The sequence below is a fragment of the Mycolicibacterium tokaiense genome (assembly GCF_010725885.1).
GTDB lineage: Bacteria > Actinomycetota > Actinomycetes > Mycobacteriales > Mycobacteriaceae > Mycobacterium > Mycobacterium tokaiense.
In genome coordinates, this window is record NZ_AP022600.1 from 5,178,436 (window position 1) to 5,409,121 (window position 230,686).

At 66.8% G+C, this 230,686-nt stretch carries 209 protein-coding genes, 2 tRNA genes, 3 rRNA genes and 1 pseudogene (2 of these 215 running past the window's edge); 93 read left to right on the forward strand and 122 right to left on the reverse strand.

All coding sequences use genetic code 11. The features are described 5' to 3' along the window. From G6N58_RS25075 to G6N58_RS25100, 6 genes are all read right to left on the reverse strand, one after another. Nucleotides 1-739 carry the 5' portion of an arginine deiminase gene (locus tag G6N58_RS25075; RefSeq protein ID WP_115281073.1) on the reverse strand. It extends 521 nt beyond the left edge of the window, so the window shows 739 of its 1,260 coding nt (coding positions 1-739); the start codon lies at nucleotides 737-739; the stop codon falls past the left edge of the window. Further along, entirely contained in the window at nucleotides 736-2,214 is a 1,479-nt protein-coding gene (gene arcD / locus G6N58_RS25080; protein WP_115281072.1) for an arginine-ornithine antiporter, read from the reverse strand. Before arcD ends, G6N58_RS25075 begins: the two co-directional genes overlap by 4 nt. 263 nt (nucleotides 2,215-2,477) lie before the next feature. Continuing rightward, nucleotides 2,478-2,939: a hypothetical protein gene (locus tag G6N58_RS25085; RefSeq protein ID WP_115281071.1), complete on the reverse strand. Its 462-nt coding sequence runs from the start codon at nucleotides 2,937-2,939 to the stop codon at nucleotides 2,478-2,480. Nucleotides 2,940-3,115: 176 nt separating this feature from the next. Continuing rightward, on the reverse strand, nucleotides 3,116-3,991 hold the full coding sequence (locus tag G6N58_RS25090) for a universal stress protein (RefSeq protein WP_115281070.1): 876 nt from the start codon (nucleotides 3,989-3,991) through the stop codon (nucleotides 3,116-3,118). A gap of 113 nt (nucleotides 3,992-4,104) precedes the next feature. Then, nucleotides 4,105-5,118, reverse strand: coding sequence for a zinc-binding alcohol dehydrogenase family protein (locus G6N58_RS25095; RefSeq protein WP_163908399.1), 1,014 nt, complete (start codon nucleotides 5,116-5,118; stop codon nucleotides 4,105-4,107). Next, nucleotides 5,115-5,378 (reverse strand): hypothetical protein, encoded by a 264-nt coding sequence (locus G6N58_RS25100; protein ID WP_115281069.1) that lies wholly within the window; start codon nucleotides 5,376-5,378, stop codon nucleotides 5,115-5,117. The genes G6N58_RS25095 and G6N58_RS25100 overlap by 4 nt, the downstream gene beginning before the upstream one ends. A gap of 172 nt (nucleotides 5,379-5,550) precedes the next feature. On the opposite strand from G6N58_RS25100, the gene G6N58_RS25105 reads away from it, so the two are divergent. Beyond that, a complete protein-coding gene (locus G6N58_RS25105; RefSeq protein ID WP_115281068.1) occupies nucleotides 5,551-5,955 on the forward strand; it encodes a PNPOx family protein in 405 nt (134 codons plus the stop codon). Then, entirely contained in the window at nucleotides 5,952-7,085 is a 1,134-nt protein-coding gene (locus tag G6N58_RS25110) for an Rv2629 family ribosome hibernation factor (RefSeq protein ID WP_115281067.1), read from the forward strand. The genes G6N58_RS25105 and G6N58_RS25110 overlap by 4 nt, the downstream gene beginning before the upstream one ends. 121 nt (nucleotides 7,086-7,206) lie before the next feature. Here G6N58_RS25110 and mgtA read toward each other — a convergent pair whose 3' ends face one another. After that, nucleotides 7,207-9,813, reverse strand: coding sequence for a magnesium-translocating P-type ATPase (gene mgtA, locus G6N58_RS25115; RefSeq protein WP_172545038.1), 2,607 nt, complete (start codon nucleotides 9,811-9,813; stop codon nucleotides 7,207-7,209). Next, a complete protein-coding gene (gene ppsA, locus G6N58_RS30590) occupies nucleotides 9,810-12,086 on the reverse strand; it encodes a phosphoenolpyruvate synthase (RefSeq protein WP_163908401.1) in 2,277 nt (758 codons plus the stop codon). Before ppsA ends, mgtA begins: the two co-directional genes overlap by 4 nt. Before the next feature lie 129 nt (nucleotides 12,087-12,215). Here ppsA and G6N58_RS25125 point away from each other — a divergent pair, with 129 nt between their 5' ends. Then, nucleotides 12,216-12,629, forward strand: coding sequence for a pyridoxamine 5'-phosphate oxidase family protein (locus G6N58_RS25125; protein WP_115281064.1), 414 nt, complete (start codon nucleotides 12,216-12,218; stop codon nucleotides 12,627-12,629). On the opposite strand, the gene G6N58_RS25130 is transcribed toward G6N58_RS25125, so the two are convergent. Together G6N58_RS25130 and G6N58_RS25135 are read right to left on the reverse strand one after the other, a co-directional pair. Beyond that, nucleotides 12,626-13,303: an SRPBCC family protein gene (locus G6N58_RS25130; protein WP_115281063.1), complete on the reverse strand. Its 678-nt coding sequence runs from the start codon at nucleotides 13,301-13,303 to the stop codon at nucleotides 12,626-12,628. The two genes, G6N58_RS25125 and G6N58_RS25130, sit on opposite strands and share 4 nt — an antisense overlap. A 45-nt stretch (nucleotides 13,304-13,348) precedes the next feature. Next, entirely contained in the window at nucleotides 13,349-15,910 is a 2,562-nt protein-coding gene (locus G6N58_RS25135; protein WP_115282077.1) for a cation-translocating P-type ATPase, read from the reverse strand. A gap of 193 nt (nucleotides 15,911-16,103) precedes the next feature. Between G6N58_RS25135 and G6N58_RS25140 the strand changes: the two genes are divergently transcribed. The 8 genes from G6N58_RS25140 to G6N58_RS25175 all read left to right on the forward strand — a co-directional run bounded on the left by G6N58_RS25140 (nucleotide 16,104) and on the right by G6N58_RS25175 (nucleotide 22,645). Continuing rightward, entirely contained in the window at nucleotides 16,104-16,532 is a 429-nt protein-coding gene (locus G6N58_RS25140) for an Hsp20/alpha crystallin family protein (RefSeq protein WP_115282076.1), read from the forward strand. Between the two features lie 89 nt (nucleotides 16,533-16,621). Continuing rightward, a complete protein-coding gene (locus tag G6N58_RS25145; RefSeq protein WP_232067994.1) occupies nucleotides 16,622-16,864 on the forward strand; it encodes a DUF1876 domain-containing protein in 243 nt (80 codons plus the stop codon). A gap of 12 nt (nucleotides 16,865-16,876) precedes the next feature. After that, nucleotides 16,877-18,925, forward strand: coding sequence for an erythromycin esterase family protein (locus G6N58_RS25150; protein ID WP_115281061.1), 2,049 nt, complete (start codon nucleotides 16,877-16,879; stop codon nucleotides 18,923-18,925). Nucleotide 18,926: 1 nt separating this feature from the next. Beyond that, complete coding sequence (locus tag G6N58_RS25155; protein WP_232067995.1) at nucleotides 18,927-19,904, forward strand: 1-phosphofructokinase family hexose kinase; 978 nt, start codon at nucleotides 18,927-18,929, stop codon at nucleotides 19,902-19,904. Between the two features lie 82 nt (nucleotides 19,905-19,986). After that, nucleotides 19,987-20,631: a hypothetical protein gene (locus G6N58_RS25160; protein WP_308213298.1), complete on the forward strand. Its 645-nt coding sequence runs from the start codon at nucleotides 19,987-19,989 to the stop codon at nucleotides 20,629-20,631. After that, a complete protein-coding gene (locus G6N58_RS25165; RefSeq protein ID WP_163908403.1) occupies nucleotides 20,628-20,771 on the forward strand; it encodes a hypothetical protein in 144 nt (47 codons plus the stop codon). Before G6N58_RS25160 ends, G6N58_RS25165 begins: the two co-directional genes overlap by 4 nt. Before the next feature lie 157 nt (nucleotides 20,772-20,928). Beyond that, nucleotides 20,929-21,090, forward strand: a complete 162-nt coding sequence (locus G6N58_RS25170; protein WP_163908405.1) for a hypothetical protein — start codon at nucleotides 20,929-20,931, stop codon at nucleotides 21,088-21,090. Nucleotides 21,091-21,142: 52 nt separating this feature from the next. Next, the gene (locus G6N58_RS25175) at nucleotides 21,143-22,645 is read left to right on the forward strand and encodes a WS/DGAT/MGAT family O-acyltransferase (protein WP_115281058.1); all 1,503 of its coding nucleotides are present in this window, start codon (nucleotides 21,143-21,145) and stop codon (nucleotides 22,643-22,645) included. Here G6N58_RS25175 and G6N58_RS25180 read toward each other — a convergent pair. Together G6N58_RS25180 and G6N58_RS25185 are read right to left on the reverse strand one after the other, a co-directional pair. Further along, complete coding sequence (locus tag G6N58_RS25180; RefSeq protein ID WP_163908407.1) at nucleotides 22,563-23,276, reverse strand: universal stress protein; 714 nt, start codon at nucleotides 23,274-23,276, stop codon at nucleotides 22,563-22,565. The genes G6N58_RS25175 and G6N58_RS25180 overlap by 83 nt on opposite strands. Next, nucleotides 23,273-24,073 carry an adenine nucleotide alpha hydrolase family protein gene (locus tag G6N58_RS25185; protein ID WP_163908408.1) on the reverse strand — a complete coding sequence of 267 codons (801 nt, stop codon included), beginning with the start codon at nucleotides 24,071-24,073 and terminating at the stop codon, nucleotides 23,273-23,275. Before G6N58_RS25185 ends, G6N58_RS25180 begins: the two co-directional genes overlap by 4 nt. A gap of 197 nt (nucleotides 24,074-24,270) precedes the next feature. Between G6N58_RS25185 and G6N58_RS25190 the strand changes: the two are divergent. Then, nucleotides 24,271-24,951, forward strand: a pseudogene (locus G6N58_RS25190) (dienelactone hydrolase family protein); the annotation flags it as partial. 5 nt (nucleotides 24,952-24,956) lie between these two features. After that, nucleotides 24,957-28,460, forward strand: coding sequence for a trehalose-phosphatase (otsB, locus tag G6N58_RS25195; protein ID WP_232067996.1), 3,504 nt, complete (start codon nucleotides 24,957-24,959; stop codon nucleotides 28,458-28,460). Nucleotides 28,461-28,477: 17 nt separating this feature from the next. On the opposite strand, the gene G6N58_RS25200 is transcribed toward otsB, so the two are convergent. After that, complete coding sequence (locus G6N58_RS25200) at nucleotides 28,478-29,062, reverse strand: putative universal stress family protein (RefSeq protein WP_232067997.1); 585 nt, start codon at nucleotides 29,060-29,062, stop codon at nucleotides 28,478-28,480. Further along, nucleotides 29,037-29,402, reverse strand: a complete 366-nt coding sequence (locus G6N58_RS31265) for a helix-turn-helix domain-containing protein (protein ID WP_115281055.1) — start codon at nucleotides 29,400-29,402, stop codon at nucleotides 29,037-29,039. The genes G6N58_RS25200 and G6N58_RS31265 overlap by 26 nt, the downstream gene beginning before the upstream one ends. 201 nt (nucleotides 29,403-29,603) lie before the next feature. Here G6N58_RS31265 and G6N58_RS25210 point away from each other — a divergent pair, with 201 nt between their 5' ends. From G6N58_RS25210 to G6N58_RS25220, 3 genes are read left to right on the forward strand one after another with little or no spacing between them, the layout of a single operon-like run. Further along, the gene (locus tag G6N58_RS25210; RefSeq protein ID WP_115281054.1) at nucleotides 29,604-30,041 is read left to right on the forward strand and encodes a CBS domain-containing protein; all 438 of its coding nucleotides are present in this window, start codon (nucleotides 29,604-29,606) and stop codon (nucleotides 30,039-30,041) included. Next, the gene (locus G6N58_RS25215; RefSeq protein WP_115281053.1) at nucleotides 30,041-30,481 is read left to right on the forward strand and encodes a DUF5709 domain-containing protein; all 441 of its coding nucleotides are present in this window, start codon (nucleotides 30,041-30,043) and stop codon (nucleotides 30,479-30,481) included. The genes G6N58_RS25210 and G6N58_RS25215 overlap by 1 nt, the downstream gene beginning before the upstream one ends. Before the next feature lie 19 nt (nucleotides 30,482-30,500). After that, the gene (locus G6N58_RS25220; protein ID WP_115281052.1) at nucleotides 30,501-31,352 is read left to right on the forward strand and encodes a universal stress protein; all 852 of its coding nucleotides are present in this window, start codon (nucleotides 30,501-30,503) and stop codon (nucleotides 31,350-31,352) included. A gap of 7 nt (nucleotides 31,353-31,359) precedes the next feature. On the opposite strand, the gene G6N58_RS25225 is transcribed toward G6N58_RS25220, so the two are convergent. Continuing rightward, nucleotides 31,360-33,693 (reverse strand): heavy metal translocating P-type ATPase, encoded by a 2,334-nt coding sequence (locus G6N58_RS25225; RefSeq protein ID WP_115281051.1) that lies wholly within the window; start codon nucleotides 33,691-33,693, stop codon nucleotides 31,360-31,362. Between the two features lie 201 nt (nucleotides 33,694-33,894). On the opposite strand from G6N58_RS25225, the gene G6N58_RS25230 reads away from it, so the two are divergent. After that, nucleotides 33,895-34,164, forward strand: a complete 270-nt coding sequence (locus tag G6N58_RS25230) for a metal-sensitive transcriptional regulator (protein ID WP_115281050.1) — start codon at nucleotides 33,895-33,897, stop codon at nucleotides 34,162-34,164. Between the two features lie 39 nt (nucleotides 34,165-34,203). Here G6N58_RS25230 and G6N58_RS25235 read toward each other — a convergent pair whose 3' ends face one another. From G6N58_RS25235 to G6N58_RS25245, 3 genes are all read right to left on the reverse strand, one after another. After that, nucleotides 34,204-35,142, reverse strand: coding sequence for a universal stress protein (locus tag G6N58_RS25235; protein WP_115281049.1), 939 nt, complete (start codon nucleotides 35,140-35,142; stop codon nucleotides 34,204-34,206). A 97-nt stretch (nucleotides 35,143-35,239) separates the two neighbouring features. Then, on the reverse strand, nucleotides 35,240-36,493 hold the full coding sequence (fmdA, locus tag G6N58_RS25240; protein ID WP_115281048.1) for a formamidase: 1,254 nt from the start codon (nucleotides 36,491-36,493) through the stop codon (nucleotides 35,240-35,242). A gap of 355 nt (nucleotides 36,494-36,848) precedes the next feature. Beyond that, complete coding sequence (locus G6N58_RS25245; RefSeq protein WP_147289432.1) at nucleotides 36,849-38,507, reverse strand: FAD-dependent oxidoreductase; 1,659 nt, start codon at nucleotides 38,505-38,507, stop codon at nucleotides 36,849-36,851. 220 nt (nucleotides 38,508-38,727) lie between these two features. Between G6N58_RS25245 and G6N58_RS31115 the strand changes: the two genes are divergently transcribed. Then, on the forward strand, nucleotides 38,728-38,862 hold the full coding sequence (locus G6N58_RS31115; RefSeq protein ID WP_264033872.1) for a hypothetical protein: 135 nt from the start codon (nucleotides 38,728-38,730) through the stop codon (nucleotides 38,860-38,862). Nucleotides 38,863-38,907: 45 nt separating this feature from the next. Further along, nucleotides 38,908-39,111 carry a hypothetical protein gene (locus G6N58_RS25250; protein ID WP_115281046.1) on the forward strand — a complete coding sequence of 68 codons (204 nt, stop codon included), beginning with the start codon at nucleotides 38,908-38,910 and terminating at the stop codon, nucleotides 39,109-39,111. A gap of 178 nt (nucleotides 39,112-39,289) precedes the next feature. Here the strand turns inward: G6N58_RS25250 and G6N58_RS25255 are convergent, their stop codons facing one another. Continuing rightward, the gene (locus tag G6N58_RS25255) at nucleotides 39,290-39,628 is read right to left on the reverse strand and encodes an RNA polymerase-binding protein RbpA (RefSeq protein WP_115281045.1); all 339 of its coding nucleotides are present in this window, start codon (nucleotides 39,626-39,628) and stop codon (nucleotides 39,290-39,292) included. A 495-nt stretch (nucleotides 39,629-40,123) separates the two neighbouring features. Between G6N58_RS25255 and G6N58_RS25260 the strand changes: the two genes are divergently transcribed. Both G6N58_RS25260 and G6N58_RS25265 read left to right on the forward strand, forming a co-directional pair. Further along, a complete protein-coding gene (locus tag G6N58_RS25260) occupies nucleotides 40,124-40,477 on the forward strand; it encodes an ArsR/SmtB family transcription factor (RefSeq protein WP_163908410.1) in 354 nt (117 codons plus the stop codon). Next, the gene (locus G6N58_RS25265) at nucleotides 40,477-41,232 is read left to right on the forward strand and encodes a cation efflux transmembrane domain-containing protein (RefSeq protein ID WP_232067998.1); all 756 of its coding nucleotides are present in this window, start codon (nucleotides 40,477-40,479) and stop codon (nucleotides 41,230-41,232) included. The genes G6N58_RS25260 and G6N58_RS25265 overlap by 1 nt, the downstream gene beginning before the upstream one ends. Before the next feature lie 577 nt (nucleotides 41,233-41,809). Here G6N58_RS25265 and G6N58_RS25270 read toward each other — a convergent pair. From G6N58_RS25270 to G6N58_RS25285, 4 genes are all read right to left on the reverse strand, one after another. Continuing rightward, nucleotides 41,810-42,127, reverse strand: a complete 318-nt coding sequence (locus G6N58_RS25270; RefSeq protein WP_115281043.1) for a hypothetical protein — start codon at nucleotides 42,125-42,127, stop codon at nucleotides 41,810-41,812. Beyond that, complete coding sequence (locus G6N58_RS25275) at nucleotides 42,127-43,110, reverse strand: caspase family protein (RefSeq protein ID WP_115281042.1); 984 nt, start codon at nucleotides 43,108-43,110, stop codon at nucleotides 42,127-42,129. Before G6N58_RS25275 ends, G6N58_RS25270 begins: the two co-directional genes overlap by 1 nt. A 6-nt stretch (nucleotides 43,111-43,116) precedes the next feature. Then, entirely contained in the window at nucleotides 43,117-43,488 is a 372-nt protein-coding gene (locus tag G6N58_RS25280) for a TIR domain-containing protein (RefSeq protein WP_115282073.1), read from the reverse strand. Between the two features lie 332 nt (nucleotides 43,489-43,820). Then, nucleotides 43,821-44,486, reverse strand: coding sequence for a DUF6338 family protein (locus tag G6N58_RS25285; RefSeq protein WP_147289431.1), 666 nt, complete (start codon nucleotides 44,484-44,486; stop codon nucleotides 43,821-43,823). A 243-nt stretch (nucleotides 44,487-44,729) separates the two neighbouring features. On the opposite strand from G6N58_RS25285, the gene G6N58_RS25290 reads away from it, so the two are divergent. After that, a complete protein-coding gene (locus G6N58_RS25290; RefSeq protein WP_115281040.1) occupies nucleotides 44,730-45,335 on the forward strand; it encodes a recombinase family protein in 606 nt (201 codons plus the stop codon). Nucleotides 45,336-45,488: 153 nt separating this feature from the next. Here the strand turns inward: G6N58_RS25290 and G6N58_RS25295 are convergent, their stop codons facing one another. From G6N58_RS25295 to G6N58_RS25310, 4 genes are all read right to left on the reverse strand, one after another. Beyond that, nucleotides 45,489-46,256 (reverse strand): hypothetical protein, encoded by a 768-nt coding sequence (locus G6N58_RS25295; RefSeq protein ID WP_147289430.1) that lies wholly within the window; start codon nucleotides 46,254-46,256, stop codon nucleotides 45,489-45,491. Between the two features lie 341 nt (nucleotides 46,257-46,597). Then, nucleotides 46,598-47,281, reverse strand: coding sequence for a hypothetical protein (locus G6N58_RS25300; RefSeq protein WP_147289429.1), 684 nt, complete (start codon nucleotides 47,279-47,281; stop codon nucleotides 46,598-46,600). A gap of 421 nt (nucleotides 47,282-47,702) precedes the next feature. Next, nucleotides 47,703-48,530, reverse strand: a complete 828-nt coding sequence (locus G6N58_RS25305; RefSeq protein WP_147289428.1) for a hypothetical protein — start codon at nucleotides 48,528-48,530, stop codon at nucleotides 47,703-47,705. Between the two features lie 550 nt (nucleotides 48,531-49,080). Beyond that, entirely contained in the window at nucleotides 49,081-49,284 is a 204-nt protein-coding gene (locus tag G6N58_RS25310; protein ID WP_115281036.1) for a helix-turn-helix domain-containing protein, read from the reverse strand. 161 nt (nucleotides 49,285-49,445) lie between these two features. Here G6N58_RS25310 and G6N58_RS25315 point away from each other — a divergent pair, with 161 nt between their 5' ends. The 3 genes from G6N58_RS25315 (at nucleotide 49,446) to G6N58_RS31125 (ending at nucleotide 51,053) form a co-directional block, all read left to right on the forward strand. After that, a complete protein-coding gene (locus G6N58_RS25315; protein WP_147289427.1) occupies nucleotides 49,446-49,916 on the forward strand; it encodes a hypothetical protein in 471 nt (156 codons plus the stop codon). Between the two features lie 200 nt (nucleotides 49,917-50,116). Next, entirely contained in the window at nucleotides 50,117-50,809 is a 693-nt protein-coding gene (locus G6N58_RS31120; protein WP_264038804.1) for a site-specific integrase, read from the forward strand. Then, complete coding sequence (locus tag G6N58_RS31125) at nucleotides 50,775-51,053, forward strand: tyrosine-type recombinase/integrase (protein WP_264038803.1); 279 nt, start codon at nucleotides 50,775-50,777, stop codon at nucleotides 51,051-51,053. Before G6N58_RS31120 ends, G6N58_RS31125 begins: the two co-directional genes overlap by 35 nt. Before the next feature lie 78 nt (nucleotides 51,054-51,131). On the opposite strand, the gene G6N58_RS25325 is transcribed toward G6N58_RS31125, so the two are convergent. Then, nucleotides 51,132-51,205 (reverse strand) — tRNA-Pro (locus G6N58_RS25325). Between the two features lie 101 nt (nucleotides 51,206-51,306). Here G6N58_RS25325 and G6N58_RS25330 point away from each other — a divergent pair. Further along, nucleotides 51,307-52,791, forward strand: a complete 1,485-nt coding sequence (locus tag G6N58_RS25330) for a cryptochrome/photolyase family protein (protein WP_115281034.1) — start codon at nucleotides 51,307-51,309, stop codon at nucleotides 52,789-52,791. On the opposite strand, the gene G6N58_RS25335 is transcribed toward G6N58_RS25330, so the two are convergent. The 23 genes from G6N58_RS25335 to G6N58_RS25440 form a co-directional block, all read right to left on the reverse strand. Continuing rightward, entirely contained in the window at nucleotides 52,788-53,570 is a 783-nt protein-coding gene (locus tag G6N58_RS25335; RefSeq protein ID WP_115281033.1) for a sulfite exporter TauE/SafE family protein, read from the reverse strand. The genes G6N58_RS25330 and G6N58_RS25335 overlap by 4 nt on opposite strands. 24 nt (nucleotides 53,571-53,594) lie before the next feature. Further along, the gene (der, locus tag G6N58_RS25340) at nucleotides 53,595-55,019 is read right to left on the reverse strand and encodes a ribosome biogenesis GTPase Der (protein ID WP_115281032.1); all 1,425 of its coding nucleotides are present in this window, start codon (nucleotides 55,017-55,019) and stop codon (nucleotides 53,595-53,597) included. Next, nucleotides 55,016-55,687 carry a (d)CMP kinase gene (cmk, locus tag G6N58_RS25345; protein ID WP_115281031.1) on the reverse strand — a complete coding sequence of 224 codons (672 nt, stop codon included), beginning with the start codon at nucleotides 55,685-55,687 and terminating at the stop codon, nucleotides 55,016-55,018. The genes der and cmk overlap by 4 nt, the downstream gene beginning before the upstream one ends. Beyond that, entirely contained in the window at nucleotides 55,684-56,427 is a 744-nt protein-coding gene (locus tag G6N58_RS25350; RefSeq protein ID WP_115281030.1) for a pseudouridine synthase, read from the reverse strand. The genes cmk and G6N58_RS25350 overlap by 4 nt, the downstream gene beginning before the upstream one ends. Before the next feature lies 1 nt (nucleotide 56,428). Beyond that, complete coding sequence (scpB, locus tag G6N58_RS25355) at nucleotides 56,429-57,124, reverse strand: SMC-Scp complex subunit ScpB (RefSeq protein ID WP_115281029.1); 696 nt, start codon at nucleotides 57,122-57,124, stop codon at nucleotides 56,429-56,431. Then, the gene (locus G6N58_RS25360; protein ID WP_163908412.1) at nucleotides 57,121-57,978 is read right to left on the reverse strand and encodes a segregation/condensation protein A; all 858 of its coding nucleotides are present in this window, start codon (nucleotides 57,976-57,978) and stop codon (nucleotides 57,121-57,123) included. The genes scpB and G6N58_RS25360 overlap by 4 nt, the downstream gene beginning before the upstream one ends. After that, nucleotides 57,975-58,841 (reverse strand): ParA family protein, encoded by an 867-nt coding sequence (locus tag G6N58_RS25365; protein WP_068917213.1) that lies wholly within the window; start codon nucleotides 58,839-58,841, stop codon nucleotides 57,975-57,977. Before G6N58_RS25365 ends, G6N58_RS25360 begins: the two co-directional genes overlap by 4 nt. A gap of 82 nt (nucleotides 58,842-58,923) precedes the next feature. Beyond that, complete coding sequence (gene xerD, locus G6N58_RS25370) at nucleotides 58,924-59,871, reverse strand: site-specific tyrosine recombinase XerD (RefSeq protein WP_115281027.1); 948 nt, start codon at nucleotides 59,869-59,871, stop codon at nucleotides 58,924-58,926. Then, entirely contained in the window at nucleotides 59,868-60,494 is a 627-nt protein-coding gene (locus G6N58_RS25375) for an NUDIX domain-containing protein (protein WP_115281026.1), read from the reverse strand. The genes xerD and G6N58_RS25375 overlap by 4 nt, the downstream gene beginning before the upstream one ends. Next, nucleotides 60,484-62,232 carry a CTP synthase gene (gene pyrG / locus G6N58_RS25380; RefSeq protein WP_115282072.1) on the reverse strand — a complete coding sequence of 583 codons (1,749 nt, stop codon included), beginning with the start codon at nucleotides 62,230-62,232 and terminating at the stop codon, nucleotides 60,484-60,486. Before pyrG ends, G6N58_RS25375 begins: the two co-directional genes overlap by 11 nt. A gap of 118 nt (nucleotides 62,233-62,350) precedes the next feature. Further along, nucleotides 62,351-63,292: a copper transporter gene (locus tag G6N58_RS25385; RefSeq protein ID WP_115282071.1), complete on the reverse strand. Its 942-nt coding sequence runs from the start codon at nucleotides 63,290-63,292 to the stop codon at nucleotides 62,351-62,353. Beyond that, nucleotides 63,289-64,476, reverse strand: coding sequence for a putative cytokinetic ring protein SteA (steA, locus tag G6N58_RS25390; RefSeq protein WP_115281025.1), 1,188 nt, complete (start codon nucleotides 64,474-64,476; stop codon nucleotides 63,289-63,291). Before steA ends, G6N58_RS25385 begins: the two co-directional genes overlap by 4 nt. Nucleotides 64,477-64,570: 94 nt before the next feature. Further along, entirely contained in the window at nucleotides 64,571-66,334 is a 1,764-nt protein-coding gene (gene recN / locus G6N58_RS25395; protein ID WP_115281024.1) for a DNA repair protein RecN, read from the reverse strand. Between the two features lie 4 nt (nucleotides 66,335-66,338). Next, a complete protein-coding gene (locus tag G6N58_RS25400; protein ID WP_068917218.1) occupies nucleotides 66,339-67,262 on the reverse strand; it encodes an NAD kinase in 924 nt (307 codons plus the stop codon). Continuing rightward, complete coding sequence (locus tag G6N58_RS25405; protein ID WP_115281023.1) at nucleotides 67,259-68,065, reverse strand: TlyA family RNA methyltransferase; 807 nt, start codon at nucleotides 68,063-68,065, stop codon at nucleotides 67,259-67,261. Before G6N58_RS25405 ends, G6N58_RS25400 begins: the two co-directional genes overlap by 4 nt. 1 nt (nucleotide 68,066) lies before the next feature. Further along, nucleotides 68,067-68,228, reverse strand: coding sequence for a hypothetical protein (locus tag G6N58_RS30510; protein WP_170314363.1), 162 nt, complete (start codon nucleotides 68,226-68,228; stop codon nucleotides 68,067-68,069). A gap of 13 nt (nucleotides 68,229-68,241) precedes the next feature. After that, a complete protein-coding gene (locus G6N58_RS25410) occupies nucleotides 68,242-69,261 on the reverse strand; it encodes an HAD-IIA family hydrolase (protein ID WP_232067999.1) in 1,020 nt (339 codons plus the stop codon). Further along, entirely contained in the window at nucleotides 69,248-70,072 is an 825-nt protein-coding gene (locus G6N58_RS25415; protein WP_115281021.1) for a tetratricopeptide repeat protein, read from the reverse strand. Before G6N58_RS25415 ends, G6N58_RS25410 begins: the two co-directional genes overlap by 14 nt. A gap of 167 nt (nucleotides 70,073-70,239) precedes the next feature. Continuing rightward, nucleotides 70,240-70,352 (reverse strand): 5S ribosomal RNA (gene rrf / locus G6N58_RS25420). A 119-nt stretch (nucleotides 70,353-70,471) separates the two neighbouring features. After that, nucleotides 70,472-73,569 (reverse strand): 23S ribosomal RNA (locus tag G6N58_RS25425). A gap of 459 nt (nucleotides 73,570-74,028) precedes the next feature. Beyond that, nucleotides 74,029-75,548: ribosomal RNA gene (locus G6N58_RS25430) — 16S ribosomal RNA — on the reverse strand. Together the 16S, 23S and 5S rRNA genes form the textbook arrangement of a ribosomal RNA operon. A gap of 409 nt (nucleotides 75,549-75,957) precedes the next feature. Continuing rightward, a complete protein-coding gene (gene tyrS, locus G6N58_RS25435; RefSeq protein WP_115281020.1) occupies nucleotides 75,958-77,232 on the reverse strand; it encodes a tyrosine--tRNA ligase in 1,275 nt (424 codons plus the stop codon). Between the two features lie 29 nt (nucleotides 77,233-77,261). After that, nucleotides 77,262-77,867, reverse strand: coding sequence for a DNA-3-methyladenine glycosylase (locus G6N58_RS25440; RefSeq protein WP_115281019.1), 606 nt, complete (start codon nucleotides 77,865-77,867; stop codon nucleotides 77,262-77,264). A gap of 56 nt (nucleotides 77,868-77,923) precedes the next feature. Here G6N58_RS25440 and G6N58_RS25445 point away from each other — a divergent pair, with 56 nt between their 5' ends. The 3 genes from G6N58_RS25445 to G6N58_RS25455 are packed head-to-tail and all read left to right on the forward strand — an operon-like array spanning nucleotide 77,924 to nucleotide 80,039. Next, entirely contained in the window at nucleotides 77,924-78,673 is a 750-nt protein-coding gene (locus G6N58_RS25445; RefSeq protein ID WP_115281018.1) for an ABC transporter ATP-binding protein, read from the forward strand. Further along, on the forward strand, nucleotides 78,616-79,425 hold the full coding sequence (locus tag G6N58_RS25450) for an ABC transporter permease (RefSeq protein ID WP_115281017.1): 810 nt from the start codon (nucleotides 78,616-78,618) through the stop codon (nucleotides 79,423-79,425). The genes G6N58_RS25445 and G6N58_RS25450 overlap by 58 nt, the downstream gene beginning before the upstream one ends. Nucleotides 79,426-79,430: 5 nt before the next feature. Then, the gene (locus tag G6N58_RS25455; RefSeq protein WP_115281016.1) at nucleotides 79,431-80,039 is read left to right on the forward strand and encodes a TetR/AcrR family transcriptional regulator; all 609 of its coding nucleotides are present in this window, start codon (nucleotides 79,431-79,433) and stop codon (nucleotides 80,037-80,039) included. Here G6N58_RS25455 and G6N58_RS25460 read toward each other — a convergent pair. From G6N58_RS25460 to G6N58_RS25470, 3 genes are all read right to left on the reverse strand, one after another. Next, nucleotides 80,033-80,230 (reverse strand): Trm112 family protein, encoded by a 198-nt coding sequence (locus G6N58_RS25460; RefSeq protein WP_115281015.1) that lies wholly within the window; start codon nucleotides 80,228-80,230, stop codon nucleotides 80,033-80,035. The two genes, G6N58_RS25455 and G6N58_RS25460, sit on opposite strands and share 7 nt — an antisense overlap. Beyond that, nucleotides 80,231-80,698 carry a hypothetical protein gene (locus G6N58_RS25465; protein WP_147289426.1) on the reverse strand — a complete coding sequence of 156 codons (468 nt, stop codon included), beginning with the start codon at nucleotides 80,696-80,698 and terminating at the stop codon, nucleotides 80,231-80,233. It abuts the gene before it with no gap. Nucleotides 80,699-80,819: 121 nt separating this feature from the next. Further along, entirely contained in the window at nucleotides 80,820-83,789 is a 2,970-nt protein-coding gene (locus G6N58_RS25470) for an acyl-CoA synthetase (protein WP_115281013.1), read from the reverse strand. Nucleotides 83,790-83,921: 132 nt separating this feature from the next. On the opposite strand from G6N58_RS25470, the gene G6N58_RS25475 reads away from it, so the two are divergent. Continuing rightward, nucleotides 83,922-85,682: an ABC-F family ATP-binding cassette domain-containing protein gene (locus tag G6N58_RS25475; RefSeq protein ID WP_115281012.1), complete on the forward strand. Its 1,761-nt coding sequence runs from the start codon at nucleotides 83,922-83,924 to the stop codon at nucleotides 85,680-85,682. 9 nt (nucleotides 85,683-85,691) lie between these two features. Next, nucleotides 85,692-86,996 (forward strand): hypothetical protein, encoded by a 1,305-nt coding sequence (locus tag G6N58_RS25480; protein ID WP_115281011.1) that lies wholly within the window; start codon nucleotides 85,692-85,694, stop codon nucleotides 86,994-86,996. On the opposite strand, the gene G6N58_RS25485 is transcribed toward G6N58_RS25480, so the two are convergent. The 13 genes from G6N58_RS25485 to pheS all read right to left on the reverse strand — a co-directional run bounded on the left by G6N58_RS25485 (nucleotide 86,953) and on the right by pheS (nucleotide 100,730). Continuing rightward, nucleotides 86,953-87,447, reverse strand: a complete 495-nt coding sequence (locus tag G6N58_RS25485; protein WP_115281010.1) for a hypothetical protein — start codon at nucleotides 87,445-87,447, stop codon at nucleotides 86,953-86,955. The genes G6N58_RS25480 and G6N58_RS25485 overlap by 44 nt on opposite strands. Then, nucleotides 87,444-88,016, reverse strand: coding sequence for a hypothetical protein (locus G6N58_RS25490; protein WP_174904658.1), 573 nt, complete (start codon nucleotides 88,014-88,016; stop codon nucleotides 87,444-87,446). Before G6N58_RS25490 ends, G6N58_RS25485 begins: the two co-directional genes overlap by 4 nt. Then, complete coding sequence (locus G6N58_RS25495) at nucleotides 88,013-88,609, reverse strand: hypothetical protein (RefSeq protein WP_115281009.1); 597 nt, start codon at nucleotides 88,607-88,609, stop codon at nucleotides 88,013-88,015. Before G6N58_RS25495 ends, G6N58_RS25490 begins: the two co-directional genes overlap by 4 nt. Nucleotides 88,610-88,631: 22 nt before the next feature. Continuing rightward, on the reverse strand, nucleotides 88,632-90,044 hold the full coding sequence (gene argH, locus G6N58_RS25500; RefSeq protein WP_115281008.1) for an argininosuccinate lyase: 1,413 nt from the start codon (nucleotides 90,042-90,044) through the stop codon (nucleotides 88,632-88,634). Between the two features lie 86 nt (nucleotides 90,045-90,130). Next, nucleotides 90,131-91,330, reverse strand: a complete 1,200-nt coding sequence (locus G6N58_RS25505; protein ID WP_115281007.1) for an argininosuccinate synthase — start codon at nucleotides 91,328-91,330, stop codon at nucleotides 90,131-90,133. A gap of 22 nt (nucleotides 91,331-91,352) precedes the next feature. Continuing rightward, the gene (locus G6N58_RS25510) at nucleotides 91,353-91,832 is read right to left on the reverse strand and encodes an arginine repressor (RefSeq protein WP_115281006.1); all 480 of its coding nucleotides are present in this window, start codon (nucleotides 91,830-91,832) and stop codon (nucleotides 91,353-91,355) included. Further along, the gene (gene argF / locus G6N58_RS25515) at nucleotides 91,829-92,755 is read right to left on the reverse strand and encodes an ornithine carbamoyltransferase (RefSeq protein ID WP_115281005.1); all 927 of its coding nucleotides are present in this window, start codon (nucleotides 92,753-92,755) and stop codon (nucleotides 91,829-91,831) included. The genes G6N58_RS25510 and argF overlap by 4 nt, the downstream gene beginning before the upstream one ends. Continuing rightward, nucleotides 92,752-93,936, reverse strand: coding sequence for an acetylornithine transaminase (locus G6N58_RS25520; RefSeq protein WP_115281004.1), 1,185 nt, complete (start codon nucleotides 93,934-93,936; stop codon nucleotides 92,752-92,754). Before G6N58_RS25520 ends, argF begins: the two co-directional genes overlap by 4 nt. Continuing rightward, the gene (gene argB / locus G6N58_RS25525) at nucleotides 93,933-94,802 is read right to left on the reverse strand and encodes an acetylglutamate kinase (protein WP_115281003.1); all 870 of its coding nucleotides are present in this window, start codon (nucleotides 94,800-94,802) and stop codon (nucleotides 93,933-93,935) included. The genes G6N58_RS25520 and argB overlap by 4 nt, the downstream gene beginning before the upstream one ends. Beyond that, entirely contained in the window at nucleotides 94,799-95,986 is a 1,188-nt protein-coding gene (argJ, locus tag G6N58_RS25530; RefSeq protein WP_115282070.1) for a bifunctional glutamate N-acetyltransferase/amino-acid acetyltransferase ArgJ, read from the reverse strand. The genes argB and argJ overlap by 4 nt, the downstream gene beginning before the upstream one ends. A 20-nt stretch (nucleotides 95,987-96,006) precedes the next feature. Beyond that, complete coding sequence (gene argC, locus G6N58_RS25535; RefSeq protein ID WP_115281002.1) at nucleotides 96,007-97,044, reverse strand: N-acetyl-gamma-glutamyl-phosphate reductase; 1,038 nt, start codon at nucleotides 97,042-97,044, stop codon at nucleotides 96,007-96,009. 114 nt (nucleotides 97,045-97,158) lie between these two features. Beyond that, a complete protein-coding gene (gene pheT / locus G6N58_RS25540; protein WP_163908414.1) occupies nucleotides 97,159-99,648 on the reverse strand; it encodes a phenylalanine--tRNA ligase subunit beta in 2,490 nt (829 codons plus the stop codon). Next, the gene (gene pheS / locus G6N58_RS25545; RefSeq protein ID WP_068917238.1) at nucleotides 99,648-100,730 is read right to left on the reverse strand and encodes a phenylalanine--tRNA ligase subunit alpha; all 1,083 of its coding nucleotides are present in this window, start codon (nucleotides 100,728-100,730) and stop codon (nucleotides 99,648-99,650) included. Before pheS ends, pheT begins: the two co-directional genes overlap by 1 nt. 48 nt (nucleotides 100,731-100,778) lie before the next feature. Here pheS and G6N58_RS25550 point away from each other — a divergent pair, with 48 nt between their 5' ends. Next, on the forward strand, nucleotides 100,779-102,359 hold the full coding sequence (locus G6N58_RS25550) for an FMN-binding glutamate synthase family protein (protein ID WP_115281001.1): 1,581 nt from the start codon (nucleotides 100,779-100,781) through the stop codon (nucleotides 102,357-102,359). Nucleotides 102,360-102,363: 4 nt separating this feature from the next. On the opposite strand, the gene G6N58_RS30515 is transcribed toward G6N58_RS25550, so the two are convergent. The 4 genes from G6N58_RS30515 to G6N58_RS25565 form a co-directional block, all read right to left on the reverse strand. Next, entirely contained in the window at nucleotides 102,364-102,510 is a 147-nt protein-coding gene (locus tag G6N58_RS30515; RefSeq protein ID WP_170314364.1) for a hypothetical protein, read from the reverse strand. Nucleotides 102,511-102,659: 149 nt separating this feature from the next. After that, nucleotides 102,660-103,541 carry an adenylate/guanylate cyclase domain-containing protein gene (locus G6N58_RS25555; RefSeq protein ID WP_115281000.1) on the reverse strand — a complete coding sequence of 294 codons (882 nt, stop codon included), beginning with the start codon at nucleotides 103,539-103,541 and terminating at the stop codon, nucleotides 102,660-102,662. Nucleotides 103,542-103,580: 39 nt separating this feature from the next. Then, a complete protein-coding gene (locus tag G6N58_RS25560; RefSeq protein ID WP_232068000.1) occupies nucleotides 103,581-104,954 on the reverse strand; it encodes an MFS transporter in 1,374 nt (457 codons plus the stop codon). Beyond that, entirely contained in the window at nucleotides 104,951-106,033 is a 1,083-nt protein-coding gene (locus tag G6N58_RS25565) for an FAD-dependent monooxygenase (RefSeq protein ID WP_115280999.1), read from the reverse strand. Before G6N58_RS25565 ends, G6N58_RS25560 begins: the two co-directional genes overlap by 4 nt. Nucleotides 106,034-106,149: 116 nt before the next feature. On the opposite strand from G6N58_RS25565, the gene G6N58_RS25570 reads away from it, so the two are divergent. The 5 genes from G6N58_RS25570 (at nucleotide 106,150) to G6N58_RS25590 (ending at nucleotide 111,288) form a co-directional block, all read left to right on the forward strand. Further along, nucleotides 106,150-106,734 (forward strand): TetR/AcrR family transcriptional regulator, encoded by a 585-nt coding sequence (locus G6N58_RS25570; protein ID WP_115280998.1) that lies wholly within the window; start codon nucleotides 106,150-106,152, stop codon nucleotides 106,732-106,734. 59 nt (nucleotides 106,735-106,793) lie between these two features. Beyond that, nucleotides 106,794-107,402 (forward strand): TetR/AcrR family transcriptional regulator, encoded by a 609-nt coding sequence (locus tag G6N58_RS25575; RefSeq protein WP_115282068.1) that lies wholly within the window; start codon nucleotides 106,794-106,796, stop codon nucleotides 107,400-107,402. Nucleotides 107,403-107,495: 93 nt separating this feature from the next. Beyond that, nucleotides 107,496-109,373 carry an alpha/beta hydrolase family protein gene (locus G6N58_RS25580; RefSeq protein WP_115280997.1) on the forward strand — a complete coding sequence of 626 codons (1,878 nt, stop codon included), beginning with the start codon at nucleotides 107,496-107,498 and terminating at the stop codon, nucleotides 109,371-109,373. Then, complete coding sequence (locus tag G6N58_RS25585) at nucleotides 109,370-109,996, forward strand: DUF3159 domain-containing protein (protein WP_115280996.1); 627 nt, start codon at nucleotides 109,370-109,372, stop codon at nucleotides 109,994-109,996. The genes G6N58_RS25580 and G6N58_RS25585 overlap by 4 nt, the downstream gene beginning before the upstream one ends. Next, nucleotides 109,993-111,288: an MFS transporter gene (locus G6N58_RS25590; protein ID WP_115280995.1), complete on the forward strand. Its 1,296-nt coding sequence runs from the start codon at nucleotides 109,993-109,995 to the stop codon at nucleotides 111,286-111,288. Before G6N58_RS25585 ends, G6N58_RS25590 begins: the two co-directional genes overlap by 4 nt. On the opposite strand, the gene G6N58_RS25595 is transcribed toward G6N58_RS25590, so the two are convergent. Together G6N58_RS25595 and G6N58_RS25600 are read right to left on the reverse strand one after the other, a co-directional pair. Continuing rightward, complete coding sequence (locus tag G6N58_RS25595) at nucleotides 111,186-112,157, reverse strand: phosphotransferase family protein (RefSeq protein ID WP_115282067.1); 972 nt, start codon at nucleotides 112,155-112,157, stop codon at nucleotides 111,186-111,188. The genes G6N58_RS25590 and G6N58_RS25595 overlap by 103 nt on opposite strands. A gap of 44 nt (nucleotides 112,158-112,201) precedes the next feature. After that, on the reverse strand, nucleotides 112,202-113,374 hold the full coding sequence (locus G6N58_RS25600) for an acyl-CoA dehydrogenase family protein (protein ID WP_115280994.1): 1,173 nt from the start codon (nucleotides 113,372-113,374) through the stop codon (nucleotides 112,202-112,204). Nucleotides 113,375-113,459: 85 nt separating this feature from the next. Between G6N58_RS25600 and G6N58_RS25605 the strand changes: the two genes are divergently transcribed. Next, nucleotides 113,460-114,290: a TetR-type transcription factor C-terminal domain-containing protein gene (locus G6N58_RS25605; RefSeq protein ID WP_115280993.1), complete on the forward strand. Its 831-nt coding sequence runs from the start codon at nucleotides 113,460-113,462 to the stop codon at nucleotides 114,288-114,290. Here the strand turns inward: G6N58_RS25605 and G6N58_RS25610 are convergent. From G6N58_RS25610 to G6N58_RS25620, 3 genes are read right to left on the reverse strand one after another with little or no spacing between them, the layout of a single operon-like run. After that, nucleotides 114,264-115,592, reverse strand: a complete 1,329-nt coding sequence (locus G6N58_RS25610) for an amidohydrolase family protein (protein ID WP_115280992.1) — start codon at nucleotides 115,590-115,592, stop codon at nucleotides 114,264-114,266. The two genes, G6N58_RS25605 and G6N58_RS25610, sit on opposite strands and share 27 nt — an antisense overlap. Beyond that, nucleotides 115,589-116,545 carry a PDR/VanB family oxidoreductase gene (locus G6N58_RS25615; RefSeq protein WP_115280991.1) on the reverse strand — a complete coding sequence of 319 codons (957 nt, stop codon included), beginning with the start codon at nucleotides 116,543-116,545 and terminating at the stop codon, nucleotides 115,589-115,591. Before G6N58_RS25615 ends, G6N58_RS25610 begins: the two co-directional genes overlap by 4 nt. A 56-nt stretch (nucleotides 116,546-116,601) precedes the next feature. Further along, the gene (locus G6N58_RS25620) at nucleotides 116,602-117,198 is read right to left on the reverse strand and encodes a helix-turn-helix domain-containing protein (RefSeq protein ID WP_115280990.1); all 597 of its coding nucleotides are present in this window, start codon (nucleotides 117,196-117,198) and stop codon (nucleotides 116,602-116,604) included. 209 nt (nucleotides 117,199-117,407) lie between these two features. Here G6N58_RS25620 and G6N58_RS25625 point away from each other — a divergent pair, with 209 nt between their 5' ends. The 7 genes from G6N58_RS25625 to G6N58_RS25655 are packed head-to-tail and all read left to right on the forward strand — an operon-like array spanning nucleotide 117,408 to nucleotide 124,200. After that, nucleotides 117,408-118,697 (forward strand): amidohydrolase family protein, encoded by a 1,290-nt coding sequence (locus G6N58_RS25625; RefSeq protein WP_115280989.1) that lies wholly within the window; start codon nucleotides 117,408-117,410, stop codon nucleotides 118,695-118,697. Then, a complete protein-coding gene (locus tag G6N58_RS25630; RefSeq protein WP_115280988.1) occupies nucleotides 118,694-119,464 on the forward strand; it encodes an ABC transporter ATP-binding protein in 771 nt (256 codons plus the stop codon). Before G6N58_RS25625 ends, G6N58_RS25630 begins: the two co-directional genes overlap by 4 nt. Further along, the gene (locus G6N58_RS25635) at nucleotides 119,461-120,303 is read left to right on the forward strand and encodes an ABC transporter permease (RefSeq protein WP_115280987.1); all 843 of its coding nucleotides are present in this window, start codon (nucleotides 119,461-119,463) and stop codon (nucleotides 120,301-120,303) included. Before G6N58_RS25630 ends, G6N58_RS25635 begins: the two co-directional genes overlap by 4 nt. A gap of 27 nt (nucleotides 120,304-120,330) precedes the next feature. Continuing rightward, the gene (locus tag G6N58_RS25640) at nucleotides 120,331-121,500 is read left to right on the forward strand and encodes an ABC transporter substrate-binding protein (protein ID WP_115280986.1); all 1,170 of its coding nucleotides are present in this window, start codon (nucleotides 120,331-120,333) and stop codon (nucleotides 121,498-121,500) included. Beyond that, complete coding sequence (locus G6N58_RS25645) at nucleotides 121,497-122,828, forward strand: FAD-binding oxidoreductase (RefSeq protein ID WP_115280985.1); 1,332 nt, start codon at nucleotides 121,497-121,499, stop codon at nucleotides 122,826-122,828. The genes G6N58_RS25640 and G6N58_RS25645 overlap by 4 nt, the downstream gene beginning before the upstream one ends. Next, on the forward strand, nucleotides 122,825-123,589 hold the full coding sequence (locus tag G6N58_RS25650) for a creatininase family protein (protein WP_232068002.1): 765 nt from the start codon (nucleotides 122,825-122,827) through the stop codon (nucleotides 123,587-123,589). The genes G6N58_RS25645 and G6N58_RS25650 overlap by 4 nt, the downstream gene beginning before the upstream one ends. Beyond that, the gene (locus G6N58_RS25655) at nucleotides 123,586-124,200 is read left to right on the forward strand and encodes a pyridoxamine 5'-phosphate oxidase family protein (RefSeq protein ID WP_308213276.1); all 615 of its coding nucleotides are present in this window, start codon (nucleotides 123,586-123,588) and stop codon (nucleotides 124,198-124,200) included. The genes G6N58_RS25650 and G6N58_RS25655 overlap by 4 nt, the downstream gene beginning before the upstream one ends. 22 nt (nucleotides 124,201-124,222) lie before the next feature. Here the strand turns inward: G6N58_RS25655 and G6N58_RS25660 are convergent, their stop codons facing one another. Both G6N58_RS25660 and G6N58_RS25665 read right to left on the reverse strand, forming a co-directional pair. Continuing rightward, nucleotides 124,223-124,537, reverse strand: a complete 315-nt coding sequence (locus G6N58_RS25660) for an STAS domain-containing protein (protein WP_232068003.1) — start codon at nucleotides 124,535-124,537, stop codon at nucleotides 124,223-124,225. Between the two features lie 27 nt (nucleotides 124,538-124,564). Continuing rightward, nucleotides 124,565-125,062, reverse strand: a complete 498-nt coding sequence (locus G6N58_RS25665; protein WP_435406202.1) for an SRPBCC family protein — start codon at nucleotides 125,060-125,062, stop codon at nucleotides 124,565-124,567. Between the two features lie 247 nt (nucleotides 125,063-125,309). Here G6N58_RS25665 and G6N58_RS25670 point away from each other — a divergent pair, with 247 nt between their 5' ends. Beyond that, entirely contained in the window at nucleotides 125,310-126,275 is a 966-nt protein-coding gene (locus G6N58_RS25670; protein WP_115280982.1) for a 1-phosphofructokinase family hexose kinase, read from the forward strand. Continuing rightward, nucleotides 126,272-127,039 carry a 5'/3'-nucleotidase SurE gene (gene surE, locus G6N58_RS25675; protein ID WP_115282064.1) on the forward strand — a complete coding sequence of 256 codons (768 nt, stop codon included), beginning with the start codon at nucleotides 126,272-126,274 and terminating at the stop codon, nucleotides 127,037-127,039. Before G6N58_RS25670 ends, surE begins: the two co-directional genes overlap by 4 nt. A gap of 14 nt (nucleotides 127,040-127,053) precedes the next feature. Here surE and G6N58_RS25680 read toward each other — a convergent pair whose 3' ends face one another. Continuing rightward, nucleotides 127,054-129,306, reverse strand: coding sequence for a glycoside hydrolase family 3 C-terminal domain-containing protein (locus tag G6N58_RS25680; protein ID WP_232068005.1), 2,253 nt, complete (start codon nucleotides 129,304-129,306; stop codon nucleotides 127,054-127,056). A 117-nt stretch (nucleotides 129,307-129,423) separates the two neighbouring features. Beyond that, nucleotides 129,424-130,626: an MFS transporter gene (locus G6N58_RS25685; protein WP_115282062.1), complete on the reverse strand. Its 1,203-nt coding sequence runs from the start codon at nucleotides 130,624-130,626 to the stop codon at nucleotides 129,424-129,426. 94 nt (nucleotides 130,627-130,720) lie between these two features. On the opposite strand from G6N58_RS25685, the gene G6N58_RS25690 reads away from it, so the two are divergent. The 9 genes from G6N58_RS25690 to G6N58_RS25730 all read left to right on the forward strand — a co-directional run bounded on the left by G6N58_RS25690 (nucleotide 130,721) and on the right by G6N58_RS25730 (nucleotide 138,953). Continuing rightward, nucleotides 130,721-131,263, forward strand: coding sequence for a TetR/AcrR family transcriptional regulator (locus tag G6N58_RS25690; protein ID WP_115280981.1), 543 nt, complete (start codon nucleotides 130,721-130,723; stop codon nucleotides 131,261-131,263). A 170-nt stretch (nucleotides 131,264-131,433) separates the two neighbouring features. After that, a complete protein-coding gene (locus G6N58_RS25695) occupies nucleotides 131,434-132,021 on the forward strand; it encodes a type II toxin-antitoxin system RelB family anti-toxin (RefSeq protein ID WP_115280980.1) in 588 nt (195 codons plus the stop codon). 27 nt (nucleotides 132,022-132,048) lie between these two features. Further along, a complete protein-coding gene (locus tag G6N58_RS25700; protein WP_115280979.1) occupies nucleotides 132,049-133,179 on the forward strand; it encodes an ABC transporter substrate-binding protein in 1,131 nt (376 codons plus the stop codon). A gap of 12 nt (nucleotides 133,180-133,191) precedes the next feature. Beyond that, nucleotides 133,192-134,082 (forward strand): ABC transporter permease, encoded by an 891-nt coding sequence (locus tag G6N58_RS25705; protein WP_115280978.1) that lies wholly within the window; start codon nucleotides 133,192-133,194, stop codon nucleotides 134,080-134,082. After that, nucleotides 134,079-134,879, forward strand: a complete 801-nt coding sequence (locus G6N58_RS25710) for an ABC transporter permease (protein WP_068917256.1) — start codon at nucleotides 134,079-134,081, stop codon at nucleotides 134,877-134,879. The genes G6N58_RS25705 and G6N58_RS25710 overlap by 4 nt, the downstream gene beginning before the upstream one ends. Then, the gene (locus tag G6N58_RS25715; protein ID WP_115280977.1) at nucleotides 134,869-135,960 is read left to right on the forward strand and encodes an ABC transporter ATP-binding protein; all 1,092 of its coding nucleotides are present in this window, start codon (nucleotides 134,869-134,871) and stop codon (nucleotides 135,958-135,960) included. Before G6N58_RS25710 ends, G6N58_RS25715 begins: the two co-directional genes overlap by 11 nt. Before the next feature lie 32 nt (nucleotides 135,961-135,992). Continuing rightward, a complete protein-coding gene (locus G6N58_RS25720; RefSeq protein WP_115280976.1) occupies nucleotides 135,993-137,411 on the forward strand; it encodes an NAD(P)/FAD-dependent oxidoreductase in 1,419 nt (472 codons plus the stop codon). 23 nt (nucleotides 137,412-137,434) lie between these two features. After that, entirely contained in the window at nucleotides 137,435-137,800 is a 366-nt protein-coding gene (locus G6N58_RS25725; RefSeq protein ID WP_232068006.1) for a cupin domain-containing protein, read from the forward strand. Between the two features lie 4 nt (nucleotides 137,801-137,804). Then, on the forward strand, nucleotides 137,805-138,953 hold the full coding sequence (locus G6N58_RS25730; protein ID WP_115280974.1) for an FAD-dependent oxidoreductase: 1,149 nt from the start codon (nucleotides 137,805-137,807) through the stop codon (nucleotides 138,951-138,953). 5 nt (nucleotides 138,954-138,958) lie between these two features. Here the strand turns inward: G6N58_RS25730 and G6N58_RS25735 are convergent, their stop codons facing one another. The 5 genes from G6N58_RS25735 to G6N58_RS25755 form a co-directional block, all read right to left on the reverse strand. After that, complete coding sequence (locus tag G6N58_RS25735) at nucleotides 138,959-140,389, reverse strand: FAD-dependent oxidoreductase (protein WP_197746447.1); 1,431 nt, start codon at nucleotides 140,387-140,389, stop codon at nucleotides 138,959-138,961. A 62-nt stretch (nucleotides 140,390-140,451) separates the two neighbouring features. Continuing rightward, nucleotides 140,452-141,096, reverse strand: coding sequence for a LysE family translocator (locus tag G6N58_RS25740; protein WP_068917259.1), 645 nt, complete (start codon nucleotides 141,094-141,096; stop codon nucleotides 140,452-140,454). Nucleotides 141,097-141,147: 51 nt separating this feature from the next. Then, entirely contained in the window at nucleotides 141,148-142,554 is a 1,407-nt protein-coding gene (locus G6N58_RS25745) for a GH1 family beta-glucosidase (protein WP_115280972.1), read from the reverse strand. Beyond that, nucleotides 142,551-143,627 (reverse strand): LacI family DNA-binding transcriptional regulator, encoded by a 1,077-nt coding sequence (locus tag G6N58_RS25750; RefSeq protein ID WP_115280971.1) that lies wholly within the window; start codon nucleotides 143,625-143,627, stop codon nucleotides 142,551-142,553. The genes G6N58_RS25745 and G6N58_RS25750 overlap by 4 nt, the downstream gene beginning before the upstream one ends. Continuing rightward, nucleotides 143,620-146,058, reverse strand: a complete 2,439-nt coding sequence (locus G6N58_RS25755; RefSeq protein WP_115280970.1) for a beta-glucosidase — start codon at nucleotides 146,056-146,058, stop codon at nucleotides 143,620-143,622. The genes G6N58_RS25750 and G6N58_RS25755 overlap by 8 nt, the downstream gene beginning before the upstream one ends. Nucleotides 146,059-146,314: 256 nt before the next feature. Between G6N58_RS25755 and G6N58_RS25760 the strand changes: the two genes are divergently transcribed. The 4 genes from G6N58_RS25760 to G6N58_RS25775 are packed head-to-tail and all read left to right on the forward strand — an operon-like array spanning nucleotide 146,315 to nucleotide 149,939. Beyond that, nucleotides 146,315-147,748 carry an extracellular solute-binding protein gene (locus G6N58_RS25760; RefSeq protein WP_232068007.1) on the forward strand — a complete coding sequence of 478 codons (1,434 nt, stop codon included), beginning with the start codon at nucleotides 146,315-146,317 and terminating at the stop codon, nucleotides 147,746-147,748. Further along, a complete protein-coding gene (locus tag G6N58_RS25765) occupies nucleotides 147,745-148,665 on the forward strand; it encodes a carbohydrate ABC transporter permease (protein ID WP_115280969.1) in 921 nt (306 codons plus the stop codon). Before G6N58_RS25760 ends, G6N58_RS25765 begins: the two co-directional genes overlap by 4 nt. 1 nt (nucleotide 148,666) lies before the next feature. Continuing rightward, nucleotides 148,667-149,569, forward strand: a complete 903-nt coding sequence (locus tag G6N58_RS25770) for a carbohydrate ABC transporter permease (RefSeq protein WP_115282060.1) — start codon at nucleotides 148,667-148,669, stop codon at nucleotides 149,567-149,569. A 55-nt stretch (nucleotides 149,570-149,624) separates the two neighbouring features. Continuing rightward, nucleotides 149,625-149,939: an MDR/zinc-dependent alcohol dehydrogenase-like family protein gene (locus tag G6N58_RS25775; RefSeq protein WP_232068157.1), complete on the forward strand. Its 315-nt coding sequence runs from the start codon at nucleotides 149,625-149,627 to the stop codon at nucleotides 149,937-149,939. On the opposite strand, the gene G6N58_RS25780 is transcribed toward G6N58_RS25775, so the two are convergent. From G6N58_RS25780 to G6N58_RS25790, 3 genes are all read right to left on the reverse strand, one after another. Further along, nucleotides 149,926-150,672, reverse strand: a complete 747-nt coding sequence (locus G6N58_RS25780; RefSeq protein ID WP_115280967.1) for an SDR family oxidoreductase — start codon at nucleotides 150,670-150,672, stop codon at nucleotides 149,926-149,928. The genes G6N58_RS25775 and G6N58_RS25780 overlap by 14 nt on opposite strands. A 650-nt stretch (nucleotides 150,673-151,322) precedes the next feature. Then, entirely contained in the window at nucleotides 151,323-152,243 is a 921-nt protein-coding gene (locus G6N58_RS25785; RefSeq protein ID WP_115280966.1) for an LLM class F420-dependent oxidoreductase, read from the reverse strand. Between the two features lie 144 nt (nucleotides 152,244-152,387). After that, a complete protein-coding gene (locus G6N58_RS25790; RefSeq protein ID WP_163908416.1) occupies nucleotides 152,388-153,917 on the reverse strand; it encodes an alpha/beta hydrolase in 1,530 nt (509 codons plus the stop codon). Nucleotides 153,918-154,337: 420 nt separating this feature from the next. Between G6N58_RS25790 and G6N58_RS25795 the strand changes: the two genes are divergently transcribed. Then, entirely contained in the window at nucleotides 154,338-155,096 is a 759-nt protein-coding gene (locus tag G6N58_RS25795; protein ID WP_115280964.1) for a MerR family transcriptional regulator, read from the forward strand. Here G6N58_RS25795 and G6N58_RS25800 read toward each other — a convergent pair. After that, entirely contained in the window at nucleotides 155,047-157,251 is a 2,205-nt protein-coding gene (locus tag G6N58_RS25800) for a S9 family peptidase (RefSeq protein ID WP_115282059.1), read from the reverse strand. The two genes, G6N58_RS25795 and G6N58_RS25800, sit on opposite strands and share 50 nt — an antisense overlap. Before the next feature lie 428 nt (nucleotides 157,252-157,679). Here G6N58_RS25800 and G6N58_RS25805 point away from each other — a divergent pair, with 428 nt between their 5' ends. From G6N58_RS25805 to G6N58_RS25825, 5 genes are all read left to right on the forward strand, one after another. Further along, nucleotides 157,680-158,651, forward strand: coding sequence for a zinc-binding dehydrogenase (locus G6N58_RS25805; RefSeq protein ID WP_115280963.1), 972 nt, complete (start codon nucleotides 157,680-157,682; stop codon nucleotides 158,649-158,651). Between the two features lie 58 nt (nucleotides 158,652-158,709). Then, nucleotides 158,710-159,597 (forward strand): class A beta-lactamase, encoded by an 888-nt coding sequence (bla, locus tag G6N58_RS25810; RefSeq protein WP_115280962.1) that lies wholly within the window; start codon nucleotides 158,710-158,712, stop codon nucleotides 159,595-159,597. An 80-nt stretch (nucleotides 159,598-159,677) separates the two neighbouring features. Continuing rightward, a complete protein-coding gene (locus tag G6N58_RS25815) occupies nucleotides 159,678-161,615 on the forward strand; it encodes a S9 family peptidase (RefSeq protein WP_232068009.1) in 1,938 nt (645 codons plus the stop codon). Nucleotides 161,616-161,862: 247 nt separating this feature from the next. Beyond that, nucleotides 161,863-162,888 carry an oxygenase MpaB family protein gene (locus G6N58_RS25820; RefSeq protein ID WP_115280960.1) on the forward strand — a complete coding sequence of 342 codons (1,026 nt, stop codon included), beginning with the start codon at nucleotides 161,863-161,865 and terminating at the stop codon, nucleotides 162,886-162,888. Nucleotides 162,889-162,926: 38 nt separating this feature from the next. Next, nucleotides 162,927-164,180: an acyl-CoA dehydrogenase family protein gene (locus G6N58_RS25825; protein WP_115280959.1), complete on the forward strand. Its 1,254-nt coding sequence runs from the start codon at nucleotides 162,927-162,929 to the stop codon at nucleotides 164,178-164,180. Nucleotides 164,181-164,189: 9 nt separating this feature from the next. Here G6N58_RS25825 and G6N58_RS25830 read toward each other — a convergent pair whose 3' ends face one another. The 8 genes from G6N58_RS25830 to G6N58_RS25865 all read right to left on the reverse strand — a co-directional run bounded on the left by G6N58_RS25830 (nucleotide 164,190) and on the right by G6N58_RS25865 (nucleotide 173,743). After that, nucleotides 164,190-165,086, reverse strand: a complete 897-nt coding sequence (locus tag G6N58_RS25830) for a 2-hydroxyacid dehydrogenase (protein ID WP_115280958.1) — start codon at nucleotides 165,084-165,086, stop codon at nucleotides 164,190-164,192. Then, a complete protein-coding gene (locus G6N58_RS25835) occupies nucleotides 165,083-165,895 on the reverse strand; it encodes an enoyl-CoA hydratase/isomerase family protein (RefSeq protein ID WP_115280957.1) in 813 nt (270 codons plus the stop codon). The genes G6N58_RS25830 and G6N58_RS25835 overlap by 4 nt, the downstream gene beginning before the upstream one ends. A gap of 46 nt (nucleotides 165,896-165,941) precedes the next feature. Further along, nucleotides 165,942-167,612, reverse strand: a complete 1,671-nt coding sequence (locus G6N58_RS25840; RefSeq protein ID WP_115280956.1) for an ABC transporter ATP-binding protein — start codon at nucleotides 167,610-167,612, stop codon at nucleotides 165,942-165,944. Next, the gene (locus G6N58_RS25845) at nucleotides 167,612-168,511 is read right to left on the reverse strand and encodes an ABC transporter permease (RefSeq protein ID WP_115280955.1); all 900 of its coding nucleotides are present in this window, start codon (nucleotides 168,509-168,511) and stop codon (nucleotides 167,612-167,614) included. Before G6N58_RS25845 ends, G6N58_RS25840 begins: the two co-directional genes overlap by 1 nt. Before the next feature lie 25 nt (nucleotides 168,512-168,536). After that, on the reverse strand, nucleotides 168,537-170,168 hold the full coding sequence (locus tag G6N58_RS25850) for an ABC transporter substrate-binding protein (RefSeq protein ID WP_115280954.1): 1,632 nt from the start codon (nucleotides 170,166-170,168) through the stop codon (nucleotides 168,537-168,539). 79 nt (nucleotides 170,169-170,247) lie between these two features. Further along, nucleotides 170,248-172,335, reverse strand: coding sequence for an acetate--CoA ligase family protein (locus G6N58_RS25855; RefSeq protein ID WP_115280953.1), 2,088 nt, complete (start codon nucleotides 172,333-172,335; stop codon nucleotides 170,248-170,250). Beyond that, the gene (locus G6N58_RS25860) at nucleotides 172,332-172,721 is read right to left on the reverse strand and encodes a thioesterase family protein (RefSeq protein ID WP_115280952.1); all 390 of its coding nucleotides are present in this window, start codon (nucleotides 172,719-172,721) and stop codon (nucleotides 172,332-172,334) included. The genes G6N58_RS25855 and G6N58_RS25860 overlap by 4 nt, the downstream gene beginning before the upstream one ends. A gap of 62 nt (nucleotides 172,722-172,783) precedes the next feature. Next, complete coding sequence (locus tag G6N58_RS25865; RefSeq protein ID WP_115280951.1) at nucleotides 172,784-173,743, reverse strand: ABC transporter permease; 960 nt, start codon at nucleotides 173,741-173,743, stop codon at nucleotides 172,784-172,786. A 445-nt stretch (nucleotides 173,744-174,188) separates the two neighbouring features. Between G6N58_RS25865 and G6N58_RS25870 the strand changes: the two genes are divergently transcribed. Next, nucleotides 174,189-174,899: a GntR family transcriptional regulator gene (locus tag G6N58_RS25870; RefSeq protein ID WP_115280950.1), complete on the forward strand. Its 711-nt coding sequence runs from the start codon at nucleotides 174,189-174,191 to the stop codon at nucleotides 174,897-174,899. A 23-nt stretch (nucleotides 174,900-174,922) separates the two neighbouring features. Here G6N58_RS25870 and G6N58_RS25875 read toward each other — a convergent pair whose 3' ends face one another. Beyond that, nucleotides 174,923-175,402 (reverse strand): nuclear transport factor 2 family protein, encoded by a 480-nt coding sequence (locus tag G6N58_RS25875; RefSeq protein ID WP_115280949.1) that lies wholly within the window; start codon nucleotides 175,400-175,402, stop codon nucleotides 174,923-174,925. A 125-nt stretch (nucleotides 175,403-175,527) separates the two neighbouring features. Here G6N58_RS25875 and G6N58_RS25880 point away from each other — a divergent pair, with 125 nt between their 5' ends. Then, nucleotides 175,528-175,839: a hypothetical protein gene (locus G6N58_RS25880; protein WP_115280948.1), complete on the forward strand. Its 312-nt coding sequence runs from the start codon at nucleotides 175,528-175,530 to the stop codon at nucleotides 175,837-175,839. A gap of 71 nt (nucleotides 175,840-175,910) precedes the next feature. Here G6N58_RS25880 and G6N58_RS25885 read toward each other — a convergent pair whose 3' ends face one another. From G6N58_RS25885 to infC, 4 genes are read right to left on the reverse strand one after another with little or no spacing between them, the layout of a single operon-like run. Further along, nucleotides 175,911-176,660, reverse strand: a complete 750-nt coding sequence (locus G6N58_RS25885; RefSeq protein ID WP_115280947.1) for a TrmH family RNA methyltransferase — start codon at nucleotides 176,658-176,660, stop codon at nucleotides 175,911-175,913. A gap of 23 nt (nucleotides 176,661-176,683) precedes the next feature. Then, the gene (gene rplT, locus G6N58_RS25890) at nucleotides 176,684-177,073 is read right to left on the reverse strand and encodes a 50S ribosomal protein L20 (RefSeq protein WP_068917311.1); all 390 of its coding nucleotides are present in this window, start codon (nucleotides 177,071-177,073) and stop codon (nucleotides 176,684-176,686) included. A 44-nt stretch (nucleotides 177,074-177,117) separates the two neighbouring features. After that, the gene (gene rpmI, locus G6N58_RS25895; RefSeq protein WP_068917312.1) at nucleotides 177,118-177,312 is read right to left on the reverse strand and encodes a 50S ribosomal protein L35; all 195 of its coding nucleotides are present in this window, start codon (nucleotides 177,310-177,312) and stop codon (nucleotides 177,118-177,120) included. An 8-nt stretch (nucleotides 177,313-177,320) separates the two neighbouring features. Next, a complete protein-coding gene (gene infC, locus G6N58_RS25900; protein ID WP_115280946.1) occupies nucleotides 177,321-177,998 on the reverse strand; it encodes a translation initiation factor IF-3 in 678 nt (225 codons plus the stop codon). A gap of 194 nt (nucleotides 177,999-178,192) precedes the next feature. Between infC and G6N58_RS25905 the strand changes: the two genes are divergently transcribed. From G6N58_RS25905 to G6N58_RS25920, 4 genes are read left to right on the forward strand one after another with little or no spacing between them, the layout of a single operon-like run. After that, the gene (locus tag G6N58_RS25905; protein ID WP_115280945.1) at nucleotides 178,193-178,555 is read left to right on the forward strand and encodes a DUF1844 domain-containing protein; all 363 of its coding nucleotides are present in this window, start codon (nucleotides 178,193-178,195) and stop codon (nucleotides 178,553-178,555) included. 54 nt (nucleotides 178,556-178,609) lie between these two features. Next, nucleotides 178,610-181,906, forward strand: a complete 3,297-nt coding sequence (gene lysX / locus G6N58_RS25910) for a bifunctional lysylphosphatidylglycerol synthetase/lysine--tRNA ligase LysX (RefSeq protein WP_115280944.1) — start codon at nucleotides 178,610-178,612, stop codon at nucleotides 181,904-181,906. Nucleotides 181,907-181,958: 52 nt separating this feature from the next. Continuing rightward, nucleotides 181,959-183,263 carry an alpha/beta hydrolase-fold protein gene (locus G6N58_RS25915; protein WP_232068010.1) on the forward strand — a complete coding sequence of 435 codons (1,305 nt, stop codon included), beginning with the start codon at nucleotides 181,959-181,961 and terminating at the stop codon, nucleotides 183,261-183,263. A 57-nt stretch (nucleotides 183,264-183,320) separates the two neighbouring features. Further along, complete coding sequence (locus G6N58_RS25920) at nucleotides 183,321-183,692, forward strand: hemophore-related protein (protein ID WP_115280943.1); 372 nt, start codon at nucleotides 183,321-183,323, stop codon at nucleotides 183,690-183,692. Here G6N58_RS25920 and G6N58_RS25925 read toward each other — a convergent pair. Together G6N58_RS25925 and G6N58_RS25930 are read right to left on the reverse strand one after the other, a co-directional pair. Beyond that, on the reverse strand, nucleotides 183,686-184,858 hold the full coding sequence (locus tag G6N58_RS25925) for a sensor histidine kinase (protein ID WP_115280942.1): 1,173 nt from the start codon (nucleotides 184,856-184,858) through the stop codon (nucleotides 183,686-183,688). The two genes, G6N58_RS25920 and G6N58_RS25925, sit on opposite strands and share 7 nt — an antisense overlap. Beyond that, nucleotides 184,855-185,511 (reverse strand): response regulator transcription factor, encoded by a 657-nt coding sequence (locus tag G6N58_RS25930; protein ID WP_115282057.1) that lies wholly within the window; start codon nucleotides 185,509-185,511, stop codon nucleotides 184,855-184,857. The genes G6N58_RS25925 and G6N58_RS25930 overlap by 4 nt, the downstream gene beginning before the upstream one ends. A 67-nt stretch (nucleotides 185,512-185,578) precedes the next feature. Here G6N58_RS25930 and G6N58_RS25935 point away from each other — a divergent pair, with 67 nt between their 5' ends. Beyond that, nucleotides 185,579-185,869 (forward strand): PspA/IM30 family protein, encoded by a 291-nt coding sequence (locus G6N58_RS25935; RefSeq protein WP_115280941.1) that lies wholly within the window; start codon nucleotides 185,579-185,581, stop codon nucleotides 185,867-185,869. Further along, nucleotides 185,866-187,041, forward strand: coding sequence for a winged helix DNA-binding domain-containing protein (locus G6N58_RS25940; protein WP_115280940.1), 1,176 nt, complete (start codon nucleotides 185,866-185,868; stop codon nucleotides 187,039-187,041). The genes G6N58_RS25935 and G6N58_RS25940 overlap by 4 nt, the downstream gene beginning before the upstream one ends. Here the strand turns inward: G6N58_RS25940 and uvrA are convergent. Beyond that, a complete protein-coding gene (uvrA, locus tag G6N58_RS25945; RefSeq protein WP_115280939.1) occupies nucleotides 187,031-189,943 on the reverse strand; it encodes an excinuclease ABC subunit UvrA in 2,913 nt (970 codons plus the stop codon). The two genes, G6N58_RS25940 and uvrA, sit on opposite strands and share 11 nt — an antisense overlap. Before the next feature lie 132 nt (nucleotides 189,944-190,075). Here uvrA and G6N58_RS25950 point away from each other — a divergent pair, with 132 nt between their 5' ends. Then, nucleotides 190,076-190,753, forward strand: coding sequence for an MBL fold metallo-hydrolase (locus tag G6N58_RS25950; RefSeq protein WP_115280938.1), 678 nt, complete (start codon nucleotides 190,076-190,078; stop codon nucleotides 190,751-190,753). Between the two features lie 3 nt (nucleotides 190,754-190,756). Here the strand turns inward: G6N58_RS25950 and G6N58_RS25955 are convergent, their stop codons facing one another. Continuing rightward, nucleotides 190,757-191,200 carry a universal stress protein gene (locus tag G6N58_RS25955; protein ID WP_115280937.1) on the reverse strand — a complete coding sequence of 148 codons (444 nt, stop codon included), beginning with the start codon at nucleotides 191,198-191,200 and terminating at the stop codon, nucleotides 190,757-190,759. 313 nt (nucleotides 191,201-191,513) lie between these two features. Between G6N58_RS25955 and G6N58_RS25960 the strand changes: the two genes are divergently transcribed. Further along, a complete protein-coding gene (locus G6N58_RS25960; RefSeq protein ID WP_115280936.1) occupies nucleotides 191,514-191,909 on the forward strand; it encodes a phage holin family protein in 396 nt (131 codons plus the stop codon). 19 nt (nucleotides 191,910-191,928) lie between these two features. On the opposite strand, the gene G6N58_RS31130 is transcribed toward G6N58_RS25960, so the two are convergent. The 3 genes from G6N58_RS31130 to G6N58_RS25975 all read right to left on the reverse strand — a co-directional run bounded on the left by G6N58_RS31130 (nucleotide 191,929) and on the right by G6N58_RS25975 (nucleotide 198,695). Continuing rightward, nucleotides 191,929-195,297: a hypothetical protein gene (locus tag G6N58_RS31130; RefSeq protein WP_163908418.1), complete on the reverse strand. Its 3,369-nt coding sequence runs from the start codon at nucleotides 195,295-195,297 to the stop codon at nucleotides 191,929-191,931. A gap of 406 nt (nucleotides 195,298-195,703) precedes the next feature. After that, entirely contained in the window at nucleotides 195,704-197,074 is a 1,371-nt protein-coding gene (locus G6N58_RS25970) for an APC family permease (protein ID WP_115280935.1), read from the reverse strand. 10 nt (nucleotides 197,075-197,084) lie between these two features. Continuing rightward, a complete protein-coding gene (locus tag G6N58_RS25975; protein WP_115280934.1) occupies nucleotides 197,085-198,695 on the reverse strand; it encodes an amidohydrolase in 1,611 nt (536 codons plus the stop codon). Between the two features lie 131 nt (nucleotides 198,696-198,826). Here G6N58_RS25975 and G6N58_RS25980 point away from each other — a divergent pair, with 131 nt between their 5' ends. Together G6N58_RS25980 and G6N58_RS25985 are read left to right on the forward strand one after the other, a co-directional pair. Next, nucleotides 198,827-199,426 carry a TetR/AcrR family transcriptional regulator C-terminal domain-containing protein gene (locus G6N58_RS25980; RefSeq protein WP_115280933.1) on the forward strand — a complete coding sequence of 200 codons (600 nt, stop codon included), beginning with the start codon at nucleotides 198,827-198,829 and terminating at the stop codon, nucleotides 199,424-199,426. A 9-nt stretch (nucleotides 199,427-199,435) separates the two neighbouring features. After that, complete coding sequence (locus G6N58_RS25985; protein WP_115280932.1) at nucleotides 199,436-199,807, forward strand: hypothetical protein; 372 nt, start codon at nucleotides 199,436-199,438, stop codon at nucleotides 199,805-199,807. Between the two features lies 1 nt (nucleotide 199,808). On the opposite strand, the gene G6N58_RS25990 is transcribed toward G6N58_RS25985, so the two are convergent. Further along, the gene (locus G6N58_RS25990; RefSeq protein ID WP_163908420.1) at nucleotides 199,809-200,768 is read right to left on the reverse strand and encodes an esterase family protein; all 960 of its coding nucleotides are present in this window, start codon (nucleotides 200,766-200,768) and stop codon (nucleotides 199,809-199,811) included. Nucleotides 200,769-200,934: 166 nt separating this feature from the next. Between G6N58_RS25990 and G6N58_RS25995 the strand changes: the two genes are divergently transcribed. Continuing rightward, complete coding sequence (locus tag G6N58_RS25995) at nucleotides 200,935-201,549, forward strand: dihydrofolate reductase family protein (protein WP_115280931.1); 615 nt, start codon at nucleotides 200,935-200,937, stop codon at nucleotides 201,547-201,549. Nucleotides 201,550-201,555: 6 nt separating this feature from the next. Here the strand turns inward: G6N58_RS25995 and G6N58_RS26000 are convergent, their stop codons facing one another. Both G6N58_RS26000 and G6N58_RS26005 read right to left on the reverse strand, forming a co-directional pair. Next, complete coding sequence (locus G6N58_RS26000) at nucleotides 201,556-203,358, reverse strand: hypothetical protein (protein WP_115280930.1); 1,803 nt, start codon at nucleotides 203,356-203,358, stop codon at nucleotides 201,556-201,558. A gap of 144 nt (nucleotides 203,359-203,502) precedes the next feature. Next, nucleotides 203,503-203,573 (reverse strand) — tRNA-Cys (locus tag G6N58_RS26005). A gap of 81 nt (nucleotides 203,574-203,654) precedes the next feature. Here G6N58_RS26005 and G6N58_RS26010 point away from each other — a divergent pair. Both G6N58_RS26010 and G6N58_RS26015 read left to right on the forward strand, forming a co-directional pair. Then, nucleotides 203,655-204,743, forward strand: a complete 1,089-nt coding sequence (locus G6N58_RS26010) for a hypothetical protein (RefSeq protein ID WP_147289424.1) — start codon at nucleotides 203,655-203,657, stop codon at nucleotides 204,741-204,743. A 9-nt stretch (nucleotides 204,744-204,752) separates the two neighbouring features. Beyond that, nucleotides 204,753-205,487, forward strand: coding sequence for an MgtC/SapB family protein (locus G6N58_RS26015; RefSeq protein WP_163908423.1), 735 nt, complete (start codon nucleotides 204,753-204,755; stop codon nucleotides 205,485-205,487). Here the strand turns inward: G6N58_RS26015 and G6N58_RS26020 are convergent. Both G6N58_RS26020 and uvrB read right to left on the reverse strand, forming a co-directional pair. Then, nucleotides 205,450-206,847 carry an MFS transporter gene (locus G6N58_RS26020; RefSeq protein ID WP_115280928.1) on the reverse strand — a complete coding sequence of 466 codons (1,398 nt, stop codon included), beginning with the start codon at nucleotides 206,845-206,847 and terminating at the stop codon, nucleotides 205,450-205,452. The two genes, G6N58_RS26015 and G6N58_RS26020, sit on opposite strands and share 38 nt — an antisense overlap. A 47-nt stretch (nucleotides 206,848-206,894) precedes the next feature. Continuing rightward, nucleotides 206,895-209,066, reverse strand: a complete 2,172-nt coding sequence (uvrB, locus tag G6N58_RS26025; protein WP_115282056.1) for an excinuclease ABC subunit UvrB — start codon at nucleotides 209,064-209,066, stop codon at nucleotides 206,895-206,897. A 59-nt stretch (nucleotides 209,067-209,125) separates the two neighbouring features. Here uvrB and G6N58_RS26030 point away from each other — a divergent pair, with 59 nt between their 5' ends. Together G6N58_RS26030 and G6N58_RS26035 are read left to right on the forward strand one after the other, a co-directional pair. Continuing rightward, nucleotides 209,126-209,626, forward strand: a complete 501-nt coding sequence (locus tag G6N58_RS26030; RefSeq protein ID WP_115280927.1) for a ribonuclease FAU-1 family protein — start codon at nucleotides 209,126-209,128, stop codon at nucleotides 209,624-209,626. 19 nt (nucleotides 209,627-209,645) lie between these two features. Then, the gene (locus G6N58_RS26035; RefSeq protein WP_115280926.1) at nucleotides 209,646-210,146 is read left to right on the forward strand and encodes a hypothetical protein; all 501 of its coding nucleotides are present in this window, start codon (nucleotides 209,646-209,648) and stop codon (nucleotides 210,144-210,146) included. Nucleotides 210,147-210,148: 2 nt separating this feature from the next. On the opposite strand, the gene coaE is transcribed toward G6N58_RS26035, so the two are convergent. Continuing rightward, nucleotides 210,149-211,303: a dephospho-CoA kinase gene (gene coaE / locus G6N58_RS26040; RefSeq protein ID WP_115280925.1), complete on the reverse strand. Its 1,155-nt coding sequence runs from the start codon at nucleotides 211,301-211,303 to the stop codon at nucleotides 210,149-210,151. Between the two features lie 96 nt (nucleotides 211,304-211,399). Further along, complete coding sequence (rpsA, locus tag G6N58_RS26045; protein ID WP_068917335.1) at nucleotides 211,400-212,851, reverse strand: 30S ribosomal protein S1; 1,452 nt, start codon at nucleotides 212,849-212,851, stop codon at nucleotides 211,400-211,402. A gap of 159 nt (nucleotides 212,852-213,010) precedes the next feature. Here rpsA and G6N58_RS26050 point away from each other — a divergent pair, with 159 nt between their 5' ends. Continuing rightward, nucleotides 213,011-214,174 (forward strand): PrsW family intramembrane metalloprotease, encoded by a 1,164-nt coding sequence (locus G6N58_RS26050; protein ID WP_115280924.1) that lies wholly within the window; start codon nucleotides 213,011-213,013, stop codon nucleotides 214,172-214,174. A 6-nt stretch (nucleotides 214,175-214,180) separates the two neighbouring features. Here G6N58_RS26050 and polA read toward each other — a convergent pair whose 3' ends face one another. Then, the gene (gene polA, locus G6N58_RS26055) at nucleotides 214,181-216,907 is read right to left on the reverse strand and encodes a DNA polymerase I (RefSeq protein ID WP_115280923.1); all 2,727 of its coding nucleotides are present in this window, start codon (nucleotides 216,905-216,907) and stop codon (nucleotides 214,181-214,183) included. Nucleotides 216,908-217,000: 93 nt separating this feature from the next. On the opposite strand from polA, the gene G6N58_RS26060 reads away from it, so the two are divergent. Both G6N58_RS26060 and G6N58_RS26065 read left to right on the forward strand, forming a co-directional pair. Continuing rightward, nucleotides 217,001-217,435 carry a Zn-ribbon domain-containing OB-fold protein gene (locus tag G6N58_RS26060; protein ID WP_115280922.1) on the forward strand — a complete coding sequence of 145 codons (435 nt, stop codon included), beginning with the start codon at nucleotides 217,001-217,003 and terminating at the stop codon, nucleotides 217,433-217,435. Next, nucleotides 217,432-218,631, forward strand: coding sequence for a lipid-transfer protein (locus G6N58_RS26065; RefSeq protein ID WP_115280921.1), 1,200 nt, complete (start codon nucleotides 217,432-217,434; stop codon nucleotides 218,629-218,631). Before G6N58_RS26060 ends, G6N58_RS26065 begins: the two co-directional genes overlap by 4 nt. Here the strand turns inward: G6N58_RS26065 and G6N58_RS26070 are convergent. The 3 genes from G6N58_RS26070 to G6N58_RS26080 are packed head-to-tail and all read right to left on the reverse strand — an operon-like array spanning nucleotide 218,628 to nucleotide 222,335. Further along, nucleotides 218,628-220,148, reverse strand: a complete 1,521-nt coding sequence (locus G6N58_RS26070) for a class I adenylate-forming enzyme family protein (RefSeq protein WP_115280920.1) — start codon at nucleotides 220,146-220,148, stop codon at nucleotides 218,628-218,630. The two genes, G6N58_RS26065 and G6N58_RS26070, sit on opposite strands and share 4 nt — an antisense overlap. Further along, nucleotides 220,145-221,479 carry an MFS transporter gene (locus tag G6N58_RS26075; RefSeq protein WP_115280919.1) on the reverse strand — a complete coding sequence of 445 codons (1,335 nt, stop codon included), beginning with the start codon at nucleotides 221,477-221,479 and terminating at the stop codon, nucleotides 220,145-220,147. The genes G6N58_RS26070 and G6N58_RS26075 overlap by 4 nt, the downstream gene beginning before the upstream one ends. Then, on the reverse strand, nucleotides 221,460-222,335 hold the full coding sequence (locus G6N58_RS26080) for a TetR-type transcription factor C-terminal domain-containing protein (protein WP_115280918.1): 876 nt from the start codon (nucleotides 222,333-222,335) through the stop codon (nucleotides 221,460-221,462). Before G6N58_RS26080 ends, G6N58_RS26075 begins: the two co-directional genes overlap by 20 nt. Before the next feature lie 207 nt (nucleotides 222,336-222,542). Here G6N58_RS26080 and G6N58_RS26085 point away from each other — a divergent pair, with 207 nt between their 5' ends. From G6N58_RS26085 to G6N58_RS26115, 7 genes are read left to right on the forward strand one after another with little or no spacing between them, the layout of a single operon-like run. Next, nucleotides 222,543-223,166, forward strand: a complete 624-nt coding sequence (locus G6N58_RS26085) for a TRAP transporter small permease (protein WP_115280917.1) — start codon at nucleotides 222,543-222,545, stop codon at nucleotides 223,164-223,166. A 32-nt stretch (nucleotides 223,167-223,198) separates the two neighbouring features. Then, on the forward strand, nucleotides 223,199-224,482 hold the full coding sequence (locus G6N58_RS26090) for a TRAP transporter large permease (RefSeq protein ID WP_115280916.1): 1,284 nt from the start codon (nucleotides 223,199-223,201) through the stop codon (nucleotides 224,480-224,482). Nucleotides 224,483-224,511: 29 nt separating this feature from the next. Further along, a complete protein-coding gene (locus tag G6N58_RS26095) occupies nucleotides 224,512-225,567 on the forward strand; it encodes a TRAP transporter substrate-binding protein (RefSeq protein ID WP_115280915.1) in 1,056 nt (351 codons plus the stop codon). A 1-nt stretch (nucleotide 225,568) separates the two neighbouring features. After that, entirely contained in the window at nucleotides 225,569-227,143 is a 1,575-nt protein-coding gene (locus tag G6N58_RS26100; protein WP_115280914.1) for an AMP-binding protein, read from the forward strand. Continuing rightward, a complete protein-coding gene (locus G6N58_RS26105) occupies nucleotides 227,140-228,216 on the forward strand; it encodes a DUF2855 family protein (RefSeq protein WP_163908424.1) in 1,077 nt (358 codons plus the stop codon). Before G6N58_RS26100 ends, G6N58_RS26105 begins: the two co-directional genes overlap by 4 nt. Nucleotides 228,217-228,272: 56 nt before the next feature. Continuing rightward, nucleotides 228,273-228,995 (forward strand): HpcH/HpaI aldolase family protein, encoded by a 723-nt coding sequence (locus tag G6N58_RS26110; protein WP_163908426.1) that lies wholly within the window; start codon nucleotides 228,273-228,275, stop codon nucleotides 228,993-228,995. A 47-nt stretch (nucleotides 228,996-229,042) separates the two neighbouring features. Further along, a complete protein-coding gene (locus G6N58_RS26115) occupies nucleotides 229,043-229,897 on the forward strand; it encodes a TetR-type transcription factor C-terminal domain-containing protein (RefSeq protein ID WP_115280911.1) in 855 nt (284 codons plus the stop codon). On the opposite strand, the gene G6N58_RS26120 is transcribed toward G6N58_RS26115, so the two are convergent. Continuing rightward, on the reverse strand, nucleotides 229,872-230,306 hold the full coding sequence (locus tag G6N58_RS26120; protein ID WP_115280910.1) for a GlcG/HbpS family heme-binding protein: 435 nt from the start codon (nucleotides 230,304-230,306) through the stop codon (nucleotides 229,872-229,874). The genes G6N58_RS26115 and G6N58_RS26120 overlap by 26 nt on opposite strands. A gap of 2 nt (nucleotides 230,307-230,308) precedes the next feature. Then, on the reverse strand, nucleotides 230,309-230,686 hold the 3' portion of the coding sequence (locus G6N58_RS26125; RefSeq protein WP_163908427.1) for an SDR family NAD(P)-dependent oxidoreductase. Its footprint extends 375 nt past the window's final position; 378 of the gene's 753 nt are visible here — the last part of the coding sequence; the start codon falls outside the window, past its right edge — the gene reads right to left on this strand; its stop codon occupies nucleotides 230,309-230,311.

Sequence of the window (230,686 nt, forward strand, 5' to 3'; positions counted from 1 at the left end):
AGGAGCGCTCACCCATGCCGATCACGACAACGCCGTTACCCACCGGCATCACATCACCACCCTCGAGGGTGGCCGCGCCGCGATCATGCGCCGACTGATCGAGGTCACCGAACCAGACATCGAACTTCTGATCGGCGAATACGGGGTGGAAGTTGTAGACCGCGGCGGTGAGCATGGTCTCCTGGCGGCGTGCCGGCCAGTACATCGGGTTCAGCGTGACACCGCCGAAGATCCACGAACTGTTGTCGCGCATGAACTGCGTGTTCGGCAGCGGACGCAGCACAAAGCCTGCCGGATCACGTTCGCGTAAGGCCATCAGGAGCTGACCACCCACCCCGGAAGGCAGGTCGCTGTACGCCACTCCCCCGATCAGGAACTCCGCCAGTGGTTGTGCGGGCATCTCGTCGAGCCAGGCCCGGACATCGTCGGCCAGTCCGACTCCCACCAGATCGTCGGTGATCTTGCGGTCCAACACCCACGCGCGGCCGTCCGGCAGGTCCAGTACATCGCTGAGCAGATCCTGCAGGTCGAGGACTTCGACACCGCGGTCGGTCATTTTCGCGACGAAATCGAAATGGTCCCGGCGGGCCTGCTGCAGCCACACCACGTCGTCGAACAGCAACTCCTGCTGGTTCTGCGGGGTGAGGCGCTGGTGGGCCAGACCGGGGGCGCAGACCAGCGTGCGCCGCAGTGTTCCGGCTTCTGACCAGACGCCCAGCTGTGGCTGTTCGGTGTTCACAGGACGGCCAACTGTCCAGTGGCCATGAGGACGACGGCGGCCACGGCGGTCACCGCGATCACGGCCGCGATCACCCCTTCGGTTCGGCTGAAGACGCGCAGTTTGCCTTCCCGGCGGGCCCAGACGTAGAGGATGGTGCCCACCAGATAGAACGCTGCGGCGACCAGCAGGTATTGCCACCCTCCGGCGTAGAGCAGCCACCCGGCATACACCAGGGCCACGGCGCCCACGAGCAGGTCCCGGGTCCGGCCGCGGCCGTCTTCATAGGTCTCGCCGCGGACCGCCAGCATCAGTTGATAACCCGCCGACCACAGGTACGGCAGCAGGATCAGCGAGGTGGCCAGCAAGATCAGATCCAGATAGGTGCTCTCGTTCGCCAGCGTCCACAGCAGCAGGATCTGGACGCAGATGTTGGTGAGCCACAACGCATTCGCCGGCGCGCCATGAGAGTTGTCCCGGCCCAACGCTTTCGGCATTACGTTGTCCTTCGCCGGCAGACGCAGGATCTCGGCGCAGAGCATGACCCAGGCGATCAGCGCCCCGAGGAGGGAGATGATCAGACCGACCGAGATGAATGCTGCACCCCAGTTGCCCACCTGGCTGGCCAGCACACCGGCCATGGAGGGATCGGGCACACCGGCCAGTTCCGCCTGTGCCATGAGCCCGTAGGACAGCAGGTTCACCAGCAGCAGCAGCGCCAAGACGGCTGCGAACCCCAGCACTGTCGCCCGCCCCACGTCTTTGCGTCTGGCTGCGCGCTGCGAGTACACGGCAGCGCCTTCGATTCCGATGAACACCCATACCGTCACAAGCATCATGTTCTTCACCTGGGTCAGGGTGTCGCCCAGTGGGGCGCCGTCGATCTGGGTGGCCGCACCCCAGAAATCCGCACTGAACAGCCCTGCGTCGAATCCCACTGCAGCGATGGCGATGAAGGTCAGGATCGGGATCACCTTGGCGACGGTCACCACCGTGTTGACAAGCGCCGCGGTCTTGACCCCTCGCAAGGTCACGGCGTGGACCACCCAGAGCAGGATGGAGGCGCCGATGATGGCAGGTACGGTGACGCCGTCGGTGAAGCCGTCGAAGAAGAATCCGAGGGTGGCGAACAGCAGCACGAGGTAGGCGACGTTGCCGACCCATGCCGACACCCAGTAGCCGAACGCCGACGTGAAGCCGATGTAGTCGCCGAAACCGGCTCGTGCGTAGCCGTATACGCCGCCGTCGACATCGGGCTTGCGACGTGCCAGCGACTGGAACACGAACGCCAGCATCAACATGCCGACGGCGGTGATCAGCCAACCGATGAGCAGAGGTCCCGGCGCAGCGCTGCCGGCCATCTGCGAGGGCAGGGCGAAGATTCCGCTGCCGATCATCGAGCCGACGACCAGAGCTGTCAGGGCAGCCAGACCCAGGCCGGGTCTGCTGCCGGCGGGGCGCGCCGCATCGGGGCGAGAGATGCTCGAAGTAGCCATGGCTACATGCTTCTCGGCTCGTACATCAGTTTGCTAGGGCAGCTTGGCTGTGCGGTGAAAGGACTTTCGGCCTTCGACCGTGCCGTCAGACCGCGGGGTGTCCGGTTGTTCAGCTGCGGGCTCTACGGGCGGAGCCGGATTTCCCTCTGTTTCGGTCTCTTCGAGCTGTCGGCGCGCGTAGAAGTCGGCAGCGACAATCCGCGTGATTGCATCGAGTGCGTTGGTCTTCGCCATGATTGATCGGACCTTTCTGCGATAAGGGCTCAGGCCGTGATGCCCAGATCGACCAGCGCTCTGGCCGTCTCCAGGTGTTGATCGGCTTGCTCCACCGCCGCGCTGAACTCGCCGTCGTAGTCGTTGTGGCTCTGCGCGATGACAGCCAGACACATGTGCGACGCGGAGTGTGCATCCTCGGCGGCCGCCGACAGTTCCGCGCTGATGTGGGCATCGGGCGCGGGCAGGTGTTCAGCTACCCCCACCGCCGCGGCATCGTGGATGCGCCGGCAGGCGTCGTCGAAGCCTGACGAGTCCCAGGTTTGTATGGCGCGCTGCGAATCGCGCAGCGCCGTTCGCAGGTCTTCGACGTCGGGTCGGGCAGTGATCCACCAGGCCTGGAGCACCGCTCTCCGGTCGTCGGTCTCGTTGGTCGACCCGTCCGGGCGCAGCAGGAGGTAGCCGACCAGGACCCCGACGCCGACGATCACCACCATGGCGCCGGCGAACACGGCCCACAGCCGGGCGTCGGTGAACCACCCCCGCGGTCCCCATGGCCGCCGCAGAGGTTGTCCGCATTCGCCACAACTCGTCCATTCCGCTGGATTGGCGTGTCCCTGAGGACACGTCACCATCGCGGAGCTCTCGTCATCCCCACCGGGCGGTACCGCGGTTCTGACGCCGCGCATCATCGCGGTCGCACCACGATCACCGGGACGTCAGCGGACTGTGCAACGGCGGCGCCCACCGACCCCAGCACCATTCCGGAGAAACCACCGCGCCCGTGGCTGCCCACCACCAGCAACTGCGCGTGCTGCGCTTCCTCGAGCAGCCACCTGGCCGGCTTGTCGCGAACCACACGGCGACGCACGGTCACGTCGGGGTGCTGCTCCTGCCACCCGGCCAAGCGTTCACCCAGCAGTTCCTCACCGCGTTCCTGGAGGGCGCCGCGGTCCCAGCCCGCCGCGGGGAATGCGCCGAGGTCGCTCCACGCGTGCACTGCCAGCAGGTCGACATGGCGGCTCTCGGCTTCGGCGAAGGCCAGCGCGGTGGCCGCCTCCGATGCCGGTGATCCGTCGATACCCACCACCACAGGCGCCGAGGTGGTCGGCAATTCGCCGTTCTGGGCGTGGATCACGGCGATCGGGCCGTATCCGTAGTGCACCATCCCGCTGCTGACCGAGCCGAGCAGAGCACGTCCCACGCCCCCCATACCGCGGCATCCGACGACCACCATGGCGGCATCTTTGGAGGCGTCGGCCAGCGCGGGGACCGCACCCGAGAAGGGCGTCTCCACGTGCACGTCCGCCTGCGACCCGCAGTCGCTGAGCACTTTTCGGGCTCGCTCGATCACCAGCGCCGCAGCTTCTCGTTCGGCCTGCGCAATCGTGTCGGGCAGCGGCGCCATCGGCCAGCTGATCACGATCGGCTCCACGGCATACATCAAGGTGATCGGCGTGTGCAGCCGCGTCGCCTCGACGGCGGCCCACCGAACGGCAGCATCCGATTCCCGAGACCCGTCGACACCGACCAGGATGCCGTACCGGGTTGTGCTGTTCGTCATGTCGCCTCCGGACCTACCAGCTGGGATCGTGTCGATGACGACGCTATTGCCGGGACATGGGCCGAGCCAGGGCCGTTGGTCCCGCTGAGACGGTGCCGGTGGTCATCGGGTCGTCACAGGACCAGCACCGCGGCTCCGGCGATGGAACCGGCCTTGAGGTCCCCCAGCGCACGGTCTGCGCGGTCCAGCGGATACGGCGTCACAGCGACTTCGATGTGGTGGCCGGCGGCGACGTCGAGGAAGCTTCGGGCGTCGGAACGGGTGTTCGATGTCACCGACCGGAGCTGACGTTCCTGGAACAGGTGCCGTTGATAGTTCAGCGCTGGGATGTCGCTCAGGTGGATCCCGGCGATGGCCAGTGTTCCCCCGCGATCGAGCGCCTCCAGGGCCGGCAGGACCAGCTCTCCCACCGGGGCGAAGAGGATCGCCGCGTCCAGGGGCACCGGTGGACGGTCGGCAGGACCCTGAACCGAGGCCACGCCGAGGTCCGACGCCAGTTCCCGGGCATTCTGTCCGCGGGTCATGACGTGAACCTCCGCCCCTTGAGCCATTGCCACCTGGGCCGTGATGTGCGCGCTGCCGCCGAAACCGTAGATTCCGAGGCGGCCACCGGGCGGCAGTTGCGCCCGCATCAGCGAGCGGTACCCGATGATGCCTGCACACAGCAGAGGCGCCAGTTCGGCATCGGTGTACCCAGACGGCAGCCGATGCACGAAATCGGCAGGTGCCGTGAGGAACTCTGCATAACCGCCGTCGGCGTCCCAGCCGGTGTAACGGGAACCCGGGCAGAGGTTCTCCCGCTGTCCCAGACAGTAGGAGCATCGGCCGCACGTGCTGCGCAACCACGGCACCCCGACACGATCGCCGGGGCGAACCTGGTCGCCGACCCCCCGGCCGATGCCGACCACCTCCCCCACCACCTCGTGTCCGGGTGTGACCATCGGCCGGTGCACCGCCAGATCCCCCTCACTGACGTGGAGATCGGTGCGGCAGACACCGCACGCCTTGACTGCGATCAACACTTCACCCACGCTGGGCTCGGGAACCGCAGTGGCCTCGAATACCAGCGGCCCGGCTTCGATGGGGCCCGGAGCCCGCACCCGCCAGGCGTGCATGGTGTCGGTCATGGCACGGTGGTCTCACCGGCATTCGCCAGGATGCCGGTGCGCCGCGCAGGTCGCAGATTCGCCAACACGGCCTGGATCAAATCCTCGTGGGCCGTTCCGTTTTCGAGCACACACCGCGGTCCGTACCGCATCAGGAACAGTTCCACCCGCCGGTCCATCGACGACGAGGAATATGCCTCTCCGGCGAACTCCGACGCCAGGAACCTCCAGGCAACCGCGTCCAGATCGCAGCATCCGCGGTGACTGTTCAGAGCCGGCATCGTGGCGGTCCTTTCCGAGTGCCATCTCCTCCATCCTTCGACCCGACGACGGGTGTGCAATAGAGACGAAAGTCACCACGTTCTCGACCATTCTGTGCCGGTGACACAAGCCCCTAACGGTGCGATGCAACGGACCCTTGTCGAGGTGCCACGCCGTGCCGAGCATGGGCGGATGACCAACGAACTGACCCACACCGCCAAGGCCACGGTCCTCACCTTCAACAAGAGGGTGCTCAACCCGCTCATGTTGTTGCTGGCCGGCCGCAAATACTGGTACGCCTCCCGGCTGCAACACGTCGGGCGCAGGACCGGGACGAAATACTCCACGCCTGTTGTCGCCGACCAGATCGGTACCGACGTCATCGTGCCGCTTCCCTACGGCACGCACGTCGACTGGCTGCGCAATGTGATGACTGCGAACTCGGCGACGATCACCACCCGCGGGCAGACGATGACGGTGGCGGATCCTCAGATTGTCGCAGCAGAGAAGGTACTACCGCTGCTGCCCCCGAGACGCGGGCGGGCGCTGAGCCGTTTCGGCGGGAAGAATTTCGTGAAGTTCTCGGTCCGATCATGACCTGCACCGAGCCCTCGCTGAGATTCCGGCCCCTGGTCCACGCGGCCGGCCCTTTCGTATCGGTGTTCGTCGACGACAGGCGCGACGAAGCCGACGCGCGCGAGCGCACGCTCGCGCGCTGCAGTGCCGTTTGCCGGCATCTCCGCGACATGGGGGTCGACTCCGGCGTTGTCGACGACATCGGGGCTGCTCTGTTGAGCAGACAACCGGTCCCTGGACGTCCCGGACGTGCCATCGTGGCAGCGGGCTCCGGGGTGGTTGTCGATGAGAGCCTGCACGCCGCACCGCCGTCCACAGTGCTGCGGGTGTCGGATTACCCTTTTCTCCTGCCGCTGCTGGCCCCCGAACAGGAGCCGCCGGACTATCTTTTCGCCGCCGTGGATTCTCTGGGCGCCGACCTCACGGTCCACGAAGGGTCGATCCGGCGGCACACCTCAATCGAGGGTGCCGGGTTTCCCGTGCACAAGCCGGCCACCGCCGGGTGGCACGGGTACGGCGATCTGGCGCACAGTGCGGAGGAGGCAGTTCGGACCAACATCCGGCTGGTGTCCTCGGCCATCACCACGCTGGCCGATCAGGCTGACAGCGAGGTCGTGTTCGTCTGCGGTGAAGTGCGGGCACGCAGCGCGGTGATCGCCGAGCTCCCGGAGCGCATCGCAGCGCGTACCGTCCAGTTGCCCGGCGGCGCCGATGGGGACCGGGCCGACGAGTTGCATGCGCGCGAACACCTGGAGGCCGAACTCGAACGGCATCGACGCCGGCAACTCGACGGGGTGCAGGATCGTTTCGTCGCGGAGCGCGCATGCGGCAGCGGAGTTGCGGTCGAGGGTCTTGGCGCTGTGTGCCGGGCATTGCGGGACCGTTGTGTGGACACCCTGCTCGTCGGTGAGATGGGAACTGCGACCGTGCTCTCCGGCGCGGACCGGACAACGCTGGGCACCGATGCGGACTTCCTGTCCGAGATCGGGCAGGCGCCGCATTCGGTGGTGCTGGCCGATGAGGCGCTGCCGTTCGTCGCGCTGGCCACCGGCGCCACCGTCATCCGCGCACGCGGCGACCTCCCCCTGGCAGACGGCGTGGGCGCGCTGTTGCGTTATTCGCCATCACTCCCGCCGGCCTTCACCAGCTGAGAATCACTCGGCTTCTGCCAGAGGGCCATCCGTAGACCGGTGGGGTGGCGCGGGTGGTGGGAACCGCCTTGATCGACACACTGCCGTTGGTCTCGCACCGTACGTGGCTGCAGACGTCTGTTCATCGGTTGACGGCGGCGTCCGCCGTCGTGACGGGGCCGGGTGAGCTGAACCGCGCGGCGCGGCGATGAACACGATGAGCGTGGCCCCGCGTGCGAAGCGTCGTCAGATCCCGCGCGGACTCACCGTAGAACACCTTCTTGGTGGCTTCGACCAACACCAGATATGCCGCAGCCAAACCCAGAAGGGCGGCGAAGTACTGCCACGGCAGCGGCGTGAACCCCAGGGTGTGCCCGAGCGGCGATATCGTCACCGCGATACCGGCAGCGATCACCGTCAGCGCCGCCGCAGTCAGCGGCCAGCTCGGCCTGCTGCGGATGAACGGCACCCGACGTGTCCTCACTGCGAAGATGATCAGGGTCTGCGTCGCCAGGGACTCGACGAACCATCCGGTACGGAACTCGACGGGGCCGACCTGCAGAATCCCCAGCATCAGGCCGAAGGTCACGAAGTCGAACAGCGAACTGATCGGGCCGAAGGTGAGCATGAACCGGCGGATGAAGGCGATGTTCCAGTGCGACGGCGCGTGGAGCTGCTCGTCGTCGACACGATCGGTGGGGATCGCGAGCTGAGAGGTGTCATAGAGCAGATTGTTGAGCAGGACCTGGCTGGGCAGCATCGGCAGAAACGGCAGGAACGCCGAAGCGGCTGCGGCACTGAACATGTTGCCGAAGTTGCTGGACGTGCCCATCAGCACGTATTTGATGGTGTTGGCGAAGATGCGGCGTCCCTCGGCGACTCCGGCGGCCAACACGCCCAGGTCCTTGTCGAGCAGGACGACATCAGCCGCGTCCTTGGCCACGTCGGTGGCGCTGTCCACCGAGATACCGACATCCGCGGAATGCAGTGCCAGCGCGTCGTTCACGCCGTCGCCGAGGAAGCCCACCGACCTCCCCCGGCGTCGAAGTGCCGATATCACCCGGGCCTTCTGTTCCGGCGAGACCCGGGCGAAGATGGTGCACTCTGCCACCGCACGGTCGAGTTCGGCGGCACTCATCGCCGCCAGCTCAGACCCGGTGAGGGTTCCCCCGGACTCCAAACCCAGTTCGGCACAGATCTTCTGGGCTACCACTGGATTGTCTCCGGTGGCCACCTTGACTTCTATACCCAGTGCCGACAGGTCCCGCAACGATTGCCGGGCAGCGCTTTTGGCTCTGTCGGCGAAGATCACGAAGCCCCGGAACGTCAACCCGACCTCGTCTGCCGTCGACACCTTCGTCAGACCGGGAGCAGGCTTGGTGGCGACGGCCACGACCCGGCGGCCTTCGGCGAACAACGCGGTCAGAACCTGTTGTGCACTCGGCGTCACCCCGTCGCACTTCGCCATGATCTGCTCGGGAGCTCCCTTGCACACCACCATCCGGCCCGCCGAGTCGTCGTCGACCAACGCCGTGGTGGTTCTGCGGCGGTGGTCGAAAGGCAGCAGGGCTACCCGTCGGGCGTCACGCACGGTCGCCCGTCCCGCCCACAGCGCCGCATCGAGTTCGTTGGCGCTCGTCCCGCCGACGGCGGGATCCACCTCGGTGGCCAGCATGGCCAGCCGCAGCACCTCATCAGCGTGCCGGCCGCCGCCGTCCACCGCATCGATCAATTCGATCCGGCCTTCTGTCAGGGTTCCGGTCTTGTCGGTGACCAGGATGTCGATGTCGCCCAGGTCCTCGATGCAGACCAGGCGTTTCACCAGCACCTTGAGCTTGGCCAGCCGGCGCGTGCCGGCCGCGAGGCTGGTGCTGACCACGGCGGGGAGCAACTGGGGCGTGATACCGACAGCAATCGCCAGACCGAACAGTGCGGACTCGATCAACGGCCGGTGCAGCAGCAGATTGATGACGATGATGAGTGCGGTCAGGGTCAACGCCACGCGTAACAGCAGATAGGAGAAACGTCGCAGTCCTTGTTGGAACTCGGTCTCCGGTTCCCGGTCACTGAGTCCGGCGGCGATTCTGCCGAACTGCGCGTCGGCGCCCGTCGCATACACCACCGCGATGGCATCGCCGGCGCTGACCACCGTTCCCATGAACGCCAGGTTCGCCGCGTCCGATCCCCCCGCGGCGGGGTTCACATCGGTCGCCTTCTGCACCGCGACAGACTCCCCGGTCAGAATGCTTTCATTGCACTCCAGGCCGTTGACCTCGAGTAACCGCACGTCGGCGGGTACCAACTCACCCAGTTCGAGGCGGATGACGTCACCGGGCACCAGATCGGTGACGTCGACCTCGGTCATGATGTTGTCGCGCAACGCCGTTGCCGTGTGGCGTATTCGCGAATGCAGGGCCGCGGTGGCCCGCTGCGCCCGGTACTCGTTGACGAAACCCAAACCGATGCTCACGGCCAGGATGATCCCGATGATCATGGCCTGGGTTCGGTCACCGAGGAAGAACGACACCACCGCGGTCACTGCCAGCAGGCCCAGGACAGCGTTGTTCAGTTGTCGCATGAGTATTCGCACACCGCTGACCCCGTGCGTGCGGATCGAGTTCGGGCCCAGCTGCGCCCGCCGGGCTGCGGCTTCGTCACTGGTCAGCCCGGACACCGCCGATCCGAGCCGGGTCAGGACATCGGCCGCCGGAGTGCTGCAGGCGTCCGCCGACACCAGATGCGCGGTCACGGACGATGGTGGCGTGCTGCGTCGAGCAGTACCCGCCGCTCGGCGGCGGCGATCATGTGCCGGGCGCGTGGAAGGACGTCCGGATTGACCGAGACCGACGTGATGCCCATCCGGACGAGATGCTCGGCGAATTCCGGATTGGTCGACGGCGCCTGTCCACAGAGCGAGGACGTGATGCCGAACTCGTTGGCGGTGTCGATGATCCGTCGGATCGCGTGCAGCACGGCAGGGTCGGATTCGTCGAAGAGTTCCGCGCAGACCTCGGAATCCCGGTCGACGCCCAGAACCAGTTGGGTCAGGTCGTTGCTACCGATCGACACACCGTCGATGCCGAGTTTGATGTACTCCGGTAGCCAGTGCACCACGGAGGGCACCTCGGCCATCACCCATCGGTGCAGGCCGCGGTGGCCACCGAGCGGGCTGGCGTCGACCAGTTCCAGACACCGCTGCAGCTCCCATCCGGTACGGACGAACGGGATCATCAGGTGCACGTTCGGGTACTGCTCGCGCACGCGTGCCAAGGTCTGCAGTTCCAGGTCGAACAGGCTGGGATCGCTGATGTAGCGGAAGCAGCCCCGGTAGCCGATCATCGGGTTGTGTTCGAGCGGCTCGTACTCCTCACCGCCGGTGAGGTTGCGGAACTCGTTGCTGCGGAAATCCGTGGCCCGGTAGATGACCGGCCGCGGCGCGAAGGCCGCAGCGATCCGGCCCAACGAGGCGGCCATGGCGTCCATCAGGGTGGCCGTGTCGCCGCGGGCGATCAGATCACTCGGATGCCTACCACCGAGAGCCTGGGTCAGCATGAATTCTGCCCGCAGCAGGCCCACACCATCGCAGTCCGATGCGGCGATCGAGTCGACGTTGTCCGGTAGCGCAAGGTTGACGTAGACCTTGGTGGCCGTCACCTCGGTCGCGGCGCCGGCGGTCTGCTCGACGGTCCTCGACACCGCTGACCGCGGCGATCCGACGCGCCCTCGGACCACCTGTCCGTGTGTACCGTCGACGGTCGCCAGCGTGCCATCTCGCAGATCAACGGTGCCCGTGCGGGTTCCGACCACACACGGCACTCCGAGCTCGCGGGCCACGATGGCCGCGTGGCAGGTCATTCCACCGGTGTCGGTGACCAGACCGGCGGCCCGCCGGATGGTGGGCAACCAGTCCGGGTTGGTCATCCGGGCAACGAGGATCTCACCGTCCTGCAGAAGATGCCCCTGTTCGGGCCCGGCGAGCACGCGGACCCGTCCCGTGCCCGATCCGGGTGCGGCGGCCAGTCCCCGCGCCAGAACGGCCGACTCGTCGGCTGACGGTGAAGCCGGGGAATGCAGAGTTGTGATGGGCCTGGCCTGAACGAGATAGGTCCGGCCCTCGGCGATGGCCCACTCGGTGTCCTGTGGACAGCCATGGTGGCGCTCCACCGCGATGGCCAGTTCCGCGATGCGGCGCGCCTCGCCGTCATCGAGCACGCGCGCGTCGGCGCGGGCAGCATCGAGGGACACGTGCTGGTCCCGGCCATCAGGACCACGCACGATCTGGAAGTCCTTGTGTCCGATGCGAACCTGTATCACGTCGAGGGAATCCTTGGCCACCAGGTAGGTGTCCGGCTCCACGGCACCGGACACCACCACCTCACCCAGCCCGTACGCTGCCTCGATCACCACACGGTCCTCGGCGGCGGCGCTGGGATCGGTGGTGAAGGCTACTCCTGCCTTCTCGGATTCGACCATCTGCTGGACCACGACCGCCATCGCCGGCTCGGCGGTGACGTGACGACCAGCGCGGTAGCTGATCACGCGCGGGGAGAACAGCGACATCCAGCAGCGCACCACCGCGTCGCACACCGCGTCCGCGCCCGAGACGTTGGTCAACGTCGCATTCATCCCGGCGAACGAAGCCTCCCGCCCGTCTTCCCCAGTGGCCGACGACCGCACCGCCACGGTGCATTCGGGTTCCAGTCCCTTGTAGGCAACCAGGACAGCCTCCCGTACCGCCGCGGCCAGACCCGCCTTGGCCACCAGATCCTGCATCCGGGTGCACAGCTCGTCCAGTGGTGCGCCCTCGGAGTGCAGCGCTTCGCCGTGCAGCGTTCGCAGTTCGGTGTCGACACCTGCATGGCGCATCGAATCCTGGTACGCCGTGCGGAGCAAGACGAAACCAGGCGGAACGGGTAGTCCCGCCGCCACCAGCTCTCCCATGTTGGCGCCCTTGCCGCCCGCCTCGTCGGCGTCGCCCAGGCGTAGGTCGCAGATGTCCCTGACGTAGCGATCAGCGTCCATGGGCACACTGTGCTCGGCATCGCCCGGAACTCCTAGCGGCGCAGGACCACAGCGGGGCGGCAAAGTGCTCCTACAATTCGGGACTTTGGACCGCATATCCGTACGGGCGCCACCGGGTAGCGTCACGCCATGTCCAATCAAACCCAGCTGGCCAGCGTCCTGCCCGAGAGTGAATGCTGGCAACTGCTCTCCAGCACCTCACTGGGGCGGCTCATCACCAGTGTCGACAATCAGCCCGAGGTGTTCCCGGTGAACTTCGCGGTGCAGAACCGAACTCTGCTCTTCCGAACGGCCGAAGGCACCAAGTTGGTGAGCACTGCCATCAATCACCACGTGGTCTTCGAGGCCGACGACCACGACGACGCTCAGGGGTGGAGCGTGATCGTCAAGGGCTTCTCCCAGATTCTGCACGCCGACGAAGACATCGCGGCAGCAGAGCAGACGGGGCTGCGGCCGTGGGTGGCCACGGACAAACAACACTTCGTACGGATCAAGCCGATGCGGGTCAGCGGCAGGCGGTTCCTCTTCGAATCCAGCCCCTAGCGGGTGCGGTGCAGGTCAGCGCTCGCGGCCGCAGCTGCCGCTTCGGCCTGCACCACGTTCTCGGCGCGCCGCTTGATGCCCATCAGAATTCCGCGGGTGAAGATGGCCAGTGCAGGCCCGGCGATCTCGGTGGCCAACACCTCGCCGGGATGACGCAGACCTGTGCGCGACCGTATGAGCAGTCGGCAGCGGTCATCCCATCGGGAAAACACATGAAACGACCACACCGCGTCCCAGTGCTGCCGAGCCGGTGTGGCCCGCAGCACGATGGACTGCCCGGCGACGATCTCGATGACCTCGAGCACCAATCCGTCCCGTAGGCCCAGCCAGTGCCGTGGGGCGAGGCGAACCACGTCCCCTGGCGCCAGCCGCTGCCACTGTTCGCGGATCTGCTCGGCGTTGTGGTAATCCAGGCCCACCAGGTTCTCCAGCCGCTGATAGCTGTAGAGACCACCCCGGTCCTGGCCCATCTGCACCAACCAGGGCCAGACCGCTCCCGCAGGTGCGTCGATCCAGATACCTTCGGTGCTCTGCACCGCCGGCGCGCCCACAAAGTTGTCGCCCGGCAGCCTCATGCTGCACTCCTCCTTGGTGGTGCCCCAGTTGCGGTAGTAACGCCGAGCGACATACAACAGACCCAGCGCGGCAAGAGTTTTCGCGGTCACGTTTCCCATGCTTGCAGCATGTCGACAATCGACGGATCCACCTAGGGCCGGTGGTCACTTTCTTCGTAGCGCGAGGCGCTTGTAGAGCGCGTCGGCGACCAAGACCGCGGGCACAGCACAGACTGCCACCGCACCGCCGACCACCGTCGGTCCCGCATGGTGAAGCAGGTTGGCTACCGGCGGCACGTAGAGCATCACCAGCAGCAGCAGGAGTTCGACGCCGACGGCGACCATCAACAGCGGATTGGTGGACACGGGCTGCTTCCACGCCGGGCTGCGAGAACTCCTGCACACGTAGGCATTCGCCATCTGCCCGAACACAATGGCTGCAAAAGCGGAGCCCGAGGCCGACAGCACAACACTGCCGACGGGGAACGGTAGACCCGGCCGCCATCCGACAGCTGCGAACGTTGCCACGAACGCCGCCAGAGCGATGACGGCCTCAACCGGCCCGAGCACCCCGAAAGCACGTGTCAACACCGAGCGGTTCAGCAGGCGGCCACCCACGGGTGGACTCTGCAGCGTTCGCGGACCCGGGGGCTCGGCGCCAAGAGCAAGCGCAGGCAACACATCGGTCCCGATGTCGAGCGCGAGGACTTGCAACACACCGATCGCCAGCGGAAAGTGACCCGCCGACAACGCCCACACCAGAAAGGGAGCCAGTTCGGCCACATTGTCGGTCAAGTGGTAGGTCAGGAATCGGCGAATATTTATGAAGGTGGACCGCCCCTGCTCGATGGCGGAGACGATCGTCGTGAAATCGTCGTTGAGCAGCACGACATCTGCAGCCTCCCGTGCGACGTCGGTACCGCTTCGTCCCATCGCGACACCGATGGCAGCTTCCCGCAACGCCGGCGCATCGTTGACCCCGTCCCCGGTCATCGCCACCACGTGACCACGTTGCTGCAGTGCTCGTGCGATCGCGAGCTTCACCTCGGGTTCAACGCGGGCGACCACGACCCCGTCGCGGTCCAGCAGTTCTCCCAGAGCTCCGAGGTCGGTGGGAAGTTCGTGCCCCAGCAGAGCCCGGCCCGACGTCATCAGGCCCACATCCCGGGCGATGGCTTCCGCAGTGTGGGGATGGTCGCCGGTGATCATGGCAACCCGGATGCCGGCGGACCGACACGTATGCAGCACAGCCTCGACGCCGTCCCGCGGTGGGTCTTCCAGCCCGATCAACCCCAACAGTTCGAGACCGTGCTCCCCCTCGGCGGCCGTGGCCGGCAGTCCCTCCCCAGCCTCGAGGTCCCGCCCGGCGACCGCGAGCACGCGCCGCCCGCACCCGGTCAGTTGCGCCAGGGCCGCACTGGAGCCGGAGGTGTTGTGGCACAACGGGATGATTGCTTCGGGTGCACCCTTCACGAACACCCGCCGATCGACCACGACCGACATTCGGCGCCGCCTCGGGTCGAACGGGAACCGGACCGATGGCTCTGCCATCATCGCCGTATCCACCCCCACCCTCTGCGCAAAAGCGTCCAGCGCCGCCTCCATGGGGTCGCCATGTGCAGTCCACATCCCGTCGACGAGGCGGACCCGGCCCGTTGAACAGGAAACCGACGCCATGGCCAACGGCGCAAGCGCCCGCCGCGACTCGGGAGAACCGCGAATTGCCGCCGCCACCGGGGCGTAACCCGCACCGTCGATGCAGACACTGCCCGCCGCGGTCCAAACCTGTACCACTGACATCTGATTCAAGGTCAAGGTGCCGGTCTTGTCGGTGCAGATGAATGTCGTCGAACCCAGAGTCTGGACTGCCTCCAGATGCCGGACCAGGGCATGCCTGCGGGCCATCCGCTGGGCGCCCATTGCCAACGACAGCGTCACCGTGGGCAGCAGGCCTTCCGGAACCACCGCCACCGTCACACCCACGGCGAACAGGAACCCGTCTGTGGCCGGCATGCCCACCAGACAGGCCAACCCGAAGAAGCAGACTCCCACCGCGGTGGCCAGGCCCGCGATCAGCCTCGACATCCGGGAGAGCTCGCGCCGCAACGGCGTCAACGTGGATGGCTCCTGTGCGGTGAGCCGAGCGATTCCGGCCAACCTGGTGTCGGCCCCGGTCGCGGTCACACGCGCTCGGGCCTCCCCCTCGAGCACGAAGCACCCGGCGAACACCGTCTCGCCCACCGCCGGATGTTCCGGCACACTTTCACCGGTGAGCGTCGAAGTGTCGACAGACAGCGCGGTCACCCCACAGATACTCATGTCCGCAGATATCCGGTCACCCTCGGCAAGCACGACGACATCGCCAGGCACCAACTCATCAGCGTTGATGTCCCGTAGCCGGCCGTCGCGGATCACGTGGGCGAGCCGCGGCAGCATGCGCCGCAACCCTTCGGCGGCATGCTGAGCCCGTTCTTCCTGCGCGAAGGCGAACAGACCGTTGATCACCACCACCACGATGATCGCGGCACCGAGCTGGGGCATTCCGGCGATGAATGCCAGCACCGCCGCGCACCAGAACAAGAACGCGAAGAGATGACCCATCTGTGCAGCCAGGCGCACGATCCAGGGCGTGGCCGGGGGCAAGGGCATGCGGTTCGGCCCGTGCTCGGTCAACAGACGTGAGGCCTCAGCTGTGGTCAGCCCCCCAGTTGCATCGATGTCGGGCATCTGTTTCCAGCCGGGTAGCAGGTGTGGGCCGGCACGGCGGCGATACCCGGCCACCGCGTAAACGCTACGCACGGCCGCAAAGTCAGCGCACCGGACTATCTACCTGTGTGCCGAGGACTTCTGTCCCTAGTGCTACGCGCTGCCCGAATTGTTTGATTTCTCTCGGTAGCACCCGTACCCGAAAGGAATGATCATGGGCAATCTTGCTGTTCAGCAACACCGCTCGTTCTGGCCCGAGCTCACCGACTTCTTCTCCGGCCTGCCGGCGTGGTCGAACCTGCGACCGACTCTCGCCGGCCACCTCATCAAGGTCGAGGACGAGGTCAAAGACGGCAATTACCAACTGCAGGCCGAGCTCCCCGGAATGGACCCCGACAAGGATGTCGAGATCACGGTACGCAACGGTGTGCTCACCATCAAAGCGGAGCGAAGTGAGAAGAAGGAATCCAACGGCCGGTCGGAGTTCTCCTACGGTTCCTTCATGCGGTCTGTGACGCTGCCGGCCGGCGCCGACGACGAGGGCATCAAGGCCGGCTACGACAAAGGCATTCTGACCGTGACGGTACCGCTGAAGGAATCCCCGATTCCCGAGAAGCACGTCACCATCGAATCGTCGAAGTGATACCGCCGGTGGTCCCGGCCCGTCCGGACCGGGACCGCCCGCAGCAGTGATTCGAATCCGGAGGCATTGTGCACCAACACTATTGGAAGGTGCATCTCAGCACCGACGAAGAGGATGGGCGCACCACCGCAACCGCCCGCCTGCACTGGGCGGAGCGAACCGTGGTGGGTCACGGTGTGGCGCGCTGCAACCCCTCCGATCGCGACGTCGCGGACATCGGCGCCGAACTCGCTGCTGCGCGGGCGCTGTCGGATCTCGCCGGACAGTTGCTTGATGTCACGCGGCACCACATCGAGGCCACCACCAATGCGCCCGTCCACGGATTGCGCTGAGACGAGAACACCATGACACGCACCACAGACCCCACCACCCGCGGTGAACCACGAAGGGTTTTTCAGGACCGGCGGGAAGCCGGTCGCATTCTGGCGGGCCTGCTCACTGCATATCGCGACCGAACCGACGTGGTGGTCCTCGGCCTCGCGCGAGGGGGTGTTCCGGTCGCGTGGGAAGTGGCGGCGGCGCTCCGGGCGCCCCTGGACGCATTCATCGTGCGCAAACTGGGAGCCCCCGGTCACGAGGAATTCGCCATCGGCGCGCTGGCCCGGGGTGGGCGGGTGGTGGTCAACGATGACGTGATCCGTGCTCTGCGGATCACCCCGCAGCAACTGCGGGATGTCTCCGAGCGCGAGGCCCGCGAACTGTTGCGGCGGGAGGCCGCGTACCGCGGCGAACGACCACCTGCCGACGTGGCAGGCAAGACGGTCATTCTCGTCGACGACGGACTGGCGACGGGATCCAGCATGTTCGCCGCAGTTCAGGCTCTCCGCGATGACGACCCGGCCGAGCTCGTGGTGGCGGTCCCCGTTGCTCCCGAGTCGACCTGCCGGGCACTCGCCGAGGTGGTCGACGACGTGGTGTGTGCCAGCATGCCGACCCCGTTCAACGCCGTCGGCCAATCGTTCTGGGACTTTCGGCAGGTCAGCGATGACGAGGTGCGGCGACTGCTGGCCACCCCCACCACGGGGGCCTCGACAGCCGAACGACTCCTCACCCGGACCCCCGCACACGCCGTCGCCGACTGTGCTGTGGACGCACCCAACGGGGTGCCTCCCACCGAGGCCCTGGAAGAACTCATCGGCGATGCCCGTATCGTCCTCATCGGTGAGAGCTCTCACGGGACCTACGAATTCTATGCCGCACGCGCTGCCGTCACGAAGTGGCTGATCGAGCACAAAGGCTTCAGCGCCGTTGCGGCCGAGGCGGATTGGCCAGACGCCTATCGGGTCAACCGATACGTGCGGGGCCTGGGCTCCGACCGTTCGTCCGAACAGGCGCTGCGCGGCTTCGAGCGATTCCCGGCGTGGATGTGGCGCAACACGGAGGTGCGGGATTTCGTCGACTGGCTGCACCGGCACAACATGCACTGCCGAGCCGCCGGTACGGGACTGACCGGGTTCTACGGATTGGACCTCTACAGCCTCCACAGGTCGATGCAGGAGGTGGTCCGGTACCTCGAGAACGTGGATCCCGTTGCTGCGGAAAGGGCTCGTTCGCGATACGCCTGCTTCGATCGCACCGCCGGTGATGACGGCCAGACGTACGGATTCGCTGCGGCGTTCGGCGCCGGGCTGTCGTGCGAGAAGGAGGTTGTCGCCCAACTGACCGACATGCACCACAACGCTCTCGAATTTGTACGCCATGATGGCATGTTGGCTCAGGACGAACTGTTCTACGCCACCCAGAACGCGCTGACGGTCCGCAACGCGGAGCACTACTACCGTGCGATGTTCGGCGGACGGGTGACCTCGTGGAACCTACGCGATCGACACATGGGCCAGACGCTGCAGGCTCTGATGACCCACCTGGAGCGCAACGGCGGCACTCAGACACCCCGAATCGTCGTATGGGCCCACAATTCCCACGTCGGTGACGCCAGGGCCACCGAAGTATCCGCCGACGGCCAACTCACGCTCGGCCAGCTGGCCCGAGAGGCGTACGGAGACGACGTCCGTCTGATCGGTATGACGACCTACTCCGGGACCGTGACTGCGGCCAGCGAATGGGGCGGACCGGCCGAGCGGAAAGCCGTCCGGCCGGCGCTCAACGGCAGCGTGGAGGAGCTTTTCCACGAAACGGGGCGGGAGGCCTTTCTGATCTCTCCCAGAATCAGTCGAGCGGCCGACGAACCTTTGGCGACGGTGCGGCTCGGACGGGCGATCGGTGTCATCTATCAGCCTGCAACGGAACGACAGAGCCACTACTACCATGTTCGTTCCAGCGACCAGTTCGATGCCATCATCCACATCGACCGGACCTGCGCCCTGGAACCCCTCGAAACGACCAGCCGTTGGACCGCCGGTGAGACGCCCGAAACCTACCCGTCCGGTCTGTGACGTGAGCCCAGCACCTGGTTCAGTCGTCACGCTGACCATGAATCCCGCACTCGACATCACCACCGAGACCGAGACCGTCCGATGCACGGAGAAGATGCGTTGCGGCACAGCGCGTTATGACCCCGGCGGTGGAGGCATCAACGTGGCCCGGGTGATACAGGCGCTGGGCGGTACCGCCACGGCCGTGTTCCCGGCGGGTGGCACCGCTGGGACCCACATTCTCGAGTTGCTCCGCCGGCGCGACTCCCCGACGTGGCCGGTGTGGATCGACCGCCCGACCAGGGAGAGCTTCACCGTCAACGAACTGTCGACCGGCAAACAGTACCGGTTCGTCCTGCCCGGACCCGCCATGACCGCCGATGACCAGGAACGTTGCCTGAACGCTCTCCGCGGAGCGGCGGAAGGTGCGAGGTACGTGGTGGCAAGCGGCAGCTTGGCACCCGGACTGTCGCCGGACCTGTATCAGCAGGTGGCGGAGCTCTGTGCGACGCTCGGAGTGTCACTGATCCTCGACACCTCCGGGCGGGGCCTGAGGAACATCCGGTCGAATGTATTCCTGCTCAAGGCCAGTGTGCGGGAGATCGAGGATCTCATGGGTCGCGAACTGCCGGACGATCAGACGCGGGTGACGGCGGCGCGCGAGATCATCGACCGGGGTATCACCCGGATGGTCCTGATGTCCTGCGGCGCGGCGGGTGCCCTGCTGGTCCGCGCCGACCGCGCACAGAGATTTGCTGCAGTCCCTGTCACCGGCCGCAGCGGTGTGGGAGCGGGCGATGCCATGGTGGCCGCGGTGGTCACCGGCCTGAGCCGCGACTGGTCCATGGAGGAGTCGATGCGCCTCGGCATCGCCGCGGGAGCCGCCATGACACTGACACCCGGTACCGAGGTGTGCCGAATCGAAGACGTCGAGCGCCTCTTCGACACCGCGCCGCATCCGGAGGCCATCGAAGTGCAACGCCGAACACCCGCGAGCTGAGGTCTTTCGACCCTCCCGCGGTGCCGGATCACGATGACAGGGTGGGCCAATGGGAAAGTACAGACCGGTTCTGGCAGCAGCCATGGCAGCTCTGTGGGTCGACACGGTGTACCGCAGCTTCCTGCGGCCCGAGATGTACACCTGGGGTGCCACCGCGGACGAAATCGCCGCAGATCTGCCCGGGGACGAACTGATCGCCGGCGATGCGGCGATACGAACCACCCGGGCTGTCACCATCCCGGCGCCCGTGAGCGAAGTCTGGCCGTGGCTGATCCAGATCGGTGAGAACCGCGCCGGTTTCTACAGCTACTCGCTGCTGGAGAACATGGTGGGAGCCGATATCCACAACGCCCGTGAGATCCGTCCGGAGTGGCAGAACCTGCGTACCGGGGACACCGTGTGGTTGGCCAGCAAGTACGGTCCGGACGCGCGGCAAATCGTCGCCGACATCAAAGTCAATTCGCACCTGGTGCTGGTCTCACCCGGGGACTATGAGCGCCTGGCTTCGGGTGAACCGGTCACCGGGTGCTGGGCATTCATCCTGCACGCCGACCGGGGTGCCACCCGCCTGATCGTCCGAGGCACCGGTGGTTTGGCCGGCCGATTCTGGTTCGACATACCGCATTTCGTCATGGAGCAGAAGATGCTGCGTGGTATTCGCGAACGGGTGCTCAGGGACCACAGCACCACGAACTTGTGTCGCGTCGCCGCGATTGCCCATGGATGAGCGATGACAGGCGCCCACCGCACGGCCCCGTGGTGGGCGGTGTGCTCGACTCGCAGGCCGCGCTGTGTGCGGCCGAGTTCGCGGTCGACCAGGCACGCGATCGTGGGTGCAGCCATCAGCGCCCGCGGCAAGCCGGTTGATCTCGATGTGGCAATCGTGGACGGGTCGCCGATCGCAGTCGCACTCGCCCATCGAGCACACAGCTCCGTGTACTGGTGCGAGGGGGGTCACCGACGTCGGCGCTGTCGGTCGAGATGGCGTTTCGGGAAGCGTTACCCGGATGTGCACGCATTAAGCGTGCTCGTCGCGGACACGCTGTCCGAACTCCGAGCGCCACAGGGTGAGCAGAACACGGTGATGATCATCGGAGCCGACGAGGCGGATCTCATGACCGCAGGCCTGCGGGATCACCCGCCCGCGGCCCCGCTGACGTGGTGCTGCACCGTCGTCGCCCGATGAGCGGCGACGGAGGCCTCCGGTCCCGTGGTCGAGTGTCTTTCGGATCTTCCGAATGACCGCATCCGCAGTGATAGTGGGGGACATGGAGCAGTTGTCTGCCCTCGACGCAGGATTCCTCGAAGCCGAGGACGCAGATCCACACATCAGCCTCGCCATCGGCGGGATCGCCATCCTGGACGGGCCCGTAGAACCGCAGGATGTGCTCGTCGCGTCGCTGACCGACCGTCTGGCTGCCATTCCCCGATTCACCCAGGTGCTGCGTGTGCACACCCTGAAGTACAAAGCGCCGCAGTGGGAAACAGATCCGAACTTCGACATTCTCCGCCACGTCCGGCGCGTCGCTGTTCCCGCCCCGGGGGATGACGGCGCACTGTTCGATCTCGCGGCCGACATCATGGCGCACAGGTTGGATCGGGAACACCCGTTGTGGGAATGCTGGATCATCGAGGGGTTGGAACACGATCGCTGGGCCATCCTGATGAAGCTGCACCACTGCATCGCCGACGGCATTGCCGCCACGAACACCCTGGCTGCACTGTTCGACGACGGTTCAGCGGCAACGTTCGCCGACCAGATCCACGGTGCGGGTCCCGCGCACGACACCCTTCAATGCAACGACAAGGATCCGTACCCGGTTCGGCTGCTCCGCTCGGCATGGCAGACGACTACCGGACTCCCTCGCCAACTGATCCGCGCGGGCTCTGGAGCACTGTGGTTGACGGCTGAGATCGTGCGCCCGTCGAAGTCCTCCCTCACCGGTCCCCTCGGTTCCCTGCGACGGTATCGAGCGGTGCGGGTGCCGCTGCCCGATATCGAGCAAATATGCGCGGCGTTCGAGGTGACCGTCAACGACGTTGCGCTGGCAGCTGTCACCGACGGCTTTCGCTCAGTTCTGCTGAGTCGCCACGAATCACCCGGACAAGCGCCCATCCGCAGCCTGGTTCCCATATCGACCCGGCGCCTCGATGCCCTGGGCAGCATCGACAATCGGGTCTCAGCGATGTTGGCGCATCTGCCTGTCGACATCGACGACCCGGTTCTGCGGCTGGCCGAGGTGCACCGGCGCCTGTCGGTGGGCAAGCACGGTGGACAGCCACAGGCCACCGCCATGTTGATGCAGGTGTCCCGGTTCGTTCCGTTCGCCTTGTCGGGATGGTTGGTGCGACTGCTGACCGCGATGCCGCAGCGCGGCGTCGTCACGTTGACCACCAACGTCCCCGGTCCGCGCGATCGTCACACCCTCAACGGGCACACAGTGCAACACCTGCTGCCTATGCCACCCATCGGTCTGGGGCTTCGGACGGGCGTGGCCATGCTCACGTATGCCGACGAGTTGGCATTCGGAGTCACCGCCGACTGGGACACCAGCCCGGACCTCGACCTCTTCACCACACGCCTGCAGCGGGCCATCGATCACCTCGTGGCCGCCAGCCACCTCGCGACTATCCCGACCGATGTGACGAAGCGGTATGTCACCGATCGCCGTCGCCGCAGCGCGGCTCACCGTCGGCCCTCACCACCAGCATCGAACACCGGTAAGGGCACCCGTGGATGAGGGAATCAGCCGGGTGGCCGGACTCACCGAGATCCAGGTGACGTCCGCTCACCACAGCCAGCCGGGTCGGTCTCACCTCACTGCGGTGCTGGGCCACACCGCGGTCTGCGGAGACCAATTCCACGGATACGTCCGGGAATCGACGTATCCAGCTGTCGATTCTGCGATCGATCTGGCGGACGGTCATACCGCGTATGCGGCCCTGATTCATGGCCTGGCAGACCACCACGTCATTGTCCGATTCGTCGTTCAGCACCACCGAAACCACACCGTCGGTTTCATCGATATCCGGTCTGATGACCGCCACGGTGCACGCAGCACGTCGGGCCAGTGCTGTCGCTGTCGGGCCCAGGGCGTATCCCATACCTCGGCCACCGGCGCCGATGCAGAGCATCGAGGCCTGCATGGACCGGTCCAGCAGCACCTCCACCGGATCCCCGACATCGGTGACATCCTCCGGATCCGACAGCTCCAGCAGCCGGCCCGTCCGCCTCTCTGCGGCACCGATGACACGAACCACCAGCAGGTCGCTGAGTTGCCAATTCGCTTGCGCTCTCGCCCATTTCAAGGCGGCACGCGAACCGGGTGATCCGTCGAAACCGACCACTACCGGCCGGCCGGTGGCACTCACGCGCCCACGGCGGTGAGGTCCGCTGCGGCCGGACGCTCTTTCGACACCACCGCTGGCGTATCGGGCAGCACCAGTACCGCGAAGTCCGCCCGGGGGGCCACAACTGGAGTTCGCACCACGATATCCACGATCATCTCGGCAGCGTCCGCTTGTAGCACCACAACGTGCCGGGCGTTCGGTGCCTGCGCAATCAGCACTGCCACATCCGCCGCCCAGGGCATGGCCCACACCTCGAGGTCGGAGCCGCCCGCCCGCCGATCAAGCTCGAGCACCAGTTGCTCTGGATCCTGGCCGGGTGGCGCCAGCACCATCACGGCCGCAGATCGCAGACGTGCCTCTGCCACCGCCGCGCGCCACACCGCCTCTGCGGCGTCGCGGGAGTGCATCACGGCGAGCACCCACCGGTCATCGGAGCACATGACAGGCCGGTGGCCGACAATGGCCACAGGCACCGGCACGCCGCGCAGCGCCTTCAGCAACCGCCCACCGCGTATCGCCTCGGTGCGTCCCAGACACACCAGCGACGCCGAACCGGACAACGTGGCGCACATGGTTGCGCAACCCTCCACACGGACCTCGGTCTTCACCAACGCACGCGGATTCGTGTTCTTCACCAGCGATGCGGCAGAACGCAACTGCAGCCGTGCTGCGCCCAACCGCTCGTCGAGCTCCGGAGCATCCGGGTCCACGACCGCCATGAGCAGCAGCCATGTACCGCGGCCGACGGATTCGTCGACTGCCCACTGCGCTGCTTCCAGTGACGCTGCCGACCCTTCGACGACAACGACAACCGGCATCGTGCCCATGCTCATCACAATGCCTCCGAACTGTCCGCACACTCAGCTTCTGGTCACACTATGGCGTTCCACATGGCCCCGCTGAGGGCGTTGGTCCGGCGGTCGAGGGTCGTTGGTCCCGTCCTCCTGACAGGGGACCAAAGACCGTATCGGCCGGCCCCACGACGCGGAACACTCGGAAGATGGCAACGCCGCTGGACGCACCGATCCGTGACGTCGAGGTCTCCGTGTCCGCTGGGACGGTGTCCCTTGCCGGGCACCTGGTCATACCCCGCGGCGCCACGGGCACGGTGATCTTCGTACACGGCAGTGGCAGCAGCCGGCACAGCCCCCGTAATCGCTTCGTCGCCACCGTCTTGAACCGGGCCGGTTTCGCCACCCTGCTGTTCGATCTGCTCACCATCGAGGAGGAGCGGGACCGGGCACGTGTGTTCGACGTCGACGTGTTGGCTTCCCGGTTGATCGCGGTGACCGAGTGGACCCGCCAGCAGCCGGAGCTCGCGCACCTGCCGATCGGGTACTTCGGTGCGAGCACCGGCGCAGGCGCCGCTCTGATCGCCGCCTCGGACCCCCGTGTGCCCGTGGCCGCGGTCGTGTCGCGTGGCGGCCGACCCGATCTCGCCGGCGCGGCGGCGCTGGGCCGGGTCCGGGTGCCGACCCTGCTGATCGTGGGTGGCGACGATCACCCGGTGCTGGAACTGAACAGGTCGGCGCGAAACCTCTTGGGCGGCCCGTCGGCGCTGACCGTGGTGCCCGGGGCGACACATGTCTTCGAGGAACCCGGCACTCTGGACGCAGTCGCCGACGCGGCCTGCGGCTTTCTGCGCACCCATCTCCGCAGTCCGGACGGCCCGGTGACCCCAGGGCCGACCCACTGACCACGGTGGTCACCATCGATCCGCGCCGACACGACGCGGTGGTTCTGGAGGTGACGAACGCGGCTGCCGCCGCCACCTTCGTGCAGGACCTGTGCTGGACCGGTCTGACGGTGGGCTCGTTGCGCGATCACCCGTCCGCTCCGGTCGAACGCACCGTCGTGGTCAGCGACTCACCCGAGATCCTGGCGGCCGGCCGGTCACGGGGGTGTGCACTGGTGATCGGCGTGTGCGACGACGGCGCAGCCGACGAGTTGCTGCAGTACGCCGACTCCGTCGTCGGTGACCTCACCGAGATCGACATCCGCACCGGCGACGTCCCCGCCGGGCGGCTGCCGGACGCCCTGTCGTCGCGGGTGGCACTGTTCCCCCTCCTCGCACGCCGAAAGCCGCTGGTCTGCTTGGATTTCGACGGAACGTTGTCGTCCATCGTGGCGGACCCCGGCTCGGCCACCCTGATCGACGGGGCCGCCGAGACGCTCGAACATCTCGCGTCGCTGTGCTCCGTGGCAGTGGTGAGTGGGCGCGATCTCGACGATGTGCGTTCACGCGTCGGTGTTCCCGGTCTCTGGTATGCAGGCAGCCACGGTATGGAGTTGGCCGGTCCCGACGGTCAGACCTACCGGCCACCCGTGGCGGCTGTCGCCGAGCACAAGCTGGCAGAGGCAGCTGCGCAGCTTCAGGTCCGCTTGGCCCACGTTGCCGGAGCGTTGGTCGAAGCCAAGAGGTACTCCGTTGCCGTGCACTACCGCGCCGTCGAGCGATGTCACCACCACGAGGTGCTGGAGTTGGCGGCGGTGTGCGCGCGGCAGCTGGGGTTGCGCCAGGTACACGGACGTAAGGTCGTCGATCTGCGCTGCGATCTGGACTGGACCAAAGGTACTGCGGTGCGCTGGATGTGCAGCCGTCTGCCCTCCCGCGAACGCGTCCTGCCGATCTACATCGGCGATGACCTCACCGACGAGGACGCTTTCGACGCGGTACAGATGAGCGGAGTCGCGGTACTCGTGTGCCACAACGAAGACGATGGACGTCGGACGGCAGCGCGGTTCACCGTCGGTGGGCCGACTGAGGTGTACGCGTTCCTCCGATTGCTCGCCGACTGGCTGGAGCAGTCCCAACACACAGACTCGGCGTGGACCTTCGGATTCGACGGCTACGATCCCACCGCCGAGCGGCTCCGCGAAGCCTTGTGCGCCGTCGGAAACGGCTATGTGGCCTCGCGCGCGGCTGCGCCCGAATGCCGCGCCGGCAGTCTGCACTACCCGGGAACCTATGTCGCCGGCATCTTCAACCGGCTCGACGACAGGGTGGGTGGGCAGTCCACGCAGCACGAGAGCGCGGTCAACCTGCCCAACTGGTTGCGATTGACGTTCCGCATCGAAAACGGGCCGTGGTTCGACATCGACAGTGTGTCGGTGTTGTCCTACCGCCTGAGTTTTGATCTCCGTGCCGCGGTGGTGCGCAGGGAACTGATATTCCGCGACGCCGCGGGTCGAGAGACCTCGGTGGAGCAGGACCTCTTCGTCTCGATGCATGACGCTCACCTCGCGGTCCTGACGACGCGGTTGTCGCCCCAGAATTGGTCTGGCACAGTGGAATTCCGATCGACGATTGACACTGATGTGCGCAACGGTGCCGTCGAGCGCTATCGAGAACTCAATAGTGTGCATCTCGCGCAGATTCGTGCCGAGTCCGGTGACGACGACATCGCCGTCACGGTGGTCAAGACCACGCAGTCCGGGGTGACCGTGGCGCTGGCCACCCGGACCTTCATCAGCGACGACGTGGGGCCGTGCAGACGTCATGTCGTCCGCGAGGCACGCGAAGTCGGGCACTGCTTCGCCGCGGAGGTGACCGCTGATCGGGCGGTCTCGGTGGACAAGGTCGTCTGCATCGTGACCAGCCGCGATGTCGCGGTCTCCGATCCTGCCGACCACGCGGTACGCGCGTTGAAGCGACTTGTCGATCCCCGAGATCTCCGCCGCGCCCACGAACTACGCTGGGACCATCTCTGGGAACGGATGCTCATCGAATTCGACGGTCACGCCGAACAATTGAGGGTGCTCCGATTGCATCTGTTGCATCTGTTACAGACGGTTTCCCCCAACACCGCTGACTCCGACGCCGGTGTTCCCGCGCGTGGGCTGGCGGGCGAGGCCTACCGGGGGCACGTGTTCTGGGACGAGCTGTTCATCCTGCCCGTGCTCAACCTCCGTTTCCCCGCCATCACCGCATCTGCGCTCCGGTACCGCTACCGGAGACTGGGTGAGGCCCGGCAGGCAGCCAGGAACTCCGGGTATGCGGGCGCAATGTTCCCGTGGCAGTCCGGAAGTGACGGACGGGAAGAAAGCCCGCGAATGCACCTCAATCCACGTTCAGGACACTGGAATCCGGATCCCAGCCACCGCGCTCATCATGTGGGCATCGCGGTGGCCTACAACGTGTGGCAGTACTACCAGACCACCGCCGACGTGGCATATCTCATCGATTTCGGCGCCGAGATGCTCGTCGAGATAGCCCGGTTCTGGGTGAGCCGCACATCCTACGACGTCGGCAGGAAGCGTTACTGCATCAATGGTGTCATCGGTCCCGACGAGTTCCACACGGGCTCTGCCGAGCACCCATTCGAAGGCATCAACAACAACGCGTACACCAACGTGATGGCGGTGTGGGTGATCATCCGCGCCGGGGAGGCCCTCGACCTCCTGCCGCTTCCCGCCCGGCTCGATCTGCGCGAGAGGCTCGGAATCACCGATTCCGAGCTGCTCCGATGGGATGACGTCAGCCGGAACATCTTTGTGCCCTTCCACGAGGAGATGATCAGCCAGTTCGAGGGTTACGAAAATCTGCAGGAGCTCGACTGGACGTCCTACCGAACCCGCTACGACAACATCGGCCGTCTGGATCGGATCCTGGAGGCAGAAGGCGACGACGTGAACCGCTATCGAGCTGCCAAGCAGGCCGACGTGTTGATGCTCCTGTATCTGCTGTCATCCGACGAACTCCGGGAGATCCTCGGCAGGCTCAGATATCGATTGGATCCCGACCGCATTCCGGCCATGGTCGATTACTACCTGGCCAGGACCTCGCACGGATCCACCTTGAGTGCCGTTGTCAACACGTGGGTCCTGGCCCGGGCCAACCGTGATCGGGCCTTGGACTTCTTCGATCAGGTCCTGGCCTCCGACGTCGCGGACATCCAGGGCGGCACCACCGCTGAAGGGATCCATCTCGCGGCGATGGCCGGAAGCGTGGATCTGGTGCAACGCTGCTTCACCGGTCTGGAGACCCGCTGTGACCGCTTGGTGCTGTCTCCGTCCTGGCCGAAAACGGAGCCTCCGTTGGCCGTGTCACTGCACTATCGCGGGCAGCATCTGCATGTCCGCGTAAGTGGACGCGGCGCCCAGGTCAGCGCGGAGTTCCGTCCGGACGCAGTGCCGGTGCTGATCGAATGCCGGGGTCGCGTCGCCTCACTGATGCCGGGCCAGACGCTGACCTTCGAGGCCTGACTGCGCGACCGAACGGGTCAGACGACGAGCACTGTGCAACCCCTCTGTCGCAGGACCCTCTCCGCCCGCCTGCTGGTCAAAGTGTGGAGGTCAGCGGCATCGGCGCCGGCGACGACAACCATCTGGACGGTGTTGCCGGCATCCTCGAGCAACCTGACCGGGTCCGCGGGGAGGGGCAACGCACACAGGTCGATGCTGTCCTCGCTCGAGTCCAGATGTCGCTGCACCTCCTGCCGTACACCGGCACCGTTGTCGTCTCCGACACCTCTCAGGGTCGTCGACCACGATGTCAGCGCCAGAACCGGGGCATTGCGCGACCGTGCCTCGTCGAGCGCCGCCCGCAGCGCAGCCTCTGCCCCGTGAGACTCATCGAGAATGGCGACGATCCACTTCACGATCGCGGTGCCGTCGCTGCGGCGTGCATCGGACTGCCGCCGAATCAGCGCCACCGGTGTGTGCGCGTGCCGGGTGAGTGTGCGGGCCAGGGCACCGCTGCGGGAGTGCTTCTTCCCTGACGCCGCCCCCAGACACAACAACGCAGCACCCCGGGCCGCGGAGGCGAGTTCGGCGGCAGGTTCACCCACCCGCACATCCGTCTGCACCAGCGGCTCCTCGCCCGTCGCCCGTATGCACTGCCAGGCCCGGTGCAGCGCTTGACGTGCATGGGCCATTTCGGCCCGCGGCTGCGGTCGGCGCGACGCGACCGATCAGGGCGCCGCGACGCAATGCCACGGCATCGAGCACGTCCGCCTCTTCCTCACCTGTGATGATCCGGCCCCGTTCCACGAACTGCGCCAACACCCTGCTGACGGTTTCCACACCTGCGCCGACCAGTTGAGCCAACCCACTGCGGGTCAACCCGCAGGCCGGGTGCACTGCGCCATCCGGGCGGTCACGCCCGGCGCGTAGCAGCGAAGGGGTTTGGCTGAGATCGGCCGTCATCGCAGTCCTTCCGCCGGATCACACCACGGTGCCACAGCGACGGCGCCGAGAACAGGCCGTTAGGTCGGGCAACATAGAGGCTTTGTGCTCTGCGGCGGGCAATCGCCGGCGAGGACGAACGGCCCTAGCTGCCGCCTCCGCATCGCACGAGAATCGAGTCACGCCAAGTCCATTCGTCTGATCCACCGAGAAGGAGCCGTCATGACCACCGCGCGGGACATCATGCACACCGGTGCCACCTGTGTGCGGTACTACGAGACCTTGACGTCTGCCGCCCGACACATGGCCGAACTGGGTGTCGGCGCATTGCCCATCTGCGGTGAGGACGACCGACTGCATGGCATGCTCACCGATCGCGACATAGTGGTCAAGTGTGTGGCGACCGGTGGGGATCCGACTTCCATGACGGCGGCAGAGTTGGCGCAGGGCAGCGCTTATCACGTCGACGCCGACGCAGATGTTCAGCAGATGCTCGAGACCATGGCGCAGCACCAGGTCCGGCGGCTGCCGGTGATCGACGATCACCGACTGATCGGCATGGTGAGCGAGGCCGACATCGCGCGCCATCTCCCCGACCATGCCGTGGCAGAGTTCGTCAAAGCGGTATGCGCACAACCCGCGATCACCAGTGGTCATTGATGAGTGCGCCCGCTGACCGGCCACCGGTCCAGGCCGACCAAAACGGCGGTGACCAACTGCAACCGCAGGACTCCCTGATCGACCGCGGTGTCGATGACATGCTCGACGAGGGTTGGTCGCCGCCCGAACAGCCCTATGCTCCCACGCTGTTCGTTGGTGCACAGCGCGATTCCGACCGCGAGCTGGAAGCCGACCCAGATGCCCGTCTCAACGTCGTCCTCGACGATGCCGAGCAGAGACGCGCGGACGCCGCGGAACGGGAGAGCGAGTTTCCGCAGCGCCGTGAGGTGGGGGGTGCGCGGGCCGGGCGCCTGGTGGCTCCCGACATGGGTTTCGGTGCGGACACCGAGGCCGACCTGATAGCGACAGACGTGGGATTCAGTGGAGGCGCCGCATCCGCCGAAGAAGCCGCCGAACACATCATCGACGACCTCGCGTGAGCGGCGGGACACTCGTCTGATGTGCGCCGCCCGCGAACCCGAAACCGCACACACCAGGTCCGCCGCGGGCGTGGTGGTGCTCATCGACGCTTCGGATGTGCGCGACTGCGTGGTGCGGTGGGCCGCCGAAGACGCCGCCCTGCATGGCGAATCCCTGACCCTGTTGATGACGCTACCGCGCGACGATCTCACAGTCCGCAATCCCGAGGTCGTCCGACGATTGCGAAAACTGGAGCGGCGCAGCGCGGTGACATTGCTCGAGCACGCTCACTGCATCGCCGAAAGCGCCGTCGGCGGAGGCGGTAGCCCTTGGGTCACCGAGCAGATCATTTTTGCGGCACCTGTCGACGCCATGGTTTCGGCAGCACAGCGCCACCGTCTGGTGGTGGTGGGCCGCGACTCGATCAGCGGCGGGATGCTTCGCCGGTCTCCACGGCCGGTGGCCGTCATTCCCGATGACGGGCGCGATCGTCGGCGACGTGATTCGGTACTGCTGGGCGTAGCGGGCGCGCCGACGCCCGATGAGGCGACCGCGGTTGCCTTCGACGAGGCCTCGAAACGGCGGGTCCCGCTGACGGTACTCCAGGTGGGCTGCGGAACCGCCAGGAGCAACAGCGGGGCGGGCCCCGACGTGAGGGCGCGGTTGGCTCGGTGGAGCGAGCGTTACCCGAATGTGGCCGTCAATCTGGTGCAGGAACCTGGTCATCCGACGCAACGGCTGCTGCACCACTCCCGCATCGCCCAATTGGTGGTGGTCGGGAGGCGCCGGCGCGTCGGGCCGGCGTCGCTCGCCCATCGCCACGTCGGCACCGCCATGATCCACGCGAGCACCGTGCCCGTGATCGTGGTCCCCGACACCGCCGATGCGTAGGTCGCCATCAGCTCACCAAGGTGAAGTAGTTTTCTTCTTCCTGGACGAAGTGCAGTCGCAGCAACGCATGCAGACCGTACAGACAGGCCAGCAGATCTTCGGTCTGGTCGGGTTGGATGCCACCGGCGAGCTCGGCCAACCGCACCTGGGCGCCGATCCGATCTGCAAGCCGCTGTATCTCGGCGTGCATGCGGCTCATGGTCGCCGTGGCCTCACTACTGTGCAACGTCGTGGCCAGGGCGGGGTAAAGTTCCCGCTCCTCTGCCTGCTCGTGGGGCAAGACCCGGCTGACAAGTGCTGCGTGCGCCGCAGCCACCTGCTGCAGCGCGGCGGCATCGCGATGTGATGCCAACCGGTCGGCGCTCACGCGAAGCTGTTCGACGGCATCCCGCAGACCGTCGTGCTCGGCGGCGAAGCGCTGCAGCAGGGTCGAGGTGTCCGCGGGCACGGCCATCCGGCTGGCGGGATCCGCACCGAGAGCCCGCATGGCATTGACGATCACCGCGATATCGATACCTTCCTGCAGCAGGGCACCCGCCGCAGGCGGTAACCATCCCAGCGCAGCAATGATCATGGCCGCCATGGACAGACTCATCCCCACCACTGCGCTCTGCACTGCGATGCGGCGCGACCAACGCGCGATGTCCATGGCGTCCGCGAGCCGATCCAATCTGTCGGTGGTCAGCACGATGTCGGCGGCTTCGGAGGACGCCGTCGCTCCGCGCGCACCCATTGCCACACCCACTGTCGCCGAGGCCAGCGCGGGTGCATCGTTGATGCCGTCCCCCACCATCACCGTGGGAGCGTGCGCGCGCTCCAGGCGTACTGCGGCCACCTTGTCCTGCGGACTCTGCTGCGCCAACACCTCGTCGAGTCCGAGCACGGTGGCGACCTCGCGGGCCGGCTCCACACGGTCTCCGGTCAGCATGACCAGGCGCCGAAAACCCGCCTCACGCAGTCGACGCATCGTGCGGGGAGCCTGCCGGCGCAGCGGATCCCGTAGCAGGATGGCGCCGACGGGGCGGCCGCTGTCACACACCCACACCACTGCCGCATTGTCCAGACGCGCCCGGTTGGTCACCTGCTGCGCCCACGGCCCTGCGGTGGCAGTGTTACCGAGCTTTCCGACGGTGATCCGCCGTCCGGACACCGTGGCGCTGACACCGCGGCCAGCCACCTCCACGGCTTCGTCGGGTACCGCGAGGTGCAGACCGCGGGCCAGCCCCTCGCCCACGATCGCCTCGGCCAGCACGTGCGGTGAAACCTGGTCGACCGATGCGCCCAGCCGGAGCACGTGGTCGGGGTCAGTTCCTGGTTCTGCGAGCACGCCGATGACCCGTGGCCGCCCCTCCGTGAGGGTACCGGTCTTGTCCATCACCAACGTGGTTGCCTTGCCCAGACTTTCAAGGGCGCCACCACTGCGGATGACGACGCCGATGCGGGAGGCGCGAGACAACCCGGATACGATCGCCACCGGCGCCGCCAGCAACAGTGGACACGGGGTGGCCACCACCAGGACCGCGACAGCCCGCACTGCCGATCCGGAAATGGCCCACGCCAACGCGGCAATCGTCAGCGCCACCGGCAGGAAGACAGCAGCGTAGCGATCGGCGAGTCGGACCACTGGAGCATCCTCGGCACCGGCCGCTTGGGCCAGACGAACGATGCCGGCGTAGGTGCTGTCTCGCGCTGTGGCCGTCGCTTCGAGTTCGAAAACAGCTCCCGCATTGACCACCCCGCTGCGCACCATATCGCCGCCGCTGCGCTCGACAGTCCGGGACTCGCCCGTCAGAGCAGACTCATCAAGGGTCGCCACGCCGCCGAGAACCCGACCGTCAACCGGAACGACGTCACCACCGGCAACCACCAGGAGATCGCCGATGCAGACCTCGTCGTTGGGGATCTGCTCCACAGATTCACCGCGACGCCGGCGGGCGAAGCGGGGTGCCCGCGCGAGCAGCGCGGTGAGATCGCGTGTGGCACGACGTGTGGCCGACGCATCCAGAGCTCGCCCGCCGGCCAGCATCACCGCGATCAGAGCACCGGCGAGGTACTCCCCCACCAACAACGTGCCCACCAGCGACAGCACCGCGATCACATCCACGCCCAGTCGTCCGCGGCGCAGCCCCAAGATAACCCAGAAGGCCGCCGGCGCAAGAGCAATGGCCGTTGCGCCGATCCAGCAGCCGTTGGCGACGTCCCGGGCACCGACGGCCCAGGCGATGCCCCCTGATGCCAATGCTCCGACGGTGACCACCACCAGTGCAGGCTCCAGCGCACCACGCAGACGCCCGGACTGGACCACTCGGCGCCGGTCGGTCGAGGCTGCCGTAGTTGACATCGGCTCAGTCGACCATGGCCGGCAGCTACGGGACAGAGCAGAAGTACCCCGGGTTGAGGGACCTTCGCGGCCGGGGACGATGGGGGTGTCGCACCGATCGAGTGCTCCTGCGTTGTCCGCCGACCCGCGCAGGCATCATCCCGTGTTCCGATACCCCCGCCGGTACCATGGGTCTACCTGCAGAAAGCGAGGAACAATCCGATGGTCGGTGACGAAGACGCAATTGCAGCGGTTCTCAACAGATTACGACGGGCACAGGGCCAACTCGCCGGCGTCATCGCGATGATCGAACAGGGACGTGAGTGCAAGGACGTGGTGACCCAACTCGCTGCAGTGTCGCGCGCCTTGGACCGGGCGGGCTTCAAGATCGTCGCCACCGGAATGCGTGAGTGCCTCACCGGTGAGACCGCCAACGGCGAACAGCCGATGACGGAGGCTGAACTGGAGAAGCTGTTCATGGCGCTGGCGTGAGGACTGAGGAGAATTGCCGTCGGTTGACGGGCGGGACACCTAGCGCCACGAGGGGCGTACGTCGCCGCCGGCAGCAGCCGACCGCCGAGTGCTGCCAGGCTCCACATAGAGCATCACCGGGCCGTCGAGTATGTCCAGTGCAGCGTCTGCGGCGGGATGCAGGATCGTGCCGATGTCGTGATCGTGGCATGGCGGAGCGATGAACAGTGCGATTCTCGTCTTGTGATGCATCAAGAAGTCATCGCGACTCCAGATTTCAGGCACCACACGACAATCGAGACCGGCATGCACCCGCCGCCACCGATCGAGCACGATCTCTACTCTCGAGCGTAGGTCAGCGCGGCTGATCCCCACCTGGTCGGTGTCACGCGGAGTGTCCAGCAACAGCCTCAGCGACAGATCTCTCAGCACAGACTCCGCCACTGCCGTGCGGATGATGTCGTCGGCGTGCGGTTCCGCTCCGACCTCGGCCACCACCCAGCCGCTCTCGACCGGGTCCCGACGAAACAGCGTCACCGGGCAGTCCGCGGCCACGATGAGCTCGGTGGTGAGGCTGGCGTGGTGACCAGGATGCGGCGCCTTCGAGCTGGACGCTCCTACGCAGATCATCGAGGGATGCCCGGTACCGGCCAGCACATCAGCAGGACGGCCGTGAGCCAGGATGCAGTCGACGTCGAGCCCGGACCGCGTCGACAGTGCCACCTCACGCGCTTCACGCAGGGAGGTTCTGGCCGAGTCGAGGCTGCACGACAGGGCCGAGGGCAGCGCATTGGCGGCGTCAGTGGGATCCAGTGCGTGGACCAGATGTAACGGGAGCTGTCGGTTGGCAGCCTCGACCGCACCCCACCGCACCGCCGACAGCGCCTTCTTCGATCCGTCCACCCCCACCACCACCCCGGTGGTAACCCGCTTCCCCTCGGCGGCAACGCGTTCGTCGTGTTCCGGCGCGGTGACCAGCCCACGCATTCGTGCATTCATTCCGACTCCTCGGCACGTCGTCGCACTCGAGGGTGCCCGGTGCCACGCACGGACGTCAGAGGCAAAGGACTCTCGTGTTCAGGCCAAAGTCCCCGAACTAGAACGACGAGCGCGGAGCTCCGATGCCCGGATCGATGCGGTGCGGTCCCGCCTTGGTCGGGCTCACCGGGAAGTCGAAGATGGCGGTCGGAATGTATACCGTGGCACAGGCATTGGGGATATCGACCACTCCGGAGAGCCGGCCCTCGATGGGTGCCGCACCCAGCAGGAGGTAGGCCTGTTCGGGGCTGTATCCGAACTTCGTCAGATAGTCGATGGCGTGCAGGCAGGCTCGCTGGTAGGACAAATGCGAGTCCAAATAGCGCTGCTCGCCGTCGAGGGTGACGGAGGTGCCGGAGAACGCCAGCCATTCCGAGTACTGCGGATCGGTGTTCCCCGGCATGAAGATCGCATTCTCCGAGACGCCGTAGGTGTGCATCCCACCCGGGATGACATCAACCCGCAGATCGATGAAGCCGCCCATTTCGATGGCCCCGCAGAAAGTGATCTCGCCGTCGCCCTGCGAGAAGTGCAGGTCGCCCACCGACAGGTTGGCGCCGTCGACGAAGACGGGGTAGAAGATGCGGCTGCCCTTGGTCAGGTTCTTGATGTCCTGGTTGCCGCCGTTCTCGCGGGGCGGCGCGGTCCTGGCGGCTTCGGATGCCGCCCTGGTGAACGCGTCACCCACCAGCCCGCCCAGGATGGCATCCTGCGGTTCGGGCGGAAGTGCCAGCGGCGGAACACGATCAGGGTCGGTGGCGATCAGCGCCGCTTCCCGGGTGTTCCAGATGGACAACAGCTCGGCCGAGGGCGCGGTCCCCATCAGCCCGGGATGCACGATGCCGGTGAATTCCACACCGGGCACGTGACGGGACGTGGCCTTCTGGCCCGAGAAGTCCCAGATGGCCTTGTAGGCGTCGGGGAACTGCTCGGTGAGAAAACCGCCGCCGTTCTGCGTCGGGAAGATGCCTGTGTATCCCCAACCCTGCCCGGCCAGCGGACCCGAGTCCTCCTGAGGGATGGGGCCGACGTCGAGGATGTCGACGATCAGCAAATCGCCGGGGCGTGCGCCTTCGACGGCGATGGGCCCGGAGAGAACGTGGACGGTGGTCAGGGGCGCGTTGAGGATGTCGTCGGCGGAGTCGTCGTTGACGATCGCGCCGTCGAACCACTCGCGGCAGTGCACCCGGAAGGAGTCGCCCTGCTTGACCGTCACCGCCGGCGGAATGTCCGGATGCCAGCGGTTGTGACCGAGCTTCTCCTGGTCGACGAATTTCTTGGTGGAATCGAGCGGAAAGACGACGTCGGGCATGAGGTCCTTTCAGGGTCGTGGCAATTTCCGATGGGCGGGGTTGCGAGTGACCGGACGAGCGGACGATGCAGGCGGGAGTTGGCTGACCACCTGGGGTCGGTCAGCGGTGGCCCGGGTGGCGTCGTGCAACGCCATGGCTGCAGGATCGGCGCGTCCGAGCGAAGGTGAGCCGATGGTGCGCCGGGCCTGGGCATCACAACGGGGGCACGGCACAGCATCCGGCCTCTGGTCCATGGCATGGTCCTGCTGGATGTCCCCGCATCCTCGAACACAGCGAAATGCGTACAGAACCAAGAGGTCTACCTCCATTGCCGTCGCGACCGGGCAGTGATCACGACCTTACCGACCGATCGGGTCAGCGGGCGAGTGATCGATGCACCGACCGAACCGCACTCGCACCTTCACCCACCGCGGCCGCAACACGCTTCATTGAGCCGGCGTGCACGTCACCCACTGCGAACACCCCCGGCAGTGAGGTCTCGAACGGGAGCGGTCGACGGTCCAGCGTTTGCCAACTGCTGTCCTGCAGCACCGTCTCCGGCAGCGCCGAATCGGTGAGGATGAAGCCCTTGCTGTCACACAACACGCCCTTGCACCACTGGGTGGCCGGTTGCGCCCCGATGAAGCAGAACAACCCGCGGCAGGATTGCTGCGCTTCGTCACCGGCGGCGTCTCGGACGGTGATGGCTTCGAGGTACGTGTCGCCGTGCAGGGCGGTGACCTCAGCGCCCAGCCTAGTCGTGATCGCAGGATGCTCCTCGATCCGATCGGCCAGGTACGTGGACATACCGGCCCGCAGATCGCGGCCCCGCACGATCAGGTCGACTCGCGAACCGCTGTCGGCCAGATGCAGCGCGGCCTGGCCCGCGGAATTCGCGCCGCCGATCACCGCGACTGGCGCCCCAGCGCAGGCCTCGGCCTCCAGCTTGGTGGCGGCGTAGTAGATGCCGGCGCCTTCGAAGTCCGTCCACCTCGGCAGCGGCAAGGTGCGGTAAGCGGCACCGGTGGCGATCACAACGGTGCGTGCGTCCACCGTCACTCCGTCTGCGAGAGTGACGCCGAGATGGGGGCCCGCCACCATGATCCCCCTGACCCCACCCGGACTCACGAGTTCGGCTCCGAACTTCTGGGACTGGATCATGGCGCGTGTCGTGAGATCGGCACCTGAGATGCCGGCGGGAAAGCCGAGGTAGTTCTCGATGCGGGAGCTGGCGGCGGCCTGCCCGCCGATGGCGGTGGCCTCCAGGAGCATGGTGTCGAGACCCTCCGAGGCGGCGTACACGGCCGCCGCCAGGCCCGCCGGTCCCCCGCCGACGATGATGACGTCCCGAACCCGGGTCCCCGCCGTGGGATGCTGCACGCCGGGCATGCCCAGCGCCCGGGCGACCGACTCGACGGTGGCCGAGCGCACCGTCTGCATCGGTGTCACCAGTACCGGCAATTCCGCCGAGGTGAACCCACGCAGTTCTGTCGGCGCATTGCCGTCGCCGGCTTCGACGTCCAGCCAGGTGTGCGCGATGCCCGACCGCGCCAGCCAGGTGCGGATCGCCAAGGTGTCGCTCGACAGGCTGGTGCCGACCAGCTGCACGCTCTGCGTGGCGGCGCCGCTGAGCATCATGTTGCGCCGGGCCAGCAGCGCGCGAAAGATGATGTCCGACAATGCCACTTCACGGTCGAGGAGCTCGCGGAACCGACTCGCCGGCACGCGGATCACCTCGCCCGCGGCCACCACGTTCGCGGTGAGCACTGTCGCTTGACCGGTGAGCATGTTGAGCTCACCCAGGAACCTGCCGGGCCCGTCCACCGCGATGGTGACGTCGTCTCCGCTGCTGCTGGTGCCCACCACCTCCACGGTGGCACTGACGAGGTAGAAGAAGTCGTAGTACGACTGGCCGGGCTCGAACAGACGATCGCCCACCGCCACCATCTCGCGGGTGCCGTAACCGTCGATCTGCTGCACCTGCGCATCGTCGAATGGCGGGTAGGCGTTGTTGGCGCCGTAGACCTCGCTCACTGTGCGGTGTTCCTGCACCGACGGTGACCGGCATGGACAGTGAAAGCACGAAGGCGCACACGTCCCACGATATCGAAGCCAGGTTCAGATCGTTCACCCGAAACCGGCCAGTCCCGCCGGTGTCACCGCGCGCCAACTCCACCTGGGCCAGACGGCGGTCGCCCACGTGTATGGTCGAGTGACAGGGACCGCTCAGGCCCCCCACATCGAAGGGGCCGCAATGGCCGACAAATCACCGCGTCAGAGCATGAGCAAAAAGTCCGGTAAGTCGATCAAGGAGAAGCGCGCCGCCAAGCGTGCCGACGAGGCGACCCACTCGGCCGTCGACGACGCGGTGCATTCCAAGAAACGGTAGACGACGCCCAATAGATCCAAAATAGCTGCCGCTCAAGGACTTTTGATGACCGTTCTGGTAACCCGCTCCGACGGTGGTACCGACGAGTTCGCCCGTTATGGCGACCGTTATGTGAAGCTCGGTGATGGCTCGCTGCAGATCACCCGAGTCGGCGCGCAGCATGCCACCACATACTCAGCCGGTGACTGGACCACCGTTTCCGGTGACGAAAAACCCTCACACCGAGCCCGTTTCCGGCGCACCAGATAGTCGCCGGGGCGTCGAGCTCGGCCTCAGCCCTCTGACTCGATGGGAACCATCTGTTCACTGCCCACCGTCACGGTGTGGCACGCAGTGCACTCGCGCCCCAGTGTCACCTTCCGTATGACCCGGCCGGGAAACAATCTCCTGAAGCAGTCAAAGCACACCTTCCGCGACGTGTCCATGGCTAGCCGCCTCGGCGCAGTGATTGGATGACGGCCATCCGCTCCTCGAACAAGGCCTCGAGTTCGGGGAGGGATCGGCGTTCGAGCACCATGTCCCAATGGGTACGCACCCGTTTGCCCTTTTTGGGGGTCGGTGCCTCGCCGTTGAGCAGAACGCCCTCCAGGCCGTTGCGGCAGGCCCAGACCCCGGGGACAACGGCGTCGTCGGCGAAGGGCACGTCGAACTCCTGCCCATTTCCGGTTCGGTAGCGCGCCACTTGGGTGGGCGGCAGTTCCACGTTACGTTCGGTTTCGTAGCTGATGGCGCCGAGGCGGCTACCTTTGATTCGCTGATTGGCCATCTCAGAAGGCGCAAACGAGGCGAGGCTGGAACAATGATTTTTTAAGCAAGGCAATCCATTTCGGGCGGCACAGCGATCTTCGGTCGAACCGCTACGCCCTCGTGCGCAATGTCTGCCTGCATGCCCGTAATCGGAGGTTCACCCCGGAGTCTAGCGCACAAATCGCATTGGAGGACTATGATTTTGGGGCGGGGTAGCGGAGAGGGGTCCGATCCGTGTGGGTGGACCTGCGCGGCTCCGGCCACATCCTCAGCAGCGACCACCGGCCCCGAGGCACCGACGTGCTCCACGACCGGGCCAACGGCGCCCACCTTGGTCGGCCGGGGCGATGACGTCACGCTGCGACGCTCGACATCTCGGACCAGCCGTTGTGCCACAGGCGATTTCAGCAGTCATTGGGAACTTCGAGGGCCCATGCCATCGCGTGGACCGCGCACCGGTCACCTATCACCCAGCGGCAGGCCGTTGTACAGAGTTTTGTGAATACACGTTTCGATGTATCGTAGGGCAGTGCAGACACTTGCCCACACAGACGCGCTAGCTCGATTTGGTCACGCCCTGTCCGACGTCACGCGGACCCGCGTTCTGCTCAGCCTCAACGCCGCCCCGAGCTATCCCGCCGAGCTGGCCGACCGTATCGGCGTCTCCCGACAAGTGCTGTCCAACCACCTGGCGTGCCTGCGCGGCTGCGGCCTGGTGGTCGCCGTGCCGGAAGGTCGCCGCACCCGGTACGAGTTGGCCGACGCGCGCATCGGTCGCGCCCTCGACGATCTGATGGGGTTGGTTCTAGACGTTGATCCCGGGTGCCAGTGCGTCGGTTCCGAAGGTGCCGTCTGCGGGTGCGGCTGATGGCGTCCACGGCGCGCGGCGCGGCGCTCACTGACGACCGGCGCGCAGTGCTGTCCCGCCGCATCCGACTGTTCGTCGCGGCCACGATCTCCTACAACGTCATCGAGGCCATCGTGGCGCTCACCGAGGGCGCGCGGGTGTCCTCCACCGCGCTCATCGGGTTCGGCCTCGATTCAGTCGTCGAAGTCTCCTCCGCGGCGGCGGTCGCGTGGCAGTTCGCCGGGCGCAAACCCGAGGCACGTGAGAAGACCGCCTTGCGCATCATCGCGTTCTCGTTCTTCGGACTCGCCACCTACGTCACCGTGGACGCCATCCGCGCCCTGCTCGGCGTCGGCGAGGCCCAACACTCCACCATTGGCATCGTCCTGGCGGCGCTCAGCCTGGTCATCATGCCGGTGCTGTCCTACGCCCAGCGCCGGGCCGGGCGAGAACTCGGATCACTGTCCGCGGTGGCAGATTCCAAACAGACTCTGCTGTGCACCTACCTGTCGGCGGTGTTGCTCGTCGGCCTGGCCCTCAACAGCCTCTTCGGTTGGTCGTGGGCCGACCCCATCGCCGGTCTGGTGATCGCCGCCATCGCCGTGCGCGAGGGGATCAACGCCTGGAAGGGCGATACCTGCTGTACGGCGCCCATTTCCGCCATATCCGAGCCGACCCGTGCGAGGTGCGACTGCTGTAACGACGCAGATGCCGATTCCCGACGTCCTCAGCTCCGCGCGGGCGAACCAGCGGCGGGTCGGCGAGAACCTCGTTGACTTCCGCCACGCCACCCAGTTGGACCCCGGAACGCAGTGAGTTCACCATCCCGGAAGCTGCCGGCTGACCGCCCCGCGTCACGACCCGGCCTCGCCGCGCAGACCGTCGGGACACTTCAGGCCCACTCCGACACGGGAGATGCCCTACGGGCACCAAACCGAAAACAAAACCCGCTCCGACCGAGGTCAGAGCGGGTTTTCCTTGGTCGGGCTGACAGGATTTCAACCTGCGACCACTTGACCCCCCGGCATCGCGATCACGTTCGCGCGTGTTCGTGGGAATCCGTAATCAAGCTGTGTAGCATGCAAATTCGGCGCCAACGGGCGTATGGGCACATGAGTAGATTTGCACGGATTTTCAGGCTGGTTTGGGTATGAGGTGCTCGGGTGTGCGGCGCTTGAAGTCGATCCCGCCAACGACACCCAGATTGTGTTGAACTCGGACTTCTTGGCGAAAACTTCCGGCGACAGGATGTCGCTCGCGTAAGAGCAACATAGTTTTGCCCCTCCCCCGGTAGCACCGTGATTGGCGCAACTTCTTCAGAGCGATCTCCGGCTCAGGCGACGCAAGACCGATCTAGTCGCTGCTAGTGTCTGCGGCGGATTCGTCGACAGGCTGCGTAAGTGCGTCGATGATGGTCGGAAGGTACCGGCGTACTTGGTCTTGATCGCTTCGTTGTTCGTCCGAGGATAGATCTCGATACAAGGTGGCGATTTGTGCGTCCCAACGAGCGACCAGTTCGGCGGGGATGACCAGTGACCCATCATCCTGACGCGTGCCGTGATCATGTACGTACTGCTGCCAGTGTCCCCACCGTTCGTGTTCCACGGCCGCCAAACGATGCATCAGCTCATCGCTGTTGAGGACTTTCCGAATGCGGTCGTTGGTGGGCATCAGATGAGATTCTGCTGGACGAGCTTCCAGTAGTGCTGACCCAGAACGGTAAGTTCGCACGCTGTCGATCCCATCGCGGCATGCCACATGTGTGGCGCGTTGACGGGACGGACGAGGTTCACCTTGACGAGGTTTTGTAGCACCGCGAAATCTGCTGTGTGGGCTGGGTCTGGGGGCGGCACTGACGGGTCTTCGCTACCTGAGCGTTCAGGCTCATAGCTGGGATCAAGGTCGAGCTGCGTGGTGGGGTCCGCGAACAGGGTGGTGAGTTTCTGCAAGTCTGCGAGTTCGATGGGCGCCTCGGTCTCGCGCAACGAGACGAACTTCTTCACGTTGGTCTTGAATACCGGCCGCTGCGCCCAATTGCCGAGGGACTGATCGATGTGGGCGTACACGCTGCCGGGTGTGATGGCGCCGACGAGGTTGGCGGCCGCGCCGCTGAGGGCGTCGACGAGCAGGCTGGTGAAGACTCCGGACCCGCCGCCGGTCTCCATGGCGTACTGATCGGCAGTCGAGGCGGTGAGTATCGTGACGCCGTCGGAGATTTCGGCGACTTGCTTAGCGACGGCGTTGCTCGCCGCGATTCCGCCGTGACAGCTATCGAGGATGATGACTTTGTTCTTGGCCTTGGACTGGTTGGCCATGGCCATCACCTCGGCCAGGGCAAGACCGTCGTGGCCGGACCTGCAGTCGCTTGCGCAGAGAAACCCGCCTGTGTCGTCGATGTAGCCGTGCCCGGCGAAGTAAAGCAACGCGATGTCTGCGTCGTCGTTAAACAGTTCCTCTACTGCGTCACGAAGCTCGTCGCGGGTGACCGACTTTGCGGGCCCGGTGCCGGTCAGCAGGAGCGGGGTGGCGAAGTTGAGGGTACCGTCGGCGTGGCGTTCCAGCACACCTTTGACGCTGTATGCGTCGTTCACCGCTCCGCTGAGCGGTGACAGATGGTCGTAGTGGTCGATACCGACGATCAACGCCTTGCGCATGTCGATCTACAGCGAATCGATGAAGCCGGCGATGTTCGCGTCGTTCCAAGCCACCGTGTTGACGCCTGGGAGCGTGGTACGGTCGTCTTTATATGCCCAGATGCCCCGGATTGGTTTGTCTTCTTCCTGGGCGCACTGGATTTCCCACTGCTGGCCCTCTGAGGTCAGTGAGTTCTTGCTGACCAGCACGATTACTCCGTCGGACCGCCGGATGCGGGTGCGAACCTTGTCCTTCCACCCGGAGTCGTACGGCTCTTTCACAGACATGTCCACGAATTCGTATGGCGCACGCGGATGCAGCGTTTGCCCCTTCAGAAAATCCCGCTGCCGTTCGTCTTCAATGGCGAACGCGACAAAAACGACCTTGGCGCCAGACACGATGATGGGCCCCCCATTTAACCGAGTCGCAACCACGTGTTGGCTGCGTGCGAACTCACAGACAAGACTATCCGTGGACACCGACAGAATGAGCAAAAGAGGCGATCTCGTGCCGACAGATCCACCCTCTTGCCTTCGGTGGGAGCGATCGTTCGCTCCTCAGTTACTTGCGTTTTGAATCGTTGTGCGAATCGCTCTGGCTGGGTTTAGGGCGACTAGCGGACGCTGACGCCGGCGGGGGTTTCATCTGAGACCGAGGAACGCTCGGCGAGGCATAGCCGCCTCTGCGTTCAAAGGTCTCGTTCTCTTTGTTGCGGGCCATGGACATCAGGCTACGCCTCGTAGAAGTCCAGGTGGTGGACTCGATCCCAGCTGATCAGGAGCGCTTTCTGCAGGCTGAGGGGAAGGCCATCGGCGGCTATCTCAAACTGGCCGTCTGCGGTGAGCGCCACCTGATCTGACAGAAATAGATCCTTATCTTCCTCGGGGTACCCCGAGGCGTACGAGTCATTCCACGCGCCAGCCAGGCGCGAGCCGTCGATCAGGTGCAAAACGATCCAACCAGGACGATTCCGACCCGTAAACAGTTGATCCCACGCTCGGGGCGCGGGAGCAGTGTCGGTATATGTGCTCACCACTCGCACTAACAGGCGCTGCCAACAATTTGCGGGACATTGGCGATATTTATGGCCCAATGCGGTCACACGCCCCAACGCGAACGGCAGCAATAAGTAGCCAGCGCAGAGCACCCACACCCATCCGCTGACAGGTTCGCCTCGCGCCAAGTAGCCCGTTACTACGTAGTGTCCGTAAAGCCAGTAGGTAAGCGGTGCGATGGCAACCTGGAAAGCGACAGAGAACCCGAGCATCCGCACGAGCTGGTCGGTTCCGCGCAGTCCCCACCGGCCCGAACGCTGTTCACGCGCTAACTCGTACAGTCCGCCCGGCAGAAGCACCAGCAAAATAACGCCAAGTGCTTGAAAGCTGCTTGGGATCATGCCGTCAACACCACGGGGCAAGCGTGGCATAGCTAGCCGCTCTCAGTGTTTTGCCTCACCGTGCGGCGGCCTTGTGGTTAAACCGTCCGCGTTTGCAATCGTCTGTCTCATTTCTATAGTTCTCCAACATGAGGAGCGGGAGCGACTGCCGGATAAGCACTGCCAGTTGGCGGTGTCTCAGAAGGCGTTCCAAAAGTGCTGTCTCATATATACAGGTTGTGATACTTGTGAGACACTAGAAGCATGGTCAGCCAAACCGCGCCCGCCGTCACCGGAACCCAACTTGGCTACGCGCGCGTTAGCACCACTCATCAATCGCTCGACCAACAGACGGATGCGCTGACCGCAGCGGGCGTCGATGCCGACCGCGTCTACACGGACAAGTTCTCGGGGACTTCAACTCGGCAGCAGCGTCCCGGCCTTGCCGCACTACTGGACTACGCACGACAGGGCGACGCCATCGTCGTGGTGGGCATTGACCGCTTGGGTCGTAACGCTGCTGAGGTAATGGTGACCATCCGCGACCTCGGTGAGCGCGGGATAGTTCTGAGGTCCCTTCGCGAAGGTATCGACACCTCAAATGCCACTGGCCGAATGATCGCGGGGGTCCTCGCCAGCCTCGCAGAATTAGAGTTGGAACTGGGGTGTGAGCGTCGCTCCGCCGCCCGTGAGGCGCGTCGCGCACGTGGGCAGTCCATTGGCCGGCCGAAGGCATTGAACAGCTCCAAAGCTGCTCTTGCCCAGCGCATGCACGCAGCCGGTGAGACGGCTAGCTCGATCGCCGAAGCGCTAGGTGTCAGCCGAGCGACTATCTACCGTGCAATTGCCAATAGCGCGGACATCGACTGAAAACTCTCACGGGTCCTTTGGCTGCTCCATGGTTCTTGACTCCACCCCTCATCTTTGACGCGCTGTCACAGTTGACCGGAAGAGGTTGTCGAACAGAGCTATTCGTATCGGGGCGCACTAGCTAGACGGGCTAGTTAAGTCTCCTCGAAGTCGCTATATGACGGTGGGCGGCACCTTCGGGGTCTTCCGCACGTAGTTGTCCCAAGGCGTCGTCTTGAAGCCGGCGGACTTCATCTCGTCTCTGGCATGTTCGACAAAGTCATCGGTCTGCCGCTGCAACGTGTCGAGGAAACTCAGGACCGCCTTCTTTGAGTCGTCAGACGTGTACTCGGTCTTACCGAGTTCCTTACGGACCACCATGGCAAAGTTGTTCATTTCGTCTGCTGCGACCTTCTGGGTCATGACCACGGCGAAGGGTTCGACCGTCATCCGAGCTACGGCAAGTATTGCCACTACGACCCTGTCCGATGCTGCCAACACTGCAGGCGAGTTTGCCGTCATCTTCAACCTGTAGTGCGGAGCGGCGATCCGCTTCTGCGCGTCGGCCACCTTCTGCCCATGTGCGATCTTCTTCTCGACCGCTGTATCGTCCTTGCCTTGGACGTTATTCATTAGGTCGCGGATCGTATTGAACGCTCCCTCCGTATCGATTGTGTCGACCAGGATGCCCGAGCAGATCTGCGCGAATTCGTCTGCCGCTGCGATCAACGTCTGCTCCTCGCGCAGTTTGTCCTCGCGAGTCTCCTTGTGGGCCTGAGTCGTATCCTCGCGATCCTCCTGGCGACCGAGCTTCTTGTCCTCGTGCTTGAACTTCCGGTTGTCGCTGAAGCGGTTGTTTAGGAAGGTTCCGAGCACACCAACGACGCCAGTGCCACCTACGCCAGCCCAGAACTGGTGCGTAGTAAATATCTCGAACCACATGACCGTCATGTTAATGGCAGGCTCTGACAGTTCAGGTGTGCGACACAGCACTGGTCAATCGCCGATACAGAAAGCCAGAGAAACGAATGTAATATCAAGTTGTCACAACAAATGATCAATATGAAAAACCAGCGAGCTTAAGCAACCTATCGGAGTACTTAAAAGTGGTGCTACGTTCCCCGTAAAAATCTCCAGATTCAACGAGCCAACGCTGACCGATCTGCACCCACTTTGTAGATGCTGGAGAAACCAGCGGACGCACACGGGCTCCTGTCGTGACGATCGCAAGATACTGGCCGTAGATTTCCGGCTCTGTCACCATCGCTTGGGTGATGGCGTGATTAGTCAGCCGTCAGCGCCCTCGGGCCTTCGTCTTCTTGGGGATTGGAGTCCTCGTGAGTCTCGGGGTGCTCCTTCAGCCAGTCTTTCCAGTACAGACGATTGATCAGCCTCTGCCGAATCCTGCCTGGCAAATTCGGCTCGACAGGTGCGCCCTGCATTGGGCGTTCCCACTCCACACTGTTGGCGTCCATGAACGTCAACTTCACCAAAACTTCTTCAGCGCAGAGTTCTGCGTCGTCGGGCATCTCTACGTAATAGCGCCGATCCTCACCGGGGAGAATCGTGTCGGTGATGTCCATATCCTTTGCGTCCCGCAGGTGATGATAAAGAACCGTCCTTTTGTGCGGTCTAAACCATCGATCAAATCGCGAAAGTCGCTGTCTAGCGGTCCTGTCAGTCATTTCGATGACGATTGCAGCATTCGTAATGAGTGCCGACGAGTGGTTGTGAACCCTCCCCCGAACCGAAGTGAGGAAGAAGTCTTCATTCATAAGGCTGGTGTAGTGGCTGGGGAAGGTGATCAACGACGCTTGTTCACGACGCTTATCCTTCTGATTCGTCCGCATTATTCGGAATGCAAGAAACAGCGACCCGGCAGTCAAAAGCGACCCAACCCATTGTCCGGCGGTTCCCCAGACAGATGCGTACATCGGGTAGTGCCAGAGATCTCCCAACCAATCCACCCGATGATCATGACATGACCTGCCACGTTCACCGTGGAGCCAGTGCCGAACAACAAGCCCAATTCGTGCTCTCCAGGGAATCGAACTCAACATAGGAACGCACGGCCAAGAATTTCAGTACCTGAGAGAAGGTCGCCGGTTCTATCCACCTAGGGGAGTTCGGCCGCCCCTGTCACATCTGGCGGGGATTGTAATCGCATGTCCAGCAACAATATTGGTCCGCAAAATCAAAAAGCGAGGGAGATTGCTGCAGAAGCGTCACGAGACTTGCCTCGGCTGGAGCAAAGGTCGTTGCAGCGAGCCGAGGCGAAGTCTTTGTGTCCTTTCTTCGGGTCAGTGAGTCAGCCCACAACAAAGACGCATGCGTGGGCGCTGATCGCGGAACAGCGGGAACCCACCAGCATCGGCGTTGTGGCCAGACTCAGACGCAATGACTGAAAAGTCCTTCGGGCGCATCGAGAAGCCACTGATCTTCCAGACTCTCCGAGCCTGTTTCAGTAGAAGTAAGTTGCACACACTCACTAGAGGTAGGGGTCTCCATACCTTCTCCGAAACTGGCTCCACCCTCTCCATACATTTCCTGAAAGACCCTCCCCGGATTGAGAGCATCCACGTCGACACCCGGCGCTAGCCGGTACCGCCACGGCGATGACTCCGGCACGAGCGCGATCATGCGCAGCATGTGGAGTGCATTCAAAGCGACATCGACGGTGTTGTGCACGCGGTCGAGAGCGCGGGAAATGCTAGCCACGTCGCCGCCACGCGGGTGGTCGGCATCGAACCCGTTCGCGGCGAAGTAGCGCAGCAGTTCGAGTCGCAACGGAGGTATGGAATCTTCGGCGACACGTAGCGCCAAACGCAGCGCCTGATGCCGCTCCACCCCGATCGCGACGCTGCCACGCAATACCTGAAAAAGTTGCTTGGCGAACCGCCTGGGTGCCTCCCGTGCATGTGCGTCGACAACCTTGCCGCCGGCAACGATGACCCTAGTCCGCGCCCACGTCGTGATGTTTGCGGCTTGCAGCAGGGAATCCCGCTCAGCCGGGTTCAGCTCGACACCTGGGTCAATTGCGGCCTCAAGCACCGACTCCGCTGGCTTATGGAGGTCTGCACGCATCATCTTTTCCAATCCGGTATTCGCGATGGCCTGTCTCCCCACCTGCAACTCATCTACCCGGAGACGCAGCAGGACGAAGCGATCACCCATTGCCGAGACAACGGCTTGGTGCTGGTCCCATGAAGTGGTCACCGCACCGATTACGGTCAGCCTCCCAACCCATTTGAGTTCCTGTCCGCCGTCGCCTCCGACCTGCCGAGACCGGGAGCCGTCGTAGCACTCGCGTAGCACACCGAGGATCTGCGGCCGGATGCTGGAAGCCAGGGAGAGGATCGACGTGAAATCCTTGATGAGAACGATGCCATTCTCGCCGACCTGGCGCAGGAGCCCACCTGTGGCATCCTCAGCGCGGTCTTTCGCGACAGTGCCAGAGAGTAGCGCACCCTCTGATGAGATGGTTCAAACCTCATGCACGCCTTCGCATCCCGCCAGTGGAGTGACTGTGGACTCCGTTTTTCCAGCTCCCGAGCCAGCCACAACGAGAACCCAGAGCGGGTCGCCGTCATGTTGAGCGATCGCCGCAGCGGCGAGTGTGAGGTGGATGGCGTCAAGGTCGTAGTCAACGCCCAGCCATTTCGTGAACGTGGAATTGAGGGCAGTGAGATGTTGATTCATTGATTCGCTTCTGATTGCTGATGGAGTGGGTTCTTGTGTGTATCGGTGCTGGGGGCGGGGCGGCGCGCTAGGCGGCGCCATGCAAGTGCGCATCGTCCGACCCGCACAGGCGCGTCAGAAACGCCTCGACCGATGTCGCAGTCACGAACGCACGATTTCCGATCTTTACGCGCTGCAACTCCCCCGCGTCGATGAGCGAGTAAAGCGTCGTCCGCCCGATGTTGCCGAGTGTCGACCTGGCCGTGTTGTAGGGGATCAACTTCTGTCCCATGTGTCTGCTTCCTGCTATGCATTTAGCGAGCTGTCCCCTACACCGTCATGTTGACATGACATTTCACAACTGACAGAAGAGGTTTTCTAGTGTCACCTGAGGAGCCCGAGTGGGAGACCGTTTCGTCGGAGTTCACGATTCGCCTTCGTGACGGTGGAGTGGTGGTGATCGCGGACATCAAGGACCTCGTCGAATTGGGTGAGGGCACAGCGGCCCGAAACGCTGTGTATCGCCGGGACGGCATGGAGATCGCGTGGGAAGTTCGCGACCGGGTGCCCCTATGTACGTCCGTGGTCTTACGTGCCGACGACTCCGGTTTGCGCACCAAGGACCTTCATGCGATCCGCCTCGATGATGTCCGCGAGATCGTGTACGAGGCAGTCGGTATCGGCGTGTCCAACTCAGACGGCGACGAGTTCGAGTTGACACCAGCCGAGACGCGCAAGGCGGTCAACCATGCGGCGTCTCGGCGCACAATGACGGATGAACGTCTGAGGCGAGTCGCGGACATCCATAGGAAGGCACCGGAGGGCCGGCGCACCGCAGCGGTAAGGGCAGCCTTCAACGTTCACGAGCGGACCGCCCCGCGCTACATCGCGAAGGCAAAAGACGAGGGGTACCTCCGTGGGTAAGCGTGCCAACGGCGAGGGCAACGTCAGGCAGCGCTCAAACGGACTCTGGGAAGGGCGGGTGTCCTACGTCGATCCCACCACCGACAAGCGGAAATCTGTCTCGGTGTACGGCGCGACAGCCGCTGCGGCGCGCAACGAACTGAAGACCCGTCCGAAAGCGCATCGAGGAGGGGCAGCCCGCGAAGGACTCCCCCGACACTGTGGCGTCCTGGCTGGAACACTGGCGGGAGTCGTCGCTGGAAGCATCGGACCGCAAGGTGACCACCAAGTCCCTGTACAGCTCGCTGTGCCGAAAACATCTGGAGGGTGGGGACATCGGAGCGAAGCGACTGGACCGGCTGAAGCCGTCCGACGTCGAGGCGATGATCGTCGGCCTGCGTATGAAGGGGCTCGCTGACTCCACCGTGCGGCAGGTCTATACGGTGCTTCGGCAGGCGCTGGACGTGGCGGTGCGCGACGGCCTACTAGCCTCGAATCCGGCGGCCAAGGTCAAGCGTCCCGGCGTCGCCCGCCGGGAGGCAAAGTACCTCCCCTCCGGCGACGTGGCACGACTCCTGGAAGCCGCTCGCCCGCTGCGGTACTACGTCGCGGTGTTGTTGATGGCGACCACCGGACTGCGCCGAGGCGAGGTGTGCGGCTTGTCATGGGAGGACGTTGACCTCGTCGCTGGAGAGCTGCGAGTGCGTCGAACGCTGTCGCGGGTGACGGGCGGTCTCGTCCTCGACACAGTCAAGACGGAACGCTCACGCCGACGCATACCTGTGCACAGTGGCATGGTGATTGATTGTCCTGAAGGACTGGCGCAAGCAGCAGGTGGGGGAACGCCTCGCAGCCGGCGACCAATGGACCGACACCGGAATGGTGTTCTGCACGCCGTTGGGATCGATGGTTGACCCGCGCAACATGTCGCGAACTGTCGAGTTGGCCGCGAAGAAGGCCGGCTTTGAGAAGGTTGGTGCCCACACCATGCGGCACTCGGCAGCGGTGGCGTGGCTGCTATCCGGAGTCCATATCAAGGCGGCAGCCGACCTCCTGGGCCACTCGTCTATCTCGATAACCGGCGACCTCTATGGTCACACCTCCGACGACACCGCGCGTGCAGCGATCGACGGCTTGGCTACGTCTCTCGGACTGTGAATTAATTTGGGTATGCGGTTTGGGTGAGGATAAGAAAAAGGCACCCTCTCGAAGTGAGAAAGTGCCTCTGACCTGCTGTCGGGCTGACAGGATTTGAACCTGCGACCACTTGACCCCCAGTCAAGTGCGCTACCAAGCTGCGCCACAGCCCGCGGCGCTGCCGGGATCGCCGGCAGCGGTCGAAAGCTTACATCAGCGTGACCCCGGAACCGAAACCGCGAGGACGTTCGCCGAATCGGGGCATACCGACTCGGTGACGAAGGATGACACTCCCCTGTGGCTGTTCGCCGACCAACTCGGCCCCGTGGTCCACGGCGGCGAGCACGCACACCGTGAAGTGCTGCTGGTCGAGGCCAGGGCCGCCCTGGCCAAGCGGCGCTACCACCGCCAGAAACTGCACCTTGTCCTCTCGGCACTGCGCCACGCGGACAAGGACCTCGGCGACCGCGCCACCCTGATCCGGGCCGATACCTACACCGACGCTCTGGAACAGTTCGACCGCCCGGTGCTGGTGCACGAACCCACCTCCCATGCCGCAGAGAAGTTCGTCCACCGCCTGCGCAAGCAGGGTCTGGTCGCGGACATTCTTCCCACCCCGACGTTCGCACTCCCCCGCAGCGACTTCGCCGACTGGGCCGGGGAACGCACCAAGTTCCGCATGGAGGACTTCTACCGCGATCAACGCCGTCGCTTCGACATCCTGATGCGCGGTAGCGAACCCGAGGGCGGCACGTGGAACTACGACCACGACAACCGGGAACCACCGCCCAAGAAGCAGTCCACCCTCGAGGTTCCGAAGCCGTACCAGCCGCGGGAGGACGACATCGACGAACAGGTTCGCAAGGACCTGGACGCCATGAAGCTCGACACCGTGGGAGCCGACGGGCCGCGCCTGTTCGCGGTCACCCCCGCCGAGGCCAAACGGGCGCTGCAGCGGTTCATCGAGCACCGACTCGGCGCCTTCGGTCGCTACGAGGACGCCATGCTGGGCCAGGACTGGGCCATGTCGCACTCACTGCTCTCGGTGCCGCTGAACCTCGGTGTGTTGCATCCTCTCGACGCCGTGCACGCCGCCGAGCAGGCCTACCGCGACGGACAGGCGCCGCTGGCTGCCGTCGAGGGCTTCATCCGCCAAATCCTGGGCTGGCGGGAGTACATGTGGCATCTGTACTGGCACTTCGGCCCCGACTACACGCGCAAGAACACCCTCGATGCCCGCACGCCACTACCGGACTGGTGGGCCGAACTGGACTCCGACACCGTGACCGCCGAGTGCCTGCGCCACGCGCTGGAAGGAGTGCGCGACCGCGGGTGGACCCATCACATCCAGCGGCTGATGATCCTGGGCAGCCACGCCCTGCAACGCGGTTACCGACCCGACCAGCTGACCGAATGGTTCGCCACCACCTACGTCGACGGCTTCCGCTGGGTGATGCCCACCAACGTGGTCGGCATGAGTCAGCACGCCGACGGTGGCCTGCTGGCCACCAAGCCGTACACCTCCGGCGGGGCCTACATCAACAAGATGAGCGATCACTGCGGCAGCTGCGCCTACGATCCCAAGAAACGCCTGGGCGACGACGCCTGTCCGTTCACCGCCGGGTATTGGGCGTTCGTCCACCGCCACCGCAACCTGCTGGAGAAGAACAACCGCACCCAGCGGATGGTGTCATCGATGGACCGGCTCAAAGACCTCGAGGCCGTGCTGGAACAGGAGGCCGACCGCAGCACCTTCTAGACCGTCAGCAACCGCCACAGCCCGATCAGGCCCACCACCACGATCACCGCGCGTAGCACTCCGGGTGACAATTTGCGTCCGTAGTGCGCTCCCAGGAACCCACCGATGGTCGAACCCACCGCGATCAACAAGACCACCAGCCAGCTGATCCGGTCGAAGGCCACCACGGTGTAGGACACCGCGGCAACCAGATTCACGATCAGTGACAACAGGTTCTTCGCCGCGTTCATCCGTTGCATCGACTCGGTGAGCAGAGCACCCATCACCCCCACCAGCAAGATGCCCTGGGCCGCGGTGAAATAGCCGCCGTAGATGCCGACGGCGAAGGTGCCGAACACCAGCAGCGTCAATTTCACCGGCGGTACATGCCCCGGCGCTTGCCCGGAACGCTCAGCCCGCCGGCGGGCCCAGCCCTGGATCTTCGGGCCCAACACCACCAGCAGCAGCGCCGCGATCAGCAGCACCGGCACCACCTGGATGAAAACCTTCTCGGGCAGGTGCAGCAGCAACCAGGCCCCCACCAGTGCGCCCAGGAACGACGCCGGCATCTGCCACTTCAGCAGCCGACCCTGGCCCTTGAGTTCACGGCGATAACCCCAGGTCCCGGACACGCCACCGGCCACCAGCCCGACGGCGTTGGACATCGTGGCCGTCACCGGCGGGAAACCCAACGCCACCAACGTCGGAAAGGTGATCAGCGTGCCCGAACCGACCACCGCGTTGATCGCTCCCGCTCCCACACCGGCAAGGGCAATCAAGATCATGTGAGCAACGGACACTCGCACAACCCTAACGAGGCGGCATCAGCGCGAGCGCGCGCCCCGCTTCTCGCGCACCCGGACGTTGATCCGGATGGGACTGCCCTCGAACCCGAACGTCTCCCGCAAACGTCGTTCCAGGAACCGGCGGTACCCGGCCTCGAGGAAGCCGCTGGTGAACAACACGAAGGTGGGCGGGCGCGAGGTAGCCTGAGTGGCGAACAGGACGCGCGGCTGCTTCCCGCCGCGCACCGGCGGCGGTGTGGCCGCGATGACCTCTTTGAGGAAGGTGTTCAGGCGACCGGTCGAGATGCGGGTGTCCCAGGACGCCAACGACGTCTCCAGAGCGGGTACCAGCTTCTGCACGGCGCGCCCCGTCATGGCCGAGATGTTCACCCGCGGCGCCCACTGCACCTGCGCCAGGTCGAGGTCGATCTCCTTCTCCAGCAGGTAGCGCCGGTCCTCGTCCACCAGATCCCACTTGTTGAACGCCAGCACCACCGCGCGGCCGGCCTCGATGACCATGGACAGAATCCGTTGGTCCTGCTCGGTCAACGGCTTCGACGCGTCGATCAAGATGATGGCCACTTCGGCCGCGTCGATGGCACCGTGGGTGCGCACCGAGGCGTAGAACTCATGGCCGCTGGCTTGGCCGACCTTGCGCCGCAGACCGGCGGTGTCGACGAAACGCCATGTCTTGCCGCCCAGTTCGATCATCGAGTCCACCGGGTCGACGGTGGTCCCCGCCACGTCGTGCACCACCGAACGCTCGTCGCCGGCCAGTCGGTTCAGCAACGAACTCTTGCCGACGTTGGGCTTACCCACCAGCGCGACCCGGCGCGGCCCACCGGCGCCGGAACCGGCGATCTCAGACACTTCGGGCAGCACCTTGAGCACTTCGTCCAGCAGATCGGCGACCCCCCGGCCGTGCATCGCGCTCACCGGGTACGGCTCACCCAGCCCCAGCGACCACAGCGCGGCAGCGTCCGGCTCCTGCCGTTCACCATCGATCTTGTTGGCCGCCAGGAACACCGGCTTGCCGGAACGCCGCAGGATCTTGGCCGCGGCCTCATCACCGGAGGTGGCGCCCACCTGGGCGTCGACCACCATGATGATCACGTCGGCGGTGCGCATGGCCACCGCCGCCTGCTCGGCCACCAGCTGCTGCAGGCCCTTGGCGTCGGGCTCCCACCCGCCGGTGTCCTGGACCATGAACCGGCGGCCGGTGTACAGCGCCTCGTAGGACACCCGGTCGCGGGTGACGCCGGGCAGATCCTGTACGACGGCCTCGCGCCGGCCCAGGATCCGGTTCACCAGGGTGGACTTGCCGACGTTGGGGCGACCCACCACGGCCACCACCGGCGGCGGGCCGCTGAACTGTTCGAGATCCTCGGCGAACTCGGAATCGACGACATCCCAGTCGCTTTCGTCACTCCACACGCCGTCGTTGGGCAGAGATTCTTCGGTCATCGCATTGCTCCGCTGCTCTGGTGCACAAGATCGAGCAGGTGCGCGATCACCTGGTCCTGCGTCATGTCACTGGTGTCCACCACCAGCGCGTCGTCGGCGGCGCGCAACGGCGACACCGCCCGGGTGGAGTCGAGGTGATCGCGGCGCTGGACATCGGCCAGCACACCCTCGTAGTCGTCCGCCAACCCGGCGGCGACGTTCTGGTCGTTGCGCCGTCGCGCCCGGGTCTCCGCCGAGGCGGTGAGGAAGATCTTGACGTCCGCATCAGGGAGGACGACAGTGCCGATGTCACGTCCTTCGACCACCACATCGCCTGCCTCACCGGCCAATTCACGCTGCAGCGCGACCAGCCGGGTACGCACCTGCGGAACCGCGGACACCGCCGACACTGCCCGGGTGACCGCGTCGCCGCGAATCTCCACCGAGACGTCCTCGTGGCCCAGGAACGCACGGTCCTCGTCCGGGTCGTGACCCACCGCGACCGGCACGTCGACCGCCGCGATGGCGTCGGGATCATCCAGCGGGACCCCGGACCGCAGCACGCCGAGGGTCACGATGCGGTACATCGCCCCGGTGTCGAGGTAGCGGGCGTGCAGACCACGCGCCAAACCCCTTGACACCGAGGATTTTCCGGTGCCCGCAGGCCCATCGATGGCAATCACACTCACATGCCCACCGCCTTGTACAACTCGCCGATCTCCTTGCGCGTCAGCACCCGGATGGTCTCGATCTTCTGCTCCCCCAGTGTCACCTCACCGATGGCGATGCGCACCAGTGCCTCCACCGGGAAGCCGACGTGCTCGAGCAGGCGTCGCACGATGCGGTTGCGTCCCTCGTGCAGCGTCACCCGCACCAGGGACTTGCCGGGGATGTTGTCGACCAGGGCGAAGTCGTCGACGCTGGCGGGCCCGTCATCGAGCTCCACTCCCTCACGCAGCGTCTTGCCCAGGCCTTTGGGCACCTTGCCGGTCACCGTGGCCAGGTAGGTCTTGGGCACCTCGTAGGACGGGTGGGTGAGTCGGTGTGCCAGTTCGCCGTCGTTGGTCAGCAGGATCAGACCTTCGGTGTCGGCGTCGAGGCGCCCGACGTGGAAGAGCTTTTTGGTGCCCCGCACCCGGTGCTCGACCACATCGCCGATGCACGGCCGGCCCAGCTCATCGGACATCGTCGAGTACATGCCCACCGGCTTGTTCAGCGCCAGGTACATCAGGTCGTCGTCGACCTGCACGCGCGCCCCGTCGACGCGGATCACCGACACGGCCGGATCAACCCGGGTGCCCAGCTCGGTGACGATGTGCCCGTCGACCTCGACACGGCCGTCGGTGATCATGCGCTCGGCCACCCGCCGGGAGGCGATCCCGGCCTGTGACAACACCTTCTGCAGGCGGATGCCCTCGTCGTCAGCCATCTCAGTCCTCGTCCATCTCGATTGCCGGCGGCACTTCGGGTGCGGCCGCCGGGTTCAGTTTCATGAAGCGAGGTTCGGAATCGAGGTTCTCGCTGATGTCGTCGATCACGTCGACGCCGGGCAGCAACGGCGCGATGTCGGGCAGATCGGCCAGAGAACTCAACCCCAGCCGCTCCAGGAACAATTCCGTGGTGGCGAACGTCACGGCTCCGGTGTCGGCGTCGGTGCCCGCCTCGGTGATCAACCCGCGGGCCACCAGGGTGCGGATCACCGCGTCGACGTTGACACCGCGCACCGCACTGACCCGGGCCCGAGTCACGGGCTGGCGGTAGGCCACCACGGCCAGGGTCTCGAGCGCGGCCCGGGTCAGCTTGGAGCGGGCCCCGTCGAGCAGCAGCCGTTCGACGTACGGCGCGTACCGCGAGCGGGTGTACATCCGCCAACCTCCTGCCGCCTCTCGCAGGTCGATCCCGCTGTCACGCGCGGCCAGTTCGGCGGCCATCTGCGTCAGTGTCGCTGCGATCCGCTCGACGGACTGATCGGTGGCCGACGACAGCTGCTCGAGGGTGACAGGCGTATCGACCACCAACAGCAGGGCCTCGAGCACCCGGCCGAGTTCGTCGTCGTCGAGCTCGGGAGAGTCGAGTTCGGGGGTGGGGACATCGAGGCCGAGGTCGTCAGCAACCTCGTCGGTCATGAGTGATCCCGTTCTTCCGCCGACTCGTCGTCCACCTGCAATTCTTGGCTGGTCGGGCTGTCTCCGGTCCAGGCAACCTGGAGCACACCAAGGGGTTCTGCTTGCTCGAATGCTACCGCCCTGGCCCGGTACAGTTCGAGCAGCGCCAGGAAGCGACCGACGATCTGGACCGGGGTGTCGCAGTCGGCCACCAATTCGGTGAAACTGGCCCACTCCCCGGTTCCCCGCTCGGTCAGGAAGCGCAGCATGATCTCGGCCTGCTCGGGCACCGACACCCGGGAGTAGTGGATGTGGTCGGTGGCCACGGTGGGAACCGGCCGCGGGGTGAACGCGGCGGCCGCGATCTGCGCGAACGCAGCGCCGTCGACGCCCAACATGACCTCGGGCAACAGGTCGGCGAACCGGTCCTCCAACGAGACCGCACGCGGATAGCTGCGCAGCGCGGCGGCTTCGAGTTCGGCGAACATCTGCGCGACGTGCTTGAACGCGCGGTACTGCAGCAGCCGCGCGAACAGCAGGTCGCGCACCTCCAACAAAGCCATGTCCTCGTCGTCCTCGACCTGCCCGGCCGGCAGCAGCCGCGCGGCTTTGAGGTCCAGCAGCGTCGCGGCCACCACCAGGAAGGCGGTGGTCTCCTCCAGCGAGAGCTGCGCGCCGAACTGCTTGGTGTAGGCGATGAAATCGTCGGTCACCTGGTGCAGTGCCACCTCGGTGACATCGAGGCGGTGAGCGAAGATCAGCTGCAGCAGCAGATCGAAGGGGCCTTCGAAATTGGTGAGCTTGACCTTGAAGCCCGCCGCAGCGTCCTGTTCGGGGGCATCTTGTTCGGGGGCTTCGTCGGAGTGCGAGCTCACGTGCCGAAGCGAGCGATCACTTCGCGGGCCAGAGATCGGTACGCCTGTGCGCCAGTCGATTTGGGCGCCCAGGTGGTGATGGGCTCACCGGCCACGCTGGTCTCGGGAAAGCGCACGGTGCGGGTGATCACGGTGTCGAACACCAGGTCACCGAACCGCTCGACCACCCGGGCCATCACCTCACGGGCGTTGACGGTGCGGGCGTCGTAACGGGTGATCAGGATGCCGCTGATCGACAGCCGCGGGTTGAGCCTGTCGTGCACCTTGGCCACGGTGTCGGTGAGCAGTGCCAGCCCGCGCAGCGAGAAGTACTCGCACTCGGTGGGGATGATCACCCCGTCGGAGCAGGCCAGCCCGTTGACGGTCAGCAGACCCAGGGAGGGCTGGCAGTCGATCAGTACGTAGTCATAACGATCGAGCACCGGGTACAGCGCGCGGGCCAGGGTCTGTTCGCGGCCCACCTCGTTGACCAGCTGGATCTCCGCGGCCGACAAGTCGATGTTGCTGGGCACCAGATCCAGCCCGGCCACCCGGGTCTTGATGATCACCTCGTCGATGGACACCCGCGGCTCCACCAGCAGGTTGTGCACGGTGTTGTCCAGCTCGTAGTGCGGCACCCCCAAGCCCGCCGACAGTGCGCCCTGGGGGTCGAGGTCCACCAGCAGAACACGGCGGCCGTAGTCGGCCAGCGCCGCACCCAGGTTGATGGTCGAGGTGGTCTTGCCCACCCCGCCTTTCTGGTTGCACATCGCGATCACGGTCGCCGGGCCATGGCTGTTCAGGGGCTCGGGTTCCGGGATGGGCCGCGGCGGACGACCCGTGAGCCCGAGCGGGAGCTCGTCAGCAGTATCGTCGGCGGACATCCGCAGAAGTCTAACGGGTCGCCCCGCTCCCGCAGCGAGACCCGCAGGCATTACCTGCGTCTTTGCCGATGCAGCGGTGAGGTCACCGGGCCCGCGGATGGGCCCCGGCCCACACCTCGCGTAGCGCGTTCACCGTCACCAGCGTGTAGATCTGGGTCGTGGTGACCGACGCGTGACCCAGCAGTTCCTGCACGACGCGCACGTCGGCGCCGCCGTCGAGGAGATGGGTGGCGAAGCTGTGACGCAGGGTGTGCGGAGACACCGCTGCCGAGATGCCGGCGCGGTCGGCGGCGTCCTGGAGAACCTGCCATGCGCTCTGGCGCGACAGCCGGCCGCCGCGGGCGTTGAGGAAGATGGCCGGGGTACCGCGACCGCGGCGGGCCAGATCGGGCCGCCCGCGCACCAGATAGGCATCCAGTGCGGCGACCGCCGGCCTGCCGATCGGCACCAACCGTTGCTTACCGCCCTTGCCGCGCAGCAGCACCGAGCGCGCTTCGGTGTCAACGTCGTCGATGTCCAGTCCCACGGCCTCGGAGATACGGGCACCGGTCGAATACAACAGCTCCAGCAGCGCCCGGTTACGCAAGGTCAGTGGACCATCAGCCGCATCGTCCCCGCCGGCGCCCTCCAGCAGCGCGATCACCTCGTCCAGCGACAGGCTCTTGGGCAGCCGACGTCCCGGTGTTGGTGGTTTCACCGCGCGCGCGACGTCGACGGTGGTGACCCCCTCGGCGGTGGTGAATCTGTGTAGACCGCGCACCGCGATCAATGCCCGCGCCGCCGAGACCGCGGACAACGCCACCACCCCGGCGTCTTCGTCACCGCGGCGCAGTGCCACCAGGAACTCGCTCACGTCGTTTTCGGTGACATCGGCAAGGTCGGCGATGCCGCGGGCGCTGAGGTGCTCGTGGTAGCGCCGCAGATCACGCCGGTAGGAGCTCAGTGTGTTGGCCGCGACGCCGCGCTCGATCGTCAGGTGATCGAGGTACCCCTGCAGTTGATGGTCCAGCGACGTCGCGACGGTGGTCATCGACCGGCCACACGCGCGGCGAACCGGGTGGGCCGGTCCACCCATTCGGTATGCACCGGACGGGGTTTCGCAACGCCCTGACGCACCGCCCACGCGGCCAGGATCCCGGCCACGGCAAGCGAATTGACGATCTCTCCGCTGAACACGCGTTGCACGGCCTCGTCCAGCGGCACTCGCTCGGTGCGCATGTCGGCCTCTTCGTCGTGCGCCTCGGGTTGTTCGATCTCGCGCAGTCCGGTGGCCAGGTAGATCCGGACGCTTTCATCGCTGAACCCCGGCGCGGAGTCAACGTCGACCAGCACACTCCAGGTGTCAGCCGCCAGCCCCGCCTCTTCGGCGAGTTCGCGCTGCACCGTCAGGGCCGGGTCTTCGCCACCGATGTCGAGCAAGCCTGCGGGCAGCTCCCACAGCCGTCGGCCCAGTGGATGGCGGTACTGATAGACCAGGACAATCCGGTCCTCTTCGTCCAGTGCGGCCACCCCGACGGCGCCGAAGTGTTCCACCACTTCACGGCGGGCCGTGCCACCACCGGGCATCCTCACCTCATCGGCGCGCAGCGCGAAGATCTTGCCCGTGTACACCGTCTCGCTGGCGACGGTCTCGAAGCTGTGTTCAGGCGCCATGCGACGTCGACTCGGCCACCAACTGCGCCCCGTTCGTGTGTTCGGTCGCCTCACCCGTTTCCAACGGCAGCCGCTCGGCCACCTTGTAGTCGATGGCCGCCTTGATGAAGGCGGCGAACAACGGGTGCGGGCGGGTGGGCCGGCTCTTGAGTTCCGGGTGCGCCTGCGTGCCGACCAGGAACGGGTGCACGTCTTTGGGGTACTCCACGAACTCGACGAGGTGACCGTCAGGCGAGGTGCCGCAGAACTGCAGCCCGCTCTCGGCGATCTTGTCGCGGTAAGCGTTGTTGACCTCATAGCGGTGCCGGTGCCGTTCGGTGACCTCGGTGCTGCCGTAGGCCTGTGCGACGATCGAATTCTTCTGCAGCACAGCAGGATAGGACCCCAGACGCATGGTCCCGCCCAGGTCGGCCTCACCGGCGACGATGGACTCCTGGTCAGCCATGGTGGAGATCACCGGGTCCGGGGTGTCAGGGTCGAACTCCGCTGAGCTGGCCTCGGTCAGGCCGACCGAGCGGGCCGCCTCGATCACGATGCACTGCAGGCCCAGGCACAGGCCCAGCACGGGGATGCCGCGCTTGCGGGCGTAGTTGATGGCCCCGACCTTCCCTTCGATACCGCGGATGCCGAACCCGCCGGGGATCAGCACACCGTGGACGTCGTCCAGTTCGGCCGCCGCACCCGTCGCCGTCTCGCAGTCGTCGGAGGGCACCCAGCGGATCTCGACCTTGGTGTAGTGCTTGAAACCGCCGGCGCGCAGCGCCTCGGCCACCGAGAGGTAGGCATCCGAGAGGTCGATGTACTTGCCCACCAACGCGATTCGCACGGTTTCCCGGGGATCGTGCACGCGGCTGAGCAGATCGTTCCACTGTGTCCAGTCCACGTCCCGGAAGGGCAGGTTGAGGCGGCGGATCACGTAGGCGTCGAGTTCCTCGCGGTGCAGCACCTTGGGGATCTCGTAGATGGACGGCGCATCGGGGGTGGAGATCACGCCGTCGATGTCGACGTCGCACATCAGCGCGATCTTGTCCTTCATGGACTCCGGCACGTCGCGGTCACATCGCAGGATCAACGCGTCGGGGGTGATGCCAATGTTGCGCAGCGCCGCCACCGAGTGCTGGGTGGGCTTGGTCTTCAGCTCGCCCGAGGGCTTGAGATACGGCACCAGCGACACGTGCAGGAAGAAGCAGTTCTCCCGCCCGACCTCGTGGCGGACCTGGCGGGCCGCCTCCAGGAAGGGCAACGACTCGATGTCGCCGACGGTGCCGCCGATCTCGGTGATCACCACGTCGGGCCGGTTGCCGTTGGCGTCCGGCACGGCCATGGCCAGGATGCGGTTCTTGATCTCGTCGGTGATGTGCGGGATGACCTGCACGGTGTCACCGAGGTACTCCCCGCGCCGCTCCTTGGCGATGACCGTCGAATAGACCTGCCCGGTCGTCACATTCGCCGAGCCCGACAAATCGCGGTCCAGGAAGCGTTCGTAGTGGCCGACATCGAGGTCGGTTTCCGCGCCGTCCTCGGTGACGAACACCTCACCGTGCTGGAACGGGTTCATGGTGCCGGGGTCGACGTTGAGGTACGGATCGAGCTTCTGCATCGTCACGTACAGACCCCGCGCGGTGAGCAACTGGCCGAGGCTACTGGCGGTCAATCCCTTGCCCAGCGAGGACACCACGCCGCCGCTGACGAAAATGTGCTTGGTGGCGGTTTGCGGGTGCTTGCGTAACGATGGCAAGTGCATCCTTTCCGTGGAAGATCAACGCAGCAGAAAAGCGGCTGGGGCCTGCTGACCCACGGAAGTTCACCTTAACACCGACGGCGACAAGCTGTCGCCAACGCGCCGGTTCGACCCGTTACTGGGCGACGGTGACGGCCGCCGCGCCCTGGCCGACGCCGTACTGCCCGGGTGGACCGCCGCCTGCGAGTTCCTGGACACTCAGCACCGTGGTGATGCGTCCGGACTCCGCGCCGATGTCGTCGACGGTGCTGACCACGCCGCTCAGGCTCGGATCGGATCGGACCACGGCGACGGCTGCGGTGCCGCTGGCCGCACCGTCGCGCCCCGCGAGCACCACCCCGGAGCCATGGGGAGCCAGCGCCGCGGCGAACCTCGCCACCGTCGCGCCCTGGTTGCCGGCGTCGTCACCGAGACCGCCGCCGGTGACGACCACCGCGGCGTCAGCGGCACCGATGGCGCCATCCGGGTAGGACAGGAAGCCGGTCTCACGCAGCGACGCCAACACGGTTTCCCGCTGCTCGTCGTTGACCACCGGCGCGGCCGGATCACGGGGCCTCAACAGCGCGATACCCAGCAGGTCGCCGGCCTGCGAGCCCTGGTCCACCAGCGTGGTGCTCAGTTGGGTGCCGGCGGGGAGGACCGAGGATCCGACGACCGTCCGGAGCTTCTCGGCGGAGTTGGCGTCGACGAACTCCTGGGTCAAGTCGAGGGTTGCGGTGACACTACCGCCGGCCTGACCGATGATGCGGGTCACGGCGTCGACATCGCCGGGGTCGGCGTCAGGGGTGCGGAAGACCACCACCGAGGTGTCGGCCAGCGCCGATCCGACGATGCGCCCGGCTACCTGGGTGTCGAAATCATCGGCGGCGCTCAGCTTTTCGTTGAGCGCATTCTTCTCGTCGGTGAGGTCGTCGATCTGGGCGTGCAGATCGCGCTTCTCCTCCCGCAGTCCCGACAGCAGCGTGTCGGACAACAGGCCGGAACCCAGCACCACCCCGATGGCCAGCGCCAGGAACACCGCGGCCAGCGAGATGGCATGCGAGCGCAGAGTGATCACGACGTCACCCAGTGCTGGACCCACTGCGAGAACTTGTGCCAGTACTGCGTCACCCAGTCGATCACCACCGCGTCGGTCTGGGAGACCATCAGGGCCACGATGACCGCGACGAGCATGGCCAACACCAGCATCGCGATGGAGCCACCGGAGATGCGGCTGCGGTACAGCGTGGCGACGGCCTTGGCATCCACCAACTTCTCGCCCACCTTGAGCCGGGTCAGGAAGGTGGACGGGTTGGAGCGCTGCCGGGTGCGGTCGAAGAACTCCTCGATGCTGGCGGTGTGTCCGGCGGTGACGATGAGGGCGGCGCCGTGGTGGTCGGCCAGCAGCAGCGCCAGGTCGGCAGCCGAGCCGGCGGCCGGGAAGGTCATGGCCCCCACTCCGAGGTCCTGAATGCGCTCCAGGCCCTGGGCGTGGCCGTCGGCGTCGGCCGGCAGCACCACCTGGGCGCCGGATTTGAGGGCCTCGGCGCTGATCTGCTCAGGGTCGCCGACGATCAGCTGCGGCCGGTAGCCGGCTTTGCGGATCAGGTCCGCGCCGGTGCCGACGCCGATCAGTACCGGCTGATACTCCTTGATGAAGGGTTTGAGTGCTTTGAGATCCTCTGCTGCGCAAGATTCTTCGGCCACCACAACGACGTGGCGGCGACGCAGGTCCACATCGATGTCCGGGATGCCGATGCCGTCGATCAGCAGCGGGCTCTCACTGCGGATGAACTCGATGGTGTTGCCGGCAAACGATTCCAGGTGAGCCACCAGACCGCTCTTGGCCTCGTGCATCATCTCGTTGATGTCTTCGTCGGACCGTTCGGCCCCGAGCGCCAGGCGCCGGTCACCGGAGTAGACGCCCCCGTTGTGCAGGCGGATCTTGGCGCCGTCCTTGACCTTCTTGAAGACCTCGGGGCCCGTCTCGTCGATCAGCGTGATCCCGTTGCCCACCAGCACCTCGGGGCCCAGGTTCGGGTACCGGCCGGAGATGGATGGCGACGCGTTGACGACGCCGGCGATGTTGGCATCAACGAGGGCGTCGGCGGTGGCCCGGTCGAGGTCCAGCACATCGAGGACGACGATGTCGCCGGGCTCGACCCGGCGCAACAGCCGGTCGACGTCGCGGTCGACGCGGGCGGTGCCCGTGATGCCGGGTCGAGAGCTGCCGTTACGTGAGAGAAGCGCTGCCATCCGCATGGCGTGATTCTGTAACCGAATTGCAGCGTTGGACGGGAGGCGCGCCGTAACACCAGCCCCACGAGTCACATCCCGTCACATCAGTAACAGGTTGCTAGACGGGTTCCCGATCCTGCTGCGCGGCCTCCAGCAGCTCTTTGGCATGCGCCCGCCCGGTGTCGGACTCCCCCAGTCCGGCCAGCATGCGAGCCAGCTCGGCCACCCGGTCCTCGTCGCCGAGCCGGTGCACACTGCTGGTTCCGTTCTTGCCCACCGGCGCCACCACCAGATGGGTGTCGGCGTAGGCCGCCACCTGGGGCAGGTGGGTGACGACGATGACCTGGTGGGTCCGCGCCAACCGGGCCAGCCGACGCCCGATCTGGACGGCAGCCCGTCCGCCGACACCGGCGTCCACCTCGTCGAAGACCATGGTGGTGCCCTCGGCTGAAGCGGACAGAACCACCTCGACCGCCAGCATCACCCGCGACAGCTCGCCGCCGGAAGCACTCTTGCCCAGCGGAAGCACGCCCCCGCCCTTGTGGGCTGTGAAGCCGAACTCCACCAGATCCACGCCGTGTGAACCGGCATGCACCCGCTGCCCCTTGGCCAGGGTCAGCGGAGCGGTGTCGTCCTCGCGGGCCGGCAACGACGAGACCGTGATGGTGAACTCGGCGTTGGCCATGGCCAACCCGGCCAATTCCGCGGTGACGGCCTTCGCGAGCCCCTTGGCGGCCTTGGTCCGCACGGCCGTCAGATCGGCGGCCGCCTTGGCGACCTTGGCGGCCAACTCGTCGACCTGTGCCGCCAACGCCGCCAGCGTCTCTTCGGAGACGTCCAGCTGGGCCAGCCGGGAACGGGATTCGGCCGCCCAACTCAGCACCCCGTCGACGTCCGCGGCGTACTTCCGGGTCAGCGACCGCAACTCGGCCTGGCGGGCCAGCTTGGTCTCCAGCGCGCTGGCGTCGGTGGGCAGTTCCGAGAGGAAGGCACCGATCTCCCGGGACACATCACCGACCACCGTCAGCGCTTCGGTGAGCTGGCGTCCCAACGCCTGCAGGGCGGCGTCGTCACAGGACTCGAGCGCACTAACGGCAGTGCCGATGGCGCTGCTGGCCGACACCTCGGTACCACCGTCGGCGTCGTCGAGGACCCCGGACAACGCGGCCCGCGCGGTTGCCGCACCGTCGCGCACCGCATCCAGCTCCGAGAGCCGCCGGATGTCGGCGACCAGAGCTTCGTCCTCCCCGGGCTGGGGGTCGACGGTGTCTATTTCATTGAGCGCGAACTGCAGGCGGTCGGCCTCCTGGGCCAGGTCGCGAGCCCGCTCGGTCCGCTCGGTGAGATCGCGGCGCGCGGCCAGCCACTCCCGGCGCACCGCCCGGTAACGCGCCAGCTTGGCATCGACGTCGGCGTACCGGTCCAGGGCGCCGCGCTGCTCGTCGGGGCGCATCAAGCGCAGCTGGTCGTTCTGCCCGTGCAGGGTCAACAGCTGCGTGGTGAAGGTGCTCAGCGATTTCGCCGGCACACTGCGGCCGCCCAGGTAGGCCCGTGAGGGCCCCTCGCGGCTGACCGAGCGCAGCGCGATGACACTGCCGTCGTCGTCGCGCTCGGAACCCGACGAGTCGAGGATGTCGTCGATCTGCGCCGTCACCGCTGCGTCCAGCTCGGTGGTGGTGAAACGCCCCTCCACCACCGCCTTCTCGGCACCCGAGCGCACCCGGTTGGCATCGGCACGTGCGCCACCCAGCAGATGCAGTCCCGTCACCACCATGGTCTTGCCGGTGCCGGTCTCACCGGTGAGCACCGTCAGTCCCCGGTCGAACTCGGCGTTGGCCGCGCTGATGGCGCCCAAGGCCTGGATACGAATCTCGGCCAGCACGTCGTTACTGTCCGCGCCAACCGGTGACCGGCAGCCGGAACTTGCGCACCAGGCGGTCGGTGAAGGGGGCACTGTCCAGTCGCACCCATTTCACCGGTGTGCCGCAGCGGGTGGCCTCCAGGCGCCCGCCGGCAGGCAGCTTCATCTGCCTGCGGCCGTCGCAGAACACCAGGGCGTCGTAGCCGGTGGATTCGATCTCCACGGCGATGGTGGCGTTGGGACTGGTGACCATCGGACGCGCGAACAGGGCGTGCGCGTTGTTCGGCACCACGAGGATGGCCTCCAGATCCGGCCACACCACCGGGCCACCCGACGAGAATGCGTACGCCGTGGAGCCGGTGGGCGTGGCGATCAGCACCCCGTCGCAGCCGAACGCCGACACCGGCCGGCCGTCGATCTCGACCACCACACCGAGCACCCCGAGACGCGGGCTCTTCTCCAGGCTGGCCTCGTTGAGCGCCCAGCCACGCTCGACGATCTCACCGTCCACACGGATCGCGACGTCCAGCGTCATCCGCGTCTCGACCCGGTAGTTGCGCTGGATGACGTGCTCCAGCACGGTGTCGAGGTTGTCGGCCTCGGCCTCGGCCAGAAAGCCGATGCGCCCGAGGTTCACCCCGAGCACCGGGATGTTGACGTTACGGGCCAGCTCGGCGGCCCGCAGGAAAGTGCCGTCGCCACCGAGCACCAGCACCATCTCGCAGCCCGCGGCGGCGTTTTCGTCGGCGTCCACCACCTCGATCTCGACCCCGAGCGCCCGCATGTCCTCCGGGTTCAGGTGCAGCGATCCACGGTCGACGGCTTCGGCGGAGAGCATCTTGAGCCCGATGCCGTTCTCGCCCATCACCTTTTCCACGCGGCGGGCCACTTCGGTGGCTTCCGTACGGCCGGTGTGTACCACCAGCAGGATCGTGCGGTCGCACGTCATTGCGGCCCCTCGTCGACGGCAGTGCGGATGGCTGCGTCGAGATCGGCCCCACGCAGGGCCCGATCGGTGTCGGCACGCAACCACAGGAAGTACTCCACGTTGCCAGATGGCCCCGGCAGCGGGCTGGCCACCACCCCGACGGGGTGCCAGTTCAATCCGACGGCCCGCTCGGCCACGCCGCGAACAGCGGACTGACGCAGCAGCGGATCCGAGACCACGCCGCCGGCGCCGACCAGACCCTTACCGACTTCGAACTGGGGCTTCACCATGGGAACGATATCGGCGTCCGCCGACGAACACGCGGTCAGCGCGGGCAGCACTGTGGACAGCGAGATGAACGACAGGTCCGCGACCACCACCTGCACGCTGCCGCCGATGACCTCGGGAGTGAGATCGCGGACGTTGGTGCGTTCGTACACCGCGACCCGTTCGTCGGAACGCACCGGCCACGCCAGCTGGCCGTAGCCGACATCGACGGCAACCACTTCGCGCGCACCGCGGTCGAGCAGTACCTCGGTGAATCCACCGGTGGACGCGCCGGCATCGAGACAGCGCCGACCGCTGACCTCGACGCCGAACGCGTCGAGCGCCCCGATCAGTTTGTGCGCACCACGCGAGACCCAGCTGCGGTCACCGGCTTCGACCTTGAGGGTGGCCGTCAGCGCGACCGCCGTCGCGGGCTTGGTCGCGGGCATACCGTCCACCAGGACGCGCCCGGCCTCGATCAGTTCGGCCGCCTGTTGACGCGACCGGGCCAGACCGCGACGAACCAACTCGGCGTCGACGCGCGCGCGCCGTGTCACCTCAGCCCTTCTCCACCGATTCCAGTGCCTGCACCAGAACGTCGTGCGCCTGCTCGAGCCGGGTGGCGACATCATCGAGGTCCGCCCCGCCGTGGGTCACATCAGGAACCTCGGCCAGCAGCGCGTCGAACTGCGCTCGGATCTGGTCGGCATCGGTACTCATATCGGCACCAACGCTAGCTGATGGACCAACGCTGCAGCGCCTCCGCCGCGGTGTCATCCCCGGCCCGCACCGAGTACCGGGTCTCGCCGGCGCCGGCATCCCAGACCGCCCTGGCCGTGGCGCGCACGATCGACAATCCGTCGTCGCCGGCGTCCTCCCCGGTGGCCTCCACGGTGACGGCCTGGCCATCGATGCGCACACGCCACGCGGGGTGGGCTGCCACTGCACACGCTTCGGTGTCGGTATGCAGCCAGCGGAGGTCATGGGCGATGTAGGTGGGTCGTTGGTCCGGCACGGCATGCACCGCATCGTTGGCGTTGTTGACCCCGGTGAGCACCATCAGGCTCGGCAGCTGGGCGGCATTGGCGCCGGCGATGTCGGTGTCGAGGCGGTCACCGACCACCAGCGCGGCCCGGAACTCCCCGCGCGACAGGGCGTCCTGCATCAGCGTGGGGGCGGGCTTGCCGGCCACCTGAGGCTGGCTGTCGGTCGCGGCTTGCACGGCTGCCACCATCGACCCGTTACCCGGCAGCAGCCCACGCTCGGTCGGCAGTGTCCGGTCGACGTTGGCGGCCACCCACAGTGCCCCGGACCGGATCGCCAGAGCCGCCTCGGCCAGATCAGCCCATCCGGTCTCGGGGTTGTGTCCCTGCACGACGGCCACCGGTCGGTCGTCGAAGGAGCGGACCGGTGCCAGCCCCACCGCGGCGACCTCGTGAGCCAGCGCCTCGGTGCCAACCACCAACACCGCAGCGTTCGGCGGTAGTTGATTCTTCAGGAGACGAGCGGCGCCCTGCGCGCTGGTGACCACGTCGGCGTCGGTGGCGGAGAACCCGAGCTCGGTCAGGTGCGCGGCCACCTCGGCAGCGCTGCGGGACGCGTTGTTGGTGACGAAGAACGTGCGGGACGGCGCCTGTGCCAATGCCTCGACGGCGCCCTCGGTGGGCTCGTGTCCGCGGAACACCGTTCCGTCGAGGTCGAGCAGCAGGCAGTCGAAGTCGTCGACGAACGTGGCCACCTCAGGCAAGCTCACTGATGCGATCCTCGGCGTCGGTGATGCCGTCCGTGTCGGCGCTGGCGGCGTGGAAGAACCACTGCAGCGCTTCGTCGTTGCGGCCCAGCGCCAGCAGAGCTTCGGCGTAGGCGTAGAACAGCCGTGCCGCGGTCTGTCCCGAGCGGGTGGGGTCCAGCGGCGGTGACGCCAGCACCGCCAGCGCCTGCTCCAGCTGGCCCAGGTCGGCACGGGCACCGGCGACCACGATGCGCAGTTCGTCGGCGTCGTCTCCGGTGAGCGCCTGCGCCTCAGCGCTGCGCGACAGTTCGACCGCGCGCTCGGGACGGCCCACGCCCCGTTCACAATCGGCGATGAGCGGGAGCAATTCGGACTTGGCCCCCATCCGGCGGGCCGCGCGCAGTTCGGAGAGAGCCTGCGCCCAGTCACCGCAGTGATACGCCGCGATACCCACGGCCTCACGGATGGCCGCGATGCGACCCGAGCGCTGCCGGGCGGCGCGGGCGTGTTCGAGTGCGGCTTCGGGATCTTCCTCGAGCAGCTCGCCGGCGGCCACCAGATGTCGGGCGATGGTGTCGGCGGTCGTCTTGTCCAACGTACTCAGTTCGCGGCGGACGTCGGGCGCCAACTGCTTGGCATCCACGGAAGCCGGAATCCGGGGAGCGGCGGGACCGTTCTCGGCGTCGCCGCTACGCTCGGGCCGCGGCTGCACACGCCGGGCCCGGTCGGGGCCGGATCGTGCCGGTGGCTTGCCGCGGTCTTTCCACCGCGGGGCGCCATCACGGTCGGGGCGCCCTGACCGGCGTTCTCCGCCGCCTCTGTTCTCGACCACTGCTGCCTTTCCGGCTCGTTACGTCCAGGTCAGGATACGGGCAACGGCGTTTACCTCACAATTCGCCATTCTTACCCACACAATTCGCCATTGTTCTAAGGCGCGATGACATATTCCGGACAAATGGAAATGCCCCCCACGTGAGTGGGGGGCATTTCTCAATGTGTGTTCGGCGGTGTCCTACTTTTCCGCCCGGTAGGGCAGTATCATCGGCGCTGACAGGCTTAGCTTCCGGGTTCGGGATGGGACCGGGCGTTTCCCTGTCGCTATGACCGCCGTAACTCTATTTTCTTGTCGACCGCACACCCGGGTTGGCGGGGTGTCGGTCGGTGTCCAAGAACAGGTGTTTTTGGTGGTGGAGTGCGATGTGCAGATGTGGTGTGTGGTTGCGAGCAAGGTTGTTGTAAGTTTTCGGCCGGTTAGTGCCAGTTCCCTAACACATTGCTGTGTGTACAGGTCTGGCCTATCGATCCCGTGGTCTGCGGGGGGCCTTATCCCTCCTAGAGGGTGAGAAACCTGGTCTTGGAAGGGGTTTCCCGCTTAGATGCTTTCAGCGGTTATCCTGTCCGAACGTGGCTATCCAGCCGTGCTCCTGGTGGAACAACTGGTATACCAGAGGTTCGTCCGTCCCGGTCCTCTCGTACTAGGGACAGATTTCCTCAAGTTTCTGACGCGCGCGGCGGATAGAGACCGAACTGTCTCACGACGTTCTAAACCCAGCTCGCGTGCCGCTTTAATGGGCGAACAGCCCAACCCTTGGGACCTGCTCCAGCCCCAGGATGCGACGAGCCGACATCGAGGTGCCAAACCATCCCGTCGATATGGACTCTTGGGGAAGATCAGCCTGTTATCCCCGGGGTACCTTTTATCCGTTGAGCGACACCCCTTCCACTCGGGGGTGCCGGATCACTAGTCCCGACTTTCGTCCCTGCTCGACGTGTCAGTCTCACAGTCAAGCTCCCTTGTGCACTTGCACTCAACACCTGATTGCCGTCCAGGTTGAGGGAACCTTTGGGCGCCTCCGTTACATTTTGGGAGGCAACCGCCCCAGTTAAACTACCCACCAGGCACTGTCCCTGAACCGGATATACGGTTCGAAGTTAGAAGTCCAATACGATCAGAGTGGTATTTCAACAATGACTCCACAATCACTGGCGTGACCGCTTCACAGTCTCCCACCTATCCTACACAAACCGTATCGAACGCCAATACCAAGTTGTAGTGAAGGTCCCGGGGTCTTTTCGTCCTGCCGCGCGTAACGAGCATCTTTACTCGTAGTGCAATTTCGCCGAGTCTATGGTTGAGACAGTTGAGAAGTCGTTACGCCATTCGTGCAGGTCGGAACTTACCCGACAAGGAATTTCGCTACCTTAGGATGGTTATAGTTACCACCGCCGTTTACTGGGGCTTAAATTCTCCGCTTCACCTTACGATTAACGGGTCCTCTTAACCTTCCAGCACCGGGCAGGCGTCAGTCCGTATACATCGTCTTGCGACTTCGCACGGACCTGTGTTTTAGTAAACAGTCGCTTCTCACTGGTTTCTGCGACCCACTCCCGCTCCCACCGCAAGGGTGTTCACGACATGTGGGCCCCTTCTCCCGAAGTTACGGGGGTATTTTGCCGAGTTCCTTAACCATAGTTCACTCGTACGCCTTGGTATTCTCTACCTGACCACCTGTGTTGGTTTGGGGTACGGGCCGTGTGAGAGCTCGCTAGAGGCTTTTCTCGGCAGCATAGGATCACCGAATTCACCTCATACGGTTATGCATCACCTCTCAGGATATATGCCAGACGGATTTACCTATCTGACTCCTACAGGCTTGCCCCAGTATTACCACTGACTGGTACGGCTACCTTCCTGCGTCACCCCATCGCTTGACTACTACCAGCGAAGGTCCCGCGCAGCCAGCACCGGTCCTCTCCCGAAGGATTAGATCCAGCGCCTTTTGGGCGGTTAGTACCACTGATTCATCAGGGACGCGCTCACACGGGTACGGGAATATCAACCCGTTGTCCATCGACTACGCCTGTCGGCCTCGCCTTAGGTCCCGACTCACCCTGGGCGGACTGGCCTGGCCCAGGAACCCTTGGTCTTTCGGCGGGCAAGGTTCTCACTTGCCTTATCGCTACTCATGCCTGCATTCTCACTCCCACACCCTCCACAACACGATCACTCGGCTGCTTCACCGGATGCAGGACGCTCCCCAATACTTACGTATTGCCGCGGCTTCGGCGGTGTGCTTGAGCCCCGCTACATTATCGGCGCACAATCACTTGACCAGTGAGCTATTACGCACTCTTTCAAGGGTGGCTGCTTCTAAGCCAACCTCCTGGTTGTCTTCGCGACTGCACATCCTTTTCCACTTAGCACACGCTTAGGGGCCTTAGCCGGCGATCTGGGCTGTTTCCCTCTCGACGCACGGAGCTTATCCCCCGCCGTCTCACTGCCACGCTTACACTTACCGGCATTCGGAGTTTGGCTGACGTCAGTAACCTTGTGAGGCCCATCGGCCATCCAGTAGCTCTACCTCCGGCAAGAAACACGCAACGCTGCACCTAAATGCATTTCGGGGAGAACCAGCTATCACGGAGTTTGATTGGCCTTTCACCCCTACCCACAACTCATCCCCTCAGTCTTCAACCTAAGTGGGTTCGGGCCTCCACACGGTCTTACCCGCGCTTCACCCTGGCCATGGGTAGATCACTCCGCTTCGGGTCCAGAACATGCCACTACACCCCTCACGGGGATACGCCCTATTCAGACTCGCTTTCGCTACGGCTACCCCACCCGGGTTAACCTCGCGACATGCCCCTGACTCGCAGGCTCATTCTTCAAAAGGCACGCCATCACCCCACCACGAAGGAGGGCTCTGACGGATTGTAAGCGCACGGTTTCAGGTACTATTTCACTCCCCTCCCGGGGTACTTTTCACCATTCCCTCACGGTACTAATCCGCTATCGGTCACTGAGAAGTATTCAGGCTTACCGGGTGGTCCCGGCAGATTCACAGCAGATTCCACGGGCCCGCTGCTACTCGGGGACACAACGACAACAGACAACATGTTTTCAACTACCGGGCTCTCACCGTCTACGGCAGGCCATCCCAAGCCACTTCGCCTAACACATTGTTTTCTCACTGTTGCCCTGATCGGCGGATCAGAGAACGTTGACCCCACAACACCGCACACACAACCCCCGCCGGGTATCACATGCGCACGGTTTAGCCATCCTCCGCTTTCGCTCGCCACTACTCACGGAATCACAATTGTTTTCTCTTCCTACGGGTACTGAGATGTTTCACTTCCCCGCGTTCCCCCCCAACGCCTATACATTCAGCGTTGGGTGACACGACATCACTCGTGCCGGGTTTCCCCATTCGGACATCCTCGGATCACCGGTCGGTTGACACCTCCCCGAGGCATATCGCAGCCTCCCACGTCCTTCATCGGCTCCCAGTGCCAAGGCATCCACCATGCGCCCTTAAACACTTACAAAAACCAAAAATGAGCAAAATTGCACATCAGATGCACACAAAAGCCCTCACCCTCCGAAAAGAGCGAGAACACTCTTGCGCGCTAGATGCTCGCAACCACTATCCACAAATCAAACACCACACCCCACCACCAAGATGGAGCGACAACAACACCCACCACCACCGACAACCACCTGACCCCAAACAGGACCAGACACCCATCGCGATGCGGGCCGGCGCAACACCATCGCAATGACAGTGGCGCCGCAAGGCTGCTGCCTCAAAGCCCAACAGTGTGCTTGATGACCCCGAACATCCCACCCAGCCTCGAAAGACCAACCAGGACACGGTTTTTGAGTTTGCTCTACAACGTTATGCACCAGACCATCACCCACTACAGGCGACGGCCATCCACAGATTCACCCACGGTCGCGGCACCCCACACAATGTGGACCGGCCAGGGTTTCGTGGTGCTCCTTAGAAAGGAGGTGATCCAGCCGCACCTTCCGGTACGGCTACCTTGTTACGACTTCGTCCCAATCGCCGATCCCACCTTCGACGGCTCCCTCCCACAAGGGGTTAGGCCACCGGCTTCGGGTGTTACCGACTTTCATGACGTGACGGGCGGTGTGTACAAGGCCCGGGAACGTATTCACCGCAGCGTTGCTGATCTGCGATTACTAGCGACTCCGACTTCACGGGGTCGAGTTGCAGACCCCGATCCGAACTGAGACCGGCTTTGAAAGGATTCGCTCCACCTTACGGCATCGCAGCCCTTTGTACCGGCCATTGTAGCATGTGTGAAGCCCTGGACATAAGGGGCATGATGACTTGACGTCATCCCCACCTTCCTCCGAGTTGACCCCGGCAGTCTCTCACGAGTCCCCACCATAACGTGCTGGCAACATGAGACAAGGGTTGCGCTCGTTGCGGGACTTAACCCAACATCTCACGACACGAGCTGACGACAGCCATGCACCACCTGCACACAGGCCACAAGGGAATACCTATCTCTAGGCACGTCCTGTGCATGTCAAACCCAGGTAAGGTTCTTCGCGTTGCATCGAATTAATCCACATGCTCCGCCGCTTGTGCGGGCCCCCGTCAATTCCTTTGAGTTTTAGCCTTGCGGCCGTACTCCCCAGGCGGGGTACTTAATGCGTTAGCTACGGCACGGATCCCAAGGAAGGAAACCCACACCTAGTACCCACCGTTTACGGCGTGGACTACCAGGGTATCTAATCCTGTTCGCTCCCCACGCTTTCGCTCCTCAGCGTCAGTTACTGCCCAGAGACCCGCCTTCGCCACCGGTGTTCCTCCTGATATCTGCGCATTCCACCGCTACACCAGGAATTCCAGTCTCCCCTGCAGTACTCCAGTCTGCCCGTATCGCCCGCACGCCCACAGTTAAGCTGTGAGTTTTCACGAACAACGCGACAAACCACCTACGAGCTCTTTACGCCCAGTAATTCCGGACAACGCTCGGACCCTACGTATTACCGCGGCTGCTGGCACGTAGTTGGCCGGTCCTTCTTCTGTACCTACCGTCACTCGCGCTTCGTCGGTACTGAAAGAGGTTTACAACCCGAAGGCCGTCATCCCTCACGCGGCGTCGCTGCATCAGGCTTGCGCCCATTGTGCAATATTCCCCACTGCTGCCTCCCGTAGGAGTCTGGGCCGTATCTCAGTCCCAGTGTGGCCGGTCACCCTCTCAGGCCGGCTACCCGTCGTCGCCTTGGTAGGCCATTACCCCACCAACAAGCTGATAGGCCGCGGGCCCATCCCACACCGCAAAAGCTTTCCACCACAGCACATGAATGCCGTGGTCCTATTCGGTATTAGACCCAGTTTCCCAGGCTTATCCCAAAGTGCAGGGCAGATCACCCACGTGTTACTCACCCGTTCGCCACTCGAGCACCCCGAAGGGCCTTTCCGTTCGACTTGCATGTGTTAAGCACGCCGCCAGCGTTCGTCCTGAGCCAGGATCAAACTCTCCAAACAAAAACCCCCAGCCAAAGCCAGGCAGAATTCGAATCAGAAAAATCCGATCACAAACAACAGACACCAAAACTGGCATCCAAAAAAACAACCACACCCACAAGCAGGAAGACGGGGAGTCCCCCCACAGGCATGGTCAACAAACAAAAACCACCAAACACACTATTGAGTTCTCAAACAACAGACTTGCTGTTCTCCCCCGGGCCCGCGACAAATCTTCGGCCTCATCGGCCGCTGGTTCGTACTACGGACTGTCAGGAACAATCTGTTACCAGGTTGATTCCCGGGGAGGTCTCGCGCTCTCCGGCTCGGCCGGGTCGCTCTGACCTGGAATAAGTTACGTCTCTGGAAACTCAGAGTCAAATCGCCTGGTAGATACGTATTTTCAAGCGGCGCTCGCGACTCCGGATGTTCATGAAACCCGCTGCACCCCCGCCACGTTCCGCTTCCCACGCCGCAGCACCAGCCACTGCCCGTGCAGGAAGTCCGACGCCTGCGGCTCCCACTCCTCCGAGGTGACGCGAACGTTGTTCACCGACACCCCACCCTCGGCGATGTTGCGCTTGGCAGCACCCCGGCTGGCTGCCAGCCCGGTGGCGACCAACAGGTCGGTGATGCCGGCGGGACCGTTGGGCTCCAGTTGCGCCACCGACGTCTCCCGCAGCGCCGCAGCCAGCGTCGACTCATCGAGGACGTCGAGTTCACCTCGGCCGAACAGGGCTTGACTTGCGTGTTCCACCGCAGCGGTGGCGGCCTCGCCGTGCACCAGGGTGGTCAGCTCCCGGGCCAGGCGCCGTTGCCCCGCGCGCTCGTGTGGACGCTCCCGGGTGGCCTCGTCCAGTTCGGCGATCTCGTCACGGGACAGGAAGGTGAACCACTTCAGGTACGGGATGACGTCCGCGTCGGCGGTGTTGACGAAGTACTGGTACCAGGCATACGGACTGGTCATCTCGGGATCCAGCCACAAGCTGCCACCGCCGGTGGACTTGCCGAATTTGGCGCCGGTGGAGTCCGTCACCAAAGGGGTGGTCAACGCGTGCACCGTGGCGCCGAGCTTCTGGCGGACCAGTCGCACCCCGGCGATGATGTTGCCCCACTGATCAGAACCGCCGACCTGCAGACCGCAGCCGTATCGGCTGTGCAGTTCCACGAAATCGTTGGCCTGCAACAACATGTAGCTGAACTCGGTGTAGGAGATGCCCTCACCATCGAGGCGGCGCCGCACCGTGTCCCGGTCCAACATCACATTCACCGAGAAGTATTTACCTACGTCACGCAGGAACTCGATGGTCGACAGCTCTCCGGTCCAGTTCAGGTTGTTCTCGACCACCGCGCCGGTCGCGGAATCGTCGAACACCACAAACCGCTCGAGCTGCCCACGGATGCGGCCGGCCCACTCGGACACCACGTCTGCGGTGTGCAAGGTGCGCTCCCCGGTGTCGCGCGGGTCGCCGATCATCCCGGTCGCACCCCCGGCCAGCACGATGGGCCGGTGGCCGGCCTGCTGGAGGCGACGCAACGTGAGCAGGGGCACGAGATGCCCGGCATGCAGGCTGGGCGCAGTGGGGTCGAATCCCGAATAGACGGTCACGGGTCCGGCCGCGAGCTGCCCGGCCAGCGCATCGAGGTCGGTGGACTGCGCGATCAGCCCGCGCCAGTTCAACTCATCGAGAATCGTCGTGCTCATGCAGGAATCTTCCCGCACGTGCCCTGCGCTCAGTCCGACAGCCCCATCGCAGGCGCCCGGGGGCTGCGCCGAAAAGCCGAAACCTCGGGGTGGCCGGTGAGCCAGAAGCGCCAGGCCCGGTCAGCGGCCTTGCTCACTCCGACCCGCGGTCCCGCGGTGGAACCGGCGACCGTAGCGAGCTCGAGGCGCACCGGCGACTCATCGGAGAACAGATCGGTCCCGTTGTCCGTCATCACGATCCCCAGCGCCGAGCACAGATTCCCCGGCCCCCGGGCCAACGCCGCTGTGGTGACTGCCATACCCCGGCGCTGCTGGGCGATCTCAACACCATCGACCACCATCGCCGCGCGCAACAACACCGCGGCTGCGTCGCCATCGGGACCACACACCACGTTGGCGCAGGTGTGGATGCCGTGGCTGCGATAGGTGTAGAGAAGGCCCGCCCGATCGAACATCACGGTGTTGCGCCCACCGCGGCCGCGGAAGGAGTGCGCCGCCGGATCGGGCCATGGTCCGTCGGCCGGGCCCCCGTACGCCTCGACCTCGACGATCTTCGCCTCCACTCCACGGCACCACAACGACGCTCCCAGGAGCCGGCGGGCGGCTGAGACCGGATCAACATCCAACGGGTGCATGAGCCGATTCTGCCCAACCCCTTGACGGCCCAGCTCGGCGGGAGGATATTCATCGCATGATGAGTTCATCAGGTGATGAATTTTTGACCAGCGCCGACGCCGTGAACATCGTGGGGTTGCGGGTGGTACGCGGCAGCAACACCGTGCTGCACAACCTCGACCTCACGATCCGCCGTGGCAGCATCACCGGTCTCCTCGGCCCCTCCGGCTGCGGAAAGACCACCCTGATGCGCTGCATCGTCGGCACCCAGGTGATTGCAGCGGGTCGCGTCGACGTGCTCGGCCGACCGGCCGGATCTCGCGCACTGCGCCACCGCGTCGGCTACGTCACCCAGAACCCGACGGTGTACGCCGACCTCAGAGTCATCGACAACGTGCGGTACTTCGCAGCTCTGTTCGGCGTCGCGCCGTCGGTTGCTGCCGAGGCCGTCTCGGCCGTCGGACTGGGCGAGCATCGCAACAGCTACTGCGCCGACCTGTCCGGCGGGCAGCGCAGCCGGGTGTCACTGGCGTGCGCGCTGGTCGGCGCGCCAGAACTCCTGGTGCTCGACGAGCCGACTGTGGGTCTGGATCCGGTTCTGCGGGTGGACCTCTGGGACCGGTTTGCCGATCTGACCCGCCGCGGCACCACCCTGCTGGTCTCCAGCCATGTGATGGATGAAGCCGACCACTGCGGCGACCTGCTGCTCATGCGTGACGGCCATCTGCTGGCGCACACCACCCCGGCCCGACTCAGAGAGGACACGAGATGCAACTCGCTGGAGGACGCGTTCCTGTCGGTCATCAGGCACAGCACCGCAGCCTGACCGGCCGCCGCCGCGTCGCAGCCCGGCCGTATCTCGCGACCACGGCACGGATCCTGCGGCAACTGGCCGCTGATCACCGCAGCATCGCCATGATCCTGGTGGTTCCGACGCTGGTCATCGTGTTGATGTATTTCATGTTCGACAACACGCCCGCGTCGTTCAACGCCGCCTGCCTGATGTTGCTCGGGTTACTGCCCCTAGTGGTGATGTTCCTGATCACGTCGATCTCGATGCAGCGGGAGCGGGCCTCGGGCACGCTAGAGCGGATTCTCACCACACCACTTCGCCGCGGTGACCTGCTGGCTGCCTACGGGACGGCGTTCTCGCTCGCCGCGGCGGCTCAGGCCACGATCGCTTGTGTGGTGGCATTCTGGTTGCTCGGATTCGACACCGCCGGCAGCCCGGTGTGGGTGTTCGTCATCGCCATCGTCAACGCCGTGCTGGGTGTCGGGCTCGGATTGTTGTGCAGCGCGTTCGCCCGCACCGAGTTCCAGGCCGTGCAGTTCATGCCGGTGGTGGTGGTCCCCCAGCTGCTGCTCTGCGGCATCATCGTGCCGCGGCCCTTGATGCCGGAGTGGCTGCAGTGGATCAGCAATGCCATGCCGGCCAGTTACGGGTTGGAAGCACTGCGCGAGGTCGGCGCCCATCCTGAGCTGACAGGGATCGCGGTCCGTGACATCGTGGTGGTCGTGGCATTCGCGGTGACGGCGCTGGCTCTGGCAGCGGTGACTCTGCGCAGGCGGACTCCCTAGACCCGGTGACCACTGAGAACCGGCGGCGACCGGGGCGCCCGACAGGAGCCTCCGACACACGCGAGAAGATCCTGGCCAGCGCTCGGGAGATGTTCGCGCGCAACGGCATCGGCAACACCTCCATCCGCGCCATCGCCGCCGACGCGGGAGTGGATTCAGCTCTGGTGCATCACTACTTCGGCACCAAGGAGAAGTTGTTCACCGCCGCGATCAACATCTCGTTCGATCCTGCGCAGATCCTCGTTCCCCTGGCCACCGTGCCGGTGGCCGAGTTGGGCCGCACCCTGCCGTCGCTGATCCTGCCGCTCTGGGATTCCGAGGTGGGCGCCGGCATGGTCGCCACTCTGCGCTCGGCGATCACCGGCGACGACCTCACCATGTTCCGGTCGTTCCTGCGTGACGTGGTGGTGCATCATCTGGCGGCGCGCGTGGACGAGCCGGCCGGAACAGGGGTCCTGCGCGCCGAGTTCGCGGCCACCCAGGTGCTGGGCGTGGTGATGGCGCGCCACATCCTGCGGCTGGAACCGATGGCGTCGCTGCCCGTCGAGCAGATCGTCGACACCATCGCGCCGACCCTGCAGCGTTACTTCACCGGGGCACTGCCCGGTTACTGAGCCTCGCCGACAAGTCGGGCGTGTTCGGCGTCGTCAACGTCGCGGGCCTCGTCGACCAACAGCACTGGAATACCGTCATCGATCCGGTAGGCGCGCCGCAACCTCGGGTTGTAGAGCAGATCGGCGGTGTACATCAACGGGCCCCGGTCAGCCGGGCACACGAGGATGGTCAGCAGCTTCTCGTCGAGCACTTACCGACCAGGCATCGGGAAGATCGGGTTGTCATCCCGGATCATCGGATTGCCGTTCATGTTCGGCTGCCACGGCCCCTGGTTGATGGAGAAGCCGACGCCGCCGGGGCCGCTCTGCTGACCCATCTGCGCCAGCACCTTCTGCTGGTTGGAGACGGTCTGCTGCAGCGCACCCACCAGCGGAGCCTGATTCGGGCCACGGTTGGCCGCTGCGGCCTGGACCAGCTGCAGGTCGGCCGGCTTGGGTCGGATGCCCTGGGCACGCAGCACCAGCGCGTCGTTGAGGAGGTTGGCGACCTGGCCGCCGCCGGAACCGGTGCCGTACTGCGCCTCGAGGTCGTCGAGGACGTCGGCGTTGGCGGTCCCCGCCAGGCCCAGCATCAGCGATGCCGCCAGCCCCACGCCGGCCAGGCCGGTCACCGTGGCGCGACGCCAGCGCGAAGCCGTTGTGTCGGACTGAGATGTCATTGCAGATCCTCCAGCAGCGCGATGCCTGTGAGCATGAGTCGGAGGCGCCCCAGATGAGTTCCACGCCTCGCAGCTGTCTCGGGGAGCCTAACAGCGCTATCGCTACGTAGCACCATCTGTGTTACTCCGCCGCTTCCAAGCGCCCGCGCACCGCCGCGGTCAGCCGCTTGTACTGGCCGGTCGCCGGGTCCAGGACCCAGGTGGTGCGCCCGGCTTTCGGCACCCCCGCGGCGCGCAACTCCCCGATCATCGGCCGGTAGGTGGCCGCCAGCGGCAGGTCGGGCACCACGTGCACGATGTCCGGCGGCAGACCCACCACCAGGTGTGCCAGCGCCTCCCCGATGTCGGCGGCCGTCACCGTGGCGCCGGGCCGCAACATCAACGCCGTCACCGCCAGTTGCCCCTCACCTGCCTCTACGCCGTAGGTGGCCGCCAGGTCCACCGCGGGGATCATGCTCAGCGCGTTGGTGATCGGTTCGGCGTAGACCACGCCCCGCTTCGTGCGCAGCAGCCCGGGGCGGTTGTCCACCAGCCAGTAATCGCCGTCGGCGTCGCGGCGGAACAGGTACTCGGTGGAGATCCAGGTGTCGGCAGGGGCGAAGACGCCGCGCCGGACCGAGGCCGCCGGATCGATCGGACCCCGCGGGCGGGCCAGGAGCACGCCCACTTCGTCGGTGTCGGCGAGCCGGACGAATCCCCGCTCGTCTTCCTGGATGAGGTCGGACTCGGGGTCGTAGGCCGCCAGTGCCACCTGGCCGCTGCCGGGCAGCGGGCGACCCTTGCTGCCGATCTTGGCACCGGACACGTTGGCCAGTACCGCCTGGCCGTCGGTGGTGGCGAAGAACTCGACCACCCGGGCCGGAGCGAAGGCATCGGTGACCCGCTGCCACAGCCCGGACGGCATGCCGGAACCGATGAACAGTCGCACCGGGTGATTGCCGTGCAGCGCGAATTCGGGATCGTCGATCACGTCACGCAGCATCGCCCAGGTGTAGGACACCACGGTGACTCCGTACCGCCGGACCTCCTGGACAAAAGTGTGGGGATTCAGGCCGCGCGACAACGCGATGCGGGCACCACCGACCACAGCTCCGCCCAGAGCGACCAGCAGGCCGGACTGGTGGTGCAGCGGTGTCAGGCAATAGACGGTGTCGCCGCGGCCCAGGGCGGCGGTGGATGCGGTGCCCAGGGCCGACATGGCCCAGCGGTAGTTGGAAATCTGCTTGGCCACCAATTGTCCGCCGACGGTGCTGAATGCCACGAAGGCCAGATCGCGGGCCAGACCGGGGTTGGGTCGGTACCAGCCCGGCAGTTCCACGGCGTCCGGGTCTATCTGCTCCATGTCGATCACGTCGGCGTCGGCCGGCAGGTCCAGACTGCGCAGGTCGCCGCCGCCGAGCACCAGCACCTGCACCGACAGCTGCAGTGCGGCATCCAGGTGGGGCGGATCGGTGAGGATCTCGGTGACCCCGCCGACGCGGGCCGCAGCGGCCAGATCACCGTCGGGGGGCATCAGCACCGCGACGGCTCCGAGGCGGGACAACGCGGCGATGGCCACCAGCGCGCTGGGCCTGGTCTCCATGAGGACGCCCACGTGGTCGCCCTGACGGATGCCGACCTTGATCAGACCGCGCACCACGTTGTTGATCCGGCGATCGACGGCCTGGTAGGTGTGCACCCGGCCGTCGAACAGCAGGAATTCCCCGTCTGGTGCGCCGCGGGCCTGCTCGCTGACGATCCGCCCCAGAGAGATGCGGGTGTGATCGTTGATCTGGCCCAGCCGGGTCAGCCTGGGCAACGTACGGGCGGTCTCGATGGCCAGCGTGCGCAGTGAGCGATTGGTGGCCACCACCGCCCCGGCGGCTCCGCGGGCCAGCGACAACGCCACCTCCGAGGCCTCCCCCACCCCGTGTGCCACCCGGGACGCCAGCGGCACCCCGCTGTCGGTGTGCTCGCCGGGCTGATCCGGCATGGGTTCGACGTTGGCGGGTTTGGGTCCGAGCCCACCGAGCCACAAGACCCAGTCGGCGACCGTGGGCCACGTGATCTCGGCTGCCTTGGACCCCACCACCAGCCCGAAATGCCCGGCTCGCAACGTGGTCTCGTAGACGTCGGCGGTGGGCGCGGCTCGCTTGATGCCCCGCACCGAGGCCGGCTGGCCGATGTCGTCGACCTCACCGACGAACGCCAGCACCGGACAGGTGATGTCGCTTAGTGTCAGCAGCTGACCGTCGATGGCGAAGCCGCCGGTCATCATGCGGTTGTGCGAGATGAACTGCTTGAGCAGTTCTTGCACCGCGGGTCCCGACCACGCGATCCACCCCTCGGAGTCCAGGAACCGACGTTGCTGCTCACGCGGCAGCAGGGCCTCCCGGTCATGCAGCTGGCGCAGGAAGTCGACGCGTGCCTTGGCGGTCTTGAGCGGGTCCAGCATCTGGAACCCGGTGCGCGCCATCCATCCGGTGACGTCGAACCGGTTGAACACGTGGTCGGCCATGAAATCGGCGGCCAGCACGCCCAGGTTCGGCGGAATGCCCATCGGCAGTGCGGCAAGCGTGTCCACCGGTGAACCGAAAGCAATGATGCTGGCGATGTCCTTCGAGTGCCGCAGCGCGGCTGCCTGGTAGCAGAACATGCCGCCTTGGGAATAGCCCGCGAGGTGCACATCGTTGCCGGTGGTTTTCTTGATGGTGTCGATGGCGTCGTTGAGCGCGACGATGTGGTCGGTGAGCGTGCGGCGCATGCCGCCCTCGACCTTGTCCGGCTCGCCGAAGTCGATCACCCACGGGTCCAGGCCGGCGAAGTGCAGGATGCCGACGGCGCCGTCCTCGCGCGTGACGTCGAACATGTTGGCCGACATCATCATCGGGTGCACCATGAGCACCGGGGCGCCTACCTTGGCCTTGCCCGGTCTGCTGTCCGGCGGGAAGTAGCGCCGCAGCTTGTACATCGCGACGCTCTCGACGATCTGATACGGCGACGGAACCGAACCCGTCTCCAGGCCGCCCAGTCGCAGCACCTCGAGACCGTTCTGCGCAGTGGCCACCAGCCGCTCCACCGGTCTGGTGACTGCGGTCAGGTTCAGATCCATCCGGTGCTCCCCTGCTGAACGCCCTGCTCATCTCGCCCCGACGGCCTGCACATCATTCCACACACCCCTGTCACACCCGTCACCTTTGGTCACGTAGGCAACCAGAGTGCCAGGCACGATAGGGTCGGCCCAGTGGCACACCTACTCGGCGCCGAATCGTTGCGCCTCGAGTACCCGACCAGGGTCGTCTTCGACTCGGTGACCGTCGGCGTCAGCGACGGCGACCGGATTGGCATCGTCGGCCGCAACGGCGACGGCAAGTCCAGCCTGATGAACATGCTGACCGGACGGATCACCCCCGATGCGGGGCGGGTCACCCGGGTGGGCGGGCTGCGGGTGGGGGCGCTGGACCAGGCCGACGTCCTCGACGCGGAGGCGACCGTGGGCTTCAGCCTCGTCGGTGACACCGCCGAACACGTGTGGGCCGGGGACGCGCGGGTGCGCGACGTGGTGGGCGGTCTGGTGTCCGATCTGGACTGGAACGCCCCGGTGGGCACACTCTCCGGTGGTCAGCGCCGGCGCGTGCAACTGGCCGCCCTGCTGATGGGTGACTGGGACGTGATCGCGCTCGACGAGCCCACCAACCACCTCGATGTCGAAGGCATCACCTGGCTGGCCGCGCATCTGCAGCAGCGCTGGGCGCGCAACACCGGCGGACTGCTGCTGGTCACCCATGATCGCTGGTTCCTCGACGAGGTGGCGACCACCACGTGGGAAGTCCACGATGGAATCGTCGAGCCATTCGAAGGCGGCTACGCCGCTTACATCCTGCAGCGGGTGGAGCGCGACCGGATGGCGGCGGCATCGGAGGCCAAGCGGCAGAACCTGATGCGCAAGGAGCTGGCCTGGCTGCGCCGCGGCGCGCCGGCGCGCACGTCGAAGCCGAAGTTCCGCATCGACGCCGCCAACGCGCTGATCGCCGACGTGCCGCCGGTCCGCAACGGCATCGAACTGGCCAAACTGGCCACGGCGCGGCTCGGCAAGGACGTCATCGACCTACTCGACGTCTCGGTCCGGTTCGGCGATCGCGAGATCCTGCACGACATCGAGTGGCGCATCGGACCGGGTGAACGCACCGGGATCCTGGGCGCCAACGGCGCAGGCAAGTCCACCTTGCTCGGGCTGATCGCCGGCACGGTGACCCCGAGCTCCGGGCGGGTCAAACGGGGCAAGACCGTTCAGTTGGCCATGCTCGATCAGCAGGCCGGGATCCTGGCAGACGTCGAAGGTGACCTGGTGCGTGAGGTGATCGGCCGGTTGCGCGAGGGCTATCAGGTCGACGGGCGCGAGCTCACCCCGACCCAGTTGCTCGAGCGGCTGGGGTTCGCCCGGGATCAGCTCTCCACCCGGGTCAGCGAACTCTCCGGTGGCCAGCGCCGCCGGCTGCAGCTGATGCTGACCATACTCAGCGAGCCGAACGTGCTGGTGCTCGATGAGCCCACCAACGATGTCGACACCGAGATGCTGACCGCCACGGAGGACCTGCTGGACTCGTGGCCGGGCACGTTGATCGTCGTCTCCCACGACCGGTACCTGCTCGAGCGCGTCACCGACCAGCAGTACGCCGTGCTGGGCGGTTCGCTTCGGCACCTTCCCGGCGGCGTCGACCAGTACCTTCAGCTGGCCCGCACCCCCGCCGCGCCGGCGCCCGCCGCTGCCGCTCAGACCGGTGGGGGCGCCGCCCAGTACAGTGCCCGCAAGGAGTTGGGGGCGGTGGAACGCAAGCTGACCCGGCTCGGCGAGCAGATCACCGCTCTGCACACCACCATGGCCGACCACGACCAGAGCGATTACACCGGTCTGGCCGAGCTGACCGCCCGGCTGCGGGCACTGGAGACCGAGAACACCGACCTCGAAGAGCGCTGGTTGGAACTGTCGGAAGCCGCCGAATAACCTGACCCTGTGCGCTACGTGCTGCGGCCGCTGACCCTGTGGGTGCGGTACTTCCCGCAGCTCGCAGCGTGTTACCTGCTGGGCTATCTGGGCCGCCGCGGCGCCATCGAACTGGCGGCATGGGCGGGCTACGACAACAAATGGTGGGCGTCGGTGATCATGCCGCTGGCCGGCCTGGCCCGGCTGGCGTCGTTCATCGGAATGTTCCTGATACTGCGGCCGGCATTTCCGGTGCTGGCCAATTTCTCCACTCGCAGGCTGCGCGACGTCGACGTGTTCTCCACCATCGTGTTGCCGTTCCTGGCGATCTACATGGCCTGGCAGATGTTTCGGGAGGACTGGCTGGCCTTCGAGGCCCGGGCCCTGGTGTACCGCGTCGACGAGGCGGTGACCTCGCCGCAGCCCACCGAGCTCGACCCGGCGTCGATCCCGGTGGGCACCAGCACCGTGGTCCTGATCGGCTGCGCGCTGGTGCTGCGTTATCTGCTGAGCTGGTCGAAGGACCGCCTGCCCGGGTGGATGGTGGCGGTCCGGGTGTATGTCGACACCCTCTGGGTTTTCCTGGCGTTGAGCTTCTCGGTGAATCAGGGGCTGACGCTGCTGCTGAACCCCGCCGGCTGGATCGCCGAGCGGCGAATAGTCGTGTGGTTCACCACAACCCGCGCGGAGATGTTCTCTCACTTCCGGCCGCTCGAGGCCGCCTGGGACACTGTGATGTGGGCGCTGCGCACGGTGTTCGGCGGCGCTGCAGTTCCGCTGATCTGGCTTGCGGTGGCCGGCGTGGTCTACGGGGTGGCCCTGACGGTCAACTGGCGAGACACCGTACGCCGACTGGGCGGCGTGCGCGCATGGTCGGTGTTCCACCGAACGGCACCGGTTCAGAAACAACTGAGCAGCCGGTGGGTACTGATGCCGAAATCGTTGCGGGACAAGGCACGCGAGCACGCGCTGGGCCAGCTGGGAAAGTTCCGCCCCATCGTCGACTCCGCGCGACTGATCCTGCACGGCGGAGTGCTGGCGCTGTCGCTGTACGTGCTGGCATACCTGGGTCTGGCCTGGCTGGACATGGCGGGCAGCTTCTACCGCGCCCAGATGGGCGACGGCTACCTGGTGCGTGGGGTGGCGTGGCTGGCGGGACCCCAACCCTGGGCCTTCTGGAACAACACGCTGGACACCCTGAGCCTGGCGTCCCATCTGCTGATCGAGCCACTGCGGATCTGCGTGGTCGCCAGCACCTTCGTCTACTGCGTCGAACGGGTGGCACACACGGCTACAACATCAGACGCACCAGAATCCGCCCCATCCAGTCCGTGAGATCCACCGCGGTCGGCGAGACGCCTGCGGGCAGCAGAAAACTGAACTGCGCCAGGCCCGGCCGCCCGCAGACGGCATTCGTGCCGCCGGGGGGCAGCGGCCCGTAACCCGCGACGGGCTCCGCCGACCACCGCCGGTGACCGTCGGTGATCACCGCCGAGCACCCGGGCAGTCCCGGCCCCTCGGACTCGATGACGACCACGTGGACCAGCGTGCCCGGCGGCAGATCCGGGTTCAACCGGTTCGGGGACGAGCTGTAGAAGCGGGTCCGGTCCACCCGCCAGAGCTGCCCGGCCGCGGTGCCCAACTCACCGGACGGCACCACGTATTCGGGAACGGTCATGTCGCGGTAGTCCGACCAACTGGGCCAGAGCGTGGTGACCGTCGCGACGGCCAGTGCGGCCGCCGCCGCCGCGGTGCCCAGCAGATTGCGCTGCCACAGCCGGATCACGACGCGCTCACCGCTGGGCGGGGCAGCCGCACCCGGTCGGCGAAACCGACCTGCGGCCCGGACAACGGGATACGGATCACCAGTCGGGAATCCAGTCGCGGGTCGCCCAGCCACAACCGCAGACGCAGTTCGTCGACGCGGTCGAGGACGTCGGGGGCGACGTCGAACACCCACGCACCGTGGTAGTCGATGGCCGGTTGCATGGTGCCGCCGGCGGTCGCCGTCGGCGGTAGCCGGTCTGTCGGGGTGTAGGTGTCCGGGCCCACCTCCAGTTCGGTGCGCAGCAACCCGGGTTCGGTGACGGCGGCGACCGTGGCGGTCACCACCACCCACACCCCGGCGGCATCGAGCTGAGGCGGGCGTCCCGAGGGCGGCTGCACCACCGGCGCGATCTGGGTGCCCACGACGGTGGCGGTGATGTTCCTGCCGGTGGCCGGCACACCCGCGTCGGCGGTGACGTCGAACGGGGCATAGATCTGACTGTTGCGCGGCAGGTTGTGCCAGAGGAACGCCGCGGCCGCGATCACCACTGCGACGGCCAGGAGGTGAGCGGTGCTGCGCCAGTTCATGGACGGACCTTCACCGGCACACTGATCTGGCCGTAGTCGGTGGCGTCGTCGATCCAGGCCTGGCCCCAGCTGACCATGAGCTCGGTGAACTTCTTCTTCCAGACCCGTAGCGTCACCTCCTCACCGTCGGCGATGCTGCCCGCCGGCACCTCCCAGAAGAACGCCGACTGCTGGGCCAGGCCCGGCCCCAGGTTCGCGTTGTAGGTGCTGTCGGCCATCCGGTAGACGCCTGAGAACCTCTGCTGGGGGAAGCCGGTCAGATCGATGGCGCGCAACAGGTTGCCGGGAGTGTCGCCGTCATTGCGAATCTGGACCACCACACCCAGGTATTGGGTGTCCAGATTGTCCGACAGCACGCCCCCGATCCGCTCCACCACCGATGCCCGCTCGACGGTCAGGGTGTACTGGCCGTCATTGAACTCCTCGCCGGGTTCGAAGACCGTGACCGCGGTGTTGACGTTGTCCAGCCCACCGAATGCGGCCGTTGCGGCCAGTACAAGCACCACCGCCAGCCGCCACATCTGCGCGAAGCCCAGCCCGGCAAACCACCGGCGCACCCGGCCCGTCAGACTCGCGGTGACCCCAGCCCCCATGCCGCGAACTCTACTGGCCGGGTCAGCGGCGCAGGCGCAGTCGCAAGGAGTCCACCGTGTCGCGCACAGTGCCGAGTTGGGCGGCCACCTGGACCGGCGCGGTGCCGCCGCGGGCGTCGCGGGCGGACACCGAGCCGTCGACCGTCAGCACGTCGCGCACCTCGGGGGTCAGCGCTGGGCTGATGCCGGCCAGTTCGTCGTCGGTGAGTTCGTCGAGGCCGACGCCGCGGCCTTCGGCGGTCTTGACGGCAGCACCGGCCGCCTCGTGTGCTACCCGGAACGGAACACCTTGGCGCACCAGCCATTCAGCGATGTCGGTGGCCAAGGTGTAGCCGGCCGGCGCCAACTCGGCCATCCGCTGCTCGTCGAAGGTCAGCGTGCCCACCAGGCCCGCCATCGCCGGCAGGAGCAGCTCCAGCTGCGCCACGGAGTCGAACACCGGCTCCTTGTCCTCTTGCAGGTCCCGGTTGTAGGCCAGCGGCTGGGCCTTCAAGGTGGCCAGCAGCCCGGCCAGGTTGCCGATCAGCCGGCCGGACTTACCGCGCGCCAGCTCGGCGATGTCAGGGTTCTTCTTCTGCGGCATGATCGAACTGCCGGTCGACCAGGAGTCGTGCAGCGTGACGTAGCCGAATTCCGTTGAGCTCCACAGGATGATGTCTTCGGCCAGGCGCGACAGATCGACGGCGATCATGGCCAGGATGAAGGCCGCCTCAGCGGCGAAATCCCGTGCGGCGGTGGCGTCGATCGAATTGTCGGCCGCGCGGGCGAAGCCCAGGTCGGCGGCGATGGCATCGGGATCCAGGCCCAGCGACGAACCCGCCAGCGCCCCGGATCCATAGGGCGACACCGCGGTGCGGACGTCGAAGTCTACGATGCGGTCGACGTCGCGCAGCAACGGGTGGGCGTGCGCCAGCAGATGGTGGGCCAGCAGCACCGGTTGGGCGCTCTGCAGGTGAGTCTTGCCCGGCATGATGGCGGTGGGATGCGCCGCAGCCTGGACCGCGAGCGCACCCACCACCGCCAGTGCCCCGTCGGCCACCCGGCGCAGCGCGTCGCGCAGCCACATGCGAAACAGCGTGGCCACCTGGTCATTGCGGGAGCGCCCCGCCCGCAGCCGCCCACCGAGGTCGGGGCCCACCCGGTCGATCAGGCCGCGCTCCAGGGCACCGTGCACGTCCTCGTCGGTGGCGATGGGGCCGAAGCTGCCGTCGGCCACGTCCTCGCCGAGGGAGTCCAGGCCCGCGAGCAGGCCGTCACGTTGTTCTTCGGTGAGCAGTCCGGCATTGAACAGCACGCGGGCATGCGCTTTGGATGCGGTGACGTCGTAGGGCGCCAGCACCCAGTCGAAGTGGGTGGACTTGCTCAGCGCCGCCAGCGCGGCCGACGGCCCGTCGGCGAACCGGCCGCCCCACAGCGCGCCTTCGTTGGTGCTCATATCGCTCCCTCGTCAAGCGCGAGCGTGCGTGTTCGTCCGCGAAACACGGAGTGTTCCCGGACGAACACGCACGCTCGCCATGGCAATTACAGGCTCAGGTCGCGCTTGGCCGAGATCTTCGACGACAGGCCGTGCACGTGCACGAAGCCCTTCGCCGAGGACTGGTCGAAGCTGTCGCCCTCGTCGTAGGTGGCGAGGTTGAAGTCGTAGAGCGACGTGGGGCTGCGCCGGCCGTTGACGGCGATGTGCCCGCCGTGCAGCACCATCCGGATCTCGCCGGTGACGTGCTCCTGGGTATGCGCGACGAACGACTCCAGCGCGCGCTTGAGCGGCGAGTACCACAGGCCGTCGTAGACCAGCTCGCCCCACTTCTGGTCGGTGCCGCGCTTGTAGCGGCCCAGTTCGCGCTCGAGGGTGACGTGCTCGAGTTCGGTGTGGGCGGTGATCAGCACCATCGCGCCGGGCGCCTCGTAGATCTCGCGGCTCTTGATGCCGACCAGGCGGTCCTCCACGACGTCGAGCCGGCCGACACCCTGGGCACCGGCGCGCCGGTTGAGCTCCTCGATGGCCTGCAGCACCGTGACCGGGCGCCCGTCGATGGAGACCGGCACACCCTTGTCGAACCCGACGATCACCTCGTCCGGCGAGCTCCAGTTGATGGTGGGGTCTTCGGTGTAGTCGTAGACGTCCTTGGTGGGGGCGTTCCAGAGGTGCTCGAGAAACCCGGTTTCCACGGCGCGGCCCCAGACGTTCTGGTCGATCGAGAACGGTGAGCGCTTGGTGACGTTGATCGGGATCGCGTTCTCCTCGGCGAACGCGATTGCCTTCTCGCGGGTCCACGCGTAGTCGCGCACCGGGGCCAGCACCTCGAGATCGGGTGCCAGCGAGGCGAATCCGACCTCGAAGCGCACCTGGTCGTTGCCCTTGCCGGTGCAGCCGTGGGCGACGATGCCGCCGCCGTGGTCCCGGGCGGCCTTGACCAGGTGCTTGACGATCAACGGGCGGCTGATGGCCGACACCAGCGGGTAGCGGTCCATGTAGAGCGCGTTGGACTGGATGGTCGGCAGGCAGTACTCGTCGGCGAACTCGTCGCGGGCGTCCACGACGACGGCTTCGACCGCGCCGCAATCCAGCGCGCGCTGGCGCACCACATCCATGTCCTCGCCGCCTTGGCCGAGGTCGATGGCGACGGCAACGACCTCCTTGCCGGTTTCCTTGCCGATCCAGCTGATGGCCACCGAGGTGTCCAGCCCGCCGGAGTACGCCAAGATGACGCGATCGGACATGTGTTGTTCTCCCTTGCTCGTCTTACTTCAGGTTCTCGAAAGTCATGGCCAGCTCCGCGCCGGTCATCGGTTCGCGCGCCATCACGAAGATGGTGTCATCCCCGGCGATGGTTCCCACCACGTAAGGCAGGGCGGCCCGGTCGATGGCGCTGGCCAGGTAGTGCGCCGCCCCCGGCGGCGTGCGCAGCACCGCGAGGTTGCCGCTGGCGTCGGTGGACACCAGCAGGTCGCCGAGCAGCCGGGTGACGCGTTCGGTGCCGCCAGTGACCCCGCGCACGGGGCTGCCGTCCTCGGGGACGACGTAGGCGCCGACACCACCGTCGGCGCCGCGCAGTTTGACTGCACCCAGTTCCTCGAGGTCACGCGACAGCGTGGCCTGGGTGACGTCGATGCCCTCGGCGGCCAGCAGGGCGGCCAGTTCACTCTGACTGCGGACCGACTGCGCCGACAGCAGGGCCACGATGCGGGCCTGCCGTCCGGCACGGGTGGTCGCCGACGTCATCGTCGCTGATCCAGCAACCACACCAACAGCGCCTTCTGGGCGTGCAACCGGTTCTCGGCTTCGTCCCAGACGGCGCTCTGGTCGCCGTCGAGTACGTCGTCGGTGATCTCGTGTCCCCGGTGCGCCGGAAGGCAGTGCAGCACAACGGCGTCGGAGTCCGCCTTGCTCAGCATCTCGGCGTTGACCTGGAAGGGCCGGAACGGGCGCACCCGGTCCAGGCCGTCGTTCTCCTGCCCCATGGAGGTCCAGGTGTCGGTGACCAGGACATCGGCGCCACGGGCACCTTCATCGGCATTGCCGGTCAGCGCGACGGTGGCGCCGGTCTGCTCGGCACGCCGGCGCGCGGCGTCGACGAAAGCCGGGTGCGGCTCGAAACCTCGCGGCGCGGCGATGGTGACGTCGATGCCGGCGGTGACCCCGCCGAGCATCAGCGAGTGCGCCATGTTGTTGGCGCCGTCGCCGAAGTAGGTCATCTTCAGACCCTTGAGCGAACCCTTACGCTCCGCGAGGGTCTGCAGATCGGCCAGCACCTGGCAGGGGTGGAACTCATCGGAGAGCGCATTGACGATCGGCACGGTCGAGCCCGACGCCATGGCGGTCAACCGTTCCTGGGCGAAGGTGCGCCAGACAATGGCATCAACGTAGCGGGACAACACCTTTCCGGTGTCTTCAAGGGTCTCTTCCCGGCCCAGCTGGGTGCTGCGGCCGTCGACCACCACGGCGTGCCCGCCGAGCTGCGCGATGCCCATCTCGAAGGAGAACCGGGTGCGGGTGGAGTTCTTCTCGAAGATGACGGCCACCCCCCGGGGGCCCTCCAGTGGGCGCCGGCTCATCGGAGCGGCCTTCAGTTCGGCAGCCAGGGCCAGCACCTCGGCCTGCTCCGCAGGCGTCAGATCGTCGTCGCGCAGGAAATGGCGGATCATGGGGTGTCCTTGGCGGTGTCGAGTATGGCGGGCAGTGCGGTCAGGAAGGTGTCGATCTGCTCATCGGTGATGATCATCGGTGGCGCCAGTCGCACCACATCGGCGGCGGGGGCGTTCACCAGGAATCCGGCGTCGCGGGCGGCGTTTTCGACAGCCTTGGCCGTCGGCTCGGTGAGTACCACACCCAGCAGCAGACCCTTGCCCCGAACATGGCTCACCAGTGGATGTTTCAGTGCTTCGATACCGGTGCCGAGGTGCTTGCCCGCCACCGCGGCACGCGCCACCAGGTCCTCGGCGGCCAGGGTGCGCAGCACGGCCAGTGCCGCCGCGGTGCACACCGGGTTACCGCCGAAGGTGCTGCCGTGCAGGCCGGGGGTCAGCAGGTCGGCAGTGGCACCGACGGCCAGGCAGGCGCCGATCGGTAGACCGCCACCCAGCCCCTTGGCCAGGGTCACCACGTCCGGGGTGATGCCGTCGTGAAGGTGTGCGTAGAAGGCTCCGGTGCGTCCCACGCCGGTCTGCACCTCGTCGAGCACCAACAGCGCGCCGTGCCTGCTGGTGATCTCCCGCGCTGCCGCAAGGTATCCGGGCGGCGGGACAACGACGCCGCCCTCCCCCATGATCGGCTCCAGGAACACCGCGGCGGTCTCGTCGTCGACGGCCACTGTCAGCGCCTCGACGTCGCCATAGGGCACGTGGGTGACACCGGCGGGCAACGGTTCGAAGGGTTCGCGCTTGGACGGCTGCCCGGTCAGGGCCAGCGAGCCCATGGTGCGCCCGTGGAAACCACCCTCGGCAGCCACTACTTTGGTGCGACCGGTCAGCCGGGTGATCTTGAACGCCACCTCATTGGCTTCGGTGCCGGAGTTGCAGAAGAACACCTTGGCCGGCGAGCCCAGATGCCCGACCAGCCCCTCGGCCAGTGCGATGCCGGGTTCGGTGGCGTAGAAGTTGGACACGTGGCCCAGCGTGTTCAACTGGGTGGTGACGGCGTCGATGATCGCCGGATGCCGGTGTCCCAGCAGGTTCACCGCGATACCGCCGAGCAGGTCGAGATAGGTCTTGCCGTCGGGATCGGTCACGATCGCGCCGTCGCCGCCAGCCAGGGCCATGGCGGGGGTGCCGTAGTTGTTCATCATCACCGATTGCCAACGTGCTTGCAGCGCTTCGGTATTGGTCATGAGGGGACCACCTTGGTACCTGCTCCTTCGTCGGTGAACAGTTCGGCGATCACGCAATGCTGCACCCGGCCGTCGATGACGTGCGCGCTGGGCACCCCGCCGTTGACCGCACGCAGACAGGCTTCGATCTTGGGCACCATGCCTGATTCCAGCCGCGGCAGCAGCGCGGTCAGCGCGTCGGTATCGATCTCGCTGACCAGCGAGGTGCGGTCGGGCCAGTCGGTGTAGAGACCTTCGACATCGGTGAGCATCAGCAGCTTTTCGGCACCCAGCGCCTCGGCCAGCGCCGCGGCGGCGGTGTCGGCGTTGATGTTGTGCACGACGCCGGTGATGTCCGGGGCGATGGTCGAGACCACCGGAATGCGCCCGGCGACGATCAGGTCCAGCAGCGACCCGGCGTTGACGGTCTCCACGTCCCCTACCAGGCCGATGTCGGTGGCCACGCCGTCGACGGTGACGCTGCGGCGCACCGCGGTGAACAGCTGGGCATCTTCACCGGTGACACCGACGGCGTAGGGGCCGTGGGCATTGATCAGGCCCACCAGCTCACGGCCCACCTGGCCGAAGAGCACCATGCGGGCGACGTCGAGCACCTCGGGAGTGGTGACCCGGAAGCCGCCCTTGAAATCGCCTGCGATGCCGAGCCTCTTGAGCATGGCCGAGATCTGCGGGCCGCCGCCATGCACCACCACCGGACGGATGCCGCAGTTGCGCAGGAACACCATGTCGTCGGCGAAGGCCTTCTTCAGGGTGTCGTCGGTCATGGCGTTGCCGCCGTACTTGACCACCACGATCTTGCCGTGCAGCTGCTTGAGCCACGGCAGCGCGCCGGCGAGCACCTGCGCCTTGGTGGTGATGGCGGTCATGAGCTGTAGGCCGAGTTCTCTTCGACGTACGCATGCGAGAGGTCGGTGGTGCGGATGGACGCCTCGGCGTCGCCGGCGCCGAGGTGAACGCGCACCACGATCTCCTCACCCGAGAGATCCACCTCCCGCGCACCGGGGGCGCCGACACCGTCGATGCAGACGTCAGAACCGTTGAACGACACCGAGATCCGGTTGGCGTCCAGCGTCACCGGTGCCATGCCGACGGCGGCCAGCACCCGGCCCCAGTTCGGGTCGGACCCGAACAGGGCGGTCTTGACCAGGCTGTCGCGGGCGATCACCCGCGCGGCCACCACGGCGTCGTCCTCGTTGGCCGCGCCGGCGACGGTGATGACGATGCGCTTGGTGACCCCTTCGGCGTCGGCCTGCAGTTGGGCGCACAAGTCGTCGCAGACCTTCAGGACGGCCTCGTTCAGCTGGTCCTGCGACGGCGCGATCTCGCTGGCGCCGGAGGACAGCAGCAGCACGGTGTCGTTGGTCGAGCAGCTGCCGTCGACGTCGAGGCGGTCGAAGGTCCTGGCGGTGGCGTTGCGCAGCGCGGTGTCCAGGGCAGCGGCATCGGCCACGGCATCGGTGGTGATGACCACCAGCATGGTGGCCAGCGACGGGGCCAGCATGCCGGCACCCTTGGCCATGCCGCCGACGGTCCAGTTGTCACCGTGGTGCAGGGACACCTGTTTGGGCACCGTGTCGGTGGTCATGATGGCGCGGGCGGCCTCTTCGCCGCCGGAGAGACCACCGGCCATCTCCTGCACGATCTCGCGTACACCGGGCAGCACCTTGTCCATCGGCAGCCGGTCGCCGATCAGGCCGGTGGAGCACACCGCCACCTCGACGGCTCCGGTCTCGGTGCCCCAGGCCGACAGTGCGGCGGCCACGGCCTCGGCGGTGGCGTGGGTGTCCTGGAAGCCACCCGGGCCGGTGCAGGCGTTGGCGCCGCCGGAGTTCAGCACCACTGCGCGCAACCTGCCGGTGGTCAGCACCTGCTGACTCCACAGCACGGGGGCGGCCTTGACCTGGTTGCGGGTGAACACGCCTGCGGCCGCGTGGTCGGGGCCCTCGTTGAACACCAGCGCCAGGTCCAGTCTGCCGGATGCCTTGATGCCGGCCGAGATCCCGGCCGCGCGGAAGCCTGCGGGGGCGGTGACGCCCTGGGTCCGCACCATCCGGGCTTGCACGGTCTCGGTCACGGCGCCACTCCCACGGTCGACAGTCCTTCGGTTTCGGTCCAGCCCAGCGCAAGATTCATCGACTGCACTGCGGCGCCGCCGGTGCCTTTGGTCAGGTTGTCGATGGCGCAGACGGCGATGAAGGTTCCGGCGTCGGCGTCCACCGCGATCTGCAGCTGCGCGGCGTTGCTGCCGATCACCGAACCGGTCTTGGGCAGTTGGCCTTCCGGCAGCAGGTGCACAAACGGTTCGCTGCCGTAGGCCTTGTCATAGGCGGCCCGGATCTCGGCCACCGAGGCGGTGGTGCGGGCGGTGCAGGTGGCCAGGATGCCGCGCGAAGTGGGGATGAGCACCGGGGTGAACGACACGGTGACGGGCTTGTCGGTGACCGCGCGCAGGCCTTGGGCGATCTCCGGCGTGTGCCGGTGCAAACCTCCGACGTTGTACGCGCGGGCCGAGCCCATGACCTCGGACCCCAGCAGGTCCACTTTCGCGGCCCGGCCCGCGCCCGAGGTGCCACTGACGGCGACCACGGTGACGTGGGTGTCCACCAGCTCGGCGGCCACGGCAGGTAGCAGCGCCAGTAGCGCGGCGGTCGGATAACACCCGGGCACCGCGATCCGGGTGGCGCCGGCCAGCGCGTCACGACCACCGGGCAGCTCCGGCAGGCCGTAGGGCCAGGTGCCGGCATGCTCGGAGCCGTAGAACTTCAGCCAGGCGTCGGCGTCGGTGAGGCGGAAGTCCGCGCCGCAGTCGATGACAACGGTGTCGGGGCCCAGCTGCTCGGCGATCGCGCCGGAGTGCCCGTGCGGGAGCGCCAGGAAGACGATGTCGTGTCCGCTGAGGTGCTCGAGGTCGGTGGGCTGCAACACCCGGTCGGCCAACGGCAGCAGATGGGGATGATGTTCGCCGAGGCTGGTTCCCGCGGAGGCGGCCGCAGTCAGGTTGCCGATCGCCAGGCGACCGTCCGCCACGGCCGGGTGGCCGAGCAGCAGCCGCAGGATCTCACCACCGGCATATCCGCTGGCACCCGCCAACGCCACAGTTTTCGGCATGCACCGATCTTTGCATGCTTATGCACGCAAGCTCAAACCCATTAACGCCGAGCAGACGCGAACTCGGATAATCTCTGGGCTCAGAGGCCGAGTTCGCGTCTGCTCGGCAAAACCTCAGCCCCGGAGTTCGGCGCCGATCCCGGCGGCTGCGGCGGCCACCGCGGCGTCGCGGGCCGCGCTGGCCTCGTCCTCGGTGAGCGTGCGGTCCGACGCCCGGAACCGCAGGGCCAGGGTCAGCGACTTGCGATCCTCGCCGACCTGAGGCCCGGTGTAGACGTCGAACAGCTGCACGCTCTCCAACAGTTCACCGGCACCCCCGCGGACGGCATCGATCACGGTCTGCGCGGGCACGTCCGCGCCCACCACCAGGCTGACGTCCTGGAACACCGCTGGGAACGGCGACACCCGCGGTGCAGGCAGTTGCTGGTCGATGGGCAGCGCGGTGAGATCCAGCTCGGCGGCGCAGGTGCCCTTCGGCAGACCGGCCCGCTCGATCACCGCGGGGTGCAGTTGCCCGGCGTAGCCGACGGCCACGCCGTCCACCAGCACCTCGGCGCAACGGCCCGGATGCCACGGCAGCTTGTCCGCCGCCTGGAAGGTGACGTCGACGCCGGCTGCGCGGGCGATCACCCGGACCGCCTCGAACGCGTCCGCGGCCTCGGCAGGACGCCCCGCGCCCCACGGTCCCCGCGGCTCGCGCAGCCCGCAGAGCACCACGCCGACGTGCTGGGGCTGCAGCGGCAGCGACGCGTTCAGGCCCGCGAGCTCTTCGTCGGTGGGACGCCGGTCGGTGGGGATCAGCTCGACGGCCGCGGTGCGCTCGGTGGGCTGCACCACCTGGGCGATGGCAAACAGTGCGGTGTCGACGGCACCACGGGAGACGTTGCGGGACAACGCCTCCAGCAGCCCCGGCAACAATGTGGTGGCCAGGTGCGGCCGGTCGGCCTCGAGCGGGTTGAGCACCCGGGTGGTGGCACGCCGCGGATCGTCGGCCGGCAACCCCCACTGGTCGAACACCCCGGCCGGCAGGAACGGCGTCGGCAGGATCTCGACGTATCCCGACAGCGCCAGCGACTTGCCGACCGCGCGGCGACGCTGCTGCTCGGGAGTCAGCCCGCGGCCGGCGGGAGCGGTGGGCAGCACCGACGGAATGACGTCCAGGCCCTCCAGGCGCAGCACCTCCTCCACCAGATCGGCGGGTTGTTTGAGGTCGGGACGCCAGCTCGGCGGAGTCACAGTCAGCACGTTGCGCTCGTCGACGCTCACCGTCGCACCGATCTGTTGCAGCCGTGCGACCGAGGCGCCTTCGGGGTAGTGCACTCCGGCCGTGCGGTCGGGCAGATCGGCGGGCATCCGCACCGCCGCCGGCGACCAATCCTCGCGCGGTGGGTCGCCACGCCAATCGGTCAGCGTGGGTTCGATTGTGCCACCGGCGATCTCAGCCAGCAGCCGGGAGCACCGGTCGATCGCCGCCACCGAGATGGCCGGGTCCACCGAACGCTCGTAGCGTCGGCCCGCTTCGCTGACCAGGTGCAGCCGGCGCTGGGTACGAGACACGGTCGCCGGATCCCAGATCGCGGCTTCGAGCAAGATGTCGGTGGAGTTGTCGTCGATCTCGGTGGTACCTGCGCCCATGATCCCGCCGATGGCCGCAGTGGCCGCGTCGTCGACGATCAGCACGTCACCGGGATCCAGGGTGCGTGTGACGTCGTCGAGGGTCACCACCGTCTCCCCCGGCCGCGCGAAGCGGACGTCGAAGGCGCCGGTGATCCGGGTGCGGTCGTGGGCATGCATCGGGTGCCCGAGTTCGAGCATCACGTAGTTGGTGACGTCGACGGCGGGCGAGATCGGCCGGATACCGGACAGCAGCAGGCGCCGCCGCATCCACCACGGCGAGAGCGCATGCTGGTCGATGCCGGTCACCGGGCGCAGCGCGAAGCGGCTCACGCCGGTGCCGGGCTGCACCGTCAACGGCCACGCCTCGCCCTCGACGGGCAGCGGTTCGACATCGGCGGGGTCGACGAAGGGCAGGTCGAACGCGCAGGCGATCTCACGGGCGATCCCGCGCACCGACAATCCGTAGCCACGGTCGGGGGTGATCGCCAGGTCGAACACCACGTCGTCGAGGCCCAGCACGTCGTAGGCCGAATCCCCCGGTGCTGCGGTGTCCGGCGGTAGCACCATGATGCCGGAATGGTCGGCGCCGAAGCGCAGTTCGGCGGCCGAGCAGATCATGCCGTCGGAGATGCGCCCGTAGGTCTTGCGGGTCGCGATGGCGAAATCGCCGGGCAGAACCGCGCCGGGCAGCGCCACCACCACGGTGTCGCCGGCGACGAAATTACGTGCGCCGCAGACGATATCGCGCAAATCAGCTTCGCCGACGTCCACCTTGCAGGCGCGGATCGGCTTCTTGAACTCGGTCAGTTCCTCGATCTCGGTGACTTTGCCGATCACCAGCGGGCCGGTGACCGGTCCAAGGGTGATGACGTCCTCGACTTCGTGGCCGACCCGGATCAGCGCCTGTTCCAGTACCTCCGCCGAGACGTCCCAGTCGGGAGTTCCGGCGCGCACGACCTCACGCAACCAGCTGTAGGGCAGCTTCATCAGGCACCCACCCCGAACGGCAGCGAAAAGCGGACGTCGCCTTCCACCATGTCGCGCATGTCGGGGATGCCGTTGCGGAACTGCAGGGTGCGCTCGAGTCCCATGCCGAAGGCAAAGCCGCTGTAGACCTCGGGATTGATGCCCGCTGCACGCAGCACGTTGGGGTTGACCATGCCGCAGCCACCCCATTCGACCCAGCCGGGGCCGCCCTTCTTGCCGGTGAACCAGACATCCACCTCGGCGGACGGCTCGGTGAAGGGAAAGAAGTGCGGACGGATACGGGTGCGCGCCTCGGGACCGAACTCTGAGCGGGCCAGCGCGTCCAGCGTGCCCTTCAAGTTGGCCATCGTGAGGCCACGGTCCACTGCGAGCCCCTCCACCTGATGAAACACCGGGGTGTGGGTGGAATCCAGCTCGTCGGTGCGGAACGTCCGGCCGATCGACAGGATGTACACCGGCAGCTCACGGGTCAGCAGCGAACGCACCTGGACGGGCGAGGTGTGCGTGCGCAGCACCTGCCGCGATCCCTCCGGCGCAATGTGGAAGGTGTCCGACTCACTGCGCGCCGGGTGGTCCGGCGGGAAGTTCAGGGCGTCGAAGTTGAATTGTTCGGTCTCCACCTCGGGGCCCTCGGCCAGCTCCCAGCCCATCGCGATGAACGTGTCGGCGATGTGCTCGGCCAGGATGGTGATGGGATGCCGGGCGCCGGTGGGTTGGCGGGTGGAGGGCAGGGTGACGTCGATGCGCTCGGCCACCAACACCGCGGCGTCGCGCTCGGCGCGCAGCACAGCGAGGCGGTCGTCGAAGGCCTGCTGAGCAGCTGAGCGCGCCACGTTGACGCGCTTGCCGGCGTCGGCTCGATCGCTCTTGGGCAGGGCCCCGAGCGCCTGCCGCGCCAGCGCGAGAGGGGACTTGTCACCCAGGTGTTCGGTCTTGGCGCGGGCCAGTGCGTCCAGGTCAGCGGCCAGGCTGAAGGCATGACCGGCCGCGCTGACAGCTTTGGTCAGGGTCTCTTCGGAGAGGTCGGGGACCTGGCCCTCTTCACCCACGCGACGCGACTCCTCGGTGTTGTTGTCCGGCATGAACGCAAGTGCCGATCATAGGTGATGCGCTCGAGATACCCTCGCGCCGTGGTCAGGGGAGTCATCGTCGCCGCCGTGTGGCTGCTGGCGGCCGCCGCGGGGCTGGCAGCGTCGGTGGTCAACCCGTGGTGGTGGCCGGTGGCGGGGGTGATCGCGGCCCTCGCGGCGGTGGGAACCGTGGATCTGCTGCAGACCCGGCACAGCATCCTGCGTAACTATCCGATCCTGGGCCACGCCCGGTTCGTGGCCGAGCGGATCCGGCCGGAGATCCGGCAGTACTTCGTGGAATCCGACACCGAGGCCACCCCCTTCGACCGGGAGACCCGCGATCTGGTTTATGAACGGTCCAAGGGGACCAAGGGCGACGAGCCGTTCGGGACGCTGCGCGACGTCAATGCCCTGGGATATGAGTTCCTGCGGCACTCGCTGCGGGCAACGGTGGCCGCCGACGTGGCGCCACGGGTCCGACTCGGTGGCCCCGAATGCACCCAGCCCTATGACATCGCGCTGCTGAACGTATCGGCGATGAGTTTCGGTGCGCTGTCCGCCAACGCCATCGAAGCCCTCAACGGCGGTGCCGCCCGCGGGGGATTCGCCCACGACACCGGCGAGGGTGGCATCAGCCCCTACCATCTGCGCCTGGGCGGCGACTTGATCTGGGAGATCGGATCCGGCTACTTCGGCTGCCGCGACACCGACGGCCGATTCGATCCGCGACAATTCGCCGACAAGGCGAAACTTCCTGCTGTGAAAGCGATCTCGATCAAGTTGTCCCAGGGCGCCAAACCCGGCCTCGGCGGGGTGCTACCCGGCGCCAAGGTAAGCCCCGAGATCGCCGAAACCCGCGGTGTGCCGGTGGGACACACGGTGGTCTCACCCCCGGCACACACCGCTTTCGACACCCCGGTGGGACTGCTCGACTTCGTGGCCACGCTGCGACGGCTGTCCGGCGGGAAACCCGTCGGGTTCAAGCTCTGCGTGGGCGCACGCACCGAATTCCTGTCCATCTGCAAGGCCATGCTCGCCACCGGTGTCACGCCGGACTTCGTGATCGTCGACGGTTCCGAGGGCGGCACCGGGGCCGCACCGCAAGAATTCGAGGACCACATGGGCATGCCCCTCACGGAGGGGCTGATGCTGGTGCACAACGCCCTGGTCGGCGTGGGCGTGCGGGACCGGGTGCGGGTGGGCGCCTCGGGCAAGGTCGCCAGCGGCGTCGACATCGTGCGCCGGATCATCCAGGGCGCGGACTTCACCATGTCGGCGCGGGCGATGATGTTCGCCGTCGGTTGCATCCAGGCGCTGTCCTGCCACACCAACCGCTGCCCCACCGGGGTGGCCACTCAGGACCCGGGCCGGGCCCGGGCCCTGTCGGTGCCCGACAAGACGCAACGCGTGTTCAACTTCCAGCGCGCGACAGTGGCCAGCGCCGCCCAGATCGTGGCGTCGATGGGGCTCGGCGGGTTCGATGAACTCTCCCCTGCCATGCTCAACCGCCGCATCGAGGGCCAGCGCACCCGTACCTACGCCGAGATCTACGAGTGGCTGATGCCGGGCGAACTACTGGACGACCCGCCGGAATCGTGGCGCTCGGACTGGATCGCAGCCAGCGCCGACCAGTTCCGTTGAGGCGTCAGCGCTCCCCGAATTCGTGGCGCTGGGCAATCGCGAGCAACTCCTCACGCACGGTCGACTGCGGCAGCTCGTTGATTCGCGCGTAGAGACGGCGCACCTGCCGGTTCCGCTTGTAGGAGGCACGGTACTTCGACAGGGACGACATGGGTTTCTACTCCTTGATCACGTGGCGCCGGAGGTGGCACCACATAGGGGAACGCCCACATGCTCCGTGTTAATTCTGCGTTAATCAAGTTTCGGACTATGAGTTTGGTTACACCACAGGCAATTTCACCTCACCGGGTGTGACCCGGCTTACTGCTGGGCGTCGTCTGTGACGTCGCGTTGGGAACGCAGCTGATACATCACCAGATCGGCCGGGACACCGGAGGGCCTGGGCCCGAACACCTGCTTGCGCATGCGTTTCGGTGTGACGCCCAGCGCTGCGAGTTCGGTGGGTTCGATGCGCTCCAGTGTCGGCCCGGAGACCATCACCCCGCCCCGTACCGCCCGTGCCATCACCCGGGCGGCGATGTTGACGTCCACACCCAGCCAGTCCCCGCCGAGACGCTGCGGGCGGCCGGTGTGCAGACCACATCGAATTCTCGGCGTATAGCCATCCACCTCAACAGCTTTGACCGCGTCGCGGGCCAACAACACGGCCGCTACCGCCACCTGGGGATCCCGGAACACCGCCATCAACCCGTCGCCCATCCGCTTGACGATGTGACCGCCGCGATCGAGCAGCGGGGGCTCCACCGCCGCCGACACCTGGCGCAGCATCCGCAGTGTGGCATCGTCGCCGGCCTGCAGCGACCACTCCGAGAACCCGACCAGATCGGTGAACACGATGGTGACCTCGGGGTTGGCGGGCTTGCGGGACACCCGCTCGGTGAGCGCCTGCCACACCTGAAGCCCGGCCAGACTCACCTCTCGGGTGGCTGCGGCGCGCGCGCCCAGCAGCCGGTCGGCCGCTCGCGCCGCGACGCGTGGCCCTCCGTCGCCGGCCATGGACAGCGGGTCCCCGAATTCCGGGTCACCCGGCAGCGACCGACGGGCCCGCCGGATGAAGCCCACGACGCCGGGGTGGACGTTGGTGTCCTTGAGCCAATCGGCGAGGCCTCGCGACCCGTCCCGGGGCACAACCTCACCGGGGGTCACCTCGTCACGTCCGGCATCACCGGGCACGGGCTCCATTTGCGCAACAGTATGTGGTACCGCGAGAACCGGGCAACATCACACCCGGGCGTCCCGGCGACGGGTGATCACCACCATCGCGGCCGGAATAGCAGCCAGGGCGAACACCACACCGGCCAGCACGATGTAGGTCGTCACGCCCGCGGCAGAGCTGGCCGCGCCACCCGGGAGGCGGGTGGCCTTCAGCACTTCACCACCGGCGAAGGTGACCACCACCGAACCCAGCGCCATCACAACCGACACCATCCCGGCGGTGACCCCCTGACGCTGCGGCGTCTGCAGGCTGGTTGCCAGGTTGTAACCGGAGGCCCCCACCGCACCGGCCGCGACACCGATGGTGACGCCGCAGGCGACGGCCACCGACAGCACGGATGCCCCCACCACCATCGCGAAGGTGGCAACCGTTCCGAGGGCCACACCGGCGAGCAACGGCCACGCCGGGCCCACCCGTCCGGCCAGCCAGCCCGCGGCAGCCCCGCCGACCACGATGCCCAGGTTGGGCGCCGCGAGCAGCACTGCCACCGCGTTCCCGTCCCCCAGGCCATAGCCGAGGCGGGCTTCTGCCGGCACCTGAGCGATGATGCTGGTGAGCTGGAGCATGCTGCGGAACGCTCCCGCCGCCAGCACCACCGCCAACAATGTCAGCAGGATGGGCCGGGTGAGCGCCCGCAGATCGATGATGGGCTCGTCGAGGGTGCGCGCCAGCACCATCCAGCAGGCCAGTGCGGTCATCCCGGCCGCCGCGAGCGCCACCATCCCCCCGCTGAACCAACCGGCGTCGCCGCCGAGGCTCAGGTAGGCAAGCAGGGCGGCCAACCCACCGCCGAGCAGCAGCGCACCCGCCACGTCGACATGACCGGCGGTGCGAACGGGCGACTCCGGAACCACCAGGCGTACGCCCACCGCAGCTGTCGCCGCCAGCGTCGCAGCCACCAGGAACACGCTGCGGTGTCCGTAGGCATCGATCACCGGCTGCATCAGGAAGGGTTCGACGATGCCGATCACCGCCGACCCCGAGGTCACGACGCCCACCACCGTCATTGCGGTGGCGGGGGCGCAGATCTGCAGCACCAGTGCAACTGTGAGGAACACTGCCGCGAAGGCTGCGCCTTGAAAGAACCGTCCCACCAAGAAGATCCAGAGGTTGGGCGCTACCAGGCACACCACGGCTCCGACGCAGGCCAGCCCCAGCGTGGTGATGAGGACGCGGCGTTTTCCGGCGACGTCGGAGGCCTTGGCCAGGAGCGGGGACCAGATCGCCCCGGCGAGCAGGGCGCTGGTGCTCAGCCACGCGGCCTGATCGGTCCGGAACTGCTCGAGCAGCTGGGGCAGCACCATCATCGGCGAACCCACCGCCATGTCGGCGAGGACGTTGGCCAGGGTCAGGACCACCGCCCACCTGATGACCCTCACCGCTGTTGCAGCGCGGTGTTGCGGGCGGCGATGGCGGCCCAGGTTGGCGGTAGCAGCCGGTCCGCTCCGGCGTGCACGGCGGCCTGCGCGGCGACGACGTACGGGCGTTGCCGCGCCTCGTAGTTCGCCAGCGCTCTGGTGGGGTCTGCGTCGCGGTGCCATTCCTGGGCGAGCAGGCGGGCGCCCAGCAACGCCAGCGAGGTGCCCCGTCCGGACAGGAATGCCGGGCAGTATCCGGCGTCACCGACCAGGACCACGCGGCCACGCCGCCAGGTCGGCAGGTGGACCTGGCTCGCGGAGGTGAAGTAGAAATCCGGATCCGCCCGGGCCGCCTCGAGCAACTCCGGGATCCGCCACGAGTCGTGACCCGCGAACGCGGCGATGAGCAACTGCTTCTGGGCGTCCACATCCCGGTGGTCGTAAACCAGTTCCTGCGAACGGAATTGGAAGTTGACCATGGTGGCACCGCCGTACCGGAAGGTCCCCACCAGCCGGCCCGGGACGTTGTACACCGAGTTGACCTCCTCGTCCGCCCCGCCGAGGTGGGCGAGCGCGAAGTACACCCCGAGGTGACGCACGTGATCGCGGTCGGGTCCGAACATCTGCCGCCGAACCGTTGAGTGCTGGCCGTCGGCGCCGATCACGAGGTCGTACCGGCCATCCTCGCCGGTGCAGAACGTGACGTCGCCTTCGTCGGTCAGGTGGGTGATCCACTGGTCGAACCGGAGGTCGACACGGTCCGCGACCGCGTCGGCGAGGGTCTGCACGAGGTCGCCGCGCAGGATCTCGAAGTCGTCGGCAGTCTCGTTGACTTCGTCGATCGGAATGGGTGCGACGGGCACCCCGTACCTGTCGACGAATCGGGTGTTTTCCGACATCCGCACCCGTCGGGCCTGGAGTCGTGCAAGCAACCCCAGGTCGGACACCGCTTCGATGGCGTCACCGCGGATGTCCACAGGAGTTCCCGAGGTCCGCAGCCCGCCGCCACGTTCGACGACGGTGACGTCGTGGCCGCGGGCCCCGAACTCGATGGCGCACGCCAAACCGGCGATCCCCGCCCCCGACACCAGAACTCTCACCAGACCTCCACTAAAGCGACGATGTGTTGCTTTAATGGAGCCTACGCACAAGCCCACTTGCTCTGCAAGAACAGCGCTGGGGACAATCGGCATCGAGAGGAGGCGCGAGCAGATCCATGACCAGAGAGACCACGCGACGCCCGGGCGGCCGCACCGCTCGCGTCCGCGAGCAGATCCTCGACGCGACGGCAGAATTGGTGGCTCGGGACGGACTCTCCGGCTTCCGCTACGAAGAGGTGGCAGAGAAAGCAGGCGTCCACAAGGCCAGCGTCTACCGCAACTGGCCGGACCGTGACGACCTGGCGGTGGCAGCGCTGCTGCGTTACGCCCAGGAGCTGGCCTCCGTGGCCGACAGCGGCGATCTGCAGACCGATCTGGTGGATTTCCTCACGGCGCTGGCCGCCGGGTTGCAGACACCTTTCGGGCGAACGCTCGAACGCGCCCTTCAGCCGGCCCCCGATGCCGCCGCAATCCAGACGTTGACCAAGGTGCTCGATCAGCGGGTCGCCGAGCTCCGGGACCGTCTGGACGCCGCCGTGCAGCGGGGCGAGATCCCTTCCGTCGACAGCGCCTTCCTCGGCGAAATGATCTCCGGCCCGGTACATCTGATCATCAATCGCGGAGTCCGAACATTCACTCGCGCTGACGCCGAACGCATCGTCAGCGTCGTCCTGGCCGGCATTCGAGCCACTGCTCCTTGACTCCCGTGTCACTTAGTGACACAGTTGTCCTGTCACTAAGTGACAGAGAGGCGGTGATCATGGACAAGCAGGCCCAAGCTCGACTCCGGGTGTCCCGCCATGCCTGCGCGCTGTTCTGGGAACGAGGGGTCGCCGGTACCAGCGGCGCCGACATTGCTGCAGCCGCGGACCTGTCCACCCGCACCATCTGGCGGTACTTTCGCAGCAAGGAGAGTTGCGTCGAACCGGTGCTGGCGCAGTCGGCCCAGCGGTTCATCGACCTCGCCAACCGGTGGCCGGACGAGCTCTCACTGGCCGATCATCTGGCCCTGGACATGCGCGAAAATCCCTTGACTCCAGAGGAACTCGCCGACGAAGTGAGTTCCTTGCAGATGATGGTGCTCTCGCTCGAGGAACCGGCGCTGCGAACCGCCCTGCTGATGGTGCACGACCAGATGGAGCGCGACTTCATTCCCGTGATCGCCCGGCGGCTGAACCTGCCGCAGGACCACCTCACCGTCCGACTGTGCGCTGCAGCCGTCACCGGCGCTTTCCGCGTGGTCGACGAGGACGTGGGCCGGCGGGTCATCCTCGAGAAGCACAAGGTGTCACAACAGGAGGCACTCGACCTCGTCGACCGGGCCATCCTCGATGCCACCAACGGACGACTCGGCGGCCCCGTCCGGTAACGACACCAGCTTTCTCCCAACCACATAACCACGCGGCCCGGAATCGACATCCGGGCGGCGCGACTCCGCACGCCCGAACGCAGGAAGGTTTCCATGGCTCTGCCCGCACCGATCTCCGTTGAGGACTTCTTCGATCCTCCCGTCCGCACGGGGGCGACCATCTCCCCCGACGGCACCCGACTGGCTTTCCTGGCACCGTGGAAGAACCGGCTCAATGTGTGGATCCAGGACCTCGACGGCCGTCTGGAACCCCGCTGCGTCACCGCCGACGCCAACCGCAGCGTGCACCATTACGAGTGGACCGACGACCCGCGCTGGATGATCTATCTGCAGGACAACGACGGCGACGAGAACTGGCACATCCATCGTGTCGACCTCGACGATCCCGACGCCGAAGCCGTCGACCTCACGCCGTTCCCGGGAGCCATGGCCGTACCACTGCGCGAAGTCCGCAACGGCACGACGTTCGTCGTCAGCAACCGCCGCATTCCCGCCCACATGGACCTCCTCGAGCTCGACATCACCACTGGGACAGTGAGCACGCTGGCCGAGAACCCCGGCCACCTCAGCGGCTGGCTGTGCAGCGATGACGGTGCGCTGTTCGCCACCGCACTCAGCGCCGACGGCGACCTCGAACTATCGCGGTGGGACCGCTCGACAGGCGCAGCGGAACCCATCGTCCGTTGGAACGGAAAGGACTACCCGTTGGGGGTCCAACCGTTGATCCTCACCCCCGACGGCACCGGCGTGTGGATCGGATCCAACCGCGGAACCGACCGCACCCGCCTGGTGCGCCTCGATCTGACCACCGGAGAGGAGACCGAGATGGGCGGACATCCTGAATTCGACCTGGATCCGCGAGGCACGGTCATCGGCACCATGCCGTCGGCACTGATCCTGCACCGACGGACCGGGGAACTGCTGGGAGCGCGCTACATCGGGGAGCGCCAGGTGATCCACGCTTTCGACCCTGATTTCCAGAAGGTACTGGACGCCGTCTCCACGCTGTCCGACGGCGACCTGTCGCACATCTCCTCGGACAACGACGGCCGACACTGGGTGATCAGTTTCAGCCATGACCGCGACCCCGGCGCGACCTATCTGTACGACCACCACACCGGCGAGAGCCGGCTGCTGTTCCAGCCCTTCCCGCACCTGGACCCCGGGCAGTTGGCGCCGATGCGGCCGGTCAGCTTCACTGCCCGCGACGGTCTGCCCCTGCACGGCTACCTGACCCTGCCTCTGGGTGTGCAGCCCACCGGGCTTCCGCTGGTGCTGGCCGTACACGGGGGCCCCTGGCACCGCGACAGCTGGGAGTACGCCATCGGCGTGCAGCTGTTGGCCAACCGCGGATATGCGGTGCTGCAGGTCAACTTTCGCGGATCCACGGGATACGGCAAGGCGCACATGAAGGCCGCCATCGGCGAATTCGCCGGCGCCATGCACGACGATCTCATCGACGGGGTGAACTGGGCGGTCGAGCAGGGCTACGCCGACCGCGAGCGGGTGGCGATCCTGGGTGGCTCCTACGGCGGGTACGCCGCCCTGGTCGGCGTGACGTTCACCCCCGACGTGTTCGCGGCCGCCGTGGATTACGTGGGCATCTCCGATCTCGCCAACTTCATGCGGACGCTGCCCGCGGTCGCCCGCCCGCATCTGGCCAACAACTGGCATCTCTACGTCGGTGACCCCGACGATCCCGATCAGCTGGCCGACATGATGGCCCGCTCCCCCATCGCCAAAATTGACCGGATCCGCACCCCGCTGCTGGTGGTGCAGGGCGCCAACGATGTCCGCGTGGTGGCGGCCGAGTCCGACAACCTGGTCGAGGGACTGCGCACACGTGGCGTCGAGGTGGAGTACCTGGTCCAGAGCAACGAAGGCCACGGGGCGGTCAACCCCGAGAACGTCATCGAGATGTGGCACGCCATCGTGGCATTTCTCGGCAAGCACCTGGGAGGACGCGCATGAATACCACTGAGTCAGAACAGAAGCCGACGCTGCTACAGCAGATGGGCGGTGTCTCCGGGCTGATCTACGCCAGCATTCCGAGCATCGTCTTCGTGGCCGCTGACGCCGCGGCCGGACTACACGTGGCGGTGGCGCTGGCGGTGGGGGCCGGGGCGGGCATCGCGCTGCTGCGCCTGGTCCGCAAGGAGCCCGTCCAGCCCGCGCTGTCGGGTCTGTTGGGGGTCGCGATCGCCGCCTTCATCGCCTACCAGACCGGTGAAGCGAAAGACTATTTCCTGGTCGGCATCTGGGCGAGCTTCGTGTTGATGCTGCTGTTCGCCGCATCCGTGGTGGTGCGACGCCCGCTGGTCGGCATCATCTGGGCGGCACTGTCCGGACGTGGACCACAGTGGCGGGCCCACAGCCCGTCCCGGTTCGCCTACGACACCGCAACCGTCTTCGTCGCGGCCGTGTTCGCTGCCCGGTTCGTGGTGCAGAACTGGCTCTATGACACAGATTCCACGGGCTGGCTGGCCGTGGCGCGCATCGCGATGGGATATCCACTGACGGCGCTGGCCCTGGTGGTGGTCGTGTGGGCAATCCGTCGCTCCGATCGGCAGCTCAGCGCGCTCACCGGGACGTGACACCCGTTGTCGCCGCCTACCTGGGTTCCCAATTCCTGAGTTTTCTCGGCAACGGCATCCTGGCAGTGGCACTGCCGATGATCGTGCTGCAGACCACCGGAAGTCCGGCCAGCGTGGGCATCATCTCGGCAGCCACCGCGGTCCCGGCACTCCTGGTAGGCCTGGCGGCCGGGGTGGTGATCGACCGGGTGAACCGCCGGAGTTGTTCCATTGCCTCGGACGCGGTGTCCGCGGCCGCGGTGGCCGCGATTCCCGTGGTGGACCTGATGTGGGGCCTCGACCTCACCTCGCTGGTGATACTCGCGGTCATCGGCGCCTTCGGGGATGTGCCCGGGCTGACGGCACGGCAGGTGATGGTGCCTGCCGTCGCCCGGCACACCGGGGTGTCGCTGGAACGTCTGGTAGGCCTGCAGAAGTCGATGATCTCGGTGGCCTTGGTGATCGGTCCGGCCGCGGCGGGAACCCTGCTGTCGGTGCTCGACGGCACCATGGTGCTGCTGATCACCGCCGCGACATCCGCAGCAGCGGCCATGGTGACTGCAACCCTGCCCCACCGCCTCGGCGCCCATGAGCCCGGTCAGCAGTCACAGACGTCGATGTGGCGCCGGCTCGCGGGCGGCGCCGTGGAGGTGCACCGCAGCCGGTTTCTGATGGGCACGATCACCCTCACCGTGGGGCTGGCGATCGCTCTCGGCGGATTGCAGGGCCTGGTGCTGCCGTTGTACTTCACTCAGATCGAGCGCCCCGATCTGCTCGGGTTCGTCCTGACCGCGCTGGCTGTCGGAATGCTCGCCGGCACCGGTTTTTTCGCCGTGTTCGGCACCCGCGTCGCGCGGCGTCGGTGGGTCAGTGCGACCCTGATGGGCAGCACCGCGGGCTTCGCCGCCATGGCCACGCTGGCCACGCCGGCCGCGGTGTTCGCGGGCGCCGCGGTGTTCGGTGTCGCCAACGCCTGCTTGGGCGCCGTGGTGGGGGTCTTGCAGGCCGAGCGGATTGCAGACGCGGTGCGCGGCAGGGTGCTGAGCCTGCAGAACGCCTGCCTGCAGGTGGCCGCCCCGGCCGGTATCGGTCTGGCCGCACTGGTGGCCGAGTACGGCTCGGCGTTGGCCGCGGGAGTAGCGGTGTTCCTGGTCTGGTCGATCATCGCGGCGGTGGTGTCGGCGACCCGCGTGCTCACCCGCCTGGACCCTCAACCAGGCAAGCAGCCCAGCCCCGCCTCCAGCAATGGGGACACCGCGTGCGCTGCGGTGTCGAATCCCGTTCCGGACGCCGCACCCGAGCGGAACCGGTGATCGATGCCGGCGGCGATCACCGCCAACTTGAGGTAGCCCAAGGCCATGTGTGCGTCCCACTGCCGCAGCGGTTCACCCCGGGCACGTTCGTACAAGCCGGCGATGACGTCCGGGGCAGGCAACCGGGGACTGGCCCAGGCGCTGGGCGTTCCGAGCACCAGATCCAGTGCAGGATGGCGGTATACGCACATCATGGCGACGTCCGCGACGGGGTCCCCGATGGTGGACAGCTCCCAGTCGACGACCGCGTGCACCCGGGCGCCGTCCTGGCTGATGAGTGTGTTGTCGATGCGGTAGTCGCCGTGCACCACAGCGACACGCTCCTGGATGAAGTCGACCGCGCGCAGGCGCTGCGAGAGTTCTTGTGCCAGCGGTGTCAGTTCAGGGTCGCCCACCAGAGCCCATTGCTCGGTCCACCGCCTGATCTGGCGTCTGGCGTACCCGGTGGCGCGGCCGAACTCGCCGAGACCGACAGCCACGTGATCAACGGCGTGCAGCCCTGCCAGCGTGCTGATGAGGGAGCTGACCATCGCGTCCAGGATCGGGTCGGGCACCTCGTCGAGATCGGCGCGGGACTGGATGCAGGCACCGGGCACGAAGCGGGTCACCACGAACGGCACTCCGAGAACCGACTCGTCCTGACAGAACACCACCGGATGCGGCACCGGGACGTCGGTGGACGCCAACGCACTGGTGACGGTGAACTCCCGCGCGACATCGTGCGCCGACGGCGTACGTCCGTGCCGGGGCGGGGTGCGCAGCACCCAGCTGGAGTGCCCGTCGTCCAGGCGATAGGTGAGATTCGAGCGGCCCCCGCTGAACTGGGTGGCGGTCAGGGGGCCCGCCGGGGCTTCTCCCGCGTCCCCCATGTGGGCAGCCACGGCATCGAGGTCACCGACGCTCAGCGTCGTTGTCACTGCGGATCTCCGGCGATCCGGCGGATGGCGCGCTTGGCCAGCGACCAGCGGTGCACTTCGGACGGCCCGTCGTAGATCCGGAACGGTCGCAGCTCGCGGGCGATCCGCGCGACCGGAAGCTCGGTGGAGACACCCAGGCCGCCGCACATCTGAGTGGCTCGGTCGGCCACGCGGTGCAGGGCCTCGGCGGCGAACGTCTTCGCGATGGACGTGCTGGCCGAGGCACGCCCGCCTTGGTCGAGCTCTTCGCAGGCGACCGTCAGCAGTGCCCGGGTGGCCGCCAGGTCGATCTCGTTGTCGGCGATCATCTGCTGGATCATGCCCTGATCGGCCAGCCTCGCGCCGAATGCCTCGCGCCCGGCCACATGCCGCACGGCAACCTCGTGGGCGCGGCGAGCCGCGCCGGTCCAGCGCATGACGTGGGTCATTCTGGCGGGTCCGAGCCGCACCTGGGCGTAGCGGAAGCCCTCGTCAACCCCACCCAGCACGTCGGCGTCCGGGACGAAGACGTCGGTGAAGGTGACCTCGCAGTGGCCACCGATCATCGACTTGTCCACTGTGCCGACATGGCGCACCACCTCGAGCCCTTCGGCGTGAACCGGCATCAAGAACATGGTCGCGCCGCCTGCCTGACCCGGTTCGCCGCTGGAGCGGGCCATGGTGATGAAGAAGGCCGCTCCGTCGGCGCCGGTGATGAACCACTTGCGGCCGTTGATGATCCAGCCGCCGTCGACCTTGTTCGCACGGGTGCTCAAGGCGGCGGGATCGCTGCCTGCCCCGGGAGCGGGTTCGGTCATCGCGAACGCCGACCGGACCTCACCGCGGGCCAGCGGCTGCAGATACTGAGCGCGCTGTCTTTCGGTGGCCACCGCGTCCAGAAGATGGATGTTTCCCTCGTCCGGGGCGGCGATGCCGGTGGCCAGCGGACCGAACAGAGAGTAACCCGCCTCTTCGAACACGGTTGCGCGCGCGACCATTCCAAGGCCGAGACCGCCGCAGTCCACCGGCGCCTGCGGCGCGAACACTCCCGCGGCCCGGGCGCCGTCCTGCAGCCGCACGCGCAACTCGTCGCCGCCTGCGGCCTCGATGTCGCCGTCGTGGCGGTCTTCGATCGGGAGAACGTGGGTGGCGATGAATGCCGCGGTGCGCGCTGCCAAGTCGTCGGTCATGCCGGCGATGCTAGATCGATCGACCGGCCAATTGTCCATATCACCAGGTGAAGTAGCCTGATTGACGTTCAGCTAAACTGAACACATGGAATCTGTCGGTGAGCGGATCCGTGTTCTGCGCTCAAACCGGGGGTGGTCTATGCGTGAGCTGGCCCGCCGGATGCAGGTCAGTCCCGGCACCATCTGCGCGGTGGAGAAGGGCACCACGGGGCTGTCGCTGACCCGGCTGGAGCAGTTTGCCGATGCCCTCGGCACCACGCCCACGGAGTTGTTACAGCCCGGCAGAAACACTCCCGCGACCGCGCCCGCCGACACCGCCGGCGCCGCGCACTGGCGTTCGTTTCCACCGATGGACCTCGATGCGGTCACCGCGGCGGCCATCGCCACGTTCGTCGACACCGGCTACCACGGCTCGACCATGCGGACCATCGCCCAACGCGCAGGCATGAGCCTGTCCGGGGTCTACCACTACTACCCGAGCAAGCAACTGATTCTCGTCACCATCCTCGACCTCACCATGGACGAGGTGGAGTGGCGCACCCACGGAGCCGCCGCCGAAGCGGACGAGCCATTGCGACGGCTGCAATTCGAGGTCGAGGCATTGGCACTGTTCCACACGTTGCGCGCCGACCTGGCGTTCATCGGTTCCAGTGAGATGCGGAGCCTCGAGCAGCCGGACCGAACGCGAATAGCGGGTCGCCGCAGTGCGATCCAGCACCTCATCGACCGCGACATCCGAGCGGCGATCGCCGAGGGCTCGGCGCTCTGCTCCACTCCCCTGGAAACCGGCCGCGCCATTTCCACCATGTGCACGTCACTGCCGCAGTGGTTCGACACCTCGGGCCCCACGTCGGCCCAGGAGATCGCCGAACGTTATGCGCAGATGGCGCTACAGATGATCGGCGCCTCCGGCTGACCGGATCCGTCGTCGCACTTCGGCGTTGAGTTCCGCTGCCACCTGCCGGGAATCCGCGGTGAGCAACGTCCCGTCGCGCACCACCCATCGACCGCCCACCATCACGTCACGCGGACGACGCCCGGGCGAAGACCAGAGCAGGGACCCCACCGGGTCGAGCGCACCGGCATCGAAGACGTCGCCCGCATCCCAGACGCAGAGATCGGCGGCCGCGCCGCGACGCAGATGCCCCAACTCGCCGCGGCCCAGTCCGACGGCGGACCCCTCGGTGGCCGCACCCAGGATCTCCGGCGCCGACACCGGCTCGCCGATCAGACCGGAGAGCTGCACAGCCAGCCGCGCGTCGGCCAGCAGATGTCCGGCGTCGTTGCTCCCACCTCCGCTGGTGCCCAGCCCCACGTGGACACCGGCCCGCCGAAGCGCCGCAACCCGCGCGACGCCCCAGCCCATCGGGACGTCGCATGCCGGGGCGTGGGTCACCGAAACATGTTTCTGTGCAACCAGATCCACTTCTGCTTCGGTGATGTCGCACAGATGGGCCAGCGTCACGTCCGCCGCCAGCCAGCCCCAGTCCTCGAGCACCTCCAGCGGGCGCCGGCGGTGACGCAGCAGGGCCACCTCGACATCCACCTGTTCATTGGCCTGGGTGCGTCGTCGTACGCCCAGCCGGCCCGCGACCTCGGCGAGCGCGGCATAGGTGTCGGGTCCGTCGGCATGCAACCCCGCCGGGCCCACCGCCAGTTGTAGATATCCGTCGGCGGTGACGCCGCCGCGTGCATCCCGCAGATGCGCGGTGTGGATGTCCAGCACGGATTGAGCGGCCACATCAGGGTCATCACCGGCAGTACCGCGGACGAAGACCAGCCGCAGACCGATGCGACGGGCCGCGGTGATCGTGGCACCCGCCAGTGCAACGGGGTCCTGTCCGCGCGGCCACGTCAGATGGTGGTCGGCGACCGTGGTCACGCCGCACAACAGCGATTCCGCCGACCCCACGGCCGCCGCTGCGGCCACCAGGTCCGGATCCACCGCCGCCTGGGCGTACCGGTTGGCCATCGCAGGCAGCCAGTCACGCATGGGCAGATTGCGGGTGGCGGGCGTGGAGCGGAAGGCACTCTGCAGCAGGTGATGGTGTGCGTTGACCAGTCCTGGAGTGACGATGCAGTCGGTGACGTCGATGGTCTCGGCGCCGGCCGGCGGCAGGCCATCCGCCACCCACCCGTCCACGACGACAAGAGGGTCACGGGTGACCGTCGTCGCATCGACGACCACAGCCGCAGCGCCGCGCAGTACCGCCGTCACAGTTCGAGAACCAGGCGTCCGCTGGTACACCGCGATACGCAGATCATCATGGATTCGTTTTCGGAGCGCTCCTCCGGCGACAAGATCGCGTCACGATGATCCACTTCGCCGCTGACCACCGCGGTCTCGCAGGTGCCGCACATTCCTTCCCGGCACGATGCAGGCACCACAACGCCGTGTTCGTCCAGCACGTCGAGAATGGTGCGGTCCGCCGGCACCGTGATCGTACGACTGGAGAAGGCCAGGGAGACTTCGAACTCCGCATTCGGCGCACCGGACTGTGCACAGGCCGTGAAGCGTTCGGCGAACCAGTCCACAGCCTGCTGGGGCGCGCAGACCTGGGCCACGGTATCGACCATGCCCGGAGGGCCGCACACATAGACCGCGGTGCCGCGGGCCGCACCCGAGAGCTCCGATGCCAGGTCGAGGCGACCGGAGGGGCCCGACTCGTGAATCGTCACCCGATCCGGGTGACGTACGGCCAACTCGTCGGCCATGGCCATCTGCGCTCTGGTGCGCCCCAGGTAGATCAAGCGCCAGGGACGCCCGAGGTGGCACGCCTGATCGACCAGTGACAAGACGGGCGTGATGCCGATCCCGCCCGCAACAAAGACATAGGCCAGGGCGCGGGTCAGTGCAAAGTGGTTGCGCGGGCGGCTGATCCAGGTCGATGAACCCACCGAAAGGTCCGCGTGCGCGGAGGCCGAACCCCCTCGACTCTCCCCCCGGCGCTCCACCAGAATGCGATAGCTGCCCACCTCCGAAGGGCACAAGGAGTACTGCCTGACAGGCCCGCCCGGGGTGGCCAGGTCGATGTGCGCGCCGGCCGACCACGGGGGCAGCGGTCGGCCGGTCGTGGCGACCAGGATGAACTCGTCGATGTTGTGGGCCACGGTTCGCCGGGCGCTGACCCGGACCGGGATCGCGTCCGCAACGGTATCGGTCACTGACATCGGAGTCGCCTCGCTTTCGCGCGGTCTCCGCTGAGCTCCCAGCCAGGGAACCACTCTCACACCGCGGCTTGCACCACGATCAGATGTGCTGCGTCGGGGCTCACAAGCCGCCAGCGATGAGGGGTGTCGCCAGCGTAGTAAAGGCTGTCCCCTTTCCGCAATCGGACGAACTTCCGGCGTCCCAGGTCCACTTCGATCTCACCGGCCACCACGTAGACCCACTCGTCCTGCGGGTGCTGGAAATACTCGGCATAGTCGCGCCGGTTGAGCACCTGCTCCTGGGGGTAGAACGCCGCGCTCTCGCCGACCAGCAGACGCGCATATCCGGCCCGGTCACCGGCCTGGGGCAGAATGGCGCCCTCATCGGAGCGGATCAGCTGCACCCCCTCGGGCACCGAGGGCGCACCGGTGTGCCGGGGCGCCGGTTTGGCGGCCAGCATCAGACTCACCTGCGTGGTCTCCAACGCGCGGGCGATGCGTTCCAGAGTGGTCATGCTGGGCCTGGCGTATCCCCGTTCGAGTTGTGACAGGAACGGATGGGAGATATCGGCAGCAGCGGCAAGGTTTTTGAGGGTCATGCCGTGTTGTTTGCGGCGTCGTCGGATTTCGGCTCCCAGGGATGCCTGATCCGCGTCGGGCTCGTCGAGCGCCACAGTGGCGCCACCTCCTCCCTGATCCAACGACCGCTCGGCGCAATGGTTACATATCGGCAGCCCGACTTAACTGCACCGCAACACAGTGCCGTTACGTTGGGGGATGTTGATGTGGTCAACACCGACCAGTACACCACTCTCCGCCGACTCCAGCCACGGCCGAACCACTGAGCACAACACGATGAACCCAACCATCATGGAGTTCACCCATGCAGGACAACGATCTTCACCCTGCTCGCGTCATCACGGGCACGCTACCGGACGGGTCCCTCGCCGACCTACACCTGTCCAGCGGCGCCGACGGGGTGGTGCGCGTTCGCTCCATCCAGTCGCACCGCCCTGACACCGGAGCCACGGTGGACGGCCGACTTGATCTGCGCGGTCATGTTCTGACCGCCCCGGCCGCCGAACCCCACGCCCACCTCGACAAAGCGCTGTCCTGGAGGGAGCTTGCGCCACCGCTGGGAGATCTCGACGACGCGATCGCCTGCTGGCGAGCCGGCAGCGTGAGCCTCACCGAAGACTCCTTTCGTCATCGCGCCCTGACCGCAGTTGCCGCAATGCTGCGCAACGGCATCACGGCCATCCGCACCCACGTTGACGTGCTCGATGATGAGGACCCCCTGCGCGGGGTGCGGGCGCTGCGTGACGTCCGCGACCGCCTGCGCGGTCTGGTCGACCTGGAGATCGCGGTGCTGGCGGGCCCCGGCACGCCGACCCACCACATCGAAGCTGCACTCGAGGCCGGCGCCCAGATCATCGGCGGCGCGCCGCACATCGCCGATGGCCCTGTCGATGAGGTGATCCGCCTGGTCGATCTCGCCGAAAAGCACGGCACGGGAATCGATCTACACGTCGACGAGTTCCTCGACGGGGACCATCTGACGGTCAGCGCCTATGCAGAACGCGTCACCGACTGGCCCGCATCGATGTCGCGGACGGCGGGACACTGCAGCCGCCTGGCCACTCTGCCCCCTACAGAACTGGACAAGGTGGCAGCCCAACTGGCCCGCGCGGCGGTGTCGGTGGTCGCCCTACCGATCACCAATCTGTACCTGCTGGGCCGGCACGGCAGCTCGACCGGCCGTCGCGGCATCACCGCCATCGACGTGCTGCGCCACCACGGCGTGCTGGTAGCGGCCGGCGCCGACAACATCCGCGACCCCTTCAACCCGGTGGGACGCGCCGACCCACTGGAGACCGCCTCGCTGCTGATCACAGCCGCCCACCAAACCCCATCGGCTGCATCGGAACTGGTCACAAGTTCGGCCCGGAAGGTACTCGGTCTCGACCCGGCCGGACCGCAGGTCGGCGCCCGCGCCGACTTTCTCGCGGTGCAAGGATCCGATCTTCTGGACGTCATCGCCGCCGCACCCGCCGACCGAGTTGTGATCGTCAACGGGGCCGTGGTGGCGCGCACCGCCACCACCAGCTGGTCGGCCCTGCCGACATCGCGGCAGCAGCAGATCCCCGCCCCCTGTGTGATGGAGAACGTATGAGTTCGTCGGACACCGCCACCAGGCCCAGCCTGGGCCACCCGCTCGTCGGCTTCGAGCACAGCAGCCTCACCTACCCGGACGGCACCCACGCGCTGCAGGACGTCAGCCTGACCGTGCGCGAAGGCGAATTCGTCAGTGTCGTCGGACCTTCCGGTTGCGGGAAATCCACCCTGCTGCGGTTGTCGGCCGGGCTGGAGACCATCACCGACGGCTACCTGCAGTGCGGCGCCAAACGCATCGGCTATGTCTTCCAGGACGCCACCCTGCTGCCCTGGCGCTCCGTGCAGGACAACGTCGGGTTGTTCGGCGAACTCGACGGTGTGGCCCGGGAGGAACGCCGCGAACGGATCGCCGCGGCGATCGCCACGGTGGGGTTGCAGGGCTTCGAGAACCACTTGCCGCACATGCTCTCCGGTGGGATGCGCATGCGGGTGTCACTGGCCCGGTCCCTGACCCTGGATCCCGACCTGTTCCTCTTCGACGAACCGTTCGCCGCACTCGACGAGATCACCCGGGAACGTCTGGGCGTGGAACTCGGTGAGCTGTTCTCGGTCAAAGGCTTTGCCGGATTGTTCATCACGCATTCGGTGTCGGAGGCGACCTTCCTGTCCAGCCGGGTATTGGTGATGTCCGGGCGTCCGGGCACCATCGTCGACGAGGTGGAGATCCCCTTCCCCTATCCCCGGCCGCTCGACCTGCGGTTCACGCCGGAGTTCGGCGAGCTTGCCGGCCGCATCTCCCGCGCACTGCGGGAGGCCCACGCATGACCGCCACCGACCAGCAGCAGCCCACCACCGGTCAGAAAAGCCCAGCTGCAAGCCATTCCGGTCAACGGCCCCGGCCGTTCACCGCGCTGGCCGCCCCGTTGTTCGTCCTGGTCCTGGTGGTCGGGGCGTGGTACTTCGTGAGCTACGTCGTCCTGGATCCCGGCCGGCGCTTTCTCATGCCGCCGCCGCATCTGGTCATCCTGGACGGCATCCTGGGCGACTCCGCACCGGACATGCTGGAGGCCCTCGGCCGCACCGGCACGGTGGCGCTCACCGGCCTGGCGATCGCGGCGGTCATCGGGATCACCTGGGCGGTGATCATGTCGCAGTCACAGATCATGGAGAACGCACTGTTCCCCTATGCGGTGATCTTGCAGTGCATCCCGATTCTCGCCCTGGTGCCGCTGGTCGGTTTCTGGTTCGGATTCGGCTTCACCGCAAGGGTGTTCGTCTGTGTACTGATCGCGCTGTTCCCCATCGTGTCCAACACTCTGTTCGGCTTGCGTTCCGTCGACCGACAGATGCGGGACCTGTTCGCCCTGCACCACCCGAGCCGGGTGACCGTGCTGCGCAAGCTGGAATTCCCCGCGGCGATGCCGGCGATCTTCGCCGGACTGCGTATCTCAGCCGGGTTGTCCGTGGTGGGCGCCATCGTGGGCGACTTCTTCTTCAAACAGGGCAGCGCCGGTATCGGCATCCTGATCGACAACTACCGCTCGCGCCTGCAAGCTCCGGAACTGTTCGCCTCCATCGTGCTGGCCTCCCTGCTGGGAGTCCTCGTGTTCTGGTTCTTCGGCTGGCTCGGCAACCGAGTTGTCGGCCGCTGGTATCACCGCTGACCCCTCCCCGCCGACGAAAGGCAACCCATGCACCGGCCCACCTGGCGCCACGTGTCCACCACCTCCGCTGTGCTCGCGACGCTGGCGCTGACCGCAGCGTGCAGTTCCGGCGAAAGCACCGAGTCATCGGGTTTCGCCGGTGAGATCGGGCCCGTCGACCTCAGCACCGACTGTCCGGCGAAGGTCGTCATCCAGACCGACTGGAACCCCGAGGCCGAGCACGGCCACCTCTACCAGTTGCTCGGCCCCGACCCGCAGATCAACGCCGAGAACAAGCGGGTCTCCGGGCCGTTGTTCGACCGGGGCCAGTACACCGGCGTCGACATCGAGATCCGCGCCGGCGGTCCGGCAATCGGATTCCAGTCGGTCACCTCCCAGATGTACGCCGACCCGGACATCTTGCTCGGGTACGTGGACACCGACCAGGCCATCCAGAACTCCGAATCCAACCCGACCACGGCGGTGATGGCACCACTGGACATCAGCCCGCAGATCATCATGTGGGACCCTGCCACCTACCCCCAGGTGCAGGCCATCGCCGACCTCAAAGCCACCAACGCGCGGGTGCTCTACTTCGAAGGCGCCACCTACATGAGTTATCTGACCGGCGCAGGCATTCTTTCGCCGGACCAGGTGGACGGCAGCTATGACGGCAGCCCGGCCAATTTTGTCGCCGACGCCGGCAAGGCCGCGCAACAGGGGTACGCCAGTTCGGAGCCGCAGCTCTACCTCGAGGAGGTCGAAGGCTGGAACAAGCCCATCGACTACCAGCTCATCCACGACGTCGGCTACCCCATCTACAAGTCGGCGATGGCGGTGCGCTCAGCTGACCTGGAAGCCAACAGCGCCTGCCTCGAGCAGCTGGTCCCGGTGCTGCAGCGCGGTGCCGTCGACTATCTGGCCGCACCTCAGGCCGCCGACGCGGTGATCCTGGATGCGGTCGGCCAGTACAACACCGGCTGGGTCTACTCCCAGCGCAACGCCGACTTCGCCAAGGAGGCGATGGTGGACCTCGGACTGATGGGCAACGGACCCAACGCCACCATCGGTGACTTCGATGCCGAACGCGTGCAACGCGTCATCGACATCACCACCCCGATCTTCACCGATCAGGGCACCGCGCCCGCGGACGGATTGTCACCGGAGACGGTGGCGACCAACCGATTCATCGACACCTCGGTGAGCCTGGCGTCATGACGGCCCCCGTCATCGCGGTCAACACCGACGAGGGGCGGCCCGATTTCGGCCCCGATGACGTCGACGCCCTCTCCGACGACCTGTTGGCGCTGCTGGGTCCGCGCGGGATCAGTGAGTTGCCCCGCGCCTTGGCGCGGGCCGGACGCGACGGTTCCAGCATGAGCCCAATTCTCTCCGCCCAGGATCTCGGCACCCCGGACCTGGTCTGCTACCCCCGCAGCGCCGACGTCGTACCGGCGATCGTGCGGGCGGCGGTGCGCCGCGGGGTGCCGATCACCACCCGCGGCAAGGGCACCGGCAACTACGGACAGGTGATCCCGCGCTTCGGCGGGCTGGTGCTGGACATGACGTCGCTGACCGAGATCGGTTCGGTCACAGAGCGCAACATCACCGCCGCAGCCGGAGCCCGCATGATCAACCTCGAACAGGCCGCGTGGGCTCAGGGCCGCCAACTGTGGATGTATCCCTCCACCGTGCAATCCACGCTGGGCGGGTTTCTGGGCGGCGGATCGGCCGGCACCGGAACCATCGTGCACGGGCGCAACCACGAAGGGTTCGTCGACGCGCTGGATGTCGTCTACGGCACCGAGGACGCCACCCTGGTCCACCTCGAAGGCGACGAGGCACAGCCTTTTGTGCATACCTACGGGGTGGCCGGCGTCATCGTCGGCGCAACCGTCCGGGTGGAGCCGCTGCAGCAATGGCGATGCCTGTATGCCAGTTTCGACACCCATCGCGCCGCGTTCGAGGCAGCATTTCAGGCCGCGAACGTCGAACCGAAACCACGGCTGCTGTCTGCCGACGGCCCCATGATCGTCGACGCCCTCCCGAACGACCCGGCGCTGGTGACCGGTCGCGCCAGCGTGCGCGGGATCTTCGACGCTCGGGTGATCGATGAGGTCGCCAATCTGCTGACCAGCGCAGGAGGACGGGTGGAAGCGGTCCGCGACGGTCTCGCCGAGACCGTCAAGCTGTCCACCCTGTCCTACAACCACCCCACGTGGTGGCTGCAGAAAGCGCAGCCGCACAAGTGGTTCCACATGGAGGTCCGCGGCAATGCGCTGGTCACCCGGCTCGACGAAGTGGAGCGCGTCTACGACGGCGGCATGCTGCATCTGGAGGTCGGGCATCAGATGATGTTCGGGATGCTCAACGGCATCTACCACAGCCCCGAGCAGGTGATCGCCGGCGTCGCGGCGCTCGAGGAGCTCGGGGTCGGGGTGCACTCACCGCATCAGTGGTATGTCGACCTGGACGCCGAGCGGGTCCGCGCGCTGGCCGCTGTCACCGACCCCAAGGGGTTGCTGAACCCGGGCAGGTGGATGTGACCCGGCGGTACGCCGAACTCACCACCGAGCAGGTGGGCCAGGTACTGTCGCGGGACTCGGTGCTGGTGTTGCCCACCGGTGCGATCGAACCGCACGGTCCGCACCTACCGCTGGCCACCGATCTGATCGTCGCCGAGGCCCTGTCGAGCGCCGTCGTCGAACGGGGAGCCGCTGCCGGGCATGATGTCTGGCTGCTGCCCGCGCTGGGCTACACCAAGTCCGACGAGCACGCTCACCTGCCCGGCACCATCTGGCTGCGCGCCTCCACCTTGTTCGACACCATCGTCGACATCGGATCCGCACTCGGCGCCACTCCGGCGCGTCGGGTGCTGTTCCTCAACGCGCACGGCGGCAACTCGGCGCTGCTGGAGGTCGCGGCGCGGGAACTGCGGCGCCGTTTTGATCTGCAGACCTTCTTCACCGCCGGACCGGGGGCGGCCGGCCCCACCGAACGTGGCCTCGGCATCCATGCCGGCTGGGCGGAGACGTCGATGATGCTGCACCTGCGCCCCGATCTGGTGCAGCTGGACAAAGCCACCGCAGCAGTGGCCGACGCGGTGGCCGACGCCGTCCATGTGGGATTCACCAAAACCGTTCGGTTCGGCTGGCTGGCAACCGATTTCACCGAATCCGGGGTGATCGGGGACCCCACCGGCGCCGACGCCGACAGCGGCGCCCGCCTGTTCGAGGAGCGCGTCGACACACTGGTGGCGGCTCTGGCGGAGATCTCCACCTTCGACCCAGGACGGGTGGCCCGGTGATCACCACCAGTGGCGTCGAGTTCGGAACCGATTGCGACCCCGACGAATACCGGACGGTCGACCCGATGAAGCTGTTGCGCCGGTGGCTTCCCGGACAGGACAGCCCACCACCGCTGATGGCGCTGGCCACGTGCGCCGGCGACGACTACCCGCGGGTGCGGCACGTGCTGCTCAGCGAGGCCGATGACCGCGCCGTCTACTTCCACACCGACAGCAGATCCGCGAAGGTGGCCGAACTGACAGCCCGTCCGCGCGCCGCGCTCGCACTGGCGTGGCCGCTACACGGGCGGCAAGTGGTGGCGCACGGTGACGTGCACCCAGCGCCGGTCGCCGAACTGGCCCGCACCTTCAGCCGGCGCCCACGCTATCTGCAACTTCTGGCGTGGCTCAATGACACCGACATGGCGGAACTTCCCACGTCGGAGCGACACCGCCGATGGGCCGATTTCGACATCGCGAACGCCACTCTGCAGCCACCGGCCACGTGGACCGGCTTCGGAGTGGAACTGCGCGTAATCACATTCTGGCGCGCCGACACCCAGGGGCCGTCCCAGCGGGTCCGGTTCACCAGGGACAGAGGAACGTGGCAGTCCGAGGTGCTGCCTGGATGACTGCGGCAGCTCGCGTCAGGATCTACCCGGCGGCGAACAGCTTCTGCATCCCGGTGATGTCGAGAACGCGATTCAACTGCGCGGGCCGGTTGTCGAGATGCAGTTCCATACCCGCCGCCACAGCCTGGCTGTGCGCGGTCAACAAACTGGCCAGTCCCGCGGAGTCGAAGAAGCGCAGTGCCGCCATGTCAACACGGAGGTGCCGCAGTCCGCGCGCTCTGGCGGTGAGGTCGGCAACGGCTCTGACGAAGACGTCGGTGCTGCCATAGGCGAGATCACCGGTCACCTGGATGATGGCCGTCAGGTCGTCACCGTTGATGGTGACGTCCACGTTCACGCGGCCACAACGCGATGGGGGCCGCCGTCACTCGGAGTCATGCGAGGGCATCTCCGCGGGTGTTCGTCGCTCGGCGATGGCCGCGAGGCGCCAGGTGCACTCCCGGTTGCGCGGAAAAGCCGCGGCCAACGCGACCCTCTGGGGGACCCATCCCATCGGTGCCCCCACGGGCACCTCGGACATCTCGATCCGACAACCACCGCCGTCGACGTCGAACAGACGAATGGTGATTCGGGCCTTGCCGAGCGGTCTGCCTTTGGCCAGCAGCACCAGCTCACGTTTCGGTACGCACTCCTGCACCACCGTGAGATCGTCGAGCAGCAGCGGCCACACACCGACCGAGTGCCGAATGGAGCTGCCCACCTGCGGCCAGTTCGGATCGACAGCACGCATCCGACTGTTGCCCACCACCCATTGGGAATAGGTCCAGCCGTCGGCGATCACCGCCCACACCTGCTCGCGGCTGGCCTCGGTGTCCCGCTTCACCGTCAGCGAGCTTTCTATCTCCAGATGTTCAGCCACCAGTTCTACCTCTCTGTCATCGTCCACCCACCAGGGCGGCGGTGACCCGATTGGCGACGGCTCGTTGTGACTCCGGTGGCCCGCTCTGCGCCGCCATGTCTCGGAGCTACCCCGCGGAGACGGCTTCAAACCGGTGCTCCAACCCTGCGGGGAACCTCGAGAGCACACATACGCCCAGAAAGATTGACAGTCAATACTTCTGGCAGGACCCGCTTGCATGCGGATTTGACGAGTGGGTAATCACCCGCGCATGACAGACTCCCGCACGCACGACGGCAAACCTGACACCGTGGTCATCTTCGCTCCCCTGCCCGTCCTGACGGTGACCGTGGAGAGCCGTTCGGGCGAGGACGACATCCACGTCCACGCCGGCGGCCAAGGCGTGTGGCAGTCCCGCATGGTGTCGTCGCTGGGTGTGCCCACCGTGCTGTGCGCCGCGCTCGGCGGTGAGACCGGCTCGGTGCTGGGCCACCTGCTCCCCACCACCGACGTCACCGTCCGCAGTGTGCTGGTCAGCTGCCGCAACGGGGCCTACGTCCACGACCGCCGCACCGGCGACCGCGACATCATCGCCGAGAGCCCCGGCAGCGCGCTGGACCGCCACGAACTCGATTCGCTCTACGAACTGACGCTCACCGAGGGGCTGACCCACGGCCGGGTGCTGCTGTCCGGGCCTCAGGACGACCGCGTGATCCCTGCCGACCTGTACCGGCGCCTGACCAGCGACCTCGGGGCCAACGGGTGCAAGGTCGCCGCCGATCTCGCCGGGGAGCGCCTCGAGGCGGTGCTCGCTGGTCAACCGGACCTGGTCAAAGTCAGCCACGAAGAGCTCCTCGACGACGGCCGGGCCAAGTCCGACGAACCGGAGGACCTGGTTGACGCGATGCGCACGATGCGCGACGAGGGCGCCAACACGATCGTCGTGTCCCGGTCCGGGGCCGCGCCCGCGCTGGCGTTGTTCGACGATGACGAGGGCGAGGGCAGCATCGTGGAGATCGTCATGCCCAAGCTGGAGCCGGCCGACCCCACCGGCGCCGGGGACTCCATGACGGCGGGCATGGTGGCCGCCCTGGCCAGCGGCCGGACTCTGCGCGAATCGCTGCAGATGGGTGCCGCGTGCGGGGCGCTGAACGTGGTGCGCCACGGGTTGGGCACCGGCGGCGCCAAGGCCGTGGCGACGTTGGCCGAGCGGGTTGAGCTGAGGCAATGGTCATGAGCCGTCGGGTACTGGTGACCAATGACGACGGCATCGACTCCCCGGGCCTGCACGCCCTGGCGGCCGCGGCACGCGACGCGGGGCTGCATGTGGTGGTGGCCGCACCCGCCGAACAGGCCAGTGGTGCCAGCGCAGCATTGACCGCCGTCCGCCGCGACGGCCGGACCGTGGTGGAGCGCCGGGACGTCCCGGCGCTTCCCGGCATCGAGGCGTGGGCAGTACACGCCCAACCCGCGCATATCGTCGCCGCGGCACTGGGCGGCTGGTTCGACCCCCGGCCCGACATCGTGCTCTCCGGGATCAATCACGGCGCGAATGTCGGTCGCGCGGTACTGCATTCGGGCACCGTCGGGGCGGCACTGACGGCGAAGATCAGCGATACCCGGGCCCTTGCGGTGTCTTTGGACGTGGCGCTGCACCCCACCGGGGAACGCTTCTGGGAAACCGCGGCGGGCCTGGTGGCACCGGTGCTGCAGTTGCTCCTGGACTCGCCCGAGGGCACCGTCCTGTCACTCAACGTCCCGGACCGGCCGCCCTCTGAGGTGGGGCCGCTGCGCCACGCCACGCTGGCGGTCGGTGGCGCCGTCCAGACGCGGGTCGATGAGGTACGTGACGGCGACGTGCGATTGGCCGAGGTCGAGATCTCCGAGGAACCGGAGCCCGGCACCGACAGTGCTCTCCTGGCCGCCGGGCACCCGACGCTCACCGAACTGCGATCCGTCGAGGCGCACGACAGCGGGCTGGTGCAGAACTGGCTCGACTGAGAAATCCCCGGGGCTCAGCTGTCCTCGGACAACAAGCCCTCGATCATCGCGGTCGGGTCGAGACCGAAGTCACCCGCGGCGGCGAACATCGCGGCCCTGCCGATGGGGAACGAGTCCAGCATCCGGGAGATGTCCACACCGTCGGGCATGACCGCCGGGCCACCGTCACCCATCATCTCGCTGAACAGGCTCATCAGACGTGGACCTGCCACGGGGTGGGCCAGCACCTCACCGATGGTCGAATTCCGCGAGAGTGGCAGCAGCACAGCGTCTCCGGTGAGGTCCACCGAGACCGAGGTTCGGATGTCGCGGCTCGAAGCCGCGACGTCGACGCGGTAGCTGCCGCCTTCGACGATCCAGCTGTCCACCCGGATGTCCCAGTACGCCAGGTCCTTTCGCCGAATGGTCAGGCCGACCTCGCGGCACTCCCCCGGTTCCAGCACCACCGAGGTGAATGCCTTCAGCTCGCGCGGCGGACGCGTTATCCTGCTGTCCGACAACGCCGTATAGGCCTGCACCACCTCGCGACCCGGCACGTCACCGACATTGGAGACGAGAACCCGGATCTCGACGTCACCCGCAGGAGTCGTGGTCGCAACGGCCTGGCCGTATTCGAAGGTGGTGTAGGACAATCCGTGGCCGAAGGGAAAGGCGACGTCGAGGTCACGGGCGTCGTACCAGCGGTAGCCGACGAACAACCCTTCGCCGTAGCGTACATGTGAGTGCTCGCCGGGAAAGTCGAGGTAGGCGGGGCTGTCGGCCAGCCGCAGCGGGATGGTCTCGGTGAGTTTGGCCGACGGGTTGACCTCGCCGAACAGGATGTCGGCGGTGGCGCCGCCGCCGGCCTGGCCGAGCAACCATGCCTCCAGGATGGCCGGCACCTTGGGCGCGAAGGGCAGCGCCACCACGCCACCGTTGGACAACACCGCCACCGTGTTGGGGTTCGCGTCCAGCACCGCGTCCAGTAGCGCGAGTTGCTCGGCGGGCAGGTCGATGTCCACGCGGTCATACCCTTCCGATTCCGTGGCCGCGGGCAGTCCGAGGAACACCACGGCGACGTCGGCTCGCGCGGCCGCAGCCACCGCTTCGGCACGCAGGTGCTCGGCGGGCTGTGCGCCGGACAGGTCGAACCCGGCGGCATGGGTGACCTTTCCCGCGGCCAGAAGCCGGATTTCGTCGAGCGCGTTGTCGAGTCGGGTGGGGTTGATCAGCGACGAGCCCGCACCCTGATACCGGGGCTCGGTGGCAAACGCGCCGATGACCGCGACGTCGGCGTCCCGGGCCAACGGAAGCAGACCGCCGTCGTTTTTCAGCAGCACGATCGACCGCCCGGCCGCCTCACGCGCCAACCGGTGGTGCGCGTCGACGTCGACGGGTCCGGCCGCGGAACCGGCACCCGCCAGCACCTTGCGGACCAGGCCGAGTACCCGCGAGGCCGAGCGGTCGACCACCGACTCCTCGAGCCTGCCGTCGCGCACCGCGGCGACGATCGCGGCATCGGTGACCCCACCGGATGACGGCATCTCCAGATCCATCCCTGCCTCGATGCCGGCCACACGGTCGTCGACAGCACCCCAGTCCGAGACCACCAGACCCTCGAAACCCCATTCCTCACGCAGCACCGTCGAGAGCAGCCATCGATCTTCGGACGCGTACACACCGTTGATGCGGTTGTAGGAACACATCACCGTCCACGGCTGCGCCTCTTCGATCACCCGCTGGAAACCGCGCAGATAGATCTCCCGCAACGGGCGGGGATCAACATCTGCGCTCACCCGCATCCGATCGGTTTCCTGGTTGTTGGCGGCGAAGTGTTTGAGCGAGGCCCCGACACCCTGGGATTGGATGCCCGCCACCATCGCGGCGCCGAGTGTTCCGCTGATCACCGGGTCCTCGGAGAAGTACTCGAAGTTACGCCCGCACAGCGGAGAACGTTTGATGTTGACACCCGGCCCCAGCAGCACACCGACCCTCTCGCTCGACGCCTCCACGCCGAGCGCCCGGCCCACCCGTCGCACCAGGTCGACATCCCACGACGATCCCAGACCCACCGCCGGTGGAAAGCAGGTCGCCGGGATGCTGTCGCCGATGCCGAGGTGGTCTCCACCCTCGCGTTGTTTACGCAGTCCGTGCGGGCCGTCAGTCAGCATGATCCACGGAACATGCACCCGGTCAATCGGTTTGGTGTACCAGAAGCCGGCACCACTGGCCAGCGCCGCCTTCTCGTCGAGAGTCAGGGCATCAACGGACACGTCATCGAGGGACACGTTCCCACCCTGCCACGCTCGACCCCGGTCGGTGGATCACCCGTGGTGGTGGGTGGTGCGGGCGGCCCCCTCCGAGCGAGAGAGTGGTCAGCCGCGAGCACCCCGCAGGGGCACCGTTCAGCGTTGCGCGCCGACCGTTTGATCAGCAGGCGCGGCGTCCTCCGACAGGCCGCGCAGTGGTCCGGCGAGACGGGCGAGCAGCGGGATCAGCGCGGCGGTCACCGCCAGCGCGGCGGCGACGACGGCGGCGCCGGCATTGCCATACGCGTCGGTGACCACGCCCGCGATGGCCGTACCGACGGCCCCGCCCACGAGCGCACCGCTGTTGAGCCAGCCGAACGCCTCGGTGACCGCGTGCTCGGCGATGTCCCGGGACACCATGAGGTACAACGCCGAAAGTGCCGGTGCGAAGCCGAGCCCAGACAGGAACAGCATCACGAACTGAAGCGCCAGGGTCTCCGCGATACCGAAGGCCGCTGTCCCCAGGGCGACTGCGGAAAGCGCGGCGACGAGGCCGGGCAATCCGAGCTTGCGGTGACCGAACGTCAGACCGCCGATCAAGGACCCGAGGCTGGCCACCGCGACAGCCGCACCCGCCACGATGCCGTTGCCGCCGTGCTCGGCGACGATCCCGACCTCGAGCGCCATGAACGACGCAACCAGCGCCAGGCTGGCGAGCATTGCGGTGATGAGCGTCCGGTTCAGCAGAACCGCGCCGAAAGCCCGGCTCTGACGCGGGATCGATGGCCGTATCCGGCGGGCGCTCATCAGGAACCAGCTGGTGCCCACCAGCGTGATTCCCGCCGACAGGACAAGCGGTAGCGCCGTCGACAGGGTGGACGACAGCAGAGTTGCCGCCACCGGTCCGATCACCCAGATCAGTTCCTGCGCGGTGGTGTCCAGCGCGAACAATGCGCGCACCCCGGCGGGCGCCACCATGTGCGGATACAGCGCACGAACCACCGGCATCAGCGGCGGTACCGAGGCGCCGACGAGCACGCCGAGCGCCATCAACAGGAACGGGTGAGGGCCGGCGACGGCCAGCGCAACCATCGCCACGGCGTTGACCAGCGCCGCTGTCACCAGCGTCGCGACGCGACCGAATGGTCGTACCAGCCTGGCCGTCATCGGCATCGCTATCGCCTCGCCGACGCTGACGCAGGCCACCACCGCCCCGGCACGGGCGTAGGACCCGGTCTCGGCCTCGACGTGGATCAAAATGGCCAGCGAGAGCATCCCGAGCGGCAGGCGCGCAAACAGTTGCGAGGCCGTCACATTGAGCACGCCCGGTACCCGGATCAACTCCCGGTAGGCCCCCATCACCGCCCTCTTCTCGTTAATTCGCGCCCTGCCAAGCCAACCGGCTTACTATACCGTCCAGCCGGTACAGTAAACCGCGCCGTATGGTTGGCCGATGACGTCCGCCCGGGATCGGATCCTCGACGCTTATGCGGATCTGCTCGCCGTCGAGGGCGAGCGCTACGCCACCCTGGACGCTGTGGCCGGCAAAGCCGGGGTCTCCAAAGGCGGACTTCTCTACCACTTCCCCTCCAAAGACCGCCTGGCCGCGGCGCTGTGCGAACGACTGGCAGAGCTGGCTGTGCGGGACGCCGAGGCGATGCGCACCGCAGCCGAAGGACCGGCGCGGTATTACGTGCGCTCCTCCCACTACGCAGGCACACCCCTGGACCGCGCCATCGTCGCCGTGTCGAGACTGCGGCAGGCCGGCGACGCCACCGCCCGGGCCGTCATCGACGCGGCGTCGGCAGAGTGGCTGTCGATACTGCACGACGCGCTCGGCGATCTGGACACCGCGCGCGCCATCAAGCTCATGGGCGACGGGCTCTACTACAACGCCCTGCACCGCGCCCTCGGCGGCTTCCCTGACACCACCGAAGCGGACGAGGGCTTGTTGGCGGTGGTCGACCGCATCACCGGTCGCGCCGACTCCCGCTAGCGGAGCCAACCTCGACAGGGCGCTATTGTGACCTGAATCACATCGCGGTGTCATTGTGATCCAGGTCTTGCATCATCACGTCTGTTCGCCCTAGTATTCCGTGTCAACGAACAGTTTGTTCGCTGACACGTAAGTTCTTTGTTACCAATGAGAAACGGACGGACGCTGACATGGACTCGGGGCTTCGGGCTGTGGACGCCGCATCGTCGGCGGGTGACGCCGTCACGGGTGCGCGGATCAGGGAGTTCCGTCAAGCCCGGCAGATCAAGCTTCGGGAGCTTGCGGGCCGGGCGGGCATCTCACCGGGGTTCCTCAGCCAGGTCGAACGGGGACAGGCCAACCCGAGTGTGGGCACGTTGCGCCGGCTTGCCGAAGAACTGGGTGTCACGCTGCCCGACCTGTTCACCGATCAGCAGGCCAACGACATCCGGATCCTGCGTAAAGAAGCCCGGTCCGTCATCGAGGTCTCGGAGTCCAGCGCCAAATATCTGCTGTCGCAGAAGCCACTGCGCAATGTCGAGGTCTACGCCGCGGAGTTCGCGCCGGGAGCCAGTGCCGGCCCGGCCTATGTGCACGGCGACGCCCAGGAGATCCTCATCGCCGTCGTCGGAAGTCCCACCCTCGAACTCGACGGCACCACGTATCAACTCCACGCCGGGGACAGCGCCGAATATCGGACCTCGATCCCCCACACCGTCCACAACCTCAGCGACGAACCGGTCGAACTGCTCTGGATCGTCAGCCCACCGACCAACTGATCGCATCCCCACCCGAAGGAGATTCGCATGACAACCACACCCATCCGCCGCGTTCCGCTCGCCCTCACTGCGGCCGCCGTCATCACGGCTGTCACTGCGGCGTGCTCGGCCTCGAGCCAAGCACCGTCGACGGAGCTCGACCTGGGCAGTGGCCCGCCGCAGGCCGGCACCGTCAAAGCGGGCGCCCTCGATGGCGTGACGCTCACCTTCGTCTCCTACGGCGGCATCTTCCAGGACGGCCAGACCAAGGCCGCCATCGAACCCTTCGCCCAGGAGTCCGGTGCCACCGTCCTGCAGGACGGCCCTACGGAGAACTCCAAGATCAAGGCCCAGGTGGACTCGGGCAACGTGACCTGGGACGTGGTGGACACCACCAATGTCTTCTCCGCCAAGAACTGCGGCGAGCTGTTCATGCCGATCGACACCAGTATCGTGGATACCAGCAAGATCCCCGAAGGTGCGCAGACCGACGAATGCTCGGTCCCGGCAATGGGATACGGCTTGATCGTCGTGTACAACACCGAGAAGTACGGCGCCAACCCGCCGAAGACCTGGGCGGATTTCTACGACACCGCGAAGTTCCCCGGCAAGCGCGGCATGCAGGGCATCTCCGGCGAGCTGGACCCGGGGGTCTTCGAGGGAGCCCTGCTGGCCGACGGTGTCGCCGCCGACGCGATCTACCCGATCGACGCTGAGCGGGCCCTGGGGAAGATGTCCAGCATCCGTGACGACTTCGTGTTCTGGACCACCGGCGCCCAGGCGCAGCAGCTCCTCGAAGCCGGCCAGGTGGATATGGCGCTGCTCTGGAGTGGCCGGGCCTACTCCGCGGTGAAGAACGGCGCCCCCTTCGCCCCTATGTGGGACCAGTGGATGCCGGAGGCGGACACCATCGCCGTGCCCAAGGGCGCCAAGAATCCCAAGGCCTCGATGGCGTTGATCAATTACTACCTGGGCGCCGAGCAGCAGGCGAAGCTCTCCGAGCTCACGTCGTACAGCCCGATCAACGTCGACGCCAAGCCGCAACTCGACGAGCTGGCCCAGGCCTACCTGACCACCTCGCCCGAGCGGCTCGCGGACCGCTTCCCGATCGATCTGCCCTGGTGGGCCGAGAACCAGGACGCCATGATCACCGCGTACACCGACTGGCTGGCCGGCTGAGGCTGATCCGTCATGTCGATGGTGCAGGTTCTCTCAGGAGGTGCGCCGCCCGCGAGTCGGACGGCGCCCTCGGGCAGTCCCTCGGAGCGCCGCGGCAGCCTGGCGCTGCTGTTGCCGGCGATCGTCTTGATTCTCGGAGTGTTCGCCCTCCCGCTGGTGGTGATGGTGTGGCGGGCCTTCAGCGATCCAGTGCTGGGTCTGGAGAACTTCCAGTGGTACCTCGGGGACGCCACCCAGCGGCGGGTGCTGTTGCGCACCTTCACCACCGGCATCGAGGTGACGATCATCTGCCTGCTGCTGGGCTACCCCTTCGCCTACGCGATGGTGGCGTTCGGGCCGAAGATGCGCATGCTGCTCACTGTCATTGTGCTGGTGCCGTTTTGGACCAGCCTGATGGTGCGCACGTTCGCCTGGGTGATCCTGTTGCAGGACGGTGGCCCCATGCAGCAGCTGCTCTCGACGGTGGGCCTCGGTGACGTGCAGCTGATCCGCACCAACCTGGGGGTGGTGATCGGCATGAGCCAGATCCTGCTGCCGTTTATGGTGCTGCCCCTGTACGCGGTGATGTCCGGCATCGACCGCCGCCTGGTGCTGGCCTCGTCCAGTCTGGGCGCACGTCCGGTGGTGTCGTTCTTCCGGGTGTGGCTCCCGCTGTCCGCAACGGGGATCGGCGCCGGGTGCCTGATGGCCTTCATCAGCAGCCTCGGCTTCTACGTGACCCCGGCGCTGCTGGGTGCACCCGATGACGCCTTGATCAGCCAGCAGATCTACGGACAGGTGACCAGCATGCTGGCCTGGGGACGCGGCGGCGCCATGGGCGTGGTGCTGCTGCTGATCACCCTCCTGGTCCTGGTGGTCCTGATGTATCTGTTGCGACGCGGCCGGAAGGAGCAGACCGCATGACCCGCAAGATCACTGCGATGTGGCGTGGGTTGCTGCTGCTGTTCTGTGCAGTGGTGTCCCTGTGGCTGATCGCCCCCTCGCTGATCGTCATTCCACTGAGCTTCACCGATCGGCCATCGTTCGCCTTTCCGCCGAATGGGTGGTCCACGCAGTGGTACGCCAACTTCTTCAGCGATCAGTCGTGGCTGGCCGCGTTGCAGGCGAGCCTGGTGGTCGGCGTGCAGGTCACCATCGTGGCCACCGTCTGCGGCACCGCGGCGGCGGTGGCACTGAGCCGCAACCGGATTCCGGGTCAGCAGGGCATCCGCGCACTCCTGTTGGCGCCCATGATCGTTCCGGTGATCGTCGTGGCCATCGGGCTCTACGCGCTGTTCCTGCGGCTGAACCTGCTGGGGACCACGCTCGGCTTCGTGACCGCGCACAGCGTTTTGGCGCTGCCGTTCGTCATCATCCCTGTGATGGCCAGTCTGCAGGGTTTCGACCGGCGCCTCGAGGACGCCGCGGCGATCTGCGGTGCGGGCCGGTGGCAGACGTTCCGCACGGTGACGCTGCCCTCGGTGGCACCGGGAGTGCTGTCCGGGGCCCTGTTCGCCTTCGCCACCAGTTTCGACGAGGTGGTGTTGTCGCTGTTCATCCAGAGCCCGTATCTGCAAACGCTGCCGGTGAAGATGTATGCGTCGGTCACCCGCGACACCGATCCGACGATCGCCGCCGCGGCCACCTTGATCCTTGCCCTGACGACGGGATTGACTGTCGTGGCGGGCATCTACACCAGTTGGAGAAACCGTGCCCGCTGACCAGACCCCGCACGGCGCATCGATCGAGATGCGCGGACTGACCAAGAGATACGGTGCCATCACCGCGGTCGACTCCATCGACCTGGAGGCCCGCCCCGGCGAATTCCTGACCCTGCTCGGGCCGAGCGGTTCAGGCAAGACCACCACGTTGAACATGATCGCCGGCTTCGTCGACGTCACCGAGGGCGACCTGCGCATCGACGGCCGACCCGTGTCCGACCTGCCGCCGTTTCGCCGCAACATCGGCATGGTGTTCCAGCACTACGCTCTCTTCCCGCACATGACGGTGGCCGACAACGTGGAATACCCTCTGCGGCAACGCAAGGTGGGCAAGGAGCAACGCCGAGTCAAAGTGGCGCAAGCGCTGGAGACCGTGGGACTGGCGGCGTTCGGCAAGCGGATGCCCAAAGCGCTCTCCGGCGGCCAGCAACAGCGGGTGGCGCTGGCCAGGGCCATGGTGTACGACCCGCAGGTCCTGCTGATGGACGAACCGCTCGGTGCACTGGACAAGAAACTGCGTGACGCACTGCAATTGGAGATCAAGCGCATCCACGGCGAGCTCGGCACCACGTTCGTCTACGTCACCCACGACCAGGACGAGGCATTGGTGCTCTCGGACCGGATCGCGGTGTTCAACAACGCGCGCATCGAGCAGATCGGGACTCCCAGCGAGCTCTACGAGAACCCCGCGAGTGTGTTCGTCGCCCGCTTTCTGGGAGAGTCGTCGCTGTTTCATGGCACAGCAGAAGGCAACGGTGAGGTGAACAGCGGAGGGCACCGCATCGTCGCCACCCGGGGCGAGGCGACGCCCGGCACGGACGTCGCTGTGGTGGTTCGCCCGGAACGCATTGTCATGGAGACGGGTACCGACCGTCCAACCGCAGTGAACGCGGTGCCCGGCACCGTCATCCAGGACATCTACTTCGGCAGCTCACGCAAGGTCGAAGTGCGCCTGCAGGACGGCTCCACCTGCCTGGTACGGGAAAGCGCCGGCAGCATCACCGCCGTAGAGCCCGGCCAGCAGATCTGGCTCACCTTCGCACCCGAGAATGCGGCGGTGCTCCCCGCCGACCCCGCCTGATCACCGACCACCTGATACTGAAGAAGGAAACCATGTCATCCCTCGCTACCACCACGGGCATCCTGTCCAACGACTTCATCAACGGTGGTGTGTCGTACTGGTACCGCGCTTCGGGCTTTCCCGCGTCGCGCCCGCCGCTGCCGGGGTCACAGGAGGCCGACGTCTGCATTGTCGGCGCGGGTCTGACCGGACTGTGGGCCGCCTACTACCTCAAGCGGGAACAACCTGATCTGCGCATCGTCATCCTGGAGAAGGAATTCGCCGGCTTCGGCGCCTCCGGGCGCAACGGCGGCTGGCTGTCGGCCGAGCTCGCCGGATCCCGTGACGCCTACGCCAAGACCCACGGGCGCGATGGTGTCGTCACCTTGATGCAGGCCATGCGCGACGCCGTCGACGAGGTCATCTCGGTGGCCGAGAAGGAGGGCATCGACGCCGACATCGCGAAAGACGGCATTCTGCACGTCGCCCGCAACCGCGCACAGCTGGATCGCCTCCGCGAAACCATTCCCTACGAACAGCACTGGGGCGCCGCCCCCGAGGACTTCGTGGAGCTCGATGTGGAGCAGACGGACGCCCGGATCCGGGTCAACGGCGCCCTGGGCGGTCTGTTCACCCCGCACTGCGCCCGGGTGCAGCCGGCGAAGCTGGTGCAGGGGTTGGCTCGCGTGGTCGAGGGCATGGGCGTCGCCATCTACGAGCACACCACCGTGACAGCCATCGAGCAGGGCCGTGCGGTCACCGACCGCGGTACGGTGCGAGCGCCGGCAGTGCTGCGCTGCCTCGAAGGCTTCACCGCCAGCATCCCTGGTCAGCGCCGCGAGTGGCTGCCGATGAACTCCTCGATGATCGTCACCGAACCGCTTCCGGACTCGGTCCTGAGCCAGATCAACTGGCGCAAGGCAGAACTGCTCGGTGATTACGCCCACGGCTACATGTACGCACAGCGCACCGTCGACAACCGGATCGCCCTCGGTGGCCGGGGAATTCCCTACCGGTTCGGGTCACGCACCGACGACCGTGGCGCCACTCAGCACTGGACCATCGAAGCGTTGACCGCGTTGACGCACGATATGTTCCCGGCCACCCGGGACGTCCCGATCGCGCACGCCTGGTGCGGTGTGCTCGGCGTCCCGCGCGACTGGACCGCCACGGTGGACTTCGATCACCGCACCGGACTGGGCACGGCGGGCGGCTACGTCGGAAGTGGTTTGACCACCACAAATCTGGCCGGGCACACGCTGGCCGACCTGGTACTGCGCAGAGACAGCGCCTTGACCCGGCTGCCGTGGGTGGGGCGTCGGGTGCGCCGTTGGGAGCCGGAACCGTTGCGGTGGTTGGGTGTGCAGGGCATGTATGCGATGTACCGCACCGCCGACCGGCGTGAGTTCGCCGACGAGCACCCACGCACCAGCCGGCTCGCCCGCATCGCCAACACCATCGCCGGTCGCTGAGCGGCGTGACGGAGGGACACCGAATGACTGACACATTGAGCGGATCGACCGGGATGCCGCTGCAGCATGTCAACGCCGCGGGCGCCACCCTGCCCGCCCCCGCCCCCAAACCGACCAGCCGGGACAACCAACTCGAGGCCGTCGCCGAGGTGTGGTCGCACCAGGACGCCGGAGCCGGGATCTGGGAATGCGGACCCGGCGAGTTCACCGCTGACCGCTCCGGCGACACCGAGGTGTGCTACATCATCACCGGCTCGGGCACCGTCACCGGCGAAGACGGGGTGAGCGCCGACATCGCGCCGGGCTCATTCCTGGTCCTTCCCAAAGGGTGGCGGGGTACCTGGCTGATCCGCGAGACCATCCGCAAGACATTCGTCAGCATCGGCTGACGCAGTGCGGGCGATCGTCGTCGGGGCCGGGGCCTGGGGTCTGCCCGCTGCTGCACAGCTGGCGGCGCGCGGACACTCCACCACCCTGGTGGATCAGTACGGCGTGCAGAATGCCCGCTCGTCGTCGATCGGGCCCACCCGGCTGTGGCGCTTGGCCGATCCCGATCAGGCCCGGGTCCGGTTGTCGATCCGCGCTGTGGATGCCATGGCGCGTCTGCAGGAGCGCTCCGATGAGCGGGTGTTCGAACGGCGCGGTCTGCTGTGGCGCGACGATCGATCGCTGCCCCCGCTCACCGAGACATTGCAGGCATGCGGCATCGACTTCACGGCCGTGGAAGCGGCGGACGTGTGCCGGTGGTGGCCGGGTCTACGCCCCGACGGCCGCGATGCCATCTGGCAGCCCGAAGCCGGCATCGTGCTGGCCGCCGCCTCCCTGCGAGCGCAACTGCGGTTGTTCACAAGCAGCGGCGGGACAACACTGTTCGGAGCCAGGGTGGCCGAGATCTCGCCCGCCGCCCACGGTGTCGAGGTGAGCCTCGACGACTCCACAGTGATGCACGCAGATGTCGTGGTGCTCGCGCCGGGCCCCGGCGCCCCGGCGATGCTGGCCGGACTCGGGCTGAAGGTACCCCTGCACCCGTACCTCGAGCAGGTGGTGCACTTCGGTGACCCGACACAGCCCAACGCCTACGACAGCTACCCCGGCCTGTTCGACGGCCCCACCGATGAGCAACCCGGGATCTACGCCATGCCCACACCGGGCCTGGGATACAAAGTGGGACTTGACGAGCCGCTGCGCGACTACCGCGACGACGACGCGGACCGCACACCGGACCCTGCCCGCACCGCCACCGTCCGCGACCGGGTGCACGCCGATCTCACCTCGGTGTCCCCCACGGTTCTCGACGCGCAGGTGTGCTCGTGGACCGACTCTCCGGACGGGAGGTTCGTCTTGGACGTTCTCGACGGCGGTGTCGTGGTGGCCTGCGGCGACTCCGGGGAAGGCTTCAAGTTCTCCGCGCTGATGGGCGAGGTGCTGGCCGATCTGGCAGAAGGAGTGACGCCCGACGCGGACGTCGCCGCGTTGTCAGCGGCCCGGTTCGCCCACGGACTGCCCGAGCGGGCCGGCCCCCATGTGCTGGGGCGGCACTGACCGGGTCACCCTCGTGCGAAAGTCCGCTCGTTGGCCGCGACCGCTCGTTGCAGCAGATCCGGCTCGGCCAGGATCGACGGGTGCGCGAGCAGGAACGAGACGGCGGCAAACGCGTCGGTGATCGTCTGGTCGCTCAAGGTGGCCCGGACCACCTGATTCATCGCCCAGCGCTGCTGTTGGAGTTCCGTGGAGACCTCGGCACTCTCGAGCGCGTCCAGCCGGGCAGCGTCGGCACCGGCGGACAGCGCCCACGCGGCATCGGTCACCACGGCCTGCATCTCGAAGAACTCCGTCGCCATCCGCTGCGGCTGTGGGTTGTTCACGAGATAGTCGGACAGACAGCTCGCATGCAGAGCCGCTGACGACATGCCCTGCCCGTAAACGGGATTGAAGGACGCCACCGCATCGCCGACGGACACCAGACGCGCCGGATAATGCTCCAATCCGGTGAAGTCGCGACGGCGGCTGTCAGCCTGGCGATAGGTCATGATCTCGCGGGTCAACTCCCCCGCGGCCGCGTGGCCGAAGACCGGCGGCAGCTTGGCGCAGGTGGCGCGGAACTCCTCGAGCGTCTTCGGCGGCCGTCCAGGTTCGTAGGCCGTGAGCATCACCATCCACTGGTTCCCTTCGGCCACCAGTGCCGTCCCCAAGGCCAACCCATCCGGCGCGGCCGGCCCGTCGAACTGGGCCAATGCCGTCATCGGGAAGTCATCCGAGTCTTCTGTGCGCGTGAACAATGCTGTCGCGTAGTTGATGTCGGTGCGGACCCGGTGCAACTGCGGACGTTGGAAACCGGCGTCCTCGACCCACTCCGATGTCTTGCTCGATCTCCCCATCGCGTCCACCACAAAGTCGACCGCGGTGACCTGCTCGCTGCCATCCCTGATGTAGCGCACGGCACGGACTGCGCCGTCGTCGAAGTCCAGCCCCGTCGCCCGGGCCGGCAGGATCGAGACGTTGGGCAATGCCGCGACCATGGTCCGGATCTGCGATTCAAGGAAGGGGCGGGTGCCTGCGAGAATCGACATGCCGCGGTTGGGCAGTCGCTGTTCACCGCTGAGGTACACCGCCTGCTGTTCGAAATCGACGAGCAACGCGCCGCGCTCCTGCGCCGCTGAGGTGAAACCGGGCAACCAGCGTTCGATCTGGGCGAACCCACCCGGCAACAGGACGTGGCCTTGTTGGGCTTGCGGGACCCCGGTCCGCGGTGATCCCCCGGTCTGGACATCGTCGCGCTCGATGATCACGACGGCGCGCGCATGGTCGGCGAGCACCCGCGCGGCCATCAGGCCGGCGATGCTGCCGCCCAGCACACACGCGGTGTCCAGCGTCTTCGGCGGCCGCGGCGGCGGATCCGTTCGGATCAGCCGGTCGAACACGGCGCGGTCGGCATCAACCGCCGCACAACCGTGTGGTGTTGATTCGTCAGGGTTCACGTGGGTTTCAACGGCGGGGACCGTTGCGGGCGATCACTTTTCCGCCCTCAGCGTAATCGCGATCAGGCGGGCTGCCTGCTGGTCGCGAAATACACAGCGAACCCGATCAGACACGCGCCCGTCGTTCGCTGGATGTTGCGGTCGGTCCGCGTCGACACCGAGGCACGGCGCAGATAGCTCCCCATCACCGCGTAACCGATTGCAACCACGAACTCCACCACCAGGTAGACCAGCCCGACGGCGAGGAGCCCGCCGGTGATGGATCCTGCGCCGGAGACGAATTGGGGCAACAGAGCGGCGAACAGCAGCACCGCCTTGGGATTGGTGCCCGCCACCAGGAACTCCTCACGACCGAGCGCCCATGCGCCGCGCACCGGCCGGGCAAGGTCCTCCGGATCGCCGTCGTCAGCTCGCGAACGGGTGCGCCAGGACGACCACAACGTCTGTACCCCGAGATAGAGCAGGTAGGCCACACCGATCCACTTGACGGCGGTGAAGAGCTGTTCGGACCGGAGCAGCAATGTGCCGAGACCAGCGCTGACCAGCACGACCATCACTGCAAAGGCGGCAAGCCTACCTACGACAGCGAGCAGGGCGAGCCGCGGTCCCACCTGGTACGCGTTCCGCAGGCCGAGCAGCTGATTGGCCCCCGGAACGGCAGAGATGGCGAATGACGCCAGCAGAAATGCCGGCCAGTCGATGATCATGGGCGGAATTGGTACCGCACGCAAGCAATCTGGTCAAGATGAATCACAGGCTCACCTGACCTCCAGGGGCTCGGCCAGCCCATTGCGCCGGGTCACCTCGGCGAACCACCGCGCGCTGTCTTTGGGGGTGCGGGCCTGGGTCGCATAGTCGACGTGGATCAGCCCGAACCGCTTGTCATAGCCGTAGGCCCACTCGAAATTGTCCAAGAGGGTCCACACGAAGTAGCCGCGGACATCCGCGCCGTCCTCCACTGCCTGCAGCGTGGCACGGAAGTGGCTGTCCAGAAAACTGATTCGATCGTTGTCGCGAATCGCGCCGTCCTCGTCGCGCACGTCGTCGAAGGCCGCCCCGTTCTCGGTGACGTAGATCGGTACCGGGCCGTAGTCGCGGTGAACCCAGGTGAGCACGTCGGAGAGCCCGGACGGGTCGATCTCCCATCCCATCGCCGTCGTCGGCAAGTCGGTGCGCACCGGCTCGACGTCGGTGCTGCCCACCCAGGCCCGGGCGTGCGGATCGGCAGCCGGTGCTCCGGTGCCAGCCCGCACGAACTCCCGGAAGTAGTAGTTGACGCCGAGGAAGTCGATCGGGGCGGCGATGACCGCCGCGTCGCCGTCCTGCGCGAACCCGAAATCGCTGATGGCCGCCACATCGGCCGGCAGGTCGTCGGGATAGTGACCCCGAAACAGACTGTCCAGGAACAGTCGATTGGAGACAGCGTCCACCCGGCGCGCGGCGTCGACGTCGGCCGGATCCTCGGTCGCCGGAGAGACCGGCGTCAGATTCAGCGTGATGCCCAGCTGCGAACTGCTGTCTTGAGCGCGCATGGCTGCCACGGCCAAGCCGTGTCCGAGCATCAGGTGATGGGCCGCCGCCAGTGCGGCCGCGGGCTCAGTGCGCCCCGGTGCGTGCGCCCCCGCCGCGTAGCCCAGAAATGCCGAGCACCACGGCTCGTTGAGTGTGGTCCAGTGCGCGATCGTGTCGTGTAATTTCTCGTGGGTCATCGCCGCGTACTCCGCGAAACGTTCTGCGGTGTCGCGCACCGGCCACCCCCCGGCGTCTTCGAGCGCCTGCGGCAGATCCCAGTGATACAGCGTGACCCACGGTTGGATGCCATGGGCGAGCAGTTCATCGACCAGGCGGGTGTAGAAATCCAGCCCGTCGGCATTGATGGCGCCCTTGCCGTCGGGTTGTAGCCGCGGCCAGGCCAGCGAGAAGCGGTAGTGCGTGACGCCGAGGTCGGCCAGCAGCCCGACGTCCTCTCGGTAACGGTGGTAGTGGTCATCTGCGATGTCGCCGGTGTCGCCGTTGTGGACAGCGCCGGGCCTGCGCGAGAACGTATCCCAGATCGATGGTTGCCGGCCGCCGACGGTGACCGCGCCTTCGATCTGATAGCTGGCCGTCGCCGTGCCCCACACGAACCCGTCGGGGAAGCCCAGCGTGTGCTCGCGGTTCATCATGGGGTGACTCCTGTCGGGGATTCCAGTCGCGCGGTGGATCGTCGTTCGACGAGTTGGGTGGCCAGTTCGACGTGATGTGAGTCGAGTACGTCCCCGGCAGCCAGGCGCAGTGCGGTGCGCATGGCGACCGCCCCCATTTCGCGCAGTGGCTGGCGGATGGTGGTCAGCGGCGGCGCCGACAGTTTGGCCAGCTGGGTGTCGTCGAAACCCACCACGCTGAGGTCTTCCGGCACCCGCAATCCGCGGGTCCGGGCCGCTTCGATCACGCCGAGTGCGGTCTCGTCGCTGGCTGCGAACACCGCCGTCGGCGGCGTCGGCAGGTCCAGCAGAGCCAGTCCCTCACGTAATCCGTTGTCGTAGAGAAAGTCCCCCGTTCGCACATAGTCGTCGGTCACGTCGGCACCGGCCTCTTCCATCGCGGCCCGGTAACCGTGCAAGCGGGCCTGGTTGCAGGCCGCGGTCATCGGTCCACCGACATAGGCGATCCGGCGGTGCGACAACGCAAGCAGGTGCTGGGTCGCGGCCAGGCCGCCGGCAAAGTTGGTGGAGCCGACGCTGGTGATGCGGGCGGTCGGTTGATTGAGCGGGTCGATGACCACCAGCGGCAGACCGAACCGGTGCAGCGCAGCGATGTCGGCCTCAGGGAGTTGGTCCACCACGGAAATCACCGCACGGCGCCCCGCCGCGGCCAGGTCGGACACCCACTGCGACGCCACACCGGTATCGCGCTCACCGTCGGGACGCCTGCTGACCACCACCGCGACCCCGGCGGCGTCCCCCGCGTCGAGCAGACCCTGGACCACCTCGATGCCGTAGGCGTTGAGGTCCTCGTGGAACAACAGTTCTACGGTGGGCGGCCGCTCGCCTGCGCCGGCCACATCGACGGGCTCCGCGCGCCTGGCGACGTAGTGATGCTGTTCGAGCAGGGTCTTCACCCGGGAGCGGGTCGCCGGAGCGACGTCGGTGCGTCCGTTGAGCACCTTGGACACCGTGGCTATCGAGACACCCGCGGACGCGGCGACGGTGGCCAGGGTCGCGCGGGCGCTGCGGTGGTGCTCGATGCTGTCAGTCATTGCCCGCCACCTCGGGCGCGACGGCGACCGGGGTCAGCATGATCCGGTCCGGGCCGACCGCTCGGGTGTCACCGGTCAGCCAGACAGTCCCGCGGCAGGCTGCGTCAGCCGCTGACGTGCCCACCACCAGGTCCAGTTGGCCCGGTTCCACGATCCGTTCGAGGTCCGGTCCGGTGAAGGCAGTGCGGTCGGCGTGCACCGTGAACCTGACGATGACCGCGCCTCCAGCCGGCACCGGCACCCGCGCATAGCCGATGAGCTGGCGGGCCGGCCGGACCACCGACGCCACCGGATCTTCCACATACAGCTGCACCACTTCATCCCCCGCTCGAGACCCGGTGTTGCGAACCCGCACCGTCACGGTCCACTCACCATCGGTGGGCACGGAGTCGGGGGTGACCTGCAGCGCATCGAGCTCGAAGGTGGTGTAGCTGCGCCCGTATCCGAACGGGTAGAGCGGAGTGGGGTCGACACTGCTGATGTCGGCAGCCAGTGTGCCCAGTGGCGGCTGCAGGTAGGTGCCGGGCTGGCCGCCCGGGGTGCGTGGGATCTGCACCGGGAGCTTGCCACCCGGCTGCACACGTCCCGACAACACCCCGGCAATGGCTGCACCGCCCTCTTCGCCCGGCATGAAGGCCTGGACGAGCCCCGCCGCGCGGTCCGCCACGGCGCCGAGTGCGTACGGGCGGCCCGACACGACCACCACCACCACGGGAACACCGGTGGCCAGCAGTTCCTCGAGCAGGTCGGCCTGGACACCGGGCAGCCGCAGATCCTCTGCGTCACTGCCCTCCCCGGAGGAACCGTTGCCGAACAGACCCGCCAGATCGCCGACCACCGCGACACAGAGATCTGCGGAGGTGGCCGCCTCGACCGCTGCGGCGAAACCAGACCGGTCGCGGCTCTGCACCCCGCAGCCCTGCTCATAGCGGACGTCCGTACCGGTGAGCTCGCCGGCCAGTGCCTCCACCACCGTCGGCACCGTCACACCCAGCCCGAAGCCCGGGTGGCGCGGCAGGACATGATTGGGAAAGGCATAGCAGCCCATGAACGTTCGCGGATCCGCCGCGGCGGGGCCCACCACGGCTATCCGGTCGAGCCGGGGGCGGCCGACGCCGCCGAGAGGTAGCGCGGTGCCGGGGTCCAGCAGCACGATGGAGCGTTCGGCCAGCCGACGGGCGATGTCCCGGTTGGCGGGCGCGTCCAGGTCCACGTGGTCCGCGCCGGCCACCGACGCCTCTGGCGTCCAGTCCGGATCCAGTAAACCCAGCTGTACCTTCTGCAGCAGCAACCGCCGCACCGCGCGGTCCACCCACTCCACCGGAAGCCGCCCGTCGCGGACCCGTTCGGTGATGCCGTTGCCGAGACCGACCGTGTCGGGCAGTTCGACATCGACACCGGCGACCAGCGCCAGCACGCCGGACTCCTCCGCATCCGCGGCCACCCGATGCATCGTCGCCAGGAACGGCACCGACCAGTAGTCGGAGACGACGGTGCCCGTGAATCCCCACTGGCCGCGCAGCACATCGGTGAGCAGCCAGGAGTCCGCTGACGCCGGCACCCCGTCGACGTCGTTGTAGGCGCTCATCACCGAGCCTGCGCCGGCGACGGTGACCGCCACCTCGAACGGCGGAAAAATCACATCCGCGAGCTCACGCCTGCCCATCGGCGCCGGACCGTGATTGCGACCGGCGCGCGATGCGGAGTAGCCGGCGAAGTGCTTCAGGGTGGCGATCACCCCCGCGCTCTGCAACCCCCGCACGTACGCCGCCCCCAGCGTGGACACCACATAGGGATCTTCACCCATTGTCTCCTCCACCCGACCCCACCGATAGTCACGCACCACATCGAGCACCGGCGAAAGCCCCTGATGCACACCAACACTGGCCATGTCGCGACCGATCGCCGCGGCCATTTCCTGCACCAGAGGCGGGTCGAAGGTGGCACCCCACGCGATCGCAGCCGGATACACGGTCGCGCCGTAGGCAGTGAATCCGGTCAGACACTCCTCGTGCACGAGGGCTGGGATGCGCAGCCGCGACTGCTCGACAACGATCCGCTGCTGATCGACCAACTCGGCGGCCCCCTGCATCGGCGTGACGGGACGGCTGCCGTAGATGCGGGTGAGGTGCCCCAGTCCGTGCCGGGCCGCGTCGCGCAGCGGGACGGCGCCGGACAGCGCAAAGGCGTCCTCCATCGGGGCGACGTTGGATGCGCCCTCGGCAAAGTCATCGCCATCGCTGTCGACTTCGCCGGGAGCCCTGTCGTTGCTCGCCCACCTGCTGCCGAGCTGTGCGACCTTCTCCTCGATACTCAGCTCTGCCAGCAGCAGTTCCACCCGCTGCGCTGCCGGCAGCGACGTGTTCTGCCAAGGCCGGGGGGCCGTCTCATCGACCGCCGAGTTCTGCTCGACCGGATGTAGTGAGGTCACAAGACGGTCCTTCCGTCGTGGGAAAGTTTTCCGACTTCGAAAATGTTTCGACAAGTCTTCGATCGAACCAGAAATAGGTCGACATGACTGTTCTAGCACTAAAGATGGTTTCCAACAATATGTTTGCGGCATTGAATGAATGCAAATCATGGCGCTGCGACGCAAAAAGACGCTATTGACATCGTTGAAACCGTAAATATACGTTGAGTTTGCGGTCATCGTCGAAATATTTCGATATAGCGATGCCCCGCCTCGGGTGACCGACAAAGCCGCGATGGAGCGGCTCTCACGTACGGAGCTGAGCGTGGACTTCACATCTGCAGACCTCAAAAGTGTTGATGCAAAAGCTTTTCAGCGCGGCATCACGTCGCGTCGAACCTTCCTTGCCGCCGCGCTCAGTGTCCCCGTCCTGGGCGCGCTGGCTGCATGCGGCAGCTCCGGACCGAGCGGATCAGGACAGAATGGCGGCGCTCCCCCAGGGTCTGCGTCCTACTGGTTCCTCACCTCCCAGCCCCAGGAGGGCATCCGTACCGCGGCGGTCGAGCGTTTCAATGAGGCCAACCCGGACAGCCAGATTCAGTTCACCGCCTTCCAGAACGACGCCTTCAAGACCAAGATCAAGACCGCGATCGGTGCCGGTCAGGCGCCGACGCTGATCTTCGGCTGGGGCGGTGGCACGTTGCGAAGTTACGTCGACGCCGGCCAGGTCGATGATCTGACCTCGTGGTTCGACGAGAATCCGGCAGTCAAGAACCGGTTGTTCCCAACCGCTTTCGGTCCGGCAACGGTGGATAACAAGATCTATGCGATGCCCACCGAAACCGTCCAGCCGATCGTCCTCTACTACAACAAAGAGGTCTTTGACAACGTTGGTGCCACACCACCTCAGAGCTGGGGCGACATCATGGATCTGGCGCCGAGGTTCAATGCCGCAGGAGTAGCTCCCTTCTCACTGGCCGGACAGTCCCGCTGGCCCGAGATGATGTGGTTGGAGTTCCTGTTCGACCGTCTTGGCGGACCCGAGGTGTTCGAAGCGGCCTACAACGGCGAGCCGAATGCCTGGTCGAACCCGGTGGCAATCGACGCTCTGACCAAGGTGCAGGACCTGGTGAAAGCCGACGGATTTGTCAACGGCTTCTCCTCGGTGACTGCCGACTCCAACGCAGATCAGGCACTGCTGTACACAGGTAAGGCCGCCATGATGCTCCAAGGCAGCTGGACCTACGGCGGAATGGCCACTGACGGGGGCGATTTCGTCTCCAGCGGGAAGTTGGGTTACATGAACTTCCCCGGCGTCGACGGCGGCACCGGAGATCCGTCCGATACCGTCGGCAACCCGGCCCAGTATCTGTCGATCTACTCGAAGGCCACCGACGAACAGAAGGAGGTCGCGAAGAAGTTCCTCAGCACGGCGGTCCTGTCCGACGAGGAAGTCAAAGAGTGGATCGGCATCGGCAGCGTGCCGATAGTGCAGGGCACACAGAGCGAACTGGGCACCTCGACAGACGCCGATTTCCTCGAGTTCATCTATCGCGTGTCCACCGAGGCCAAGGTCTTTGCCCAGTCGTGGGATCAGGCGTTGTCGCCGACAGCTGCCGAGACACTGCTCGACAACATCTCCCGACTGTTCCAGCTCTCGATCAGCCCACAACAGTTCGCCGACAACATGAACCAGGCCACTGCCAAATGATCCCGGCACCAACCGGGATCCGCCCTGGGCAGCCGACTCCGCGGTCGGCGCGCAACACCCGGGTCGCATTCCTGGCCGTGCCCGCGCTGGTCTTCTTCGTCGCGTTTGCCGTGATTCCGCTCCTGGGCGTCCTCCTGCTGAGCTTCAGCCAGTGGGACGGCATCGGAGCCATCCAGCCGGCCGGTCTGGCCAGCTGGCAGTCGGTGCTCACCGACCCCGCGCTCCCGCACACGATTTGGGTGACGTTTCTGCTGATGGTGCTCTCGTGGGCAGTGCAGACGCCGGCCAGCGTGGTCATCGGAGCCTTCCTGGCCGGGCGCCAGCGCTACCGCGAGTGGCTCGCAGTGCTGTACTTCATCCCGCTGCTCCTCAGCTCGGCCGCCATCGCGATCACCTACAAAGCCCTGTTGGATCCCAACTTCGGGCTCGGCGTCGGATTGGGGGTGCCGCTACTGAGCCAGGACTGGCTCGGCCAGGGCGGCCTGGCCCTGGGGGTGGTGATCTTCATCGTGTCCTGGCAATTCGTGCCGTTCCACTCTCTGATCTACCAGGGCGCCATTCAACAGATCCCGCGGTCGATGTACGAGGCTGCCCAGCTCGACGGCGCTGGTCGGTGCCGGCAGTTCTTCTCCATCACGCTGCCCGCGCTGCGGTACACGATGGTCACGTCCTCCACGCTCATGGTGATCGGCTCCCTGACCTTCTTCGACCTGATCTTCGTGCTCACCGGCGGCGGCCCGGGCGACGCCACCCGGGTGCTCGCACTCGACATGTACCGACGCGGTTTCCAGGCCAACCTGATGGGCCCCGCCAGCGTGATCGCGGTGATCCTGGTGCTCGTCGGGTTGGGGATGGCGTTGCTGCTGCGACGTCTCGGCGGGGGTACGCCGTCACACAGCCAATTGGATGGTGCCTGACATGTCGGCGACGCTGACCACCCCGTCCACCCGCACCACACACCCACCGGCGCGTCCGACGACGCGGCGACGCGGGCGGATGCGCCATGGGGAGCGGCCGAACTGGCTCGGCGCCCTGATTGCCTTCCTGTGGCTGGCGGTGGTGCTGGTCCCGATCTACTGGATCGTCATCACCAGTCTGAAGAGCCAGAGCAACTACTTCGCCACCAATCCGTTGCTGCCCTCCCCGGAGTCGGACTTCGAGCAATACCGGTTCGTGGCCCAGTCGGACTTTCCGCGCTATTTCCTCAACAGCGCCGTTGTCGCGATCGGCACGGTGGTGCCGACGATTCTGCTTGCGTTCATGGCGGCCTATGCGATCGTGCGGGGCAACGGCCGGTTCCTGCGCGTGGCGAATGTGATCTTTTTGTCGGGACTGGCAATTCCACTGCAGGCCGTGGTGATCCCGGTCTATCTGATCATCATCCGACTGCATCTCTACGACACTCTGCTCGCGATCATCCTGCCCTCCATCGCGTTTGCCATTCCCCTGTCGGTGCTGGTGCTCGCGAACTTCATCCGGGATGTGCCCAAGGAGCTGTTCGAGTCGATGAGTATGGACGGCGCCAGTGAGTGGGCCACCATGTGGCGGCTCGCCTTTCCCCTGGCCCGGCCCGCCCTGGTCACGGTGGCGGTCTACAACGGCCTGACGGTCTGGAACGGGTTCCTGCTGCCGCTGATCCTGACCCAGAGTCCGGACCAGCGGACCCTGCCCCTGGCCCTGTGGACGTTTCAGGGCCAGTACAGCGTCAACGTGCCGGCGGTCATGGCCTCGGTGGTACTCAGCACGCTGCCGGTGATCGTGCTCTACGCCTTCGGCCGCCGCCAGTTGGTCAGCGGGTTGACGGCCGGCTTCAGCAAGTAGGTCACCCGGCGGCGCGGGCTTCGACATCATCGTCGACAACGTCGGTGGCGCCACGCTGGACGCCTCGTTCACCGCGGTCACGCGCTACACCGGCCACGTCCTCGGCGCGCTGGGCTGGGGCACCCACAACCTGGCGCCCCTGTACTTCCGGGGCGCCGACTATTCGGGCGTGTTCACCGTGCTGCCACTGCTGATCGGACGCGGCCGGGAACACCACGGACACATCCTCTCGAACGCTGCCGCACTGGTCGAGAGCGGACAGCTCGTCCCGCGGCTGCACCCGACATCCTCGCCGTTGCACACAAGAGTCTGTTGTGCGAGGGCACCTTGCCGCGGCCCGACCTCGGATAGGCCCGCTAAACCTGGTTGATACCCCCGTCGACGAAGATCTCCGCACCTGTCATGAAGCTGCTCGCATCGGAGCCGAGGAAGACCACCACAGCGGCCAGTTCGGCAGGATCACCTATCCGCTTCATCGGGTTCGTTGCCAGACCGTCGAAGAACACCTGCCGCTGGTCTTCGTCAGGCACCAGCTCGGTGAGTCCCTCGGTCAGGATCGGACCGGGAATGACCGTGTTGACCCGGAAGCCACGCTCGCCCAACTCGGTGGCCCAGGTGCGGCCGAAGGACCGGACAGCAGCCTTTGCCGCGGCGTAAGCGCCGAATGCCGGCATACCCTTGGTGGCTGCGGTCGAGCCGGACAGCACGATCGAGGCACCGCGATTGAGTAGCGGCAGCGTCTTCTGCACGGTGAACACCGTCCCGCCCACGTTGCGGTTAAACGTGTCGATGAGGTGCTCGGGTGTCTCGTCCTCCAGCGTCGCGAACTCGCCACTGCCGGCGTTGGTGAAGACGATGTCGAGGCCGTCACCTGCGTCGCGGATGACCCCCACAAGTCGATCCAGATCCGCTGTGTTGGTGACATCGCTGGCAACACCGACGACACCGGAACCCAGGGACGCTGCGGCGGCGTCGACGCGCTGTTGGGTACGCCCGGTGATGAACACCTTGGCGCCCGCGTCGGCGAAGGCGCGCGCCGTCGCAAAGCCGATGCCGGATGTGCCGCCGGTGATCAGTGCTGTCTTTCCTTCGAGCTGAGCCATTTCATCCTCCAGTTGTCGAAAACGCCTGCTGTGTTTCAGATCCAACAACTAGGTGACATGACACCTTATTCCAGGACATGTCACCTAGTTGCCCGCACCCGGCGTGTGCCGCGGTCGCCCTACCCCGCCCGGACATCGGTGACGGATACTCCGTCGGGCCACGGCGCCACACGTCACCCGCGCAGCTCCCCCACCGCCGTCAAGACCAATTCCGCGAGCCCAGATGTGGTGATGTGCGGCTGTACACCGTGGAGTACTTGCAACACAGCCGATTTCGCATTGGGTCAGCCACCCCGAAGTGCTGACGAAGGAGCGCCAGGGACAGCCCCGAGAAGCCGGACCTGCGGAGGGCGACATACCCGCTGCCCCCTGGGGCGGAGGTCGTCCCGATGCCCAGAACTCGCCCATTGACCACCTCGATGCCCGACCCAACCGATCCAGGATCCTTCGTCGATGGCCGACCCTGTATGACCACCTCCGCAAGCGCCGCAGTGATCGACCGCAAGGGCGGACCGTTTGGTTCCGCGACGTCGTGAGGGAGGAGGCCCACAGACAAAGGCGCCAGTTTGATGCGGGTGCTACACCCCCTCGTCCCCTCGTCGAATGGAGCGTGGACAATCAACCCCCATGCTCTTCCTTGGTCAGTGCGCTCACCCTGAAATCAGCGGACTCAGCGCCTGTCCGACCTTGGTGACCAGCCCTGGTGTGTAACCGTGGGTCGGCAGGTTGATGACGACGCCGCCGATACCGACGTCGAGCACGCGTCGCTGAATCTCCTCGGCGATTTGGACAGGTGTCCCGGTGACCACGCGACCCCCGTGCGCCTCCGGCATATCCCTGGATTCCTCCCCGTCAACGATCACCGTCAACAAAGTACTGGTCGCCAATGACGCCGGATCGCGGTCGATTTCGATGCACCGTTGTTCGAGTACACGGAGCTTGGCCGGTAGCTCCTCGATGGGCGCAATGATGTTCAGGTGGTCGGCATGGCGCGCCGCCAGCCGGAAGGTTTTCTTCTCACCGCTGCCGCCCAGCATCACCGGAATGTGGTCACGGTAGCGGGGTTCGTTGATGGCGTTCTCCGTGTGATACCACTTCCCGGAGAACGTTGGTCGCTCGCCCTGCGTCATGGGAAGGATCACCTGCAACGCTTCTTCCAGCTTCTCGAATCGTTCTGTGAAGGAGCCGAATTCGAAACCGAGTTGGCGATGCTCCAACTCGTACCAGCCGGCACCCAGGCCCAGTACGGCGCGTCCGCCACTCAACACGTCCAGGGTGGTGATCACTTTCGCCAACAGTGTGGGGTTGCGGTAGGTGTTGCCGGTGACCAATGTCGAAAGCTGGATCCGCTCCGTGGACGCAGCGAGTGCGGCCAGCGCGGTATAGGCCTCCAGCACGGGCTCGTCTGGCTCACCCAGGCCCGGTAGTTGATAGAGGTGGTCCATTACGAGCACCGTGTCGAAGCCCGCGGCTTCGGCTTCGCGGGCCTGTGCTTGAACCGCGGGGAAAAGTTCGGTCACCGGTCTGTCGTAGCTGAAGTTCGGGATCTGGAGTCCGAGTCGAATGGTCATGAACTGAATCAATTCTTCTCCAAGAAGGGTTATTCCGGCGTTGCGGGAACAGCGAAGCCACGCACGGTGGGTTCAAACAAAGCATGAATGAGGTCCGGGTCGACAGATGGCCATCGCGCCCCGAGACCAATTCCTGATTCCCGGTCACAGGGTGCACCGGGCATCAATGGACGGAGTCTGTAGATCAACAAGGTAGTCCGCGACAGCTCGGTCCACGCACTCGCTCTGCCCGAACATCGCGACACCGTGCTGCGCGCCCTCCACAGTCAGTAGGCTGCCTCCCAGCAGGCGGGCCAGGTTGACGCCACCCTCATGCGGGGTGCCCGGGTCGCCGGTGACCGACACCGTCAGGGTCGGGGGCAGTTCGGCGTTTCCGGTGAACCAGGGCAGCGACCGGCTCACCGGCGATGGCCACGCCTCACATTCGTAGTGCGCACGCTGTTCCGGGCCACCGGGGTCGAGGAACGGTGCGACCTGCCACGCTCGGCGGGAAAGCTCGGTGTGCTCGTCGGCGGTACGCCGCGGGTTGTCCATACACCTGATCGCCAAGTTCGCGTCCACGTTGAGTCCACCGCCGTAACGGCCGTCAGGTCCGCGTCCCATCGCGCCATCGCGCAGCCCCAGTAGTACCTCACCGCGGCCTGCGGCCAGCTCTGACAGGCCCTGAATGATGATCGGCCACTGGGCATTGACGAAGAGGGAGGTTGAAACAGCCTGCACTGCGGCGTCATACGACAATGAGCGGCCACCGGCGACGGGAAGCGGGTTGTCCTGCAGCGGCCGCACCAGGTTGTGAAACCGCTCGTCGGCCTGCCCCGGCTCCGTGCCCAGCGGGCAGTTCGGCTCCGAGACGCAGTCTTTCGCCAGCTCCGTGAAGGCGTTCTGCCAGGCCGCGAACTGGGACAGGCGGAACTCCGATTCGGTTTTCAGCGGGTCGACCGCGCCGTCGATCACCATGGCCCGCAGGTTCTCCGGGAAGGCCTCGGCGTACATGCCGCCCAGCTCACTGCCGTAGCTGTAGCCGAGGTAGGACAGCTTTTCGTCGCCCAACACCTCGCGCATCACGTCCATGTCCTGCACCATGTTGGCGCTGCCGACGCTGGTCAACGCGTCGACCCCGCCGGTGCCCTCGATGCACCGCTGCGCCACGTCCAGGGCCGCATCGCCGTCCGGCACGTCGAACAGATACGGTGCCGGCTCCTCGCCCCGGTCGGTCTCGGCGTCGGTGTAGCACTCCACCCGCGGGATGGAGGCACCCACACCGCGCGGGTCGAAGCCGATCACATCGAACCGTTCACCGACACGGCCGAAATCCGATACCGACCTGAGCAGACCGACAAAGCTCATCCCTGAACCGCCGGGACCGCCGGGATTGACCAGTAGCGAGCCGATCTTCTCACCGCGGGCCTTGGCCCGCAGCAGGGCGATCTTCCCGCGGGGACCGTCAGGGTCGGCGTAGTCCAGCGGGACCTCGACGCGGGCGCAGTCGAACTGTGCACTGGCGAAGCTCTGCTCGTCGACCGAGGACGACGCGTAGGGTGCACATGGTCCGAATTCGATTTCCTGAGCGTAGAACTCGGCGAGTCCGGAAGGTTCGACAGAAGCCTCGGTAGGCGGCGGGGGCGAGGCGCACGAGCTCACGAACAGCACCACGCCCGTGCACAGGGCGAGCACACGCCCACTCCTAGGTTGACTGGACTTGTCACGAACCATCGACACCAACGTGTACTTATCGAATTTGCCTGACTTCACGCCAGCAGTTCACACCATGCCGCTGCGGCATGGTCCACATCCGACCCCGGTCAGAGCAGACGCTCGGTGGTGACAGGAACAAGGAGGCGTCGACGACAGCGCCTGCACAATCATCTGAAACAACCCGTGCGCTTCACTGTCGGGGCCAGCTTGCACTGAACCAAGGCCCCGATGCGCAGTGGGGTCGGTTGCAGAACTGATCAGAAATGAACGCGCCGCTGGAGACCGGCGGCGCCGTGGCCGGCGAAAAATCACCATCACCTCGGAGGTCGAGCCCTGAAGCTGACGTGAGACCGGCCGCGCCGGTAAAGTCGCATACTGCCGTCGACCAGAATGTGAACCATGGCCTGGAGCACCCGTGAGATCGCCGCGCTGTCCGGTACCAGCCTGCGGGCTGTGCGGCACTATCACGACGTCGGCCTTCTCGCCGAGCCCGAACGCCGGACCAACGGCTACAAGCAATACGGGGTGACACATCTGGTGCGTCTCGTGCGTATCAAACGTCTTGTCGACTTGGGCTTCTCACTCACCCAAATCGCGGCGATGGGCGATGCCGACGACCACCCGGCTGCCGAACTGCGCGCCCTGGACAATGAGCTGGCAGCGACCATCGAACAGCTGCAGCAGGCACGCACCGAAGTGCGTCAGATCCTGGACCAGAAGGCGCCGACCGACCTGCCGACGCAGTTCGTGTCACCTCGCGCGGTCGCCACACTGTCCGAGGCCGACCGCTCGCTCGTCGTTCTGTTGTCGCGGGTCCTGGGTCCCCAGGGCCTGCAGATCTATGCCCACCTGCTCGAGAATGCCCCAGACGACCCCGTGGCCCACGAGTACGATGAACTGGATCCCGATGCCGACGAGCGCACCCGCGCGGACCTCGCCGAACGCCTGGTGCCCTACCTGCTGTCGGTGCGCGCGGCACATCCGGGGCTCGTGGACTCGCACGCCGACGCCCCCGGCGGGGCGCAGTTCGCCGGCAGGGCCATCAACGAGGCCATGCAGGAACTCTATAGCGAAGCGCAGCTCGACGTGCTGCGCCGCAGCGGCGACATCATCCGAGCGACCACTGCGGAAGCGGCAACGGAGCCAGACGGTAGGTAGGCGGTTCGGTCCCGTGGAGGTGGGCCACGAAATAGTCCCAGGTGCGGCGGTAGGCGTAGTGCTGGTAGCCGAACAGCGCGTGTTCGGTGCCCGGAATGAGGATCAGGTCGAAGTCTTTGTCCGCCTTGATGAGTGCGTGCGCCAGGCGCATCGTTTGGTAGGGATGGGCGTTGTCGTCGAGTTCGCCGTGGATCAGCAGTAGCTTGCCCCGCAGTTCGTCCGCCAGGTGAGTGTTCGAGATCGCCTTCCTCCCGTTGTCGCTGAGGTCGCCGTGGTAGTGCTCGGCCCACATGGCCAGGTTGACGGTGTTGTCGTGGTTACCGGACACCGCCACCGCAACCCGATAGAAGTCCGGGTACGTGAGCAATGCCCTGGCGGCGGCGAAGGCACCGGCCGACAGACCCGTTATCCCGACGCGCTCGGTGTCCAACCAGCTGTGCCGCCGACCCAGTTCGCGAATCGCGGCCACGCGGTCGTCGAGAGCGCCAGCATTGCCCATGTCGCGGTAGGAGTGGTCGTGAAAGGCTTTGCTGCGCCCGGCGGTTCCGCGTCCGTCGATCACCACCACGGCAAAACCCAGCGCTGCCAGCGCCTCGGGGTGGCCGACGTGCGGTGAGTCGAATGCGGCCCCCGCGTTCCAGATCTGCGGGCCCGGATAGATGTGCTCGATCACCGGGTAGCGGCGCTGCGGATCGAAACCGTGTGGACGCCAGAGCAATCCGTAGATGCGGGTTCTGCCGTCGGCGGCGATGGTGCAGAACCGCTCCGGCGCGCTCCAGCCCTGCGCCTCCAGCGCTGAGGCGGAAGGCGCCTCGAGTTCGACCAGCAGTTGGCCGTCCCCGTCGCGTACCACCGTGTGCGGAGGGCGGTTGGGTGAGGATGCCCGTTGGACGAAGTAGTCGCCGCCGTCGGGACTGACCGCGTCATGGTCGAGGGTGTCGTCCTTGGTGAGCCGCACAAAACCCTGGCCGTCGAGCCCGATCCGGCAGATCTGGCGTACATAGGGATCGTCGGCGACGAGGCCGGCAGCGACGAACCATACCTGCCGGCGCTGTTCGTCGACCCAGAGCACCTTTCGCACCGGCCACTGCCCGGTGGTGATCTGCCGGACCTCTTGCCCGTCGGGCGAATAGAGATAGAGATGGCCCCAGCCGTCGCGTTGCGACCACCACACGATCTCACCGGAGTCCAGCACCCGGGTCATCGTTGGTTCTCCCAGCTGGGGCGTCGGGTCCACCCGCGTCTCACCGGATTCGCTGATCAGGGTGGTGACGGTTCCGGTGGCCGGGTCCAGGCGGCGCAGCTCCAGCGTGCGGGCGTCGCGGGAATGGTTCAGGAAGTGCACCGCGTCACCCGATGTGCCGGTCCACCAGGCGTACATGACGGCGGTGCCGTGCATGATGACGGTGGGTTCGGCCTGCCGGACCACGGTGCGTTCTGCCACGTGGAGGACATTCCAGGTCAGCATTGCCTGCGCCTGCTCGCCCGGCATGGTGTATCGGGTGCGGTGCTCGACCGGTCTGCCGCCGTCGGAGGGCGACGATTCGACCAGCACCAGCTCGGGCAGGGCACGCTGGTCGATGCGCTGGGCCAGGATCCGGGTCGAATCCGGTGACCATTGCACGGCGAACAGGGGCGGCAGCCCAAGCACTCGCATCAGCGCTCTTCCGCCGGTCGCGTCGGCCATCCCGCCGTATTCGAAGTACGGTTCGGCGTCGTCGGTGAGGGGGAATTCCTGCTCACCGTCGCGGGATCGGACCCAGATGTTGCCGTCGCGACCGAACGCCACCCACGACTTGTCGGGCGACTCCACCTCCCCGGGCAACGCGCGGTCGCTGCGGTCGGCCCGTTCGCAGGTGCCCGCGCCGGGCGACCACACCCACCATGACCCCAACGCGGAGAAGCCGACCGTCCCGTCGTCACCCAACTCGACGGCGCTGATCGGGAGATCATCGGCGCTGACCGCATGACCGGAAGCCAAGGACAACGCCGCGGCCAGCCTGTCGTGGTCGAACGCGTCGTCTCGGCTGCCGTTGCGGGGATCCACCACGACAAAGCGCGACTCGACCTGGTACCAGAAACGGTGTCCGTCCGGAAGCCACTGCGGCTGTACCGCTGCTCCGGGCACGCGACGTGCCCGGTACGGGGCCAGCATCTGTTCAGCGCGGGCGTAGTCGGCGGCGGTCAAGGTCGTCTTGTGAGGGGCCGCTATGGCATCGGAGTTCACAGGCACAATGCAACAGCAGGACGTAACGGCACAGTCAAGGCCGTGGTTGACCCGGCCGCGGCGGGGCGGTCTGTGCTGACCCGGAAAGTGCAGACTCGCGGGGCCGGTTGAAGATACCTCGGTTGACGACGTTTCGAATCGGTCGTCTTGTCTGTCACGCCCGGCTGTACGTCGGAGTCGATGACTTTGGTTGCGGCGCTGTGGATTAAGCAAGTACCGTTCTGGGTTGTCAGAGTGTGATCGAGCATGCTTCCCTTCGGGTCCGGACAGCAGCCCGTCAACGGATGAGCTTTGTCGAGGGTCTGCGTTCGCGGCTCGCCGAACTGCCAAACTCCCACTAGGAACAGGACTTGCACATGAGCGGTGTCGTACACATTCACTCCCACGGTGGCCCGGAAGTGCTGCAGTTCAGCGACCGCACTCTTCCCCCACCGAAACATGGCGAGGTTCAGCTGACCCATGATCACATCGGCGTGAACTACGTCGACCTCATCTTCCGTGCAGGAATCTTCCCGTTGCGCGACTTTCCGGCAGTGTTGGGTATGGAGGGCGCCGGGAGGGTCACCGAGGTGGCGGATGAAGCCTCACGATGGAACGTCGGAGACCGTGTCGCCTATTGGACCGACCTCGGTGCCTACGCCGAACAACGCCTCATCGACGGCGGCCAGCTGGTCGCCTTACCTGACGACATCACCACCGAAGCAGCTGCTGCAGTGCTGTCCAAGGGCATGCTGGTATGGGCACTGATCAATCTCATCGTCGAGGTCAAACCCGGGGATATCGTGGTCGTCGGGCCGGCCGCCGGCGGGGTGGGCACTTTGTTGACCAGGTGGCTGACCGTGTCGGGCGTTCGCGTGATCGGCATCGTCGGCTCCCAGGACAAAGCAGCGCAAGTGCGTGAGGCCGGCATCGAAAACGTGGTTGTCTCTGCACAACCCGGTTCTGCTGCTCGCGACGTCAGCGCCATCGTCGGTGCCCGAAGCATCGACGTGCTCTTCGACGGCGTGGGAGGTCCGGGCTTCGCCACACTCTGGCCGCTCGTGAAGCCTGGCGGCACGGCTGTCTTGTACGGTCATGCCGCAGGGCTGCCCCCTGTTGACCCAAGCGACCTCGCCGCGCGGAATGTACGCTTTGTGCAGCCCAGCAGTGGTCAGTACGTCAACACCCCTGATCTCGTCGCTGCCGGGTCTGCTGCCATCTTCAACGCGTTACGAGACGGCATCTTCGGCACCTTGGCCCCCACCGTCTATCCGCTCGCAGAGGCACGACAGGCCCATGCGGACATCGGGTCACGCAGAACCACCGGCAGCGTACTGCTCACGCCGTGAGTCCAACCCTCGCCCCACCCCCATCGAGTGCCCCACCTCAGATCGAAAGTCGTTGTCTATGAACAGCATTTCTCGAAGAAGCGTGCTGACCGGCGGGCTCGCCATCACCGCCTTGACGGTGGCCCACCCATTGAGCGCAGATGCCCGGCCCGCACCCGACGTCGTGGGCTACCTCCTCGAGGCCGAACGACGTCACCAGGCCCGGATAGGTCTGTACGCACTGGATCTCAAGACCCACAAGACCATCGCACACCGGAACCACGAGCGGTTCGCGATGTGCTCCTCGGTCAAGACCTACGTTGCCGCGCGCGTTCTGCAGAAGGCGGAGCGCGGGGAGCTCGCACTCACCGACTCGGTCGTGGTTCACGGCGCCGACATTGTTTCCAACTCCCCGGTCACCGAAACCTGGGTCGGCCGCAGCATCCCCGTCGCCGATCTGTGCGCAGCTGCGCTTCAGAAGAGCGACAATGCCGCCACCAACTACCTGCTCAAGGCCGTGGGGGGCCCGCCGGCAATCACGGAGTTCGCCCGCAGTATCAGCGACAACGAGACTCGCCTCGATCGCTGGGAGACGGAGCTGAACTCCGCCATACCCGGGGATGTGCGCGACACCAGCACGCCACAGGCGCTCGGCGACGGCAACCGAGCGCTACTGGAGGGGACAGCTTTGACTCTGGAGTCCCGCCGGCAACTGATCGAGTGGATGGTGGCCAACACCACCTCCAGTCTGCGTCCGGGGATGCCGCCGGAGTGGATCCTGGCCGACAAGACCGGTGGCGGTGGGTATGGCTCCACCAACGATGTCGGGCTCGGTTTCGGACCCGGCGGTCAACAGGTCGTGCTGTCGGTCATGATGCGCTCCGCCACAGACAATCCCAACGCCGACGGGTTCCGACCTGTCATGGCCGAGATCGCCGCCGTGGTGATGTCGGCCCTCGCCGGCTGACCCAGAGCAGTGCGACTGAGATGCGAGCCACGCTGGTGTGCCCTTGAGTATGACGCAACGGCAGGGGTTGAACTCGGATGGTGAGCACCCACGTTCGTCCAGCCAAAGACCCCGCCACCACCCCACCGACATTGATCGCTGTCGAAGAGTTCTTCGGTCTACCCCGCCGCGCCCGGGCCCTGCTGTCCCCGGATGGCAGAAGTGTCGCCTACCTCGCCCCATGGCGTGGCCGTCTCAACCTGCATCTGCGTGCGCCGGACTCCGACTGGAGCTCCCCCGACGGCGACTGCCCCGAAGTCCGGCGCATTACCTCCGACGACCGACGCAACATCGACACGTTCTACTGGTCCAGCGACGGACGTTACCTGCTGTTCCACCAGGACACCGACGGCGATGAGAACTGGCACCTGTACCGCGCCGATCCGAACCGACCCGACGAGCCCGCGGTTGACCTGACTCCCTACGACGGGGTCCGCCTGCTCGACGCCCAGATAGTTCTGGATCAACCGGGCACGGCCTTCGTCTCGCTCAACATGCGCCGCCCCGAGCTGGCCGACTTCTATGAGCTCGACCTGGCCACCGGTCGATTGACGTTGGTTGCGCACAATCCCGGTGACGTCGTGTCCTGGATGCGCACCCCGGGGCGGCTGCTCGCGTTCACTATGGAGGACGGCGGTGCCCATGTTCTGTCGGAATGGGTCGACGGTGACCGGGCCCCTATCACGCGGTTCAGCGGGGCCGACGTCCTCTTGGCGGTCACTCCCACTGTGCCGACCCCGGACGGGACCGGGCTGTGGATCGGTTCGTCCCGCGGCTCGGACCGCACGCGCCTGGTCCGACTGGACCTGCGCACCGGCGAGCAGATCGGGGTGGACAGCCACCCGATCTTCGACCTCGACACTCCCCGGCCCGAGGCTGACCGCCGCTTTCCGCCCTCCCTGATCCTGCACCCGGGAACCGGCGAACTTCTTGGTGCCCGATACCTCGGCGCACGTCAAGAGATCCACCCACTGGACCCGCATTTCGCCGCGGTACTGCCGCGGCTGGCTGAGCTCTCCGACGGAGACCCCGCCCACATATCCTGCGATGCCACAGCCCAACGATGGGTGGTCGATTTCACCCACGACCGCGATCCCGGAGTCACCTGGTTCTACGACCACCGCACCGGCGAGGCGCGCTGCCTGTTCCGGCCCTTTCCCCATCTCGACCCGACCCAGCTAGCGCCCGTCACGCCGATCAGCGTCACGGCTCGCGACGGACTGACCTTGCCCTGCCACCTCACCTTGCCGAAAGGGGTTGAACCACGGTGCCTACCGACCGTACTGCTGGTCCACGGCGGACCTTGGTATCGCGACAGCTGGTGCTACGACCCCGAGGTACAGCTTCTTGCCAACCGCGGTTATGCAGTGTTGCAGGTCAACTTTCGGGGTTCGACGGGGTACGGTAAGGCCCATACTCAGGCCGCGATAGGTCAGTTCGCCGGACGTATGCACGACGATCTCATCGACGCCCTCGACTGGGCGATCAGCCGAGGTCACACCGACCCGGACCGGGTTGCCATCTACGGTTGCTCCTACGGTGGTTATGCAGCCCTGGTTGGGGCCGCGTTCACCCCGGACCGATTCGCCGCCGCGGTCAGCTACACCGGCATGTCGGACCTCGTCGATCTGGTCGAATCGGTTGTCCCGTTCGCTCGTCGGCTCGTGGAAAACAGCTACGTACGATACATCGGAGATCCGGAGAACCCTGCCCAGCGTGCCGATATGCTCGCTCGCTCACCGATCAGCCGAGTCGACGACATCACCGCGCCGATACTGTTGATCCACGGCGCCAACGATGTTCGTGTCGCGAGACGCCACGCCGACCGCATCGCCGAGTCTCTCACCGCCCGCGGCGCCGAGATCGAGTACCTGCTGAACGCAACCGAAGGCCATTGGTTCATCAATCCGGACAGCAACATCGAGCTGTATCGGACGCTCGAGCGGTTTCTGGCACGTCACCTGGGCGGACGCGTGTGAAGTCCACATCGACCTGCCTGTGATACCGCGCCGGAAGGTCAATCGGAGCTCCCGCCAGCTTGGTGACGGATACGTCATCTGTGCGTCACCGTGTTCCGCGAGATGTCAGGATCTTCGGGCAAGTGACCGCAGGAGAGACGACGCGATCAACACCCGGTAACTATCCGGTGAGCAACCACGCTCAACCGTAGACAACCCTGGTTGTCATCATTACCGTGGGGAGCACCTCGCACTGACGGGAGGCGCGATGACCACCACCCCGGCCGATCCCCTCGGCCCCGATTCCCTGACCTGGAAGTACTTCGGCGACCTGCGCACGGGTCTGCTCGGGGTGTGGATCGGGGCGATCCAGAACATGTACCCCCAGCTGGGCGCCGGTGTGGAAGACCATTCCATCCTCAAACGCGAGCCGCTGCAGCGCGTGGCCCGCTCGGTCTACCCGATCATGGGTGTGGTCTACGACGGTGATCGCGCAGGCCAGACCGGAGCACAGATCAAAGGCTTCCACACCACCATCAAGGGCACGGACACCCGGGGACGCCGCTATCACGCGCTGAACCCCGAGACGTTCTACTGGGCGCATGCCACCTTCTTCATGCTGATCGTCAAGACGGCCGAGTACTTCTGCGGCGGGCTCACCGACGCCGAGAAACGCCAGCTGTTCGACGAGCACGTTCAGTGGTATCGCCAGTACGGGATGAGCATGCGCCCGGTACCCCAGACCTGGGACGAGTTCTGCGAGTACTGGGAACGCACCTGCCGCGACGAACTGGAGATCAATCAAGCGACCCGGGACATCTTCACCATCCGGATCCCGAAGCCGAAGTTCGTGCCGATGCCCACCCCGCTGTGGGACCAGCTGTTCTCACCGATGGTGGCCGCTCAGCGGTGGATTGCGGCGGGGGTGTTCGACGAGGCGGTGCGGGAGAAGGCCGGGATGCGCTGGACGCCCGGGGACGAGGTGCTGCTACGGCTGTTCGGCAAGGCGGTGCAGGTGGCGTTCCTTGCTGTGCCCGACGAGATCCGGCTGCATCCTCGTGCGCTCGCCGCCTACCGCCGCGCTTCCGGGGCGGACCCGGTGGATGCTCCATTGGTGGAGGCACCGTTTTTCATGGACCCCCCGCGTGACCGCAAGGGCATGCCGATGCATTATGTGCCCAAGCGCCGTTCGCCCATCCCCAAGGTCCTGACCGAGACCGCCGGGTCGTTGATGCACACGACGTTCTCACTGGCCGGATTCCGCCCCGCCCGGGGCCGGCGTCCGGCCGCCTGACCCGACCGACCCGACACAACCGAATCGAGAAAACACACATGATCGAGTGGTCCGACGTCGACCTCGCGGTGCAGGACGCCGTGCGCCAGTTCGTCGACAAGGAGATCCGTCCGCACATCGACGCCCTCGAGAGCGGCGAGATGGAGCCCTATCCGATCATCCGGAAACTGTTCTCCTCCTTCGGTATCGACGCCATGGCCAAGGAGTCACTGGAGAAGCGGCTGGCGAAGCTACGGGCCGGTGACACCGCGAAGTCCAGCGGAGGCGGCGGGATGTTCGGCGGCGAGCAGGGCGGCATGGGCTTCGTCGTGATCAGCGAACTGTGCCGGGTCTCGATGGGCGTGGTCACCGGCATGGGCGTCAGCCTGGGCCTGACCGTACCCACCATCCAGAGCCGCGGCACCCTGGCCCAGCAGGAGCGCTGGCTGCCCGAACTGGTCACCTACGAGAAGGTGGGCGCTTGGGCGATCACCGAACCGGACTCCGGGTCCGATGCCTTCGGCGGCATGAAGACCTGGGTGGCTCGTGCCACCGATGGATCAGGCGACTACATCCTCAACGGTCAGAAGACGTTCATCACCAACGGGCCCGATGCCGACGTCGTGGTGGTCTACGCCAAGCTCGACGAGGGCGACCCCAGCGTGGACAAGCGCGACCGCAAGGTGTTGACCTTCGTGCTCGACAAGGGCATGGAGGGTTTTGTGCAGTCGAAACCGTTCCGCAAAATGGGAATCCACTCGTCGCGCACCGGTGAGCTGTTTTTCAACAATGTCCGACTGGGGCGGGATCGACTGCTCGGCGAGACCGAGGGCGAGGCCGGCGGTGCCGATCAGGGCCGCGACAGCGCCCGCTCCAACTTCTCGGCCGAGCGCATCGGGGTAGCCGCGATGGCCCTGGGCGTCATCGAGGAATGCCTGCGCCTGTCGGTGGACTACGCGCGCACACGCACACTGTGGGGCAAGGAGATCGGCCAATTCCAGCTGATCCAGCTCAAGCTGGCCAACATGGAAGTCGCGCGGATGAATGTGCGCAACATGCTGTTCCGCGTCATCGAAGCCGGTCAGTCCGGGACGGCCATCTCACTGTCCGAGGCGTCGGCCATCAAATACTACTGCTCGCAGGCTGCCACCGATGTGGCCATGGAAGCAGTCCAGCTGTTCGGCGGCAACGGGTACATGACCGAGTACCGCGTGGAGCAGCTGGCCCGCGACGCCAAGTCACTGATGATCTACGCGGGCAGCAACGAAGTGCAGATCACCCATGTCGCCAAGGGGTTGCTGCGGGATTACTGACGCCGCCGTTCACCGAACCAGGTTACGCAGCTCCCTGCCGTCGGCGAACCGCGTCACCTGATCGCGCACCAGCGCCTGGATCCGAGGCTGCAGCGCCCGTGAGCGTGCGCCGACGTGTGGTGTGAGCACACAGTTCGGTGCGTCCCACAGCGGACTGTCTGCCGGCGGGGGCTCGGGATCGGTGACATCCAGTGCCGCGGAGATCCGTCCGGCGTTCAGTGCCTTCAGGAGATCTTCGGTGACCACCACGGCCCCGCGGGCGACATTGATCAGCAGGGCACCCGGCTTCAGCAGGTCCAGGAACGCCTTGTCGACCATGCCGCGGGTTTCGTCGGTCAGAGGTACCGCCAGGATCACCACATCGGCGCCCGGCAGAACCTCCGGCAGTGCGGACATCGCGCGCACGCCCACTCTCGCGGTCCGCGCGATCCCCACCACCTCCGCCTCGAACGCCCGGAGACGGGCGCCGATTGCCGAACCCACCGAGCCGAAGCCGATCACGACCACGCGTTGGTCAGCAAGGCCCTGTGACACCCGAGGCCGCCATCGGCGTTCGGCCTGGTCGTGGAGGTAGTCCGGCAGGTCGCGTGTCATGGTCAGCGCCAGCGCCACCGCCAGTTCCGCGGTGGCAGTATCGTGCACTCCCCTGCCGCTGCACAACCGCACGCCCGGCGGCACGAAGGGCGCCACCCGCTCGGTCCCGGCAGCCTGGCTCTGGACCACCGCAAGCCGCGGCATCCGTCGCAGCGCTCTCAGTTGCGCGTCCGTGGCCCCGTACGGCAGCACCACGAACTCCACCTCGTCGAGACCTGTTGCGGCCGAACCCAGCTCGACCAGCTCACACCGGATCCCGGCCGGGACCGGCCACGACGGCTCGAACGGGAGCCAGACCAGTCGGCGGCTCAACGCACCTGGAATTTGGCATCGCGCCACGCGAACGCCGCGCGCATGCCCTCCGCCTCGGCGATCCTGTCGAACTCCTCCCGCTCGGCGGAGGTGCTCGACTGCAACATCACGAACGTCTCCCGCCCGGCGTCGATGGCCGCGCGGATGCCCTGCACCTCGTAGGTGCGGTTGAAGGCCCTCTTGTTCATCGCCACCGACACCGGTGGCGACTTGGCCAGGTCCGCCGCCATCTCGAAGACGGTGCGCTCCAGACTATCTGGTTCCACGACCAGATTGACCATGCCCAGCTCGAGAGCCTCTGGTGCAGCGACCCGCCGGCCGGTGAGGATCAGTTCACGGGCCTTCTTCATCCCCACGATCCAGGGCAGGATGTTGAACGGCGGCGAGGCCTGGAACTGCACGTCAGGAATGCCGAACTGGGCGTCGGTGGAGGCAATCGTCAGATCGCAGACCATCGCCAGTTCGTTGGCCCCGCCCAGGCAGTATCCGTGTACCTGGGCGATCCACGGCAACCGGCTGTTCCAGATACGCCACCACGGAGCCGCATTGCGCTCGGTGTAGGACAGCAGGTCCGGTGGGGTCTCCCGGGGGATCAGCTCATCGGTCATGTCATGACCGGCCGAGAACGCGCGACCGGCGCCGCGGATCACGGCCGCCCGGATATCGTTGTCGCGCTCCAGTTCATCGATCGCGCGGCCCAATTCGGCGAACATCCGCTCGTCGATGGCGTTGAGCACCTTCGGGCGGTTCAGGGTGACGATTCCCAGGTACTCACGCTTGGTCACGTCGATGGTGTCGAAAACGGGCATCAGGCTCCTCGCCAGGTGTGTACGTCGTTGCACGGTCAACAGAAGATCAGGCGGGCATATCAACCCAACGCCGACCGGGAATGGCGCGCAACAGCTCTCGGGTATAACTCTGCTGCGGATCACCGAAGATGGCGTCGACGCTCCCGGTTTCGACGAGTTTCCCGTGCCGCATCACCGCCACGTGATCGGACACCTGTCGGACCACTGCCAGATCGTGGGAGATGAACAGGTACGCCAGGGCGCGTTCTTCCTGCAACTGCACCAACAGCTCCAGAATCTGCGCCTGCACGGTGACGTCGAGAGCGGACACCGCCTCGTCACAGACGATGAACTCCGGATCGAGCGCCAAGGCGCGGGCGATGGCGACCCGCTGCCGCTGACCACCGGACAGCTCGGCGGGCAGGCGCCGCAGCATCGCACTCGGCAACGCCACCTGTTCCACCAATTCGGCGGCCCGTGAAGCCCGCTCGTGCTTGTCGCCGATACCGAAGGCGGTCAGCGGTTCGGTGATGATCTGCTCGACGGTGAACCGCGGATCCAATGAGGCATAGGGGTTTTGGTATACCAGCTGCATGCGACGCCGCATCTGACGCATCTCCTTGGCGGGCAGACCGGTGACGTCGATGCCGTCGAAGTCCACCTGCCCACTGGTGGGCGTCTCCAGACGCAGCACCATCCGTGCCGTGGTGCTCTTACCTGAACCCGATTCCCCCACCAGGCTCAGGGTCTGGCCGCGCCGTAGTTCGAAGGAGACACCGTCGACAGCACGCAGCGTACGGGGGCCCGTTGCCGTGCGGGGCAGCGCGAACTCCTTGCTGAGTTCGTTGACCGCCAGCAGCGCCGGTGTCGGCACGGTGCGGTCGGCAACCGGATCCGGCGCCGTTGCGGTGGTCCGGGACCGGCCGAGCCGGGCACTGGACATACTGGGCGCATTGGACAGCAACGTCCGGGTGTAGTTGTGCTGTGGCGACTGCAGAACCCGAGCGGTGGCACCGGACTCGACCACCCGTCCCCGCGACATCACCACGATGGTGTCGGCACGATCAGCAGCCACACCCAGGTCGTGGGTGATCAGCAGCATCGCAGTGCCGGTGTCGCGGGTCAACTGCTCGATGTGATCCAGAATCTGGCGCTGCACCGTGACATCGAGGGCGCTGGTCGGTTCATCGGCGATGATGAGTTTCGGCTTGGCGGCCATCGCGGCGGCGATCAGGACCCGCTGTCGCATCCCACCCGACAGTTGATGGGGATACTGGCGTGCCCGGGCCTCCGGATCGGTGAGACCGGCCTGCTCGAGCAACTCCACCGCACGTGCTGCGGCATCGCGGCGGCGCGCCAAACCGTGGATCCGCAGCACTTCGCCGACCTGATCGCCAATTTTCTTCACCGGATTGAGCGAGACGATCGGATCCTGCGGCACCAGACCGATCTGCGCTCCCCTGACTTCCTGCCATTGGCGCTCCGAGAGCGCCGTCAGATCGGTGCCGTCGAACACGATCGACCCGCCGGTGACGGTGCCGTTGCGGGCGAGCATCCCGATCACGGCCTGCGCGCTGGTCGACTTGCCGGAGCCTGACTCCCCCACGATCGCCACCACCTCGCCGGGATGGACATCGAACTCGACGCCCTCGACGGCGGTGAAGGTGCCTTCCGACGTGGTGTAGGAGATGGCCAGGTCCCGGACGCTCAGCAGGGGACCCGAATCAACGGTCGCCATCAGTGCTCCTCTTCGCGTTCGATGGACCGGGCCAACCGGTTGGCTGCCAGCACGATTGCGGTGACCACCAGACCGGGCAGGACGGTCAACCACCATGCCGTGGCCATGTAGTCACGCCCGGCGGAGATGAGCGATCCCCATTCCGGGGCCGGCGGTTGGGCGCCGTAGCCCAGGAAGCTCAGCGACGAGACCGCCAGCACCGCTCCGCCCAATTCCAGGGCCGCCATGGCCAGGACCGGGCCGGTGGAGTTGGGCAGCACGTGACGCACCAGGATCTGGCTGCGTCGCGCACCTACCGCCATGGCCGCTTCGACATAGGTGGCCGTACGGACCCGCATCACCTCCGCGCGCATCAGCCGGGCGAAGCTGGCCACGCTGGCCAACCCGACGGCGATCGCCACATTGGTGGTGCCCGGCCCCAGCACGGTGATCAGCGCCAGGGACAACAGCAGGCTTGGGATCGACATCAGCAGGTCGACAGCACGCATCACCACGGTGTCGACCACACCGCCGAGGAATCCGGCAACGAGGCCGAACAGTGAACCCACACAGAGTGCGATCGCCACGGCGGTCACGATGGCCTGCAAGGACAATCGTGATCCGTACACCAGGCGGGCATAGTTGTCCCGCCCGAGCTGGTCCGTCCCGAACAGGTGCGCCATGCTGGGACCCTGGAGTGCCTCGGACGTCACGCCGGTCATCGGGTCGTACCCGGTGAACAGTCCAGGGAAGAGCGCCCATGCTGCGGCTGTCGCCAGGATCAGCAGTGAGACAACCAGCCCCCAGCTCATGCGCCTACGTAACGCAGCCAGGAAGGTCCTGGCGGTGTGCGCCCGGCGCGACGGTGGGGCCGCAACCGGCTCACCCCCGGCCTGTTGGACGACAATGAGTTCGGTCATGGCACGCGCGCCTCTCGGCCGTCGCTCACGACGACAACCAGGTGTCGTAGAGCTTCAGCCGCGAACCCGAGTCAAAGGTGAACCCCTGGACGGATTCGGTCATGGCCCAGACGTTCACGAAGTCGTGGATCGGGATCAGCACAGCGTCGTCGACGATGAAGTCGAGTGCCTGGCCCAGGATCTGGGTCCGCTCTTCCTGGGAAGGTGCCACCGCCTGGGCCTGCAGTAGGGCATCGAGCTCGCTGGGCGCATTGCGGTACGGGTTCTCGCCTGTGGAATCCAGGATCACCCGCAGGATGTCGGGGTCGGGGCGCGTCCAGTGGGCGTAAATGGTGTCCCAGTCACCGGCGGCCTCCACCGCGTCGGATTCCGAACTGCTCATTGCCCGGATCTCGACACCGATCCCGATCTCGGCCAACTGCTGCTGCATCAGTTCGATGGTGGGCGTCTCGTTGGCATAGAACTGGATGACGTCGAAGGTGACCGCCTGGCCGTTCTTTTCGTACAGACCCGATCCGTTGCGGGTGTATCCGGCCTCTTCCAGGAGCGCCCGCGCCTCATCGGGGTTGTAGGCCAACTGCTCGGACTGGTCGACGAATCCATTGGTGGTCGCGGCCAGCGCCCCCTTGGAGGCAGGGGTCAGATCGGTGAACAGGGTGTCCATCAACTGCTGTCGGTTGATCCCGATCTGCACCGCCTTGCGCACTGCCGGGTCCTGCCAGACGGGCTTCTCACGGTTGAGGAACAGCACCATCGGGATGCCGGGGTTGGCTCTGGCTTCCAGGGCAAAACCCGAGGACTCCAGTACCGGGATGTCCTGGGGCGCGGTGCCGTCGATGATCTCCAGCTCACCGGACTGCAGGCTTCCCACCCGCACGCTGGATTCGGGCACGATCCTGAACTCGATACGGTCCAGGTAAGCGTCACCGGTGTGCTCGGCGAACTCCGAGGACCAGTTGTAGCCCTCCCGCTTGGCCAGGACCGTGGCAGAGTCCGGCGTGCGGCTCTCGACTGTGAACGGGCCGGTGCCGATGAGGCCGTCACCGTTGCACAGCGCCTCTGGTGCAGCCTCCAGAGAGGCCGGCGCCAGCATGCCGAGGGTCGTAGTGGACGTCGCGGTGAGGAACTGAGCGTTGGGCTCGGAGAACCTGACCACCACCGTCCTGGGGTCCGGGGTGTCGATGGACTGAATGCCGGCCACCATCGCTGCGCCGAGCGCGGACAGCGCTCCGAGCTCGGCGATCGACTCGAGGTTGGCCTTGACCACACTCGAGTCGAAGGCGGTGCCGTCACTGAAGGTCACACCGTCGCGGAGCGTGAAGGTGAACTCCGTATTGGTGGGGTTGACCTCCCACGATTCGGCCAGCCACGGTGCCAGCTCCAGGGTCTCGGCGTCCTGGTCGGTCAGTGAGTCGACCACCTGACGGTTCATCGAGATCACGTTGTGATTGCCGGTCTGGTGCGGGTCAAGACAGGCTGCGTCGCTGGAGATCCCGATGCGCAGGGACCCGCCCGCCTGGGGTGGCCCGTCGGCGGCACCGGTGTCCCCTCCGCCGGCGGAACCGCCGGAACCACATGCCACCACCGCGGACGTCAGCAGTGCGGTGAAAGTGATGGCAGCCAGCCGACGCTGCCGGTTGTGACGAGCTTCTGACACGATTGTCTCCTCGAAAATGGTTGATTTCCAGCTGGTTTGGCGTTCCGGCTGGGATGGCAGTTGCGGTGCGTCGCAGGCGCTACGATGCGTCGGCGGTGATCACTACATCGATGATGCGTAGGCCTTTCTGCAAGACGGTGACCGGATTGAATTCGACCTCGGTGACGCGGTCGTCCAGCGAGGCCGCTAGATGGTTCAGTGTCACCAGGAGGGCTCGGAACTGTGCCTCATCGGCCGCGGGGGCACCGCGCACGCCGGCGAGGAACTCCGCGGCGCGCGAGTCGCGCAGCAGGGTGTCGATGTCCCCTTCGGTCAGCGGCGCCAGCGCACTGGCGGCGGAGCCGATGAGTTCGACCAGAATGCCGCCCAATCCGACCGTGACGAGCATGCCGAATGCCGTCCGCCGCAGGGACACCAAGAGTTCCACTCCGGGCGCCACCATCTCCTCGACGAGGTACCCGTCGACCCGTGCCGCCGGCGCACCCGCACCGACGGCCGCCTGCATCGCCGCGAACGCGGCACGCATCTCGTCGGCAGAACCGATACCCAGCACCACCCCACCGACTTCCGTCTTGTGAGTGATGTCCGGTGATGACACCTTGAGTGCCACCGGGAATCCCATGCGCTGCGCCGCGGCTGCCGCAGCCTGGGCGTCGGTGACGAGTTCCCCACCGGGCACCGGCAGCCCGTACGCCGACACCAGGTCACGGGGCGTCAGCCCGGGCAATTCGATCGGGACGACCGACTCGGCAGACTCCGCCGCTGCCTGGCGGGCCCGGGCGCGGTCGACGAGTCCCGGGTAGGCCAGCGCGGCACCGGCGGCGACCATGCCTTCCCGGATGCCCTGCAGTCCGGGAACCGGCCCCAATGCTCCGCGGACCAAGGGGTCGATCTCGGCGCCGACGCTGGACAGGAAGAAGATGGGCTTGTCGGTCTCCGCCGCCACCTGCGCGACGTCGCCGGCGATTCTGGCGTAGTTGTGTGCGTGCGGACGATCCAACCCGGTGGGGGCGTCGAGCCCCACTCCGATCAGGCCCACGCCGGGGTCAGCCGTCAGCGCGCGCAGGGCGGCGCGGTACATGTCGCCGTCGTGTACCGCCGTTCCGGTGGCATCCAACGGGTTACGGGGGTTGGCGAAGTCCGGCAGCACTGCCCGCAGCTGAGCCACGGTGGGCTCGGTGAGCTCGGGGAAGGTGATACCTGCATCTGTGGCCAGATCCGACACCAGGGAGTTCTCGCCGCCGGACAGGCTGAGGATGGCCAGCCCGCCGCCGGTGGGAACCGCACCGCGGGAGAACAGCTCGATCGTCTCGGTCATCTCATCGAGGTCTCCGACCACCACCACACCCAATGACTCCGCGAACGCCAGGAATTCGTGATAGCTGCCCACCAGAGCACCGGTGTGTGCTGCTGCGGCCTTGGCACCCACGTCCGTGCGACCGAGCTTCAAGCAGACCACCGGCTTGCCCGCGGCAGCAGCCGCCAGGGCGCCCGAGCGGAACGACTCGACGTCCCTGACGGTCTCGACCACCAGAGCGATCACCTGAACGCCGGGATCGGCCGCGAAATGGCTCAGGAATGCTCCGGCGTCCAGCACAGCCTCATTGCCGGCCGACACGACATGGGAGAATTCGAACCGGCCGCACGACACCATGGCGATGCAGATCGAGCCGGAGTGCGACAAGAGCGCCACATTGCCCGGCGCCATGTCCTCCGGGAGAGTCGAATAGTAGAGTGCAGACCGGTGCGCCGGGGAGAACACCCCCAGACAGTTGGGGCCGGCCAGGGCAATGTCATCGGCGAGGCAGATATCGGTGAGTTGCTGCTGCAGCGCATCGCCCCCGGCCACCTCGGCGAAGCCGGAAGCGTACGTGACCGCGGCTTTCACACCGAGCTTTCCCGCTTCCTGGGCGGCGGTCACCACGCTTTCACCGCCGATGCAGATGATCACCGCGTCGGGCACCGCCGGACCGTCGCCCAATGAGGGGTAACACGGCACCCCGGATATCTCGGTGCGCTTGGGATGCACACCCCAGATGTCGCCGCGGTAGCCGAACCTGCGTAGGTTGGCCAGCGAACCGGCGCCCACGGAGCCCTTGCGGTCCGACAGACCGACAATGGCCACCGAGGACGGCGAGAACAGAGCTGAAATGTTGTCGTCGTTCACTTTTGATTCTTCTTGGCAAGACGTGCCACGAAGGGGTCCAGCTCGATGACGAAGCGTTCATGCGTTCCACGGCCGATCACCTCGACCTCGTCGCGCGCCTCGACCTCGAACGCCACTCGGCGACGGTCGACCTCGGTGACCGTCGCTGTGGCCGTGACCGTCATGCCGACCGGAGTGGCGGCGACATGTGCGACGTCGACCGTGCTGCCCACGGTCTCCTGGCTGGTGGTGATGAACGGAGAGAGCGCGTCCATGGCCGCTTCCTCCATCAGCAGGACCATGTTGGGGGTGGAGAACACCTCGGCCGGTCCCCGTTGAATCGTCCTGGTGCTGTCCACAATCCAGGTGCGGGTGCCCACGGCGCCCACCGGGATGGAGTCGGTCATCTGTTCCTCTCATTGATAACGAGCATCTGGTTCGAAGTGAGATTGAGGTGGCGCAACAGGATTCAGACGCGAGTCAGGGATCGCACGTTGACCCGCGGATCGATCACGGAGTACACGAGGTCGACGATCAGGCTGGTGATCACGAAGATCAGCGCTGAGAGGACCACAACGCCCAGGACCACGGGAATGTCCTGGCGGTTGACCGCAGAGACGACCAGCCTGCCGAGTCCGGTCCGCGAGAACACCGTTTCGGTGACCACCGATCCGGCAATGAGCTGACCCACCAGCAACCCCATCACGGTCAGCGGCGGGATGGCCGCGTTGCGTACGGCATGGTGCAGCAGCACCCGGATGCGGGAGGCGCCTTTGGCCCGTGCCGTCACGACGTACGGCTGCGCCATCGCGGTCCGCAGACTGCGCGCCAGGATCTGTGCTATCGCAGCACCGACGGGAAGCGAAAGCGTCAACATCGGCATGACCAGGCTCTTCCAACCGTTGTTGCCCATCGGCGGGAACCACCCGAGCTGAAACGAGAACAGCTGAATGAGGAGCAGGCCCAACCAGAATGCCGGCACCGACGCCCCGACCGACGGCAACGACAGCAGGATCTGGCGCAGCCAGCTCATGCGGGTGTAGGTACTCAACACTGCCAAGGTGGTACCCCAGAGCACCGCGAAGATCAGTGCGAGCGCCGCGAGCGTGAGGGTGCCGGGAAGAACAGCGGCGATTTCGTCAACCACCGGCTGCCGCGTCTGCAACGACGTGCCGAAGTCTCCCTGAAGGGCGTTGCCCAAGGCGGAGAAGTACTGCACCACCAGCGGACGGTCGAAACCGAACTGCGCGTTGATGGCCGCGATCTGCTCGGGTGAGACCGTGGCGGCGACATTGCCGGCACCACCGGAGTTGAGCACCAGCCGTACCGGGTCAGACGGCATGATGAACAGGATCAGGAATGCGAGGGTGAAGGCCGCCCAGAGGACGAGCATTGCCTGCGCTATTCGCCGGAGTACGTAAAGAAGCACAGCGGCAGTTTAATCACATTGATATTGATGGCGCTACGTTTAGTTCCTGTGAAACTTGTTTCGGCAGCGTGAACTCTTCCAATTCGAGCATTAAGTTACTGCTAGAGAACACTTTTGAAGTCTACTCATGGCCGCAGATGTCGAAAGCCAGTTCCTGTGAGCGCAGCTTTCAGCAAGGTGGCTGAGCTTTCTCAATTACAGTCACACAGAAATTCAATTGGCCATCATGGATTTGCTGCAAGGCATGTACCCAGAGCTCGGGGGCTGATCTCAGCGCCTCACCGGCGGCCCCGTTGGCATACGTCGCAGCTTCTCTCGGAAGAATATAATATAGCGACATGCCGTCCGCTACCCCAGAACCACGATTCACTCGCCGCCCCGACCGCTGCGAGGGCTCGCCCTCCCGGACCGGCACCATCCGCGGCCTGGCCGTTATCCTCCGAGGATGACCCCGTCTGAGGATCTGCGCCGGGCGCGGTCCGGCGATGCCGACGGCGGCCCCACCACCGTCACCCAGCGCCTGGTGGTGGCACTGCGCAGCCGGATCCTGGCCAACGACCTCGAGCCCGGATCTCGCATCGTCGTCGACGATATTCGCAACCGCTACAAGGTTTCTCACATCCCGGTGCGCGAGGCGCTACGAACCCTCGAAGGAGAGGGACTGATCAGCAGCATCCCCAACCACGGGGCGCGGGTCACCGAACTGAGCGCCGACGAGATCGACGGGCTCTACGATCTGCGGCTCATCATCGAGACCGCGTTGATCGGGCGTGCCTGCACAGTGAAAACCGACGAGGATGTGGCCGCCGCCAAACACGCACTGGATGCCATGAACCGGTTGGACCCGGTGGGCGAGCCGGTCCGATTCCAGGATGCGCACCGAGACTTTCACGCAGCGTTGATTCTGCCGGCCACCACCGAGGTGTCTCGTCAGACCCTGGAACCCATCTGGCAGCGGGTACAGCGCTACCTCGTGCAGATGTACCGCCTGCCGGTCGTCGCGCCGCGCGGCATGGTCCAGCATCCACGGATCTTCGAAGCCTGGGCTGCCGGGGATCAGGAGTGCGTGTCACTGCTCGCCCAGCATCTCCGCGGCGGCCGCACTCAGATGGCAAAAGCGCTTGTGGTGCAACCCTGCTGCGGTTCTGACGACTGATCGCGGTTTCGGACACGCCGCGGTCAGCCGGTCGGCTGATCAACGCGGTCGAGATAGAACCGCACCGAAGAGATCAGCCCGTCTCGGGTGGTGGCGATGACCGGGCCGATGAACGTGACCGGCTCACCCGAGGTCTTGGTGCCCGTCATCTCCCACTCCGACCACAGCTCGTCGTCGTGGGTTGCGGTGCGCAGGATCCTGGCGTTGAGGTTCGGCGCCAGCGCGTACATCGCCGTCCAGTTTTCCAGAACCTGATCGGTGCCGGTGAAGCTGCGTTCGGGGTGGTGGGGCAGCTCAGAGCGGAAGTCGGGGGTGAAGCAGTTCGCCACCTGTTGCGGATCACCGGAGTTGATGGCTTCCCGCAGCCGCTCGAGCGCCTGCGGGACGGGCGCGTCGGGCGTTGTGCTGGTGCCGCACGCCGCCATGGTGATCGCGACACAGCCGGTGAATGCCGCGTACAGAAGCCTCTTGCCGAACACGTCCACGCCCCTTCCACCGGTCATCACGGAGTCCTCCCCTACCCAAACACGGGTGATTCGGGGAGCATTCCATCTCCGCAGATGCCCGCCTCTGCGCGACACCTCAGCGACAGCGGCGGTATGTCGGCGGCGTGTGCCAAGGTGCGGACATGAGCCACGGGATCCCGGTGCGGGGCATCGAGTTGCGCTACCTGCTGACCACGTACCTTTTCGACCACGGACCCTCGACCGTCGATGAGCTGATTGACGGCTTGGCCCTCCAGGGTTTCGACGTGGTCGGTCGGCCGTCCAAAGCGGTCTCGGACGCGTTGCGGTGGGAGATGAGACACCACCGGGTGGCCCGGTCCGAACGCGGCGTGTACCGACCGGGTGTACTGCCTCGGTCCACCGAGTACCGCATCGACCAACGGGTGCTTGCTCTGCGTGCGCGCGCAGCAGCGATTCCGCGCGAGGCGGCGTGAGACATGTCGCTGAATTGTCGCTCAGAGACGGGCACTTCAGCGATCTCGGCGGCCGGAGGAGGGCGCCGTGACTAGCCGCCCGCCCGGTGCGCGGCGGCACTCTGATACAAGCAGATGGCCGCGGCGGCAGCCACATTGAGGCTCTCGGCTCCCCCGGACATGGGAATGGTCACCCGCACATCGGCGGCCGCGGCCACGTCGGCAGGCAGCCCGTGCGCCTCGGAGCCGAACAGCCAGGCGGTCGGCACGCTGAGATCCAACGAGTCCAGTGACCGCTCGCCGTCCAGCGTCGTCGCCATCACCACCAGCTCGGCGAACACCAGATCGCGAATCAATCCCAGGGTGTCGGAGATCGACACCACCGGGAGGGTGAAGATGCTGCCCGCCGAGGACCGCAGGCATTTCGGGTTGTAGGGATCGACGCTGTTGCCGGCCAGGATCAGCGCGGCGGCACCCATGGCGTCGGCCAGCCGGATCAACGTCCCCGCATTACCGGGATCAGAGGTCTCCACCGCAACGGCCACCAGCTGCGGCGACGCCGCCAGAATGGCCGACAGATCGACCACAGGCGTGCGGCACACCGCCACCAAGCCCACCGGAGTCACCGTGTCGGACAACGCTTTTGCGGCACGCTCGGTGACCAGCTGAACGGGTGCACCGGTCAGCAGCACCGCGAAGCGCTCCCACGCAGCCTCGGTGGCGTACACCTCCTCAACGACACCGCGCCGCAGCGATGCCTCGACGAGGTTGGGACCTTCGGCGAGAAAGCGTGCGGCGCGGCGACGTTCGGAGGCTTTCTGCAGCTTGCTCGCTGCAGCCACCCGGTTGGAGCGCTCGGTGAGCGTCAGGCAGCTTCTCCGGCAGGAGCGTTGACATCCGCGGGCAGCGCGGCCTTGGCCACCTCGACCAGAGCGGTGAACGCGGCGGGATCGCTGATGGCGATCTCCGACAGGTTCTTGCGGTCCACCTCGACGCCGGCCAGGTTCAGACCCTGGATCAAGCGGTTGTAGGTGATGTCGTTGGCGCGGGCCGCAGCGTTGATCCGCGAGATCCACAGCTTGCGGAACTCACCCTTGCGGGCCCGGCGATCCCGGTACGCGTAGGTCAGCGAGTGCAGCTGCTGCTCTTTGGCCTTGCGGTACAGGCGTGACCGCTGTCCGCGGTAGCCCTTGGACGCCTTGAGTACTGTGCGCCGCTTCTTCTGGGCGTTGACTGCGCGCTTGACGCGTGCCATGTGATGTTCCTCGTTCTATCTAATCGGGCAAAAGGTCTGTGGGTCTAGCCGTTGAGCATGGCTTTGACACGCTTGGTGTCGGTGGCAGCCACAACGGTGCGGCCGTCGAGGCGACGGGTGCGCTTGGTGGCCTTGTGCTCGAGCAGGTGGCGCTTGTTCGCCTTCTGCCGCACCACCTTGCCGGTGCCGGTGGTACGGAAACGCTTGGAAGCGCCGCTGTGGGTCTTTGCCTTGGGCATGGGGATCCTCAGTTCTGCTGGGTGGTGTCTGGGTTGTCGGTCGGCTGCGGAGCCGGGCCGCCGGAGCGAGGCGCCGGGGTGTCCGCGTCCTGGGCGGCCTTGGCGCGGGTCTTGGCACCGCGGTGCGGGGCCAGCACCATCGTCATGTTGCGACCGTCCTGCTTGGCGGACGTCTCCACGAAGCCGTAGTCGGCGACGTCGGCGCCCAGACGCTGCAACAGCCGGAAGCCCAACTCGGGCCGCGACTGCTCGCGTCCGCGGAACATGATCGTCACCTTGACCTTCGAACCGGCTTCGAGGAAGCGGACGACGTGACCCTTCTTGGTCTCGTAGTCGTGCGGGTCGATCTTGGGACGCAGCTTCTGTTCCTTGACGACGGTCTGCTGCTGGTTCTTGCGAGATTCACGCTCTTTGAGTGCCGTCTCGTACTTGAACTTGCCGTAGTCCATGATCTTGCAGACCGGCGGCTTGGCGTCTGGCGCCACTTCGACGAGGTCGAGATCGGCATCGGCGGCTACGCGCAGAGCATCTTCGATGCGCACGATGCCAACCTGCTCGCCACCCGGTCCGATCAAACGGACCTCGGGTACGCGGATGCGCTCGTTGATGCGAGTCTCAGTGCTGATGGGGCCTCCCTGGTTTGTTCCACTGTCGTAGACCGACAGACAGAAGTGAAACCACGTCATCAGCAAAAAAGCCCTGCACGGAGCAGGGCCCAAAGCCGACCGGTCGCGGGATGAACCGCCTGCGCATCGCGCAGAAACGACATCTAGGATGTCGGTGACCGGACCGTTGCACCTGTGCGGTGAACGGTGGGAGTGGGACTCCACTTGCTGTCCTGGCGTGAGCCGGGACGGTCGCGCATGGAAGTCTACCAGGCATGACCGAAGATCCCAGAATCGCTGCAGACGCCGATCCAGCCGAGGTGCGCGAGCTCGCCGAGGTGCCCGCAGTCGAGGTGATCACCAGGTCAGCGGTGATGCTCATGAGTGCCGCCGCCGAGAAGCTCGGACTGTCCCATCCCGATCCCGACGACAGCCCGTTCCGCGATCTGGACGAGGCGCGCCGGCTCATCACCGCGCTGGCCGGCCTGGTGACCGCCTCCGTCGAGTATCTGGGCCCCCACGCCGGTCCGGTCCGCGACGGTCTCAAGAGTCTGCAGCTGGCGTTTCGCGAAGCCAGCGCCCACCCCGACGAGCCGGGCAAAGGTCCCGGCGAGAAGTACACCGGCCCGGTCTGGTAGCCAACCGGGGGTTTCTCCAGGATATTTGCGGAGCCTGCGCATATCCTCCCGGCCATGACCCTCGTCGACCGCCCGGTCCACAAGACGCCTGCCCGCTTCAGCTGGGTCCCCGCGGCGGCCGGGTGGACCGTCGGCGTCATCGCCACGCTCTCGCTGCTGGCCAGCGTCTCGCCGCTGGTCAGACACATCATCCGGATCCCGCGGGAGTTCGTCGACGATTACATTTTCAACTTCCCCGACACCAGCTTCGCCTGGGCGTTCGTGCTGGCGCTGCTGGCCGCGGCACTGGCCGCCCGCAAACGCATCGCCTGGTGGATCCTGGTGCTGTACATGCTCGCTGCGACGCTGGTGAACATCGCCGAACTGCTCACCGGTGGCGAACCGGTGGGCGAGGAGATCGGCGAGGTGATCGGTCTGGTGTTCCACGCCGCCGCGATCGTCTTCCTGATCGTCGCCCACCGGCAATTCTGGGCGCGGGTGCGCCGGGCCGCGCTGGTCAAGGCCGCGGGAACCCTGTTGGCCGGGATGGCACTGGGGATCGGCATCGGGTGGGGCCTGCTCGAGCTGTTCCCCGGAACGCTGGAGCGCGACTACCGCCTGGCCTATGCGCTGAACCGGGTGGTGGCCTTCGCCGGAGTCGACAGCGGCGCCTTCGACGGGCAACACCCCAGCGTCATCATCAACGCCCTGCTCGGCCTGTTCGGAGCACTGGCGCTGATGGTCGCCGCGGTGGTGCTCTTCCGGTCGCAGCAAGCCGACAACGCACTGACCGGCGAGGACGAGTCGGCCATCCGCGGCCTGCTCGAGGTCTTCGGCAAGAACGACTCACTCGGCTACTTCGCCACCCGCCGCGACAAATCGGTGGTCTTCGCTCCGGACGGCCGGGCGGCCATCACCTACCGGGTCGAGGTCGGGGTGTGTCTGGCCAGTGGGGATCCGGTGGGCGATCCCCGCGCCTGGCCGGCCGCCATCGACGCGTGGCTGCGGCTGTGTGAGGCCTACGGGTGGGCCCCCGGGGTGATGGGCGCCAGCGCCCAGGCCGCGCAGGCCTTCCGCGACGCCGGCCTGCACGCACTCGAACTCGGCGACGAAGCCATCCTGTACCCGGACCGCTACAAGCTGTCCGGCCCGGACATGAAGCCGGTGCGCCAGGCCGTCACCCGCGCACGCCGTGCCGGGCTGACGGTGCGGATCCGTCGGCACCGCGAGCTGTCCGCCGAGGAACTCACGCAGGTGATCGAACGCGCCGACGAATGGCGCGACACCAACACCGAACGCGGGTTCTCCATGGCCCTGGGCCGCCTCGGTGATCCCGCCGACGCCGACTGCCTGCTGGTGGAGGCGGTGCAGGGTGACCAGACCGTCGCGATGCTGTCACTGGTCCCGTGGGGCAGCAACGGCGTGTCCCTGGACCTGATGCGCCGATCCCGCCAATCTCCCAACGGCACCGTCGAACTGATGGTCAGCGAGTTGTGTCTGCAGGGCGAGAATTTCGGCATCACACGGATCTCGCTGAACTTCGCGATGTTCCGTTCGGCGTTCGAGGAGGGTGCGCAGTTGGGCGCCGGACCGGTGGCCCGCCTGTGGCGGGGGCTGCTGGTCTTCTTCTCCCGCTGGTGGCAGCTGGAGACGCTCTACCGCTCGAACATGAAATACCAGCCGGAATGGGTGCCGCGGTTCGCGTGCTACGAGGACGCCCGGCTGATCCCGCGGGTGGGTGTGGCGTCGGTGATCGCCGAAGGCTTCCTGGTGCTGCCCTTCACCCGCCGCACCGAACAACACACCGGCCAGCACTCGGCGGTGCCCGCGGCACTGGCGAACACCGGCGCACTGCACGACGACGGCAGCACCCCCGGCGCGGCGGCGCTGCCTGCGGACCCGACCCAGGAGTCCGGTACGCCGCGGCTGCCGGAACAGGTGCGGGTCCGGATGGCGAAGCTGAAGTGGTTGCAGGACAACGGCATCGACGCCTATCCCGTAGGTCAGGAACCCAGCCACACCGTGGCCTCCGCGCTGGCCGAGACCGATGGCACCGAGGTCACCGTGGCCGGGCGGATCCTGCGACTGCGCGACTACGGCGGTGTGTTGTTCGCCCAGGTGCGCGACTGGTCGGGCGAGACGCAGGTCCTGCTGGACAATTCCGCGCTCGCCACCGCCGAGTTCACCGCCGCCATCGATCTCGGCGATCTGGTCGAGGTGAGCGGCGTGATGGGCGTGAGCCGCACCGGCACCCGCTCGGTTCTGGTGGCATCGTGGCGGCTGATCGGCAAGTGCCTGCGCCCGCTGCCGGACAAGTGGAAGGGCCTGACCGACCAGGAAGCGCGGGTGCGGGCGCGGTACGTGGACCTGGCCATCAACACCGAAGCCCGCGACCTCATCCGGGCTCGCAGCCAGGTGCTGCACGCCATCCGGGAGACGTTGTTCGACAAGGGTTTCCTGGAGGTCGAGACCCCGATCCTGCAGCAGATCCACGGCGGGGCCAACGCCCGCCCATTCACCACGCACATCAACGCCTACGACCTCGATCTGTACCTGCGGATCGCACCGGAGCTGTATCTCAAACGGCTCTGCGTCGGCGGCGTGGAGCGGGTGTTCGAACTGGGCCGCGCGTTCCGCAACGAGGGAGTGGACTTCAGCCACAACCCCGAGTTCACCCTGCTGGAGGCCTATCAGGCGCACGCCGACTACCTGGTGTGGATCGACGGCTGCCGCGAGTTGATCCAGAACGCGGCGATGGCCGCCAACGGCGCCCACGTGATCATGCGCCCGGGCCCGGACGGCACCCTGGAACCTGTTGACATCTCCGGGCAGTGGGCGGTCAAGACGGTGCACGACGCGGTGTCGGACGCACTGGGCGAGCACATTGACGTCGACACCGACGTGCCCGCACTGCGCAGGCTCTGCGACGCCGCCGCCATCCCGTACCAGACCCATTGGGACGCCGGAGCGGTGGTGCTCGAGATGTACGAGCATCTGGTGGAAGACCGCACCGAGGCACCCACCTTCTACACCGACTTCCCTGCCTCGGTGTCCCCGCTGACCCGCCCGCACCGCAGCAAGCCGGGTGTGGCCGAGCGGTGGGATCTGGTGGCGTGGGGGGTCGAGCTGGGCACCGCCTACAGCGAGCTCACCGACCCGGTGCTGCAGCGGCGGCGGCTGCACGAACAGTCGATGCTGGCCGCCGGCGGTGATCCCGAGGCGATGGAACTGGACGAGGACTTCCTGCAGGCCCTGGAATACGCGATGCCGCCGACCGGTGGTCTCGGCATGGGGGTGGACCGCATCGTCATGATGATCACCGGGCGCAGCATCCGCGAAACCCTGCCGTTCCCCCTGGCCAAACCCCGCTGAGTTCACAGCCGCCTCGCAGCGACCCTTAAGAATCGCGGGTCACGATGACGGAGTGTCGATTTCGTTGCTGCACGGTGTGGTGCCCCTTGCGACGCAGGCGGCCGCCGCCACCACCTTGGCGTTGGCCATCGGCTGGCGCACCCGGCGGTGGCGTCGGGTACTGCTGCCCCTGAGCGTCGTCATCGGCATCGGGGTGACGCTGTGGCTGTACTGGTACATCTCCGATGAGGGTTGGGGCGACACCCCACCACCGCGCGGGCTGTGGGTGTGGGTGGCCCTGACCGGGTTCGCCGCCGCGGTGCTGGTGCTCGGCTGGCGCAGTGCCGCCCACTGGCGACGGGCGGTCACCGTGCTGGCGGTGCCGCTGTGCGTGCTGAGCGCGGCGCTGAGCGTCAACCTCTGGGTGGGTTACGTGCCCGATGTGCAAGCCGGTTGGAACCAGCTGACCGCCGGACCCCTGCCCGACCAGATCAACGCCACCGACGTCACCGCCCTGGTGGCCAACACCCGCACACAGCATCAGCTCCCGGCCAAGGGCCGGGTGGTCGAGGTGAGCGTCCCCGACGACGCGTCACACTTCACCCACCGCGACGAATACGTGTATCTGCCACCGGCCTGGTTCGCCACCAGTCCCCCGCCCGAGTTGCCGGCCGTGGTGATGATCGGCGGCGAATTCAACACTCCCGCAGACTGGCTGCGCGCAGGCAACGCGATCAATACCCTGGACGCCTATGCGGCCGCTCATCAGGGCAACGCGCCGGTGACCGTCTTCGCCGACGTGGTGGGCACGTTCCACAACGACACCGAGTGCGTCAACGGACCGCGCGGCAACGCCGCCGACCACATCACCAAAGATCTTGTCCCGTACGTTGAATCACACTTCGGCGTGAGCGACGACGCGAGCCGGTGGGGTGTTGCGGGGTGGTCCATGGGTGGCACCTGTGCCGTGGACCTCGCAGCCATGCACCCCGATCAGTTCGGCGCGTTCGACGACATGGCAGGCGACATCGCACCCAACGCGGGCGACCCAAGTCAGACCCTGGCCCGGCTCTATGGCGGCAACGCCGCCGCCGAAGCGAGCTTCGATCCCGTCACGGTGATGCAGTCACACGGAAAGTACACCTCGACCGCCGGCCTGTTCGTCAGTCCGCTGCCCCAGTTCAGCCAGGCCAGCCAGGCGCAAGCCGCCCAGACTCTGAACACCGCCGCGCACAATGCCGGCATCGACAGCTCCGTGGTGCCGCTGCCCGGCAATCACGACTGGGGTTTTGCCGCAACCGCATTCGCCAACTCCCTGCCGTGGCTGGCCACCGCGTTGCACACGCCCTCGGCGTCGGCGAGCACCCTGACGTCCTAACATCGGCCCAACAGCGACCGTGGTGTGCTGAGACCTCCCTATCTGAGGAGGATTCCCATGCGCACCACCATCGTGACCACCACTGCCCTGGCCGCACTGACTGCCGCTACGCTGACCATGCCCGCGGCGTCGGCGTTGCCGCTGGACGGCCCGCTGATCCAGACCAGCTGCACGTACCCCCAACTCGAAGCGGCACTGCGGGCCGAAGCACCGCGCGCCGCGGACAGGCTGGCCGCCAACCCCGGCGCACAGAACCGGGTGCAGGAACTGCTGGGCCTGCCCGTCGATCAGCGCCGAGAACGCATCCAGGGTTTCCTGGACCGCAACCCCGACATGGCCAGGATCGCCGAAGAGCGCCGCGCCTCCCCCGCCGGCCAGGAGATGACGGCGCGGATGGAGCGGGTGGCCCAGACCTGCCCGAACTACTGAGCGGGCAGGGTGACCGTGACCACCAGGCCCCCGTCGGGCCGGGCGATGACCTCCAGCCCGCCGTGGTGTGCGCGCACGATGGAACGCACGATCGACAATCCGAGGCCCGCGCCGCGTGGCCGGGTGCTGTCAGTCGATTCGGCGATCCGGTCGCCACCGGGACGGCGGAACGGCTCCAGCAGCCCGTCGACCGCCGCCGCTGCAATCACCGGCCCGGAGTTCTCCACCGTCAACTGCGCCCCGTCCCGGTGCGCCTGCACCGCTACCCGGACCCACCCCGACTCCGGCACGTTGTGCCGAATCGCGTTGTCCACCAGGTTCTGTGCCAGCCGCTCCAGCAACACCCGGTCCCCGAGTGCGGTGGCCTCGGCGATCGTCATCACCACGTCGACGCGGGCGCGCCGGGCTTCCGGCTCGGCCACCCCAACAGCGCGGCGCACCACGTCGCCGAGATCCACCGGCACCCGCTGCGCCAAACCCTCCTCGCTGGCCGCCAAGGTGATGAGCCCCTCGATGAGGCGCTCATGTCGCCGATTGACCTGCAACAGAGTGGCCCCCAGTCGGCGGGTGTCTTCGGACACGCCGGAGTCCTCGAGTGCCACTTCGATCAGCGTCCGGTTGATCGTGAGCGGGGTCCGCAGTTCGTGGGAGGCGTTGGCCACGAAGCGCCGCTGGCCGTCGAACGCCCGGTCGAGGCGTTCCAGCATGGCATCGAAGGTGTCGGCCAGATCCTTGATCTCGTCGTCAGGTCCCTGCAAGGCGATGCGTTCGTGCAGGTTGCGATCAGCGACCCGGCGGGCCGTACCGGTGATGTGCTGCAGCGGGGCCAACGCCCGGCCGGCCATCAACCACCCGAAGCCGACCGCGGCGATGCCGGTGACCCCCAGCGACGCCAACGACCACACCAGCATGGTGCGCATCGTCTCGTGCCGCTGCTGTTCGGCCTGGGCGACGATGGCCTCGAACAGATCGTTGGCCAACGGCTTGTCCGGCAGCTCGTTGCGGTTGAGGAACTGGCGCACCAGCCCCTGCACCGCGGCGCCGGGACGACGGTCCAGCGTCTGCTCCAGGTTGAAGTACATCACCGCCACCAGCACCGCGCCGGCGAAGAAGAACGCGCCCCCGTAGAGCAGGGCCAGCCGCCAGCGAATGGTCGAGCGCCTCATGAGAGTCGGTATCCCACACCTGGTTCGGTGTCGATGACGGCGGGCTCTCCCAGTTTTCGGCGCACCATCATGATGGTGTAGCGCACCACCCCGGTGAATGGGTCGGTGTTCTCGTCCCAGGCCTTCTCCAGCAGCTGTTCTGCGGAGACCACCCCGCCGTCGGCCCGCAACAATTCCTCCAGCACCGCGAACTCCTTGCGCGACAGCGCGATCGGACGTCCATCGCGCGTCACTGCATGGCTGTGCGGGTCGAGCCGGATGCCTGCGCGTTCCAGCACCGTGGGCGCAGCAGGGCGGGCCCGTCGCGACAGCGCCTGAACCCGGGCCACCAGTTCAGCAAAGGCGAACGGTTTGGTGAGGTAGTCGTCGGCACCGAGGCCCAGGCCCGCCACCCGCTCGTCGACCCGGGCGGCGGCGGTCAGCATCAGCACCCGAGCTGCACCGCCTGAGCCCGCCAGCTCCACGCACACCTCGTCCCCGGAGCGTCGCGGCAGGTCCCGGTCGAGCACGATCACGTCGTAGTCGTTGACGGTGGCCCGCTCCAGAGCGGCCTCCCCGTCGTAGACCACGTCGACGGCCAGGGCATGGCGCCGCAGCCCCGTGGCGATCGCGTCGGCCAACAGTTGTTCGTCTTCCACCACCAGCACCCGCATCAGACCATCCTCCCTGGACGAGGTGTTGGGGGCGTGTGAGGGCGCCGCACAGCGGTACCGTGAGGCCATGCCGGACGAACCTGTTGAGGAACCCGTCATCGACGCCGAACTGGTGCCGCCCGCCGAGCCGGGGCCGGTGGCCCCCGAGGAGACCGGGTACACCCCGGGCGGGGTGCCCACCTTCGACATGGTGCGCGAGAAGATCGAGACCCGGGCCGGCACTGCGATCGGCGCGGCCGAGCTGGATGCTGCGACGCCGGAAGGCCGCAGCGTCGAGGAGCAGTACGAGGCCCGGCAACGGGCCGCCGCCGAACGGCTGGCCCAGATCCGCGCGCAGATGAAGTCGGACAACAGCTGAGGACGTTCACCGTCGCCGAACGCCGGGCACGGCTGGCGCAACGGCATTTCCTCGGCGAACCGAATGCCGACCTGTCCATCCCCGCGATGACGGCGGCGCTGGTCGGCTGGCACGCCACCGACCCCGCGACGCCGTACCTGTCGTTGTGGGCGCGGCGCCCCGACTTCCGCAGGGCTGCACTCGATGCTCAGCTGTATGAGCACCGGACGCTGGTCAAACAGCTGGCAATGCGGCGCACGCTGTGGCTGGTCAACGCCGCGAATCTGCCCGTGATCCTGCCCGGCGCCAGCGACCGCGTGGCGGCCACCGAGCGCCGCCGGCTGATTGCCGACGTCGAATCTGCCGGCGTGGCCGCCGATGGTGCAGCCTGGCTGGAAGCGGCCTCGGCCGCGGTGCTGACGTACCTGGGCGAACACGGCCACGCCAGCAGCACCGAGCTGCGCACCGCACTGCCCGAACTCACCGGGACCTACAACCCGGCCCCCGGCAAGGCCTACGGAGCGGTCGGGCACATCGCTCCGCGGGTCATGACCGTGCTGGCCGTGCACGGAGACATCGTCCGCGGGCCCAACGACGGCTCGTGGATCACGTCCCGACCACGCTGGGTGGGCGCCGAGCAGTGGGTGGGCCCCGTGCAGCGACGGCCCGCCGAGCAGGCACGAGCCGCACTGGTGCACACGTGGCTAGGGGCCTTCGGACCGGCCACCCTCACCGACGTCAAGTGGTGGTTCGGCAGCACCCTGACCGCCTGCCGCGCGGCGCTGCAGGCCGCGGGGGCTGTCGAGGTGGATCTGGACGGGGCGCCCGGTTATGCCCTGGCCGACGACCTGGAGCCCGTGCCGGCGCCCGACCACTGGGTGGCGCTGCTGCCCAGCCTGGACATCACCACCATGGGCTGGTTCGAGCGCGACTGGTACCTAGGAGCCCACCGCACCCACCTGTTCGACACCAACGGCAACGCCGGCCCCACCGTCTGGCACAACGGCCGGGTGATCGGCGCCTGGAACCAGGACACCGAGGGCCGGGTGCAGCTGGAACTGCTCGAGGACCCCGGCGCCCACACACGAAAAGCACTGCAGCGCAAGGCCACCGAGCTTACCGAATGGTTGGCGGGAACCACGGTCAGTCCGCGGTTCCCGTCACCGCTGTCGAAGACAATCGCTAGGCGCTGACCTTGCGTTTGCGGGGTGCCCGCTTTGCCGCGGGCTTGACCACCGGCGCTTCGAGCACCTCACGCAGGAACTTGCCGGTGTAGCTCTCCGGGACCGCTGCCACATCCTCCGGGGACCCCTGCGCGACGACCGTGCCGCCGCCGGATCCGCCCTCGGGACCCATGTCGATGATCCAGTCCGAGGTCTTGATGACATCGAGGTTGTGTTCGATCACGATCACCGAATTACCTTTGTCCACAAGGCCGTTGATCACCTTGAGCAGCTTGCGGATGTCCTCGAAGTGCAACCCGGTGGTGGGCTCGTCCAGGATGTACACGGTGCGCCCGGTGGAGCGCTTCTGCAACTCGGCGGCCAGCTTGACGCGCTGCGCCTCACCACCGGAGAGGGTCGGCGCGGGTTGGCCGAGCCGCACATACCCCAGACCCACGTCGACCAGGGTCTTGAGATAGCGGTGGATCGAGCTGATGGGCTCGAAGAACTCGGTGGCCTCCTCGATGGGCATGTCCAACACCTCGGAGATGGTCTTGCCCTTGTAGTGCACCTCGAGGGTCTCGCGGTTGTAGCGCGCGCCGTGGCACACCTCGCACGGCACGTACACGTCGGGCAGGAAATTCATCTCGATCTTGATGGTGCCGTCACCCGAACAGGCCTCGCAGCGGCCACCTTTGACGTTGAACGAGAAGCGGCCCGGCTGGTAGCCACGGACCTTGGCCTCCGTGGTCGCGGCGAACAGCGTGCGGATCTTGTCGAAGACGCCGGTGTAGGTGGCCGGGTTGGACCGCGGCGTGCGACCGATCGGCGACTGATCGACACGAACCAGCTTGTCGAGATGATCCAGCCCGTTGATGCGGGTGTGCCGGCCGGGAACCTGACGGGCGCCGTTGAGCTTGTTGGCCAGCACCGAGGCCAGGATGTCGTTGACCAGGGTGGACTTGCCCGACCCCGACACCCCGGTGACCGAGGTCAACACACCCAGCGGGAAGGCGACGTCGATGCCCTGGAGGTTGTGCTCGCGGGCCCCCACGACGGTGAGCTGGCGCTTGTGGTCGATCGGCCGCCGGATGGCGGGCACCTCGATGCGCTCCTTGCCCGACAGATAGGCGCCGGTGATGGACTTGGCATTGGCCAGCAGATCGGGGTAGGTCCCGCTGTGTACCACCTGCCCACCGTGTTCGCCGGCCGCCGGACCGATGTCGACCACCCAGTCGGCGTGCGCGATGGTGTCCTCGTCGTGCTCGACGACGATCAGCGTGTTACCGAGATCCCGTAGGCGCGTGAGGGTTTCGATCAACCGGCGATTGTCGCGCTGGTGCAGCCCGATGGACGGTTCGTCCAACACATAGAGCACCCCGGCCAGACCCGAACCGATCTGCGTGGCCAACCGGATGCGCTGCGCCTCGCCGCCGGACAGCGTGCCGGCGGCGCGCTCGAGTGACAGGTAGTCGAGGCCGACGTCCAGCAGGAAGCCCAGCCGCGACTGCACCTCTTTGAGCACCTGCCCGGCGATGGCCGCCTCCCGGGGGCCTAGGGTCAGGGCGTTGAGGAAGTCTGAACAGTCGGCCACCGACAGCGCACAGACCTCGGCGATGGACTTGCCGCCCCAATCGCCCGCGGACAACGTGACCGCGAGAATCTCGGGCTTGAGCCGGGTGCCGTTGCAGACCGGGCAGGGAACGTCGCGCATGAACCCGTCGTAGCGTTCCTTCATCTGCTCGGAGTCGGTCTGCTCCATGCGACGCTGCAGGAACGCCATGACACCTTCGAAGTCCGCGTAATACGACCGGGTGCGTCCGTACCGGTTCTTGTACTTCACGTGCACCTGGTGGTCGGAGCCCTCCAGGATGGCCTTGCGCGCCTTGGCGGGGAGTTTGCGCCACGGCGTGTTGACGTCGAAGCCCATCGCGTCACCCAGACCCGACATCATCCGGGTGAAGTACTCCGAGGTCTGGCCCATGGACCACGGCGCCACGGCGCCCTCGGCCAGGGTGAGCTCGGGGTCGGGCACCACCAATTCGGGGTCGACCTCTTTACGGATGCCCAGGCCCACACATTCCGGGCAGGCGCCGTAGGGCGAGTTGAAGGAGAACGACCGGGGTTCCAGGTCGTCGACGGCCAGAGCGTGGCCATTGGGGCACGCCAGTTTCTCGGAGAAGCGCTGCTCCCGGTGCGGCGCGTCTTCTTCCTGGTCCACGAACTCCAGCACGACGATGCCGTCGGCCAGACCCAGTGCGGTCTCCACCGAGTCGGTGAGGCGCTGCTTGGAGGAGGCCTTGACGGCAAGACGGTCGACGACCACCTCGATGTCGTGCTTCTCCTGCTTCTTCAGCTTCGGCGGATCGGTGAGCGGATACACCGTGCCGTCCACCCGGACCCGGCTGTAGCCCTGCGTGTTGAGCTTCTCGAACAGGTCGACGAACTCACCCTTGCGGGTACGCACCACGGGCGCCAGCACCTGGAAGCGCAGACCTTCGTCCATGGCCAGCACCTGGTCGACGATCTGCTGGGGTGTCTGCTTGGCGATTTTCTCGCCGCAGACCGGGCAGTGCGGACTGCCGGCGCGCGCGTACAGCAGGCGCAGGTAGTCGTACACCTCGGTGATGGTGCCCACGGTGGACCGCGGGTTGCGGTTGGTGGACTTCTGGTCGATGGACACCGCGGGCGACAAACCCTCGATGAAATCGACGTCCGGTTTGTCCATCTGCCCGAGGAACTGGCGCGCATACGCCGACAACGACTCGACATACCGACGTTGCCCCTCGGCGAAGATCGTGTCGAACGCCAGCGACGACTTGCCGGACCCCGACAGTCCGGTGAAGACGATCAGCGCGTCGCGGGGCAGGTCGAGGTCGATACTGCGCAGGTTGTGCTCGCGCGCACCCTTGACGATCAGGCGCTCAGCCACCCGGTACCTTTCTACGTGTTTCTGCAGTTCATGGCAGGTTCCCCCGAACCTCCACAGACGTCGCGGTCCATGCTATGTCGACCCACCGACAACCTTCCGTGCCGGTTCGCCGAGCCAGTAGGCTCGGGCACCATGACTGTCATCGCTGACCAGTACACCGGCCACGTCGATCCCGGCACCGGCGCGCGCCGAACCCTGCCCGCAGCTTCGGTGGTCAAGGTCTCGGTGGGCCCGATGGACAACAACGCGTACCTGGTCACCTGTTCCCAGACCGGGCAGTCGCTACTCATCGACGCCGCCAACGATGCCGAGACGCTGCTCGAGGTCATCGGAGCCCATGCTCCGCAGTTGGCGTTGATCGTCACCACCCATCAGCACTTCGACCACTGGCAGGCGCTGGAAGCGGTGGCCGGCGCCACCGGGGTGCCGACCGCGGCCAGCGCCGTCGACGGCAAGGAGTTGCCGGTGGCACCCGCCCGGCAGCTGGCCGACGGCGACACCATCAGTATCGGAAACCTGACCTTCGACGTGATCGCGCTGCGCGGCCACACTCCCGGCTCGGTCGCCCTGGCTCTGGGCGGTGACGCCACCGGCGGTGTCACCCACCTGTTCACCGGCGACTGCCTGTTTCCGGGCGGGGTCGGCAAGACGTGGCAGCCCGGGGATTTCGAGACGCTGCTCGGCGATGTGACCACCAAGGTGTTCGACGTCTATGACGACACGACGGTGGTCTACCCCGGCCACGGTGATGACACCACGCTGGGCGCCGAGCGTCCGCACCTCGGCGAATGGCGCGAGCGCGGCTTCTGAGCCCTAGGTGGTGTGGACGATCAGCACGTCCGTCTTGGACCGCCGAGCCACGTTGGCCGGGACCGAGCCCAGCAGCCGACCCGCGATGGTGCTCAACCCGACGTTGCCGACCACCAGCAGGTCGGCCTTGACCTCATCGGCCAACTCGACCAGGGCATCGACGGGCGCCCCGACGATGGGGCGCTCCTCGATGTTGGCCGCACCCGCAGCCTTGGCGCGGTCCTTGGCCTCACGCAGGATCGCGTAGATGGGCGCATTACCGGAGACCTTGTAGGCCTCGTCCTTGAGGACGTCGGCGCCGCGGGAGTCTTCTGCCGAGGGGAAGTAGGCGGTGGCGATGATGACCTTCGCACCGGGATCCGAGGCGAGGGCACCGGCCCGGTCGACGGCACGCAGGGACGAATCCGAACCATCGGTGCCGACCACCACGGTCTTGTAGCCGCTCATCCATGTCCTCCCACAGTTCATTGACAAAGCAGTTCAGTGACAAAGCCAACCGAAACAGTAACCCGTTCTCGGCTGACGCCGGGTGCGTTTCGCGGACACATCAACCGGCATCGACGCGCAAATCAGCTCCCCGACCTGCGCAAAAAGCGCCACCACCGCACGTGGGGTGAGCTTGCCGACACGTGTCAAGCGTCTCACGCACGTGGTTGCCCGAGCCACAACCGAGCGAGGGCGTGAGTCGGACCACCTGCGGCACAGCGAAACTGGACAATGTTCTTCTGGCGCGCCGAGACCCGCGTGCCAAGATCAGTGCATGACGCTGTTCCTGGTTCGTTCCGCGGTGACGGGATTCGCCCTCTGGGTGGTCACGCTACTGGTGCCCGGCATCTACTTCGTCGGCGGTGAGGACAGCACCCTGGCCCGGGCTGGGATCATCTTCGTGGTGGCGGTGGTCTTCGGCCTGGTCAACGCGATCATCAAGCCCATCGTGCAGCTCGTCGCCCTCCCGCTCTACATCCTGACTCTGGGGCTGATCCACATCGTCATCAACGCGTTGATGCTGTGGATCACCTCGTGGATCACCCGCAACACCACTCACTGGGGCCTGGATGTCGATGAGTTCTGGTGGACGGCCATCTGGGGCGCCATCGTCTTGTCCGTCGTCAGTTGGCTGCTGTCGCTTCTGATTCCGGACGCCACCCGCAGCTAGCTGCGGGTGGCGCGCGGGGTCAGCCCCAGTCCTCCCGGCGATCTGCGGGCGGGTTACCCGGCAGGGTCACGCCATCGGCATCGGTGGCTGTCGCCGACCAGCTGGTGCCCTCGCAGATGAAGCTGGTGGGATTCAGCGGGATGTTGTCCGGCACCGGCACGGGGATTCCCGGGATCTCGGGCAGGTCCAGTCCCGGCTGCGGGAACAGGCTGGCGAACCCGGAGGCGTTGGCCGGCGGCGCACCGAGCGTCGGCTGCGGGATCAGGCTGGTGACCCAGGACGACGTGGTACCCAGCACCGGCAGCACGCCCGGAGGCATCTGCGAGGCCTGATCGAACACCTGCGCACCGGGTGTTCCCGGAGCTGGCGGCGTCGTCAGACCCAGATCGGTGGCTGCCGAGGACCCGGGGATCGGACCCGTCGGCGGCGTGTTGATCTGGATGCCGGTCGGGATGCTGCTGCCCGGGCCACCGGGGCCCGGCGGAACCGCACCCGGGCCACCGGTGGGCACACCACCACCGGGCACCCCCGGCGCCGGCGGAGTCACACCCGGAACACCGGTCGGCACACCACCACCGGGCACCCCCGGTCCCGGCGGAGTCACACCCGGAACACCGGTCGGCACACCACCACCGGGCACCCCCGGTCCCGGCGGAGTCACACCCGGAACACCGGTCGGCACACCACCACCGGGCACCCCCGGCGCCGGCGGGTTGCCGATGCCGATGCCGGTGGGGATTCCCGCCGGAGGTCCGCCGACCACGGCGGGGGCGCCTGCGGGCGCACCCAGGCCGGCGGCGTCGGCGACCGGCGCGCCGGCAGCATCGACCACGGGGGCACCGGGAAGACCTGCCGCACCACCGGGAGCACCGCCGGGCCCGGCATCGACGCCGGCGCCCTCACCGGCACCACCGGCGGGAGCGGCCAGCCCGGAGGCATCCGCGACCGGGGCACCACCCGGGGCACCGGGCGGCGGGACCGGCGCACCTCCGGCGTCCGCGACGGGAGCACCGGCAGGCAGACCGCCGGGGGGCACCGCACCGGCGCCGGGGAAACCGGCGGGCACCGCGGGCGTACCGGGGCCAGGAGGTGTCACGACGGCGCCGGTGTCACCGAACGGCGCGCCGGGCGTACCGGGTCCGGGAGGCGTCACCACCCCACCGTTGTCCCCCACCGGAACACCGGGCGTGCCCGGGCCCGGAGGCGTCACCACACCACCGTTGTCCCCCACCGGAACACCGGGCGTGCCCGGGCCCGGAGGCGTCACCACACCACCGTCATCACCAGCGGGCGCACCGGGGGTACCGGGGCTGGGCGGGGTGACCACGTTGCCGGTTTCGACCACCGGCGCACCGGGCGTGCCCGGTGCCGGCGGGGTCGCCACACCGGCGTTGTCCACGACGGGCGCACCCGGGACGCCGGGAGCCGGCGGGGTCGAGATGCTGGTGTCGCGCAGGGTCGGCACCGCGGGATCCACCGGCGCCGGCGGGGTGGAGATGCTGCCGGAGTCGACGATCGGCGCACCGGGTCCACCGGGGACCGGCGGGGTCACGATGTTGTTGGGCTGCAAGCTCGGCGTGGCCGGGTAGCTGCCCCCCGGCGGGATGTTGATGCGCGGCGGTTCGACGGTCCGCAGCTCGGGTTCGACCGGCTCGCCGGGGTTGAAGCCGATGTAGGGCGTGATCCGCGGCTCACCCGGCGTCCCGGGTGTGCCGGGCGTGACGATCTGACGGGTCTCGACCGACGGCTCACCCGGGGTGGGCGGGGTGCCCGGCGTGAAGTCGGCACGGTTCTCCCCTGCCGGTGCCCCCGGCAGCGGAGGTGCGGGCGGCGTCGAGACATTGCCGTTCTCGACCACCGGCACGCCCGGGACACCGGGTGCGGGCGGGGTCACGACGTTGCCGATGTCGACCGCGGGGATGCCTGGGGTTCCCGGGGCCGGCGGGTGCACCACGGCGCCGCTGTCGAACACCGGCGCGCCGGGAGCGCCCGGGGCGGGCGGCGTTGCCGCAGAACCGTTGTCCACCACCGGGACACCGGGACCACCGGGTGCGGGCGGGGCCACCACACCACCGTTGTCCACCACCGGCACGCCCGGAGCGCCCGGGGCGGGCGGCGTTGCCGCAGAACCGTTGTCCACCACCGGGACACCGGGACCACCGGGTGCGGGCGGGGCCACCACACCACCGTTGTCCACCACCGGAACACCCGGAGCACCCGGGGCGGGCGGTGCCACGAGGCCGCCGTTGTCACCCACCGGGATGGCGGGAGCACCCGGTCCGGGGGGCGCGACGACGCCACCGTTGTCCAGTACCGGGGCGGCCGGGATCGGGGGCGCCGGAGGCGGTCCCGCCTCGACGACACCACCGGTGGGGATGGGCGGCGCGCCCGCGGGGGCCGGCGCGACACCGGCAGAGGCGTCCATCACGGGCAGACCCTCGACACCGGGCGCCGCGGCGGGCGCACCCGCGCCACCACCGACGCCCTCACCTGCGCCTTCACCCGCTCCGCCGGCACCCAGCGCGCCGGCATCCGCGATCGGGGCACCCGCAGCGCCGGGGCCACCGGCGCCGGCGGCGTCGACAACCGGCGCGCCACCGGGAGGCAGCGCGGTGTCGATGGCTCCGCCGGTCGGGATCGCCGGAGCACCGGGAGCGGGCGGCAGGGGGCCGGCCGAGGAATCGATGGCCGGCAGCGCTGGGCCACCGGGGCCGGGAGGCAGGCCTGCCCCCGACGAATCAACAAGGGGCGCACCCGGAGTACCGGGTACCGGCGGCGTGCCACCCGAGACCGGAGTGGCCGCCGGGCCACCCGGAGTGCCGGGACCACCCGGCAGGACACCGGTGGTCGACTCCACACCGGGGGCGCCGGGCGCACCGGGAACCGGGGGCGTGCCACCCGAGACCGGAGTGGCCGCCGGACCACCCGGAGTACCGGGACCACCCGGCAGGACACCCGTCGTCGAGTCGACCACGGGAGCGCCCGGAGCACCCGGAACCGGCGGCGTCCCACCTGAGGTGGAGGTCACCGCGGGGCCACCGGGGGTACCCGGGACACCCGGCAGCGCGGCCCGGGTCGAGGAGGGGGCGGGCCCGCCGGGATAGCCCGGCAGGTTCGGGGTCACCCGCGCCGTCGAATCGGCCGCATTGCCGCCGAGCAGTCCGGGCGACCCGGGCATCAGATTCGTCGTCGACGTCAGCAGCTGGTCCGGAGACATCCCGGGTGAACCCACACCGGGGACCACCGTCGTGATGTCCTGCACCGAGCCCGGAGTGCCGGGGGTCGCGGGGCCGAAATCCTTCAGAATGCCCACGCACGGAATGCCGGGGCTGGCCGGAGCTTCGGCGAGCATCATCGTCAGCGGAGTGACGAGCTGAACCGCCCACAAGCACCCTGCTGTGGCAGCGGCGCCTATGGCGATGCGATTCGTGGTCTTTGACATGTTCTCCCCGGCTCCTCGTACAGCGGCGTTCGCTGGAGAACGTATCCAGGGTTCACGGCTTTGCCCGTTCGACAATTCGGGGGGTTATGGAACCGTTGCCAAGCAGTGGCGGTCCGGTTACCCCACGGAGCGTTTTACTGCGGTTTTGCCTGCTGACACGATCTCCGTGAACATCCCGCCGGCGTGTCGCGTGTCCCACATCCGAGAGTGGTCGGGGCTCGCGGCGTGTCGCGCCGGGTAAATACACGTTAGCCATTTAGCACCACGCCCACGTCCGTGCCAGTCCCTACACAGCACAACGGCGCGGCACCCGGATACCCCGGACGCCGCGCCGTTGTGCCGAGAGGGCCGCTCAGCCCTCCCGCATGTCGAGCACGGGGGTGGGACGTTGGAAGCCGCGGGTGACCACCAACAGCCAGAGGAATCCGACGGCCAGCCAGATGAGTCCCAGTGTCAGCGCGGTGCCCGACAGACTGGTCCACAGCCACACCGTGAGTACGAAGCCGATTCCCGGGAGCACCAGGTTGTTGAGCACGTTCTTCTCGCCCGCATCGATGAAGTAGTGCTTGATCACCGTCAGGTTGACCGCGGAGAACGCCACCAGGGCGCCGAAGCTCACCACCGACGCCAGCAGCGCGAGGTCGATGACCACCGCGAGCAGGGAGATCACCGACACCACCAGGATGGCCCACGTGGGCGTGCTGAACTTCACCGAGACGTGCCCGAAGACCTTGCGCGGCAACACCCCGTCCCGGCCCATGGCGTAGAGGATGCGCGCCACCGAGGCCTGCGACGTCAACGCCGAACCGGTGGCACCTGCCACGTAGGCAGCGGTGAAGAATGCCGACAGGAAGGCCCCGCCGGCGGCGGTCATGACGTCCAGCGACCCGGAGTCGACGTCGGTGAACGCGTTGGACGGGAACACCAACTGCGACGCGTAGGACAAGACGATGAACAGCACACCACAGATGACGGTGGCCAGCATGATCGCCTTCGGAACGTCCCGTTTGGCGTCCTTGGCTTCCTCGGAAAGCGTTGACACGGCGTCGAATCCGAGGAACGACAGACACAGGATGGCCGCACCCGCGAGCACCGGGGCCATGCCGCCGGCGGTGCCGTCACCGGCGAACGGAGCCATCACGTCGACGGTCCCCGATCCGGAGATCGCCGCCGCCGCCATGACCAGGAACACCACGATGAAGATGGCCTGGACCGCGATGATCAGCACGTTGGCCCGCGCCACCGAGACGATGCCGATGATGTTGAGCACCGTGACCACCACGATGGTCACCACGATGATCAACCACTGGGGAATCGAGGGCACGGCTGCATTGAGGTACAGCCCGATCACCATGTAGTTGAGCATCGGCAGGAACAGATAGTCCAACAGCAGCGACCAACCGGCGAGAAAGCCGACCGGAGCACCGAAGGTCTTCTGCGTGTACGTGTAGGCGGAGCCGGCGACAGGGAACGCCCCCGCCATCCGGGCATAGGAGCGCGCGGTGAAGATCATCGCCGCCAAGGTGACGACGTAGGACAGCGGGACCCGGCCGCCGGACTCCACCGTGACGATGCCGTAGGTGGTGAACACGGTGAGCGGCACCATGTAGACCAGTCCGAACAGGACCAGCGAGGGAACCCCGAGTGCGCGGCGCAGCCTGCCCTCGTGATCCCCCGGCAGGGGCTGGCCGGCCGCGGAATTCGCGGGCGCAGTTGATGACATGGGATTCCCTTCAGTCTGTCGCGGAGAAGACGGTGTGATCACGCAGGTACGTGCGCAGGACCCGGATGGCGGGAATGTCCAGAGGTGCAACCGTCCTCGGATCCCGATCCAGCCACACCAGGTCGACGCTGGCACCGGGTTCGATTCGGCCCCAGGTGGTTTCGGCAAATGCCTGGTAGGCCACCCCGGCGGTGCCGGCCAGCAACGCGACGTCGATGGGCAGGATCTCCTGCGCGGTCCACCCGTCTGCGGGCTCACCGTCGGCGGTGCGTCGCGACACCGCGACGGCGATCCCGTCCAGCGGCGCGCCCGACGACACCGGCCAGTCCGAGCCGAATGCCAGCGGGGCGCCGGTGGTCGACAGCGTGTTCATCCGGTACTGCCTGTCGGCCCGGTCGGAGCCCAGCCGCGGGACGGTCAGCTCGGTCATCAGTGCGTCGAGTTGGGCCCACAGCGGTTGCATGTTCGGGATCACACCCAGACGGGCGTAGCGCTCGATATCGGCGTCGTCGACCAGCTGGTTGTGCGCGATCACCGGGCGGCGATCACGAGTCCCGTTGTGCTGCACCACATATTCGATGGCGTCCAGAGCCTGGCGCACGGCGGCGTCGCCGATGGCGTGGATGTGGATCTGCAGACCGAGGTCATCGACGCGACGGGCGGCCTCGGCCAGCGAATCGCCTTCCCACACCGTCATTCCGTGACTGTGCAGGCCCGAGCAGTACGGCTGCAGCAGCGCACCGGTCTCGTTCTCCACCACGCCGTCGGCGAAGAACTTCACCGTCTGACAGGTCAGGTAGGGCGAGTTCACTTCCTCAACGCGCCGCCGAGACTCGGCGAAAGCCTGGATCTGCGTCTCGAAGTGACGCGGATCGGCGTAGAGCGCCAGATTGAACCGGACCCCCAGGGCGTCGCGCCGGGCCGCTTCCAGGTAGGTGTCCAGATCGGCGGGCTCCACCCAGGCGTCCTGCACCCAGGTGACGCCGCGGGCGGTGTAGTACTCGGCGGCGGTGCGCAGCGCGGCCACCCGGACCTCCTCGTCCCGGGCGGGCGCTGCCGCCATGACGAGATCCACGGCGCCCCACTCCCGCAGCGTGCCCAGCACCGAACCGTCTGCGCGGTGCGGGATCTCACCCATCTGCGGATCCGGGGTGTCGGCCGTGATGCCGGCCCGCTCCAGAGCCACCGAATTGCACCACACGGTGTGGTAGTCCCAGGCGCGCAGCACCACCGGGCGGTCGGGCACGGCCTCATCCAGCCAGCGGGCGTCGAACAGGCCGTCCGGCGCCAGGCTCGAGTCGTAGGACGCGCCCAGGATCCACTCCTGGTCGGGGTTCTGCGCGGCGTACTTCGCGACGGTCTCCACGATCTCCTCGACCGAACGGCAGGGCCGCACCACCGGTCCGGCGGCTTCCAGCCCGCCGTACAGCGGGTGGGCGTGGCCATCACCGAAGGACGGCATGACGAAGCCGCCGCCCAGGTCCACCACCTCGGCATCGGCGGCCGCAGCGCGAGCGTCGTCGCCGACCGCCTGCACCACGCCGTCGGCAACCAGCAACGCGTCGGTCTCCCCCGCCGGGCCCGTCCAGATAACTCCGTTGGTGAACAGGGTGGCGCTCATGCGGCCACCTGCCGCACGTCGCGAGCCACTTCACCCAACGTCACTTCCGAGGTCAGCATCCATCTCCTAAAACGAATAAGGTTCGTTTAGTGTGATACCACCCACAGCGTCGCGCAAGGGGAAGAAAAAACATGGGTCGACCACCGGTTCCGCTGCTCTCGGCCGACCGTATCGCCACCGTGGCGCTGGAGTTGGTGAATTCGACGGGCGGGTTCACCATGCCCGCCCTGGCCCACAAGCTGGGGGTGCGGCCGTCGTCACTGTACAACCACGTGTCCGGGCGCGATCAGATCGTGGAACTGCTGCGCGAACGCGCGATGTCAGCGGTACAGCTACCCGCCGACGACCCCGACCGGCCGTGGAGCGACACCCTGGCCGACATCATGCGGTCCTACCGGAACAGCTTCGCCCGCTATCCCCGGCTGATTCCGTTGCTCACCATCCACGCGGTCAACAGCACCCAGGCCTTCGTCATGTACAACGCGGTGGCGGTGACGCTGGCACGCGCGGGCTTCACTGCCACCGACACCTTGCGGACGATCACGCTGATCGACAACTACGTCCTCGGTTCCGCACTGGACCTGGCCGCACCCGACCAACCGTGGACCGCGGGTGCGGACGTGGGCCCGGACCTGGCCGCGGCGCTGGCCACGGGCGCACCCAAACCGACCAGGGCCGACGACGCCTTCGAATGGGGCCTTGAGGTGCTGCTGCGGGGCCTGGCGCGTTAGCCTGGGTCCATGATCGCGAGGCTGACGGCGGGTGCCCTGATGCTCGGAGCGCTGGCCGTCGCCGCGCCGGCCGCCGCAGAACCCGGGCCACCACCGGTGCCACCGGTCCCCAACCCGGTCTACGGCGAAGGCGGCATGGACGCGCCCGTCGGGTACCTCGACGAGATGTGGCAGAGCTTCCACGCCGACAATCCACTGGGTGCCCTCACCGCCCCGCCGGTGCCGGCCCCCGGCGCACCTGCGGGAGCCGGCAGCGGACCACCCTTGCCGCCGGGAACCATCTCGATAACGGCACCGGGTACTTCGACCGCGCCGTTGCAGGGCGAGTGGCTCGGGCCGTTGCCCGGAATGCCGCCGGTGCCGTTGGCGCCGCCGTCCTAGGTCAGACGCCCAGCGCGCGTTGGATGTCCGGCTTCATCGCGTTCAATTGCGCGCCCCAGTAACCCCAGCCGTGGGTGCCGTTGGCCGGGAAGTTGAACACGCCGTTGCTGCCTCCGGCGGCCTGGTACTGCCGCTGGAAGTTGCGATTGCTGTCTACGGTGATGGTCTCCAGCAGCTGTCCGGGCAGGTCACCGCCGCCGCCCAGTTCACCGGGGCGGCCGTTGCCGCAGTAGACCCAGATGCGGGTGCCGTTGGCCACCAGCCGGCCGACGTTGACCGTCGGATCGTTGCGCTTCCACGCCGGTCCCCCGCCGGGACCCCACATCGCGGTGGCGTCGAACCCACCGGCGTCGCGCATCGCGAAACCGACCAGCGTCGGCCAGATGCCGTCGGACAGATTCAAGAAGCCCGACAGCGACGACGCGTAGCTGAACTGCCCGGGGTGATAGGCCGCCAGGATCAACGCCGCGCTGCCGGCCATGGACAGGCCGACCACGGCGTTGCCACTGGGTGACACCCCTTTGTTGGCCGCCAGGTAGGCCGGCAGCTCGGAGGTCAGGAACGTCTCCCACTGGTAGTTGTAGCGGGTGCCGTTGCCGATCGCCGGGCCCTGCCAGTTGGTGTAGAAGCTGGACATGCCGCCCACCGGCATCACCACCGACAGCCCGGATTCGAAGTAGTTCTCGAAGGCGGGGGTCTCGATGTCCCAGCCGCTGTTGTCGTCGCGGGCGCGCAGGCCGTCGAGCAGGTACACCGCCTTGGACCCACCACCTTGGAACCGCACCGGGATGTCTCGGCCCATGGCCGCGGACGGCACCATGAGGGTCTCCACCGGTAGCCCGGGCCGGGAATAGGCTGCGGCGGTGGCCGCGCCACCGGTGACCGATACCAGGGCGGACACCACCAGGGTCGCCAGCGCCGCGGCGGTGAATCGCCGCCCGATTGTCGTCATGAATGTCATTGCGGGCCATCCTGTTCTGGCACGCGCAACCGCGTGCTGCCGTATTGATCACGTCGGCTCCGTGTGCCCCGCCGTTACCGCTCGACCCCGATCCGGTCGCGACGTCACACACGTGTCAGATCCGGGCGGCGCGATGATTTTCCCGACGCCTGCCAGTCTGAGAGGTATGAGCAGAACCAATCTCTCGATGTCCATCTCGGCGGACGGGTACGTGGCCGGGCCGGCGCAGAGCAGGGACCATCCGTTGGGGATCGGCGGTGAGACGCTGCACGGATGGCACATAGGCCCGGGCGCCGAGCACCCGGTGAACCGGCAGGTGGTGGCCGACATGATGGACGGGATGAAGGCCACCATCATGGGCCGCAACATGTTCGGCCCCATCCGCGGTGACTGGGATGACTCAGACTGGCAGGGTTGGTGGGGTGAGGAACCGCCGTACCACTGTCCGGTGTTCGTCCTGACGCACTACCCGCGCGAACCCATCGAGATGGCCGGCGGCACCACGTTCCACTTCGTCACCGACGGCATCGAAGCCGCCTACGAGCAGGCGGTGGCGGTGGCCGGCGGCGGACCGATCTCGATCGCGGGCGGGGCGTCGTGCGCCCGCCAGGCGTTGGCCGCGGGCATCGTCGACGAGATCGACCTGCAGCTCAATCCCAGGATCCTGGGCGCCGGCGAGCGCCTGTTCGACGGTTTTAGCTTCGGCGCACCACAACTCGAGCTGGTCCGGGTGCTGGAGGCGCCGGGCGTCGCCCACCTGCGCTACCGCGTCGTGCGATGACCGGGGTCATGGCCGGAACAGGATCCCGTCGTCGGACGCGGCGGCCAAGAGCTCCGGAATGCTCAACGCGCCGTAACCGGTGAGCACGGGTCCGCGGGCGGTACCCAGCCAGGGCGTGATCCCGGGGTCCACGTCGATGTCGAGGTGGAAGGCCTGCACCCCCGGCATGTGGTACTGCGCGAAGTTGACCAGCGCGTCCACCAGGAACACCAGGCTGCCGATCAGGCTGGTGCCGAAGAGCCGCGATGCGTTGTACAGCGGCGTCATGGCGGCGGGATCGCCGACCATCACAATCGGGCCGTAGTGCGGCTTGGCGCCGCCGCCCGGCACATACCGGGGCATGAACGGTTGCAGCCCGGGCAGATCGGTCGCCAGGTAAGACGCCACGTCGCCGTAGGTGCCGATGTTGACGAACAGCGAGTCCGCACCGTTGCCCGGAGTGGTCGAGTTCATCCCGGGCGCCTCGAACCCGATCCCGGCCAGGCCGATCTGTTGCGCGACGAACTGCGCCTGCCACCCGCCCAGCGAATGGCCGGTGACGAAGATGTCGTCGGCGCCGTAGCCCTGCTTGGCTGCCTCCCGTTGCACCAGCTCGGCGAAATCGACGGCGTCATGGAATCCGGCCGGCGTGGTGGGCGTGAAGACCATCTGGAGGTCGGCCAGCACGTGGCTGATCGCGATGACGGGGTTGAACGCCAGATGGGTGCCGCCCGTGGTGCCCTGATAGGCGATGATCACCTGACCCTCCGGTGTCACCCAGGCGTCCCCCGCCATTCCCGTCAGGATATTGGTGGACGACAGCTGAAAACCGTTGACCGTGAACGGGACCAGCCCACCGGGGGTGGACCCCAAGACGTACCCGGCGGTGGCGGCGTTGAGGAACTCGCCCACGGTGGGCGTGGGCCTGTCGGTCGGCCCGGTGTAGGTCAGCGTGGGGACCACCGGCTGCGGGACGGGGGTTCGGTGCAGCCCCAGAATGCGCTCCACCTCACGGAACGCGGCGAACACCGCATTGTTGACCGGCCTCCAGTCGATGGGGCTGACCGGACTGGTGGCCGACGACGTGATGTCGAAGACCTGCAGCACCACGTTGACCAAACGGCCCGGCAGCTCCAACAACTCGGCGATCGGCGACAGCGGCCGGGGCACCGGGCGCGGTGACTCGACGGTGACCGCGGGCACGGCGAGGGTGGGCAGCGTGGCCACCGCAGCGGTCCGCACCGCGAGGGCGGTGCCGGGGGTGGACTCCGCGGCGGGTTCGTCGTCCGCCGGGAGGGTGTCGTCCTCGATCGGCCGGGTCTCGACCTCAGGTGCTGGCTTGGACGACTCCGGCTCGGGCTCAACATCTTTGGGGGATGAAGAGCCCGTCTTCGGCGCGTCCGGTCCGGGCTCCGGGGCGCTTTCTTCCTCGGCCGACTCCTCGGTGTCGGGATCCGGCTCGGTGGGATCGGTGTCCTCGTCCGGCGCCGGTTCGTCGGAAGGCTCGTCTGAGTCTTCGGCGTCATCGTCGGTGGTCTCGTCGTCGGTGGTCTCGCCATCCGTGGTCTCGTCGTCCGTGGCCTCATCATCGACCTCGGAACGGGGTCCGGTCGTCGGCGCGTCGTCGGGCCCCTTCTCGGCTGTGGGCGCAGCGTCGCGGTCGGGCTCGGATTCTGATGCCGACTCCGACGCCGTGTTCGAGGGCAGCGTGTCCGCCCAGGCCACCGCGGGGTTCGCCCCGTAGACCAGACCGCACACGGCGATGACGGCGAGCCCGTATCGAACGTGGCGCAGCTCGCGCCGCGTCGTCGTGCTGGTGACATGTGCCATTGCCGCCCCCCCCTGCCGTGCCGTACTCCAGCAAAGTACCGCGGAGGCCTGGCACGGGTGGGTGAAATGCCCGGTCTCGCAGATGAAACACGTGAGGCCGCTTTCTCACCTAGGAGAAAGCGGCCCTACGTGCAACTACATGCGAGCGGATGACCGGATTCGAACCGGCGTAAACGGCTTTGCAGGCCGGTGCCTTGCCACTCAGCCACACCCGCACTGCCTCCGACTATGCCGACACGGCTTCGCCGGGGCCAGGGTTCGACTCAGCGTGAGCCCAGCCTCGCTAGGTTGTGTTCATGAGCGAGGTCCCCGACGACACCGCCGGGTTGGAACGCTGGTTTTTGCGCCGCGGCATGCCGGCCGCCCTTCCTGCCCGGGCGCGCTGGCGCGGCGTGCTGCCCAGGTCGGCGCCGGCATTGGCGGGCTGGGCGACGCTGATGGTGTGCAGCACGCTGGTGACCATCGGCTCGGGCGGGCAAGAGATCAACATCGAGGACGACCCGACCGCCGTGCAGTGGGTGACGCTCGCGGTGTTCTTCCTGATCCCGCCGGCGATGGTGGCGGCGGCATGGGCGGTGTCGCGGGTGGCGTCGCTGCCGGCCAGGACCGTGATCGCGGTGGTGGCCATCGTGGTGGGGGTACTGGCCGATTGGTACGACGACGGGCCGTTCGACGCCGCCCGGGATCTGCTGACCGACGCCGCGCTGGTGGCGCTCATTCTCGCGGCGACCGGTTTCGGCATCGGTTCCATTCTGGCCTGGTCGGTACGAATCATGCTGTCGCACTTGCGGTCCGTGGGTCGTCTGATGGCACGGGTGCTCCCGGTGGTGCTGTTGACGGTGCTGGTTTTCTTCAACGCCACGGTCTGGAGTGTTGCGGCGAGCCTGGACACGGTACGGCTGTGGCTGCTGGTCGGATTCATGGGACTGATCGCCGGCGCGTTCCTGGTGACCGGGCTGCTGGACAGCATCACGGCGACCGTCGACGCGGAAGCCGACGCCCCCGACCTCTCCCACGGCGAACGGACCAACATCCTGCTGCTGCTGGTGGTGTCGCAGTTCGTCCAGGTGTCGATGCTGGCGGTCATCACCGGAACCGTGTTCTTCGTGCTCGGATTGATCGTCCTCAATCCCACGGTGCTGTCGAAGCTGACCGGTGGAGCCCCCGCCCAGAGCGAGTGGTTCGACATCACCCTGCCGGTGTCAGCCGCCCACGTCCACATCACCATCTTCTTGACCGCACTGACGTTCATGTACATCAGCGCCCGGGCCGTCGGCGACGGCGAGTACCGTTCGGCTTTTCTGGATCCTTTGCTGGAGGACGTCCGCCTGGTGGTCGCCGCGCGCAACCGCTACCGCGACCCGGACCTCCCGACAGCGGGTTAGCGTATCGGCATGCACAGTGTGCTGGCGGATGCCGGCTTCTTCGACGGCCCGGGTCAGGGCGGCCGACAGATCATCGAGTTGCTGGTGGCGTTCGCTCTGACCGCGCTGATCGGCCTGGAACGCGAGATCCAGGGCAAGAGCGCGGGACTGCGTACCCAGGCCATCGTCGGCACCTCGGCGGCACTGATCCTGCTGGTCAGCAAGTACGGCTTTCACGACGTGCTGGTTGCGGGCACCGTCGAGGTGGACCCATCCCGGGTGGCGGCACAGATCGTCTCGGGCATCGGCTTTCTGGGCGCGGGACTGATCATCACCCGGCGCGGCGCCGTGCACGGCCTGACCACCGCCGCCGCGGTCTGGGAGAGCGCGGCCATCGGGATGGCCGCTGGTGCCGGTCTGTTGCTGCTCGCCGTCGCCGTGACCGCGCTGCACTTCGTCATCGTCGTGGGGTTCGCTCCGGTGGCGCGGCGGCTCAACGCCCGGCTGGGGGGAAGCATCCGACTGCACCTGACCTACATCGACAACGCCGGCGTCCTGCGTCAGGTGCTGCAGATCTGCGACCGGCACCGGTGGCATCTCAACGAAATCACTTCCGACCTGCCCACCGAGACACCGGCTTCAAACGACACTCAGGTGGGCGTGACGATGACGCTGTCCGGTTCGGGCATCTTGGCCGCCCCGGGAATCCTGGCGCAGATCGGCGGTATCACGGCGTTGCGGCAACTGGACGAACCACCCGAGTAGCGCGCACGGTCGCGACCACTGCACACACCGCGATGGCCGCAAACACGCCGTACATCGACCGGGCGGCGGCCTCGTCGCCTCCGGAACTCATGTTGACCACCACTCCGGCCAGTCCGGCCCCGAAGGCGCCGCAGATCAGCTGCACGGTGTTGATGGCCGCGGCCGCGGTGCCGCTCTCCCGCGGGTCGTCGGCACCGGCCATCGCCCAGGCCGACAGGTGCGGCCAGGCCATCCCCACCCCGACTCCCATGGTCAGCAGCGCCGCCACCCAGAACGCGACGATCCACGGCGGCGCACCGGACATCTGGGTGGCCGCCGCCACGCTCAATCCGACCGCGATCACCACGGGCGCCACGGCGACCACCCGCGCGGCGATGGCCGGCGAACGCAGCGACGCGCTGGCGATCTCACCGGTGGTCCAGCCGACCGACAGGGCGACACCCAGGAAGCCGGCCACCACGGGTACCAGGTGGGCCAGGCGCTGCCCGAACAGCGGCACATACATGTCGACCATGGTGACCGCCATCAGCACACCCAGCGACAGGTAGATCCATTTCTGCGGTCCGGCACCGAAAGCGCTGCGCGGCAAAACCGCAACAGCGGCGCGGCGATCGACCATCAGGAACATGCCGACGAGGACGGCCCCGAGGGCGAGCATCGCGGCGGTCACCACCGGCGAGCGCGGAATGCCCGCGACACTCACCGCCAACGCCGCCGATCCCAGCAGCAGCAGCGACCAGATCGGGATGCGGAAGGGGGCCACCTCCCGGTCGGCTCGGCGTCCGGACAACACGAACGGCACCAGCAGCGCCACCGCTGCGGTGGCCCCGAGGAGTACCCCGAAAGCCCACCGCCACACTCCGAACTGGGCGAACAGCCCGCCGGCGGCCGGTCCCAGCAGGGTGCCCACCCCCCACATCGCTGCCACCAGGGCCGACGCTTTGGTCCACAACGCCTGCGGCAGAGCCGCGTTGATCACCGCGTAGCCCAGCCCGGCCAGTACTCCCCCGCCCAGGCCCTGCACCGTGCGGCCCACCAGCAGCACCTCCATGGCCGGAGCCAGAGCGCACACCAGGGTTCCTGTCGCGAACACCGCCATGGCTTCCAGATAGGCCAGCCGCGGACCGAGCCGACTCACGAGCGGACTCACCGTGGTGGCGGCGATCACCGACGCCACCAGGTACACCGTGGTGACCCAGGAATAGAAACGCTGACCGCCGATGTCGGCGACTGCACTGGGCAGCAGGCTGATGGTGATGAACTCGTTCGTGGCGTAGAGCAGAACGCCGCCCGCGAGCACGGTCGAGGTGCCCAGGTTGGCTGGGCCGAGCAGCTGGCGCCAGGTGCCGGTGTGGTTCACGGGGAAGACCGTAGAACCTCAAGAGCGGTTGAGTTCAACTCGGTGGGCTACTTGAGCCCGGCCGCATCCATCCCGCGCAGCTCCTTCTTCAGATCGGCGATCTCGTCGCGGATCCGTCCGGCAAGCTCGAACTGCAGATCCCGCGCTGCGGCCATCATCTGTTCGGTCATGTCCTTGATAAGGTCGGCGAGTTCGGCCCGCGGCATGCTGGCGGTGTCGCGGCCCTCGAAGACACCGGCGCTGACCGCCCGCCCCTTCTCTCCCTGCGCACGTCGGCCGCGCGACGAATTACGGCCGGACCCACCGACTTCGACCGTCTCACTGTCATCTGCCTCGCGGTACACCTGATCGAGGATGTCGGCGATCTTCTTCCGCAGCGGCTGCGGGTCGATGCCGTTGGCCTTGTTGTAGGCGATCTGCTTCTCGCGGCGACGTTCGGTCTCCTCGATGGCGACCTTCATGGAGTCGGTGATCTTGTCGGCATACATGTGCACTTCGCCGGAGACGTTGCGGGCCGCACGACCGATGGTCTGGATCAGGCTGCGTGGTGAACGCAGGAAGCCCTCCTTGTCCGCGTCGAGGATGGCCACCAGCGACACCTCGGGCAGGTCCAAGCCCTCACGCAATAGGTTGATGCCCACCAACACGTCGTACTCACCGAGGCGCAACTGGCGCAGCAGCTCCACCCGGCGCAGGGTGTCCACCTCGGAGTGCAGGTACCGCACCCGGATCCCCATCTCCAACAGGTAATCGGTGAGGTCCTCGGCCATCTTCTTGGTCAAGGTAGTGACCAGCACCCGCTCGTCGCGCTCGGTACGCAGCCGGATCTCACCGATCAGATCATCGATCTGACCCTTGGTGGGTTTGACGATCACCTGCGGATCCACCAGGCCGGTGGGCCGGATGACCTGCTCGACGAATTCGCCTGCAGCCTGGCTGATCTCGTAGTCGCCCGGGGTGGCCGACAGATACACCGTCTGCCCGATGCGGTCGGCGAACTCCTCCCAGGTCAACGGACGGTTGTCGACCGCCGACGGCAACCGGAACCCGAAGTCGACCAGGTTGCGCTTGCGCGACATGTCGCCCTCGTACATCCCGCCGATCTGGGGAACCGTCACGTGGGACTCGTCGATCACCATGAGGAAGTCTTCGGGGAAGTAGTCGATCAGCGTCGCCGGGGCCGTACCGGGACCACGCCCGTCGATGTGCCGTGAGTAGTTCTCGATCCCCGAGCAGAAGCCGACCTGCTTCATCATCTCGAGGTCGTAGTTGGTCCGCATGCGCAGCCGCTGCGCCTCGAGCAGTTTGCCCTGACCCTCCAGCTCGGCCAGGCGCTCCTCGAGCTCCTGTTCGATGCTGGAGATGGCAATGGCCATGCGCTCCGGCCCCGCAACGTAGTGGGTGGCCGGGAAGACCCGCAGTGAGTCCACCTGGCGGATGACGTCGCCGGTCAGCGGATGCATGTAGTAGAGCGCCTCGATCTCATCGCCGAAGTACTCGATGCGTACCGCCAGTTCCTCGTAGGAGGGAATGATCTCCACGGTGTCACCCCGCACGCGGAAGGTGCCGCGGGTGAAGGACATGTCGTTGCGGGTGTACTGCACGTCCACCAGCAGGCGCAGCAGTCCGTCCCGCGGCACCTCGTCGCCGACCTTCAACTCGACCGAGCGGTCCAGGTAGGACTGCGGTGTGCCCAGGCCGTAGATGCACGAGACCGACGCCACCACCACCACGTCGCGACGGGACAGCAGATTCGACGTCGCCGAGTGACGCAGCCGCTCGACGTCATCGTTGATCGAGCTGTCCTTCTCGATGTAGGTGTCGGTCTGCGCGATGTAGGCCTCGGGTTGGTAGTAGTCGTAGTACGAGACGAAGTATTCGACGGCATTGTTGGGCAGCATCTCGCGCAGTTCGTTGGCCAGCTGCGCGGCCAGCGTCTTGTTCGGCGCCATCACGAGGGTGGGGCGCTGGAGCCGTTCGATGAGCCAGGCGGTGGTGGCGGATTTTCCGGTGCCGGTGGCGCCGAGCAGCACCACGTCGCGTTCACCGGCGCGGATGCGGCGTTCCAGCTCCTCGATGGCAGCCGGCTGATCCCCGGCCGGCTGGTACTCACTGACCACCTCGAATCGGCCACCGGCACGCAGCAGGCCGTCCACCGCGTCAGCGGCAGGACGGTACTCCGAATGCGCGAGGACGGGATGTTCGGTTGCGAAAGCCATGTTCACCAGGTTAGAACCAGGCACCGACAGGTGCGATTCCCGAGCACTAGGCTGACGCCATACACCCGCCGAAGAACGAGACATTCGACCTGGCCGCCCGCACCAACGTCGACCCCAAGGGGTTCGTCCGGGCGGTCGATGACTTCGTGCGCAAGCCCTGGGGGCTCTACATGGCCAGGCCGGCGCCGGGCCGGGCCCAGTTTCACTACCTGGAGTCCTGGCTGCTGCCCACGCTGGACCTGCGCGTCACGGTATTCCACTGGAACCCGGGGTACGAGCGGGATCAGGATTTCTACCTGGACGTCTGCGCGATCAGCGTGGACGGTGACATCTGGCGAACCGTGGACCACTACCTGGATCTGGTGGTGCGCACCGGGCGCGACACCGAGCTGGTCGATGTCGACGAGTTGCTGGAAGCCCACAAGGTGGGCCTGGTGGACGACACGATCGCGCAGCGAGCGATCCAGACCGCCGTCGTCAGCGTCGGTGGACTGAGCGCGCACGGGCATGATCTGTTAGCTTGGCTAGCGAGTAACGGAATACATCTCACCTGGCGATGAAAGCGTAGTGTCAGCGAACATGAACTCTCCGGTACGCGTGGTTACCGCCACCGCGCTGCTGCTTGCTGTGTTCACCCCCGGCGTCGCTGCGGCGGAGCCCGTCACCGACAGCCCGGTGGTGGAACCGGCGCCCCCCACCGAGGTGCTGCACAACGTCACCTACCGCACCCGCGTCGACGGGGTGTCGCGCGGGGCGACCGTCACCTGGACGGCGCAGGACAACCGCATCCAGACCGAGAACCCCACCATGGTCCCCGGCCGCATCTTCGAGACGCAGACCGTGCTCCCAGCCTCTGGCACGGCCAACGTGCGGCTGTCCATCCAGTGGCCGTACTCGGCCAACCTGCACTGCGAGATCCTGATCGACGACCAGTTGGTGGCCCAGGCCGACGACTTCGTGGCGCCGCGGGTGCTGCCGCAGCGCGACGACCCCGACTTCGGTTCCCTGACCTGTGAGGCGCCAGTGGGCGGCGTGCCCGCCCCGCCCGTCGAACCGCCACCTCCGGCCCCGCCCGCCTGAACTCAGGGGCGCCAGCCGGTGCGCTCGGCCCACTCCCACGCCCGCCCGTAGGCATCGACCTCGCGCTCGAGCGTCAGATACTCCTGGCGCGCGGCCGGATCGTCGTTTATCCACGCGGTGAACAACAGGGCGAACTGCTGGTTGGGCCAACCGACCACCCGCAGATGCACATTGGTGGGCCGCCCGGGATCCGCCGACGCGTGAAGTCGCTTGTGCCACAGGGATTCATCGGTGGTGTGATCAAAGGCTGTCACAGTGCTGCGACCCTGCGGCTTCGGCACGTCCCCGGTGATGCCGTCGAGGCGGGGGTAGCCCGCAGTCAGCAGCGCCGCAGCGAGTTCGTCAGCGGTGGCCAGCGAATCGACCGTGACCTGGATGTCGATGACGTCCTTGGCGTCCAGCCCGGGGACGGCGGTGGACCCGATGTGGTCGACGCGGAGCGCGCGGTGCCCGCATGCGGTGTTGAGCCGGGCCAGGATCCGCTGCGCCTGCTCGGGCCAACTCGGGTCGTAGGCGACGAGTTCGGGAGCCGCGGCGGCGGGCAGGCCTGCTTCCAGGTTGTGGGCGAACGGCAGGATCCGCTGCTGCCACAGCTCGTGAGACTTCTGCACCAGGGCCTGCGGCGTCCCGGTGTTGTCCAGCCAGACATCGGCGACGGCCCGCCGCTGCTGCTCGGTGGCCTGGGCCTTGATGCGCGCCCGGGCGTCATCCTCGCTGAAACCGCGGTACTCGATGAGGCGACGGACGCGGACCTCCTCGTCGGCGTGGACGATGATGACCAACGGAAACAGGGGCGCCATACCGGATTCCACCAGCAGCGGGATGTCCTCGATGATCACCGCGTCGGGAGCGGCGGCCTCGATCAGTTCGGCACGGCGTTTGCCCACCAGCGGATGCACGATGCCGTTGAGGGTCTTGCGTTTGTCGTCGTCGCTGAAGGCGATCGATGCCAGCGCCGGGCGATCCAGCGCACCGTCGGCCTGCAGGATGCCCTCCCCGAACGCCTCGACCAGACTGGCCAATCCGGGCGTGCCGGGCTCGACCACTTCACGGGCGATCACATCCCCGTCGACGATGACGGCGCCGTACTCGGCGAAGGTCTTCGACACCGAGGACTTCCCGGCCCCGATACCACCTGACAACCCGATCCGCAGCATGCTCTGGCCCTCACGTCAGTAGGAAAAAAGAACCGCGCAGTACGTCCGAAGACGTACTGCGCGGCTTCACTCGGCGAATTGAGTGTCTTTGTGCTGCTACGCGTTACCGGCGAGCTTCTCGCGCAGCGCGGCGAGCTGGGCGTCGCTGGCCAGCGATCCGCCGGCCGACTCACCCGAGCTCGACGAGGACGAGGAACCGTTGGCCGTCGCGGGACGGCTGGCGGCCTCGGCCTCGGCAGCGGCGAACTTCTCCATCTGCGCAGTGTGCATCTTGTGGCGACGCTCGGCCTCGGCGTACCGGGCCTCCCACTCGTTGCGCTGCTTGTCGAAGCCCTCGAGCCATTCGTTGGTCTCGGCGTCGAAGCCTTCGGGGAAGATGTAGTTGCCCTGCTCGTCGTAGCTGTCGGCCATGCCGTACTTCGACGGGTCGAACTCGTCGGTGTAGTCCTCGTTGGCCTGCTTGAGGCTCAGCGAGATCCGGCGACGCTCGAGGTCGATGTCGATGACCTTGACCATCGCGTCGTCGCCGACGGCGACAACCTGGTCCGGCACCTCGACGTGACGCTCAGCCAGCTCGGAGATGTGCACCAGACCCTCGATGCCCTCTTCGACACGGACGAACGCACCAAACGGCACCAGCTTGGTGACCTTGCCGGGCACGATCTGGCCGATGGCGTGGGTACGGGCGAAGTGGCGCCACGGATCTTCCTGAGTGGCCTTGAGCGACAGCGAAACCCGCTCGCGGTCCATGTCGACGTCGAGCACCTCGACGGTGACCTCGTCGCCCACCTGGACAACCTCGGACGGGTGGTCGATGTGCTTCCAGGACAGCTCGGAAACGTGCACCAGGCCGTCGACGCCGCCCAGGTCCACGAAGGCACCGAAGTTGACGATCGACGAGACGACGCCCTTGCGGATGGCGCCCTTCTGCAGCTGGTTGAGGAACTCGCTGCGCACCTCGGACTGGGTCTGCTCCAGCCAGGCGCGGCGGCTGAGCACCACGTTGTTGCGGTTCTTGTCCAGCTCGATGATCTTGGCCTCGATCTCCTTGCCGATGTACGGCTGCAGATCGCGGACACGACGCATCTCCACCAGCGATGCGGGCAGGAAGCCGCGCAGGCCGATGTCGAGGATCAGGCCGCCCTTGACGACCTCGATGACGGTGCCCTTGACGGCCTCGTCCTTCTCCTTGAGTTCCTCGATGGTGCCCCAGGCACGCTCGTACTGAGCGCGCTTCTTGGACAGGATCAGCCGGCCTTCTTTGTCCTCTTTGGTGAGAACGAGGGCCTCGACCTCGTCGCCGACGGACACAACCTCATTGGGGTCGACGTCGTGCTTGATGGAAAGTTCGCGGGAAGGAATGACACCTTCGGTCTTGTAGCCGATGTCGAGCAAGACTTCGTCACGGTCAACCTTGACGATGGTCCCTTCGACGATGTCGCCATCGTTGAAGTATTTGATGGTCTTGTCGATGGCGGCGAGAAAATCCTCAGCCGAGCCGATATCGTTGACGGCTACTTGCGGCGAGGTGGCGACGGGACTTGGCATATGGTGGATAGCTCCGGACAGGTTAGGTAGTAGGGACTCGTTGTTCTCGTGACCTGAGCACAACGAATTGCACACAGATACTTGTCGAGGTTACTCGACTGGGCCCTGCCTGGACAAACCCACCCTCCCCCTCGGCTCCCGCGCCGTTAGTCTGCTGACGTGCACACCCCCCTGGATCCGTCGCGAGCACCGGTCTTCCTGCCGCCGTTTCCCCGCCGTGTCCGCAAGGTCGGCGCACCCATCGCCCTGATCATCGGGCTGGGCACCATCGCCGGACTACTGGTGATCCTGCTCACCGCGTTGAGCCCGGTCAGCACCGCGATCGGGTTCGTGTTGTCCAGCGTCGCCATGCTGGTGGTGGTGCTGGCCTATCTGTGGCTGGACCGCTTCGAGCCCGAGCCGCCTCGACTGCTCGTGCTCGCCTTCATCTGGGGCGCCTCGGTCGCCATCGTGGTGTCGGTGATCCTGGAGATGGCGTTCGGCGCGGTGATCAGCGGGGGCGTCGAGACCGACTGGCGGACCACCGCGATCGCCGCCCCGGTCATCGAGGAAGCCGCCAAGGGCGCGTTTCTGCTCTTCATGATGACCGGCCGGCGCCGTCACGAGCTGAATTCGCTGGTCGACTGCCTGGTCTATGCGGGCCTGGTCGCGGCCGGGTTCGCCTGGCTGGAGGACATCTTCTATATCGCCGGGGGCGAGTCACTGGGGGACGCGCTGGTGACCGCGGCGCTGCGGCTGGTGATGGCCCCGTTCGCCCATCCGCTGTTCACCACCGCCATCGGGATCGGGGTGTGGTTCGCCCTGAAGCAGCGCAATGTCGTGGCGAAAGCGGGCTACCTGCTGCTGGGCTACGCAGGTGCGGTGATCATGCACGCGCTGTGGAACGGGTCGGCGGTGTTGGGCTTCGGCACTTACCTGCTGGTCTACGTGGTGTGGATGGTGCCGATTTTCGCCCTGGCCATCTGGCTGGGCGTGGCCGCCCGCCGCCGGGAGCAGAAGGTGGTGGCCGCAAAGTTGCCCGGCATGGTGGCCGCGGGGCTGGTGACGGCCAATGAAGCGAGCTGGCTGGGCTCGATCAGGTCCCGCAAGATGGCCGTGGCCGCCGTGGGCCGCTCGAACGGCAAAGCTGCGAGCAAGACCGTCCGCGATTTCGCGGCCCAGGTGGTGGAGCTGGCGTTCGTCAAGGACCGCATCGACGGCGGGTTCGCCGACGACCGGGTGATGGCGCTGTTCGCCGAAGAAACGCAGTGGCTGCGGACCGTGCGCAACAACACCCCGGCCCTGCAGACACTGGCCCACTTCCAGGTGCCGCCGCGCCGTTGAGCCGGCTCAGTGAGCGGCGGCATCCCAGCTGCGGCCATACCCGACCGACACCTCCAGCGGCACGTCCAGCGGATAGGCGCTGCCCATCTTGTCGCGCACCAGGGCTTCCACCTGGTCACGCTCGCCGTCGGCGATCTCGAGCAGCAGCTCGTCGTGCACCTGCAGCAGGATGCGTGAGGCCAGGCCCGCCTCTTTGATGGCGGAGTCGACGTTGATCATCGCGACCTTGATGATGTCGGCGGCGCTGCCCTGAATGGGGGCGTTGAGCGCCGCGCGCTCGGCGGCCTCCCGGACGTTGCGGTTACTGCTGTCCAACTCGGGCAGATACCGCCGCCGGCCGAAGACCGTCGAGGTGTACCCGTCCTTGCGGGCCTGATCCACCACATCCCGCAAGTAGTCGCGAATGCCGCCGAAGCGCGCGAAGTACTGGTCCATCTGGATCTTGGCTTCTTCGGTGGAGATCTTCAGCTGCGCCGACAGACCGTAGGCGCTCAGCCCGTAGGCCAGCCCGTAGGACATCGCCTTGACCCGGCGCCGCAGCTCCGCATTGACCTCGTCGATCGGCACGTCGAACGCACGCGAGGCGACGAACGAGTGCAGGTCCTCACCGGTGTTGAACGCTTCGATCAGACCGGCGTCCTTGGACAGGTGCGCCATGATGCGCATCTCGATCTGGCTGTAGTCCGCGGTCATCAACTCGCTGTAGCCGGCGCCCACCACAAATCCGTCTCGGATGCGTCGGCCCGCATCGGTGCGGATGGGGATGTTCTGCAGGTTGGGTTCGGTGGAAGAAAGCCTGCCCGTCGCCGCAATCGTCTGGTTGAACGTGGTGTGGATCCGGCCGTCGGAGGCCACGGCGTTGAGCAGGCCGTCCACCGTGACCTTGAGCCGGGTGACGTCGCGGTGGGTGAGCAGGTGCTGCAGGAACGGGTGACCGGTCTTGTCGAACAGGCCCTGCAGCGCGTCGGCGTCGGTGGTGTAGCCGGTTTTGGTGCGCTTGGTCTTCGGCATCTCCAGCTCGTCGAACAGCACCGTCTGCAGCTGCTTGGGCGAGCCGAGGTTGATCTGTTTGCCGATCACCGCGTAGGCGGCCTCCGCGGCGTCCCGGATCTGGTCGGCGAATTCGCTCTGCAGTTCCCCGAGCAGTGTCAGGTCGACGGCAATGCCGTTGGTCTCCAACTCGGCGAGCACACGCTGGACCGGCAGCTCCATCTCGCCCAGCAGTGCCGAGGAGTCGATGCGGGCCAGTTCTTCATCGAGTGCGTTCGCCAGATCACCCACCGCGTTGGCGCGCAGGATCAGCGTCTGGATGGCCTGCTCGTCAACGCCACCGTCCTCGTCGTCCAGCAGGGACAGCTGTTGCTGCTGTGGGGTGTCGGCGCGCAGTTCGCGGCGCAGGTAGCGCACCGAGAGGTCGTCGAGGGCGAAGCTGCGCTGCCCGGGTCGCACCAGGTAGGCCGCCAGCGCGGTGTCGGAGGTGACGCCGGCCAGCTTCCAGCCTCGTCCTTCCAGGTCGTGCATGGCCAGCTTGGCTTCGTGCAGCGCCTTGGGCGCGGCGGGATCGGCCAGCCAGGACGCCAGCGCGGCCTCGTCGTCGTCGGTCAGGGTGGTGGTGTCGAGGTAGATGCCGTCGCCGTCGGCGGCGACGATGGCCAGCGCGGTGGCGTCGGCGTCGAACGCCAGGTGGGTGCCCACCACGGCGAGCCCGAACCGGCCGGTGTCGTGCTCGGTCAGCCAGGTGGCCAACGTGCCGGGCTCGAGCAGGCCACCGCGCACGTCGAACCCGTCCTCGACCTCGGGATCAGCCGAGGCCAGGGTGTCGAACAGCCGGTCGCGCAGGACGCGGAACTCGAGGTCGTCGAACAGCCGGTGGATCTGGTCGCGGTTCCAGGGCTGCATCCGCAGGGTGTCCGGCGTCTGCGCCAGCGGCACATCCTTGATCAGGTCGGTGAGCTCGCGGTTGAGGATGACGCTGGACAGGTGGGCCCGCAGGGCGTCGCCGACCTTGCCCTTGACCTTGTCGACGTTGTCCACGAGATCCTGCAGGGACCCGTATTCGGCGATCCACTTGGTGGCGGTCTTCTCTCCCACCCCCGGGATGCCGGGCAAGTTGTCGCTCGGGTCGCCGCGCAGTGCCGCGAAGTCGGGATACTGCCTGGGCGTGAGGCCGTACTTCTCCAGAACCGCCTCGGGGGTGAACCGCGTGAGCTCACTGACACCCTTGCGCGGGTAGAGCACCGTCACGTCGTCGCTGACCAGCTGCAGCGAGTCCCGGTCGCCGGTGACGACGAGGACGCGGAAACCCTCGGCCTCGGCCTGGGTGGCCAGCGTGGCGATCAGATCGTCGGCTTCGAAGCCGGCCTCGGCCAGCACGGTGATGCCCAGCGCCGCGAGCACCTCTTTGGTGATGTCGATCTGCCCGCGGAACTCGTCGGGGGTGGCCGAGCGGCCGGCCTTGTACTCCGGGTATTTCTCCAGCCGGAACGTCTGGCGCGAGACGTCGAACGCGGCGGCGATGTGGGTGGGGGCCTCGTCGCGCAGCAGGTTGATCAGCATCGCGGTGAAGCCGTAGACGGCGTTGGTGGTGAGCCCGCCCTGGGTCTTGAAGTTCTCCGCGGGCAGGGCATAGAACGCCCGGAACGCCAGGGAGTTGCCGTCCAGCAGCATCAACGTGGGCTTCTGGTCACCGGGCTTGGCAGGCGCCTTCGCAGGTGCGGTCTTGGCTGGGCTCACGGCTCTCACTCTAGGCAAGCCCTCCGACACCCGAAGCACGTCCCATGGGGACCAAAACTGCAACACGTTTCAGTTCGTTGATACGCTCACCTGGTGTCAGCATCTGCCCAGCCCGCGATCGACGGGTGGTTCGCCACCGACGGGTCCGGCCTCCCGTACCTGATCGGCGGCAAGTGTCACCAGTGCGGGACGTATGTTTTCCCGCCGCGGTCCAACAACTGCCCCAACCCGGCCTGCGACGGCGACGAGCTTGCCCAGGTGCCCCTGTCGCGGCGCGGCACGGTGTGGAGCTACACCGAGAACCGCTACGCGCCACCACCGCCCTACCCGTCACCGGACCCGTTCGAGCCGTTCGCCGTGGCCGCTGTCGAACTGGCCGACGAGGGTCTGATCGTGCTCGGCAAGGTGGTCGAGGGCACTCTGGCCGCGGACCTGAGCGTCGGCACCGAGATGGAGCTGACGTTGGAGACCCTCTACACCGACGACGACGGCATCGACCGCGTCACCTACGCCTGGAGGCTGCCATGAGCCCGGAACCGGTGTACATCCTCGGTGCAGGCATGCACCCGTGGGGCAAATGGGGCCGCGATTTCACCGAATACGGTGTGGTGGCGGCACGTTCGGCGCTGGCCGAGGCCGGACTGGACTGGCGCCAGATCCAACTGGTGGCCGGTGCGGACACCATCCGCAACGGCTATCCCGGCTTCGTCGCCGGAGCGACCTTCGCGCAGAAGCTGGGCTGGAACGGGGTGCCGGTCTCCTCGAGCTACGCCGCGTGCGCCAGCGGCTCGCAGGCCTTGCAGAGCGCTCGCGCCCAGATCCTGGCCGGCTTCTGCGACGTGGCACTGGTGATCGGCGCCGACACCACCCCCAAGGGCTTCTTCGCCCCGGTGGGCGGCGAGCGCCGCAATGATCCGGACTGGCAGCGTTTCCACCTGATCGGCGCAACCAACCCGGTGTACTTCGCGCTGCTGGCCCGGCGCCGGATGGACCTCTACGGCGCCACACTGGAGGATTTCGCCGCGGTCAAGGTGAAGAACGCCCGCCACGGTCTGGACAATCCGAACGCCCGGTTCCGTAAGGAAACCTCCGTCGCCGACGTGCTTGCCAGCCCGATGGTCGCCGATCCTCTTCGGCTGCTGGACATCTGCGCCACCTCCGACGGCGCCGCGGCGCTGATCGTGGCCAGCCGGTCCTTCGCCGAGAAGCACCTGGGGTCGGTCAAGGGCGTGCCGTCGGTGCGCGCGGTCAGCACGGTGACTCCGCAGTACCCGCAGCATCTGCCCGAACTGCCGGACATCGCCACCGATTCCACCGCGGTGGTGCCAGGCCCCGACCGGGTGTTCAAGGACCAGATTCTCGACGCCGCCTACGCCGAGGCCGGTGTCGGTCCCGACGACATCAGCCTGGCCGAGGTGTACGACCTGTCGACCGCGCTCGAGCTGGACTGGTACGAGCACCTGGGCCTGTGCGCCAAGGGTGAAGCCGAGCAGCTGCTGCGCAGTGGCGCCACCAGCATCGGCGGCCGGGTTCCGGTGAACGCCTCGGGCGGGCTGGCGTCGTTCGGAGAGGCCATTCCGGCCCAGGCCATCGCGCAGGTATGCGAGCTCACCTGGCAACTCAAGGGCCAGGCCACCGGACGACAGGTCGAGAACGCCACCGTGGGCGTAACCGCGAATCAGGGCCTGTTCGGGCATGGGTCATCTGTGATCGTGGCGCGCTAGGCGCGCTCACTGCGGATGCGCTTCTTGTCATACTTCCCGTACACCGTGGTGGGGATGACGTCGGTGATCTCATAGGTCTTGGGCCGCTTGTACGCGGCCAAAAGCCCGCGGCAGTGATCGATCAACGAATTCGTCAGTGCCGCACCATCGTCGAACCCGGCGGTCGGTACCACGAGCGCGTGCACCGATTCGCCCCAGTCGTCGTGCGGCAGGCCCACCACCGCGGCCTGCGCCACCGCCGGATGGGTGGACAGCGCGGCCTCGACCTCGACGGAGTACACGTTCATGCCGCCGCTGATGATCATGTCGGACAGCCGGTCCACCAGGTACAGATAGCCCTGGGCGTCCAGACGTCCCACATCGCCGGTGCGCAGCCAGTGCCCGTGGAAGCGCGCACGGTAGCCGGCGTCGTCATTCCAGTAACCGGTCATGACGTACGGACTGCGCAGGCACACCTCACCGACCTCGCCGACGGCCCGCTGTGCACCGTCGTCGCCGCGGATGGACACATCGCACATGGTGACCGCACGCCCCACCGAGGACAGCAGTCCGGGCTCGTATACCGCCCGCACGTGGTCTTCCTTGCGCAGCAGGGTGGCAAACTGAGGGCATTCCGTCTGCGCGTAGAGCTGTTGCAGCACAGGGCCGAACAACGCCAGTGCCTTGCCGAGGAGACCGGGTGACATTGGCGCCGAGCCGTACTGGAAAGTGCGTAGCGAGGTGTTGCTCCATGCTCGTCGATGCGCCGCGTCGACGATCCGGCGCACCATCGTCGGGACCCCATAGGACCAGGTGACCTCATGGCGGTCCACCAGGTCGATCCACCGGTCGGCGTCGAATCCCGGCTCGATGACGATCTCGGCCCCGCGCACCAGTGCGGTCGCGGTGAACAATCCTGCCGAATGCGCCATCGGCGTGGTGACCAGAAGCCGATCGTCCCGGTTGATCCCCGCCTCGATCAGGTGGGTCCAGAAGTTCTGCACCACACCGCGCTGGGAATGCACAATTCCCTTGGGTTTTCCCGTGGTGCCGCCCGACATGTACACCGCCGCCGGCGCTCCGGGTTCCACCTCGTGGCGGGGTGGGAGTTCTGCGGTGCCAGGCACCGAGTCGGCCCAGCCCGCACCGAGCGGGACCCGGGTCACCGCCGCGGGCAGCAGGTGCGCCAGCGGAGCGAGGTCGTCGTCGAGCACGGCGCACACCGGATCCACCCGATCAGCGGCGACAGCCACCTCCGTCGGTGACAACATCGCGTTCAGTGGCACCTTCACCGCGCCGAGGGCAGCGACGGCCAGATCGGTTGCGACGAAACCCGGCCCGTTACCCAGCAGGATGAGCACCCGATCACCGGCGCCGGTACCCGCGTCGCGCAGCAATCCGGTCACGTGGGCGACCGCCCGGCCTACATCGGCGTAGCTGAGTGCACCGTCCCGGCAGATCACGGCGGTGCGGTCGGCGTGCAGGGTCAGGGCGCGGTGGAACACGTCCCAGAGATTCCCCGAGAACACCTCGGTCATCGGCGCTCCTCTCGATCGGTGGCCGGCCGCTCCCGGCCGCACAGCAGGTACACAGTGGCGAACAGCAACGGCACGGAAGCCAGCAGCAGAATGCTCGCGGGGGCGCCGGTGACACCGGCCAGGCCGGCGATGGCCGATCCGACGCCACCTCCGACGAAGAAAATCAGCGAGGCCACACCCAGTGCACCACTGCGCGATTCGACCGACACCAGCTCGGAGACCCCGGCCGCCAGAGCCGGCTGGCCCATCCCGAACGCCAGGTTGACCAGCACCATACCGAATACCAGCAGCACCGTCGGGCCTGCCGCGCCGGCTGCCGCCACCAGGACGCTGACGACGGCCACTCCCCCGGCCACACCCACCGCGCGCTGGGCTCCGTGGCGACGCAGACTCCAGCCTGCGATTCGCGGGCCGACGATACCCGGCAGCGCACTCGGTAGCATCAGCAGCCCGATCCCGATCGGCGCCCATCCCCGGGCGGCGAGCACACCGGGAATGGCGACCAGTAGACCGAACCAGCACGTCGGAATGACGCTCGCCGACACCATCACCCACATCAGTCCGCGTGTCCGCAACACTGCCATGGGAACGAACCCGGTGGGGCGCACCCGGACCCGCGCGACCAGTCCCGGCACACCAACCGTCAGCAGTGTCAACCCGACCAGGCAGAGCACCAGACCAGACGCGGGCGACTGGATGGTCATGATGGCGCCCCCTGCTGTGATCACCACCAGCAGTCCGCCGAGCAGGTCCAACCGGGCCCGCGATCGATCGGAGGGGATGGAGCGCCACAAGGCCAGCACCAGAAGTGGCCCCAGTGCGGGCAGACACATCACCACCCGCCAGCCGAAGGCCGACTCCAGCAGCCCGGCCAGCAGCGGGCCCGAGGCACCAATGGTGACGGCGGTTCCGGTGAGTCGCGCCAGCCCGGCACCGCGGATGGGGCCGTCGAAGCGCGCGCTGATCAGCGCGACCGCCAGCACAGGCACCGAGGACGCACCGGCACCCTGGATCATCCTCGCGCACAGCAACATCGGATACGAGGTGGACAATGCGGCGAGCACGGCGCCCAGCCCCATCAACACGACGCCCACCACCAGCGCACGCCGGATCCCGTAGGCGTCGGCCGCGCGGCCGTAGACCGCCGCGGCGACGCCAAGGGTGAGCGCGTAGGTGGTCAGGATCCAGGCGCCGCTGGCCACCGAGATGCCGAAATGCTGCGCCACCACGGGGACGGTGACCGCCACCCCGGCGCTACCCATGCCGGTGAGCCCGAACAGAACACCGGCCAGGGTGGCGACGCGGGCGGCTTCACCGTCGATGGCGGACAAGATCCAGGGCGTACCCGACGTACCGTCGCGCCACCTGCTCGGCCGACGCAGAACCACCGGGTGAATACCACTGCGCCAGACCGGTGCACATGGTCACGACCGCGCGGGCGGCCTCACGCGGTTCATCGACCGCGAAGACACCTTCGCGGTGGCCACGCTCCACCTCGGCGGTGACCAGACCCTGGATCGTGTTGCGCATGGCCACGATCCGTGAGTGCCCCGGCTCCTCCAGACTGCGCATCTCGGCGGCGCCGATGAAACCCAATTCGCGGCGGTGGGTATGGAAGAGCGCAAGGTTCTCCACCAGCAGCCGGAACCTGTCCACCGCGGAGTCGGCTTCGGCGAGCACCAGGTCGCAGCGGCGGGCCAGATCCGTCATGGTGGCGTCGAGAATCCTGACCAGCATCTCCTGCTTGCTGGCGTAATGGTGGTAGATCCCGGGTACGGACAGCCCGGCCCGTCGCGCGATGTCGCGCATGGTGGAGCCGTGGTAGCCGACCTCGAGGAAGGCCTCGAGCGCGGCCATCAGGGGTCCGTCGAAGGCCAACCGGTCGTAGCGGCGCCAGTCCTGCAGCGCCGGGTCGCCGGCCACCGGCACGTCGGTTGCAGAGCCAGACTGCGGCAGGGGCGTCAGCAGGTCGTCTGTGGAGACCTCCAGAACACGGGCCAGTTCGGTCAGTCGCAGCGCGCTGATACCGGTGCGCCCATTCTCGACCGCACTCATGGTGGCGGGGCTGACACCGAGGCGAACAGCCATCTCGCGCAACGTGATTCCACGTATGCCGCGGGTGTGCCGGATACGCGCACCCAGCGCGATCGCCAGGCTGTCCTCACCGCCTCGAACGGAGCTCGACATGTCGCCTCTCCCTGTTTAGTAAATGTGAACACTTTAGCGTGCCGACGCTCGGGTGGGGCAGGTTCAGCTAGTCCAAACTAGCGCACTTGACGACTGATGTCGGCATATTTGGGCGCTATTTGGTGATTGACACCACAGAACCGGCATGGGAGTGTCAGGATCAGCACCCCAATACCGAGTGATCGTTCTGTCGGAAGGACCCGGGACTTGACGGCGACGCCCAACTCCGAAGCCACTGCCCCACGGCTGCCGAGGCTCGACCGGGCACTGGACCTCACCAGCACGTGGATCGCGCGCGTGTGCGCCTGGTTGATCGGGACAACGCTGCTGGTGATGCTGGTCGCGGTCACGCTGCAGGTGGTGGGCCGCTACTGGATCCACTTCCTGGTCGGTGGGCCGGAAGAACTCGCACGGCTGGCCATGGTCACCATGGTGTTCCTCGGCCTGCCCGTGCTGGCCAGATACTCCGAACACATCAAACTCGACGTCGCCAACGAGCTGATCCCGAACGCTGCGCTGCGCGAATGGATCGCACGCATCGCGCTGGCGGTCGAACTGGTCTTCCTCACCGTGCTGACCGCCCTGGCATTCGAATTCGTCAGCGTTCTCTGGTACTCCCAACAGGTCTCGCCCGCGCTGGGTCTGCGGATCTTCTGGTCGCGGCTGCCGGTCTTCATCGGTGCCGCACTCGCAGCTGTGGTGTGCGCTTGCGTCCTGATCCGCAGGCTGCTGGGCGCCGCCGACGTCCCCGACGACGGACTGCACAACGAACTGGACGTCCTTGTCGGCACGCCACCCGGGTCGACGGACAACCAGACGGTCAAGCCCTGACACCCCGGCCGACGACGTAGACGAGGATTCCGATGCTCATCGCCATACCCATCCTGCTGGCCGTGCTGTTCCTGCTGGCGGGTGTCGCAGTGTTCGCCGCCTTCGGGCTGGCTTCCGTCATCGGTCTGGACTCCCTGAACCAGAGCCTGCAGTCCGTCCCGGCGATCATGTTCGGCGGCATGGACTCGTTCCCGCTGATGGCCGTGCCGTTCTTCCTGCTGGCTGGGGTCCTGATGAAGGATTCCGGGATCTCCACCCGCCTGGTGCGCTTCGTCAGCTCCTTCACCGGCTGGATCAAAGGTGGCGCCGGGTTGACGATGATCTACGCCAGTGCCGTGTTCGGTGCGATCTCGGGATCGTCGGTGGCCACCGTGTCCGCGATGGGGTCGATCCTGTCTCCGGAGATGCGCACCAACGGTTACCCGGCGCCCTACATCGGAGCGCTGACAGCGGTATCGGGAACCCTGGGAATCCTTCTGCCGCCGAGTATTCCGATGGTGGTCTACGGTATCGCCACCAACACCTCGATCGGTGAGCTGTTCCTGTCGGGGATCAGCGCCGGGCTGTTGCTGATCGTGATGTTGACCGTGGTGCATCTGGTTCTGGTGCGACGCATGCCCGGCATCCTGCGCGACACCCAGCTCGACACCGCACAGCGAGAACAACGCCGGATCCGCAAGACCCTGCCGCCTGCGGTGCCGGCTCTGCTACTTCCCGTGCTGATCCTCGGTGGCATCTACGGTGGCGTCTTCACACCCACCGAGGCCGGTGCAGTGTCGTGTGTGGCCGCGATGTTGCTGGGTTTCGTCGTCTACCGGTCGCTGACCGTGCCCGGCTTCGCCAGGACGCTGCGTACCGCAGCGGTGACCACCGCGGGACTGCTGATCATCCTGGCTGCGGGCACCCTGTTCTCACGATGGCTCACGCTGTCGCGGGTCAACGCCGAACTGGCGGCATTCGTGGCCGAATATGCTTCCAGCGCCGCCGTTTTCCTCATCCTGGCCAACGTCGTGGTGGCCGCGGTGGCCCTGTTCGTCGAAGAGAACACCACGATCATCATCCTGGCTCCCCTGCTGGTGCCCATCGCCACCGAACTGGGGATCGACCCTGTGCATTTCGGCGCCATCATGGTGGTCAACATGGGCATCTCGCTGTCGATGCCGCCCATGGCGCCCAACCTCTTCGTCGCCGCCAAGGTGTGCGGCGCGTCGTTCACCCGGATGACGAGGCCGACGTTGATCTTCCTCGGCTGCGCGGCCCTGCCGGTGCTCATCCTGGTGAACATGTTCCCCGACATGGTCCTCTTCTTCCGCTAAATCAGCCCACCTACACAGGAGATGAACTCATGAACATCAACGGACGCGGTGTGGGATCAGCCGCCGTGGCGGGAATGCTCGCCGTCGCGCTGACCGCATGTGGAGGAGGCGGCGGGGCGCCGGGCGGGGGCGGAGACGGCGCAGCGGCTGCCGGCCCAGCGGTCAGCATGAACCTCGGTCACGTGTTCCCCGAAGATTCCGAGATCGACAACGCCGCTGATGCTTTCGCTGCCGCAGTGGCGGAACGCTCCGGTGGCTCCATCACCATCAATGTCTTTCCGGGCGGTCAGATCGGCAGTGACGAGGAGATGGCCACCGCACTGAACGGAGGCACGCAGGAAGCAGCCATCCTCAGCCAGGGTTCCAGCGGCTTCGGCCACCGGGTGCAGCTGGGCAACTTGCCCTACCTGGTGAGCAACGAGGAAGAAGCCGACGCCCTGTTCTACGGCGACGGCTTCATCGCGGAATACGACAAGGAAACGCTGGCACAGAACGGCATTCACGGCCTCGAATTCGTCGAGAACGGTTTCCGGGCGCTGAGCAACCGGGTCAGGCCGGTGCGCACCCCCGCCGACGTGGCCAACCTCAAGATCCGGGTGCCCAGCTCAGATCAGCTGATCCAGATCTTCAACCTGTGGAACGCTCAACCCACCGCGATCCCCTTCCCCGAGCTGTACACCGCCCTGGAACAGGGCACCGTCGACGGCCAGGAGAACGGCGTCACCCTGTTCCGGGACTCGAACTTCGCCGAAGTACAGCCGTATTTCACCGACAATCGGTACACCTACGCCACGGCGGTGTTCTGCGTCTCGCAGATGATCTGGGGCGGCCTGGCCCCCGAGCAACAGACCATCTTGCAGGAAGAGGCCGAGAAAGCCAGTTTGGCGCAACGCGACACCGTGCGAGGCGAGAACCAGGCCGCTCTTGACGAACTCGCCGGCCAGATCGAGGTGATCCAGCTCTCCGACGCCGATTTCCAGGTGTGGCGCGACAGCGTCCAGCCCATCTACGACCAGGCTCGTGACACGTTCGGCGGTGAGACCATCGACAGCCTGCTGGCCGCGGTCGAGGAAGCGCGCCGCTGACGTGCGCACCCTGACCCAGGCGCTCGAAGAGCAGGCCAGCCATGCCGGCGACAGGCCGTTCCTGCAGTGGACCGACCACGAGCCGTTGGGTTACGCCCAGGTGTACGACGAGGTGCGCCGGTACGCCGGCGGCCTCGCCGGACTGGGTGTCGACGCCGGCGACACCGTGTTGATGATGCTGCCCAACAGTCTGGACCTGGTACGGATCTGGTTCGCCTGCAATGCCATCGGCGCCCTCGAGGTTCCGGTGAACACCTTCCTGCGCGGTGCGTTCCTACAGCACGTCCTCACCGACGCGCAGGCACGGGTGCTCGTCATCGACACCGACCACCTGCCGTACCTGGCCGAGATCACCCTGCCGCCGGAGCTGGACACCCTCGTGGTGGTGGGTGGGACCGGGCCGATGCCGGCTGGGCTGCGGATGGTGCCGATCACAGACCTGGCCGCCGCCACCCCGGTCGACACGCTGCGTCCGGCCGCACCCGGCGACCTGTCCGCGATCTACTACACCTCGGGCACCACCGGGGCGGCCAAAGGCATCATGTTCACCTACGGCCAGGGCTGCGTCACCGCAGCCAACTATCTCGAAGCCACCGGGGCCACCGGTGACGACGTGTTCTTCTGTTGCATGCCGCTGTTCCACAGCAACGCCCAGATCCTGCAGGTGCTGGCGCCGCTGCTGGTCGGCGCGCGGGTGTCGATCTGGCCGGAGTTCAGCGCCTCTCGGTGGCTGGACCAGGTGCGCTCGGTCGGCGCCACCGTCACCAACACCCTGGGGGTGATGAGTGAGTTCGTGCATCGGCAGCCGGCCCGGTCCGATGACGCGGACAACCCGCTGCGCATCGTGCAGACCATTCCGGCACCGGCGGCGATCGTCGGGGACTTCGAGCAGCGCTTCGGAGTCACCTGCATCGACGGGTACGGACTGACCGACGTCGGCATGGTGGCATTCCGCCGCCACGACGAGCCGCTGGTCGCCGGCAGCAGCGGTACGCCGATGGCCACCTTCGAACTGATGATCGCCGATCCCGACACCGACGTGGCGCTACCTGCCGGCGAGATCGGCGAGATCCTGCTGCGGCCGTGCGTCGCCGACGGGTTCATGCGCGGCTACTGGAACCGGCCCGAGGCCACCATCAAGGCCTGGCGCAACCTGTGGTTCCACACCGGCGACGCCGGGTTCCTGGATTCGGCGGGACGGCTGCACTTCTGCGACCGGTTGGGGGACTCGATCCGGGTGCGCGGGGAGAACATCTCCTCGGCCGAGATCGAAGCGGTGGCCGCCCGCCATCCGGCTGTCGTCCAATGTGCGGCTGTCGCAGTGCCGTCCGACGTCGGCGATTACGACGTGCTACTGGCCGTGGTCGTGGCGCCGGGGCACGACCTGCACCCCGCCGACCTGGTCCGGTTCTGCGAAGGGCGGATGCCGTACTTCGCCGTGCCCCGTTATGTCGAACTGCTGGAGGAACTTCCGATGACTGCCACACAGAAGGTACGCAAGGTCGTGTTGCGTGACCGCGGCGTGCAGGCCGGCACCTGGGACCGGGTGGCGGCCGGGCTGGTGGTGACCAGGTGAACGGCTGGCAGCTGTGCATCGACCGCACCGACCCCGGCCGGACCGAGCTCCGCGACGCCGAGGTTCCGGAAGCCGGTGCAGGGCAGGCGGTGTTGCGCACCAGCCTGGTGGCGGTCACCGCCAACACCACCGCGTACGCCGAACTCGGCGAGTCCCTGCGCTATTTCGACTTCTTCCCCACCGGCGACACGACGTGGGGGGTGAGCCCGATGTGGGGGTTCGCCGACGTCGTGGCCAGCGAGACCCGCGGTATCGAGCCGGGAACACGGTTCTACGGGTTCGTGCCATCGGCCAGTCACGCGGTGGTCACGCCGCAGTTGGTGACCGAGGGCCGCTTTCGTGATGTCGGCGGGGTCCGCGATGAGCTGCCACCGTCCTACAGCAACTATCTGGCCACCACTCATGATCGCGGCTGGTTCCCGCCTGATCGTGAGGACCTGCAGGTGGTGTTCCGTCCGCTTTTCATCACCTCGTGGGCCCTGGCGGACTGGTTGAGCGACAGCGACGCGTTGGGGGTGGATCGGGTGGTGATCTCGTCGGCGTCGAGCAAGACCGCATTCGGCGCCGCCTACCTGTTGGCCCGCAACGACCGCCGCCCGCGAACCATCGGCCTGACCTCACCCGCCAACCGCGACTATGTCACCGACCTCGGGGTCTACGACGAGGTGATCGGCTACGACGACGTGGACGCCCTGACCCCGGTAGGCACCAGTCTGTACGTCGACCTGGCCGGCAGTGCTGTTCTGCGCGCCGGCCTGCGGGCCGGCCTCGGTGCCAGTCTGGTGCGGGAGGTCGTGGTGGGCCTTACACATCACGAGGGACTTCCGTCCGCCGGTTCGACGTCGGCACCCGAGTTCTGGTTCGCTCCCGATCACCTCAAGCGCCGCGGACAGGACTGGGGGCCCGGGATTCTGCATACGCGCTTCAGCGAGGACTACCGAGCCGCGCTACCCGCCCTGGCCCGGTCGGTACACGTCGAACAGGTTGCCGGGCCGGAGGCGCTGCAGCAGGCATGGCATGGCGTCCTGGGCAACACCGCGGCAGCGGGCGTGACACCGGTGGTGCACCTGTGAGGCCCAACCAGGTTCGCGCGGCACTGGGCGCCGGGCGTCCGGCCTGGGGTACTTGGGTGCAAACCCGAAGCGTCGAGGCTGCCGAGGCCGCGGCGGCCACCGGCTACGACTTCGTGGTCATCGACATGCAGCACGGCGCGCACTCCATCGGCGAGGCAGCCGATCTGATCCGTGCGGTCAACGGCCACAACGTATCTGCGGTGGTGAGGCTGCCCGAGTGCTCCCCCCGTCTGGTCAGCCACCTACTCGACGCCGGCGCCCACGGGGTGCTGGCACCCGAGCTGCGCAGTGCCGATGACGCGCGCCGGGTGGTTGCAGCCGCGCAGTACGCGCCCGCCGGTACCCGGGGTGGCTGCCCGACCGTGCAGGCCACCGCGCACGGGGCCCTGCCCTGGGCGCAGTACCGGGCCTGGGCCGCTGACGAGGTGATGGTGTGGGGTCTGATCGAGACACCCGAGGCGGTTTCGGCCATCGCCCAGATCGTCGAGACCGGTCTGCACGCCGTCGTGCTCGGCCCGTTCGACCTCTCGGTGGCCATGGGCCACGGTGGGGACGTCGACCATCCCGAGGTGGTGGACGCGCTTGCGGCAGTGACGAAGACGGCAGCAGCCGCTGGGGTCGAGACGGTCGCTGTGCTGTTCGACGAGGTACCTCACGTCGCAGCCGGAGCCCGGCGCTGGCTGGATCACGGCTGCCGCATCATCACAGCATCGTCGGATCGGTGGTGCCTGACCCAGGGCTGGGCCGGTGCACTGTCGCGACTGCGGTCACTGGACTGATCGCCTCATGAACAACACACCGGGGCAGGCGGACCAGCTTGTCGATCATGGCCGCCGATCCCAAGCTCAGTGACCTCGGCGGGCGGATCCGCGCCCTGCGCACCGAGGCCGGCCTGACCGTGCGGGACCTTGCCGACCATCTGCACGTCAGCCCGGCCACCGTCAGCGCGATCGAGAACGGGCGCACCGGGATCAGCGCCGTACGGATCGCCGAAGTGGCTGCGCTGCTGAACACGCCGGTGGACACCCTGCTCAACCCCGCAGGCGCCGCACCGGCGGTGCGCGTTCGCGCCGACGACAGCGACCACGCGCAGGACTGGCGACGCTTCGAACCCCTGGTGCTGGAGCAGCCGCTGCGGGCCGCGTTGGAGCACTTCAGCGAGGTCGGCTATCACGCCACCACCATGCGTGAGCTCGCGGACCGGGCCAACATGTCCGTGCCCGGCATCTACCACTACTACAGCGGCAAGGAACAACTGCTGGCAGCACTGCTGGACCTCACGCTCGACGATGTGCTCGATCGGTGCGGGCGCGCCATTGCGGCCGGCGGCTCGTCCGTCGAGCGGTTCACCAACCTGGTCGAATGCATGGCGCTGTTCCACGCCCACCGCGCCAAGCTCGGCATCGTCGCCGCGGGAGAGGCCCGCGGACTCACCGGCGAGGCCGCCGAACGGGTGCGCACCCGCGGCCGCGCCGTCCAGCACCTGTTCAAAGCCCAGGTGCTGCAGGGCTGCGCCAGCGGCGCGTTCGGCACTCAGAACCCGGAGGAGGCTGCGCTGGCGGTGCAGGACATGTGCGTCGGACTGGCCCGCTGGTTCACCGAGGGCGGTCGGCTGAACGCCGAGCAGATCGCCGCCCAATACGCGGAATTCGCGCTCAATCTGGTGGAGTGCCGCCGATGAGCTGATCGGCGGCCGACCGCGCCAGGGCGTGGTCCAGTTCCGGCGCCGGCGCGCCACCGATGCCCACGGCCCCGAGCAGCCTATTGTCGGAATCCCGCAGCGCCACCGCGCCCGGAAGCGGAGTGAATGTCCGGCCTTCCCCGGCGGCGGTGTGCAGACCGTACAGCGGCTGCCCCGGTTGGACGAGCGCGACGAGATCGGCGGTGTCGAAGCCAAATGATGCGGACGTGAGAGCCTTTGCCTGCGAGGACAACACGCTGCCGAGCGTGCTGCCCGGCTGACGGGCAAAAAACACCAGGTTGCCGTGCTGGTCGACGACGGCCACGCTGATCGCCACCCCCTGGGAGGCAGCATCCTGCAGGGCACGATCGGCGACGGACCGGGCGTCGGCGAGCGACAGTTCGGTCATACTCACACCGCCATGAGATAGCCACCGTCGACGCGGATCGCGTCAGCGGTGTGGAAGTCGGAAGCCGAGGACGCGAGATACACGCAGATGCCGGCGATCTCGTCCGGCTGGGCGTGACGGCGCGCGATGCTTCGCTCGGCCAACCGTGGCCGGATGTCGTCGTTGCCGAGCTCAGGCACTGTCATCTCGGTTTCGACCCATCCCGGCAGCACGGCGTTGCACTGGACGTTGTAGCGGGCCAATGCCGCGGCGGTGCTGCGCGACAAGCCCAGAAGCCCGGTCTTGGCGGCGGAATAGGCCGGGGCCCGCGACATTCCGGCGACGGCGCCGAGCGAGGAGACCAGGATGATCTTGCCGTGCCGCTGCTCCTTGAAGCCCGG

Bases quoted from the DNA above. Each gene is read 5' to 3' on its own strand.
- G6N58_RS25845 (WP_115280955.1), bottom strand. From the start codon at position 168,511: ATGACCGAACTCATTGTCGTCCAACAGGCCGGGGGTGAGCCGGTTGCG.
- G6N58_RS25150 (WP_115281061.1), top strand. From the start codon at position 16,877: ATGACACGCACCACAGACCCCACCACCCGCGGTGAACCACGAAGGGTT.
- G6N58_RS25605 (WP_115280993.1), top strand. From the start codon at position 113,460: ATGGAATCTGTCGGTGAGCGGATCCGTGTTCTGCGCTCAAACCGGGGG.
- G6N58_RS25465 (WP_147289426.1), bottom strand. From the start codon at position 80,698: ATGACATCTCAGTCCGACACAACGGCTTCGCGCTGGCGTCGCGCCACG.
- G6N58_RS25220 (WP_115281052.1), top strand. From the start codon at position 30,501: ATGTGCGCCGCCCGCGAACCCGAAACCGCACACACCAGGTCCGCCGCG.
- G6N58_RS25470 (WP_115281013.1), bottom strand. From the start codon at position 83,789: ATGGATCTGAACCTGACCGCAGTCACCAGACCGGTGGAGCGGCTGGTG.
- G6N58_RS25955 (WP_115280937.1), bottom strand. From the start codon at position 191,200: ATGAGCGGCTACAAGACCGTGGTGGTCGGCACCGATGGTTCGGATTCG.
- G6N58_RS25920 (WP_115280943.1), top strand. From the start codon at position 183,321: ATGCGCACCACCATCGTGACCACCACTGCCCTGGCCGCACTGACTGCC.
- G6N58_RS25840 (WP_115280956.1), bottom strand. From the start codon at position 167,612: ATGGCGACCGTTGATTCGGGTCCCCTGCTGAGCGTCCGGGACCTGGCC.
- G6N58_RS25275 (WP_115281042.1), bottom strand. From the start codon at position 43,110: ATGCGCAAGGCGTTGATCGTCGGTATCGACCACTACGACCATCTGTCA.
- G6N58_RS25520 (WP_115281004.1), bottom strand. From the start codon at position 93,936: ATGACCAATACCGAAGCGCTGCAAGCACGTTGGCAATCGGTGATGATG.
- xerD (WP_115281027.1), bottom strand. From the start codon at position 59,871: ATGACCACCGTCGCGACGTCGCTGGACCATCAACTGCAGGGGTACCTC.
- G6N58_RS26070 (WP_115280920.1), bottom strand. From the start codon at position 220,148: ATGACCGAGGTGTTCTCGGGGAATCTCTGGGACGTGTTCCACCGCGCC.
- rpmI (WP_068917312.1), bottom strand. From the start codon at position 177,312: ATGCCCAAGGCAAAGACCCACAGCGGCGCTTCCAAGCGTTTCCGTACC.
- G6N58_RS25970 (WP_115280935.1), bottom strand. From the start codon at position 197,074: ATGTCATCAACTGCGCCCGCGAATTCCGCGGCCGGCCAGCCCCTGCCG.
- G6N58_RS31265 (WP_115281055.1), bottom strand. From the start codon at position 29,402: ATGACGGCCGATCTCAGCCAAACCCCTTCGCTGCTACGCGCCGGGCGT.
- G6N58_RS25100 (WP_115281069.1), bottom strand. From the start codon at position 5,378: ATGCCGGCTCTGAACAGTCACCGCGGATGCTGCGATCTGGACGCGGTT.
- G6N58_RS25400 (WP_068917218.1), bottom strand. From the start codon at position 67,262: ATGACGTGCGACCGCACGATCCTGCTGGTGGTACACACCGGCCGTACG.
- G6N58_RS25160 (WP_308213298.1), top strand. From the start codon at position 19,987: ATGGCAGCTCTGTGGGTCGACACGGTGTACCGCAGCTTCCTGCGGCCC.
- G6N58_RS25230 (WP_115281050.1), top strand. From the start codon at position 33,895: ATGGTCGGTGACGAAGACGCAATTGCAGCGGTTCTCAACAGATTACGA.
- G6N58_RS25750 (WP_115280971.1), bottom strand. From the start codon at position 143,627: ATGACTGACAGCATCGAGCACCACCGCAGCGCCCGCGCGACCCTGGCC.
- G6N58_RS25175 (WP_115281058.1), top strand. From the start codon at position 21,143: ATGACCGCATCCGCAGTGATAGTGGGGGACATGGAGCAGTTGTCTGCC.
- G6N58_RS25365 (WP_068917213.1), bottom strand. From the start codon at position 58,841: ATGTCCGCCGACGATACTGCTGACGAGCTCCCGCTCGGGCTCACGGGT.
- G6N58_RS25125 (WP_115281064.1), top strand. From the start codon at position 12,216: ATGTCCAATCAAACCCAGCTGGCCAGCGTCCTGCCCGAGAGTGAATGC.
- G6N58_RS25990 (WP_163908420.1), bottom strand. From the start codon at position 200,768: ATGACATTCATGACGACAATCGGGCGGCGATTCACCGCCGCGGCGCTG.
- G6N58_RS26120 (WP_115280910.1), bottom strand. From the start codon at position 230,306: ATGACCGAACTGTCGCTCGCCGACGCCCGGTCCGTCGCCGATCGTGCC.
- G6N58_RS26090 (WP_115280916.1), top strand. From the start codon at position 223,199: ATGCTCATCGCCATACCCATCCTGCTGGCCGTGCTGTTCCTGCTGGCG.
- G6N58_RS25740 (WP_068917259.1), bottom strand. From the start codon at position 141,096: ATGATCATCGACTGGCCGGCATTTCTGCTGGCGTCATTCGCCATCTCT.
- coaE (WP_115280925.1), bottom strand. From the start codon at position 211,303: ATGCTGCGGATCGGGTTGTCAGGTGGTATCGGGGCCGGGAAGTCCTCG.
- G6N58_RS25950 (WP_115280938.1), top strand. From the start codon at position 190,076: ATGACTGTCATCGCTGACCAGTACACCGGCCACGTCGATCCCGGCACC.
- G6N58_RS25140 (WP_115282076.1), top strand. From the start codon at position 16,104: ATGGGCAATCTTGCTGTTCAGCAACACCGCTCGTTCTGGCCCGAGCTC.
- G6N58_RS25695 (WP_115280980.1), top strand. From the start codon at position 131,434: ATGGACTCGGGGCTTCGGGCTGTGGACGCCGCATCGTCGGCGGGTGAC.
- lysX (WP_115280944.1), top strand. From the start codon at position 178,610: ATGACCCTCGTCGACCGCCCGGTCCACAAGACGCCTGCCCGCTTCAGC.
- G6N58_RS25555 (WP_115281000.1), bottom strand. From the start codon at position 103,541: ATGGAGCCCGTGCCCGGTGATGCCGGACGTGACGAGGTGACCCCCGGT.
- G6N58_RS25700 (WP_115280979.1), top strand. From the start codon at position 132,049: ATGACAACCACACCCATCCGCCGCGTTCCGCTCGCCCTCACTGCGGCC.
- G6N58_RS25510 (WP_115281006.1), bottom strand. From the start codon at position 91,832: ATGACGTCGGCGACCACCCGTGCCGGACGGCAGGCCCGCATCGTGGCC.
- G6N58_RS25625 (WP_115280989.1), top strand. From the start codon at position 117,408: ATGCAGGACAACGATCTTCACCCTGCTCGCGTCATCACGGGCACGCTA.
- G6N58_RS26065 (WP_115280921.1), top strand. From the start codon at position 217,432: ATGAGCCCGGAACCGGTGTACATCCTCGGTGCAGGCATGCACCCGTGG.
- G6N58_RS25135 (WP_115282077.1), bottom strand. From the start codon at position 15,910: ATGCCCGACATCGATGCAACTGGGGGGCTGACCACAGCTGAGGCCTCA.
- G6N58_RS25450 (WP_115281017.1), top strand. From the start codon at position 78,616: ATGCAACTCGCTGGAGGACGCGTTCCTGTCGGTCATCAGGCACAGCAC.
- G6N58_RS25570 (WP_115280998.1), top strand. From the start codon at position 106,150: ATGACCAGAGAGACCACGCGACGCCCGGGCGGCCGCACCGCTCGCGTC.
- G6N58_RS26000 (WP_115280930.1), bottom strand. From the start codon at position 203,358: ATGGCACATGTCACCAGCACGACGACGCGGCGCGAGCTGCGCCACGTT.
- G6N58_RS25490 (WP_174904658.1), bottom strand. From the start codon at position 88,016: ATGAACTGGCGCAGCACCGCTCACCTCCTGGCCGTCGCAGTGGTGATC.
- G6N58_RS25250 (WP_115281046.1), top strand. From the start codon at position 38,908: ATGACCGTTCTGGTAACCCGCTCCGACGGTGGTACCGACGAGTTCGCC.
- G6N58_RS25105 (WP_115281068.1), top strand. From the start codon at position 5,551: ATGACCAACGAACTGACCCACACCGCCAAGGCCACGGTCCTCACCTTC.
- G6N58_RS25770 (WP_115282060.1), top strand. From the start codon at position 148,667: ATGTCGGCGACGCTGACCACCCCGTCCACCCGCACCACACACCCACCG.
- rpsA (WP_068917335.1), bottom strand. From the start codon at position 212,851: ATGCCAAGTCCCGTCGCCACCTCGCCGCAAGTAGCCGTCAACGATATC.
- G6N58_RS25110 (WP_115281067.1), top strand. From the start codon at position 5,952: ATGACCTGCACCGAGCCCTCGCTGAGATTCCGGCCCCTGGTCCACGCG.
- G6N58_RS25705 (WP_115280978.1), top strand. From the start codon at position 133,192: ATGTCGATGGTGCAGGTTCTCTCAGGAGGTGCGCCGCCCGCGAGTCGG.
- G6N58_RS30515 (WP_170314364.1), bottom strand. From the start codon at position 102,510: ATGTCGTCCCTGTCGAAGTACCGTGCCTCCTACAAGCGGAACCGGCAG.
- argB (WP_115281003.1), bottom strand. From the start codon at position 94,802: ATGACCGCCATCACCACCAAGGCGCAGGTGCTCGCCGGCGCGCTGCCG.
- G6N58_RS25780 (WP_115280967.1), bottom strand. From the start codon at position 150,672: ATGGCTCAGCTCGAAGGAAAGACAGCACTGATCACCGGCGGCACATCC.
- argC (WP_115281002.1), bottom strand. From the start codon at position 97,044: ATGCCGAAAACTGTGGCGTTGGCGGGTGCCAGCGGATATGCCGGTGGT.
- G6N58_RS25630 (WP_115280988.1), top strand. From the start codon at position 118,694: ATGAGTTCGTCGGACACCGCCACCAGGCCCAGCCTGGGCCACCCGCTC.
- G6N58_RS25095 (WP_163908399.1), bottom strand. From the start codon at position 5,118: ATGACCGACACCATGCACGCCTGGCGGGTGCGGGCTCCGGGCCCCATC.
- G6N58_RS25350 (WP_115281030.1), bottom strand. From the start codon at position 56,427: ATGGCTGACGACGAGGGCATCCGCCTGCAGAAGGTGTTGTCACAGGCC.
- G6N58_RS25930 (WP_115282057.1), bottom strand. From the start codon at position 185,511: ATGCGGGTGCTGGTGGTGGAAGACGAACAACTGTTGGCCGACGCGATC.
- surE (WP_115282064.1), top strand. From the start codon at position 126,272: ATGAGCCGTCGGGTACTGGTGACCAATGACGACGGCATCGACTCCCCG.
- G6N58_RS25960 (WP_115280936.1), top strand. From the start codon at position 191,514: ATGACGCTGTTCCTGGTTCGTTCCGCGGTGACGGGATTCGCCCTCTGG.
- G6N58_RS25235 (WP_115281049.1), bottom strand. From the start codon at position 35,142: ATGAATGCACGAATGCGTGGGCTGGTCACCGCGCCGGAACACGACGAA.
- argJ (WP_115282070.1), bottom strand. From the start codon at position 95,986: ATGGTGCGGACCCAGGGCGTCACCGCCCCCGCAGGCTTCCGCGCGGCC.
- G6N58_RS26080 (WP_115280918.1), bottom strand. From the start codon at position 222,335: ATGTCGAGCTCCGTTCGAGGCGGTGAGGACAGCCTGGCGATCGCGCTG.
- G6N58_RS25265 (WP_232067998.1), top strand. From the start codon at position 40,477: ATGGCGTCCACGGCGCGCGGCGCGGCGCTCACTGACGACCGGCGCGCA.
- G6N58_RS25595 (WP_115282067.1), bottom strand. From the start codon at position 112,157: ATGGGGGACGCGGGAGAAGCCCCGGCGGGCCCCCTGACCGCCACCCAG.
- G6N58_RS25090 (WP_115281070.1), bottom strand. From the start codon at position 3,991: ATGACGAACAGCACAACCCGGTACGGCATCCTGGTCGGTGTCGACGGG.
- G6N58_RS25925 (WP_115280942.1), bottom strand. From the start codon at position 184,858: ATGAGGCGCTCGACCATTCGCTGGCGGCTGGCCCTGCTCTACGGGGGC.
- G6N58_RS25880 (WP_115280948.1), top strand. From the start codon at position 175,528: ATGAGCCACGGGATCCCGGTGCGGGGCATCGAGTTGCGCTACCTGCTG.
- G6N58_RS25870 (WP_115280950.1), top strand. From the start codon at position 174,189: ATGACCCCGTCTGAGGATCTGCGCCGGGCGCGGTCCGGCGATGCCGAC.
- G6N58_RS31125 (WP_264038803.1), top strand. From the start codon at position 50,775: ATGGTGTTCTGCACGCCGTTGGGATCGATGGTTGACCCGCGCAACATG.
- steA (WP_115281025.1), bottom strand. From the start codon at position 64,476: ATGCGGATGGCAGCGCTTCTCTCACGTAACGGCAGCTCTCGACCCGGC.
- G6N58_RS25505 (WP_115281007.1), bottom strand. From the start codon at position 91,330: ATGTCCGATCGCGTCATCTTGGCGTACTCCGGCGGGCTGGACACCTCG.
- G6N58_RS25645 (WP_115280985.1), top strand. From the start codon at position 121,497: ATGACGGCCCCCGTCATCGCGGTCAACACCGACGAGGGGCGGCCCGAT.
- G6N58_RS25820 (WP_115280960.1), top strand. From the start codon at position 161,863: ATGACCACCACCCCGGCCGATCCCCTCGGCCCCGATTCCCTGACCTGG.
- uvrB (WP_115282056.1), bottom strand. From the start codon at position 209,066: ATGGCTTTCGCAACCGAACATCCCGTCCTCGCGCATTCGGAGTACCGT.
- G6N58_RS25575 (WP_115282068.1), top strand. From the start codon at position 106,794: ATGGACAAGCAGGCCCAAGCTCGACTCCGGGTGTCCCGCCATGCCTGC.
- G6N58_RS25725 (WP_232068006.1), top strand. From the start codon at position 137,435: ATGACTGACACATTGAGCGGATCGACCGGGATGCCGCTGCAGCATGTC.
- G6N58_RS25785 (WP_115280966.1), bottom strand. From the start codon at position 152,243: ATGACCATTCGACTCGGACTCCAGATCCCGAACTTCAGCTACGACAGA.
- G6N58_RS25710 (WP_068917256.1), top strand. From the start codon at position 134,079: ATGACCCGCAAGATCACTGCGATGTGGCGTGGGTTGCTGCTGCTGTTC.
- G6N58_RS25440 (WP_115281019.1), bottom strand. From the start codon at position 77,867: ATGCACCCGTTGGATGTTGATCCGGTCTCAGCCGCCCGCCGGCTCCTG.
- G6N58_RS25835 (WP_115280957.1), bottom strand. From the start codon at position 165,895: ATGCCCGTTTTCGACACCATCGACGTGACCAAGCGTGAGTACCTGGGA.
- G6N58_RS25495 (WP_115281009.1), bottom strand. From the start codon at position 88,609: ATGGGGGCTGGGGTCACCGCGAGTCTGACGGGCCGGGTGCGCCGGTGG.
- G6N58_RS25585 (WP_115280996.1), top strand. From the start codon at position 109,370: ATGAATACCACTGAGTCAGAACAGAAGCCGACGCTGCTACAGCAGATG.
- G6N58_RS31115 (WP_264033872.1), top strand. From the start codon at position 38,728: ATGGCCGACAAATCACCGCGTCAGAGCATGAGCAAAAAGTCCGGTAAG.
- G6N58_RS26035 (WP_115280926.1), top strand. From the start codon at position 209,646: ATGAACTCTCCGGTACGCGTGGTTACCGCCACCGCGCTGCTGCTTGCT.
- G6N58_RS25260 (WP_163908410.1), top strand. From the start codon at position 40,124: ATGTATCGTAGGGCAGTGCAGACACTTGCCCACACAGACGCGCTAGCT.
- pheS (WP_068917238.1), bottom strand. From the start codon at position 100,730: ATGCCGGACAACAACACCGAGGAGTCGCGTCGCGTGGGTGAAGAGGGC.
- G6N58_RS25805 (WP_115280963.1), top strand. From the start codon at position 157,680: ATGAGCGGTGTCGTACACATTCACTCCCACGGTGGCCCGGAAGTGCTG.
- G6N58_RS25685 (WP_115282062.1), bottom strand. From the start codon at position 130,626: ATGGGGGCCTACCGGGAGTTGATCCGGGTACCGGGCGTGCTCAATGTG.
- G6N58_RS25975 (WP_115280934.1), bottom strand. From the start codon at position 198,695: ATGAGCGCCACCCTGTTCACCAACGGAGTTATCTGGACGGGCCCGGCG.
- G6N58_RS26095 (WP_115280915.1), top strand. From the start codon at position 224,512: ATGAACATCAACGGACGCGGTGTGGGATCAGCCGCCGTGGCGGGAATG.
- G6N58_RS25310 (WP_115281036.1), bottom strand. From the start codon at position 49,284: ATGGGACAGAAGTTGATCCCCTACAACACGGCCAGGTCGACACTCGGC.
- argH (WP_115281008.1), bottom strand. From the start codon at position 90,044: ATGAGCACCAACGAAGGCGCGCTGTGGGGCGGCCGGTTCGCCGACGGG.
- G6N58_RS25375 (WP_115281026.1), bottom strand. From the start codon at position 60,494: ATGGCGCCTGAACACAGCTTCGAGACCGTCGCCAGCGAGACGGTGTAC.
- G6N58_RS25935 (WP_115280941.1), top strand. From the start codon at position 185,579: ATGCCGGACGAACCTGTTGAGGAACCCGTCATCGACGCCGAACTGGTG.
- pheT (WP_163908414.1), bottom strand. From the start codon at position 99,648: ATGAAGCTGCCCTACAGCTGGTTGCGTGAGGTCGTGCGCGCCGGAACT.
- G6N58_RS25295 (WP_147289430.1), bottom strand. From the start codon at position 46,256: ATGTGGTTCGAGATATTTACTACGCACCAGTTCTGGGCTGGCGTAGGT.
- G6N58_RS25670 (WP_115280982.1), top strand. From the start codon at position 125,310: ATGACAGACTCCCGCACGCACGACGGCAAACCTGACACCGTGGTCATC.
- G6N58_RS25255 (WP_115281045.1), bottom strand. From the start codon at position 39,628: ATGGCCAATCAGCGAATCAAAGGTAGCCGCCTCGGCGCCATCAGCTAC.
- G6N58_RS25210 (WP_115281054.1), top strand. From the start codon at position 29,604: ATGACCACCGCGCGGGACATCATGCACACCGGTGCCACCTGTGTGCGG.
- G6N58_RS25580 (WP_115280997.1), top strand. From the start codon at position 107,496: ATGGCTCTGCCCGCACCGATCTCCGTTGAGGACTTCTTCGATCCTCCC.
- G6N58_RS25995 (WP_115280931.1), top strand. From the start codon at position 200,935: ATGAGCAGAACCAATCTCTCGATGTCCATCTCGGCGGACGGGTACGTG.
- G6N58_RS25720 (WP_115280976.1), top strand. From the start codon at position 135,993: ATGTCATCCCTCGCTACCACCACGGGCATCCTGTCCAACGACTTCATC.
- rplT (WP_068917311.1), bottom strand. From the start codon at position 177,073: ATGGCACGCGTCAAGCGCGCAGTCAACGCCCAGAAGAAGCGGCGCACA.
- G6N58_RS25640 (WP_115280986.1), top strand. From the start codon at position 120,331: ATGCACCGGCCCACCTGGCGCCACGTGTCCACCACCTCCGCTGTGCTC.
- tyrS (WP_115281020.1), bottom strand. From the start codon at position 77,232: ATGAGCACGACGATTCTCGATGAGTTGAACTGGCGCGGGCTGATCGCG.
- bla (WP_115280962.1), top strand. From the start codon at position 158,710: ATGAACAGCATTTCTCGAAGAAGCGTGCTGACCGGCGGGCTCGCCATC.
- G6N58_RS25600 (WP_115280994.1), bottom strand. From the start codon at position 113,374: ATGACCGACGACTTGGCAGCGCGCACCGCGGCATTCATCGCCACCCAC.
- G6N58_RS25445 (WP_115281018.1), top strand. From the start codon at position 77,924: ATGATGAGTTCATCAGGTGATGAATTTTTGACCAGCGCCGACGCCGTG.
- G6N58_RS25690 (WP_115280981.1), top strand. From the start codon at position 130,721: ATGACGTCCGCCCGGGATCGGATCCTCGACGCTTATGCGGATCTGCTC.
- G6N58_RS25800 (WP_115282059.1), bottom strand. From the start codon at position 157,251: ATGCTGGCCCCGTACCGGGCACGTCGCGTGCCCGGAGCAGCGGTACAG.
- G6N58_RS25615 (WP_115280991.1), bottom strand. From the start codon at position 116,545: ATGTCAGTGACCGATACCGTTGCGGACGCGATCCCGGTCCGGGTCAGC.
- G6N58_RS25745 (WP_115280972.1), bottom strand. From the start codon at position 142,554: ATGATGAACCGCGAGCACACGCTGGGCTTCCCCGACGGGTTCGTGTGG.
- argF (WP_115281005.1), bottom strand. From the start codon at position 92,755: ATGATCCGCCATTTCCTGCGCGACGACGATCTGACGCCTGCGGAGCAG.
- G6N58_RS25875 (WP_115280949.1), bottom strand. From the start codon at position 175,402: ATGACCGGTGGAAGGGGCGTGGACGTGTTCGGCAAGAGGCTTCTGTAC.
- G6N58_RS25825 (WP_115280959.1), top strand. From the start codon at position 162,927: ATGATCGAGTGGTCCGACGTCGACCTCGCGGTGCAGGACGCCGTGCGC.
- G6N58_RS25635 (WP_115280987.1), top strand. From the start codon at position 119,461: ATGACCGCCACCGACCAGCAGCAGCCCACCACCGGTCAGAAAAGCCCA.
- G6N58_RS25130 (WP_115281063.1), bottom strand. From the start codon at position 13,303: ATGGGAAACGTGACCGCGAAAACTCTTGCCGCGCTGGGTCTGTTGTAT.
- arcD (WP_115281072.1), bottom strand. From the start codon at position 2,214: ATGGCTACTTCGAGCATCTCTCGCCCCGATGCGGCGCGCCCCGCCGGC.
- G6N58_RS25980 (WP_115280933.1), top strand. From the start codon at position 198,827: ATGGGTCGACCACCGGTTCCGCTGCTCTCGGCCGACCGTATCGCCACC.
- G6N58_RS25185 (WP_163908408.1), bottom strand. From the start codon at position 24,073: ATGCCGGTTGTCGTTGTCGTCGAAGGGTCGGCAGCGTCACTGGAAGCA.
- G6N58_RS25860 (WP_115280952.1), bottom strand. From the start codon at position 172,721: ATGACCGACTCCATCCCGGTGGGCGCCGTGGGCACCCGCACCTGGATT.
- G6N58_RS25765 (WP_115280969.1), top strand. From the start codon at position 147,745: ATGATCCCGGCACCAACCGGGATCCGCCCTGGGCAGCCGACTCCGCGG.
- G6N58_RS26015 (WP_163908423.1), top strand. From the start codon at position 204,753: ATGCACAGTGTGCTGGCGGATGCCGGCTTCTTCGACGGCCCGGGTCAG.
- G6N58_RS25905 (WP_115280945.1), top strand. From the start codon at position 178,193: ATGACCGAAGATCCCAGAATCGCTGCAGACGCCGATCCAGCCGAGGTG.
- ppsA (WP_163908401.1), bottom strand. From the start codon at position 12,086: ATGGACGCTGATCGCTACGTCAGGGACATCTGCGACCTACGCCTGGGC.
- G6N58_RS25985 (WP_115280932.1), top strand. From the start codon at position 199,436: ATGATCGCGAGGCTGACGGCGGGTGCCCTGATGCTCGGAGCGCTGGCC.
- G6N58_RS26010 (WP_147289424.1), top strand. From the start codon at position 203,655: ATGAGCGAGGTCCCCGACGACACCGCCGGGTTGGAACGCTGGTTTTTG.
- G6N58_RS25165 (WP_163908403.1), top strand. From the start codon at position 20,628: ATGAGCGATGACAGGCGCCCACCGCACGGCCCCGTGGTGGGCGGTGTG.
- der (WP_115281032.1), bottom strand. From the start codon at position 55,019: ATGACCGAAGAATCTCTGCCCAACGACGGCGTGTGGAGTGACGAAAGC.
- G6N58_RS25290 (WP_115281040.1), top strand. From the start codon at position 44,730: ATGGTCAGCCAAACCGCGCCCGCCGTCACCGGAACCCAACTTGGCTAC.
- G6N58_RS25215 (WP_115281053.1), top strand. From the start codon at position 30,041: ATGAGTGCGCCCGCTGACCGGCCACCGGTCCAGGCCGACCAAAACGGC.
- G6N58_RS25795 (WP_115280964.1), top strand. From the start codon at position 154,338: ATGGCCTGGAGCACCCGTGAGATCGCCGCGCTGTCCGGTACCAGCCTG.
- scpB (WP_115281029.1), bottom strand. From the start codon at position 57,124: ATGACCGACGAGGTTGCTGACGACCTCGGCCTCGATGTCCCCACCCCC.
- G6N58_RS25285 (WP_147289431.1), bottom strand. From the start codon at position 44,486: ATGATCCCAAGCAGCTTTCAAGCACTTGGCGTTATTTTGCTGGTGCTT.
- G6N58_RS30510 (WP_170314363.1), bottom strand. From the start codon at position 68,228: ATGAGTACCGATGCCGACCAGATCCGAGCGCAGTTCGACGCGCTGCTG.
- G6N58_RS25225 (WP_115281051.1), bottom strand. From the start codon at position 33,693: ATGTCAACTACGGCAGCCTCGACCGACCGGCGCCGAGTGGTCCAGTCC.
- fmdA (WP_115281048.1), bottom strand. From the start codon at position 36,493: ATGCCCGACGTCGTCTTTCCGCTCGATTCCACCAAGAAATTCGTCGAC.
- infC (WP_115280946.1), bottom strand. From the start codon at position 177,998: ATGACGTGGTTTCACTTCTGTCTGTCGGTCTACGACAGTGGAACAAAC.
- G6N58_RS25270 (WP_115281043.1), bottom strand. From the start codon at position 42,127: ATGCCCACCAACGACCGCATTCGGAAAGTCCTCAACAGCGATGAGCTG.
- G6N58_RS26115 (WP_115280911.1), top strand. From the start codon at position 229,043: ATGGCCGCCGATCCCAAGCTCAGTGACCTCGGCGGGCGGATCCGCGCC.